181 protein-coding genes and 2 pseudogenes (2 of these 183 only partly in view) are annotated in these 230,686 nt (G+C 67.2%); 107 read left to right on the plus strand and 76 right to left on the minus strand.

The features are described 5' to 3' along the window. The 6 genes from DLM85_RS00175 to DLM85_RS00200 all read left to right on the plus strand — a co-directional run. On the plus strand, positions 1 to 128 hold the 3' portion of the coding sequence (locus DLM85_RS00175; RefSeq protein WP_243635825.1) for a glycoside hydrolase family 30 protein. The gene continues 1,333 nt to the left of window position 1, outside the view; the window shows 128 of its 1,461 coding nt (coding positions 1,334-1,461); its start codon lies off the left edge, out of view; its stop codon occupies positions 126 to 128. A 44-nt stretch (positions 129 to 172) separates the two neighbouring features. Next, complete coding sequence (locus tag DLM85_RS00180) at positions 173 to 1,282, plus strand: T9SS type A sorting domain-containing protein (protein ID WP_111476056.1); 1,110 nt, start codon at positions 173 to 175, stop codon at positions 1,280 to 1,282. Between the two features lie 94 nt (positions 1,283 to 1,376). Continuing rightward, positions 1,377 to 2,861, plus strand: a complete 1,485-nt coding sequence (locus tag DLM85_RS00185) for a glycoside hydrolase family 30 protein (RefSeq protein ID WP_243635826.1) — start codon at positions 1,377 to 1,379, stop codon at positions 2,859 to 2,861. Positions 2,862 to 3,027: 166 nt separating this feature from the next. Continuing rightward, the gene (locus DLM85_RS00190; protein WP_133256804.1) at positions 3,028 to 5,016 is read left to right on the plus strand and encodes a sialate O-acetylesterase; all 1,989 of its coding nucleotides are present in this window, start codon (positions 3,028 to 3,030) and stop codon (positions 5,014 to 5,016) included. A gap of 229 nt (positions 5,017 to 5,245) precedes the next feature. After that, positions 5,246 to 7,414 (plus strand): RICIN domain-containing protein, encoded by a 2,169-nt coding sequence (locus DLM85_RS00195; protein ID WP_111476058.1) that lies wholly within the window; start codon positions 5,246 to 5,248, stop codon positions 7,412 to 7,414. A 139-nt stretch (positions 7,415 to 7,553) separates the two neighbouring features. After that, positions 7,554 to 9,062: a glycoside hydrolase family 30 protein gene (locus DLM85_RS00200; protein WP_111476059.1), complete on the plus strand. Its 1,509-nt coding sequence runs from the start codon at positions 7,554 to 7,556 to the stop codon at positions 9,060 to 9,062. A 299-nt stretch (positions 9,063 to 9,361) separates the two neighbouring features. Here DLM85_RS00200 and DLM85_RS00205 read toward each other — a convergent pair whose 3' ends face one another. The 3 genes from DLM85_RS00205 to DLM85_RS00215 all read right to left on the minus strand — a co-directional run bounded on the left by DLM85_RS00205 (position 9,362) and on the right by DLM85_RS00215 (position 13,042). Then, positions 9,362 to 10,102: an SDR family NAD(P)-dependent oxidoreductase gene (locus tag DLM85_RS00205; RefSeq protein WP_111476060.1), complete on the minus strand. Its 741-nt coding sequence runs from the start codon at positions 10,100 to 10,102 to the stop codon at positions 9,362 to 9,364. 171 nt (positions 10,103 to 10,273) lie between these two features. Further along, entirely contained in the window at positions 10,274 to 11,581 is a 1,308-nt protein-coding gene (locus DLM85_RS00210) for a family 1 glycosylhydrolase (protein WP_111476061.1), read from the minus strand. A 534-nt stretch (positions 11,582 to 12,115) separates the two neighbouring features. Next, complete coding sequence (locus DLM85_RS00215; protein ID WP_111476062.1) at positions 12,116 to 13,042, minus strand: pirin family protein; 927 nt, start codon at positions 13,040 to 13,042, stop codon at positions 12,116 to 12,118. A gap of 502 nt (positions 13,043 to 13,544) precedes the next feature. Here DLM85_RS00215 and DLM85_RS00220 point away from each other — a divergent pair. Both DLM85_RS00220 and DLM85_RS00225 read left to right on the plus strand, forming a co-directional pair. Beyond that, on the plus strand, positions 13,545 to 14,999 hold the full coding sequence (locus DLM85_RS00220; protein ID WP_111476063.1) for a carbohydrate-binding protein: 1,455 nt from the start codon (positions 13,545 to 13,547) through the stop codon (positions 14,997 to 14,999). A 193-nt stretch (positions 15,000 to 15,192) separates the two neighbouring features. Continuing rightward, positions 15,193 to 17,655 (plus strand): carbohydrate-binding protein, encoded by a 2,463-nt coding sequence (locus tag DLM85_RS00225; RefSeq protein WP_111476064.1) that lies wholly within the window; start codon positions 15,193 to 15,195, stop codon positions 17,653 to 17,655. Positions 17,656 to 17,771: 116 nt separating this feature from the next. Here the strand turns inward: DLM85_RS00225 and DLM85_RS00230 are convergent, their stop codons facing one another. Further along, complete coding sequence (locus DLM85_RS00230; RefSeq protein ID WP_243635827.1) at positions 17,772 to 18,947, minus strand: LacI family DNA-binding transcriptional regulator; 1,176 nt, start codon at positions 18,945 to 18,947, stop codon at positions 17,772 to 17,774. A 342-nt stretch (positions 18,948 to 19,289) separates the two neighbouring features. Here DLM85_RS00230 and uxuA point away from each other — a divergent pair, with 342 nt between their 5' ends. The 36 genes from uxuA to DLM85_RS00410 all read left to right on the plus strand — a co-directional run bounded on the left by uxuA (position 19,290) and on the right by DLM85_RS00410 (position 79,571). Further along, a complete protein-coding gene (gene uxuA, locus DLM85_RS00235; protein WP_111476066.1) occupies positions 19,290 to 20,552 on the plus strand; it encodes a mannonate dehydratase in 1,263 nt (420 codons plus the stop codon). Positions 20,553 to 20,645: 93 nt separating this feature from the next. Then, positions 20,646 to 22,769, plus strand: a complete 2,124-nt coding sequence (locus DLM85_RS00240) for an alpha-glucuronidase family glycosyl hydrolase (RefSeq protein WP_111476067.1) — start codon at positions 20,646 to 20,648, stop codon at positions 22,767 to 22,769. 65 nt (positions 22,770 to 22,834) lie between these two features. Next, positions 22,835 to 23,671: an SDR family NAD(P)-dependent oxidoreductase gene (locus tag DLM85_RS00245; RefSeq protein WP_111476068.1), complete on the plus strand. Its 837-nt coding sequence runs from the start codon at positions 22,835 to 22,837 to the stop codon at positions 23,669 to 23,671. A 53-nt stretch (positions 23,672 to 23,724) separates the two neighbouring features. Next, positions 23,725 to 26,886, plus strand: coding sequence for a SusC/RagA family TonB-linked outer membrane protein (locus DLM85_RS00250; protein ID WP_111476069.1), 3,162 nt, complete (start codon positions 23,725 to 23,727; stop codon positions 26,884 to 26,886). 45 nt (positions 26,887 to 26,931) lie between these two features. After that, positions 26,932 to 28,704 carry a RagB/SusD family nutrient uptake outer membrane protein gene (locus DLM85_RS00255; protein WP_111476070.1) on the plus strand — a complete coding sequence of 591 codons (1,773 nt, stop codon included), beginning with the start codon at positions 26,932 to 26,934 and terminating at the stop codon, positions 28,702 to 28,704. A gap of 96 nt (positions 28,705 to 28,800) precedes the next feature. Continuing rightward, a complete protein-coding gene (locus tag DLM85_RS00260; protein ID WP_111476071.1) occupies positions 28,801 to 30,735 on the plus strand; it encodes a sialate O-acetylesterase in 1,935 nt (644 codons plus the stop codon). Positions 30,736 to 31,145: 410 nt separating this feature from the next. Beyond that, positions 31,146 to 33,347 carry a glycoside hydrolase family 3 N-terminal domain-containing protein gene (locus DLM85_RS00265; protein WP_111476072.1) on the plus strand — a complete coding sequence of 734 codons (2,202 nt, stop codon included), beginning with the start codon at positions 31,146 to 31,148 and terminating at the stop codon, positions 33,345 to 33,347. Positions 33,348 to 33,455: 108 nt separating this feature from the next. After that, a complete protein-coding gene (locus DLM85_RS00270) occupies positions 33,456 to 35,339 on the plus strand; it encodes an endo-1,4-beta-xylanase (protein WP_111476073.1) in 1,884 nt (627 codons plus the stop codon). A gap of 118 nt (positions 35,340 to 35,457) precedes the next feature. Further along, the gene (gene xylA / locus DLM85_RS00275; protein ID WP_111476074.1) at positions 35,458 to 36,789 is read left to right on the plus strand and encodes a xylose isomerase; all 1,332 of its coding nucleotides are present in this window, start codon (positions 35,458 to 35,460) and stop codon (positions 36,787 to 36,789) included. Between the two features lie 154 nt (positions 36,790 to 36,943). Beyond that, positions 36,944 to 38,551, plus strand: a complete 1,608-nt coding sequence (locus tag DLM85_RS00280; RefSeq protein WP_243635828.1) for an alpha-N-arabinofuranosidase — start codon at positions 36,944 to 36,946, stop codon at positions 38,549 to 38,551. 64 nt (positions 38,552 to 38,615) lie between these two features. Further along, positions 38,616 to 39,728, plus strand: a complete 1,113-nt coding sequence (locus DLM85_RS00285) for an endo-1,4-beta-xylanase (RefSeq protein WP_111477456.1) — start codon at positions 38,616 to 38,618, stop codon at positions 39,726 to 39,728. A 238-nt stretch (positions 39,729 to 39,966) separates the two neighbouring features. Then, the gene (locus DLM85_RS00290) at positions 39,967 to 42,624 is read left to right on the plus strand and encodes a glycosyl hydrolase 115 family protein (protein ID WP_111476075.1); all 2,658 of its coding nucleotides are present in this window, start codon (positions 39,967 to 39,969) and stop codon (positions 42,622 to 42,624) included. Between the two features lie 476 nt (positions 42,625 to 43,100). After that, complete coding sequence (locus DLM85_RS00295) at positions 43,101 to 47,795, plus strand: Ig-like domain-containing protein (RefSeq protein WP_165821952.1); 4,695 nt, start codon at positions 43,101 to 43,103, stop codon at positions 47,793 to 47,795. A 94-nt stretch (positions 47,796 to 47,889) separates the two neighbouring features. Next, on the plus strand, positions 47,890 to 49,761 hold the full coding sequence (locus DLM85_RS00300; RefSeq protein ID WP_111476077.1) for a cellulase family glycosylhydrolase: 1,872 nt from the start codon (positions 47,890 to 47,892) through the stop codon (positions 49,759 to 49,761). Between the two features lie 237 nt (positions 49,762 to 49,998). Continuing rightward, complete coding sequence (locus DLM85_RS00305; RefSeq protein ID WP_111476078.1) at positions 49,999 to 52,083, plus strand: 7TM diverse intracellular signaling domain-containing protein; 2,085 nt, start codon at positions 49,999 to 50,001, stop codon at positions 52,081 to 52,083. Positions 52,084 to 52,613: 530 nt separating this feature from the next. Next, positions 52,614 to 55,721, plus strand: coding sequence for a SusC/RagA family TonB-linked outer membrane protein (locus DLM85_RS00310; protein ID WP_111476079.1), 3,108 nt, complete (start codon positions 52,614 to 52,616; stop codon positions 55,719 to 55,721). Between the two features lie 114 nt (positions 55,722 to 55,835). After that, positions 55,836 to 57,317, plus strand: coding sequence for a RagB/SusD family nutrient uptake outer membrane protein (locus DLM85_RS00315; RefSeq protein WP_111476080.1), 1,482 nt, complete (start codon positions 55,836 to 55,838; stop codon positions 57,315 to 57,317). Between the two features lie 69 nt (positions 57,318 to 57,386). Then, entirely contained in the window at positions 57,387 to 58,199 is an 813-nt protein-coding gene (locus tag DLM85_RS00320; protein WP_111476081.1) for a PKD domain-containing protein, read from the plus strand. Positions 58,200 to 58,276: 77 nt separating this feature from the next. Then, positions 58,277 to 59,158 carry a glycoside hydrolase family 16 protein gene (locus tag DLM85_RS00325; RefSeq protein ID WP_111476082.1) on the plus strand — a complete coding sequence of 294 codons (882 nt, stop codon included), beginning with the start codon at positions 58,277 to 58,279 and terminating at the stop codon, positions 59,156 to 59,158. Positions 59,159 to 59,269: 111 nt separating this feature from the next. Beyond that, the gene (locus DLM85_RS00330) at positions 59,270 to 60,076 is read left to right on the plus strand and encodes a sugar-binding protein (RefSeq protein ID WP_111476083.1); all 807 of its coding nucleotides are present in this window, start codon (positions 59,270 to 59,272) and stop codon (positions 60,074 to 60,076) included. Positions 60,077 to 60,091: 15 nt separating this feature from the next. After that, a complete protein-coding gene (locus tag DLM85_RS00335) occupies positions 60,092 to 60,979 on the plus strand; it encodes a glycoside hydrolase family 16 protein (protein WP_111476084.1) in 888 nt (295 codons plus the stop codon). A gap of 75 nt (positions 60,980 to 61,054) precedes the next feature. Beyond that, complete coding sequence (locus DLM85_RS00340; protein WP_111476085.1) at positions 61,055 to 62,374, plus strand: sugar MFS transporter; 1,320 nt, start codon at positions 61,055 to 61,057, stop codon at positions 62,372 to 62,374. 3 nt (positions 62,375 to 62,377) lie between these two features. Then, on the plus strand, positions 62,378 to 62,830 hold the full coding sequence (locus DLM85_RS00345) for a helix-turn-helix domain-containing protein (protein WP_111476086.1): 453 nt from the start codon (positions 62,378 to 62,380) through the stop codon (positions 62,828 to 62,830). 105 nt (positions 62,831 to 62,935) lie between these two features. Next, positions 62,936 to 65,320, plus strand: coding sequence for a glycoside hydrolase family 3 N-terminal domain-containing protein (locus tag DLM85_RS00350; RefSeq protein WP_111476087.1), 2,385 nt, complete (start codon positions 62,936 to 62,938; stop codon positions 65,318 to 65,320). 508 nt (positions 65,321 to 65,828) lie between these two features. Then, complete coding sequence (locus tag DLM85_RS00355; protein WP_111476088.1) at positions 65,829 to 67,226, plus strand: exopolysaccharide biosynthesis polyprenyl glycosylphosphotransferase; 1,398 nt, start codon at positions 65,829 to 65,831, stop codon at positions 67,224 to 67,226. Positions 67,227 to 67,453: 227 nt separating this feature from the next. Beyond that, positions 67,454 to 68,227, plus strand: coding sequence for a WecB/TagA/CpsF family glycosyltransferase (locus tag DLM85_RS00360; protein WP_111476089.1), 774 nt, complete (start codon positions 67,454 to 67,456; stop codon positions 68,225 to 68,227). 186 nt (positions 68,228 to 68,413) lie between these two features. Further along, positions 68,414 to 69,304, plus strand: a complete 891-nt coding sequence (rfbF, locus tag DLM85_RS00365) for a glucose-1-phosphate cytidylyltransferase (RefSeq protein ID WP_111476090.1) — start codon at positions 68,414 to 68,416, stop codon at positions 69,302 to 69,304. A 125-nt stretch (positions 69,305 to 69,429) separates the two neighbouring features. After that, a complete protein-coding gene (locus tag DLM85_RS00370) occupies positions 69,430 to 70,530 on the plus strand; it encodes an NAD-dependent epimerase/dehydratase family protein (protein ID WP_111476091.1) in 1,101 nt (366 codons plus the stop codon). A gap of 125 nt (positions 70,531 to 70,655) precedes the next feature. After that, the gene (rfbC, locus tag DLM85_RS00375; protein ID WP_111476092.1) at positions 70,656 to 71,204 is read left to right on the plus strand and encodes a dTDP-4-dehydrorhamnose 3,5-epimerase; all 549 of its coding nucleotides are present in this window, start codon (positions 70,656 to 70,658) and stop codon (positions 71,202 to 71,204) included. Between the two features lie 41 nt (positions 71,205 to 71,245). After that, the gene (locus DLM85_RS00380; protein WP_111476093.1) at positions 71,246 to 72,580 is read left to right on the plus strand and encodes a class I SAM-dependent methyltransferase; all 1,335 of its coding nucleotides are present in this window, start codon (positions 71,246 to 71,248) and stop codon (positions 72,578 to 72,580) included. 79 nt (positions 72,581 to 72,659) lie between these two features. After that, entirely contained in the window at positions 72,660 to 73,487 is an 828-nt protein-coding gene (locus DLM85_RS00385; protein ID WP_111476094.1) for a glucose-1-phosphate cytidylyltransferase, read from the plus strand. Then, positions 73,481 to 74,143, plus strand: coding sequence for a PIG-L deacetylase family protein (locus tag DLM85_RS00390; protein WP_111476095.1), 663 nt, complete (start codon positions 73,481 to 73,483; stop codon positions 74,141 to 74,143). Before DLM85_RS00385 ends, DLM85_RS00390 begins: the two co-directional genes overlap by 7 nt. A 93-nt stretch (positions 74,144 to 74,236) precedes the next feature. Further along, positions 74,237 to 75,508 (plus strand): class I SAM-dependent methyltransferase, encoded by a 1,272-nt coding sequence (locus DLM85_RS00395; RefSeq protein WP_111476096.1) that lies wholly within the window; start codon positions 74,237 to 74,239, stop codon positions 75,506 to 75,508. After that, a complete protein-coding gene (locus DLM85_RS00400) occupies positions 75,474 to 76,832 on the plus strand; it encodes a DUF4910 domain-containing protein (protein ID WP_111476097.1) in 1,359 nt (452 codons plus the stop codon). The genes DLM85_RS00395 and DLM85_RS00400 overlap by 35 nt, the downstream gene beginning before the upstream one ends. A 47-nt stretch (positions 76,833 to 76,879) precedes the next feature. Beyond that, positions 76,880 to 78,109 carry a class I SAM-dependent methyltransferase gene (locus tag DLM85_RS00405; protein WP_111476098.1) on the plus strand — a complete coding sequence of 410 codons (1,230 nt, stop codon included), beginning with the start codon at positions 76,880 to 76,882 and terminating at the stop codon, positions 78,107 to 78,109. Between the two features lie 82 nt (positions 78,110 to 78,191). After that, the gene (locus DLM85_RS00410; protein WP_207890935.1) at positions 78,192 to 79,571 is read left to right on the plus strand and encodes a glutamate-1-semialdehyde 2,1-aminomutase; all 1,380 of its coding nucleotides are present in this window, start codon (positions 78,192 to 78,194) and stop codon (positions 79,569 to 79,571) included. 353 nt (positions 79,572 to 79,924) lie between these two features. Here DLM85_RS00410 and DLM85_RS00415 read toward each other — a convergent pair whose 3' ends face one another. The 19 genes from DLM85_RS00415 to DLM85_RS00505 form a co-directional block, all read right to left on the minus strand. Then, positions 79,925 to 81,214, minus strand: coding sequence for a UDP-glucose dehydrogenase family protein (locus DLM85_RS00415; protein ID WP_111476099.1), 1,290 nt, complete (start codon positions 81,212 to 81,214; stop codon positions 79,925 to 79,927). Next, a complete protein-coding gene (locus DLM85_RS00420) occupies positions 81,211 to 82,329 on the minus strand; it encodes an NAD-dependent epimerase/dehydratase family protein (RefSeq protein WP_111476100.1) in 1,119 nt (372 codons plus the stop codon). The genes DLM85_RS00415 and DLM85_RS00420 overlap by 4 nt, the downstream gene beginning before the upstream one ends. A gap of 202 nt (positions 82,330 to 82,531) precedes the next feature. Further along, a complete protein-coding gene (locus DLM85_RS00425; protein ID WP_111476101.1) occupies positions 82,532 to 83,860 on the minus strand; it encodes an NAD(P)H-dependent oxidoreductase in 1,329 nt (442 codons plus the stop codon). A gap of 63 nt (positions 83,861 to 83,923) precedes the next feature. Next, positions 83,924 to 85,930 carry a glycosyltransferase family 2 protein gene (locus DLM85_RS00430; RefSeq protein WP_111476102.1) on the minus strand — a complete coding sequence of 669 codons (2,007 nt, stop codon included), beginning with the start codon at positions 85,928 to 85,930 and terminating at the stop codon, positions 83,924 to 83,926. 60 nt (positions 85,931 to 85,990) lie between these two features. After that, positions 85,991 to 87,238 (minus strand): glycosyltransferase family 61 protein, encoded by a 1,248-nt coding sequence (locus tag DLM85_RS00435; protein WP_111476103.1) that lies wholly within the window; start codon positions 87,236 to 87,238, stop codon positions 85,991 to 85,993. 37 nt (positions 87,239 to 87,275) lie between these two features. Further along, positions 87,276 to 88,238: a GDP-L-fucose synthase family protein gene (locus tag DLM85_RS00440; protein WP_111476104.1), complete on the minus strand. Its 963-nt coding sequence runs from the start codon at positions 88,236 to 88,238 to the stop codon at positions 87,276 to 87,278. Positions 88,239 to 88,366: 128 nt separating this feature from the next. Continuing rightward, positions 88,367 to 89,479, minus strand: coding sequence for a GDP-mannose 4,6-dehydratase (gene gmd / locus DLM85_RS00445; RefSeq protein WP_111476105.1), 1,113 nt, complete (start codon positions 89,477 to 89,479; stop codon positions 88,367 to 88,369). Positions 89,480 to 89,816: 337 nt separating this feature from the next. Continuing rightward, positions 89,817 to 92,819, minus strand: coding sequence for an Ig-like domain-containing protein (locus DLM85_RS00450; RefSeq protein ID WP_165821953.1), 3,003 nt, complete (start codon positions 92,817 to 92,819; stop codon positions 89,817 to 89,819). 784 nt (positions 92,820 to 93,603) lie between these two features. After that, positions 93,604 to 94,809 (minus strand): hypothetical protein, encoded by a 1,206-nt coding sequence (locus tag DLM85_RS00455; protein WP_111476107.1) that lies wholly within the window; start codon positions 94,807 to 94,809, stop codon positions 93,604 to 93,606. 26 nt (positions 94,810 to 94,835) lie between these two features. Beyond that, positions 94,836 to 95,735 carry an O-fucosyltransferase family protein gene (locus DLM85_RS00460; protein WP_111476108.1) on the minus strand — a complete coding sequence of 300 codons (900 nt, stop codon included), beginning with the start codon at positions 95,733 to 95,735 and terminating at the stop codon, positions 94,836 to 94,838. Positions 95,736 to 96,076: 341 nt separating this feature from the next. Continuing rightward, positions 96,077 to 96,916 carry a glycosyltransferase family 2 protein gene (locus DLM85_RS00465; protein WP_111476109.1) on the minus strand — a complete coding sequence of 280 codons (840 nt, stop codon included), beginning with the start codon at positions 96,914 to 96,916 and terminating at the stop codon, positions 96,077 to 96,079. A gap of 45 nt (positions 96,917 to 96,961) precedes the next feature. After that, positions 96,962 to 98,272, minus strand: coding sequence for a glycosyltransferase family 4 protein (locus tag DLM85_RS00470; protein ID WP_111476110.1), 1,311 nt, complete (start codon positions 98,270 to 98,272; stop codon positions 96,962 to 96,964). Continuing rightward, a complete protein-coding gene (locus tag DLM85_RS00475) occupies positions 98,269 to 99,327 on the minus strand; it encodes a nucleotide-diphospho-sugar transferase (protein ID WP_207890936.1) in 1,059 nt (352 codons plus the stop codon). The genes DLM85_RS00470 and DLM85_RS00475 overlap by 4 nt, the downstream gene beginning before the upstream one ends. Before the next feature lie 33 nt (positions 99,328 to 99,360). Then, on the minus strand, positions 99,361 to 100,029 hold the full coding sequence (locus tag DLM85_RS26150; RefSeq protein ID WP_111476111.1) for an acyltransferase: 669 nt from the start codon (positions 100,027 to 100,029) through the stop codon (positions 99,361 to 99,363). A 15-nt stretch (positions 100,030 to 100,044) separates the two neighbouring features. After that, the gene (locus DLM85_RS00485; protein ID WP_111476112.1) at positions 100,045 to 101,250 is read right to left on the minus strand and encodes a glycosyltransferase family 4 protein; all 1,206 of its coding nucleotides are present in this window, start codon (positions 101,248 to 101,250) and stop codon (positions 100,045 to 100,047) included. 36 nt (positions 101,251 to 101,286) lie between these two features. Further along, on the minus strand, positions 101,287 to 102,579 hold the full coding sequence (locus tag DLM85_RS00490) for an O-antigen ligase family protein (protein ID WP_111476113.1): 1,293 nt from the start codon (positions 102,577 to 102,579) through the stop codon (positions 101,287 to 101,289). Further along, positions 102,576 to 104,162 carry a lipopolysaccharide biosynthesis protein gene (locus DLM85_RS26155; protein WP_111476114.1) on the minus strand — a complete coding sequence of 529 codons (1,587 nt, stop codon included), beginning with the start codon at positions 104,160 to 104,162 and terminating at the stop codon, positions 102,576 to 102,578. Before DLM85_RS26155 ends, DLM85_RS00490 begins: the two co-directional genes overlap by 4 nt. Before the next feature lie 76 nt (positions 104,163 to 104,238). Next, positions 104,239 to 106,617 carry a polysaccharide biosynthesis tyrosine autokinase gene (locus tag DLM85_RS00500; RefSeq protein WP_111476115.1) on the minus strand — a complete coding sequence of 793 codons (2,379 nt, stop codon included), beginning with the start codon at positions 106,615 to 106,617 and terminating at the stop codon, positions 104,239 to 104,241. Positions 106,618 to 106,672: 55 nt separating this feature from the next. Then, positions 106,673 to 107,467 (minus strand): polysaccharide biosynthesis/export family protein, encoded by a 795-nt coding sequence (locus DLM85_RS00505; protein WP_111476116.1) that lies wholly within the window; start codon positions 107,465 to 107,467, stop codon positions 106,673 to 106,675. A 306-nt stretch (positions 107,468 to 107,773) separates the two neighbouring features. Here DLM85_RS00505 and DLM85_RS00510 point away from each other — a divergent pair, with 306 nt between their 5' ends. The 13 genes from DLM85_RS00510 to DLM85_RS00570 all read left to right on the plus strand — a co-directional run bounded on the left by DLM85_RS00510 (position 107,774) and on the right by DLM85_RS00570 (position 122,553). Beyond that, positions 107,774 to 108,451 (plus strand): response regulator, encoded by a 678-nt coding sequence (locus tag DLM85_RS00510; protein WP_111476117.1) that lies wholly within the window; start codon positions 107,774 to 107,776, stop codon positions 108,449 to 108,451. Between the two features lie 124 nt (positions 108,452 to 108,575). Further along, positions 108,576 to 109,961 carry a HAMP domain-containing sensor histidine kinase gene (locus DLM85_RS00515; protein ID WP_111476118.1) on the plus strand — a complete coding sequence of 462 codons (1,386 nt, stop codon included), beginning with the start codon at positions 108,576 to 108,578 and terminating at the stop codon, positions 109,959 to 109,961. Positions 109,962 to 110,291: 330 nt separating this feature from the next. Then, entirely contained in the window at positions 110,292 to 111,836 is a 1,545-nt protein-coding gene (locus tag DLM85_RS00520) for a SulP family inorganic anion transporter (protein ID WP_243635829.1), read from the plus strand. Positions 111,837 to 111,943: 107 nt separating this feature from the next. Further along, on the plus strand, positions 111,944 to 112,750 hold the full coding sequence (gene can / locus DLM85_RS00525) for a carbonate dehydratase (protein ID WP_111477458.1): 807 nt from the start codon (positions 111,944 to 111,946) through the stop codon (positions 112,748 to 112,750). 209 nt (positions 112,751 to 112,959) lie between these two features. Continuing rightward, the gene (locus DLM85_RS00530) at positions 112,960 to 113,904 is read left to right on the plus strand and encodes an NAD(P)-dependent alcohol dehydrogenase (RefSeq protein ID WP_111476120.1); all 945 of its coding nucleotides are present in this window, start codon (positions 112,960 to 112,962) and stop codon (positions 113,902 to 113,904) included. Positions 113,905 to 114,030: 126 nt separating this feature from the next. After that, complete coding sequence (locus tag DLM85_RS00535; RefSeq protein ID WP_111476121.1) at positions 114,031 to 114,600, plus strand: hypothetical protein; 570 nt, start codon at positions 114,031 to 114,033, stop codon at positions 114,598 to 114,600. Positions 114,601 to 114,757: 157 nt separating this feature from the next. After that, on the plus strand, positions 114,758 to 115,735 hold the full coding sequence (locus DLM85_RS00540) for a hypothetical protein (RefSeq protein WP_111476122.1): 978 nt from the start codon (positions 114,758 to 114,760) through the stop codon (positions 115,733 to 115,735). Between the two features lie 353 nt (positions 115,736 to 116,088). Further along, the gene (locus DLM85_RS00545; RefSeq protein WP_111476123.1) at positions 116,089 to 118,650 is read left to right on the plus strand and encodes a type IA DNA topoisomerase; all 2,562 of its coding nucleotides are present in this window, start codon (positions 116,089 to 116,091) and stop codon (positions 118,648 to 118,650) included. Positions 118,651 to 118,691: 41 nt separating this feature from the next. Continuing rightward, on the plus strand, positions 118,692 to 119,564 hold the full coding sequence (locus DLM85_RS00550; RefSeq protein WP_165821954.1) for a hypothetical protein: 873 nt from the start codon (positions 118,692 to 118,694) through the stop codon (positions 119,562 to 119,564). 96 nt (positions 119,565 to 119,660) lie between these two features. Continuing rightward, positions 119,661 to 120,644, plus strand: a complete 984-nt coding sequence (locus DLM85_RS00555; protein WP_111476125.1) for a hypothetical protein — start codon at positions 119,661 to 119,663, stop codon at positions 120,642 to 120,644. Between the two features lie 19 nt (positions 120,645 to 120,663). Then, on the plus strand, positions 120,664 to 120,996 hold the full coding sequence (locus DLM85_RS00560) for a hypothetical protein (RefSeq protein WP_111476126.1): 333 nt from the start codon (positions 120,664 to 120,666) through the stop codon (positions 120,994 to 120,996). 122 nt (positions 120,997 to 121,118) lie between these two features. After that, a complete protein-coding gene (locus DLM85_RS00565; RefSeq protein WP_111476127.1) occupies positions 121,119 to 122,228 on the plus strand; it encodes a transglutaminase domain-containing protein in 1,110 nt (369 codons plus the stop codon). Between the two features lie 94 nt (positions 122,229 to 122,322). Further along, on the plus strand, positions 122,323 to 122,553 hold the full coding sequence (locus tag DLM85_RS00570) for a DUF2905 family protein (RefSeq protein WP_111476128.1): 231 nt from the start codon (positions 122,323 to 122,325) through the stop codon (positions 122,551 to 122,553). On the opposite strand, the gene DLM85_RS00575 is transcribed toward DLM85_RS00570, so the two are convergent. Further along, positions 122,550 to 124,397 (minus strand): prolipoprotein diacylglyceryl transferase family protein, encoded by a 1,848-nt coding sequence (locus DLM85_RS00575; RefSeq protein ID WP_111476129.1) that lies wholly within the window; start codon positions 124,395 to 124,397, stop codon positions 122,550 to 122,552. The two genes, DLM85_RS00570 and DLM85_RS00575, sit on opposite strands and share 4 nt — an antisense overlap. Positions 124,398 to 124,562: 165 nt before the next feature. Further along, positions 124,563 to 126,050 (minus strand): SDR family oxidoreductase, encoded by a 1,488-nt coding sequence (locus DLM85_RS00580; protein WP_111476130.1) that lies wholly within the window; start codon positions 126,048 to 126,050, stop codon positions 124,563 to 124,565. 224 nt (positions 126,051 to 126,274) lie between these two features. Between DLM85_RS00580 and DLM85_RS00585 the strand changes: the two genes are divergently transcribed. The 3 genes from DLM85_RS00585 (at position 126,275) to DLM85_RS00595 (ending at position 129,732) form a co-directional block, all read left to right on the plus strand. Then, a complete protein-coding gene (locus tag DLM85_RS00585; RefSeq protein WP_133256809.1) occupies positions 126,275 to 126,958 on the plus strand; it encodes a hypothetical protein in 684 nt (227 codons plus the stop codon). A 65-nt stretch (positions 126,959 to 127,023) separates the two neighbouring features. After that, a complete protein-coding gene (locus DLM85_RS00590; RefSeq protein ID WP_111476132.1) occupies positions 127,024 to 128,694 on the plus strand; it encodes an ArnT family glycosyltransferase in 1,671 nt (556 codons plus the stop codon). An 87-nt stretch (positions 128,695 to 128,781) separates the two neighbouring features. Continuing rightward, the gene (locus DLM85_RS00595; protein WP_111476133.1) at positions 128,782 to 129,732 is read left to right on the plus strand and encodes a T9SS type A sorting domain-containing protein; all 951 of its coding nucleotides are present in this window, start codon (positions 128,782 to 128,784) and stop codon (positions 129,730 to 129,732) included. Between the two features lie 78 nt (positions 129,733 to 129,810). On the opposite strand, the gene lysA is transcribed toward DLM85_RS00595, so the two are convergent. From lysA to DLM85_RS00610, 3 genes are all read right to left on the minus strand, one after another. Beyond that, positions 129,811 to 130,962 (minus strand): diaminopimelate decarboxylase, encoded by a 1,152-nt coding sequence (gene lysA, locus DLM85_RS00600; protein ID WP_111476134.1) that lies wholly within the window; start codon positions 130,960 to 130,962, stop codon positions 129,811 to 129,813. A 129-nt stretch (positions 130,963 to 131,091) separates the two neighbouring features. Then, positions 131,092 to 132,429, minus strand: coding sequence for an aspartate kinase (locus DLM85_RS00605; protein WP_111476135.1), 1,338 nt, complete (start codon positions 132,427 to 132,429; stop codon positions 131,092 to 131,094). Positions 132,430 to 132,922: 493 nt separating this feature from the next. Continuing rightward, complete coding sequence (locus DLM85_RS00610; protein WP_111476136.1) at positions 132,923 to 133,741, minus strand: TraB/GumN family protein; 819 nt, start codon at positions 133,739 to 133,741, stop codon at positions 132,923 to 132,925. A gap of 361 nt (positions 133,742 to 134,102) precedes the next feature. Here DLM85_RS00610 and DLM85_RS00615 point away from each other — a divergent pair, with 361 nt between their 5' ends. Next, positions 134,103 to 134,969, plus strand: a complete 867-nt coding sequence (locus tag DLM85_RS00615; protein ID WP_165821955.1) for a DUF2911 domain-containing protein — start codon at positions 134,103 to 134,105, stop codon at positions 134,967 to 134,969. A gap of 85 nt (positions 134,970 to 135,054) precedes the next feature. Here the strand turns inward: DLM85_RS00615 and DLM85_RS00620 are convergent, their stop codons facing one another. From DLM85_RS00620 to DLM85_RS00745, 27 genes are all read right to left on the minus strand, one after another. Then, positions 135,055 to 137,163, minus strand: coding sequence for a glycoside hydrolase family 97 protein (locus DLM85_RS00620; protein WP_111476138.1), 2,109 nt, complete (start codon positions 137,161 to 137,163; stop codon positions 135,055 to 135,057). 124 nt (positions 137,164 to 137,287) lie between these two features. Beyond that, the gene (locus DLM85_RS00625; RefSeq protein WP_111476139.1) at positions 137,288 to 137,665 is read right to left on the minus strand and encodes a DUF5958 family protein; all 378 of its coding nucleotides are present in this window, start codon (positions 137,663 to 137,665) and stop codon (positions 137,288 to 137,290) included. A 35-nt stretch (positions 137,666 to 137,700) separates the two neighbouring features. Further along, a complete protein-coding gene (locus tag DLM85_RS00630) occupies positions 137,701 to 138,153 on the minus strand; it encodes a GNAT family N-acetyltransferase (RefSeq protein WP_111476140.1) in 453 nt (150 codons plus the stop codon). A gap of 10 nt (positions 138,154 to 138,163) precedes the next feature. Further along, on the minus strand, positions 138,164 to 139,858 hold the full coding sequence (locus tag DLM85_RS00635; protein ID WP_111476141.1) for a T9SS type A sorting domain-containing protein: 1,695 nt from the start codon (positions 139,856 to 139,858) through the stop codon (positions 138,164 to 138,166). A 79-nt stretch (positions 139,859 to 139,937) separates the two neighbouring features. Beyond that, entirely contained in the window at positions 139,938 to 140,474 is a 537-nt protein-coding gene (locus tag DLM85_RS00640; protein WP_111476142.1) for a hypothetical protein, read from the minus strand. Between the two features lie 137 nt (positions 140,475 to 140,611). Further along, positions 140,612 to 140,794 carry a hypothetical protein gene (locus DLM85_RS00645; protein WP_111476143.1) on the minus strand — a complete coding sequence of 61 codons (183 nt, stop codon included), beginning with the start codon at positions 140,792 to 140,794 and terminating at the stop codon, positions 140,612 to 140,614. 82 nt (positions 140,795 to 140,876) lie between these two features. After that, entirely contained in the window at positions 140,877 to 141,227 is a 351-nt protein-coding gene (locus DLM85_RS00650) for a hypothetical protein (RefSeq protein WP_111476144.1), read from the minus strand. 83 nt (positions 141,228 to 141,310) lie between these two features. Continuing rightward, entirely contained in the window at positions 141,311 to 142,078 is a 768-nt protein-coding gene (locus DLM85_RS00655) for a slipin family protein (protein WP_111476145.1), read from the minus strand. Positions 142,079 to 142,269: 191 nt separating this feature from the next. After that, positions 142,270 to 143,202, minus strand: a complete 933-nt coding sequence (locus DLM85_RS24855; RefSeq protein ID WP_133256810.1) for a restriction system modified-DNA reader domain-containing protein — start codon at positions 143,200 to 143,202, stop codon at positions 142,270 to 142,272. Positions 143,203 to 143,229: 27 nt separating this feature from the next. Then, entirely contained in the window at positions 143,230 to 144,585 is a 1,356-nt protein-coding gene (locus DLM85_RS00660; protein WP_111476146.1) for a M28 family metallopeptidase, read from the minus strand. Positions 144,586 to 144,650: 65 nt separating this feature from the next. Continuing rightward, positions 144,651 to 145,880: a beta-ketoacyl synthase N-terminal-like domain-containing protein gene (locus DLM85_RS00665; protein WP_111476147.1), complete on the minus strand. Its 1,230-nt coding sequence runs from the start codon at positions 145,878 to 145,880 to the stop codon at positions 144,651 to 144,653. After that, the gene (bioA, locus tag DLM85_RS00670; protein ID WP_111476148.1) at positions 145,873 to 147,204 is read right to left on the minus strand and encodes an adenosylmethionine--8-amino-7-oxononanoate transaminase; all 1,332 of its coding nucleotides are present in this window, start codon (positions 147,202 to 147,204) and stop codon (positions 145,873 to 145,875) included. The genes DLM85_RS00665 and bioA overlap by 8 nt, the downstream gene beginning before the upstream one ends. 231 nt (positions 147,205 to 147,435) lie before the next feature. Further along, positions 147,436 to 148,116, minus strand: coding sequence for a dethiobiotin synthase (gene bioD / locus DLM85_RS00675; RefSeq protein WP_243635830.1), 681 nt, complete (start codon positions 148,114 to 148,116; stop codon positions 147,436 to 147,438). Beyond that, positions 148,100 to 149,263 carry an aminotransferase class I/II-fold pyridoxal phosphate-dependent enzyme gene (locus tag DLM85_RS00680; RefSeq protein WP_111476150.1) on the minus strand — a complete coding sequence of 388 codons (1,164 nt, stop codon included), beginning with the start codon at positions 149,261 to 149,263 and terminating at the stop codon, positions 148,100 to 148,102. The genes bioD and DLM85_RS00680 overlap by 17 nt, the downstream gene beginning before the upstream one ends. 39 nt (positions 149,264 to 149,302) lie before the next feature. Then, entirely contained in the window at positions 149,303 to 149,569 is a 267-nt protein-coding gene (locus tag DLM85_RS00685) for a hypothetical protein (RefSeq protein ID WP_111476151.1), read from the minus strand. Between the two features lie 149 nt (positions 149,570 to 149,718). After that, the gene (gene bioB, locus DLM85_RS00690) at positions 149,719 to 150,711 is read right to left on the minus strand and encodes a biotin synthase BioB (RefSeq protein WP_111476152.1); all 993 of its coding nucleotides are present in this window, start codon (positions 150,709 to 150,711) and stop codon (positions 149,719 to 149,721) included. A gap of 252 nt (positions 150,712 to 150,963) precedes the next feature. After that, complete coding sequence (locus DLM85_RS00695) at positions 150,964 to 152,718, minus strand: T9SS type A sorting domain-containing protein (protein ID WP_111476153.1); 1,755 nt, start codon at positions 152,716 to 152,718, stop codon at positions 150,964 to 150,966. A gap of 313 nt (positions 152,719 to 153,031) precedes the next feature. Then, positions 153,032 to 154,384 carry a vanadium-dependent haloperoxidase gene (locus DLM85_RS00700; protein WP_111476154.1) on the minus strand — a complete coding sequence of 451 codons (1,353 nt, stop codon included), beginning with the start codon at positions 154,382 to 154,384 and terminating at the stop codon, positions 153,032 to 153,034. Further along, positions 154,381 to 157,719 (minus strand): VCBS repeat-containing protein, encoded by a 3,339-nt coding sequence (locus tag DLM85_RS00705; protein ID WP_243635831.1) that lies wholly within the window; start codon positions 157,717 to 157,719, stop codon positions 154,381 to 154,383. The genes DLM85_RS00700 and DLM85_RS00705 overlap by 4 nt, the downstream gene beginning before the upstream one ends. 78 nt (positions 157,720 to 157,797) lie before the next feature. Continuing rightward, on the minus strand, positions 157,798 to 158,820 hold the full coding sequence (rluF, locus tag DLM85_RS00710) for a 23S rRNA pseudouridine(2604) synthase RluF (protein WP_111476156.1): 1,023 nt from the start codon (positions 158,818 to 158,820) through the stop codon (positions 157,798 to 157,800). A gap of 484 nt (positions 158,821 to 159,304) precedes the next feature. After that, a complete protein-coding gene (locus tag DLM85_RS00715; RefSeq protein ID WP_133256811.1) occupies positions 159,305 to 159,520 on the minus strand; it encodes a hypothetical protein in 216 nt (71 codons plus the stop codon). Positions 159,521 to 159,540: 20 nt separating this feature from the next. Further along, complete coding sequence (locus DLM85_RS00720) at positions 159,541 to 160,605, minus strand: proline iminopeptidase-family hydrolase (protein WP_111476158.1); 1,065 nt, start codon at positions 160,603 to 160,605, stop codon at positions 159,541 to 159,543. Positions 160,606 to 160,693: 88 nt separating this feature from the next. Continuing rightward, a complete protein-coding gene (locus DLM85_RS00725; protein ID WP_111476159.1) occupies positions 160,694 to 161,341 on the minus strand; it encodes a hypothetical protein in 648 nt (215 codons plus the stop codon). A gap of 53 nt (positions 161,342 to 161,394) precedes the next feature. Next, positions 161,395 to 162,492: a serine hydrolase domain-containing protein gene (locus DLM85_RS00730; protein WP_111476160.1), complete on the minus strand. Its 1,098-nt coding sequence runs from the start codon at positions 162,490 to 162,492 to the stop codon at positions 161,395 to 161,397. A 218-nt stretch (positions 162,493 to 162,710) separates the two neighbouring features. Further along, complete coding sequence (locus DLM85_RS00735; RefSeq protein ID WP_111476161.1) at positions 162,711 to 163,445, minus strand: YebC/PmpR family DNA-binding transcriptional regulator; 735 nt, start codon at positions 163,443 to 163,445, stop codon at positions 162,711 to 162,713. Between the two features lie 131 nt (positions 163,446 to 163,576). After that, positions 163,577 to 164,443, minus strand: coding sequence for an SDR family NAD(P)-dependent oxidoreductase (locus DLM85_RS00740; protein WP_111476162.1), 867 nt, complete (start codon positions 164,441 to 164,443; stop codon positions 163,577 to 163,579). Between the two features lie 24 nt (positions 164,444 to 164,467). Continuing rightward, positions 164,468 to 164,989: a hypothetical protein gene (locus DLM85_RS00745; RefSeq protein WP_111476163.1), complete on the minus strand. Its 522-nt coding sequence runs from the start codon at positions 164,987 to 164,989 to the stop codon at positions 164,468 to 164,470. A 160-nt stretch (positions 164,990 to 165,149) separates the two neighbouring features. Between DLM85_RS00745 and DLM85_RS00750 the strand changes: the two genes are divergently transcribed. The 3 genes from DLM85_RS00750 (at position 165,150) to DLM85_RS00760 (ending at position 168,607) form a co-directional block, all read left to right on the plus strand. Then, positions 165,150 to 165,950 (plus strand): N-formylglutamate amidohydrolase, encoded by an 801-nt coding sequence (locus tag DLM85_RS00750; protein WP_111476164.1) that lies wholly within the window; start codon positions 165,150 to 165,152, stop codon positions 165,948 to 165,950. Positions 165,951 to 166,222: 272 nt separating this feature from the next. Further along, positions 166,223 to 167,527, plus strand: coding sequence for a formimidoylglutamate deiminase (gene hutF / locus DLM85_RS00755; RefSeq protein ID WP_111476165.1), 1,305 nt, complete (start codon positions 166,223 to 166,225; stop codon positions 167,525 to 167,527). Positions 167,528 to 167,770: 243 nt separating this feature from the next. Next, positions 167,771 to 168,607, plus strand: coding sequence for a DUF4097 family beta strand repeat-containing protein (locus DLM85_RS00760; RefSeq protein WP_111476166.1), 837 nt, complete (start codon positions 167,771 to 167,773; stop codon positions 168,605 to 168,607). A gap of 382 nt (positions 168,608 to 168,989) precedes the next feature. Here DLM85_RS00760 and DLM85_RS00765 read toward each other — a convergent pair whose 3' ends face one another. Both DLM85_RS00765 and DLM85_RS24860 read right to left on the minus strand, forming a co-directional pair. After that, positions 168,990 to 170,120, minus strand: a complete 1,131-nt coding sequence (locus DLM85_RS00765) for an MBL fold metallo-hydrolase (RefSeq protein ID WP_111476167.1) — start codon at positions 170,118 to 170,120, stop codon at positions 168,990 to 168,992. A 132-nt stretch (positions 170,121 to 170,252) separates the two neighbouring features. Next, positions 170,253 to 170,474 carry a hypothetical protein gene (locus tag DLM85_RS24860; RefSeq protein ID WP_133256813.1) on the minus strand — a complete coding sequence of 74 codons (222 nt, stop codon included), beginning with the start codon at positions 170,472 to 170,474 and terminating at the stop codon, positions 170,253 to 170,255. 210 nt (positions 170,475 to 170,684) lie between these two features. On the opposite strand from DLM85_RS24860, the gene hutU reads away from it, so the two are divergent. The 3 genes from hutU (at position 170,685) to DLM85_RS24865 (ending at position 173,941) form a co-directional block, all read left to right on the plus strand. Further along, positions 170,685 to 172,448: a urocanate hydratase gene (hutU, locus tag DLM85_RS00775; protein ID WP_111476169.1), complete on the plus strand. Its 1,764-nt coding sequence runs from the start codon at positions 170,685 to 170,687 to the stop codon at positions 172,446 to 172,448. 86 nt (positions 172,449 to 172,534) lie between these two features. Beyond that, positions 172,535 to 173,218, plus strand: coding sequence for a GIY-YIG nuclease family protein (locus tag DLM85_RS00780; protein ID WP_111476170.1), 684 nt, complete (start codon positions 172,535 to 172,537; stop codon positions 173,216 to 173,218). Positions 173,219 to 173,254: 36 nt separating this feature from the next. Continuing rightward, positions 173,255 to 173,941: a hypothetical protein gene (locus DLM85_RS24865; protein ID WP_133256815.1), complete on the plus strand. Its 687-nt coding sequence runs from the start codon at positions 173,255 to 173,257 to the stop codon at positions 173,939 to 173,941. A 141-nt stretch (positions 173,942 to 174,082) separates the two neighbouring features. Here DLM85_RS24865 and DLM85_RS00785 read toward each other — a convergent pair whose 3' ends face one another. Continuing rightward, positions 174,083 to 174,694, minus strand: coding sequence for a Crp/Fnr family transcriptional regulator (locus DLM85_RS00785; RefSeq protein ID WP_111476171.1), 612 nt, complete (start codon positions 174,692 to 174,694; stop codon positions 174,083 to 174,085). Positions 174,695 to 174,932: 238 nt separating this feature from the next. Here DLM85_RS00785 and DLM85_RS00790 point away from each other — a divergent pair, with 238 nt between their 5' ends. From DLM85_RS00790 to DLM85_RS00800, 3 genes and pseudogenes are all read left to right on the plus strand, one after another. Next, complete coding sequence (locus tag DLM85_RS00790) at positions 174,933 to 175,523, plus strand: hypothetical protein (RefSeq protein WP_111476172.1); 591 nt, start codon at positions 174,933 to 174,935, stop codon at positions 175,521 to 175,523. 70 nt (positions 175,524 to 175,593) lie between these two features. After that, positions 175,594 to 176,343 (plus strand): annotated as a pseudogene (locus DLM85_RS00795) (NADPH-dependent F420 reductase); the annotation flags it as partial. Positions 176,344 to 176,860: 517 nt separating this feature from the next. Next, positions 176,861 to 177,571, plus strand: coding sequence for a hypothetical protein (locus DLM85_RS00800; RefSeq protein ID WP_111476174.1), 711 nt, complete (start codon positions 176,861 to 176,863; stop codon positions 177,569 to 177,571). A 146-nt stretch (positions 177,572 to 177,717) separates the two neighbouring features. Here DLM85_RS00800 and DLM85_RS00805 read toward each other — a convergent pair whose 3' ends face one another. Together DLM85_RS00805 and DLM85_RS00810 are read right to left on the minus strand one after the other, a co-directional pair. Beyond that, entirely contained in the window at positions 177,718 to 178,275 is a 558-nt protein-coding gene (locus tag DLM85_RS00805) for a cupin domain-containing protein (RefSeq protein ID WP_111476175.1), read from the minus strand. 107 nt (positions 178,276 to 178,382) lie between these two features. After that, positions 178,383 to 179,213, minus strand: coding sequence for an ion transporter (locus tag DLM85_RS00810; protein ID WP_111476176.1), 831 nt, complete (start codon positions 179,211 to 179,213; stop codon positions 178,383 to 178,385). Between the two features lie 197 nt (positions 179,214 to 179,410). Here DLM85_RS00810 and DLM85_RS00815 point away from each other — a divergent pair, with 197 nt between their 5' ends. The 5 genes from DLM85_RS00815 (at position 179,411) to DLM85_RS00835 (ending at position 182,591) form a co-directional block, all read left to right on the plus strand. Beyond that, positions 179,411 to 179,848 (plus strand): hypothetical protein, encoded by a 438-nt coding sequence (locus tag DLM85_RS00815; RefSeq protein WP_111476177.1) that lies wholly within the window; start codon positions 179,411 to 179,413, stop codon positions 179,846 to 179,848. Positions 179,849 to 179,905: 57 nt separating this feature from the next. Further along, complete coding sequence (locus DLM85_RS00820; protein WP_133256816.1) at positions 179,906 to 180,328, plus strand: hypothetical protein; 423 nt, start codon at positions 179,906 to 179,908, stop codon at positions 180,326 to 180,328. Between the two features lie 512 nt (positions 180,329 to 180,840). Then, positions 180,841 to 181,032 carry a cold-shock protein gene (locus DLM85_RS00825; protein ID WP_111476179.1) on the plus strand — a complete coding sequence of 64 codons (192 nt, stop codon included), beginning with the start codon at positions 180,841 to 180,843 and terminating at the stop codon, positions 181,030 to 181,032. A gap of 341 nt (positions 181,033 to 181,373) precedes the next feature. After that, positions 181,374 to 181,565: a cold-shock protein gene (locus DLM85_RS00830; protein WP_111476180.1), complete on the plus strand. Its 192-nt coding sequence runs from the start codon at positions 181,374 to 181,376 to the stop codon at positions 181,563 to 181,565. 402 nt (positions 181,566 to 181,967) lie between these two features. After that, positions 181,968 to 182,591 (plus strand): succinate dehydrogenase/fumarate reductase transmembrane subunit, encoded by a 624-nt coding sequence (locus DLM85_RS00835; protein ID WP_133256818.1) that lies wholly within the window; start codon positions 181,968 to 181,970, stop codon positions 182,589 to 182,591. A 3-nt stretch (positions 182,592 to 182,594) separates the two neighbouring features. Here the strand turns inward: DLM85_RS00835 and DLM85_RS00840 are convergent, their stop codons facing one another. Further along, positions 182,595 to 183,530 (minus strand): NmrA family NAD(P)-binding protein, encoded by a 936-nt coding sequence (locus tag DLM85_RS00840; protein ID WP_111476182.1) that lies wholly within the window; start codon positions 183,528 to 183,530, stop codon positions 182,595 to 182,597. Between the two features lie 137 nt (positions 183,531 to 183,667). Between DLM85_RS00840 and DLM85_RS00845 the strand changes: the two genes are divergently transcribed. The 3 genes from DLM85_RS00845 to DLM85_RS00850 all read left to right on the plus strand — a co-directional run bounded on the left by DLM85_RS00845 (position 183,668) and on the right by DLM85_RS00850 (position 184,985). Next, positions 183,668 to 184,288 carry a GrpB family protein gene (locus DLM85_RS00845; protein ID WP_111476183.1) on the plus strand — a complete coding sequence of 207 codons (621 nt, stop codon included), beginning with the start codon at positions 183,668 to 183,670 and terminating at the stop codon, positions 184,286 to 184,288. Between the two features lie 157 nt (positions 184,289 to 184,445). Then, positions 184,446 to 184,613 carry a hypothetical protein gene (locus DLM85_RS25685; protein ID WP_207890937.1) on the plus strand — a complete coding sequence of 56 codons (168 nt, stop codon included), beginning with the start codon at positions 184,446 to 184,448 and terminating at the stop codon, positions 184,611 to 184,613. A gap of 177 nt (positions 184,614 to 184,790) precedes the next feature. After that, positions 184,791 to 184,985 carry a cold-shock protein gene (locus DLM85_RS00850; protein ID WP_111476184.1) on the plus strand — a complete coding sequence of 65 codons (195 nt, stop codon included), beginning with the start codon at positions 184,791 to 184,793 and terminating at the stop codon, positions 184,983 to 184,985. A gap of 174 nt (positions 184,986 to 185,159) precedes the next feature. Here DLM85_RS00850 and DLM85_RS00855 read toward each other — a convergent pair whose 3' ends face one another. Next, positions 185,160 to 186,719: a flavin-containing monooxygenase gene (locus DLM85_RS00855; protein WP_111476185.1), complete on the minus strand. Its 1,560-nt coding sequence runs from the start codon at positions 186,717 to 186,719 to the stop codon at positions 185,160 to 185,162. Between the two features lie 352 nt (positions 186,720 to 187,071). On the opposite strand from DLM85_RS00855, the gene DLM85_RS26160 reads away from it, so the two are divergent. Both DLM85_RS26160 and DLM85_RS00865 read left to right on the plus strand, forming a co-directional pair. Beyond that, a complete protein-coding gene (locus DLM85_RS26160) occupies positions 187,072 to 189,756 on the plus strand; it encodes an outer membrane protein assembly factor BamB family protein (protein WP_133256820.1) in 2,685 nt (894 codons plus the stop codon). Between the two features lie 312 nt (positions 189,757 to 190,068). After that, positions 190,069 to 193,014 (plus strand): endo-beta-N-acetylglucosaminidase, encoded by a 2,946-nt coding sequence (locus DLM85_RS00865; protein WP_111476187.1) that lies wholly within the window; start codon positions 190,069 to 190,071, stop codon positions 193,012 to 193,014. Between the two features lie 119 nt (positions 193,015 to 193,133). Here the strand turns inward: DLM85_RS00865 and DLM85_RS00870 are convergent, their stop codons facing one another. Then, complete coding sequence (locus DLM85_RS00870; RefSeq protein ID WP_111476188.1) at positions 193,134 to 193,712, minus strand: GNAT family N-acetyltransferase; 579 nt, start codon at positions 193,710 to 193,712, stop codon at positions 193,134 to 193,136. 214 nt (positions 193,713 to 193,926) lie between these two features. Here DLM85_RS00870 and ctlX point away from each other — a divergent pair, with 214 nt between their 5' ends. Continuing rightward, positions 193,927 to 194,847 carry a citrulline utilization hydrolase CtlX gene (ctlX, locus tag DLM85_RS00875; protein WP_111476189.1) on the plus strand — a complete coding sequence of 307 codons (921 nt, stop codon included), beginning with the start codon at positions 193,927 to 193,929 and terminating at the stop codon, positions 194,845 to 194,847. Positions 194,848 to 195,363: 516 nt separating this feature from the next. On the opposite strand, the gene DLM85_RS00880 is transcribed toward ctlX, so the two are convergent. Then, positions 195,364 to 196,884 (minus strand): malate:quinone oxidoreductase, encoded by a 1,521-nt coding sequence (locus DLM85_RS00880; RefSeq protein ID WP_111476190.1) that lies wholly within the window; start codon positions 196,882 to 196,884, stop codon positions 195,364 to 195,366. A 488-nt stretch (positions 196,885 to 197,372) separates the two neighbouring features. On the opposite strand from DLM85_RS00880, the gene DLM85_RS00885 reads away from it, so the two are divergent. Then, a complete protein-coding gene (locus DLM85_RS00885) occupies positions 197,373 to 197,876 on the plus strand; it encodes a DUF1440 domain-containing protein (RefSeq protein WP_111476191.1) in 504 nt (167 codons plus the stop codon). A gap of 185 nt (positions 197,877 to 198,061) precedes the next feature. Here DLM85_RS00885 and DLM85_RS25285 read toward each other — a convergent pair whose 3' ends face one another. Then, complete coding sequence (locus tag DLM85_RS25285; protein ID WP_165821956.1) at positions 198,062 to 198,628, minus strand: hypothetical protein; 567 nt, start codon at positions 198,626 to 198,628, stop codon at positions 198,062 to 198,064. A 187-nt stretch (positions 198,629 to 198,815) separates the two neighbouring features. Here DLM85_RS25285 and DLM85_RS00895 point away from each other — a divergent pair, with 187 nt between their 5' ends. Then, on the plus strand, positions 198,816 to 199,556 hold the full coding sequence (locus tag DLM85_RS00895) for an SDR family oxidoreductase (RefSeq protein ID WP_111476193.1): 741 nt from the start codon (positions 198,816 to 198,818) through the stop codon (positions 199,554 to 199,556). 149 nt (positions 199,557 to 199,705) lie between these two features. Here DLM85_RS00895 and DLM85_RS00900 read toward each other — a convergent pair whose 3' ends face one another. Further along, a complete protein-coding gene (locus DLM85_RS00900; protein ID WP_111476194.1) occupies positions 199,706 to 200,815 on the minus strand; it encodes a mechanosensitive ion channel family protein in 1,110 nt (369 codons plus the stop codon). A 280-nt stretch (positions 200,816 to 201,095) separates the two neighbouring features. Here DLM85_RS00900 and DLM85_RS00905 point away from each other — a divergent pair, with 280 nt between their 5' ends. Beyond that, the gene (locus tag DLM85_RS00905) at positions 201,096 to 201,677 is read left to right on the plus strand and encodes a cupin domain-containing protein (RefSeq protein ID WP_111476195.1); all 582 of its coding nucleotides are present in this window, start codon (positions 201,096 to 201,098) and stop codon (positions 201,675 to 201,677) included. 240 nt (positions 201,678 to 201,917) lie between these two features. Here DLM85_RS00905 and pncA read toward each other — a convergent pair whose 3' ends face one another. Together pncA and DLM85_RS00915 are read right to left on the minus strand one after the other, a co-directional pair. Continuing rightward, positions 201,918 to 202,529, minus strand: coding sequence for a bifunctional nicotinamidase/pyrazinamidase (pncA, locus tag DLM85_RS00910; protein ID WP_111476196.1), 612 nt, complete (start codon positions 202,527 to 202,529; stop codon positions 201,918 to 201,920). A gap of 122 nt (positions 202,530 to 202,651) precedes the next feature. Continuing rightward, the gene (locus DLM85_RS00915; RefSeq protein ID WP_111476197.1) at positions 202,652 to 203,173 is read right to left on the minus strand and encodes a 2'-5' RNA ligase family protein; all 522 of its coding nucleotides are present in this window, start codon (positions 203,171 to 203,173) and stop codon (positions 202,652 to 202,654) included. 168 nt (positions 203,174 to 203,341) lie between these two features. Between DLM85_RS00915 and DLM85_RS00920 the strand changes: the two genes are divergently transcribed. After that, entirely contained in the window at positions 203,342 to 204,769 is a 1,428-nt protein-coding gene (locus DLM85_RS00920) for a MutS-related protein (RefSeq protein WP_111476198.1), read from the plus strand. A 15-nt stretch (positions 204,770 to 204,784) separates the two neighbouring features. Next, entirely contained in the window at positions 204,785 to 204,964 is a 180-nt protein-coding gene (locus tag DLM85_RS00925) for a hypothetical protein (protein ID WP_111476199.1), read from the plus strand. A gap of 15 nt (positions 204,965 to 204,979) precedes the next feature. On the opposite strand, the gene DLM85_RS00930 is transcribed toward DLM85_RS00925, so the two are convergent. Beyond that, positions 204,980 to 205,867: a Cif family virulence factor gene (locus DLM85_RS00930; RefSeq protein ID WP_111476200.1), complete on the minus strand. Its 888-nt coding sequence runs from the start codon at positions 205,865 to 205,867 to the stop codon at positions 204,980 to 204,982. Positions 205,868 to 205,981: 114 nt separating this feature from the next. On the opposite strand from DLM85_RS00930, the gene DLM85_RS00935 reads away from it, so the two are divergent. The 5 genes from DLM85_RS00935 to hutI all read left to right on the plus strand — a co-directional run bounded on the left by DLM85_RS00935 (position 205,982) and on the right by hutI (position 209,799). After that, positions 205,982 to 206,443, plus strand: coding sequence for an AAA family ATPase (locus tag DLM85_RS00935; RefSeq protein WP_111476201.1), 462 nt, complete (start codon positions 205,982 to 205,984; stop codon positions 206,441 to 206,443). A 238-nt stretch (positions 206,444 to 206,681) separates the two neighbouring features. Then, on the plus strand, positions 206,682 to 207,452 hold the full coding sequence (locus tag DLM85_RS00940) for a tRNA(His) guanylyltransferase Thg1 family protein (protein WP_111476202.1): 771 nt from the start codon (positions 206,682 to 206,684) through the stop codon (positions 207,450 to 207,452). A gap of 19 nt (positions 207,453 to 207,471) precedes the next feature. Continuing rightward, positions 207,472 to 207,927, plus strand: coding sequence for a hypothetical protein (locus DLM85_RS25855; RefSeq protein ID WP_243635832.1), 456 nt, complete (start codon positions 207,472 to 207,474; stop codon positions 207,925 to 207,927). A gap of 84 nt (positions 207,928 to 208,011) precedes the next feature. Then, positions 208,012 to 208,434 carry a DUF8192 domain-containing protein gene (locus DLM85_RS00950; RefSeq protein WP_133256822.1) on the plus strand — a complete coding sequence of 141 codons (423 nt, stop codon included), beginning with the start codon at positions 208,012 to 208,014 and terminating at the stop codon, positions 208,432 to 208,434. Positions 208,435 to 208,533: 99 nt separating this feature from the next. Then, entirely contained in the window at positions 208,534 to 209,799 is a 1,266-nt protein-coding gene (gene hutI / locus DLM85_RS00955; RefSeq protein WP_111476204.1) for an imidazolonepropionase, read from the plus strand. Positions 209,800 to 210,069: 270 nt separating this feature from the next. On the opposite strand, the gene DLM85_RS00960 is transcribed toward hutI, so the two are convergent. The 4 genes from DLM85_RS00960 to DLM85_RS00975 all read right to left on the minus strand — a co-directional run bounded on the left by DLM85_RS00960 (position 210,070) and on the right by DLM85_RS00975 (position 215,670). Continuing rightward, positions 210,070 to 211,008: a hypothetical protein gene (locus DLM85_RS00960; RefSeq protein ID WP_111476205.1), complete on the minus strand. Its 939-nt coding sequence runs from the start codon at positions 211,006 to 211,008 to the stop codon at positions 210,070 to 210,072. 27 nt (positions 211,009 to 211,035) lie between these two features. Then, the gene (locus DLM85_RS00965) at positions 211,036 to 211,758 is read right to left on the minus strand and encodes a hypothetical protein (protein WP_111476206.1); all 723 of its coding nucleotides are present in this window, start codon (positions 211,756 to 211,758) and stop codon (positions 211,036 to 211,038) included. A gap of 1,214 nt (positions 211,759 to 212,972) precedes the next feature. Further along, on the minus strand, positions 212,973 to 213,524 hold the full coding sequence (locus DLM85_RS00970; protein ID WP_111476207.1) for an RNA polymerase sigma factor: 552 nt from the start codon (positions 213,522 to 213,524) through the stop codon (positions 212,973 to 212,975). Between the two features lie 493 nt (positions 213,525 to 214,017). Further along, positions 214,018 to 215,670: a hypothetical protein gene (locus DLM85_RS00975; RefSeq protein ID WP_111476208.1), complete on the minus strand. Its 1,653-nt coding sequence runs from the start codon at positions 215,668 to 215,670 to the stop codon at positions 214,018 to 214,020. Positions 215,671 to 216,174: 504 nt separating this feature from the next. On the opposite strand from DLM85_RS00975, the gene DLM85_RS00980 reads away from it, so the two are divergent. The 7 genes and pseudogenes from DLM85_RS00980 to DLM85_RS01005 all read left to right on the plus strand — a co-directional run bounded on the left by DLM85_RS00980 (position 216,175) and on the right by DLM85_RS01005 (position 219,819). Then, a complete protein-coding gene (locus DLM85_RS00980; protein WP_111476209.1) occupies positions 216,175 to 216,975 on the plus strand; it encodes a PhzF family phenazine biosynthesis protein in 801 nt (266 codons plus the stop codon). 62 nt (positions 216,976 to 217,037) lie between these two features. After that, positions 217,038 to 217,379 (plus strand): DoxX-like family protein, encoded by a 342-nt coding sequence (locus DLM85_RS00985; RefSeq protein ID WP_243635833.1) that lies wholly within the window; start codon positions 217,038 to 217,040, stop codon positions 217,377 to 217,379. Further along, a pseudogene (locus tag DLM85_RS25860) lies at positions 217,379 to 217,690 on the plus strand (DUF2071 domain-containing protein); the annotation flags it as partial. The gene DLM85_RS00985 and the pseudogene DLM85_RS25860, both read left to right, overlap by 1 nt. Before the next feature lie 110 nt (positions 217,691 to 217,800). Further along, entirely contained in the window at positions 217,801 to 218,103 is a 303-nt protein-coding gene (locus DLM85_RS25865) for a hypothetical protein (protein ID WP_243635898.1), read from the plus strand. Continuing rightward, entirely contained in the window at positions 218,091 to 218,855 is a 765-nt protein-coding gene (locus DLM85_RS00995) for a methyltransferase domain-containing protein (protein WP_111476210.1), read from the plus strand. Before DLM85_RS25865 ends, DLM85_RS00995 begins: the two co-directional genes overlap by 13 nt. Beyond that, the gene (locus DLM85_RS01000) at positions 218,836 to 219,240 is read left to right on the plus strand and encodes a hypothetical protein (protein WP_243635834.1); all 405 of its coding nucleotides are present in this window, start codon (positions 218,836 to 218,838) and stop codon (positions 219,238 to 219,240) included. The genes DLM85_RS00995 and DLM85_RS01000 overlap by 20 nt, the downstream gene beginning before the upstream one ends. A gap of 171 nt (positions 219,241 to 219,411) precedes the next feature. Beyond that, positions 219,412 to 219,819 (plus strand): DUF5071 domain-containing protein, encoded by a 408-nt coding sequence (locus tag DLM85_RS01005; RefSeq protein ID WP_165821957.1) that lies wholly within the window; start codon positions 219,412 to 219,414, stop codon positions 219,817 to 219,819. An 8-nt stretch (positions 219,820 to 219,827) separates the two neighbouring features. Here the strand turns inward: DLM85_RS01005 and ruvC are convergent, their stop codons facing one another. Next, positions 219,828 to 220,466 (minus strand): crossover junction endodeoxyribonuclease RuvC, encoded by a 639-nt coding sequence (gene ruvC / locus DLM85_RS01010; RefSeq protein WP_111477461.1) that lies wholly within the window; start codon positions 220,464 to 220,466, stop codon positions 219,828 to 219,830. Positions 220,467 to 220,538: 72 nt separating this feature from the next. On the opposite strand from ruvC, the gene DLM85_RS01015 reads away from it, so the two are divergent. From DLM85_RS01015 to DLM85_RS01050, 8 genes are all read left to right on the plus strand, one after another. Further along, positions 220,539 to 221,501, plus strand: a complete 963-nt coding sequence (locus DLM85_RS01015) for a lysylphosphatidylglycerol synthase domain-containing protein (RefSeq protein WP_165821958.1) — start codon at positions 220,539 to 220,541, stop codon at positions 221,499 to 221,501. 53 nt (positions 221,502 to 221,554) lie between these two features. After that, complete coding sequence (locus DLM85_RS01020; RefSeq protein WP_165821959.1) at positions 221,555 to 222,694, plus strand: glycosyltransferase; 1,140 nt, start codon at positions 221,555 to 221,557, stop codon at positions 222,692 to 222,694. Between the two features lie 332 nt (positions 222,695 to 223,026). Continuing rightward, on the plus strand, positions 223,027 to 223,383 hold the full coding sequence (locus tag DLM85_RS01025) for a c-type cytochrome (protein WP_243635835.1): 357 nt from the start codon (positions 223,027 to 223,029) through the stop codon (positions 223,381 to 223,383). 87 nt (positions 223,384 to 223,470) lie between these two features. Then, a complete protein-coding gene (locus DLM85_RS01030) occupies positions 223,471 to 223,728 on the plus strand; it encodes a hypothetical protein (protein WP_111476215.1) in 258 nt (85 codons plus the stop codon). After that, positions 223,728 to 224,900 (plus strand): ABC transporter permease, encoded by a 1,173-nt coding sequence (locus DLM85_RS01035; protein WP_111476216.1) that lies wholly within the window; start codon positions 223,728 to 223,730, stop codon positions 224,898 to 224,900. The genes DLM85_RS01030 and DLM85_RS01035 overlap by 1 nt, the downstream gene beginning before the upstream one ends. 113 nt (positions 224,901 to 225,013) lie before the next feature. Further along, entirely contained in the window at positions 225,014 to 226,282 is a 1,269-nt protein-coding gene (locus tag DLM85_RS01040) for a PP2C family protein-serine/threonine phosphatase (RefSeq protein ID WP_111476217.1), read from the plus strand. Between the two features lie 125 nt (positions 226,283 to 226,407). Next, a complete protein-coding gene (locus tag DLM85_RS01045) occupies positions 226,408 to 226,947 on the plus strand; it encodes a hypothetical protein (RefSeq protein ID WP_133256823.1) in 540 nt (179 codons plus the stop codon). 73 nt (positions 226,948 to 227,020) lie between these two features. Next, positions 227,021 to 227,596, plus strand: coding sequence for a DinB family protein (locus DLM85_RS01050; RefSeq protein ID WP_165821960.1), 576 nt, complete (start codon positions 227,021 to 227,023; stop codon positions 227,594 to 227,596). Here DLM85_RS01050 and DLM85_RS01055 read toward each other — a convergent pair. Next, a complete protein-coding gene (locus DLM85_RS01055; protein ID WP_111476220.1) occupies positions 227,593 to 229,053 on the minus strand; it encodes an O-antigen ligase family protein in 1,461 nt (486 codons plus the stop codon). The two genes, DLM85_RS01050 and DLM85_RS01055, sit on opposite strands and share 4 nt — an antisense overlap. Positions 229,054 to 229,058: 5 nt before the next feature. Beyond that, entirely contained in the window at positions 229,059 to 230,150 is a 1,092-nt protein-coding gene (locus tag DLM85_RS01060) for a GumC domain-containing protein (RefSeq protein WP_111476221.1), read from the minus strand. Positions 230,151 to 230,315: 165 nt separating this feature from the next. Between DLM85_RS01060 and DLM85_RS01065 the strand changes: the two genes are divergently transcribed. Further along, positions 230,316 to 230,686, plus strand: the 5' end (the start) of a protein-coding gene (locus DLM85_RS01065) for an oligosaccharide flippase family protein (protein ID WP_165821961.1). 1,021 nt of this gene lie beyond the right edge of the window; 371 of the gene's 1,392 nt are visible here — the first part of the coding sequence; it begins with the start codon at positions 230,316 to 230,318; its stop codon lies beyond the right edge, outside the window.

Here is a 230,686-nt window from a genome sequence, read left to right on the forward strand (position 1 = left end):
CCGCGGGCCAGCACGTGCTCATCGTGCTCAACGACGCGGCCGCTCCGCAGCGCTTCCGCATCCGGCTCGGCGGGCGCGAAACGGCCGCGCAGCTGCCCGCCGGCGCGGTGGGCACCTACGTGTGGTAACGGCTTCAAAATTCCTGACTCACCCCTACACCCCAGTCATTCCCATGAAAAAAGTATCTACTCTCGCGGCTGCGGCCGCCCTCTGCCTCGGCGCCCTCAGCGCCCAGGCGCAGTTCACCGTCAACGGCGTGCTGGCCCCGGCCGAAATCGGGACCGGCGCGGGCAAGTACCAGCTGGTGGGCAGCTACACCAACGCGCACTCCGTGGCCGACCGCGGCCTGAAGCAGCTCTACGTGGGCACCACCGCCACCACCCTGAACGTGATGCTGGTGGCCTCGCCCGAGAAAACCGACTACAACGCCCTGGTGCTCTACCTGGACGTGCCCAACAAGACCGGCATTGCGGCCGGCACCCGCCTGCCCGGCGGCGACGACACCTCCTCGCAGCTGCGCCACCGCCCCACGCTCGACCTGCAGGCCGACTACGCCTTCCGCCTCACCGTGTCGCCGCTCTCCAACACGGGCACCTTCAACGTGTACCTGAGCAAGCTGGACTATACCGCGGTGCCCAACGCGGCCGGCCGCTACCCCGACAAATACCTCGGCCCGACCGACAAAACCGGGGCGCCGCTGAACGTATCGGACCCGACGACCAACCTCGTGGGGGCCAAGTTTGCCTACCGCACCACGACCAGCGTGGCCGCCAACACCACCACCGGCTGGGAGCTGGAGCTGCCGCTGGCCGCGCTGGGCGGGGCCAGCGCCAACGACGTGGTGAACATGCTGGCCGCCTACGTGGGCGACAACGGCGACTTTTACTCCGATGTGCTGCCGCAGGTGGCCGGCCAGACCACCGACCTGGGCACCGACCCGAATTTTGCGCTGATTGCCGGCCGCCAGAGCTTCGCTTACCAGGTGGGCAACGGCCCGCTGGCCAGCCGCGCCACCGCCGCGGCCCTGAACCTGGAAGCCTACCCCAACCCCGTGACGGCCGTCAGCCAGCTGCGCTACGCCGTGGCCGGCGGCGCCCAGCCGGTGAGCGTGGAAGTGTACAACGCCCTGGGCCAGCAGGTGCTGCGCCTGCTCGACGCCGAGCAGCAGCCCGGCTCGCACGCTGCCTCGCTGGCCCCGCTGCGCCAGCTGGCGGCCGGCAGCTACCTGGTGAAACTGCGCGTGGGAACGCAGCTCACCAGCCGCCGCGTGGTGGTGCAGTAATGCGCCCGCGGCAGGGCCGAACGACCGGGCGGCCCCCCAGGGGTGCCCGGTCGTTCTAAGCCCGCTGTCTTTTCTGCCTTTTTCCGTTTCTCCGATGATGATTGCCCGCATGTTTGCCCTGAACCCGAAGCGCGCGGCCCGCCTGGCCCTGGCGGGCCTGCTGCTGGCCGCCGGTGCCTGCCAGGAAAAGGACCCCCAGCCCGCCCCCGACCCCGAACCGCCCGTGGTGGTGCCCAGCGGCCCCTCGCAGGTGGCGTTCTGGCTGACCAACGGCGACCGGTCGGCGCAGTTTCGCCGGCAGACGACGCGGCTGAACTTCGCCCCGCTGGCCAACCAGAACCCGACCATTGTGGTCGACACCACCCAGCAGTACCAGGACATCGACGGCTTCGGCTTCACCTTGACGGGCGGCAGCGCCTACGTCCTCAACCGCATGAGCAGCACGGCCCGCGCCGGCCTGCTGCGCGAGCTGTTTGCCACCGACAGCACCTGGCTGGGCGTGAGCTACCTGCGCCTGAGCATCGGCGCCTCCGACCTGAGCGACCGGGTGTTCACCTACAACGACCTGCCCGCCGGCCAGACCGACGAGCCGATGGCGCAGTTCAGCCTGCAGCCCGAGCGCGCCGACCTGCTGCCGGTGCTCAAGGAAATTCTGGCCATCAACCCCGGCATCAAAATCCTCGGCTCGCCCTGGACGGCCCCGTCGTGGATGAAAACCAACGGCAGCCCCATCAACGGCTCGCTCAAGCCCCAGTACTACGCCGCCTACGCGCGCTACTTCGTGAAGTACGTGCAGCAGATGCAGGCCGAGGGCGTGCGCATCGACGCGGTGACCGTGCAGAACGAGCCGCTGAACCCCTACAACGAGCCGAGCATGGTGATGTCGGCCGCCGACCAGGCCACCTTCGTGCGGGACCACCTCGGGCCGGCGTTTCAGGCCAATAATATCAGCACCAAAATCATTGCCTACGACCACAACGCCGACGCGGCCGGCCTGAGCTACGTCAACGCGGTGCTCGGCGACGCGGGCGCCCGCAGCTACCTCGACGGCTCGGCGTTTCACCTCTACGAAAACAGCAACATCGCCAACCTTTCCACGATTCACAACGCCTTCCCGGCGAAGAACGTGTACTTCACCGAGCAGTACGTCAACGCCAGCGGCAACTTCGCGGCCGACCTCAAGTGGCACGTTGACAACCTGCTGATCGGGGCCCCGCGCAACTGGAGCCGCAATGTGCTGGAGTGGAACCTGGCCGCCGACGCCGGCAACGGCCCGCGCACCAACGGCGGCTGCAGCACCTGCCTGCCGGCCGTGACGGTGAGCGGCAACGCGGTGACGCGCAACCAGGCCTACTACGTCATTGCCCACGCCAGCAAGTTTGTGCGCCCCGGCTCGGTGCGCATCGGCTCCAACACGCCCGGCGAGCTGCCCAACGTGGCCTACAAAACGCCCGCCGGCAAAAAGGTGCTCGTCGTGCTGAACACCGCGTCGGCGCCGCGCACCTTCAACATCGGCTACCGCGGCAAGCAGGTGGCCACCACGCTCAACGCCGGCTCGGTGGGCACCTACGTGTGGTAGGGCCGCGCCACTAGGTCCCCATCGGCCGCGGGCTGTGGCGCCCGGGCCGTAAGGGCCCCGGGCAGGACCGGCCGCTCAGCCGACTTTTGCCGGGCCTTCCGACGTCCGGCCGGGGCCTTGCGCCGCTCGGCGCGGGGGCGCTTCGACCTTGCTTGTTCCATTGCCCATGTCCTCCCGAACCCCGCTCCTCGTCGTGTTGGCCGCCCTGGCCGCCAGCCTGCCCGCCGCCAGCGCCGTGCGCCTGGCCCGCCTCGTGGGCGACCATATGGTGCTGCAGCGCGGCCAGCCGCTGCCCGTCTGGGGCTGGGCCGACGCGGGCGAAGCCGTGACGGTGAGCTGGCGCGGCCGCACCTATGCCGCCACCGCGAGCGGCCCGGCCGGGCGCTGGACGGTGACGCTGCCCGCCACGCCCGCCGGCGGCCCCTACGAGCTGACGGTGCGGGGCCGCAACCAGCTCACCGTGCGCGACGTGCTGGTGGGCGACGTGTGGCTGGCCGCGGGCCAGTCGAACATGGAGTGGCCGGTGGCCGACGCGCTCAATGCCCCGGCCGAAATAGCCGGGGCCGTCTTTCCGCGCATCCGCCGCCTCGACGTGCCCAACGAGGCCGCGCTGACCCCGCAAACGGACTTCGGCGGGGTGGGCTGGCAGCCCTGCTCCCCCGGTACGGTGGGCGGGTTTTCGGCCGTGGCGTACTTTTTTGCCCGCGAGCTGCACCAGCGCTACCAAGTGCCCATCGGCCTGATTACGGCGGAGTGGGGCGGCACCCCCGCCGAATCGTGGATAAGCGCCCAAACGCTGCGCCAGCTGCCGGACTTCGCCGACAGGGTAGGGGCGGTGCAGGCCCTGACGGGCAGCATTGCCGACCGGCAGGCCGACTACGAGGCGCGCACCCAAGCCTGGCAGGCCAGCCCCGCCGGCCAGGACCAAGGCTTGGCCGGCGGCCAGGCCCGCTGGGCCGACCCCGCCCTGGACGCCGGCAGCTGGCCCCCGATGACGCTGCCCGGCTACTGGGAAAGCCAGGCCGAGGCCCTGCGCACCTTCGACGGCACGGTGTGGCTGCGGCGCGAAGTGACGCTAACCGCCGCCGAAGCCGCCCAGCCCGCCACCCTGGGCCTGGCCCGCATCGACGACCAGGACTCGACCTGGGTGAACGGCGTGGCGGTGGGCGGCACCCGCGGCTACCTGCCCAACCGCCGCTACGCGGTGCCCGCCGGCGTGCTGCGCCCGGGCCGCAACGTGGTGACGGTGCGCGTGGTGGATACCGGCGGGGGCGGCGGCATCTGGGGCAGCGCGGCCGATCTGTTTCTGACCACTGCCAGCCGCACGCTGCCCCTGGCCGGGCCCTGGCAGTACCGCGTGCCCTACGACGCGGCCAGCCGGCCGCTGGCGCCCTTTCCCGGCGGGCCGAGCCAGGTGCCCACGCTGCTGTTCAACGGCCAGATCTACCCGCTGGTCCCGTACGCGCTCAAGGGCGTCATCTGGTACCAGGGCGAGTCGAACGCCGACCGCGCGGCGCAGTACCGCGCGCTGTTTCCGGCCCTGATCCGGGACTGGCGCGCCCGGTGGCAGCGGCCCGCGCTGCCCTTTCTCTTCGTGCAGCTGGCCGGCTACCTGCCGCCCGCCACCGCCGAGCCGGCCGAAAGCAGTTGGGCCGAGCTGCGCGAGGCCCAGCAGCTGGCGCTGGCCCTGCCCGCCACCGGCATGGCCACCGCCATCGACGTGGGCGACTCGACCGACATTCACCCGCGCGACAAGCAGACGGTGGGCCGCCGCCTGGCCCTGCAGGCCCGCCGCGTGGCCTACGGCGAGGCCGCCGTCGTGGCCAGCGGGCCGGTGTTCGAGCGGCTGACCATCAGCGGCAGCACCGTGCGCCTGACGTTCAGCAACCCCGGCCACGACCTGGTGCTGCGCGACGCCGGCGGGCCCTACCTGAAGGGTTTTGCCCTGGCCGGGGCCGACCGCCGCTTTGTGTGGGCCCGGGGCGAGGTGCAGGGCCGCAGCATCGTGCTGCGCAGCCCCGAGGTGCCCCGCCCGGTGGCCGTGCGCTACGCCTGGGGCAACCTGCCCTTTCTCAACCTCTACAACCGCGAGGGGCTGCCCGCGCCGCCCTTCCGCACCGACCAGTGGCCCGGCCTGACGACGGGCCGGCCCTAAGCCGGCGGCCGCGCCGTCGAGCCAGACCTTCATGCCGGCTTATTCCGCCGCAACCCTGCTGCCCACGGCGCCGCCCGCGCTGCTGCCGCGCCCGGGCGCAAGCCCTGAAAAAGCAGCGGCGGGACGCCGGCAGCCCCCGCGCTGATTGCCCCCGCTTCCCTGTTGCACGCCTTCGCTCCGCCTTTCCGCCCCGCTGGGGGCATTTCCACAACCCAAACCCTTTACGCGTATGCAACACGTTTCCCGCTTACTCCTCGGCCTGCTGGCCGCGGGCTGGAGCCTGCACGCCGCCCCGGTGGCGGCCCAGACGGTGAACCTGTGGATGACCACCGGTGACCAAAGCAAGCTGCTGCAGCAGCAGGCCAGCACCGGCTTCGCGGCCAACACCGGCACGGCCAGCACCACCATTACCGTGAGCGACGGCACAACCTACCAGACCATCGACGGCTTCGGGGCTTCGATGACGGGCTCGTCGGCGTACCTGCTGAACCAGAAGATGTCGGCCGCCCAGCGCGACGCGCTGCTCAACGAGCTGTTCAGCGGCTCGGGCATCCGGCTCACGTTTCTGCGCCACAGCATGGGGGCCTCGGACTTTTCGGCCTACGGCAACTACACCTACGACGACAAGCCCAGCGGCCAGACCGACCCGAACCTGACCTCGTTCAGTCTCGGCGCCGACCTCACCGACGTGGTGCCGATGCTCAAGGCCGCGCGCACCCGCAACGGCGCCATCAAGGTGATGGGCACCCCGTGGACGGCCCCGCCCTGGATGAAGGAGCAGTATCAGTGGGCCGGCGGCTGGCTGAGCACCGCCTGGTACCAGACTTACGCCAACTACTTCGTGAAGTACGTGCAGGCCATGCAGGCCCAGGGCGTGCCGGTGTACGCGGTGACGCTGCAGAACGAGCCGCTGTTTGCCGCGCCCTACGCCTCCATGCGCATGGACCCGGGCAACCAGGCCGCCTTCCTGAAAAACAACATCGGGCCGGCTTTCCAAAGCGCGGGCATCACCACCAAGCTGGTGGTGTACGACCACAACTGGGACAACCCGAATAACTACGTGCAGTCGGTATTTGCCGACGCGGCGGCCGCGCAGTACGCCGCCGGCTCGGCCTGGCACGGCTACTCGCCCACCAGCGGCATTCCAAACCAGACCACCGTGCACAACGCCTACCCCGGCAAGGACCTGTGGTTTACCGAAGTCACGGGCTCGGTGGGCTCCAGCTTCGCCGGCGACCTGAAGTGGCACCTCTCCAACATCATCATCGGTACGACCCGCAACTGGGCCAAGGCGGCGCTGGAGTGGAACCTGGCCCTGGACCAGAACAGCGGCCCCACCAACGGCGGCACCAACACCTGCCGCGGGGTGGTGACCATCAACAACTCGACCGGCGCCGTGACGCGCAACGTGGAGTACTACGCCCTGGGCCACGCCAGCAAGTTTGTGGACCCGGGCGCGGTGCGCATCGGCTCCAACTCGGTAAGCGGCGGCATCGAAAACGTAGCCTTTCGTAACCCCGACGGCACCCGCGTGCTCATCGCGCTGAACAACAGCAACGCCGCGCAGACCTTCAAAGTGGTGTGGAACAGCCAGGCCTTCAGCTACACGCTGCCGGCCGGGGCGGTGGCCACCTACAAGTGGGCGGGCACCGGCACGCCGGCCAGCGGCCCGCAGATCGGGCGCATCTACCAGATCAGCTCGAAGAACGGCGGCAAGACCATGGAAGTCTCGGCCAACTCCACCGCCAACGGCGGCCGGGTGCAGCAGTGGGGCTGGGCCAATACGGCCAGCCAGAAGTGGAAGCTGGTGGATGCCGGCAGTCCCTACGTGCGCCTGGTGAACCTGAACAGCAACAAGAGCCTGGACATTGCCGGCCCCAGCACCGCCGACGGCGCCCTGGTGCACCAATGGGACTGGGCCTCGGCCGATAGCCAGTACTGGCAGATTATCGACAACGGCGACGGCACCTACCGCATCGTGAGCAAGTACAGCGGCAAGGCCCTGGACGTGCAAAATAACTCCACCGCCGACGGCGCGGCCATTCAGCAGTGGACCTGGGGCGGGGGCAACAACCAGCGCTGGTACTTCTCCGACCAGGGCCCGGCCACCCGCACCACGCTGGCCACCGCCGCGCCGGAGGTGGATGCCCGCCTGACCGTGTACCCCACGGTGGTGGGCACGGAACTGGCCTTCACCTACGCGCCCGAGCGCGGCCAGGAGCTGCTGGTGCAGCTGGTGGACGTGCTGGGCCGCCGCGTGCTGCAGCTGCCGCGCACGGCCCACGCCGGCCCGAATCAGTTCACTCTGGACGTGGCCGGGTTTGCGGCCGGCGTCTATACCTTGCGCGTAGCCACGCCCGATGGGCAGCTGCAGCGCCGCGTCATCATCAGCCGCTAATGCCCCAATCTGCCCCTTATTCCTGACCTGCTGCCCTGACCCATTCCGCTGCTTTGGCGGGGTGGGTCTGTTTGGCATCGGGCCGGGGCAGCAGACGGCTACGGCGGCTTCTCATTCCCAACCCATTTCCTCTTACCCAATGCAATCTGCCAACCCGACGTGGAGCCTGCTGCTGGGCGCCGCGCTGCTCGCCGCTCCCGCCGCCTCGGCCCAGACCAAACCCACCGTCAAACCCAAGCCGGCCACGACGACGACTGCCGCGCCGGCCTCGTACTCCGCCGCCGGCAAGCAGGCGCAGGTGTACCTCACGGCGCAGGGCACGCCGAGCCGCCTGGCCGCCACCGAGAAGCTGAGCTTCAAGCCGGTGGGCCAGCCGCTGGAAACCGATCCGACGGTGTTCATCGACCCCACGCACGCTTACCAGACCATCGTGGGCATCGGCGGGGCGCTGACGGACGCGGCGGCCGAAACCTTTGCCAAGCTGCCCAAAACCCAGCAGCAGGAGCTGCTGCGCGCCTACTACAGCCCCACGCAGGGCATCGGCTACACGCTGGCGCGCACCAACATCAACAGCTGTGACTTCTCGAGCGACACCTACACCTACGTGCAGGACGGGGACAAGGAGCTGAAAACCTTCAACATTCAGCACGACGAGAAGTACAAGATTCCCTTCATCAAGCAGGCCACGGCAGCGGCGGGTGGCACCTTGCCCCTGTACGTGAGTCCCTGGAGCCCGCCCGCGTGGATGAAGGACAACAACTCCATGCTGCAGGGCGGCCACCTGCGGCCGGAATTCCGCCAGGCCTGGGCGAATTACTACGTCAAGTTCATTCAGGCCTACGAGAAAATGGGCCTGCCCGTGTGGGGCCTGACGGTGCAGAACGAGCCCATGGCCAAGCAGCGCTGGGAGTCGTGCATCTTCACCGCCGAGGAGGAGCGCGACTTCGTGAAGGGCTTCCTGGGCCCGACGCTGCAGAAAAGCGGCCTCGGCAACAAAAAGCTCATCGGCTGGGACCATAACCGCGACCTGGCCTTCCAGCGCGCCAGCACCCTTTTCGACGACCCCGAGGCCAGCAAGTACTACTGGGGCCTGGGCTTCCACTGGTACGAAACCTGGACCGGCTCCACGATGCAGTTCGACAACCTGCGCCGCGTGCACGAAACCTACCCCGCCAAGAACCTCATCTTCACCGAGGGCTGCATCGAGAACTTCAAGCTCGATAACGTCAACGACTGGAAGCTGGGTGAGAAGTACGGCCACTCGCTGATCAACGACTTCAACGCCGGCACCGTGGCCTGGACCGACTGGAACGTGCTGCTCGACGAAACCGGCGGCCCCAACCACGTCGGCAACTTCTGCTACGCCCCGGTCATTGCCGATACCAAGGCCGGCAAGCTCATCTACACCAACATCTACTACTACCTCGGCCACTTCTCCAAGTTCGTGCGCCCCGGCGCCCGGCGCATTGCCACCGCCAGCAGCCGCGACGTGCTCCAAACCACCGCCTTTCGCAATGCCGACGGCTCCGTAGCCGTGGTAGTGATGAACCAGACCGACAAGGAAATGCCCTTCCAGCTTTGGATCAAAGGCCAGGCCGCCGCGACGGTCAGTCCCGCGCACTCCATTGCCACCTACGTGCTGAACTAACGGGGAAAGCAGCGGAACTAGAACGTCAAGTGGCGGCAAAAGACCGTCATCCTGAGGCGCAGTCCAAGGACCTTCCTCGTACCCTGCACAAACCGGGAAGCGCAGCCACCAACGCCCAATCGTTCGGGCTCGGTGGCTGCGCTTCTGCGTTACTACGGCCGCTTGGCAAAGCGTTGGCGCTTCGTAGGCGGCGGTGCAGGGCTTGAGGGAGGTCCTTGACTACGTCGACCTGCGGTTCGGCTGCGCCGGATGACGTGCTGATTTTTCGTGCTGACTCTAACCGTCCGCTCGTCCAGCCGCTACAGCCGATCCAGCCGGCCGCCGTCCACGCGCACTTCGGCGCCCTGCACGAAGGCCGCGTCGTCGGAGGCGAGGTAGGCCACGGTGGCGGCCACGTCCTCGGGGCGGCCCACGTCGGCTTTGTCGATGGTTTCCACGCCGCTTTTCACGTTGGGATTGTCCCAGAGCATGGGCGTGTCGATGGCGCCGGGCATGACCACGTTGACGCGGATGCCCTTGGGCTTGCCTTCCAGGGCGGCCGAGCGGGTGAGCGAGTTCACGCCCGCCTTGGCCGCCGCGTAGGGCGCCACCAGCGGGCTGGTTTCGACGGCGTGAATGCTCGACACGTTGACGATGCAGCTGCCGGGCTTCATGTGCAAAAAGCCCTGCTTGATAAAGTAAAACGAGCCGAGCAAATCCACGCTCAGCACGCGCAGCCACTCTTCGCCGCTGTACTGCTCCAGGGGCTTGAACAGCATCAGCCCGGCGTTGTTGACGATGACGTCGAGGCGGCCGAAGCGCTCCAGCGTGCCCTGCACGGTGGCTTCCACCTGCGCCTCCACCGCCACGTCGCACACGCTGGCCCACACGGCGGGCGCGCCGGCTTTTTTCACCAGCTCGGCGCCTTCGGTCAGCTGCTTTTCGGTGCGCCCGACGACCACCACGCGCGCCCCTTCCGAGGCCAGCCGCTGCGAAATAGCCAGGCCAATCCCGCTGGCTCCGCCGGTAACAATGGCAACTTTGTCCTGAAAACGGGTCATGGAAGTTTAGGGGTTGAGGAGGTTGTGAGTTAATGAGTTAGAGTTCTGAGCAGGTGAGCCAGGGAGGCCAAGCGCGGAATGGAAGTATGGGGGAGGGGAGCAGCCGGCAGGCTTTGCCTGCCGCACTAGCTGGGCCAGCAACTCGCTGACTCATAAACTCCCCAACTCGCGCTAGCTCGGCGCGTTGGCGGCCACGGTGGTTTGGTCCTGCTGCTGGGCTTCGGCCTGGTCCTGCTTCTGCTGGGCCCATTCCTGGCTTGCGTCGTGGGGCATCACGATGGGCACCTGCAGGCACACGCTCTGGGCCGGCAGCACCTGGCGCCAGTCGTGGATGAGCTGCTTGTAGGCCGCGCCCACGGGCCGGATTTTGCGGTCCAGGTCGTAGAGGCCCAGCGGGTTCACGGTGCCGCGGTTTTCGCGCAGGGCCGAGTCCCAGTCGACCTGGTCGGTGAGCGAGTACCAGGTGAAGCCCACGATGGGCACCCCGTCGTTGCGCACGCGCAGCACGTTGGCCCATTCTTTCCAGAGCCAGTTCACGGCCTCGTCGCCGCAGGGGCCCTGCCAGAGGTTGGTTTCGGTGTGCATCACGGGCAGGTGGTACCGGTCGTGGTACTGGCGGGTGATGACGTGGTAGCCGAACACCTCGCCCGAGGCGGTGGTGCTCCCGTCGGCGCGCACGCGGTGCTCGTTGGTTTTGTAGTAGTCGTTGCCCATGATGCACTGGTGCCGACGGTGGTTGCGCAAAAAGAAGTGGTACTCCTCGCGCGTCATGCCGTTGTCGAGCAGGTACTCGTACATCTCCGAGTCCACGCGCCGGCCGTAGTTGAGGTCCAGCGAGAGGAAGCGGCGGGCGTTCATCAGCTCGGCCGGCTTGATGGCCTGCGGGTTTTCGGCGTGGAAGTACTCCGACGACTCGCTCTGGATAAACAGCGCGTCGGGCCGCACCTCGCCGATGGCGTGCATGGCCAGCACGTTGGCCTTCACGATGTGCTTGAGCGCCGTCACGAAGGCCTGGTCGCCGCTCAGCTGCTCGTTCCACCAGCCGTACAAGGCCGAAAACTGCGCGCAGATAAACATTTCGTTGACCGGCGTGTAGAGCTGCACCCACGGAAACCGCTCGGCAAAGGCCCGGGCATAGTCGCCGAACAGGGCCGGGAAATCCGGGTTCTGGAAGTTGCCCAGCCAGTCGGGCAGGCCGAAGTGGCACAGGTCGACGATGGGGGCGATGTTGCGGCGGCCCAGGTCGCGGAAGGTCAGGTCGGCGAAGGTCCAGTCGTAGCGGCCCGGGCCCAGCCAGGTGGTGTGAATCGGCGGGCCGTAGCGCAGGAAGCGGATGCCCAGCTCTTCGACCAGGTCGAAATCCTTCTGCCAGAACTCGTAGTGGCGGCACTTGGCCATTTCATCGACGCGCACCCGGCCGTTCTGAATGGTCGGGTTGCTGTTTTCGATGCCGGTGGCGAATAAAAACTGCGGAATCATGCGGCGAAATGCCCCGCGGCGGCTGAGGGGCCAGCGGCCGCGGGGTGCTGCTACATACTGCGTTGCGCCGCGGCGCGTTGCGCCCCGCGGCCGTGGTCAAAGGCGCACCGAGTTGTTAGACCGTCATTCAGAGCGCAGCGAAGAATCTCGCGTGACGACGGTGGGGTGATAAAGTCGAACGTCATGCTGAGCCCGTCGAAGCATCTCTACCGCACGATTCAACGAAGCGGTAGAGGTGCTTCAACGGGCTCAGCATGACGTTCTTGCATGCCCGCTGAACGCCGGGGCCACTTAGCCGGCGAAGCGCTCCAGCAGCCACATGAGCACCAGGGCAATGAGGACCACGATGACGACGTATTTGGTGTTGGCCGGCGGCAGCGTCCGGCGCGGACGGGTGGGGCGTTGCATGGGGTGAGGGGAGTGGAAGTGAAGATGCGGACCTATACGCAGGGGACGGCCGCGCCGCTCGGGCGCCACCGTCACCAAAGTAGCAACGCCACCGCCGCGCCGAAAATTTCAGCGGCGCCGCCGGGCTCACGACAGCGCCTGCGGGGCCGGGGGCGGCGTGCCCGTGCCGGCGGGGCGGGTGCGGTCGTCGGGCAGGGGCACAAACTCGGCGTTGTCGTTGGGCGGCAGCGCGATACGTCCGGCCTGCCAGTCGGCCTTGGCCTGCTCGATGCGCTCCTTGCGCGACGACACGAAATTCCACCAGATAAACCGCTCGCCCAGCGGCTCGCCGCCCAGCAGCATCAGCGTGCTGGCTTCCAGGGCCACGATAACCGGGTCGAGGCCGGGGGTGAAGACCAGCAGCTGGCCGGGGCCGTAGCGGTGCCCGCTCACTTCCACCAGGCCTTTGGCCACGTAGGCGCCGCGCTCGGGGTAGCCGCGCGGCGGGCCGAAGCGCGCCCCGGGCTGCAGCACCACGTGCAGGTAAAACAGCGGGGAGTGCGTGCGCACGTCGTTGTGGAGGCCGAAGGCGTCGCCGGCAATCAGGCGCATCCACACGCCGGTATCGGTGAAGATGGGCAACTCCTGGGGCTGGTAGTTTCTGAAGCTCGGAGCGTTTTCCTCGGCCGCTTCGGGCAGGGCCACCCAGGTCTGAATCATCTCCAGCTGCCCGCCGGCCAGCGTGGCCGGGTCCTCGAAGCGCTCGGAGTGGGCAATGCCGCGGCCGGCCGTCATCCAGTTCACCTCGCCGGGCCGGATGATCTGCTCCACGCCCAGGCTGTCGCGGTGCGTGACCTGCCCGCCGAACAGGTAGCTCACCGTGGAAAGGCCGATGTGGGGATGGGGCAGCACGTCGAGGTTGTGCACCTGCTCGGGCGCCAGGCGCACCGGGCCGGCGTGGTCCATGAAGATGAAGGGGCCGAGCATGCGGCGCAGGCGGTAAGGCAGAATGCGCCGCACGTTGAAGCCGGCGCTGAGGGCCGCCGGGCGGGCGTCGATGACGAGGTCGAGCATGGGCAGAAGTGAGCTGAGAGGAGGGAAGCAACGGCAGGAATATCGGCCGCTAACATACGCGCTGAAGCCGATGGCCGGAGCTGCCCTGAAAACCGCCGACGCCGCGAATGGTTGGGCGGGCGGCGGGCGGCGCGGCGCCAGGGCGCGGGCCGGCACCGGTCGGGCTGGGCCGAAGCGGAGGCTGTTGAAAAAAAGTAAGTCAGAAGGCGCTTTTTTTGATTGTTTCTTAACCGCCGCAATCGTTTGTGGTACAGGGCGCCGATACGCGGGTGGGGGCACCCATCCAGCAGCGGCGCGTGTGCTGTAAGTGTACAGTGCCGGCCCGGGAGAGGGGCGAAAAGCCTGCTACGACGTTGTTTGGGCGGTTTGTCGACTTGCATTTAAGCCCTGCAGTTGGAATATTTGGCTGAGCGGCGGCCTCCCCCGAGCCCGTTCCGGCGGCAGTTGCACCCCGGCGGCCCCGCCGCCCCCGACCCAACCATTCCCAACCCCAAAACACTTTATGAAAAACCTGTTTACCTCCCTGCTGGGCGCGGGGGCTGCGGCCGTGCTGTGCCTGGCCGCGCCCGCCCACGCCCAGGCCCAAACCTACCAGCTCGTCTGGGCCGACGAGTTCAACGGCAGCATCAGCCCGGACTGGGTGTTTGAAACCGGCGGCGGCGGCTGGGGCAACAACGAGCGGCAGTACTACCAGCGCGCCAACGCCACCGTGACGAGCACCGAGCTGCAGATAACGGCCCGCAAGCAGAGCGTGGGCGGCTACCCCTACACCTCGGCCCGCATGAAAACGCAGGGCACCCGGCAGTTTACCTACGGCAAGATCGAGGCGCGCATGCGGCTGCCGCTGGGCCAGGGCCTGTGGCCCGCGTTCTGGATGCTGGGCGCCAACATCGGGCAGGTGGGCTGGCCGGCCTGCGGCGAAATCGACGTGATGGAGCACATCAACAGCGAAAACAAGGTGTACGGCACCGTGCACTGGGACAGCAACGGCCACGCCGAGTACGGCGGCAACGTCATCACCTCGCCCGAGGCCTACCACGTGTACACGGTGGAGTGGGACGCCAGCTACATCCGCTGGTTTGTCGACGGGGCCAAGTTCCACGAAATCTACATTGCGGGCGGCACGGGCAGCACCGAGGAGTTTCAGCGGCCCTTCTTCCTGCTGCTGAACCTGGCCGTGGCCGGCAACTGGCCCGGGCAGACGGTGGACGAGAGCAAGCTGCCCGCCACCATGGCGGTGGATTACGTGCGGGTGTACCAGAAAACCACCGCCACGCCCAGCTCCACCACCATTCAGGCCGAAAGCTACTCGGCCATGAACGGCGTGCAGGTGGAAGCCTGCTCGGAGGGCGGCCAGAACGTGGGCTACATCGACCAGGGCGACTGGCTGGCCTACAACAACATCAATTTCCCCACCTCCGGCAGCTACACCATCGAGTACCGGGTGGCCAGCCCCGGCGGCGGCACCCTGTCGGCGGATCTGAACGCGGGCTCGATTCAGCTGGGCAACACGGCCATTCCGGCCACCGGCGGCTGGCAGAACTGGACCACCGTGTCGCGCACCGTCACCGTCAACGCCGGCACCTACAACTTCGGCGTCTTTGCCCAGTCGGGCGGCTGGAATCTGAACTGGATTCGCATCACCAAAAACGCGGCCCGCGCCGCGGCGGCCGAGGCGGCAGCGCCCAGCCGCGTAACGGAAAAAACCGGTACGTTGGCGCTGTACCCCAATCCGCAGTCCGCCGGCCAGTCGGTTACGCTGAAGCTCGGCGGCGCCTTTGCCGGGCAGCCCGCCGAGGTGCGCGTCACCACCCTCGACGGCCGGCCGCTGTGGCAGCAAATCGCCACCGGCAGCACCCTGGAGCTGAACCGCGACGCCCGCCTGGCCGCCGGCGTGTACCTGGTGCGCGTGAGCAGCGGCGCCGCCACGGCCGTGCAGAAACTGGTGATTCAGTAAGCGCAGCGGCGGGCCCTCGGGCCCGCCGCTACTTTTTTTCGGCGAATTCAACGGCGGGCGCCGCGGCGGTGGGAAACCGGCACGGCCCTGCTCCGCCGGGTTTTGCTGCCCCGCCGCCAATGCCCGGCGGGGCGGCGGGCCGGGCCCACAGCCCACCGACTGCGTCCTCTTCTCCACAACCAACCCCCAACCAATGAAGCAACTTTTCCTCTCCGTGCTCGGCGGCGCGGCGCTGCTGACCAGCGCCCTGCCGGCCCGCGCCCAGCTACGGCCCGACGGCCCGCGCTACGAGCTGGGCCGCCCCCAGGACCTGGTGCGCCAGCTGGAAGCCCAGGTGGCGGCCCGCGGCGCGGCCCCCACCGTGACGCTGCGCGTGTCGGCCGGGCAGGCCTACACCGGCGTCGTCAATTACCGCGAGGAGCTGGGCGGCACCGGCGAATACCTGGTGGGCTCGATTCAGGGCCTGCCGGACGCCTCGTTTCAGCTGCGCATCGCCGGGCCACTGGTGGAAGGCCACCTCATTCTGCGCGCCAGCCGGCAGGCCTACCGCTACGCCGCCGACGCCCGGGGCCGCGCCTACGTGCAGCCGGTGGACATCGACAAGGTGGTGTGCGTGGATTACGGCAAGCCCCGCGGCTACCGGGAGCCCGCGCCCGCCACGCTGCCCGGCACGGCCCAGCGCGTGAGCGTGGTGTCGCTGCAGAGCCTGCCCGGCGCCCGCGGCTGCGTGATGCTCGACGTGGACGGCTACAACCTGCCGGCCGGCACCGGCTGGAACAACGGCAACGCCTACAACGCGCCCTCGGCCAACATGACCGACGCCAACGTGCAGGCTATGTGGGAGTTGGTGAGCGAGGATTTTCGGCCCTTTAGCATGAACGTGACCACCGACGAGGCCGTGTTCAACACGTACCCCAAAAACATGCGCATGCGCTGCGTCGTCTCGCCCGGGGCGGGCAGCACCATCGCGCCGGGCGCGGGCGGCGTGGCCTACCTGACCTCGTTTCGCACCAACGACGACACGCCCTGCTGGGTGTTTATGGCCGACCCCAAATCGGGGGGCGAGGCGGCCTCGCACGAAGTGGGCCACACCCTGGGCCTCAGCCACGACGGCCGCCTGAGCCCCAAGGAGGAATACTACACGGCGCAGGACAACGCGGGGGCCTGGGCCCCGATTATGGGCGCGGGCTACTACAAGGCCGTCACGCACTGGAGCCGGGGCGAGTACAACTCGGCCAGCCAGACCCAAGACGACCTGGCCATCATGGCCGGCGCCACCTACAACGTGGGCTACCGCAATGACGACCACGGCAACGCCATCGGCTCGGCTACGGCGCTGGCCCGCAGCGGCAGCGGGCTGAGCGGCAGCGGCCTCATCAGCACCACCGCCGACCAGGACTACTTCTCGTTTGGCACCGCCGGCGGCACGGCCAGCTTCAACGTAAGCACCGTGGGCCGCTACGGCAACCTCGACATCGTGGTGCGGCTGTTCAACGCCGGCGGCGCCCTGCTCGGCACTTACGACGCGGGCGGGGGCGGCAACCTGAACGTGGCCTTCAGCGCCGCGCTGGGGGCGGGCACCTACTACCTGCAAATCGACGGCACCAGCTCCGGCAACCCCGCCACCGACGGCTACTCCGACTACGGCTCCCTGGGCACATTCAGCATCAGCGGCTCGGCCCCGGCCCCGGCCAGCGGCGGCGTGGCCACCGCGTACAAGGACTGCAACTACGCCGGCGCCGCCGTGGGCCTGCCCGTGGGCGACTACAACCTGGCCGCCCTGCAAAGCCGCGGCATCCTCAACGACGACATTTCCTCGCTGACCATCAGCGGCGGCTACCGCGTGATTCTGTACGAAAACGACAACTTCAGCGGCGCCTCGCTCACCCTCACGGCCAGCAACGGCTGCCTGGTCGGCAACGCGCTGGGCACCGGCAACTGGAACGACAAGGCCACCTCGCTGCGGGTGCAGGCCAACACGGCTGCCTTCAGCGTGCTGCTCGAAGCCGAGGCGGCCAGCGTAAACAACGGCATGACGGCGGAAGCCTGCGCGGAAGGCGGCCAGAACATGGGCTGGGTGGACGCGGGCGACTACCTGGTGTGGAACAACATCACCTTTCCCAGCTCGGGCAGCTACACCATCGAGTACCGGGTGGCCAGCGGGGCCGGCGGCGGCACCATCTCGGCGGATCTGAACGCGGGCTCGATTCAGCTGGGCAACACCGCCATTCCCGGCACCGGCGGCTGGCAGAACTGGACCACCGTCTCGCGCACCGTCACCGTCAACGCGGGTACCTACAACTTCGGCATCTACGCCCAGTCCGGCGGCTGGAACCTGAACTGGGTGCGCATCACCCGCAACGCCGCCCGCGAAACGGCCGCGGCGCCGGCCACGGCCAGCCACACGGCGGCCAAAGCCGCGGCGCTGGAGCTGTATCCGAACCCGGTGCAGCGCGTGCTGCACGTGCAGCTGGCCGCCGGCCCGGCCCAGCAGCTCAGCGTCAGCAATTTGCTGGGCCGGGTGGTGCTGCGCCAGGCGCACGCCGGCACCCAGCCCGCCGCGCAGCTCGACGTGACCACGCTGCCCAACGGCGTGTACCTGCTGACGGTGGAAGCCGCCGGGCAGGTGCGCACCCAGCGCTTCGTGAAGGAGTAAGCGCCGGAGGGTGAACAAAAGGCGAAGGCCCGGCGTGCAGCACGCCGGGCCTTCGTTGGTTGTGCCCGGGGCAGGACAAGGCCCCGCGGCCCGAAAAACGGCCGCCGCAGGCGGGCTCAGATGCCCAGGGCAAACACGCCGCCCTGGCCTTTCAGCGAGGATTTGCGGATGACCAGGTCGCCGCTGACGACGAAGGTGCGGGGCTGAAACCGCTCCTTCTGCTGCACCTGCTCCAGAAACAGCCGCGCCGCCTGCTGCCCGAGGCGGTAGGGGTGCAGGTTCACCGTCGTCAGGCCCGGCTCCACCAGCGCGGCCAGGAACTCGTCGCCGTAGCCGACCACGGCAATGTCCTCCGGAATGCGCAGCCCGCGCTGCTTCAGGGCCTGCATGATGTCGAAGGCATTGCGGTAGTTGATGCAGAAAATGGCGTCGGGCGGCTCGGGCAGGGCCAGCCACTGGTCCAGCGCGGCCAGGGCGGCCTCGGGCTGGAAGTTGCTGTGCACCTGCAGCGCGGGCTCCACCGGCAGCTTGTAGTGGTGCAGGGCGTTGAGGTAGCCGCCCAGGCGCTGCCGGCTGATGAGCAGCGACTCGGGGCCCGCCAGGATGGCAATGCGCCGGCAGCCCTCCTGAATCAAATGCTCCACGATGGCGAAGGCACCGCCCCAGTCGTCGAGCACCACCTGGGCGCTGTTCACCTCGTCGCACACGCGGTCGAAGTGCACGATGGGAATGCCCCGGCTGGCGTGCTGCTTCACGTGGTCGAAGTTTTCCGTCTCGCGGGCGTGGCAGATCAGCAGCCCGTCGACGCGCGAGGCCAGCAGCGCCTGCACGTTGCTGACTTCCATCTCGTAGGATTCCTTGGACTGGCAGATCATCACGCGGTAGCCGGCCTCGGCCGCCACCTGCTGAATGCCGCTCACGCAGGTGGCAAAAAACGGCCGCTCGATGTCGGGAATCACCACGCCGATGGTGTGAGTGGCGCTGCTTTTCAGGCTCTGGGCCAGTAGGTTGGGCTGGTAATCGAGCTGCCGGGCTACTTCCAGAATGGCCTGCCGGGTGTTGGTGTTGATGTCGGCGTGGCCGTTGAGCGCGCGCGACACCGTGCTCGGCGCTACGCCCAGCACCTTGGCCACGTCGCTGATGGTGGTCTGGTGGCTGCGGCGCTCGGGCGTGCGCGGCAGCTTCTGGTCAATAAAATGGTAGTCGCAGAGCTTGCAGAAGTAGCGCTGGCGGCCGCGAATAAAGCCGGCACGCTGCACGCCGTCGGGCGAGTTGCATTTGCTGCACTTCATCATAACGAGGGACTGTGGGAATGGGATTTTTTGAAAATCCGGGGCGGAAGGGGAGCGGAGAGGCTGGTAAGAAGCCTTTGATTATTTGAAGATAATCCTAGAAGAATTTTTTCAGCGGCCTCCGCCTAAATATACCTATCGGAACCGTTTTCGAAAACGTTTCCGGTATTTTTATTTCGAAATCAGGCAGCTGGGGCGGTTTTTTAGCTGGCTTTTTCGAAAGTGGTTCGCCTATCTTCGACCAGAAGTTAGCACTCACCCACCCCTGCAACGCTCTTAGCATCGTTGCGGTGCTGCCCGGGGTAGGTAGCTGAATAATTGTACTTTCTCTCCAGCACGCGTATGCTTCCCACCATGCGCTGGTTCGGCCCCTCCGACCCGGTTCCCTTGTCCCACATCCGCCAGGCGGGCTGCGCCGGCATCGTCACGGCCCTGCACCAGATTCCGGTGGGGGAGGTGTGGCCGGTCGAGGCCATCCGGGCCCGGCAGCAGCTTATCGAAGCCGGCAATAGTGAGTACTCACCGCTGCACTGGCTGGTGGTGGAAAGCCTGCCGGTACACGAGGCCATCAAGAAAGGGCTGCCGGCGCGCGACCAGTACATTGCGAACTACCAGGCCTCGCTGCGTAACCTGGCGGCCTGCGGCCTGCGCACCGTCTGCTACAACTTTATGCCGGTGCTCGACTGGTCGCGCACCGACCTGAGCTTTGAAATGCCCGACGGCTCGCGGGCCCTGCGCTTTGTGTGGCAGGACTTCGCCGTGTTCGACCTGCACATCCTGCAGCGCCCCGGCGCCGCGGCCGACTACGAGCCCCAGGTACGAGCCGCTGCCCGCGACCAGTACGCGCAGATGAGCGACGCCGAGCGCCGGCACCTGACCAACACCGTGCTGCTGGGCCTGCCCGGCTCCGAGGAAGCCTTCGAGCTGGCCGGCTTCCAGCAGCTGCTCGACGAGTACGCCGCCATCGACGCCGCGCAGCTGCGCCACAACCTGCACTACTTCATTCAGCAGGTGGGCCCGGTGGCCGCCGAAGTGGGCGTGAACCTCTGCATTCACCCCGACGACCCGCCCTACCCGCTGCTGGGCCTGCCCCGCGTGGTGAGCACCGAGGACGACCTGACGGCCCTGCTGGCCGCCTACGACCACCCCAGCAACGGCCTCACCTACTGCACCGGCTCCTTGGGCGTGCGGCCCGATAACGACCTGCCCGGCATCGTGCGGCGGCTGGGCCACCGCATCCACTTCGTGCACCTACGCGCCACCCGGCGCGAGGCAAACCCGCGCAACTTCCACGAGGCCGACCACCTCGCCGGCGACGTGGATATGTACGCGGTGGTGCGCGAGCTGGTGCTGCAGGAGCAGCGCCGCCGGCGCCGGGGCTTCGGGCAGCCGCAGCTGCCCATGCGCCCCGACCACGGCCACCAGATGCTCGACGACCTCGACAAGAAAACCTACCCCGGCTACTCCGCCATCGGCCGCCTGCGCGGCCTGGCCGAGCTGCGCGGCCTGGAGCTGGGCATCCGCCGCGCCCTCGAGCCGGACGACGCGCCCGCGGCCCCGGCCGCCGTCGGCGCCGGCCACGCCGCCGCCCGGCTGCTGACCTAAGCTTGCTGAACTGTTGCGCCGCCCCGCGGCGCGAAACCCGGCCGGCCTTCCCGGGCCACTGCTCTGCCTCCGCTTCCCCGCATTCCCCCCCCGATGATGTTGCTGCGTACCTGCCTGCTCCTGCTGTGCTTTCTCGTTGGTGCCGTTACCCGCGGCGCGGCCGACGACGGCTACCGGCTGTGGCTGAAGTACGACCTGATTCGGGACGCGGGGCCGCGCCGGCAGTACCAGCAGGTGGCGCAGTTTATCAGCGTCGGCGGGCAGTCGGCGACGCTGAAAGCCGCCGCGGAGGAGCTGCAAACGGGCCTGCAGGGGCTGCTGGGCCAGTCGGTGCCGGTGCTCAGCGACGCCAAGGGCCGGAAGGGCGGCATCGTGTTACAAGTTGATGCTGCCGCGGCTGATAAAGCTGGACTGGGGCCGGATGGCTACCGCATCTACGCCGACAAGCAGAACCTCATCATCACCGGCCGCCGCGACGTGGCCGTGCTCTACGGCGCCTTTGCCCTGCTGCGGCACGTGACGACGCGGCAGCCGCTCAGCGGGCTCAGCATCAGCAGCGTGCCGAAGATTCGGCACCGGCTGCTCAACCACTGGGACAACCCCAACGGCACGGTGGAGCGGGGCTACGCGGGCTCTTCCATCTGGAAGTGGTACGAGCTGCCGGAGGTGGTCGACCCGCGCTACCGCGACTACGCCCGCGCCAACGCCTCGGTGGGCATCAACGGGGCGGTGCTCAACAACGTCAACGCCTCGCCGCGCCTGCTCACGGCCGAGTACCTGCCCAAAGTGGCCGCCGTGGCCGGGGTATTGCGCCCCTACGGCATCCGGGTGTACCTCTCGGTGTTCTGGGCCGCGCCCAAGGTGCTCGGCGGGCTGCCCACCGCCGACCCGCTCGACCCGCAGGTACAGCAGTGGTGGAAAGCCAAGACCGACGAGATTTACCGGATTATCCCCGACTTCGGCGGCTTTCTGGTGAAGGCCAACTCGGAAGGGGAGCCCGGCCCGCAGGACTACGGCCGCCACCACGCCGACGGGGCCAACATGCTGGCCACGGCCCTCGGCACCCACGACGGGCTGGTGATGTGGCGGGCCTTCGTCTACAAAGCCGACCCCAAGGGCGACCGGTTCAAGGCCGCCTCGGAAGAGTTTCTGCCACTCGACGGCAAGTTTCAGCCGAAAGTGCTGGTGCAGGTGAAGAACGGCCCGATTGACTTTCAGGCCCGGGAGCCGTTTCACCCGCTGTTCGGGGCCATGCCGCGCACCCCGCTGATGCTGGAGGTGCAGCTCACGCAGGAGTACCTGGGCTTTGCCACCCACGCCGTGTACCTGGCCCCGCTCATCAAGGAGTGTCTGGATTCGGATACCTACGCCCAGGGCAAGGGCTCGACGGTGGCCCGCGTGGTCGACGGCTCGGTGGATAAGCACAGCGTCAGCGGCATGGCGGGCGTGGCCAACATCGGGGCCGACCGCAACTGGACCGGCCACCCCATCGGGCAGGCCAACTGGTACGCCTTCGGCCGCCTGGCCTGGGACCACGCGCTGGATTCGAAAGCCATTGCCGCGGAATGGGCCCGGCAAACCCTGACCACCGACCCGGCGGCGGTGCAAACCATTGCCGACCTGCTGCAGCAGACGCGCAGCATCTACGTGCGCTACACCACCCCGCTGGGGCTGCACCACATCATGGGCGAGGGCATTCACTACGGCCCGCAGCCCTGGCTGGAGCGCAGCGCCCGCCCCGACTGGACGGCCATCTACTACCACCGCGCCGACTCCGTGGGCCTGGGCTTCGACCGCACGGCCAAGGGCAGCAACGCGCTGGCGCTTTACAAGCCCGAGGTGCAAAACCTGTGGGGCAACGCGCAAACGATTGCGCCGGACTACCTGCTTTGGTTTCACCACGTGCCCTGGCGGCAGCGGCTGAGCACCGGCCGCACCCTCTGGGACGAGCTGTGCACCCGCTACTACTCCGGCGCCGACTCGGTGCGGTGGCTGCAGCGGCAATGGGCCGCGGTGCAGCCCAGCGTCGACCCGGCCCTGCACGCCGACGTGGCCGCCCGCCTCCAGACCCAGCACAAGGAAGCCCTCTGGTGGCGCGACGCCTGCGTGCTCTACTTCCAGACCTACGCCCGCCGGCCCCTGCCGGCGCCGCTGGCACCCCCCACGCGCACCCTGGCCGAGGTGCAGCGGCTGGTCGACATCTACCAGCTGCGCTGAGCGGCCCACCCGGCCCCGGGCCGAATCCTGACTTCTACCTCCCTCTTTTTCATTACCGCTTACGCATGGAAAACATCGTCGAACTCCTCAGCCCCAACGGCCGCCCCGACGAGCCGGTACCCACGCCCGCCGGCCAGGCAGCGCACGAGCAGGCGTTTTCGCTGGCCGGGCGCCTGGCCCTGGTGACCGGGGGCGGCAGCGGAATCGGGCTGGAAATAGCGCGCTGCATGACGCAGGCCGGCGCCACGGTTATCATCACCGGCCGCCGCGAGGAAGTGCTGAAGGATGCCCGGCAGGCGCTGGGCGCGCGGGCCCAGTACCTCGTCAACGACGTGTGCGACCTGGCGTCGCTGGAGGGGCTGATCGAGCAGATTGAATCCACCTACGGCCCGCTCGACGTGCTGGTCAACAACGCCGGCATCAACATGAAAAAGCCGGCCCTGCAGGTCAGCGACGAGGAATTTGCCCGCATCATCCACACCAACCTCAACGCCGTCTTTGCCCTGACGCGGGCCTGCGCCCGGCGCATGGTGGAGCGGCGGCGCGGCGTCATCCTGATGATTTCGTCGATGGCGGCCTACTACGGCATCGACCGGGTGGTGGCCTACGCGGCCTCCAAGTCGGCGGTGGAGGGCATGGTGAAGGTGCTGGCCTCCGAGTTTTCGGCCCACGGCGTGCGCGTGAATGCCCTGGCGCCGGGCTTTATCGAGACGGAGATGAGCCGCACGGCCATGAACTCGGACCCCGACCGCAAAAGCCGGGCCCTGCGCCGCACGCCCATGGGCTCGTTTGGGCAGCCCGAGGACATCGGCCGCGCCGCCGTGTTCCTGGCCTCCGACGCGGCCCGCTACATCACCGGCGCCTCGCTGCCCGTCGACGGCGGCAACTCCATCGGCTTCTAGCGCAGCCGGCCCTTCCTGACTCCTACCTTTCCACAATTCCCACTCTCACTTCCATGACTACACCTTTACGCAGAACGGCCCTGCACCTGAGCTGGCCGCTGCTGACGGCCGCGGCCCTGCCGCTGGCCTTTGCCGGGGCGCCGCTGAGCGCCGTGGCGCAAACGACCCAATCGGTATCGGGGCGCGTGACGGGCGCCGACGGCTCGGGCCTGCCAGGCGTGAGCGTGGTCGTGGCCGGCACCACGCAGGGCACCACCACCAACGCGGAGGGCGTCTACAACCTGCAGGGCGTGCCCACGGGTGCCACGCTCACCTACTCCTTCGTGGGCTACGCCACCCAGCGCGTGGCCGTGGCGGGCCGCAGCGCGGTGGACGTGAAGCTGCTGGAAGACGTGCAGAACATCAGTGAAGTGGTGGTGGTGGGCTACGGCACCCAGAAGAAAAGCCAGGTGACGGGCGCCATTTCGTCGGTGGACGAGCAGCAGCTGCGCGACGTGCCGGTGGCCAACATCGGCCAGGCCCTGCAGGGCCGCGCGGCGGGCGTCAACATCAGCAGCGCCAGCACCGTGCCCGGCCAGGCGCCGGTTATCCGCATCCGCGGCAACCGCTCCTTCGCCGGCTCCAACGACCCGCTGCTGGTGGTGGACGGCGTGCCCTTCGACGGGAGCCTGAACGACCTGAACCCCGACGACATTTCCTCGCTGGAAGTGCTGAAGGATGCCTCGGCCACGGCCATCTACGGGGCCCGCGGCGCCAACGGGGTTATCCTCATCACGACCAAGCGCGGCAAGGCCGGTGCCCCGCGCGCTACCTACAGCGCCTACTACGGCGTGAAGAAAGCCTACGGCGAGTATGACCTGCAGAACGGGCAGGAGTACTTCAACTTCCGCTCGGAGGCCTACCGCGCCGCCGGGCTGGACCCGAACACGGCCGCCGGCTTCCTCACCGACGACGAAAAGGCCAACCTGGCCGCGGGCCGCGACTTCGACTACCAGGACCTGCTGTACCAGAACGGGCGCATCCAGAACCACGCCCTGGGCCTGAGCGGCGGCACCGAGCAGACGCAGTACTCCGCCTCGCTGGGCTACTACGACGAAACCGCCATTGTGCCGGTGCAGGGCATCAAGCGCTACTCGTTGCGCGGCACCCTCGACCAGCAGGTGGGCAAGCGCGTGAAGGTGGGCCTGAACACGCTCAACAGCTTCACCCAGCAAAAGGACCCGGGCCTGAACAATATGTACAACATATTGACCTCCAGTCCGCTGGCTACGCCTTACAACCCCGACGGCACGCCCAAGCTCTACCCGGTGGACGGCGAAACGGCTTACTCGAACCCGCTGACCAACTACATTCCCAACGGCCGCCTGGACCAGCGCCGGCGCATCCGCACCTTCAACAGCCTGTACGCTCAGGTAAACATCTTCAAGGGGCTGGATTACCGTTTCAACCTGGGCCTGGACGCCCGCGCCGAGTTCAATGAAGGCTTCGGGGCCAGCGGCACCACCGGCCGCGGCGCCCAGCCAAGCGCGGCGTCGCGCTCGACCAACACCGCCTTCAACCTGCTGGCCGAGAATCTGCTGATCTACAACCGCACGTTTGCCGAGAAGCACGACGTGAACTTCACCGGGCTCTACAGCTGGCAGGGTTTCCGCAACGACGGCTTTGGCACCGGTGCCCAAAATCTGCTGGCCAACTACCAGCTGGCCTCCAACCTGGGCACCGGCACGCCGACCTCGGCCACCAGCTTCGAAGGCCGCTGGGACATCATTTCCTACATGGGCCGCCTGAACTACGCCTTCGACAACCGCTACTCCATTACGGGTACGGTGCGCGTGGATAAGTCGTCGCGCCTGGCGCCGGGCAACCAGGCCAAGGCCTTCCCCTCGGCGGCCGTGGCCTGGAACCTGGCCAACGAGTCGTTCCTGCAGGGCCAGGGCTGGCTGAGCGGCCTGAAGCTGCGCGCCAGCTACGGCCGCACCGGCAGCACCGCCGTGAACCCCTACCAGACGCTTGGCTCGCTCGGGACCGGGCTGGGCAACGGCTACTACAACTTCGGCGCCACCGGGGTGGCGGGCGTGCGCCCGGCCAGCATTCCGAACCCCAACCTGGGCTGGGAGTACACCGGCACCACCAACTTCGGCCTGGACTTCGGCTTCTTCGACAACCGCGTGAGCGGCTCGATTGAGGTGTACCAGCAGCGCACCAGCGACCTGCTGCTGCCCGACGCGCTGCCCACCGCCAGCGGCTACGGCTCGTTTACGCGCAACATCGGCAAAACCCAGAACCGCGGCCTGGAAGTAAGCCTGACCACGGTGAACGTGCGCACCGACAGCGGCTTCGAGTGGTCCTCGGACTGGAACTTCACCCGCAACCGCGAGGAGGTGCTGGACCTGGGCCTGGGCAAGGATGAAACCGGCAAGCAGCGCAGCGACATCAGCAACCAGCGCTTTATCGGCGAGCCGCTCTACGTGTTCTACGACTACAAGTACGGCGGCATCTGGCAGGCCGACGAGGCCACCGGCGCCACGCGGGCCGGCACCAAGGTCGGGCAGGTGAAAATTCAGGACCTGAACAACAACGGCGTGGTGGATGCGGGCGACCGGCAGATCATCGGTTCGCGCCAACCCAAGTTTGAGGCCGGCACCACGCAGCGCTTCCGCTTCAAAGGCTTCGATTTGAACGCGGTGGCCCTCACCCGGGTGGGCGCCACCATCATCGATCCGGTGCTCTACTCGCCCGGCTACTTCACCACCTACAGCGGCCGCCGCAACCAGGTGAACCTGCCGTACTGGACGCCCTCCACGCCCGACAACCGCTACCCGCAGCCCAACCAGTCGTACTTCGGCGACTTCGTGCCCAACGCCCAGTCGCTGGCGTACCTGAGCGGCACCTTCATCAAGGTGCGCAGCATCGACCTGGGCTACACCCTGCCGCAGAGCCTGATCGGGAAGGCCAAGATGAGCTCGGCCCGCATTTACGTGCAGGTGCAGAACCCGCTGATCTGGTCGCCGGAAGAGTACTTCCAGAACAACAAGGCCATCGACCCGGATGCGCTGTCCTACTCCACGCGCTTCAGCGGCAGCACCTCCGTCAACAACGGGGTGGCCTTCGCCGAGGGCGACCTGAACAGCGCCGTGAACAACGGCCTGGCCGGCCGGGGCGTGAACTATCCCACCACGCGCGCCTTCATCGTGGGCCTGAACGTGGGCTTCTAATTTCTTCCCTCAACTTTCCTGGCGCCCCCTGGTGCTACTTCCCCTATGAAAAAGCTACTATTTACCGGCACGGCCCTGGCGCTGCTCATGGCTACCGCCGGCTGCGACAAGGACACCCTGGTGGAAGACCCCCGCTCGGTACTGGTCCCGGGCTTCTTCGGCACCCCCGACGGGATTCAGGCCGGCCTGGTGGGCGTGTACTCGGGCCTGCGCAACATCACCGCCGACCAGGGCGGCTCGAACTTCATGTCGCAGGGCACCGATGAGTTCATGCGCGGCTTCGGCGCCTCCGACGGCTTCGAGGACTACAACGCGGGCCAGATGAGCTCCACCAACGGCACGGCCACCAACCTCTGGAACGCCTTCTACGGCAACATCAACACGGCCAACGGCGTGCTGCAGTACGCCGGCACGGTGCAGGGGCTGGCGCCGGCCACCGTAAACCAGATTGTGGCCGAAACCAAGGTGCTGCGGGCCTGGAACTACTTCTACCTGGTGCAGTCCTTCGGCGACGTGCCGCTGATGCTCAAGTTCGTGGATACGCCCACCAAGGACATCACGCGGGCGCCGCTGGCCGAGGTGTACAACGCCATCATCACCGACCTGAACGACGCGCTCAGCCCCACGACGGGCATCTCCAACACCGCCGCCCAGCCCGGCCGCGTGACGCGCGCCACGGCCCTGCACCTGCTGGCCAAGGTGCACCTGACCCGCGCCACCACCACGGCCCGCGCCAGCGACGACTACGCCAAGGCCGCCCAGTTTGCCGAGGAGCTGATCCGGGACGCCTCCGGCAAGTACAACAAGGGCCTGGAAACCGACCCGGCCCAGGTATTCGCCGAAGGCAACGAAAACGGCCGCGAGGTGCTGATGAACGTGCAGTTCAACGCCGACCCCGTCTTCACCGGCATTTCCGACAACGGCGCCGGCGGCGCCGGGCAGAACCAGACCAACTTCCTGTTCCGCGTCCGCTACGACCTGCTGCCGAACATGGCCCGCAGCGTCCAGTACGGCCGCCCCTTCGGCCGCCTGGGCTCCACGCCCTACCTGCTCGACTCCTACAAGCTGGCCAGCGAAACCACCCCGCGCCAGTGGCGCACCACCGACACGCGCTACGCCAAGTGGTTTTCCACGCTGTGGCTGGTGAATGGCATCGGCGGCAACGGCGGCACGGCCTTCAACCCCCGCGCCGTGGTGGGCGACACGGCCGCCTGGTACGCCGGCCGCGAGCTGACGGCCGCCGAGCAGACGCGCATCAACAACCGGCCCAACGGGCGCTACGTGGTGGGCACGCCCAGCACCTACACCACCAACTTCTCGCCCTACATCAACAAGTACGACGACGCCACCCGCGCGGCCGTCAACAACAGCTCCGACCGACCGCTGATTTTCTACCGCCTGTCGGAAACCTACCTGATTGCGGCCGAAGCCAACATGTACCTGGGCAACACCGCCCGGGCCGTCGACCAGATCAACGTTATCCGCCGCCGGGCCGCCGCCCCGGGCCGCACCGCCCAGATGGAAATTACCTCCTCGCAGCTCAACATCGACTTCATTCTCGATGAGCGCACGCGCGAGCTGTGCGGCGAGTTTACCCGCTGGTACGACCTGGTGCGCACCGGCAAGCTGGTAGAGCGCGTGCAGCGCAGCGTGCCGGCCTACGTGGGCTCCAAACCCGCGCCCATCCCCGGCAGCACCGACCAGTACGGCTCGAACGCGGCGGTCAACATCCGCCCCTTCCACGTGCTGCGCCCCATTCCGCAGCAGGAAATCGACCGCACCAGCGGCAAAATCACCCAGAACCCCGGCTACAACTAACGGTCCAGCCGGCGCCGGTAGCCCCGCCCGGGGCTGCCGGCGCCCGCCCGGGCTCCGGCCCGCTGATCTGCTCCCGCCTTCCGTTCCCCCCAACCCATGAAACCCACCACGCTTCTTTTCGCCGCCGGCAGCCTGCTGCTGAGCCCGCCCGCCGCCCACGCCGCCGTGCGCCTGCCCCGCCTCATCAGCGACGGGATGGTGTTGCAGCGCGGCGCGGCCGTGCCGGTGTGGGGCTGGGCCGATAGGGGAGAAGCCGTTACGCTGAGCTTCCAGGGCAAAACCTACCGCGCCACCGCTGGCCAGGACGGCAAGTGGCACGTGCAACTGCCGGCGCTCAAGCCCGGCGGGCCGTACTCGATGAGCATCAAGGCCAGCAACCAGCTGGAAGTGAAGGATATTCTCGTTGGTGACGTGTGGCTGTGCTCGGGGCAGTCGAACATGGAGCTGCCGATGGCGCGCGTCAAGGACAAGTACCCCGAGGTCATTGCGCAATCGGCTAATGCGCAGATCCGGCAGTTCGACGCGCCCACGCGCTACAGCTTCCGCGGCCCAGCCGCTGATTTGCCCAGTGGCCGCTGGACCGCGGCCGACCCCAAATCGGTGCTGCAGTTTACGGCCGTGGGTTATTTCTTCGCCCGGGAGCTGCACGCCAGGTACAAGGTGCCCATCGGCCTGATCCGGGCCGCGGTGGGCGGCTCCCCGGCCGAGTCGTGGCTGAGCGCCGAAGCCCTGAAGGCCTTTCCGCCCTACGAGCAGCGTGCCCGGCAAATCAAGGACAGCCTGTACGTAGAGGGCATCCGCCAGCAGGAGCGGGCCCGCGACCAGGCCTGGTACCGGCAGCTGCGCCAGCAGGACCAGGGCTTCAGCAAGGGCCAGACGCCGTGGTACGCCCCCGGCCTCGACGTGAGCGGCTGGCAGCCCTTCACCGTGCCCGGTTACTGGGCCAATCAGGGCCTGGCGGCCAACGGCGTGGTGTGGCTGCGCAAGGAAATTGAGGTGCCGGCCGCCATGGCGGGGCAGCCCGCCCGCCTGGAGCTGGGTACCATCGTCGATGCCGATTCGGTGTATTTGAACGGGCAGTTTGTGGGCACCACCGGCTACCAGTATCCGCCGCGCAAGTATGATCTGCCGGCCACGGTGCTGAAAGCGGGTAAGAACGTGCTGGTGGTGCGCGTCATCAACAGCGCGGGCCGCGGCGGCTTCACGCCCGACAAAACCTACGAGCTGCAGGCCGCCGGCCAAAAGGTGGATTTGCGCGGCCCCTGGCTGATGCGCCTCGGCGCCCGGATGGAGCCGCTCGGCGGCCCGACCTTCTGGCAGTGGCAGCCCGGGGTGCTCTACAACGGCATGGTGGCCCCGCTGGCGCCCTACGCCGTAAAGGGCGTCATCTGGTACCAGGGCGAGGCCAACACCAAGGCGCCCAAGGAGTACCTGCCGCTGATGAGCAGCCTGATTGGGGACTGGCGGCGCGCCTGGCAGCAGCCCCAGCTGCCCTTCCTCTACGTGCAGCTGGCCAACTTCATGGCCGTGAAGGAGCAGCCCACCGAAAGCAGCTGGGCCGAGCTGCGCGACCAGCAGCGCCGCACCCTGGCCGCGGTGCCCCGTACCGGCATGGCCGTGGCCATCGACCTGGGCGAGTGGAACGACATTCACCCGCTCGACAAGCAGACCGTGGGCCACCGCCTGGCCTTGCAGGCCGAGCGCGAAGCCTACGGCGAGAAAATAGCCGCCTCCGGGCCGCTGTACCAGGGCATGAACATCAGCGGCAACAAAGTCACGCTCCGCTTCAGCGAGCTGGGCGGCGGGCTGGTGGCCAAAGGCGGCGGCGCCCTGAAGCACTTCGCCATTGCCGGCCCCGACCAGCAGTGGCAGTGGGCGCAGGCCCGTATCGAGGGCGACAAGGTGGTCGTCTGGCACGAGCAGGTGCCCTCGCCCGTGGCCGTGCGCTACGCCTGGGCCGACAACCCCGAGGGCGCCAACCTCTACAACAAGGCCGGGCTGCCCGCCTCGCCCTTCCGCACCGATTTTTGATCTGAGAGAACCTGCGCCAGCCCTGAACGGCGGCGCACCAGGTACCAGGCGGCCGCGGCCGCCCGGTGAGCAGCCTTCGGAACCGGGGCGACCGGGCCGGCGGCGGGCGTGGGAACTCGCCGCCGGCTACGCACGCACTTGACGTCCGCTCGGGCGTCGGGGAACAGGGGAATGTGCCACCGCGGCCGTCCCGAATCCGAAGACTGCGCCACAGCCGGCCCCGTGGCCGGCGCTGGCCGCCGGCAGTTTCCGCCCGTCAGCCCACGGCTGGCGGCCGGGAGCTGCCGGCCTTGCCGGCGGCCTGGGGCCGCCTTCTGCTCTGCTGATTTCCGCCGTCGGCGGCGCTGCTGCGGCGTGGCCGCCGGCGGCCGCCAGGCCTCTGACTGCCCGCTTCGACCACTCGCCCGCCCATGACTGCCCACTACTTGCTGCCCCTCGCGCTGCTGCTGGCCGCCCCCGCCGTGGCCGTGCGCGCCCAGGCCCCGCAGGCCGTAGCCCCGCTGTACCTCGACCCGGCCCAGCCGCTCAACGCCCGCGTCAACGACTATATTGGCAAGCTGACCTTGGCCGAAAAGGCCGACCAGATGCTGTACAACAGCAAGGCCATCGAGCGGCTGAACGTGCCGGCCTACAACTGGTGGAACGAGGCCCTGCACGGCGTGGGCCGGGCCGGCGAGGCCACGGTGTTTCCGCAGGCCATCGGCCTGGGCGCCAGCTTCGACGAAAACCTGGCCCTGCGCGTATCCACGGCCATATCGGACGAGGCGCGGGCCATGTATAATACCGCCGTGGCCAGGGGGCACCGCCTGCGCTACAGCGGGCTGACCTTCTGGACGCCCAACGTGAACATCTTCCGCGACCCGCGCTGGGGCCGCGGGCAGGAAACCTACGGCGAAGACCCCTACCTGACCTCCCGCCTGGGCGTGGCCTTCGTGCGCGGGCTGCAGGGCAACGACCCGGCGCACCTGAAGGTGGCCGCCTGCGCCAAGCACTTCGCCGTGCACAGCGGCCCCGAGCGGCTGCGCCACGAGTTCAACGCCCAGGCCTCGCTGCACGATTTGCGCGAAACCTACCTGCCCGCCTTCCAGGCGCTGGTGCAGGAGGGCCAGGTGGAAGCGGTGATGTGCGCCTACAACGCCACCAACGGCGAACCGTGCTGCGCCAATCAGTTTCTGCTCAACACGGTGCTGCGGCAGGAGTGGAAATTCCGCGGCCACGTGGTGTCCGACTGCTGGGCCCTGAACGACTTCTTTCAGGGCCACAACGTGGTGAAAACGCCCGCCGAGGCCGCCGCGCTGGCGGTGAGCCGGGGCGTCAACCTGGACTGCGGCAACGTGGCGCCCTACCTGCCCGAGGCCGTGCAGCAGGGGCTCATCCGCGAAACCCAGATCGACAGCTCCCTGGCCGTGCTGCTGCGCACCCGCTTCCGCCTGGGCCTCTTCGACCCGGCCGGCAGCTCGCCCTACGATAAGATTCCGGCCTCGGTCGTCAACAGCGCCGAGCACCGCGCCCTGGCCCGGGAGGCGGCCGTGAAGTCGATGGTGCTGCTGAAGAACAACGGCGTGCTGCCGCTGCGCAACGATTTGCCGATGTACTTCGTGACCGGGCCCAACGCCAGCAACCTGGAGGCGCTGCTCGGCAACTACTACGGCGTGAACCGCAACATGACCACCATCCTGGAGGGCCTGGTGGGCGGGGCGGCGGCCGGCAGCCAGGTGCAGTACCGCCAGGGCACCCTGCTCGACCGGCCCAACCAGAATCCCATCGACTGGACCACCAAGGCCGCCCAGGAAGCCGACGCGACCTTCGTGGTGCTGGGCATCAACGGGCTGATGGAAGGGGAGGAGGGCGAGTCGATTTCCTCCACGACCTACGGCGACCGGCTCGACTACAACCTGCCGGTAAACCAGCTGGAATTTCTGCGCAAGCTGCGTAAGGACAACAAAAAGCCCATCGTGGCCATCATCACCGGCGGCTCGCCCATGAACCTGCAGGAGGTGCACGAGCTGGCCGACGCGGTGCTGCTGGCCTGGTACCCGGGCGAGGAAGGCGGCAACGCCGTGGCCGACCTGGTGTTCGGCAAAGCCGCGCCCTCGGGCAAGCTGCCGATTACCTTCCCCAAGAGCCTCGACCAGCTGCCCGCCTACGAGGCCTACGGCATGCAGGGGCGCACCTACCGCTACATGACGGCCGAGCCGATGTATCCCTTCGGCTTCGGGCTGAGCTACGCCACCTTCACCTATTCGGGCCTGAAGCTGCCCCGGAAAGCCGCCAAAGGCAAGCCGGTGGACGTGGAAGTGACCGTGACCAACACCGGCAGCGTGGCCGGCGAGGAAGTGGTGCAGCTCTACCTCACGCACACCGCCCCGAAAGGCCAGCCCAACCCGCTGTACTCGCTGAAAAGCTTCCGCCGGGTGCCGCTGGCCCCGGGCGCCCGCCAAACGGTGCGCTTCACCCTCACGCCCGAGCAGCTGGCCCGCATCGACGAGCAGGGGCGCCGCGTGGCGCCCACCGGGCCGGTGACGCTGGCCGTGGGCGGCGCCCTGCCCTCGGCCCGCAGCCAGCAGCTGGGCGCCGCCGCCCCGGCCACGGCCCAGCTGACGCTGCAATAACGCTACCTGCGCTGCTAAAGAGCCGGTTCGGGCTCTTGGCTCCGTTCGATTACTGACATCAACCCCACCGAGGCCCGCTCCGGGCCCGCATTTCCACAATCCCCACCAATGAAATCAACTTCTACGCTATTCCTCGGCGTACTCGGGCTGCTGAGCCTGGGCGCCACCTCCCATGCGCAGGCGCAGAACGCGCCCGTGTCGCAGCAGGCCGAAGCCGGCACGCTGGGCGCCGACTGGCTGAGCCAGACGGCCAGCGGCGTGCAGTACGTGACTATCACGCCCACGGCCACCATCAACGCCCAGAACCCCGGCACGGCGGCGCGCGTCATCACCTACTCGGTGACCTTTCCGGGCCCCGGCACCTACGACCTGTACGTGCGCATGCGGGTGAATGCGGGCGGGGCCAACGACGACAGCTTCTATTACGCCAGCGGCTTCGGCAGCAAGTCGCCCACCAACGACAACGACTGGATTACCTGCAACAACCTCTTCAACGTGGGCTACAGCAGCGGCAGCCTGCCCGTCGACCAGGGCGGCCCGGCCGGCACCGGCGTGTGGAAGTGGGTGAACATGTCGAAGTACAGCTACAGCGAGACGCCGGTGTCGTTTACGGTGGCCGCCGGCGCCCTCACGCAGACCTTCCAGCTCGGCGCGCGTGAAGACGGCTTCGACATCGACAAGCTGGTGTTTGGGCAGACGGGCCTCTACTTCACTCCGGCCCAGCTCGACGCGGGCCAGCAGGGCACGACCACGCCGCCCGTCACCTTTACGCCCACCGGCCCGCCCATGGCCCAGGGCAAGCCCAAGTACCTGGGCGGCGTGTGGAGCCCCGCGCAGAAGCTGTTCTTCAACCGCTATTTCAACCAGGTAACGCCCGAAAACGCGGGCAAATGGGGCTCGGTGGAGGGCACCCGCAACCAGATGAACTGGGCCGAGCTGGACTCGACCTACGCCCTGGCCCAGCGCCAGGGCATCCCGTTCAAGATGCACACGCTGATCTGGGGCCAGCAGCAGCCGGTCTGGATCGAAACCCTGAGCAACGCCGACCAGCTGGCCGAAATCAACGAGTGGTTTCAGGCCGTGGCCCAGCGCTACCCCAACATTGCGCAGATCGAGGTGGTGAACGAGGCGCTGAACGATTTGCCCCTCAACGGCTCGACCGGCAACAACGGCCCGAACACGCCCGGTAGCGGCGCCGGCAACTACTACAACGCCCTCGGCGGGGCCGGCACCACCGGCTGGGACTGGGTCATCACCTCGTTCACGCTGGCCCGGCAGTACTTCCCCAACGCCCAGCTGCTGATCAACGACTACGGCGTCATCACCAGCAGCAGCAATACGCAGCGCTACCTCTCGCTGATCAACCTGCTCACGGCCCGCAACCTGGTGGACGGCGTGGGCATTCAGGGCCACGCGTTTGAGACGCGCGGCATTCCGGCTGCCACGCTGGCGGCCAACCTGACCACGCTGGCCGCGGCCGGCAAGCCGCTCTACATCACCGAGCTGGACATCGACGGGGTGGACGCGAGCAGCAACCTCGACGACGCCATTCAGCTGGCCGAGTACCAGCGCATCTTCCCCACTTTGTGGACGCACCCGGGCGTGAAGGGCATCACCCTGTGGGGCTACCGCCCCGGGCACTGGCGCACCGCCCAGGGCGCCTACCTGGCCAACGCCGACAACACCGAGCGCGCGGCCTTTGTGTGGCTGCAGAACTACGTGCGCACCACCGTGCTGCGTGCCAAAAACGGCCAGGAAACCACCGTGCGCCTCTTCCCAAACCCGACGGCCGACGGCCGCTTCAGCCTGAGCGGCACCCAGAATAGCACGCAGCTGCGCATCGTCGACCGGCTGGGGCGCGCCGTGCACCAGCAGGCCCTGCGCCAGCAGCCGGTGGTGGACTTGCAGCTGCGGCTGGCCGCCGGCCTTTACGTGGTGCAGCTCACCGGGCAGGACGGCAGCCTGATTACCAGTAAGCTGCTGGTGGAATAGGCCCGCCGAACTTCAGGTTTCCGGGCCGGTGGCTACCCGCCGAAGGTGAGTGCGGCGGTCGGCCGCCGGCTCCGGGACCCTGACCAGCAACGACCCAACTCTTTTTTCTTTCCCCATCATGGCGCTGAGCACGCTGACCCAGACCGAGTATTTCAAGGGCATCCAGCCCATCAAGTTCGAAGGCCGCGAATCGGACAACCCGCTGGCCTTCAAGTGGTACGACGCCACCCGCGTGGTGGCCGGCAAGACCATGCAGGAGCACCTGCGCTTCGCCACGGCCTACTGGCACACCTTCGTGGGCACCGGCGGCGACCCGTTCGGCCCCGGCACCCGGCAGTTTGCCTGGGACCGGCAGCCGGACATCCTCGGCCGCGCCCGCGACAAGATGGATGCGGCCTTCGAGTTCTTCACCAAAATCGGCACGCCCTACTACTGCTTCCACGACGTGGACCTGGTGGACGAGGGCGCTTCGCTGCGCGCGTACGAAAGCAACCTGGCCGCCATCGTGGACTACGCCCGGCAGCAGCAGCAGGAGACGGGCGTGAAACTGCTCTGGGGTACGGCCAACGTGTTTTCCAACCCGCGCTACATGAACGGCGCCAGCACCAACCCCGACTTTCAGGTGCTGGCCCACGCCGGCACGCAGGTGCTCAATGCCCTGGACGCGACCATCGCGCTGGGCGGCGAGAACTACGTGTTCTGGGGCGGGCGCGAGGGCTACATGACCCTGCTCAACACCGACATGAAGCGCGAGCTGGCGCACATGGGTCGCTTCCTGACGATGGCCCGCGACTACGCCCGCAAGCAGGGCTTCACCGGCAAGTTTTTCATCGAGCCCAAGCCGGCCGAGCCCACCAAGCACCAGTACGACTTCGACGCGGCCACCGTCATTGGCTTCCTCAAGGAGTACGGCCTGCAGGACGATTTCATGCTGAACCTGGAAGTAAACCACGCCACGCTGGCCGGCCACACCTTCCAGCACGAGCTGCAAGTGGCGGCTGATGCCAACATGCTCGGCTCGATGGACGCCAACCGCGGCGACTACCAAAACGGCTGGGACACCGACCAGTTTCCGGTGAACCTGAACGAGCTGACCGAATCCATGCTCATCATCCTGGAGCACGGCGGCTTCCGGCACGGCGGCATCAACTTCGACGCCAAAACCCGCCGCAACTCCACCGACCTGGAGGACATTTTCATTGCCCACATCGGCGGCATGGACGCCTTTGCCCGCGCCCTGGTGGTGGCCCACGACATTCTGGAAAAGTCGCCCTACCGGCAGTTCCGCCAGCAGCGCTACGCCTCCTTCGACTCGGGCGACGGTGCGGCTTTTGAGCAAGGCCAGCTGACCTTGGAAGACCTGCGCCGCATTGCCCACGCGCACGGCGAACCGACGCCGCGCAGCGGCAAGCAGGAGTGGCTGGAAAACATCATCAACCAATACATCTAACCCCGTGCTGCGAATCTCATTCCCCGGCTTCCGTAGTTGCGAGCGTGGAAGCATAGCCGCGCTAGGGCGCAGGGCGGCGCTGCATCTCGGCTTATCTGCTCGGCCGCGGGCAACGCGCCGTTCCCAAGCCCTGACGTCTGGCACCCCCTCTCTTTTGGAGAGGGGGCCGGGGGGTGAGGCTTCACGTCTGCGCCAGTTTACGGCCGCCCTGGCGCTGCTGACGCTCACGGCCCCGGCGGCCCTGGCCCAGCAGCCCGTGCAGCTGACGGTGCAGCCCGCGCCGGCCGCCAAACCCGTCATCAGCCGCCACATCTACGGGCACTTCGCCGAGCACCTGGGCCGCTGCGTGTACGACGGCTTCTGGGCCGACCCCGCGCTGAACGTGCCCAAGCAGGGGCGCATCCGGATGGACATTGTGGAGGCGCTGCGCAAAATCAAGGTGGCCAACCTGCGCTGGCCCGGCGGCTGCTTTGCCGACGCTTACCACTGGCGCGACGGGGTGGGGCCCACGGCGCAGCGCCCGCGCACCATCAATACCTGGTGGGGCGACGCGGTGGAGGACAATAGCTTCGGCACGCACGAGTTTCTGGAGCTCTGCCAGCTGCTCGGCGCCGAGCCCTACCTGGCGGCCAACGTGGGCAGCGGCACGGTGCAGGAAATGGCCAACTGGATGGAGTACCTGAACTCCAACGCCGACACCCCGCTCACCCAGCAGCGCCGCCAGAACGGCCACCCCGCGCCCTACGGCGTGACCATGTGGGGCATCGGCAACGAAAGCTGGGGCTGCGGCGGCAACATGACGCCCGCCTACTACACCGACGTGTACAAGCGCTACGCCACCTTCGCTCACAATTACCCCGGCTCGCCGCCCCTGAAGCGCATCGTGAGCGGGGCCAACGGCGACGACCCGGCCTGGACGGAGACGTGCATGAAAAACATCCCGCTCAATATGATGTGGGGCCTCACGCTGCACCAGTACACGCTGCCGACCGGCGACTGGGGCAAGAAAGGCCCCGCCACCGGCTTCGGCGAGGCCGAGTACTTCAGCACGGTGCGCAACTGCCTGCGCATGGACGCCATCGTGGCCAAGCACGCGGCCATCATGGACAAGTACGACCCCAAAAAGCAGGTGGCGCTGCTGGTGGACGAGTGGGGCGTGTGGACCGACGTGGAGCCGGGTACCAACCCCGGCTTTCTGTACCAGCAGAACAGCCTGCGCGACGCGCTGGTGGCCGGCACCACGCTCAACATCTTCAACAACCACTGCGAGCGGGTGCGCGGGGCCAACCTGGCCCAGGCCGTGAACGTGCTGCAGGCCCTCATCCTGACCGACAAGGAGCGGATGCTGCTCACGCCCACCTACCACGTCTTCGACCTCTACCAGGTGCACCAGGACGCGGAGTGGCTGCCGCTGCAATTTCAGAGCCCCGACTACGCGCTCAGTGGCGAGAAAATCCCGGCCCTGAACGCCTCGGCCTCCCGCGACAAAAACGGTGCGGTGCACATTTCGCTGGTCAACCTCAACCCCAACCAGGCCCTGACGCTGGAAACCCGCCTGCCCGGCATCAGCTGGAAAGCCGTGAGCGGCCGCCTCCTGACCTCGGCCAACGTCGGCGACTACAACTCCTTCGCGCAGCCCAACCGCGTGCAGCTGGCCGACTTCAAGGGGGCCAAAAAACGCGGCGAACAGCTCGTGGTGACGCTGCCGCCCAAATCGGTGGTGGTGCTGGAGCTGACCGACGCGGGCAAGCCCCGCTCCTGATTCTTGCGCAATTTCTCTAGTACGTCACGCGGTGACTGCGTTCGGCATGACGGTCTTCACAACCATGAAAAGAAATAACCTGCCAGCCCACCAGGGCCGTTTTGCTCACCGCCTGCTGCTTTTCGGCCTGCTATTGGGCAGCACCACGCTGCTCAGCAGCCAGCACTCCGCGGCCGATAAGGGCCTGAAAGACTACTACAAAGACTATTTTCCCGTCGGGGTGGCCGTGGGGCCGCAGTCGTTGCAGGGCGAGGAAGCCGCGCTCATCAGGGCGCAGTTCAACAGCGTGACGCCCGAAAACGCCATGAAGATGGGGCCGATTCACCCGGAGGAAAACCGCTACTTCTGGGACGACGCCGACGCCATTGTGGGCTTCGCGCAGGCCAATAAGCTGCGCGTGCGCGGCCACAACCTGCTCTGGCACGAGCAGACGCCCAAGTGGCTGTTCAAGGACGCGCAGGGCAAGCAAGTGTCGAAAGACGTGTTGCTGGCCCGCCTGAAAAGCCACATCGAAACGGTGGTGAAGCGCTACAAGGGCAGGATTTACGCCTGGGACGTGGTCAACGAAGCCATCAGCGACAACCCGCAGGAGTTTCTGCGCAACTCGGAGTGGTACCGCATCTGCGGCGACGAGTTCATCGCGAAGGCCTTCGAGTACGCCCACGCCGCCGACCCGCAGGCCGTGCTCTTCTACAACGACTACAACACCGAGCGGCCCGAAAAGCGTGAGCGGGTGTACCGCCTGCTCAAGCAGCTCCGCGACGCCAACGTACCCGTGCACGGCGTGGGTTTGCAGGGCCACTGGTCCATCTTCGAGCCTTCCGAACAGGAGCTGCGCCAGGCCATCGAGCGGTTCGCGTCGTTGGGCCTGCAGGTGCAGATAACGGAGCTGGACGTGTCGGTGTACCCCTGGGAAAAGGAGCGGCGCGCCAAGCGGCCCGGCGAAGCGGACGCCTACACGGCGGAGCTGGAGCAGAAGCAGGCGGCGCAGTACCAGCTGTTTTTCCGCGTGTTCCGCGACTACCGCAAGCAGCTCACCGGCGTCACGTTCTGGAACGTGTCGGACCGCTACTCCTGGCTGGATACCTACCCCGTGGCCGGCCGCAAAAACTACCCGTTGCTCTTCGACCAGCAGCTGCGGCCCAAAAAGGCTTACCAGGCGGTGGTGAAGTTTTAGAAACCAGAGGATTGGAGCCGGTTTACCTCCTCCGCTGCTTCCGCGCATCAAGCGGCGTGGGGCTAGGGATGGTTGATCCGCCGCCAGAACGATGCAACAAGCACGTCCTGTCGAGCTTGCCGAGACATCTCGCGTGCTGATGCCCGGCAGTAATCTTTTAGCTCTGACTCTGTTCTTTCACCCCACCCCAACCCTTCCTCCTCTGAGGAGGGGAGCTAGTTTTAGCTTCCGTATTCCGATGACCGTTTCTCCTTCCGTGTTTCTCCGCCGAATCTGGCTGCCGCTGCTGCTCCTGCTGCTGACGGCCGCTGCGCCCGCCCTGGCCGGCTCCGCCGTGCCCGGCGCCGAAACCTACGTCAGTCCCGATAGGGGCAAGGGCCGCTTTCCGCTGGTGGCCGGCGGCCAGGCGGCCCCGCTGTTTGCCAGCGCCCAGGACTGGCCCGGCGTGCTGCGCGCCGCCCGCGACCTGCAAGCCGACATTCAGCGCGTGACCGGCCGGCAACCCGCGCTCAGTACCGAAAAAGCCCCGGCCGGCCAGCAGGTCGTCCTCATCGGCACGGTGGGCAAAAGTCCGCTGATCGACCAGCTGATCCGAACGAAGAAGCTCGATGCCGGCGGCCTGGCCGGCCAGTGGGAAACCTTCGTGGTGCAGACGGTGGACAAGCCGATGGCCGGCGTCGAGCGGGCCCTGGTGGTGGCCGGCAGCGACAAGCGCGGCACGATCTACGGCATCTACGACTTGTCGCAGCAGATGGGCGTGTCGCCGTGGTACTGGTGGGCCGACGTGCCGGTGACGCCGCAGAAGGCCCTGTACGTGCTGCCCGGCCGCCACACCCTGGGCGCGCCGGCGGTGAAGTACCGCGGCATCTTCATCAACGACGAGGCGCCTGCGCTGCAGGGCTGGGCCCGGGAGAAGTTCGGCGGCGTCAACTCCAAGATGTACGCCCACATGTTCGAGCTGATTCTGCGCCTGCGCGGCAACTACCTCTGGCCGGCCATGTGGGGCAACATGTTCAACGTGGACGACCCGCAGAATCCGGTGCTGGCCGACGAGTACGGCATCGTGATGGGTACCTCGCACCACGAGCCGCTCACCCGCGCCCACGAGGAATGGAAGCACCGCGGCCAGGGCCCTTGGAACTACCAGACCAACGCCGAGACGCTGCGCGAGTTCTGGCGCGGCGGCGTGCGGCGCATGGGCTCGCGCGAAAACATCCTGAGCATCGGCATGCGCGGCGACGGCGACGAGCCCATGAGCCAGGAAAGCAACATTGCCCTGCTGGAGCGCATCGTGGCCGATCAGCGCAACATCATTGCCGAGGAAACCGGCAAGCCCGCCGAGCAGACGCCCCAGCTCTGGGCCCTCTACAAGGAAGTGCAGGACTACTACGACCGCGGCATGCGCGTACCCGACGACGTGACCCTGCTGCTCTGCGACGACAACTGGGGCAACCTGCGCAAGCTGCCCAAAGCGGGGGAGAAGCCCCGGCGCGGCGGCTACGGCATCTACTACCACTTCGACTACGTGGGCGGCCCGCGCAACTACAAGTGGCTGAACACGAACCCGCTGCCGCGCATCCGGGAGCAGATGCACCTGGCCCACGCGCACGGGGCCAACCAGATCTGGATTGTGAACGTGGGCGACCTAAAGCCCATGGAGCTGCCCATCAGCTTCTTCCTCGACTACGCCTGGAACCCCGACCGCATCGGCGCCGCCCAGGTGGCCGCGTACACCCAGCGGTGGGCCCGGCAGCAGTTCGGACCGCAACACGAAGCCGCCATCGGCGACATGCTGGCCCGCTACGCCAAGTACAACGCCCGCCGCAAGCCCGAGCTGCTCGACGCCGATACCTACAGCCTCACGAATTACGCCGAGTGGCCGACGGTAATGGCCGACTGGCAGCAGCTGCGCCAGCAGGCCGAAGCCGTGAACCAGCAGCTGCCCGCCGCCCAGCGCGACGCGTACTTCCAGCTGGTGCTGCATCCCATCCTGGCCTCGGCCAACCTCAACGAGCTGTACTACACGGTAGCCCAAAACCGCGCCGCCGCCAAAGCCGGCGCAGCCAACACCAACGCGCTGGCCGAGCAGGCCAAGGCCCTGTTTGCCCGGGACGCCGAAATCAAGCAGCGCTACCACGCCCTGGCCGGCGGCAAATGGAACCACATGATGGACCAGACGCACATCGGCTACACCTACTGGCAGCAGCCGCCCGTGGATAAAATGCCCGAAGTGCTGACCCTGCCAGCCGATAAAACCACGGCGCTGGCCGAGCCCACCGTTGCGGCCGCTGCAAATAAGGCGCAGCCGGTGCTGGCCCGGCCGCAGCCCGCAGCAGCTGGCACCGGTGCATTCGCCGAGGCCGGCGGCTACGTGAGCATCGAGGCGGAGCACTACAGCCGGGCCGTGGACGCGGGCGGGGTGCAGTGGCAGGTACTGCCCGATTTGGGCCGCACCCTCTCGGCCGTCACGACGGTGCCCGTCACCGCCCCGGCCGCGCTGCCCGCCGCCGGCTCGCCCTGCCTGGAGTATCGGGTGCAGCTCAGCCGCCCCGGCCCCGTGACGGTGCAGGCCTACCTGGCCCCGACGCTCAACTTCCCCGGCGGCCCGGGCCTGCGTTACGCCGTGTCGTTCGACGACGAGCCGCCGCAACTCGTCAACCTGCACCCCGGCCTGGTGGCCGACAACGGCAACCGCCCCTGGGAGCAGGCTGTGGCCCAGAACATCCTGCTCAAGGAGTCGAAGCACACGCTGACCAGGGCCGGCGAGCATACCCTGAAGTTCTGGCGCGTCGACCCCGGCGTGGTGCTCGAAAAGCTGGTCATCGACGCGGGCGGGCTACAGCCGAGTTACCTCGGTCCGCCCGAAAGCCCGCGCCACGGGGCCGGCACTCCGTGAGCGGGGCCGCGGGCTACTGGTAGGGGCGGGGCGGCAGGGCGCCACCGCCCGGGAAAGTGAGCCACTGGCTCACTTTTTTTATTGTTTGTTATCCGCTGCGCAAACGTTTGCAGTGGCCGATTTGCGGGCTTTGGCGCTGCAAATACGTGACAAATTGGTGTGTGCTAAGCGTACAGCTGTCTGCCTAAAATGCCTTTTGCGGCGTGTGGAGCAAGTTTTTGCCCTTGCTTTTGGCTAACAACGCACCTAGCTTTGACCACCCTGAGCCCCTGAACGGCCGCCGCGGCCGCCCGCCGCCGGCCTTTTCCCCAACCCCGGCCAGGGCTTCCCGCTCTTCCTGCTTCGCGGCGGTACGGCCGGCTTCTCGCCCGCGCCCCGCCGCCCCGCCGACGGCTGCGTCGGCAATGGTTGCTGCTCCGCTGGGCGGGGCAGACAGCCGGCTAGTGCCCGCTCATTCCCCAACCACCACAACCATTATGACAACACCTTTACTCCCCGGCGGCGCCGGGCAGTGGCTCCGCCGCAGCGCCCGGGCGCTGGCCGTAGGCGCGGGCCTCGCGTGCCTGAGCCCGACCACCGGCCAGGCCCAGTGCAACCAAATCGTGTGGCAGGACGAGTTCAACGTCGCCGGTGACCTGAGCAAGTGGCGCGTGTACGAGGGCGACGGCTGCGCCGAGGGCAACTGCAACTTCGGCAACGCCGAGCTGCAGGCCTACCGGGCCGCCAACGCCGTGGTGGCCGGGGGCAACCTCACCATCACCACCCGCTACGAGCCGGCCACCGTGGGCGGCCGCAACTATGCCTACACCTCGGCCAAGCTGTTCAGCAAAACCGCCGCCGGCGCGCTGCAGACCTTCAAGTACGGCCGCATCGAAGCCAGCATCAAGCTGCCCTCGGGCCAGGGCGTGTGGCCCGCGTTCTGGATGCTGCCCGACCCCGGCAGCTGGCCCTCCACCGGCGAAATCGACATCATGGAGGCCAAGCACAAGAACCCAACCTCCGTGGCCGGCACCATTCACTACGACGACGGCGGCTGGCACTTCACCGGCCGCGAAGCCACCGGCACCATCGACCTGTCGGCCGGTTTCCACACCTACGCGGTGGAGTGGAGCCCCAACCAGATCAAGTGGTTTATCGACAACACGCTCTACCACACGGCCTCGCCCAAAACCACCTCGGGCGGCAGCTGGCCCTTCAACGACGGCAACTTCTACCTGATGCTGAACGCGGCCGTGGGCGGCCCCGGCACCGGCTTCACCGGCTACTCCAACCCCACGCCCACGGACTTCCCGACCACCATGCAGGTGGATTTCGTGCGGGTGTACAAGGGCAGCTACAACTACGCCGTGCTCGGCGACGAGACGGTGTATCAAAACGATACCAACAAAACCTACCGCCTCGACGCGGTGACGGGCGCCACCTACAGCTGGTCGGTGCCGGCCGGGGCCACGATTACGGCCGGGCAGGGCACCAACGCCATCCAGGTAAGCTGGGGCTCCTCGGCCGGCGGCAGCGTGGCGGTGACCACCGCCGTGAGCGGCTGCCCGACGGGTTCCTACTCTTTGCCCGTAACCGTCAGCCCGGCTTTGCAGCTGGAAAAGGTCTACGAGGACTTTGAGGCCAACCGCTTCATTACCTACGCCTCGGCCACCGGCGTACTCACCCAGGCGCTGACCAACCCGGTGAGCGGCGGGCAGAACACCTCGGCCAAGGTGGCCCGCTACGTGCGCAATTCGTCGGAGCAGTACGACGTCATTTCGATGCGCAACCTCACCGTCGGCAACGCCAACGACTTCGTGGCCGGGCGCAAGAAAATCTACCTCGACGTGTATTCCACCGCGCCGGTGGGCAGCAAGGTGACCCTGCAGCTGGAAAACAGCACCGTCACGACGGCCACCAACTTCCCGCTGGGCCGCCACAGCGCCTACCGCGCCTACACCAGCCGACAGAACGCCTGGGAAACCCTGGAATTCGACCTGGAGCGCAGCATCGACGCGGGCACCAGCATCTACAGCATCGACAACGTGACCCTGCTGTTTCAGCCCGCCAGCAGCTCCGGCGCCACCTTCTACTTCGACAACCTGCTGGTGAAGCAGCAGCCCGTGCCGGCCATCGTAAGCACCGACGTGCTGATCAACTACGACGGCGCGGCCCGCATCACGCAGAACGCCACCAAAACCAACGGCGCCTACACGGCCAACTTCACCAATCCGTCGGCCTCGGGCGTGAATACCTCGGCCAAGGTGGCCCGCTACGTGCGCAACAGCGCGGAGCAGTACGACGTGCTGTTTTTCGACGCTGGCCCCACGGGCACCATCATCGAGGACGCGGCCCTGTTTAAGAGCCAGACCTACCAGATTCAGGCCGACGTGTACACGGCCGCGCCGGTGGGCACCGCCGTGCTGCTGAACCTGCAGAACAAAGCCGCCGCCGCGGGCACCTACCCGGCCGGCCGCAACAGCACCTACGAGGCCCGCACTAGCGTGCAGAATGCCTGGCAGACGCTGACTTTCAACTACGTAACCTCGCCCGACGGCGGCACCGCCAACGTGGCCATCGACGAGCTGGCGTTTTTGTTCGGCAACAATTCCCTGACCGGCGACACGTACTACGTCGACAACATCCGCATCGTGAAGCGCGCCGCTGCCCCGACCTACGCGGCCGGCACCGTGTTCGAAAACTACGACGCGACCCGTAACCTGACTTTCCTGAGCGGCACCGGCACTTACGCGGCGGTGGTGAACACCCCCTCGGCTTCGGGCGTGAATACTTCGGCCAAAGTGGGGCAGTACGCCCGCAACGTGACCGAGCAGTACGACGTGCTGGCCTTCCGCAACCTGCTGACCAAGGACGGCGCGGCCTACAAGCGCGGCGACAAGGTGTTTGCCCTGGACGTGTACACCGCCGCCCCGGTAGGCACGGTCATTTCCTGGCAGCTGGAAAGCAGCGCCGACTCCCGGCCGCAGAACTACCCCACCGGCCGCCACAGCATTTACCAGGCCGTGGTGAAGCAAACCAACGCCTGGCACACGCTCGTCTTCACCTTCGCCAACGCCCCCGACCCCAGCACCCCCGACGCAGACGTAGACAACTCGGTGTTTTTGTTCGGGCCGAACACGCTGACGGGCTACACCTTCTACGTGGATAACCTGCGCAGCCTGAGCAATAACGGCACGACCAACGCGGCCCCGTCGGTCGGGCTGACGTCGCCCGCGGCCGGCGCCAGCTTCACCGCCCCGGCCAGCATTACCATCTCGGCCAACGCGGCGGATGCCGACGGCACGGTGACGCAGGTGGCCTTCTACAGCGGCTCGACGCTGCTCGGCACCGATACCAGCTCGCCCTACAGCTACACCTGGACCGGCGTGGCAGCCGGCAGCTACAGCCTCACCGCCGTAGCCACCGACAACCAGGGCGCTTCGACCACCTCGGCGGCCGTGGCCGTGACGGTGGCCGCCGCCCCCTCGGCCCAGGCCATTCCGGGCAAAATCGAGGCGGAAAGCTTCACGGCCCAGCAGGGCACCCAAACGGAGCCGACCACCGATACCGGCGGGGGCATCAACGTGGACTGGTACGAAACGGGCGACTGGCTGGACTACGCGGTGAACGTGGCCGCGGCCGGGCAGTACACGGTGGGCTTCCGGGTGGCCTCGGCCAACGGTGGGGCGACCCTGCAGCTGCGCAACAGCGCGGGCACGGTGCTGGGCAGCATCAACGTGGGCAACACCGGCGGCTGGCAGAGCTGGCAGACCATCAGCACCACCGTGACCTTGCCGGCCGGCGTGCAGACGCTGCGCCTCTACGCCCAGGCTTCCACCGGCTGCAACGTCAACTGGCTGAACTTCAGCAGCACCGCTACGAACGTGGCCCCGACGGTAAGTTTGACTTCGCCCGCAAATGGCGCAACGTTTACGGCCCCGGCCAGCATTACCGTCTCGGCCAACGCGGCGGATTCGGACGGCACCGTCAGCAAAGTCGACTTCTACCAGGGCTCGACGCTGCTCGGTACCGACACGAGCAGCCCCTACAGCTTCTCCTGCACGAACGTGGCCGCCGGCAGCTACTCGCTTACGGCCCGCGCCACCGATAACGCGGGTGCCGTGACGACTTCGGCCGCCGTGAGCGTAACTGTGAGCTCGACTACCGCCGTGAACCTGGCCCTGAACAAGCCGACCGTCACGTCCTCGACCGAGAACAGCGGCACGCCCGGCTCGGCCGCCGTGGATGGCAACACCACCAGCACCCGCTGGAGCAGTGCCTTTGCCGATCCGCAGTGGATTTACGTGGACCTGGGCGCCAGCTACAACGTGAGCCGGGTGAAGCTGACCTGGGAAGCCGCCTACGGCAAGGATTACCTGGTGCAGGTGTCGAGCGACGCCGCCACCTGGACCACCATCCGGACCGTCACCGGCAACACCACGCTCGTCAACGACCACACCGGCCTGAGCGGCACCGGCCGCTACGTGCGCCTCTACGGTACGGCCCGGGCCGTCATCAACGGGGCCAGCTACGGCTACTCGCTCTACGAGCTGGAAGTGTACGGCACAGCTACCGGCGGGGGGACGGGCGGTAACGGCCTCTGCACCGGCACCGTAGCCAGCGGCGACTACAGCTACGAGGTGTCGACCACCAACGGCACGGTCAACTGGAAGTTCATCCCGCTCGGTCCCATTGCCGGCAGCTCGATGGCCCTCATCTATGTAAAAGTGGGCACGGGCGGCTACGCGGGCTACAACATGACGGCCGCGGGCAGCAACTTCACATTCAGCCAGGCCCAGTCGGCCGGCGCGGCGCTGACGTTCTACTTCACCTACCGCGTGGGCACCACCACGGCCGAGCGCAACTCCAGCGCCACCCCGCACAGCTACACCGCCGGCGCCACCTGCACCGGCAGCCGCCCGGCGCTCAGCACGCAGTCGGCGGCCCAGTCGGCACCCGTCCTGGCCTTCCCGAACCCGGCCAACGAGCAGCTGACCGTGGTGCTGCCCGGCGGCGCGGCCAGCCAGCCTTACACGCTGACCCTGACCGACGCCCTGGGCCGCACGGTGCTGGAGCAGCACACCCAGCAGCCAACGACTACGCTGGACCTGCGGACCCTGCGCAAGGGCGTGTATTTCCTGACCGTGCGCGGCGCGGCCGGCGTGCAGACCCAGCGCATCGTGAAACAGTAACCAATTTTTGAAGTGAGTGAATGCGAGGAAAACAGGGTGGGGCTTCCCCATCCTGTTTCTCGCTTTACGGGGCTTCCGTTTTTCTCCGAGGCTTATGAACCTGACCTCTTTTTCCCCTTGCCGCCCGGGCCGCCTTGCCCGCCTGACTGCCCTGGCCGGCGCCCTGGGCGGCCTGATTCTTACTGCTTCGGCCCAGCAAATGAGCCGCTTATCGGCCCGCGGGCCGCAAATCGTGAATGCCGAGGGCCAGCCGGTGGTGCTGCGCGGCGTGAACGTGGGCGGCTGGCTGCTGCAGGAAAGCTACATTCTCAAAACCGACACGCTCGACTGCCAGCGCCGTATCCAGCAGGGCCTGCTGCGGGTAATGCCCGAACAGGACGTGGAGGAGTTTTACCGCCAGTACCGCGCCGGTTTCGTCACCCGGGCCGACATCGACTTCATTGCCAAGCAGGGCTTTAACTGCGTGCGCCTGCCGTTTCACTACGATTTGTTTCTGACCCGGGAGCAACGCCGGGCCCGCACCAAAGCCCTGCAAAACCCTAAAAGCGACGTCGCCCTGACCGAGTACGTGCAGACGCTCAGCCAGTGGTACGATGCGGGCCAGCTCTTCACCGCCCCCGACCTCGACGGCATCCAGGCCATCGACAACGTGCTGGGCTGGTGCGCCGCCAACAACCTGTACGTGGTGCTCGACCTGCACGCGGCCCCGGGTGGCCAGGGTACCGACCCGAACATCAACGACAACTTCCGCCCCCTGGACCTGTGGAAGCGCCGCGACGCCAAGGGCCGCCTGATTTACCAGGATCTGACCGTGCGCCTCTGGGAGCAGCTGGCCAAACGGTATAAGAATGATGCGCGCATTGCCATGTACGACCTCGTCAACGAGCCGCACAACCTGAACGCCGCCAATGGCCTATCGCCAGATAACCAAGAGCTAAGCGCTTTTTACAGCCGCCTGATCGACGCGGTGCGGGCCCAGAACGATGGGCACCTGTTGCTGCTGGAGGGCAACGGCTACGGCAACGAGTACACCAACCTGACCCCGGACAAGCTGAAGATCAGGGATAAAACCGGCCTCGTCTACAACGCCCACCGCTACTGGTGCCCCAACGACGCTGCGGCCCGGGACCCGAACCCCAACCAGATCAACCTGGTGCGCAATCTGGCCGCGTTCCGGGACCGGTGGCAGGTGCCGGTGTGGGTAGGGGAGACGGGCGAAAACTCCAACGAGTGGTTTGCCGCCGCCGTGCAGCAGCTCAACGCGCAGAACATCGGCTGGTGCCACTGGAACCTGAAGCGCGTGGATGCCGGCAGCAGCCTGCTGCGGGTGCCGCCCTACGGCAGCATCCTCACGGCCGCGGGCCGCGCCGCGCTGCTGCGCAACGCGCAGTTTGCCAACTGCTCGGTGAACCGCGACGCCCTCTTCGCCCTCACCCGGCCCGCCGACGCCCGCCAGCCCTTCGCCGCTAACACGTTGCCCGGCACCCTCATGGCTGCCGATTACGACCTGGGCCGCGAAGGACTGGCCTACCACGACACTTACAACGCCCGCATCGATTACCGCGAGCTGAAACCCACCAACAGCGGCCAGGCCTACCGCAACGACGGCGTGGATGTGCAGGCCATAACGGATGCGGGCGGCAACGGCTTCGGGGTAGGCCACACCGAGGCCGGCGAGTGGCTGAGCTACACCGTGACGGTGCCCAAAGCCGGCTCCTACGCCCTGCAGCTGCGCGCCACCAACGCCGGCGCCGCCCCCGCCCGGCTGCGGCTGCAGCTGAACGACGCCGCCCTGGGCAGCTTCAGCGTGGCGCCGGGCGGCGCCGGCTGGCAAACCATCGACGGCGGCACGGCCAGGCTGCCGGCGGGCACGCACACGCTGCGCCTGGTGGTGGAGCAGCCCGGCGCCGTGCTTAGCTGGCTGCGCTTCACCGATGCCAAAGCTGCCGCCCAGGGCGGGCAGTAAGGCCCGCGCCCCGCGCCCTCGTGCGGCGGGCGGGTGAAAGCAGGAGTAACGGAACAGCTGGGCCGAAGTGAGCTAGCACTTACTTTCAGGCTGAAAATACCCCGTTAGTTTTGTTGATCATGCGCCAGATTCCTGATTCCGAATACTCTACGGTTTTGCCCGCCGCGTGGGCTGGTCCCTTCGCTCATTCGGCCGGCTGCAGCATGTGCGGGTAGTTTCTCTAACTTGTAGACTACCATGCGCCCCACCTTACCCATTCCCAACGCGTTTTTGCTTATTGCCCGCTTTGGCCCGCTGCGCTGGCTGTGGGCGGTGCTGTGCGGCTTGCTGCTGCTGAGCGGCTGGAGCGCCGCGGCCACCACCCCGCCCGGGCCCGAAAAGCCGCTGACCGTCAGCGCCCGGCAGGAAGAAGTTCTCATCCTGCCGCCCAACTACAGCGTGCTCGAAGACCCCGGCGGCCGCATGACGCTGACCGACGTGCAGCTGGGGGTGAATGCGGCCCGCTTCGTGGCCGGCTCCTCCATTTCCACCAACATGCAGCACCCCGGCGCGGCCTACTGGCTGCGCCTGACGGTGCAGGCCCACGGCCCGCAGCCCCAGCACTGGTACTTAGAGCTTTACGACTCTCACCTGAGCGACGTCGTGTTCTTTCCCGATGCCACGGACCCCGCCAGCGCCGTGCACACCGGCGCCGACCAGTCCTTCCTCTCGCGGCCCTACAGCTACAAGAACTTCCTGCTGCGCCTGCCCCTGCGCGCCGACCAGACGCAGACCTACTACCTGCGGCTGCAGGCCAACTCCAAGACCAGTTTTCTGGCCCGCCTGCGCACCGAGCAGGGCCTGGTGGAGCGCTTTCAGCAGGAATACGGCCTGCTGGGCGGCTTCTACGGCATCCTGCTCATCATGGTGGTGTACAACCTGTGCCTGTACTTCTTCACCCATGAGCAAACCTACCTGCGCTACGTGCTCTACGTACTCAGCTGCAGCCTCGTGTTTCTCTCCGAAGATGGCCTGGGCTTTCAGTACCTCTGGCCCGACCATCCGTGGTTCAATCAGCTGGTTATCATCAGCTCGGCGCCGCTGCTGCTGCTCACTTTCAGCTACTACGCCCGCCACTTCCTCGACGCCCCGCAGCGCCTGCCGCACTACGACCCCTGGGTGCGCAACGTGGTGCTGCTCAGCGCCGCCGCCCTGCTGCTGGATGCCCTCTGGTGGCAGTCGGACTTGAGCTTCTGGCTGTATCTGCTGCCCTACGGCATGCTGTTCGTGGCCGCCCTGCGGGTGTGGCGCGGCGGCTTTCGGCCCGCCCGCTTCTTTCTGCTGTCCCACACGCTGGTGGTGGTCAGCGTGGGCTTCCTGATTCTGCGCAAGCTCGGCATCGACACCTTCACCAACACCTTCACGGTGTACAGCATGAACGCCGCGTTCGTGCTGGAAGTGGTGATTCTGTCCTACGCGCTGGGCGAGAAAATCAAGGGCATTCAGGACGCGACGCTGCGGGCCCAGCAGCGCCTGGTGAAGCAGCTGCGCAAAAAGCACGAGGTGCAAGAGCAGCTGGTAGAGCAGCTGCGGCAGAACGATGAGCTTAAGGATCAGTTAAATACCGAGCTGGAGGGCCTGGTAGCCCAGCGCACCGAGGAGCTGCGCCAGCAGGGCGAAACCATTGCCGCCCAGAACCGCGAGCTGCTGCAGGCCAACGGCCTGCTGGCCCTGCAGTCGGCCGCCATCGAGAAGCTGAACGGCGACCTGCAGCGCGACCTGCAGAAGGCCCAGGCTGCCCGGGTGCTGGCCCAGGAGGTGGACTTCGGCGAGTTCAGCCAGATCTACCCCGACAAGGACACCTGCCTGAGCTATCTGGCCGACCTGAAGTGGGCCCAGGGCTACCACTGCCGCAAGTGCGGCCACGACAACTTCTGCGAGGGCCGCGAGCCGCACTCCCGCCGCTGCACCCGCTGCCGCTACGTGGAATCGGCCACGGCCTACACCCTGCTGCAGAAGTGCAAGTTCCCCATCGTGAAAGCCTTCTACGCCGTCTTCCTGCTGCACACGCACAAGGGCAACTACCCGGCTCAGGAACTCTCGCGGGTGCTCGATCTGCGCCGCGCCACCTGCTGGAGCTTCAGCCAGAAGGTGCTCGAGGCCATGCGCCGCCAGGCTGCCGAGGCCACCGAAGACGACAGCTGGACCGACCTGCTACTCGACGATACGGCGGCCGATGCGGACGAGGCAGGGGAGGAGGACGTGGCCGCCGCCCCGGTCTTGGCGCGGAAAGTGGAGACGTGGGCCGGCAAAGCAAAAACCAGTGAAAAAAAAGTGGGCTGAATGCCCACTTTTTTTTGTGTTTTTTACCCGTAAGGGCCCGGTAGGTCGAATGCTGCAAACGATTGCAGTAACCGCATAATTGGCCGGAAAAGTGGGTGCTGTAAGCGTACAGCGGAAAGTGAGATGTAAGCGAAAAACGCTGTTTTTGGCCCGTTGACGCATTTTTGGCGCTTGATTTTTCAAAAACAACGCCGCTATATTTGACCCACCCTAACACGCTGATAACCCCGCTCCCCACGTCCTTGCCGGCTCGCCCCGTACCGAGCCGGCCCGCGGCCCCAGCCGCCCGCCCGGCCGCCCTCGGGGCGCCGGGCCCGCGCCCCCGGCGCGGGCTTCTTATAAAGAGCTGAAGCTGCCCGCCGCGCCTTGCCTGGCGCGGCTCCGGCGCGGGCTCCTCGCCTTTGCTGCTTACTGCCCGTTCCGGCCCGCCGTGGCCCGGAACCCGGCTGCCCCTTTGCCTGGTCGAAGCCCGCGGGCCCGGCTCGGTTTGCCGAAAAACACCTCACTCAACCACATCCATTCCCACACACATGAGCTACCACTTTTACCCGCATTCCTTACTGCGGCGGGCGGTACCCCTGGCAGCCTGCGGCCTGCTGACGCTGCTTGCCCCCGCGCTGGCCGCTACCGGCGCCGGCGGCGCCCGCAGCCACCGTCCCGTGGCCGATGTGCCCGTGTCGGGCCGCGTGACGCAGGTCGACGGGGCACCGATGCCGGGCGTAACCGTCATCGTGAAAGGCACCGCGCTGGGCACCAGCACCAACGCCGAGGGCCAGTTCTCGCTGAACGTGCCCGAAGGCAGTACCCTGGTTATCAGCGCGGTGGGCTTCATTCGCAAGGAAGTGACCGTGGCGGGCGCCACCACGGGCCTGGAGGTGCGCCTGGACGAAGACGTACAGGCCCTGAGCGAAGTGGTGGTGGTGGGCTACGGCACCCAGGAGCGCGGCAGCGTGACGGGCGCCGTGTCGTCGGTGTCGGGCGAGGCGGTGAAGGCCCAGCCGGTGGCCGATGCCACCCAGGCCCTGCAGGGCCGCGTGGCCGGCGTGACGGTGACGTCCAACGGCGGGGCACCCGGCGGGGCTTCGGGCACCTCGGTGCGCATCCGCGGCCTGACCTCAGCCGGCAACAACGCCCCGCTGTACGTGGTCGACGGCTTTCCGCTGCCTTCGGGCGATGAAAACCAGCTCAACGCCATCAGCCCCAACGATATCGAGAGCATCGACGTGCTGAAGGATGCCTCGGCCACGGCCATCTACGGGCTGCGCGCCGCCAACGGGGTGGTCATCATCACCACCAAGCGCGGCAAGGCCGGCAAAACCAATATCACCTTCGACGCCTACCGCGGCGTGCAGCAGGTGTGGCGCCGGCTCGACTTCCTGAACGCGGAGGAATACGCCGTCATCAACAACGAAAACCGCCTGGCCAAGGGCGACCCGGTGTTTGCGAAGCTGGCCAACCCCGCCTCCCTGGGCACCGGCACCGACTGGCAGGACCAGATTTTCCGGCGCGCGGCCATGCAGAACTACGCCGTGTCGGCCACGGGCGGCACCGATAAGGCCCGCTACGCGCTGTCGGCCGGCTACTTCCAGCAGGACGGCACCATCATCGGCTCGCGCTTTGAGCGCTTCACCCTGCGCGCCAACGGCGACGTGCAGATCGGCAAAGTCCTGAAAATCGGCAACAACCTCTCGCTCACCCACCTCAACGACCGGCAGGTGGACGCGGGCGGTAGCGAGTACGGCGTCATCAGCTTCGCCTCGCAGATTCCGGCCACGGTGCAGCCCTACCGCGCCGACGGCTCGTGGTACGAGCCCACCTCGACGGCCGACAACTTCGTGGAGGAAAACCCGATTGCGGTGGCCCTGATCGACAACAAGAAGTTTACCCGCAACCGGGCCATTACCACCTTTTTCGCCGAACTGGAGCCGCTGAAGGGCCTGCGCTTCCGCTCCAACGTGGGCGCCGACCTCATCTTCGACAACTACAACTCCTTCCGGCCGCTGGTGGCCAACTCGCAGCGCTACACGCTGGCCGGGGCGGTGGCCAACTCCACCTACGCGCCGAGCTACCTGATTGAAAACACGCTGACCTACGACCACCTCTTCGCGGGCAAGCACCAGGTGACGCTGCTGGCGGGCCAGTCGGCGCAGCAGTTCGACCGCTCCTTCGTGGAGTCGGCGCGCTCGGGCTACCTGCGCAACGACCTGCAGAACGTGAACAACGGGCCGGTCAACGAATTCCGCGGGGCCAGCGGCTACATCGCGCCGCCCTCGCGCCTGGCCTCGTACTTCGGCCGCGTCAACTACGAGTTCGGCGGCAAGTATCTCTTCCAGGCCATTGCCCGCTACGACGGCACCTACGCCTTCCAGCCGGGCCGCAAGTTCGGCTTCTTCCCGGGCGTGTCGGCGGGCTGGCGCGTGTCGGAGGAGGGCTTCCTGAAAGATCAGCGCACGGTGAGCAACCTGAAGCTGCGCGGCGGCTGGGGTAAGGTGGGCAACGCCCTGAACGCCGGCGCCTTCCAGTACCTCTACGTCATCAACCCCGGCATTCAGTACCCCTTCGGGCAGGACGGGGCCGTGAACCAGGGCGCCGCCCCCACGCGCCTGGCCAACCGCGACCTGCAGTGGGAGGAAAACCGGCAGGTGAACGTGGGCGTGGACCTGGGCCTGCTCGACAACCGCTTCGAGGCCAGCATCGACGTGTACAAGCGCACCTCGCCGAACCTGATTGCCCCGCTCACGCCCTCGCTGGTGTCGGGCACCTACGAGCAGATTGCCACCAACGCCGCCTCGGCCTACAACAAGGGCCTGGACGTGGCCCTGACCTCGCACAACGTGCGCGGCGAGGGCGACGGGCTGAGCTGGACCACCACGCTGAACTTCTCCACCTACAAGTCGCGGCTGGAGTCGCTGGGCTCGGGCATTCCGCCCTACGACGGCTACGGCTCGCGCAGCGGCGTGATTGTGCGCTACAACAAGGGCCAGTCGTTCGGCGACTACTACGGCTACGTGGCTGACGGGCTGTTTCAGACCCAGGCCGACATCGACGCCCACGCCACGCAGAACAGCGCCGCCCCCGGCGACATCCGCTTCCGCGACGTGAACGGCGACGGCACCATCAACGCCGACGACCGCACCTACATCGGCTCGCCGGTGCCCGACTTCACCTACGGCGTCACCAACACGCTGAGCTGGAAGGGCTTCGATCTGAACGTATTCGTGCAAGGCTCGCAGGGCAACGACATCTACAACCTGAACCGCTACTACACCGAGGGCGCGCTCTACGGCAACGGCAGCGGCATCTCGCGGGTGCTCGGGCGCTGGACGGGCCCCGGCACCAGCAACGACGTGCCCCGCGCCATCGGCGGCGACCCGAACCAGAACCTGCGCGTGTCGACCTACTTCGTGGAGGACGGCTCCTACGCCCGCCTGAAGCTGCTCACGCTGGGCTACACCCTGCCCAAGGCCGTGATGAGCCGCCTCTACGCCTCGCAGCTGCGGGTGTACGTGTCGGCCCAGAACCTGGTGACGCTGACCAACTACTCCGGCTACGACCCGGAAGTGGGCATCAGCGGCGTCGACCGCGGCGTGTACCCGCAGCCGCGCGTGCTGCTGGCCGGCGTCAACATTGGCTTTTAGTGTTTGGCGCTCAGTGCCTGGCGCTTAGGGCAAGACGCTGCCAAGACGGACTAGGCGCTAAGCACCAACCATTAGGCACCACCCCCTTCCAACCCTCTCAACTTCCCACAACGGATGATAACGATTAAGAAACCCTTCGTGGCGCTCGGCCTGCTCGGGCTGCTGACGGGCTGCGGCGAGAAATTCCTCGACGTGGCGCCCAACGACTCGGTGACCGAAGACAATTTCTACAAAACCGAAACCGACGCCATTCAGGCCACCAACGCCGTGTACAGCGAGCTGGGCAAGGGCGGGCAGTACAACTACGCGCTCTGGGGCATCGGCGAAATCATGTCGGACAACACCTACACCGGCGGCGGCGGCGGCGGCGACGGAATCGAGTTCCAGCAGCTCGACAACTTCAACATCACGGCCACCAATCCGCTGGTGAACCGCCTCTGGGGTGGCTGCTACGTGGGCATCGGCCGGGCCAACATGGTGGTGGCCAAGGTGCCCGGCATTGCCAACATGAGCGACGCGGTGCGCCGGCGCTGCCTCGGCGAGGCCAAGTTCCTGCGGGCCAAGTTCTACTTCGACCTGGTGCGCGCCTACGGCGACGTGCCGCTGATTACCACGCCGCCCACCTCGCTGGCCGAGGCCAACATCCCGCGCAGCTCCGCCGAACAGGTCTACAACCAGATCGAGCAGGACCTGACCGAGGCCATGGCCAGCCTCGACGGCGCCTACAGCGGCGCCGACCTGGGCCGGGCCACCAAGTGGGCCGCCGAGGGCCTGCTGGCCAAGGTGCAGCTGACGCGCGGCAACAAGAGCGGCGCCGCCCAGCACGCCCGCAACGTGGTGCTCAACAGCGGCAAGAGCCTCTGGCCCAACTACGCCGACAACTTCAAGGTGGCCAACGAGAACGGCCGCGAGTCGTTGTTCGAGGTGCAGTACGTGTCGGGCTTGAACCAGTGGACCATGGACGGGCTCGGCTCGGTCATCAACGAGTACTGGGGGCCGCGCGGCGCGGGCATCACGCCCCAGGCCGGCTACGGCTTCAACATTCCCGAAAACGAGTTCGTGAACGGCTACGAGGCCGGCGACCTGCGCAAGGACGCCACCATCTGGAAGCCCGGCGACGCCTACCCCGACGGCCGCACCCAGCCCAGCCAGCTGCCCGGCTCGCCCAGCGGCTACGGCGCCAAGAAGTTTTTCGTGGGCAAGGTGAGCACCAATATCTGGGACTCGCCGCTGAACTTCCCGGTGCTGCGCCTGGCCGAGGTGTACCTGATCCTGGCCGAAGCGGCCGGCCCCACCGACCCCGACGCGCTCAAGGCCATCAACCAGGTGCGCCGCCGCGCCTTCGGGCTCGACATCAACACCGCCGCCCCGCAGATCGACCTGATGGCCAATACGCCCAACTTCACCGAGGCCGTGATTCGGGAGCGGCGCTACGAGCTGGCCCTGGAAAATGACCGGTGGTTTGACCTGAAGCGCACCGGCAAGCTGGCCACCGCCCTCACCCCGAAAGGCTTCAAGCCCTTCAACGCGGTGCTGCCCATTCCGCAGTCGGAGCGCGACGCGAACCTGAACCTGACGCAGAACCCGAGCTACTAAGCCCCGCGGCGCCCCCGCGCGGGGGGCGCCGCCCGGCCCGGCCACCACTCATTCCCACTCCCTAGTATTATGTCCCTGATTACCGTTTCCGCCCTGCGCTTCGGCGCGCTGCTGGCCGGCACGCTGCTGCTCGGCGCCTGCGAAAAGGAGGAGGGCCGCCTCGAAGGCCCCGCCCCGCAGGCTTCCTTTACCAGCCAGGCCACCGTGCAGGATTACTCCGTCGACGTGGCTTTCACCAACACCAGCCAGGACGGCTTCATTTACCAGTGGAACTTCGGCGACGACACGGACCTCTCGTCGGCGGCCAATCCCACCCACACCTACAACAACGGCGGCACCTACAACGTGAAGCTGACCGTCTCGGGGCGGGGCGGCACCAGCACCGCCACCAAGCAGGTGACGGTGGCCCCGCGCTACTCGGCCCTGGACCGCGCCAAGCAGATGCTGACCGGCAACTCCTCGCGCACCTGGGTGCTCGATAACACCGTGGCCGCCCCCATCGTGGTGGGCCCCGACGACGCCAACCCCACGCAGTGGTACGCCGGCGGGGCCGTTGGCTCGCTGCCCGCCTGCCAGGCCGACGACGAGTTTACCTTCTCGATGAGCGACCAGTACACCTACGACGCCAAGGCCCAGACCCTGGTGGCCGGCAACACGGGCTGCGCCGCGCCGCTGTCGGGCACCTCGGCCTACACTTTCGGGGCGGCCACCGGCGCCGGCGTGGCCCAGTTCACCCTGGCCCGCACCGATGCCTTCATCGGCGTGACCGACGGGGCCAACCGCACCTACCGCATCCTCTCCATCGACAACCAGAAAATGGTGCTGCGCGTGGGCCCGCCCTCGGGCGCGGCGGTGCACACCATGAAGCTGCGCGTGAAGTAGGGCCCCGGGCCGGCGCTACCTTGGCGCCGGCCCGCCGGCCCGGCCTCTCCCCAACACCGCTTACCTTTTTTTTGCTGATGCGCTTTTCCCCGATTATCCCGCGGGCTTCGTGGCTGACCAGTGCCGCCCTGCTGGGCCTGGCCCTGAGCCTGACGGCCTGCACCAAGGAGCCGCCCAAGCCGCTGCCCGCCCCCGAGCCACCCGCGCCCAACGCCGCCGCCCGCCCCTTTGCCGACTACACCCAGGCGGTGCCGGCCTTCTCGGACGAGTTCAACGGCGCCGCGCTCGACGGGCAGAAGTGGAGCTACGAGGTGCGCGACGACTGGTTCAACAACGAAAAGCAGGCCACCACCAACTCGCCCAACAACCTGTACCTGACCCCGCTGACGGGTGAGCTGCACATTCAGGCCCGGCGCGAACAGCTGCGCAACCGCGAGTTTACCTCGGCCCGCATCGTGACCAAGGGCAAGATGAACTACCCCTTCGGCCGCCTCGACGTGCGCGCCAAGCTGCCGAAGGGCAAGGGCATCTGGCCGGCCATTTGGATGCTGGGCACCAACGACGCGGAGGCCGGCTGGCCCGCCTGCGGTGAAATCGACATCATGGAGCTGCGCGGCAGCACCCCCAACGAGAACGTGGCCACCGTGCACTACGGCACGTCCAGCGCCACGCGGCAGATGAAGGGCACCACCTGGCGCCTGCCCAGCGGCGACTTCTCGGAGGGCTTCCACGTCTTCTCGCTGATTCGCAGCCAGAACCAGCTGCGCTGGTTTGTCGACGGCACCCAGATTCACAGCGTGGACGCGGGCTCGGTGACGCCCTACCCGTTCAACAACCCGTTCTACCTGATCCTGAACGTGGCCGTGGGCGGCGACTTCGACGGCGACCCGGCCCTGACCGAGCCCTTCCCCAAGGAAATGCTGGTCGACTACGTGCGATTTTATCAGTACCCGGAGTAGGGGATTCAGTGCTTGGTACGTAGTGCCTAGTGCCTGGCCCGGGCCGGTTTCGGCCGGCAGCAGGCCCCACGCAGGGCGCGCCAGGCGCAACCACCTAACCCCCAAGCACCAATGACAAAGCAAGTACAGCCCTTTGGGGCGGCCCGCGGCAAACGAATGTGGAATGTGCTGGTTGTGGGACTGGCCATTCCGGGAACAGGGGCGTTTGTCGGGGCCGCACCCGCGGGGCAGCCGTACCAGGCCCCGCAGGCCACCACCGCGCCCGTGCTCGACGGCCGCGCCACCGATGCCTGCTGGGCCCGCGCCGCGTGGCGCCCGCTCGACCAGCGCTGGGTGGGTCCGCCCGCCCCGGCGGCCGACTTCCAAGGACGCTACAAGGTCGTCTGGACGCCCGCGCGGCTCTACGTGCTGGCCGAAATCACCGACGACAAGCTCCTCGACATTCACCCCGACCCGCTGGACAAGTGGTGGGACGACGACTGCCTGGAAATCTTCGTCGACCCGGACCGCTCCCGCGGCGACCATCAGTACAACTACAACGCCTGGGCCTACCACGTCGCCCTCGACGGCCACGTGGTGGACATGGGCCGCGACCGGAAGGGCCACCTCTTCGACGCGCACGTGCAAAGCCGGCACCGCCAGCAGGGCCGGGTGACGACCTGGGAAACCTCGGTGGCCCTGTACGCCGATACCTACGACGACCAGCGCCCGGCGGCCAACCGCCCGCTGACCATTCGGGCCGGGCAGCCCATCGGCTTTGCCCTGGCCTACTGCGACAACGACAACAGCCCCGAGCGGGAAAACTTCTTCGGCAGCGAAGTGGTGACCGGCGAGGATAAAAACCGGGGTTGGATCGACGCCGGCATTTTCGGGACGCTGGTACCGGTGGCCGCTGCGGCCCGGGCCCCGCGCCGCTAGTTTCTTTCTGTGCCTATGAAACATTGTTTTTGGTCCCGTTGCCCGCGGGTGCTGGGCCGGGTCTTACCCGCCGCGTGGGCCGGGCTGGCGCTGGGCTGCACCTCGGCCTCGCCGGGCCCGGGCCTGCCGCCGGGCGCGGGCGAGCCGCCGCGCTACTCCATCGGGGAGCTGATCTGGCAGGACGAGTTCAACACCCCCGGCCCGCCCGACGCGGCGAAGTGGCAGTACGACGTGGGCGGCAGCGGCTGGGGCAACAACGAGCTGCAGTACTACACCCAGGACCGCCTGCCCAACGCCCGCGTCGAAAACGGCAGCCTGGTCATCGAGGCCCGCCGCGAAACGGGCTTCGGCACCAACCAGTACACCTCGGCGCGCCTGCTGTCGAAGGCCTCGGGCGGGGGCAGCCTCACCTACGGCCGGGTGGAAGTGCGGGCCCAGCTGCCGGCGGCCCGGGGCATCTGGCCCGCCATCTGGATGCTGCCCGACGACTGGAAGTACGGCAACCACGGCTGGCCCGACAACGGCGAAATCGACATCATGGAGTACGTGGGCTACAACCCCGGCGTGGTGCACGCCTCCACGCACTGCAACCGCTACTACTTCCGCACCAACAACCAGAAGACCGGTACCACCGCCGTGCCGACGGCCACCACCCAGTACCACGTGTACGCGCTGGAATGGACGCCCGAAACCATCACGGCCTACGTCGACGACCAGCTCTACTTCACCAACCGCAATGAGAATGGCGGCTGGCCCGTCTGGCCCTGGAACCACCCGTTTCACCTGATCCTGAACGTGGCCGTGGGCGGCGACTGGGGCGGCCAGCAGGGCATCGACGCGGCGGCCTTCCCGCAGCGCATGCTCATCGACTACGTGCGCTACTACCGCCTCAAGCAAGACTGACCGGCGGCTTCGGCGCTGCGGCCCCGCGGCCCGGCCGGCGTCCTCCTCGCTCACCTCTCTACCCCCGACTTCGCTATGGCTGCTCCCGTTGTATCCGCTACCGCGCCCCCGGCCGCCGCGCCGCCCGGTACGCCCCCGTCCAGTTACGCCCCGGCCCTGGCCTCGCTGACGGTGCTGTTCTTCATGATGGGCTTTATCACCTGCCTGAACGACATCCTGATTCCCTACCTGAAGGGGCTGTTCACGCTCAGCTACGCCGAAGTCAACCTGGTGAATTCCTGCTTTTTCGGGGCCTACCTGGTGATGGGCGTGCCGGCCGGCCGGCTGGTGCAGCGCGTGGGCTACAAGGGCGGCATGCTCGTGGGCTTCCTGGTGGCCGCGCTCGGGGCGGTGCTGTTCTTTCCGGCCGCCGAAAGCCGCACCTTCGCGCTGTTTCTGGGCGCCCTGTTCGTGCTGGCCACGGGCATCGTCACCCTGCAGGTGGCCGGCAACCCTTACGTGGCCATCCTGGGGCCGCCCGAAACGGCTTCGTCGCGCCTCACGCTTACCCAGGCCTTCAACTCGCTGGCTACCACCGTGGCCCCGGTATTGGGCGCCAGGCTCATTCTCTCGCACCTGCCCGACCTCAAGCAGCTCACGCCCGCCCAGGCCGCGGCCCTCGACGTGACGTCGGTGCAGTACCTCTACCTGGGCATTGCGGCCGTGCTGGTGGTCATCAGCCTGCTGTTGACCATGATGAAGCTGCCGCGCATCGAGCACGCCCCGGCCGCGGCCGGGGACACGCGCCGCGCCTGGCACTACGGCCATTTGCTGCTGGGGCTGGTGGGCATTTTCGCCTACGTCGGGGCCGAGGTGGCCCTTGGCTCGCACATCGTGAGCTACCTGAACCAGCCCGAGGTGATGGGCCTGAGTGCCCAAGCCGCCGGCTACCAGGTGGCCTACTACTGGGGCGCCGCCATGGTGGGCCGCTTCATCGGCATCTTCCTGCTGCGGGCCGTGCCGCCCGGCCGGGTGCTGGCCCTGAACGCGGCCGGCGCGATAGGGCTGGTGCTGCTGTCGATTAACACCGCCGGCGCGGTGGCCATGTGGAGCCTGCTGCTGGTGGGGCTGATGAACAGCATCATGTTCCCGGTCATCTTCACCCTGGCCGTGGCCGGCCTCGGCCGCCACACCGAAGACGCCTCGGGCCTGCTCTCGGCGGCCATCGTGGGCGGGGCCGTGGTGCCGCCGCTGTTCGGGCTGGTGGCCGACAGCATGCTGGGCGGGGGAGGGGTGCACGCTCTGCGCCTGGCCTTTCTGCTGCCGGTCGGGTGCTACCTCTACATTGCCTGGTACGGCCTGCGGGGCTACCGCCCGGCCCCCGAGCCGGTGGCCGTACCCAGCCAAAGCGCCTGAGGCATGGGCCGCCACCGCGACTTGCTCCGGCTGACGGCTGCCCAGCGGGCGGACCTCCGCCACTGCCTGGCCCAGCCCCGCCTCGACCCGCGCCAGCGCAACCGCGCCGCCGCCCTGCTCGACTGGGACGCCGCCCGCCCCGTGGCCGATACCGCCCGGCAGCTGGGCATGACGGTGGGCCGGGTGTACGCCCTGCGCCGCCTGTTCCGGCAGCAGGGCCTGGAGGCCTACCTCAGCGCCCCGCCCCAGGGCGGTGCCCCCACCAAGCTCACCCCGGCCGTGGAAACCGCCCTGGCCGCGCTCATCACCGGCCCCGAAGCCGCCGCGGCCTGCCACTGGCCCCTGCGCCGCCTGGCGGCCTACCTCGTGGAGCAGGGCTGCACGCACTCCATCAGCCCGGCCACCGTGGCCAAGGCCTGGCAGCGCCTGCGCACCCTGCGGCCGGTGCCCGGGTAGCCGGTTGTGGGTAGTCAGCATCAAGAACTGAATAAGTATCTGTCGGACTACCCAATACCAGCTCCCCCATACTCTCTGACCTCTCACTTCCCTGATTACCCGGCGATGCATCTTTCCCGAATTGCCCTGCTCACGCTGCTGTCCGGCGGCCTCGCGCTCAGCGCCCAGGCCCAGAAGCAGAAAGTAAAAGTCAAGACCAAGGCCGGTCAGGCCGCCGCGCCCTCCGCCGCCGACACCGAGCGGCGCGTGGAAGCCCTGCTGGCCCAGATGACCCTGGAAGAAAAAGTAGGGCAGATGGCGCAGGTCACGCTCGACGTTATCGGCGTGGGCACCAACCGCTTCAGCAGCGCCGAGCCCTTTGCCGTGGACCCGGCCAAGCTGCGCGACGCGGTGGTGAAGTACAAGCTGGGCTCCATTCTGAACGCGGCCAACAACCGCGCCCGCACCCCGCAGGTGTGGGAGGGCATCATCCAGCAGATTCAGGACGTGGCCACCAGGGAAACGCGCCTGAAAATTCCGGTCATCTACGGCATCGACGCGGTGCACGGCGAGACGTACACGGCCGGGGCCACCATGTTTCCGCAGCAGATAGCCCAGGCCGCCGCCCGCAACCGCGCCCTGGTGCGCCGCGGGGCCGAAATAACGGCCTACGAAACCCGCGCCAGCGCCATTCCTTGGGCCTTTTCGCCGGTGCTCGATCTGGGCTCCGACCCCCGTTCGCCCCGCCAGTGGGAAACCTACGGCGAAGACCCCTACCTGGCCTCAGAAATGGGCCGCGAGGTGGTGAAGGGCTACGAGGGCGAGCAAAACAACGTGGGCGCCCCCACGCACGTGGCCGCCAGCATCAAGCACTTTATGGGCTACCAGGTGCCGCAGTCGGGCAAGGACCGCACCAACGCCTACATCCCGCTGGAGTCGCTCTACGAGTACCACCTGCCGGCCTTCAAAGCCGCCATCGACGCCGGGGCCCACACCATCATGATCAACTCGGGCCTGATCAATGGGGTGCCCATGCACGCCAACTACGACCTGCTCACCAAGCTGCTGCGCGAGCGGCTGGGCTTCCAGGGCCTGATCGTGACGGACTGGGGCGACATCGACAACCTCTACAAGCGGGACCACGTCGTGGCGAACGTGAAGGAAGCCATTGCCCTGGCCATCAACTCGGGCATCGACATGGGCATGCTGGCCTACCAGTACGAGGAGTTCTGCGACAACCTGGCGGCCAACGTGCGGGAGGGCAAGGTGAAGCAGGCTCGCGTGGACGACGCGGTGCGGCGCATTCTGCGGCTGAAAATGCAGCTGGGCCTGTTTGAGCAGCCCGTCACGCACGCCAAGGACTACCCCAAATTCGCCAGCGCCGAGCACGAAAAAGCGGCCTACGACATGGCCGCCGAGGCCATTACGCTGCTGAAAAACCAGAACGGGCTGCTGCCGCTCAAGAAAACCAGCAAGGTGCTCGTGACCGGCCCCAACGCCAACTCCATGCGCACCCTGAACGGCGCCTGGACCTACTCCTGGCAGGGCGAAAAGGTGGAGGACTTCGCCGCCCGCTACAACACCATTCTGGAGGCCGTGCAGAAGGAAATCGGCGCCCAAAACGTGCGCTACGTGCCCGGCGTGAGCTACAACCCCAAGCAGGACGGCAAGTACTACGACGAATCGGTGGACAAGCTGGACGAGGCCGTGGCCGCCGCCAAGGACGTCGACGCTGTCATCCTGTGCCTGGGTGAGAACAGCTACGCCGAAAAGCCCGGCGACCTGAACGACATGACCATTTCGCCCCTGCAGATCGAGCTGGCCCGGCGCCTGGCGGCCACCGGCAAGCCCGTGGTGCTGGTGCTCAACGAAGGCCGCCCGCGCGTCATTTCGGCCTTTGAGCGCGAGATGCCCGCCATCGTGCAGACCTACCTGCCCGGCAACCACGGCGGCGACGCGCTGGCAGACATCCTCTTCGGCGACGTGAACCCCTCCGGCAAGCTGCCCTACACCTACCCGCGCTACCCCAACGCCCTGGTCAGCTACATTCACAAGTACGCCGAAGAGCAGAAGAAGGGCGACGGCGTATACAACTACGAGGCCGATTACAACCCGCAGTGGGAATTCGGCCACGGCCTGAGCTACACCACCTTCAAGTACGCCAACCTGGAGCTGGACCGCAGCAGCCTGACCCGCGACGGACAGCTAACGGTGAAAGTGCAGGTGACCAACACCGGCCCGCGCGAAGGCCATGAAGCCGTGCACCTCTACAGCTCCGACCTGGTGGCCGCCAACGTAGCCCCCGACGTGCGCCGCCTGCGCCGCTTCGACAAGGTGAGCCTGAAGCCCGGCGAAACCAAAACCGTGACCTTCACCCTGCCCGCTCAGGAGCTGGGCTACACCGGCCGCGACGGGGAGAAGGTGCTGGAAGCCGGCGAGTTCGAAATCCGCGTGGGCGACCAGATGAAGAAGGTGACGCTGACCGATTCCGGCTCGGCCTCTGCCAACTAAACTGCGTCAGTAACCATTAGACCGTCATGCTGAGCCCCGCGAAGCACCTCTACCGGACAACGAAGCGGTAGAGGTGCTTCGACAAACGGACGCCTGATTAAAGCAGGACGTTCTGGATTTATGCCTCTGGTCACGCATGACTCCGGTTCCGGGGGCTCCTTCGTGGTGCAAAAGCAGTAAAATCAGGCCGTCGGCCTGCTCATACCGCCTTACCAATTGCTCAACCGCCGCTCTAATCTTCGGATTGGAGCGGCGGTTTGCGTTGTGAGCTAGCAGAAAAGATTCAGCCAGAACCGCTCCGCGAGCCTGAAAAGCTTCAAAATGGACCCTTTTTGGCCAATAACCAGTCGTTTTATTGAACAATGACGATGGTGGTATGACTATTTATAATTTAAGTATAAATTAATATTGTTTAAAGCATAAATATTACCGTCCTTGGTTATCGAAAGTCAGCCGCCTGCAAGCTGCTGACAGAGTCCAGTCCCTGTAGCTCCCTCTCCGCCAGACCATGGAACGCTACCGCCACTATTCCGATGCCTCTCGCATCGTGCTGCCCATTGTGGACGTGCTGCTCATTTTGGGCGCCTTCCGCGTTGCCGGCTACATCGCCGCCGGCTATTGGTCATTCGATGGGTTGTACCCGGCCCTGTTCGCCGTATTCGCGCTGCTGTGGTGGATTCTCTCGGGTCACTACGCCAACATCTACCGCGTCGACAAGCTCATCACCTATCCCGAGAAGCTGCTGTATCTGGTGCGCACCTTCCTGTTGCACGCCGTGCTGCTGCTGGTCGGGGCCGTGCTGCTGAATCAGTACTGGGTGCCGGCGCGCTTCCTGCTCTCCGTCTACAGCCTCTCGATTGTGGCCATCGTGGCCGGGCGCTTCCTGCTCACCTTCGGCTACCGCAAATACATGCAGTACCTCTCCCGGCCCATCAGCCGCTACGTCATCGTGGGGGTGGGGGAGAGCGGGCAGAGCCTCTACCGCTTCCTGGCCTCGCACGACCCCGACGGCAACGAATTCGCCGGCTTCTTCGCCGACGAGCCCATTCCCGGCGGCCTGCGCCCCCTGGTGCGCGGCCGGCTGGCCGACCTGAAGGACTACTGCCAGCGCAGCCAGGTCGACGAAATCTACTTCTCGCTGCCCCTGGACCGGCGCGACCTGATCGAGGACTTCTCGCAGTTTGCCGACCAGCACTTCCTCTCGTTCCGCATCGTGCCCGATTTCAGCGGCACCGTGCGCAAGGACGTGAACGTGTACTTCTACGACCACCTACCCATTCTCACCATCCGGCACGCGCCGCTGGGCATCCGCACCAACCAGGTCCTGAAGCGCCTGTTCGACATCGGCTTCTCGCTGACGGTCATCCTCACCGTCTTTCCCTTCCTGCTGCCCGTCCTGGCCCTGATCATCAAGCTGGACTCGCCGGGGCCGGTGTTTTTCAAGCAGATGCGGCCGGGCAAGCGCAACCAGCTGTTCCCGTGCTTCAAGCTGCGCACCATGCGCACCGACCACGGCCGCGCCGAGCTGCAGGCTACCAAGAACGACGTGCGCATCACCCGCGTGGGGGCCTACCTGCGCAAGTACAACCTCGACGAGCTGCCGCAGTTCTTCAACGTGCTGCTGGGCCATATGTCGGTGGTGGGGCCGCGGCCCAACATGATTTCGCAGCTGGAAGAGTACTCCAAGCACATCAGCCAGTACCAGCTGCGCCACGCCGTGCCGCCCGGCATCACCGGCTACGCCCAGGTCAACGGCTACCGCGGCGAAACCCGCGAGGCCGGCACCATGGAAAAGCGCGTGGAATACGACCTGAAATACATGGAAAACTGGTCGTTCGGCCTCGATATGAAAATCATCGGCCAGACCGTGTGGAACATGGTCCGCGGCGAGAAAAATGCCTACTAAGCGGTGAGTTGGTGAGATAGTGAAATAGTGAGTTTTACGTTCAAAAAGCTGACGCTGCGCAGTCAGAACGACACTCGCCATTTCACCACCTCACCACCTCACCGAAACGAAACCCCGGAGGTGGACCGGGGTACCAACGTTCTGGCTGATGGCGCTTTCGGGCGTACTGACGTCAGGACGCTGGTCCCCGGCCGCTCCGTTTTCTTGCCTCCCTTCCCGTCCGAGCCGTGCTACCGCGCTACCCCGTTCTCTCGTCCTGGATTTCAACTGGCCCGGCCCCGGCGTTTGTGGATGCCGTGCTGCGCCTGGGAGCGGCCCGCTCCTCTTCGTACGTCTGTTTTGCCAACGTGCACATGGTGGTGGAAGCCCACCGCCAGCCCGCGTTCGGGCAGGTGGTCAACCGCGCGGCCCTGGTAGCCCCCGATGGCAGCCCGGTGGCGGCGGCGGTGCGCTGGTTTGGCGGCCCCTCCCAGCCCCGCGTGGCCGGCATGGATGCGCTGCCCCTGCTGCTGGCCGAAGCCGCGCGGCGCGGGCAGTCGGTGTATTTCTACGGCACCACGCCCGAGGTGCTGGGAGCCATCGAAGCCCGCATCCGGCAGGAGCTGCCCACGCTGCGCCTGGCCGGCCTGCACGCGCCGCCCTTTCGCCCGCTCACAGCCGAAGAAGATGCCGAGGACGTGGCCCGCATCAACGCCGCCGACCCCGATTTGCTGTTTGTGGCCCTAGGCTGCCCGCGGCAGGAGCAGTGGATGGCTGCCCACCAGGGCCGCGTGCGGGCCTGCATGCTGGGCGTGGGCCAGGCCTTTATGACCTACGCCGGGCTGGAAAAGCGCCTGCCCGCCTGGGCCCGCCGCCTGTGGCTGGAATGGGCCTACCGCCTGTGGCTGGAGCCCCGGCGCCTGTGGCGGCGCTACCTCGTCACCAATTCGCGCTTCGTGTGGCTGCTGCTGGGCCACGCCGCCTCCCAGCTAGGGCGCAAGGAGCCGGATCCGGTGGCTTAGCAGGGGTGTATATAACTATATGTAGCATAATTATACTTTTGAAAATATTTAATGGTATTGATTGTTGATAAATTATAATTAAAAATACCTTTAGTTATAATGATCCTGGTAGCCGAAACCTCGCTCCCTGCGTGAAAAGGTTTTCTCAATGCCTTGGCTTTTTCCACCCTTATTTCCTACTGCCCGATGAAAGCAGTTCTACTCGCCGGGGGCTACGGCACCCGCATCAGCGAAGAAAGCGGCATCCGACCCAAGCCCATGGTCGAAGTGGGTGGCAAGCCCATCCTGTGGCACATCATGAAGATCTACGCCCACCACGGCATCCGCGACTTCGTGGTGTGCTGCGGCTACAAGGGCCACCTGATCAAGCAGTACTTCGCCGATTACTTTCTGCACAGCGCCGACGTGACGTTCCGCATGGACCGCAACGAGATGCAGGTGCATCGCCACCACGCCGAGCCCTGGACGGTGACGCTGGTAGATACCGGTCAGGAAACCATGACCGGCGGCCGCCTGCGCCGCGTCCGGGAGTACGTGGGCGACGAAACCTTCTGCCTGACCTACGGCGACGGCGTGGGCGACGTGAACATCCGCGAAGCCATTCGCTACCACCGGCAGCAGGGCGTGCTGGCCACGCTCACGGCCGTGCGCCAGCCGGGCCGCTTCGGGGTGTTCAACCTCGCGGAAGGCTCCGGCACCGTCAATTCCTTCACCGAAAAGCCCGAGGGCGGCGAAACGCCCTGGATCAATGGCGGCTTCTTCGTGCTGGAGCCCGGCGTGTTCGATTACCTCGACGGCGACGACACGGTGTGGGAAAAAGCCCCGCTGGAGCACCTGGCCACCGCCGGGCAGCTGGCCGCCTACCGCCACCAGGGCTTCTGGCAGCCCATGGATACGCTGCGCGACCGAAACCTGCTGGAAGAGCTGTGGCAGAGCGGCCAAGCCCGCTGGAAGGTGTGGAGCGACCAGCCCGAACCCGCCCACGAGGACCCCGTGCTGGCCGAAATTCTGACCTCGCCGGTGCAGGCCCCGAAGGGGCAGCGCGTGGCCGGGCCCACGGTACTACCGATTGACTAGCGGTGAACTGGTGAGATGGTGAATTGGTGAGTGTCGTTTTGCCTGCGCACCATGCGCGGTTCGCGCCTCCCAAACATCAAACTCACCATCTCACCATTCCACTATCTCACTTCTTTCTCCACCACATGAAACGCATCCTGATTACCGGCAACATGGGCTATGTGGGGCCGGGCGTTGTGCGGCGTCTGCGCCAGGCCTTCCCCGGCGCCGAGCTGATCGGTTACGACCTGGGCTTCTTTGCCCACTGCCTCACCGGGGCCGACTGCCTGCCCGAAATCCGTCTGGACCGCCAAGTGTTCGGCGACGTGCGCCACCTGCCGCTCGATCTGCTTTCGGGCGTCGACGTGGTGGTGAACCTGGCGGCCATCAGCAACGACCCGATGAGCCACGCCTTCGAGGACGTGACGCTGGCCGTAAACCACCGCGCCGGCATTGAGCTGGCCCGGCGGGCCAAAACGGCGGGCGTGCGCAGCTTCGTGTTTGCCTCCTCGTGCAGCATGTACGGCGCCGGCGCCGACGCCCCGCGCACCGAATCGGCCGTGCTGAACCCGCTCACGGCCTACGCCCGCAGCAAGGTGCTCAGCGAGCAGGACCTGGCCCCGCTGGCCGACGAGCAGTTCCGCGTGACCTGCCTGCGCTTTGCCACGGCCTGCGGCTGGAGCGAGCGGCTGCGGCTGGATCTGGTCGTCAACGACTTCGTGGCCGGGGCCGTGGCTACGGGCCACATCAACATCCTCAGCGACGGCACGCCCTGGCGCCCGCTCATCCACGTGCAGGACATGGCCCGCGCCATCGAATGGGCCGTGGAGCGGCCGGCGGCCAACGGCGGGGCCTTTCTGGCCGTGAACGTGGGCTCCGACAGCTGGAACTACCAGGTGCACGAGCTGGCCGCCGCCGTGGCCGCCGGCGTGCCCGGCACCGAGGTGACGCTCAACCACGAAGCCCCGCCCGACAAACGCTCGTACCGCGTCGATTTCAGCCTGTTTCGCCGCCTGGCCCCTTTCCACCAGCCCCAGCGCACCCTGGCCGATACCATCACCGAGCTGCGCGAACAGCTGCTGGACATGGGTTTCCACGACGCCGAGTTCCGGGCCTCCCAGCTTATGCGCCTGCGGGTGCTGACGGCCCTGCGCGAGGCCGGCCGCCTCAACGACCAGCTGGAGTGGCAGCGCAGCACCGCCGTGGTGCGCCCGCTCGTCACCGCCGACCCGGAGCTCGTGGCCTAAAGCGGCGAACTGGTGAGATAGTGAAATGGTGAGTGCCCTTCTGCCTGCGCCACCCGCGAGGTCCGCGCCACCACAACATCAAACTCACCATCTCACCATTTCACTATCTCACCACTTCCACCGCCATGATTTTCACCGAAACCGAACTCGCCGGCGCCTTTATCATCGACGTGGACCGCATGTCCGACGAGCGGGGCTTCTTTGCCCGCTCCTGGTGCGAAGACGAGTTTGCCGCCCACGGCATCCTCACCCCGCCGGTGCAGGCCAACCTTTCCTCGAACCCCCGGCGCGGCACGCTGCGCGGCATGCACTACCAGCTGGAGCCCTACGGCGAAACCAAGCTGGTGCGCTGCACCCGCGGCGCCATTTACGACGTCATCGTGGATTTGCGCGAGGAGTCGCCCACCTACAGCCAGTGGCTGGGCGTGGAGCTGACGGCTGATTCCTTCCGCATGCTGTTCGTGCCGGCGCGCTTCGCCCACGGCTTTATCACGCTGCAGGACAATACCGACGTGTGCTACCAGGTGTCGGCCAAGTACGCGCCGGGCTACGAGCGGGGCCTGCGCTGGAACGACCCGGCCATCGGCATCGAGTGGCCCGCCGTGCCCACGCTCATGTCCGATAAAGACCGGCGGCACCCCGATTTCCGGCAGTTGGTGACCCAGTCCTCCTAAACGGCTTCGCCAGCCAATCCTCCCCGCAACCAGCGCCTGCCATGTCCGTTTCGCTCCCGTCTGCTTCCGCTGCCCCGGCCCGCCCGGCGCTCCTGGGCAAGGCCCGCCGTCGGCTGACGAGCCCGGCGCCGGCAGCGGCCACCGAGCCCAGCTGCCGCTTCTGCGGGGCCGCCCTGCACACGACTTTCGTCGACCTGGGCACCTCGCCGCTGTGCGAAGACCTGGTGCGGCCCGAGCACTTCAACCGCGCCGAGCCGGTGTACCCGCTGCACGCCCGCGTCTGCGGGCAGTGCTTTCTGGTGCAGGTGGGCGACTTCGTGCGGCCCGAAGACATTTTCCGCGCCGAGTACCCGTACTTCTCCTCGTACTCCACTTCCTGGCTGCAGCACGCCCGCCGCTACACCGACGAGGTGACGGCACGCTTCGGCATCGGGCCGGCGCAGCGGGTGGTGGAAGTGGCCAGCAACGACGGCTACCTGCTGCAATACTTCCACCAGCGCGGCGTGCCGGTGCTCGGCATCGAGCCGGCCGGCAACGTGGCCGACGCGGCCCGGGCCCGGGGCATCGAAACCCTCGGCAAGTTTTTCGGGCGCAAGACGGCGCGGCAGGTGGCCCTCAGCCACGGCCAGGCCGATTTGCTGATCGGCAACAACGTGCTGGCCCACGTGCCCGACATCAACGACTTCGTGGGCGGCCTCCAGATTATGCTCAAGGCCGGGGGCGTCATCACCATGGAGTTTCCGCACCTGCTGCGCCTGATCGAGGGCCGGCAGTTCGATACCATCTACCACGAGCACTTCAGCTACCTCTCGCTCCACACCGTGGAGCGCATCTTCGCCCACCACGGCCTCACCCTCTTCGACGTGCAGGAACTGCCCACCCACGGCGGCTCGCTGCGCATCTTCGCCCGCCACGCGGCCGACGCCAGCCAGCCGGTGGGCGAGCGGGTAGGGGAGCTGCGCCGCCGCGAAATCGAGGCCGGCGTGTGCACCGAGGCCTTTTACACCGGGTTTGCCGAAACGGTGAAGCAGGCCAAGCGCGAGCTGCTGCAGTTTCTTATCGGGGCCAAAAACGCGGGCCAGACGGTGGTGGGCTACGGCGCCCCCGGCAAGGGCAACACCCTGCTCAACTACTGCGGCATCCGCACCGATTTCCTCGACTATACCGTCGACGCCAACCCCCACAAGCACGGGCTGTACCTGCCCGGCACGCGCATCCCGATCTACCCGCCCGAGCGCATCCGCCAGACGCGGCCCGATTTCGTGCTCATTCTGCCCTGGAACCTGAGCACCGAAATCCGGCAGCAGATGGCCGATATCCGCGACTGGGGCGGCCGCTTCGTGGTGCCCATTCCCGCGGTAACCGTTTTCGACTGACCCTCCAGCTACGCTCCGAACACCACCGCCCGAGCTACTGTCCACCGACATTGAGCTTCATCCTCCAACCCCCTTCGTCATGAAAGTTGTGTTGTTCTGCGGCGGTTTTGGAATGCGCCTGCGCGAATACTCTGAATCGACCCCCAAGCCCATGGTGCCCCTGGGCTACCGGCCCATCCTCTGGCACATCATGCGCTACTACGCTCACTTCGGCCACACCGATTTCATCCTCTGCCTGGGCTACAAGGCCGACACCATCAAGCAGTACTTCATGAACTACAACGAGTGCCTCTCGAACGACTTCGTGTTTTCGAAGGGCGGTAAGGACGTGAAGCCCCTCAGCACCGACATCGACGACTGGAACATCACCTTTGTGGATACCGGCCTGACGACTTCCATCGGGCAGCGCCTGCTGGCCGTGCGCCACCTGCTGGCCGGGGAGGACATGTTCCTGGCCAACTACGCCGACGGCCTCTCCGACCTGAACGTGAACGACATGGTGGCCGACATGGCGCGTTCCAACGCCGTGGCCAGCTTCATGGCTTACCAGCCCACGCAGAGCTTCCACGTCGTTTCGCTGGGCGAAGACTCGCGCGTGGACTACATCAGCCCCATTGCCAAATCCGGGCTGTGGATCAACGCGGGCTACTTCGTGCTGCGCTCCGGCATCTTCGACTACATGCGGCCCGGCGAGGAGCTGGTGGAGCAGCCCTTTCAGCGGCTCATTGCCAAGGACCGCCTGCTGGCCCACCGGCACCGCGGCTTCTGGGCCGCCATGGATACCTTCAAGGACAAACAAACGCTCGACGAGCTCCACGCCAACGGACCGGCGCCCTGGGAAGTGTGGCGGCAGCCGGAGGCCCGGGCGAAGCTGCGCAAAGTACCCCCCAAGCTGGCCGTATGCTGAAGCTGCGCCTCGCCGCGCCCGCCGGAGCCGCCGGCCTGCGCGTGCTCTGCCTCGGCGCCCACGCCGACGACATCGAGATTGGGGCCGGCGGCACGCTGCTGCGGCTGCTGGCCGAGCAGCAGGTGGCGGCCGTGGCCTGGGTGGTGTTCAGCAGCACCGCCGAGCGGGCCCGCGAGGCCCACGCCAGCGCCGAGGCCTTCCTGGCCGCCGCCCCGGCCGGCCTGACCCGCGACATCCGCATCCTGGCCTTTACCGACGGGCTGCTGCCCCAGCTGGTGCCCGATATCAAAGCCGCTTTCGAGCAGCTCAAAGCCTTCACCCCCGACCTGATTTTGACCCACTACCGCCACGACCTGCACCAGGACCACCGCCTGCTCTCGGAGCTGACCTGGAACACGTTTCGCAGCCACCTGGTGCTCGAATACGAAATTCCGAAGTACGACGGCGACCTGGGCAACCCCGGCTGCTTTGTGGAGCTGCCCGCCGCGGTGCTCGACCGCAAAGTGGAGCTGCTGCTCACGCACTTCCCCTCGCAGGCCGGCAAGCACTGGTTCGACGCCGAAACGTTTCGGGCCCTGCCCCGGCTGCGGGGCCTGCAGGCCGCCTGCCCGGGCCGGTACGCCGAGGCCTTCTACACCCGCAAAGTGCTGCTATAAGCTTGACAACCCGCTTAAAACCCTCCTGCTGGCCGCCCTTCGTACGCGGTTGCTTTCCTTCCGACCTCTCCGCCTTTTAACATTACCTGAGCCATGAACTGCCGTCACTGCGGAACCGAGCTGACCCACGTGTTTGCTGACCTCGGCCACTGCCCGCCGTCCAACTCCATGCTGAGCGCCGCGCAGCTGGAGGAGCCCGAACAACACTACCCGCTGAAAACCTACGTCTGCGACAACTGCTGGCTGGTGCAGATCGGGGAAGTGAAAAAAGCCGTCGAGATTTTCGGCGAGGAGTATACCTATTTCTCGTCGTACTCGACCTCCTGGCTGGACCACGCCCGCCGCTACGTGGAGATGATGATGGCGCGCTTCGACTACTCGGAAGACTCCCTGGTGATGGAAGCCGCCAGCAACGACGGTTACCTGCTGCAGTACTTCCACCAGCGCGGCGTGCCGGTGCTCGGCATCGACCCCACGGCCAACACGGCGCGCATGGCCGCCGGCCGCGGCGTGCGCACCCTGGTCGACTTCTTCACCACCCGCCTGGCCCGCGAGCTGGTGGCCGACGGGCAGAAGGCCGACCTGCTGATCTGCAACAACGTGCTGGCCCACGTGCCCGACATGAACGACTTCGTGGGCGGCATGCAGCTGGTGCTCAAGCCCGACGGCGTGGCCACCCTGGAGTTTCCGCACCTGCTGAACCTGGTCGACGACTGCCAGTTCGATACCATCTACCACGAGCACTTCAGCTACCTCTCGCTGAGCACCGTGGCCCGCGTCTTCGCCGCCCAGGGCCTCACCGTGTTCGACGTGCAGGAGCTGCCCACCCACGGCGGCTCGCTGCGCGTGTTTGCCCGCCATTCGGCCGACCGTAGCAAGCCCGTGACCGATGCCGTGCGCGAGCTGCTGGCCCGCGAGCGGGCCGCCGGCATGCTCACCCTGGAGTACTACCAGGACTTCCAGCCGCGCGTCGAGACGGTGCGGGCCGAGTTCCTGGAGTTCCTGCTGGAGCAGCGCCGCGCCGGCAAGAAAGTGGTGGGCTACGGCGCCGCCGCCAAGGGCAACACCCTGCTCAACTACTGCGGCATTCAGGGCACGGATCTGCTGCCCGTCGTGGTCGATGCCTCGCCCTACAAGCAGGGCAAGTACCTGCCCGGCAGCCACATTCCGGTGCTGTCGCCGGAGGCTATTCGCGAAGAGAAGCCCGATTTCGTGGTCATTCTGCCCTGGAACATCAGCGCCGAGGTGGCCGACAACCTGAGCTACATCCGCACCTGGGGCGGACAATTCGTAACGGCCATTCCGAGCCTGCACATCTTCAGCGAAGCCCATGCAAGCCGCGCCCGCACCGCCCCCGTTTGCTGAGCCGGCGGTGGCCGCGGCTACCGCGCCGGACCGGGGCGAAACCCTGCACGCGCTGCTGCGCGAGCTGTACCCCGTGCCGCGCAGCCTCACCGGCGACGGCGTGCGCCAGACGCTGCGCCTGCTGCAGCAGCGCCTGCTGCCCGGCCTCCGCATCCACGAAGTGCCCAGCGGCACCCCGGTGCTCGACTGGACCGTGCCCGCTGAGTGGCGCATCCGCGACGCGTACGTGGCCACGCCCGAAGGGGAGCGGGTTGTCGACTGGCACGCGCACAACCTGCACGTGCTCGGCTACAGCCAGCCGGTGCACAGCTGGGTGACGCTGGACGAGCTGCGCCCGCACCTGTACGCGCTGCCCGCCCAGCCCGACCTGATTCCCTACCGCACCTCGTATTACCACGCGGGCTGGGGCTTCTGCCTCTCGCAGCGCCAGCTCGACGCCCTCGACGAGCCGCTCTACGAGGTCTGCATCGACACGGAGCTGGACCCGCACGGCAGCCTCACCTACGGCGAGCTGCTGCTGCCCGGCGACGTGGAGGACGAAGTGCTGATTTCCTGCCACATCTGCCACCCCGCGCTGGCCAACGACAACCTTTCCGGCCTCGTGGTGGCGGCGCACCTGGCCCAGGCCCTGAGCCAGCGCCCGCACCGGCTGTCGTACCGCTTCGTGTTCAGCCCCGGCACCATCGGGCCGATTACCTGGCTAAGCCGGCAGACGCCCGCCAGCCTGGCGCGCATCCGGTACGGGCTGGTGGCCACGCTGCTCGGTGGCCCCGGCGCCTTCTGCTACAAGCGCACCCGCCTGGGCCAGGCCGACATCGATCGGGTAGTGGCCCACGTGCTGCGGCGCGAAGGCTACCCCCACGAGCTGCGCGACTTCGTGCCCTACGGCTACGACGAGCGGCAGTATTGCTCCCCGGGCTTCGATTTGCCGGTGGGCTGCCTTTCGCGCACCCCGCACGGTGAGTTCCCGGAGTACCACACCTCGGCCGACAACTGCGCGTTTGTGCGGCCCGAGCAGCTGGACGAGTCGCTGGCGCTGTACGAGCAGGTGGTGCAGGTACTCGAAGGCAACCAGCGCTACCAGAACCAACAGCCGTACGGCGAGCCGCAGCTGGGCCGCCGCGGCCTCTACGGCGCCGTGAAAGGCCAAGGCAACCCTCGGGAGGCCGAAATGGCCCTGCTCTGGGTGCTCAGCTTCACCGACGGCCAGCACGATTTGCTGGCCATTGCCGAGCGCAGCGGACTGCCCTTCGCCGTCGTCCGCCGCGCCGCCGACCAGCTGCTCGGCGCCGACCTGCTTGCGCCCCTTCCGGCCGCCGTCTGAGCCGCCGCTGTCATAATCCTCCACCGCCATTAGCGTCCACCAGCCTTATGGAAACCGAACTGCTTACCACTGCCCCGGCCACCACTGCGGCCACCCAGCCCTGCCCGGTGTGCGGCTCCGCCGCCGGCGAAGTGTTTTTCGAAACCCACGGCGTGCCCACGCAGTCGGGCATCCTCTGGCCCACCGTCGAGCAGGCCCGGCACGCGCCGACCACCGACATCCGGCTGGCTTTCTGCCCGCACTGCCACTACATCCACAACGAGGCCTACGAGGCCAGCAAAATCACCCACACCCGCAACGACTTCTCCCTGGAGTTTTCGCCCTCGTTCCGGGCCTTCACGCTGGGGCTGGCCACCGACCTGGTGGAGCGCTACAACCTGCGCCACGGCCGCATCGTGGACATCGGCTGCGGCGACGGGGACTTCCTGCGTACGCTCTGCCGGTTGGGCGGCAATACCGGCCTGGGCATCGACCCGGGCTACGCCTCGCCGTTCGGCCTGCCCGCGGGGTCCAACGAGGCGCTGGGCGTCACGTTTGTGAAGGACTACTTCGGGCCGGCCACCGCGCACGTGCTCGAAGGGGCTACCTTCATCAGCTGCCGCCACATGCTCAATGTGCTGGCCGGCCACGTCACGCAGTTTGTGCGCGACCTGCGGGCCGCCATTCCGGCCGGCACCGCGCCCATCGTGTACGTGGAAGTGCCCAACGCGCTCTACGACATCGGCCAGCAGGTGGTGTGGAACATCGTCAACGAGCACGCGTCCTGGTTTACGCCCGCCTCGCTCGCGTACCTGTTCCGCAGCGCCGGCTTCGAGGTGCTCGATGTGCAGCCTTGCTGGCACGGCGAGTACCTGGGCCTGACGGCCCGCCCCGCCGCCGTGCCCGCCCCGGCCACCCTCGCGCCCACCGACGACCCGGCCACGCCCGCCGCCGTGCGCGCCTTCGGCCGCTCGGCCCGCGCCGTGATGGAGCAGTGGCAGGACCGCGTGGACGAACTGCGCCGCAGCGGCCAGCGCGTCATCGGCTGGGGCGCCGGCTCGCGCGCCATCACCTTCCTGAACACCTTCGACCTGGCCGATACCGTGCCGGCCGTGGTCGACATCTACCCGCGCCGGCAGGGCCAGTTTCTGCCCCTCACGGCGCACCCGGTCATTGCGCCGGAGCAGCTGCTGGACTACCAGCCCGACCTGCTGCTGATAACCAACCCGACGTACGCCGCCGAAATTATGGCCCAGGCCCGGCAGCTCGGCTTTACCGGGGACAGCCTCGTGCTCTGAGGCGCCCGCCACTTCGCCGGCGCCCGGGCTGCCGCCCGCACCGGCTCGTCGCCGTCCCGAACTCTCCACCTTGTTTCCGCCGATGATGCTTACCGCCTCCGCTTCGCCCCCCGTCTGCCCGCCCGTAGCGGCCCCCGATCAGCTGCTGCCCCGCCGCTTGCCGGCTTCGCAGGCGCTGCAGTCCCGCTTTCACGCCGCCATTCCGGGCGGCAGCCACACCTACGCCAAGGGCGACGACCAGTTTCCCGAGGGCCTGGCGCCGTACCTGGTGCGCGGCCGCGGCTGCCGCGTGTGGGATGCCGACGGCCACGCTTTCGTGGAATACGGCATGGGGCTGCGCGCCGTCACGCTGGGCCACGCCTTTGCCCCGGTGGTGCGAGCCGCCCAGCGCGAAATCAGCCGGGGCACCACCAACGTGGGCCGGCCCACCGTGCTGGAGCTGCGCGCGGCCGAGGACTTTCTGGCCACCACCGGCGCCGGCGACATGGTGAAATTCGCCAAAAACGGCTCCGACGTGACGTCGGCCGCCGTGAAGCTGGCCCGCGCCGCCACCGGGCGCGACCTGGTGGCCCTGTGCCAGGACCACCCCTTCTTCTCCTGCGACGACTGGTTTATCGGTACCACCGCGGTGCGGGCGGGCATTCCGGCGGCCGTGCGCGAGCTGACGCTGACCTTTCGCTACAACGACCTGGCCTCGGTGGAGCAGCTGTTTCGGGCGCATCCGGGCCAGGTGGCCTGCCTGATCCTCGAAGTGGAAAAGGACGTGCCCCCGGCCCCCGGTTTCCTGCCCGGGCTGCGCCGCCTCTGCGACGAGCACGGCGCCGTGCTCATCTTCGATGAAATCATCACCGGGCTGCGCTGGCACGTGGGCGGGGCCCAGGCCGTGCACGGCGTGCGCCCCGACCTGAGCACCTGGGCCAAGGGCCTGGGCAACGGCTTCAGCGTGGCCGCCCTCACCGGCCGGCGCGAGCTGATGGCGCTGGGCGGCCTGCACCACAACCAGGACCGCGTGTTCCTGCTCTCAACCACCTACGGCGCCGAAAGCCACGCGCTGGCCGCCATGCGCGAAGTGCTGGCCACCTACCGCCGCGAGCCGGTCATCGAGCACCTGCGCGAGGCCGGGAGCTACCTGCGCCGCCTGCTGGAGCAGTCCATTGCCGCGCACGGCCTGGCCGACTACTTCCGCCTGCAGGGGCCGCCGCAGTGCCTGGTGTACGCCACCCGCGACGCGGCCGGGCTGCCTTCGCAGGGCTTCCGCACGCTGTTTTTGCAGGAAACGCTGCGCCGCGGCCTGCTGCTGCCCTCGCTCATCGTGAGCTATGCCCACCAGCCCGCCGATATTGAACTCACCGCCGAACGAATCCACGAGGCCCTGGCCGTGTACCGCCGCGCCCTCAACGAGGGCCTCGACCAATACCTGCACGGCCGCGCCGTGCAACCCGTGTACCGAGTGCGAAACTGAAAGGTGGAGCAGTTTCGATGCTTAGGTGCCGCGCCGTCGGTCTCGCAAGAGGCCGGCGGCGTTGTTATTCAGGGGGCCGCCGGCGCCGTGTCCATCGGCTGCCGGCAGCCGCCGCACCGTCCTGTCGGGGCCCGGCAAGGGCGGTCTGGCGGCAGCGTTAGCCTGCAGTGGCCGCCCAGGCCGCGCCCGGTGGTGAAGCCGGATGTGGGGCGGCACAATGCTCTGCGAGGCGGTAGGTTACGCGCTGATTGGGTGCCTGGTGCTGGGCGCGCCCGCGGCGCCCGGGCCCGCGCCAACGCCAAAAGCGCCGCTTCCCCGGCGGAAAGCGGCGCTTGAAAGTCGGCGGGCGGGGCTCAGCGCCCCGCGGGCACCGGCACGCTGTGCGCCTGGGGCTCCGCGAGGGCGTAGCGGAAGTCAAACAGCGGCTTGCTGGCCAGCAGCTCGCGCTGCTGCCGGAACTCGGGCCAGCTGGTGAGCAGCACCAGCGCGTCGGACTGCTCCACCAACTCAGGCAGGGAGCTGGCGTAGGCAATGGGCAGCTGGGTTTCGCGGGCAAAGGCCTCGTTGGCCATCGGGTCGTAGGCCATGATGCGGGTGTAGCCGCGGGCGCGCAGCTTCTCGATGATGGCCCGGCTCGGGCTCAGGCGCACGTCGTCGGAGCCGCTTTTGAAGGAGAGGCCCAGGATGCCCAGGTGCTGGTGCGGCCCGAGCCGGGCGGCAATCTGCGCCACCACGAAGTCCTTGATGTCCTCGTTGATCTGCAGGTTGGCCGGCAGCATGCGGGGCTGGTAGCCGTGGGTCTGGGCAATGCTGTTGAGCGCGGCCGTGTCCTTGGGCAGGCAGTAGCCGCCGTAGCCGCAGCCCGGAAATACGTAGCTGGCCATGGCCGCCGGCGCGCCCGACCAGCGCCGGTCCTGGTGCAGCAGCTGGAAAGCGGCCGGCACGTCGATGCCGCCGATGTGGTGCGCAATCATGGCCATTTCGTTGGCGAAGCTCACCAGCGTCGAGAGCAGCGTGTTGGAGAGGTACTTCACGAACTCGGCCGTGCTGAAATCCACGAAGTGCACCGGCGCATTGAAGGGCAGGTACAGTTCCGTGAGCACCTCCTTGGCCGCCTCGTCCTGCACGCCCACTACCACCCGGTCGGGGTGCATGAAGTCGTTCCAGGCGTGGCCCTCGCGCAGAAACTCCGGGTTCGAGGCCAGGCCCAGCTGCTTGCCGTACTGCTGGCACAGCTCGGCCACGTAGGGCTGCACCGCGCGCACCACCGTGGAGGGCGGCACCGTCGACTTCACCACCAGCACCCGGTAGTCGGCGTCGCTGGCGGCGAAAACCTGGCGCACCGCGTCGAGCAGGTAGGTGAGGTTGGCCTGGCCGTCGGGCAGGCCCGGCGTGCCCACGCAGATGATGACGGCGCGGCTGTCGTTGACGGCGTCGGCCAGCGACGCGTCCACCACAAAGTTGTGGCCCAGCTCCTCGCGCAGCGCCTCCTCCAGGTGCGGCTCGTAGAAGGGCACCGCGTAGCGGCGGATGCTCTCCACCCGCGCCGCGTCCACGTCGATGCCGTAAACCTTGAAGCCTTTCTTGCTGAAGCCCAGGGCGGTGGTCAGCCCCACGAAGCCCAATCCGAGTACGGTAATCATGAGACGCTGCGGGTAAGGGAGTGGTGGAGAAACTGCAGGTAGCGGCGGATGCCCGCGGCCACGTCGACGGCGGGCCGGTACCCGAGCACCGCGCGGGCCTTGGCCAGGTCGGGGCAGCGCCGGTTGGGGTTGTCCGTCAGGTATTCCCGGTCCGCTGAGGTCTGGAACGTGATGCGGCCCGGGTAACCGAAAATGTCGCGCCCGGCGGCCGTAAACAGCTCCGCGAACTGCCGCACCGACAGCTCGGGCTGGTCCTGGCCGATGTTGAACACGTCGAACCGGCCGTGCAGCAGCACCTTCAGGTAGCCGCTGATGGCGTCGGAGATGTAGCAGAACGTGCGCGTGGGCGAGCCGTCGGAGAGGATTTCCAGGTCGCGGCCTTCCACTACGGCCTGGGCAAAGTCGGCCGGCAGGCGCCGGTCGCCGAGGCTCATGCCCGGCCCGTAGTTGTTGAAGGGCCGCGCAATGGCTACGGGCATGCCGTACTTCTGCGCAAACAGGTAGCACAGCGTTTCGCCGAAGCGCTTGGCCTCGTCGTAGCAGGCCCTGGGGCCGATGCTGGCCACGTTGCCGCGGTAGTCCTCGGGCGTGGGAATGAACTCGGGCTGCGGGTCGCCGTAAATCTCGCTGCTCGAGAAGAACAGAAACCCGCGCAGGGGCCGCTCGGCGTAATAATCGAGCAGGCGGCGCAGCCCGGTCACGTTCGCATCCACGGTTTCGAGCGGGTAGATGCGGTAGAAGGTGGGCGAGGCAATGGAGGCCAGGTGAATGACGAGGTCGGCCTCGGCCGCGCCGGGCACGGCGGCCACGTCGTCGGTGATGACGTTGAACTCGTGCAGCTCCAGCAGCTCGGGGTGGCGGGCCGTCAGCTCCTGCAGCCAGTCCTTGGTGCCGGTCAGGAAATTTTCCAGGGCCACCACCCGCCGCAGGCCCAGCTCGGGGGCGTACTCGGCGAAGAAGTGCATGAAAAAATACCCCAGAAACCCCCCGCAGCCGGTGATGAGCACGGTGGCGTCCTGAAATTTAGCCCGCTCGGCGGCGGTGAGCGTGGCGTATACCGCCGCCAGGTCTTCGCGGAGGATGCGGTTATCGGTTGTGGTGGCTACGGCTTCCATTGGAAGGGGCCTCACCCCCCGGCCCCCTCTCCAAGGGGAGAGGGGGAGCCGCGGCGGCGCGGACGTTACTGGTGGAGAAGAGAATTGATAGAACAGGCGGGGCCGCGCAGCGCGAGCGGAGCGGCCCCGCGTCGTCAGAACGATGCCGTTGCTGACGGCCGGCTCCCCCTCTCTTTTGGAGAGGGGGCCGGGGGGTGAGGCCCTACGCCAGCGCCGTCGCGGCCGGCAGCGCCTGGGCCTGCAGGTGCGGGAAGAAGCGGGCCTGCTGCTCGCGCCAGAGGCGTTGCACCAGGTTTTCTGCGGGCAGAATCACGTCGTCGAAGGTCAGGGCCGCGTCGCGGGGCACCTCGCGGCGCAGCACGCAGCCTTCGGCCAGGCCCACGGGCAGCAGGTTCTGCTGGCGGGCGGTGCCGGCGTTTTCGCACTGCCCGTAGGTGTCGTAGCCGCCGAGGCCGTCGAGGCAGTGGCCGGCCGCCAGGGGGGTCTTGGCCAGCGTGATGACCTCCACCACCGGGGCACCGAGCGGGGCCATGGTCACGTCTTCGAGCAGCACGAGGCGGGCAATGGAGTGCGGAATTTCGGCGTAAATCAGGTGGTAGGGCTGGTAGAACGAGTACAGCGGCCCGGGCCCCAGCTTGCCGTAAGCCAGGTAGTGCCGGGATTTGGGGTCGTCGGTGGTGGCGTACACGAACACGCCCGGCCCGGGCTTGGGGCCCACCACGTAATCTACGATGCCGCCCAGGCGCTTCAGCTCGTCGATATCATACCAGGAGGTCATGTCGTCCACGTGGCCGTCGTGGCGGTAGCCGTACATGCCGCGCCGCGCCACCTGCATGCCGGTAGCGTTGGCCACGGTGGCCTGCTCGATGCTGATTTTGGTGCCGTCGGCAAAGCTGGTCACCATCTCGGGCGTCAGGTGCCACTGCGCGGCGAAGCCGGCCTGGGTGGTGGGGTTGCGGTAGTAGTCCTGCAGCCCTTTGATATTGCCGCACAGCAGCGGTGTGAGGCCCATGCCCTGCACGAAGCGGTACAGATCGATGATGCAGCCGGGCTGGTCGCCGGAGCAGCCGCTGAGCAGCACCCCGGCCTGGTCGGCGTACACCTTCAGGATGGGGCCGAGCAGCGCGTCTACTTCGGGGTTGAACAGCAGTACGTTACGCCCGTGGGCAATGGCCTTCATCACCAGCCCGGCGGCGTAGTGGATGGTGCCGGTGCACTCCACCAGCAAATCCAGCCCCTCGACCTCGCAGAGCAGTTCCCCGTCGTCGACCACGGCCAGCTGGCCCGCATCGAGGCAGGCCTGCAGCGCGGCGCGGCTGCTGCACTCGCGGGCCACGTGGCCGGTGTAGGCGTAGGCCTGGTGGGCCTTGGCGAGGGTGCGGTTGGCAATGACGCTGACTTCCATGCCCGGCGTGTAGCGCATCACCTGGTTGACCATGCCCTGGGCCATTTCGCCCGCGCCCCACAGGCCTACTCGGATGGGCCGGCCGGCGCGCTGCCGGGCGGCCAGCAGTTTGTCGATAATAATCATGACGAAAGCGGTTGTTGGTGGAGAAGTAGGCCGCGGCGGGCCGGTAAAGCGTGGGCCCGCCGGTCAGTGAGCCGGGGCGGGTGCCGACGCCGGGGCGGGCGTGCGGGCGCTGGCCGGACCGGCCGTGGTGCCCGCGTTTGGAAAGCGCGGCGCGCTCAGCAGCAGGGCCGCCAGGCCCAGACGGGCCGGGGCCCAGCGGGCCGGAACGGGGAGCTGGCGCAGGGCGGGCAACTCAAAGAGCTCCAGCACCTGGCGCGCGGCGTCGGCGTCGTGCTGCTGCAGGCTGCGGTAGGCCCCGGCCAGGATGAACTGGTGAAAGAAGTGGGCCTGGGCGCGGCGCAGCCGGGGCTCGGGCAGCAGGCCGGTGGCGCGCACCTTCTCGAAGATGCGCAGCAGGTTGTCGATGGTGGGCGGCGTGAACATGCGGGCCGTGATGGCCGCGGCATGCACGGTGTAGGCCGCCACGCGGGCGGGCGTCCGCAGCACGCCGTGCCGGGCAAATACGCGGGCCCAGAGGTCGGTGTCGCCGGTGCTGCCCAGGCTTTCGTCGAGGCCGCCCGCTTCGGCGTAGGCCGCGCGGCTCACCACGATGGCCGGAATGCGCACAAACGAGGAGTTGGTCAGCAGCTGTTCCACGGCTTCGGCGGGCGGCAGGTAGGTTTCCTGGCTTACCTGCTGGTGGCGCAGCAGGCGGCGCTCCATGTCCACCACTTCCACCCCGAAGAGCACGGCTTGGTGGCTGGTCTGCACCCGGCGCAGGGTGCCGAGCAGCAGCGCCAGGCCCCCGGCCAGCAGGTAGTCGTCGTCGTGCAGGTGCAGCACGTAGCGGCCGCGGGCGCGCTGCAGGCACAGCCGGAAGTTGTCGACGGCGGTGCTGCCGGCGGGGTTGCGGTAGTAGCGCCACTGGCCGGCGGGCTGGGGCGTGAGCAGGCGGTGGGCGGCTTCCTCGCAGGCGTCGTCGGCCACCGAGTTGTCGGATACCAGCACTTCCACCTCGGCCGGCAGCGGACCAATGGAGGCCAGGGCGCGGCTCAGCAGCTCGGGCCGGTGGTAGCAGGGCACGCAGATGCTCAGCAGCGGGGCCACCGGCAGCGGCCGCTCGGCCGGGGGCTGCCAGCCGCGCCGGGCCCGGGCCTGCACGCGCTGCCGGGCGCCCCACAGGGCCCGGCGGTGCCGCCACACGTAGCGGTAGGCCGTCAGGGAGCGGGGCTCGCGCAGCACCAGAAACAGCAGGATGGCCAGCTGCCGGGGCAGGGCCCGCAGCCAGGTGCGCAGCGCCTGGCCCGCCGGCGCGTTCTTGATAAGCAGCAGCAGCTGGTTTTTCACCGCGTCGGCCTTGATGGCCCCGTTCAGGCGCTGGCGCAGGGCCCAGTTGCCGGGCCGGAACACGCGCGGGTGCACGGCCCGGCAGCCCGGCTCCAGCCAGGTGCGCCAGCCGTACAGCTCGCCGCGCCAGGCCACGTCCCAGTCTTCCTTGTGGGCGAAGAACCGCTCGTCGAAGAACTGGCCTTCCACCCGCAAATCGTCGATGAAGCGGCGGCGGTAGAGGGGCAGGGCCCCGTCGGCGCCGGCCACCCAGCCGGGCTGCACGGTGGTCTGGCTGAGCAGCTCGTTGTGGTGGCGCAGGCCGTAGCGCCCGCCCGGCAGGGCCAGCAGCCCGGCCGAGTCGATGCGCGGGTCCGCGTCGTGGCTTTGCACCAGCAGCCCGCACACGGCCCCGATGCGGGCGTCGCGCTGCATGGCCGAGAGGGCCCGGGCCAGGTAGTCGGGGGCCATGTCCACGTCGGGATTCACCAGCAGCACGTAGTCGGTGCGGGTGCGGTCGAGGGCGTAGTTGTGGCCGCCGCAGAAGCCGGTGTTTTGGGGCAGGCGGTGCAGGCGCACGCGGGCATCGGTGGCGGCCAGGGCGGCCACGCGGGCGCAGGTGTCGTCGGCCGAGGCGTTGTCGACCACCCACACCACGAAGTCGCGGTAGCTCTGCCGCAGCACCGAGCGCAGGCAGGCTTCGATGGTGGCGGCGCTGTTCCAACTCACGATGGACAGCAAAACGGAAGGAGTACTAGCACCCATGACTGGCGGAAGTCAGAAGAAGAAACGGGCCCGGGGGGTGGCGCCCCGCGGCCGCGGGCGTCAGGGAGCCACCGCTGCGGCCGGCTGGCCGAGCAGGTGGGTAAGGGAGGGGCGCAAGGCGTCCAGGTCGACGGTCAGATGCTCCCGGCGGGCGTCGCCGAGGTTGGTGGCGGCCTGCGCATTCGGGCACACCAGCCACCGGTAATTCAGGCCGAGGCGGTAGCTCAGCTCCATGAAATCGGGCACCACGAAGCCCTGGGGCAGCAGCTCCAGCACCGGCGTGCCGGGAGCGGTAAACGCCAGGTTGCTCAGCCCGGCGCCCACCGGGGCCACAATGGCCTTGGCTCCGCCAAACAGCGCTACCTTTTCGGCAAAGCTGAGCTGACTGAGCACGTAGGTGCGGAAGCCGTAGGGGCGCAGCAGTTCCTCCACGGCGGTTTCGTTGAGCACGTGGCGGGCGTCGGCGTCGCGGCGGCTGATGTACACGTAGGGCGAGAACTTGCGGGCCTCCACCAGCGCCGGGTCGGGCGGCAGGTAGCGGCGGCGCAGAAAGTCGCAGGCCCACTCCGGCGTGTGCGCCCCGGTGCCGCGCACCGGCGAAGTTACCAGCAGGCGGTCGGCGCGCAGGTGGCGGTGGGTGCGCACGTCGATGATCTGCTCGGGCCGGATGCCCAGCGGCGCCAGCGTCTGCTGCACGAAGCGCCAGTCGCGGTTGTACACCAGGAAGTAGTCCACCTCCGGCAGCAGCCCGGCGGCCTGCAGCAGGTGCAGGCGCGGCAGCGAGTCGATCAGCCAGTGGTAGTAGTTGCCGATGGCTGCCCCGCCGCCCGAGAGCAGGCTGCACACGGTACCGGTCACGGGCACGGGCTCCAGGAAGTAAGCCTGCCGGAAGATGTTGTTGTCCGCGGGCCGGATGGTTTCCCAGGTTTTGTTGGTGTACTGAAACGAGGCGTCGCCCACCAGCCGGTCGTCGGCGGCTATGACGGCCACCGAGTCGTTGTTGTCGGCATAGAGGCGGCCGCCGCGCAGCTCCAGCACGAAAGCCGCGGGCACGTCCTCGGTGCGCGGGGGCTTGCTGTGCAGGTGCCCGCCGTAGGCCGAAGCAGCCTCGTAGAACGCCGCCGGAATGTCGGTGTGCGAGGTGTGGGCCGCCACCACTTCGTAGTAGGCGGCGGCGGCTCCGGGTACCTCGGGCAGCTCCCGGCTGCGGGCATGAATGCCCACCGGGCGGTAGTGCAGATTCAGGGGCAGCCACTCGCGTAGCAGGCGGCCGGCGCGGCGTTGGGCTCTTTCCAGTAGCTGATGCATGGCGGAAGCGGGGTCAGAGGGTGGAGACTCGCCCGGCTCAGGCTGCCAGCATCGGCGCGGCTTGCGGGGCCAGCAGGCGGCGCCACTCGGCGTCGGCAATGGTGCGGGCCAGCCCCTCGCGCAGGCTGATCTGGTGGTGCCAGCCCAGGCCGTGCAGGCGGCTCACGTCGAGCAGCTTGCGCATGGTGCCGTCGGGCTTGCTGCTGTCGAACACGACCTCGCCGCGGAAGCCCGTCAGCTCGGCCAGCAGGCCCGACAGCTCGCGGATGGTCAAATCTTCGCCGGTGCCCACGTTCACCGGCTCGCGGCCGTCGTAGTGCAGCATCAGGTGCAGGCAGGCGTCGGCCAGATCGTCCACGTGCAAGAACTCGCGGCAGGGCGCGCCGGTGCCCCACACGGTCACCTCGGGCAGGTTCAGGTCGGCCGCTTCGCTGAATTTGCGCAGCAGCGCCGCCATCACGTGCGAGTTCTGCAGGTCGTAGTTGTCGTGCGGGCCGTAGAGGTTGGTGGGCATCACCGTGATGAAGTTGCAGCCGTGCTGGTCGCGGTAGGCCTCGCACATCTTCAGGCCGGCAATCTTGGATATGGCGTAGGGCTCGTTGGTGGGCTCCAGCTGCCCGGTCAGCAGGTACTCCTCGCGGATGGGCTGCGGGGCCAGCTTGGGGTAGATGCACGACGAGCCCAGGTACAGCAGCTTTTTCACCCCGTGGCGGTAGGCTTGGTCGAGCACGTTGCCCTCAATCATGAGGTTGTCGTACAGAAAGTCGGCGCGGTAGGTGTTGTTGGCGTAGATGCCGCCCACCTTGGCGGCGGCCAGCATCACGTACTCGGGCTGCTCCTCGGTGAAGAAAGCGGCCACGGCGGCCTGGTCGCGCAGGTCCAGTTCCTTGGACGTGCGGGTGATGATGTTGGTGTAGCCGGCGCGGCGCAGGCGCCGCACGAAAGCCGAGCCCACCATGCCACGGTGGCCCGCCACGTAGATTTTGGCGTTCAGGTCCATGTTGAGAAAAGGTGAAGGGGTGAAATTGTGAGTGGTGAACTGGTGAGTTGATGTTTGAGCGACGCGGAGCTGCGCACCATGCGCAGCCAGTGCGGCACTCACGATTTCACCAGCTCACCACTTCACAGCTATTCATAGTAATTGAGCACGCGGTGGCCGGCTTCGAGCAGCACGGCGTCGCGGCGGAACACTTCCAGGTCGGCCTGCATCATGTCCTGCACCAGCGCGGGCAGGTCGTAGCGGGGCGTCCAGCCCAGCTTCTGCTGCGCCTTGGTCGGGTCGCCGATGAGCAGCTCCACCTCGGTGGGGCGGTAGTAGGTGGGGTCCACGGCCACCACTTCCTTGCCCAGCGGCAGCTGGTAGTCGGGGTGGTGGCAGGCCACCACGTGGCCGGTTTCGTCGGCGCCCTCGCCGAAGAAGGTTAGCTCCACGCCCAGCTCGGCAAAGGCCATGCGCACGAAGTCGCGCACGGTGGTCGTCACGCCGGTGGCAATGACGAAGTCCTCGGGCGTGTCCTGCTGCAGAATGCGCCACATGGCTTCCACGTAATCTTTGGCGTGGCCCCAGTCGCGGCGCGCGTCCAGGTTACCCAGGTAGATTTTGTCCTGCAGCCCCAGCCCGATGCGGCTCACCCCGCGGGTGATTTTGCGGGTCACGAAGGTTTCGCCGCGCAGCGGGCTTTCGTGGTTGAACAGGATGCCGTTGCAGGCGTACATGCCGTAGGCCTCGCGGTAGTTCACCGTAATCCAGAAGCCGTAGAGCTTGGCCACGGCGTAGGGCGAGCGAGGGTAAAACGGCGTCGTCTCGCGCTGCGGCACTTCCTGCACCAGCCCGTACAGCTCCGAGGTCGAAGCCTGGTAGATGCGCGTCTTGCGCGTCAGGCCCAGAATACGCACGGCCTCCAGCAGCCGCAGCGTGCCGATGCCGTCGACGTCGGCCACGTACTCGGGCGTGTCGAAGGACACCTTCACGTGCGACATGGCGCCGAGGTTGTAAATCTCGTCGGGCTGCACCTCCTGAATGATGCGGATCAGGTTTGTCGAGTCCGTCAGGTCGCCGTAGTGCAGCTTGAAGCGCACTTCCGCTTCGTGCGGGTCCTGGTAGAGGTGGTCGATGCGGTCGGTGTTGAACAGCGAGGAGCGGCGCTTGATGCCGTGAACCTCGTAGCCTTTGCTGAGGAGCAATTCAGCCAGATAAGCTCCGTCCTGGCCGGTAATGCCGGTAATGAGGGCACGCTTCATGGGCAGAGAAGGTGAAGTGGTGGAGAGTTCGTAAAAGCAGAAATGTAGAACTTTGCCAGCAAATAATTGCATTAGAATTGGTAATTGCAATGGTTGTTGTAGGAAAAATTATTTAATTGACCGGAATAATTATATAGCCAAGGGCTAAGCACAAAAAAGCCCGACGCTTGGGCGTCGGGCAAGGAAAATCGGACCCCGGAAAACCGCCGCAGCCCCGGTAGCGCGCTTGGGCACGGCCTTGGGGCGCGCGTTGGCCGGCGGGTGCTCCGGCTGCCCCCAAAACGCAACAGCGCCCGGCCTTGGGGGCCGGGCGCTGTACCGAGGAGCTGGTGGAAAATTACTGGACCTTGAAGATTTCCACGCCCGAGACGTTGGCGTAGCCGCCGCTGGTCTGGAGCAGGATCTGGCCGTTGGTCACCGTCACCCGCAGCGGGGTGGTCTTGCGCCAGGTGCCGGCTGCGCCGCTGTTGTAGTTGGTCAGCAGCGTCTGGCCGTTCACCGTCGCGCTGAAGGTTTCGGCGGCGTTGTCCTCGAAGAGGTAGTAAGCCACTTCGTAGGTGCCGTTGGGCACGTTGGTCACGGCGTAGCGCAGGTTCTGGCCGTACACGAAGGAGCGGATCATGCCCGCGCGGGCGGCGTCGGTGGCCGGGTTCAGCGTCACGTTGGGCGTAGCCAGGCGGGTGCCGTTGGTGCTAACGCTGGCGGCCGTGTTGCCGGCTTCGAAGTTCAGCCCGTCGATGGTCGTGGCGCTGCCGTTCACGTTGATGGCGCGGAAGAGGGTGCGCGTCGTCGGGGTGGTCGTCGGAGGCGTGGTCGGGGTGGTGGTGGTCGTGCCCTGCTTCCAGATTTCGATGCCCGAGAGGTTGGCCGCGCCGCCCTGCAGGTCCACCGAGATGTTGCCGTCCGTTACGTTGGCCGTGAAGGGGCCCACGCGCTGCCAGCTGCCGGCCGAGCCGCTGTTGAAGCCGGCGCGTACTTTCTGGCCTTCCACCGTGATGTCGTAGGTTTCGGGGTTGTTATCCTCGAATACGTAGAGGTACACGGCGTAGGTCCCGTTGGTCACGTTGCCCACCGAGGCCGTCACGTGGTAGCCCCAGATGAAGGAGCGGATCAGGTCGGTGCGCGAGGCGTCGGTGCTCGGGTTCAGGGCCACCGTGCTGTTGGTCAGGGGCGAGCCGCCGCTGTAGCTCACGCCGGCCGCGTTGCCGGCTTCCCAGGCGTTGCCGTCCAGGGTCAGGGCCGAGCCGTTTACGTTCAGGCCCCGGAAGAAGGTGTAGCCGGTCGGGCCTGCGGTGGTGCCGCCGCCCGTGGCGGGAGGGGTCGTGGTGGGAGCGGCAGCTACCGTTACGTTGACGGCCGTGGAGGTGGCCGTGCCGCCGGCGTTGTCCGTCGCCTTAGCCGTCAGCGCGAGGGTGCCGGTGGCCGTGGGGGTGTAGTTCAGCGAGTACGGGGCCGAGGTGTCTTCGCCGAGCTTGGTCGTGCCGTTGAAGAACTCCACCTTGGCGATGGTGCCGTCGGGGTCGGTGGCCGAAGCCGCGAGGCCCAGGGCCGTGTTCACCGTCACCGAGCTGGCGGCCGTCAGGGTCACGGTCGGGTTCTGGTTGGCGGCGGCCGTGCTCTGCTTCCAGATTTCGATGCCCGAGAGGTTGGCGTCGCCGCCCGAAGTAGCCACCGAGATGGTGCCGTTGGTTACGTTGGCCGTGAAGGGGCCCACGCGCTGCCAGCTGCCGGCCGCGCCGCTGTTGAAGCCGGCGCGCACCGTCTGGCCCTGCACCGAGATGTCGTAGGTTTCAGCGTTGTTGTCTTCCCACAGGTAGAGGTATACCCCGTAGGTGCCGTTGGCCACGTTGCCGACCGAGGCCGTCACGTTGCGGCCGTACACGAAGTTGCGAATCATGTCGGCGCGGGCCGCGTCGGTGTTCGGGGTCAGGGCCACCGTGGGGGCCGAGTAAGGCGTTGCGCTGACGCTCACGCCGGCGGCGCCGCTGGCGGCTTCCCAGGCGTTGCCGTCCAGGGTCACGGCCGGGCCGTTCAGGTTCAGGCCGCGGAAGAAGGTGTAGCCGCTCGGGCCGGTCATCGGGGTGCTGCCGGTGTTGCCGCTGCCCGTCGAGGGCGTGGTGGTGCCGGTGCCGGTCGAGGGGGCGGTCGGCGTGGTGGTGCCGGTGCCGGTCGAGGGCGTGGTGCCCGGGCCTGCGCCGTTAGCGCCCACAGTGATGCCGTTCTGCTGCAGCTTCTGCTGCCACAGGGTGAACTCGTTGTCCTCCGTGGCCAGCGTGATGGGGTTCGGCAGGTGGGTGGTGCCGGTGCACGGGGTGCAGTTGCCGTAGCTCAGGTCGTGGCGGTCGGGGTAGGGAATGTTGTAGTTCACGCTCCGGAAGCCGATGATGTTGTTTTCCACGCGGTTGCCGAAGAACACGTTGCTCGGCATCTGGTAGGAGTTGAAGATCGAGGTAGCGGCGTACACGGCGCGCATCGGCGTGCCATCGGGGAAGTACGAGCTGGTAATCAGGCGGTTGTGGTGGTAGTAGTTGTCGTGGCCGGCGGCAATGTTCATCGACGCGTTCGAGGTGGCCAGAAACTGGTTGTTGTAGGCTTCCACGTAGGCCGTGGTCGTGCTCGGGGTCGAGCCGTCACCGTCGGTGGTCATGCCCGTGCCCGAGTAGCTGGTGCTGGTGGCCGGGTAGGGGTAGGCCCCCTTGATGAAGTTGTCGTGCACCCGCACCGGGCTCGACGCCGTGCCCGAGGCGTTGTAGAAGTTGATGATGTCGCCCGTCGAGCATTCGTTGGGCGTGTTGATGACCTGGTTGAAGGCCACCTCCATGTTGGCCACGCCCTGCACGGTGTTGAAGCCGATGAAGCTGCCGTTGTACTCCTGCGCGGTGCCCGAAATCTGGTTCCGGAAGCGGCCGTCGATGTTCGTGGCCTTGTTGTAGCGCACGCGCACCGTCTCCGAAGTCGAGCCGTTGCCCGTCCAGCGGTACACCACGATGCCGCAAGTGTGGTCCATGTAGTTGTTTTCCACCACCAGGTTGCGCCCGTCGCTGATGACGATAAAGCGGCCGCGGGGCACGTTGTCCATCGTGGGCGTCAGGCCGTAGCCCTGGGTGTTGCGGATGGTTACGTTGCTGCCGCCCCCAGCGCGAATCAGGTCGCTGGCGCTGGCGATGATGCAGCCCTCCAGAATCACCGGCTGCGACGTGTTGATGGTCACGGCCGGGGTGCTGGAGTCATTGCTGCGGTAGTTACCGGTGTAAGTACCGCCTTGGGTAATGTTGATGGGCCCTTGAAACGTTACATTCGGAACGTTCTGGGCCGAGAGCGGCAGCGCCAGAAAATTCATTACCAACAGCACGAGCGCCACCAACGGCAGAAAGCGTGCACCAGAGGACATTTCACGGTCAAACCGCGGCCGGATGTTTCCAGAGGTTTTTTGCATTCTGTTTTTGTTTATGAGAAACCCTATATAGGGTTTGTTGAGTGCTTAACCGAGCAAGGAGTCAATCCGTTCCGGCGAGCTAATTTTTTTTGTGCAATTGTTCTCAAGTCGTTTTGAGGCTCCCGATTTACGCCTGAGGTGGCAGACTGGCGGGCTTGGCTGATCAGAATCAGCGCAGGATCGGCGGGTGGGCGCACGGGCGGAGCTAGGGCGGTGCGGCCTGAAAAAACCGGGTGTATGCAGTAAATGAAGTCATTGTCCTTCTGCGCTGTTCCAACATCACTGACTTTCCAACTACTAAGGCCGCCAGGGCCTTCCCATTCTCAGAGTCCAACTGCAAAAGCCGTTACGAGGCTCGCAGGTAAATATCTGAGTTCCGTATTGCTGAGTGTGGATTGAAATAATTCAATTTCATCAGCTCCGGCGTATTGCAAATGTATAAAAAAATGGCAGAAGGCAATACTTCGTGAAAATATATTGATTTGAACTTTTATAATATATAATTGGCAAAATGTGCGCCCAAACGGGTAGAGGATATCGGCAGGGTCGATTTGCCAACCCGCCGCTCGGGCCATAAAAAAAGCCTCCCGCAGGAGGCTTGACGGCGCATAGGCAGCTAACAAAACACCGGGCCAGCCGGATGGGGACTCGAAAAAAAACGCTATCGGCGCGCCTCGGCTGGCGCTGGTTAGCGGCGGGCCAGGGGCGTCGGCGGGGCCGGCTGCGTTCCGGCGTCCAGCCGGATGCCCCGGCGGCGCAGCTTCTGCTGCCAGAGCTGCCACTCCCGTTGCTCGGTGGCCAGCGTGATGGGGTTGGGCAGGTGTTCGTTCTGCTCGCAAGCGGGGCAGTTGCCGCTGCTCAGGTCGTGGCGGCCGGCCAGGGGCACGGCGTACCCCGCCTTGGCGTAGCCGATAACGTTGTGGTCGACGCGGTTGCCGAAAAACACCGTGGCCGGCTGGTGATAGGCATTGAAGATGGAGGTGGCCGCGTAGGTGGCTTTCAGGGCCTGGCCATCGGGCAGCAGCCCGCTGGTCACCATGCGGTTGTGGTGAAAGCGGATGTGGTGGCCGGCGGCAATGTTCATGGCCGCGTTGCAGGTGCTCACAATCTGGTTGTGGGCCGCATCCACGTAGGCCGTGGTGGTGAGGGCCGATACCCCGTCGCCGTCGGTGGTGAGGCCGGTGCCGGTGTAGTGCGGGGCCGTGGCGGGGTAGGGATAAGCGCCCTGGATGTAGTTGTGGTGGAAGCGGATGGGGCTGCGCGCGGTGCCCGAGGAGTTGTAGAAGTTCACCACGTCGCCGGTGGCGCACTGGTTGGGCTCGTTCACCACCTCGTTGTAGCTAATGTCCACATTGGCCACGCCGCGCACCTGGTTCAGCCCCAGGAAGCTGGCCGTGGCGTCGGCGTCGCCGTTGCGGTAGCGCCCGTCGATGTTGCGCACGCGGTTGTAGCGCACGGTGAGCGTCTCGGCGGGGCTGCCGTCGCCCACCCACTGATACACCAGGATGCCGATGGTGTGGTCGAGGTAGTTGTGCTCGACGCGCAGGCTACGGGCGCCGGCGGCCGTCAGAAACCGGCCCCGGCTGACGTTGTCCAGGCTCGGCGTGAGGCCGTAGCCGCGGCAGTAGCGCACCACCAGCCGGGCGCCCGGCTCGGCCACTATCAGGTCGCCCGCGCCGCGCAGCTCGCAGTTTTCCAGCACCACCGGCTCGTCGGTTTTGATGCGCACGCAGGGAATGGCGGAGTTGGGACTGGTAAAGCGCCCGGTGTAGCGGCCGCCGTGGCGCACCACCAGCACGTCGGCGCCCAGCAAGGCCCCCGACTGGGACGAGGGCAGCAGCAGGCAGGTGCCCGGCAGCAGCAGCGAGAAGAAGTGGGCGAAGCGTAAAATCATCGGCAGCGGGAATGCGGGAAAGGGCGCTAGTCGTCGGTGTAGACCTGGAACTCGGCCAGCGGCACGGGCTGATCAGGCGTTTCCAGGTGCAGCAGCGGGACTTCGCCGTAGAACGAGGCCCACATGGAGTAGGAGCTGGGCGGCCCCAGCAGGTAGTCGCAGCCGGCCAGGGCGTACATGTCCTCCACGAAGTGGCCGGAGGCAAAATGCACCTGCAGGCCCGGAAAGGCGGCCGCGGGCGGCGGCTCCTCGGAGCAAGCTACCAGGAAGGCCACGCGCTGCCCGGCCGGCAACTGGGCTGCCACGGCCTGCATGAAGCGGGCGTAGGTGGCGTCGTCGTAGTAGTAGCGGCCGTCGAGGTAGGTGGCGTAGTCGCTGCGGCGGATGTGCACGCCCACCAGCACGTCGGCCGTGCGGCGGGCGGCGGCCAGCACCGCAGCCACGGCCGTGCGGTGCGGCTCGATGAGCTGAAACAGCTCGCGGATCAGCCGGGCGTGCTTGCGCAGGTTGGGCCGGTCGCGGAAGCACCAGCCGTGCAGCAGCACCGGCCGCTGCCCGCGGGCCAGCGAAAGGTAGTCGGGCTGGTTGAGGTCGTAGCCGTGGTCGTCGTCGAGGTAGAGCAGCTCGGGCAGGGCCGGGGCGGGCAGCTGGCGCCGCAGCCGCTGCAGCGCCCCGAACACGGCCGGGCGCTGCACCATATTAAAGAGGCGCTCCAGCCAACGCTCGGAGCGGCTGCCCAGCAGCACGTTGACGCGTACGGGCAGGCCGCCGAAGTCGCCGGTAGCCGGGGCCTGGAAGTAGCGGGCGTAGCCGTTGAAGCTGGGGTTGGCCAGGGCGTAGCCGTGCTCGGCGGCGTTGGCCACCAGGTGGGCGAAGAGGAATAAGCGGTTGCCCAACTGGCCGAAGCGCTTGATCAGGATAACCATCGGTGGCGAGATGGTGAAGTGAGTAAATAGGACGTTTGGGTCGTTGTGTCGGGCGGAAATGGCCGCCACAAGGGGCGAATTAGCCCGTCATGTCGAGCGAAGTCGAGACATCTCGGCGGATAGCAATGTCAATCGTCAGGCTGGCTACTGCCTCGCGTCAGCACGCGAGATTGGCAACGCCTTCCTTCGGGTCCTCAACAAGCTCGGAATGACGTTCTGTTATTGAGGTGCTGGTTGCATCGTTCACCGCCGCACGCGAGATGTCTCGACTTCGCTCGACATGACGGCCTGTTGTTGACGCGCTGGTTTGCTCGACATGACGTTCTTGTTTTTGCTGCCGATCAGTGCAGGAAGTAGCCCCCGAGGCGGCGCACGTAGCCGTTGAGCAGGAAGGAGGGAAGCAGCAGCGGCGGGCAGTTTTTCAGGGCAAAATGCGTGAAATTGACCAGGTTGCCGCCGCCGCGGATGCCGAACAGGTGCTGGTAGTAGCCGCGCAGGCTGCGCTGCCTGCGGGTTTGTTCCTGCCCGCTTTCCTCGGGGTAGGTGAGCAGGTGCGCGTCGTAGTTCAGGTACACCGGGAAGCCGTGGCGGCGGGCCACGCTGGTGTAGTCGTAGTCGGCCAGGTAGTGGGGCAGGCGCTTCTCGTCGAAGAGGCCGATGGCGGCCACCACCTGCGCCGGAATGAGCAGGCCGCGGCCCGGCAGGTAGGTGACGGGGTGCAGGCCGCGTCGCTGGGGCGGGGTGAGCTTGCTCAGCAAATCCTCGCTGCGGTGGGTGAGCCAGCTGAACTGCTCGCCGCCGTACACCGGCTGGCCCGAGTGCACGTCGAGTTCTAGGGCGCCGAGCAGGGCGTCAGGGTAGCGCTCGGCCCAGTGCAGCATGCGGGCCACGAAGTCGGGCGCGGCCACCACGTCGTTGTTCATGGTCATCAGGCGGTCGGCGCCTTCGGCCAGGGCGCGGCGCAGCCCGGCGTTGACGCCGGCCGTCCAGAACAGCTGCCCGGTGCCGGGCACCACGATTACCTCGGAGTACTCGCGGGCCAGCACTTCGGCGGTGCCGTCGGTGGAGCCGTCGTCGACGACCACCGTGCGGAACTGCTGGGTGGTCTGACGGCGCAGGGCGTCGAGGCAGGCCCGGGTGTACGCCAGGCGGTTGAACACCGGAATGACGATATAGAGCATCGGTGAGATGGTGAAGTGGAGAACTGGAGAGGGACGGAAGGCGCGTCAGCTGGCGGCCAGCATGGCCGGGTCGGGAGCGGGCGTGGGGGCCGGGGTGCGGGCGGGAAGCGGGGCGGGCTGCGGCAGGCGCAGGGGCAGCGCGGCCAGCAGGGCCCGGAAGCGGGCGGCCCGGGCGGGCCAGGTTTGGGTGAGGGCGTATTCGTAGCCGGCCCGGCCCATGGCGGCGCGGCGCAGCGGCGCGGCGGCCAGCTGCTCCACGGCCCGCGCCAGGGCCGCCGAAGTGACTTCGGGTGTGGTCACCGGCACTTTGATGGCGGCTGAGTCGGGAATAAAGTCGCGGGCGCCCTGGTGGTTCAGCGTGATGATGGGCAGGCCGCAGGCCATGGCTTCGAGAAACTGCGAGGCAAACGAGTCGCGCAGGCTGCCAAAGAGGAACACGTCGTGGGCCAGCATTTCGCCCTGAATCAGCGGCCAGGGCACCTCGCCGCGCCAGGTCACGCGCTCGGTCAGGCCGTACTGCGCCAGCCAGCCGGGCACCAGCGGGCCCATCGGTCCGTCGCCGATGACGGTGAGGTGAAAGCGCACCGCCGGGGCCACCTGGGCCAGGGCTTCGAGCACCAGCGGCAGGGCCTTGCGCGGGTAGAGGCGGGCCAGCCAGAGCAGGCGCAGCTCGGGGCCGGGGCGCCGCTCCACGTACTGCCGGCCGTAGAACGACTCGGGCAGGCCGGTATCGAGGAACAGCTCCACGCGCCGGGCGCCGAGGCGGCGGGCCAGGGCGGCCGTTTCGCGGTTGCCGGCCAGCACCAGCGCCGCGTGGCGCACCGTCTGGCGGGCGTTGGGGCGCAGCGTCATCAGCAGCCCGCCGATGGCGTCGCGCATGGTTTCGGTCTTGAACCAGCCGGGCATGTAGCGACGGAAGGCCTTGGGGGCCTGCTGCCCGCCGCCTACCGGCCCGAAAATCAGGGGTTTGCCGAGGCGCCACAGCTCGGAGCCCATCTGCAGACTGCCGTAGGTGGCATGGTGCACCAGGTCGAAGTCGACGGCGCGGTCGAGCTGCCGGGCGCGGCGCCAGGCCATGTGCTGCCACACGAGGTAGTGCACGTACACGCCGAACTGCCAGCGGTACAGGAACTGCACCCAGGCCGCCACCGCCACATACACGATGTGCAGGCGCTGGGCTATCGGGTCGTGGGCGTGCTCGGCCAGGTAGGAATCGAGGTCGTTGCGCTCAAACTCGGTGGTCAGGCACCACACGTCGTGGCCCTGCTGGGCGTGTTCCCAGGCCCAGTGGAAGCCGTTGCCCCCTTCGCCGCCGTGGCGCGGGTTGCAGGCGTAAGCCGAAAGCAGCACGTTCATGAGCGGGCCAGCTGAATGGTGGAGGAAGCAAGCTCGGGCGCCGGAGCCGGAGCGGGCTGCGGCAGGGCCACGGCGGCCGGAGCCGCAGGCAGCGCTGGTTTGGCGGCGCCGGGCACCAGGTGGCGCAGCAGGCGCTGCAGCTGGGCCACCACGCGCTCCAGCACGAAGCGGCGGAAGCGGCGTTGGTCGCGGGCCCGGTCGCAGAGCACGGCTGGCGGGTGTTGCAGCGGCCACTGGAGCGCGGCCGTGGGCACGTCGGCGTGGGCGTCGCCGGCGTCGAAGGTGTGGGTGGCGCCCGGGCCGAAGCCAATGTTGCGCACCAGGTTCACGGCCGGCACGATGGTCAGTCCGGAGTGGGCTGCCACGGCGAAGTGCCACTGGTAGTCCCAGATATCGGGCGGGGTGGGGGCGGCGTGCAGGGCGGCAAACTTGGGCAGCCAGTAGCGCCGCTCCAGGGCCGAAGGGTAGAGTCGCCCCAGTAGGCCGCGCTGTTGCAGCTCGGGCCAGAGGCGCAGGTTGAAATCGAACAGGTGCCAGGCGCGGCGCCAGGTGGCCCAGCCCCAGCTGTTCACCTGCCCCGAGAAGTAGTAAGAGTCGGCGCCGGCGGGCAGGGGGCGCAGGGCTTCGGCGGCGAAGTTGTTGCCGCCGATGTGCATCACGCGGCTGTCGTGGCGGTAGCGGGCCAGCAGCTCCTGGCAGAAGGGGAAAAACTCGGGCGCGGGCACGCAGTCGTCTTCCAGGATGATGCCCTCCGATTCGTGGCCGAAAAACCAGCTGATGGCCGTGGCCGGGGCCACCCCGCAGTTCAGGTTGGTGTCGTGGTAGAGGGTGTGCAGCTCGCAGGGCCAGTCGACGGCCGTGCGCACCAGCTCGCGCACCTGCTGGCACAGAGCGGCATCGGTGGGGCGGTGGGCGCGGGGGCCGTCGGCGGCTACGTAAAGGCGGGCCGGCCGCACTTCCCGCAGCGCGTCGAGCACGTGCTGGGTGGGCTCGGGCCGGTTGAAGACCAGCAGCAGCACCGAAGTCGGAAACGCGGCAGTAGGTGTCGTGGTCATAGTAAGGAGTAGGCAGTCAGTGGCAGAGAAAGACTAGGCGGCGGGCACAGCCGTCAGCGCAGCCGGTACCGCGGGCGGCGCGGCGGCCGGGGCTGCGGGGCGGGGCTCGTCGGCCACGAGGCGGCGCACGAACCGGGCCGGGTTGCCCGACCAGATTTCGTTGGCCGGCACGTCGCGCGTGACCACGCTGCCCGCGCCGATGACGGCGTTCTGGCCGATGGTGACGCCCTTGAGGATGATGCTGTTCATGCCGATGAACACGTTGTCCTCAATGACCACCGGCCGGCTGCGGATATTGTCGAAGTTGAAGCGGCGGCTGTCGGTGCCCAGCGGGTGAAAGTCGGTGTCGGCCACGAAGGCGTTGGCGCCCATCATCACCCCGTTGCCGATGCGCACCTCCGTCTGCACGCAGATGCCTCCCCCGCTGATGCCGAAGTCGTCGCCGATGGTCAGCTTGGCTTCGGGGCTCATCAGCCGGATCATCACCGGGTGGTTGACGCCGGGCTGGCTGAAAAACGAGTCGGAAATCAGCCAGGCGCCGCGCCCGATACGGATGTTCTGCCAGTTTTCGACTTCGAGCAGCGGCAGGCCGAACACCTGCACCGCGTGGCCCAGGCGCCGGGCGTAGCGGGCGTTAAACCAGGCATTGAGCAGCAAGTGCACGGCCTTGCGGATGCCCCAGATGCGAAACAGTGGATTCATGGCGGAGAGGGGGGGTTAAGCGTAAGCGAGGGGGCGGGGCGTCGTCAGGTCTATTGGCCCGGCGTGGGCCTGCTGCACCGTGCGGTAAATGGCCAGGGTGCGCTCCAGAATGATGGCCGGGTCGTGGCGGCGGCGAGCCACGGTTTGGGCTTCGGCAGCCAGGCGCTCGGCCAGGCCGGGCTCCTGCAGCAGGCGCAGCACCTGGGCGGCCAGATGTTCCGGGTTGAGGTCGGAGAGCAGGCCGGTGTGCTCGTGCTCGATCAGCGAACTGACGCCGCCCACGTCGGAGGCCACCACCGGCAGGCCGGCCACCTGGGCCTCGCACACGCTGTTGGGGCTGTTGTCGATGTAGGAGGGGTGCAGCAGGCAGCACGACTGCCCGAACAGCTTCAGCAGCTCGGCCGTGCTCTGGTAACCCCGGCATTCCACGTCGGCGGGGTGCACGTGGCGCAGCCCGGCCTGCCGGATGTACTGGGTTACTTCCTCGGCATGACTGTCGCCTACCAGCACCAGGCGGGCGGGCCGCTGCCGGCGCACCAGGTCGAAGGCCTGCATGGCCTCGCGGAAGCCCTTCATGCGCTGGGTGCCGCCCATAAACAGAATCTGGGGCACGGCGGGTGGCAGGGCCGGGCGCTCGGCCCGGAAAAACTCCGGCCGCAGCATTTCCCAGTTGTGGTGAATGCGAGCCCCCGGGCTCAGGCGCGTGATGCAGGCCTTGTCCCAGTGCGTGCGGCAGGAAAAGTCGTGGATGTGGGGCAGGTGCTGCCGCTCGTAGTAGCTGGCCAGCGTCCAGAGGGCCCGGCGCATGGTCAGCCACTCCGGCAGTAGCTTCAGGCACTCCGATACCAGCCCCTGCACCGACAGCAGCACTGGCACCGGCAGCCCGGCCACGGCGGCCTGGTACTGCAGCTCGGAGCCGTGCACGTGGATCAGGTCGTAGCGGTGGGCGTGGCGGCGCAGGTAGGCGGCCGTGCGGGCAATGCGCTGGGTGTAGAGCGTGAGGATGTCGGCCCGGTTGCGGGGCGTGCGCAGGAAGATGAAGCGCAGGCCCTGGTGCTCAAACGCTTCCACCAGCGCGGTCTGCTGCTCATCCCAGTTCAGGATGGTCAGCTCGACGTCGGGCTGGGTGCCGAGGGCGCGGGCCAGGGAGGTGAGCCAGGGGGCGGGGTGCGTGGTGCTCCGGTGCGGATGGGGGAACGGGGCCAGCCAGAGGATGCGCATACAATAGGGGAGAGAAGTGGAGCAGGCGGGGCAGCATCAGTAAGTAAGCGCCGACGGGGCCGGCTCCGGGGAAGTCAGGGTATGCGCCAGGGGCCGCCGGGCCGGCGCGGCCACCGGAACCGGCGCCGAGGCCTGCACGCCGGCCAGCATCAGGCCCACCAGGGCGTAGTAGTAGGCCGGCCAGTCGTAGGAAATGGCGTACACCACCAGCGTGGCGCAGCAGGCCATCAGCGCGGCCGTGGCGGCCGGAATGGGGCCCGGCTGCAGCAGACGCTTCGCCACCACATAAATCGGCATCAGCAGCACCAGCAGCACGCCCACGATGCCGAAGTAGAACAGGCGGTCGAGGTAAAAGCTGTGGAAGTGGTGGCCGGTGAAGTTTTCCCAGATGGGCGCGTCGGTGTCGTCGCTGTAGAACTGCACCGGCAGCTCGAAGCCGTCGAGGCGCCAGCCCAGCACGGGCCGCTCGCGCAGCACGGGCTCGTAGGCTTCGTACTGCTTCATGCGCCAGCTGCCGGTGCCCTGCTTGTCGGGGTTCTGAATGTCCTCGATGCTGGCTTCCAGGCGCTTGATAACGTTGGGGTTGTCGAGGATGGCCGCCACGCCGCCCACGCCGCCCACCAGCACCGGCAGCAGGCCCAGCACCAGCAGGCGCTGCGGCGAAAACCGCACGCCCGGCACCCGGCGCAGCAGCAGCAGGTTCAGGGGCAGGGCCACGGCCGTGCTCACCCACACCGTGCGGTGCTGCAAGAACACAATCATGGCCATGCAGCCGAAAAACAGGCAGACGTGCAGCAGGTGGCCGCGCTGCAAAAACCAGTTCAGGTTCAGCAAACCCACCACCAGAAACAGGTAGGCCGAGGTGGTGACGAAACCCCGCTCGTTGTTCAGAAACGCGTTGAGCGAGAGGGAGTCGCTGTTGAAGAAGGCCAGGTTGATGCCCAGGCCCAGCAAGATCAGGAACACCAGCGGGCCGAAGGGCGGCTGGCCCACGCGCCGGTAGTAGGCGTAGGCCCCGAAGATGTGCAGCAGCACCGTGAGCTTGCTGAACACGTGCGGGTACACCATCCACGAGCCCCAGCCCTGGTACGACTCCAGCGCCAGCAGCCCCAGGGCCGTCAGCACCGCGAAAAACCAGCGGCGCATGCCCACCGACATGTAGCGCAGGTTCAGCAGGCTCAGGGCCAGCGAAAAGCCCACCAGCAGGTAGTAGTACTTGCCGAGCAGCGCGTCGTCCTCGCGCTCGAAGAAGAGCTGGTTGAAGCCCCGGTCGGTGATAAGGATGGCCACGAACACGCCGAGCACCAGGAAGCGGAGGTTGATTTTCATGGCACCAGCACGCTAGCGGTGGAATCGGACGACACGCGAACCTCGGCCCTCAGCTCGTGGCGGCGCAGCCAGCTTTGCAGGCCGGCCGTGCCCGGTACTTCCAGGTGGCCCAGGTGCCGGGCCACTTCGGTGTGCAGCTCGCGCAGCGGCAGCAGCAGGGCCAGCCCGCCCAGGCTCACTGCCCCGGCCGCCAGCTCAGCCGCGAAGCGCAGCGCCAGCGGCCACTGCGCCTGCTGCCCCAGCCAGCCCACCGCCCCGATGCTCAGGCCCACGCCCGCGCTCAGCACCAGGGCCGGTCCGTAGCAGGCCAGCACCCGCAGCGGGGCCACGTCGAGCACGCGGCGCATCAGCAGCACGTAGAAGACGGTGCGCAGCACCTCGCCCAGCAGCACGCCCACCGCCACGCCCAGCAGCCCGAAGCCGCGCAGCAGCCAGAACAGCCCCAGCAGGGCCCCGGCGTGGGCCAGCGTCAGCCAGAATTTGCGGCTGAGCGTGGCCGTAGCGTCGGCCACGGTGGCGGCAAACATGTTCATCATGCTCAGGGCAAACACCCCGCACACCAGCCGAAAAACCGGCACCGCCTCCAGCCACTTCGCGCCCAGCATCACGCGCACCACCTCGGGCGCGGCGGCGGCGGCCCCCAGGCAAATTGGCGGAATCACGCTGCCGATGAGCACCAGGCTGCGCAGGTAGGCCGCCCGCAGCCGGGGCCGGTCGTGCTGCACCTGGCTGAAGGAGGGCAGCGCCACCCGCGCCACGCTCGACGACAGCGTGTAGATGGGCAGGCCGATGAGCATCCAGGCGCGGGAGTACAGGCCCACGGCGGCGGCGCCCCACAGCCGGCTGATGCTGAGTTTGTCCAGCTCGCCGGTCATGTACTCGCAGAAGCTGATAACCGACGACCAGCCGCCGTAGTGCACCAGCGGCCGGTAAGTGGACCAGTCGAACAGCGGCCGGATGCTGTGCCGCGTGGCGGCGTAGGCCAGCACCAGCAGCACGGCGGCCTGGGCCAGCTGCGCCCCCACCAGGCTCCACACGCCGTAGCCGCGCCAGGCCAGCACGATGCCCACGCCCGCGTAGCCGATCAGGAAGGCCGTCACCTCCACCGTGGCCAGGGTGCGGAAGCGCATCTGCCGGCGCAGCAGGCTGATGGCGGTGGAGTACAGCCCCACCAGCACCAGGCCGCCCGACAGGGCCCGCACCACCGGCACCACGGCCGGCTGCTCCAGCAGGTGCCCGCCCACCGGGGCCAGCAGCAGCAGCAGCCCGCCAAACACCACGCTCAGCCCCACCGAGGAGGTGAAGGCAGCGCGCACGTCGCGCGGGGTCAGCTCGGCTTTCTGAATGATGGCCTGCTCCATGCCCATCTGGGCGAAGTAGGAGCCGAAGCGCAGCAGAATGCCGGCCAGCGCCACCAGCCCAAAGGCCTCGGGCGAGAGCAGCCGCGCCATCACGGCGGTATAGCCCACCTGCAGCACGGAGGTCGTCAGGGTGGCCGCGGTGGTCCACTTCACGCCGTGGACGGCGGCCCGGGTCAGGCTTTGGGGTTCTTCGGCAGGGGCTGTGGTAGGGGAGGGAGCCATACGCGCGGGGGACGAGGTGGAAAGAAGGCGCGGCGGTGGGCGGCAGGGGCGGAGCGGCTCCGAGCGGAGCCGGCGCCTAGCTGTAGCCGTAGGCGTAGGCGTTTTTCTTGTAGCGGTACTCGTAGGTCTTGCTGAAGTGCATGTCGTTGATAATCATGTACACGTGCTTGATCTTGCCCTCCGCGTACAGCTCGTTGATCTGCGCAATGAGCGAGCGGTCGGTGTAGTTCTGGCGCACCACGTAGATGTTCGCGTCGAGGTAGCGCAGCAGCACGAAGTACTCCGACACGTAGCCCACCGGCGGGGTGTCGAGCAGCACGTAGTCGTACTCGGCGCGCAGCTGCTCCAGCAGGCCGGCCATGCGCGGGCTTTCCAGCAGCTCCGTCGGGTTGGGCGGAATGGCCCCGCAGATCAGCACGTCGAGGTTGGGAATGCCCGAGGCGCGCAGGCAGCGGCCCAGCGGCTCCAGGTTGGCCAGGTAAGCGGCCAGGCCCGGCGCGTCGCGGTCCAGGTCGAAGTAGCTGGCCACGGTGGGGCGGCGCAGGTCGGTTTCCACCAGGGCCACGCGGCGGCCCGAGTGGGCCAGCTCAGCGGCCAAGTTCACCGCGCAGAAGCTCTTGCCCTCGCCCGGCACCGAGGACGTGACGCCCAATACTTTCTTATCCAGCCCCGCCGAGAGGTACTGCAGGTTCACGCGGATGGAGCGGAACGACTCGGCAATCGGGCCCTTGGGGTTGCGCAGCATGTCGGTGCGCTCCTGCTTGTTGCCGTGGGCCACCACGCCCAGCATCGGAATGTCCGTCACGCGCACCAGGTCTTCCTTGCTCTGAATGCGGCGGTTGGCCTTGTCCAGCAGCAGGGCCAGGCCCAGCGGCCCCAGCAGCCCCACCAGCAGGGCCACCAGGCCCACAAACATCGGCCGCGGGGCCGAGGCACCCGCGCTGCTCATGGCCGCCGCGTCGATGACTTTCTTGTCCGTCGAGTTGGTGGCCAGCGTGATGGCGGCTTCGGCCCGCTTCTCCACCAGGAAGTTGTAGTTCTTGTCGTTGAAGTCCGACTTGCCCTTGAGCACGGCCAGCTCCCGCTCGTTTTCGGGCATGCGGCTCATGTCGGCCCGCACCCGGCCCAGCTGCCCGCCCATGTCGGCCAGCTGAATGTCCATGTTGTGAATCATGCTGGCCAGGTTCTGCTCCAACGACGACTTGGTGGTGCGGATGCGCTCATCGAGCACCGTCACCAGCGGGTTGTTCACGCTGGCATTCACCACCAGGCCGGCTTTCTGGTTGGAGAGGTCGGCCAGCTGCAGGATCAGGCTGCTGAGCACCCCGTCGGGCACGCCCGCGGCGGCGGCGGCCGTCACGGTACGGTCGGCGCGCAGCTGCCCGAGCAGGTTCTGGTAGTAGCTGCGCTGCGAGGTGAGGCGGCTGCGCTCCAGCTCCAGCCCGGCGGCCTGCTGAATGCCCGCCGTCGACTGCGCATTCACGTCGACCACGCCGCGGGTGGCCCGGAACGTGCTCAGCGCCGCCGCCGACTGCTGCCGGGCCTGGCTGAGCTTGCGGATTTCGGAGTCGAGGAAGGCCACGGTTTTCTGGCCCGTCAGGTTTTTCTCGCGCAGGTCCTCGGCGATGAACACGCTCATCAGGGTGTCCAGAAACTGCTTTTCCTTGGCCGGCACCGTGCCCTTGGTGGTCAGCTCGATGATGCGCGACTCGTGGTCGACGGAGCGCACCTGCAGGCGGCCCTGGTAGTCGCCGGCCACGCTGCCCAGGTCGTTGAGGGTGAAGTAGTACCGCTCGTGCGGGTCGGGCGTCACGCCGGGCTCGGGCTCGATGGTGAGGCTGAGCAGCGGGTGCTGCAGCGGCTCGCCGGCCGCCACGGTCTGGTCCACGTTCACATCGAGCACCTGGCGCACCAGCTCGCCGGTGGGCAGGCTGGTGAGCTGGCCCTGCTTGGCCCGGGCCGTGAGGCGGTACTTGCCGCCGGGCAGGGGCTGCACCTGCACGCGCAGGCCGCTGAGCTGGGCCGCCGCCGGATCGGGCACCACCCGGAAGGGCACCGAGCCCGGCGCCCGCTCCCGCACCTGCAGCAGGCGCACCTTGTTCAGCCAGTTGTTGGGGGCGGCGAAGTAGCTCACCTGGAAGCCGGGCAGGCGCTGCACCACCTGGCGCACCATGCCGGCCGAGCTGATAAGCCCGATTTCGTCTTCCATCTTGATGCCCCGGTCCTTGACTTCCAGCAGGTTCAGCAGCTCCTGGGCCCGCTTCGAGCCCGAGCTCTGGTTGCCCAGCAGCATGGTGGCCCGGAAGTCGTACACCGGCGCCTTGGTCTGCAGGTACAGCCAGGCACAGGCGCCGGCCAGCAGCAGCCCGGCCAGAAACAGGGGCCAGCGGGCCCGCAGCTTGAAAAACAGCAGGTGAAGATCAAGCTCGTCGGAGGCAGCGGTGCGTGGTTCCATAGCCGGGGCAGATTTACGGGGGCGGCCGGGCGGCGCGGAGCGCGTCCGGCCGCCGCTAATTGGTTATCTTGATGTAGTTCAGAATCAGCACCAGCGCCGAGATGCCCGAGAACAGCAGGGCCAGGTTGCCCGCGTTGGCGCGGCGGGTACGGGCCACCAGCGGCTCCACGTAGATGGCATCGTTGGGCAGCAGGTAGAAGTTGGGCGAGGCAAGCAGGGCCGGGTCAGTCAGATCCAGCAGCACCACCTCGTTGCCCTGGGGCGTGGGCCGGATCAGCTTCACATTCTGGCGGTTGCCGTACTCGGTCAGGTCGCCGGCCAGGCCCAGGGCCTCCAGCACGGTGGCCTGCCCGTTGTACACGAAGTAGCGGCCGGGCGTGCGCACCTCCCCGAGCACCGTTATCTTAAAGGAGAGCAGCTTCACCAGCACGTTGGCGTCGCGCACGTAGCGGCTCACCTGCTGCTGCACCAGCGCCTGCGCCTCGTCGACGGTGAGGCCCTGCACCTTGATCTTGCCCACCGTGGGCAGGTTGATGGTGCCGTTGGCGTCCACGTTGTAGCCGGCGAGAAACATGTTGCCCGGGTCGCCGGCCATCACGCTGCGCGTGTCCGTCACGTTGAACATCTCGTTCAGGGCCGGCTGCACGCTCTGCACGCGCACCGACAGCACGTCGTTGGGCTGCAGGCGGTAGGGCTGGGGGGCATTGGCCACGGCCACGGGGGCGCGGGTGGAGTAAGTCGGGCTTTGCAGGTAGGGCAGCTTGCGCTGCGAAATGCAGCCTCCGAGCCATAACAGCAAGAGGCACAGCACCGCCAGGGGCAGGCGGTTGATCCGGGAAGGGTAAGCCATGGTGGTGGTGGAGTTGGCTTAACTACTGACAGGTTTCCGGTAAGCGGGCCGCCCGTGGCGGGGAAGCCGGCTTGGAGAAGCCTGTCAGCGCAAGAAGGGTTGGTGAATCATGATGATGTAATTTTTCCTTAAACATATAGGACTTAAATCTAAGAGTCAAGTTATTTTTTACTTATTCCATTAATTATTTGTAATAGTTTTTGTTCAAAATACCCTTGCAGGTAGTATTAAAGGGGCATTAATGTGGACCGATACGTCCGGAAGCGCAGGCAACCGCCTACCTTCGGCCGCGTATTCTTTGCGCGTATGAAGATTCTCCTGGTTGAAGACGAGCCCAAAGTGGCGGCCTTTCTGCAAAAAGGCCTGAGCGAACAAACCCACGCCGTCGACGTGGCGGCCGATGGGGTGCTGGGCCTGCGCCAAGCCCTTTCCACCTCCTACGACCTGATCATTCTCGACCAGCTGCTGCCGGGCCTGAGCGGGCTAGAAGTGTGCCGGCAGGTGCGCGCCCACAATCCGGCCGTGCCCATCCTGATGCTCACGGCCCTGGGCGAGACGGACGACAAAATCCGCGGCCTCGACGCCGGCGCCGACGACTACCTCGTCAAGCCGTTTGCTTTTCAGGAGCTGCTGGCCCGCATCCGGGCGCTGGCCCGGCGGCGGCAGGACCAACCCGCCCAGCCCCAGCTGCGCCTCGCCGACCTCACCCTCGACCCCGTCAGCAAGGTGGTGACGCGCGCGGGCCAGCCGGTGCAGCTTACCGCCCGCGAGTTTGCCCTGCTGCACTACCTGCTGCGCAACCAGGGCCGCGTCGTGTCGCGCGTCGACATCCTGGAGCACGTGTGGGAAACCTCGTTCGATACCGGCTCCAACGTTATCGACGTGTACATCAACTTCCTGCGCAAAAAAATCGACAAAGACTTCACCCCCAAGCTCATTCATACCCTGGTGGGCATGGGCTACGTGGCCAAGGTCAATGAATAAGGTGAAATGGTGAACTGGTGAGTGCCGTTCTGCTTGCGTAAGCCGCGTGGTCTGCGCCAGCTGCGCAGGACTGACCTCTCCAACATCAAACTCACCACCTCACCACCTCACCATCTCACTGCTCATGTCCATTCGTCTGCGGCTGGCGCTGCAGTACGCGGCCATCGTGGCCGTCACGCTGCTGCTGTTTTCGGGGCTGGTGTACGGCTTCACGTACTATTCGCGCAGCCAGTTTTTTGCCGAGGCGCTGCGCAGCCGCGCCCGGGTGGTGGGCCACGTGTACTTCGACGGGCAGCAGCTGCAAACCAACGAGCGGCACCGCGCGGCCTACACCCGCTACCTGCGCCAGCTCTACCGCACCCTGCCCGATGAAGAAGTGCGCATCTACGACGCCAGCGGACGGGTGGTATTCCGCGAGGGCCAGGCCACGCAGCGCCAGATGCCGGCTAAATGGCTGAGCACCAATGTTCAGCCGCTGCTGCGACGCGACGCGGGCTGGCACTACACCCTGGGCCTGCACTACCGCGCCCCGAACGGCAGCCGTTACCTGGTGGTGGCCTGGTCCGTCGACACCGACAGCCAGCGGCAGCTGCGCACCCTGCGCGGGGTGCTGGGGCTGGGCCTGCTGGTGGCCATGGTGATGACCGGCATCGGCGGCTGGGTGTTTGCCGGGCAGGCGCTGAGCCCCATGCGCCGGGCCGTGCAGGAAATGGGCAGCATCACGGCTTCGGACATGCACCGCCGCCTTTCCGGGGCCGAGGGCCAGGACGAAGTGTCGCAGCTGGCGCGCACCTTCAACAGCCTGCTCGACCGCCTCGAAACCGCCTTTGCGGGCCAGCGCACCTTCGTACGCGACGCTTCGCACGAACTGCGCACCCCGCTCACCGTGCTCATCGGCGAGCTGGAAGTGGCCCTGCTGCAGCCGCGCACCGCCGAGGGCTACCAGCAGGTGCTGCGCAACACCCTCGACGCGGCCCGGCTGCTCAAGGACCTCGCCAACGGGCTGCTGCAGATTGCCCGCGCCTCCGACGACCCCTCGCAGGTGCCGCTGAAGCCCCTGCACATGGACGAGCTGCTGCTGCAGGCCCACGAGGAGCTGCAGCGCCGCCACCCCACCTGCCGCATCGACCTGGATTTTCACCTGCCGCCCGAGGCCCCCGACGCGCTGGTGCGCGGCAACGAGGCCCTGCTGCTCTCGGCCGTGCTCAACGTGCTCGAAAACGCCTGCAAATTCTCTCGGGGCGCCGACCAGCCCATCATGGCCACCCTGCACGCCCGCCCCGGCCGGGTGCTGCTGGAAGTGCATGACCGCGGCGTGGGCATGAGTGAAGCCGACCGGCAGCAGGTCTTCGTGCCGTTTTTCCGCGCCGACAACGCCCGGGGCGTGCCCGGCCACGGCATTGGCCTGCCGCTCACCCACAAAATTATGGAGCTGCACCACGGAGCTATTCACATCCAGAGCGAACTGGGCGCGGGTACCCGGGTGCTGCTGGAGCTGCCGAGGGCCTGATATAACCGCGTAAATTCCCCGGGCGCGGCGCCGCAGGTGCCTCGGGAGCCTACCGGCATGCCTGGCCATTGGGCGGCAAGGCGCTGAGCGGTTGGGGCTGCCCAGCAGCGGGCGGATGAGCAGGATGCTTTTAACCTCTTTTTAATACCCTTTTAACGGGAGATTAAGACGGGGTACTAACCTTTAGGGCTATACTCGGGAAGTGTGCTTAGCCTGCAGCGTCGCAGGCAGCAGTGCTGACCGGCTCAGGATTCCCCTCCCATGGAAGCATTCAAAACAGTTCCGGACCCGAAGCCGCACATGGCGGCCAACGTCCCGCAGCCGCGGGCTATGGGTTCTACCCTGAGCAAGGATTTGCCGGCCGGGCTAGTGGTGTTTCTGGTGGCGCTGCCGCTGTGTCTGGGCATTTCACTGGCCTCGGGCGCCCCGCTGCTCTCCGGCCTGATTGCCGGGGTCATCGGCGGCCTGGTGGTGAGCTGGATCAGCGGTTCGCAGCTGAGCGTGAGCGGGCCGGCCGCCGGCCTGACCACCATCGTGCTGGGCGGCATCCAGAAAATGGGGAGCTACGAAGCCTTCCTAGTGGCCGTGGTGCTGGCCGGGGTTATGCAGTTTGTCCTGGGCCTGCTCAAGGCCGGCGTTATCGGCATGTACTTCCCCACATCGGTTATCCGCGGAATGCTGGCGGCCATTGGCGTCATTCTGCTAATGAAGCAGATACCGCACTTTCTGGGCGGCGACGAAGACTTCTTCAAAGACCTTGATCTGTTCGAATCCGAGTTCGTGGGGGCCCTGGACAAGATTCAGCGCGCCGCGTCCAGGCTGCAGCCCGGGGCCATGCTTATCGGCCTGATTTCCCTCTCGGTGCTGCTGCTCTGGGAGCAGTCGTACATGAAGCGCGTGCCCGTGCTCAAGCTGCTGCCCGGGGCGCTGGTGGTGGTGCTGGCGGCCATCGGTATGAACCAGCTGCTGGGCGCGCTGCGCCCCGAGTGGCAGGTGCAAACGGCCCACCTGGTGAATTTGCCGAGTATCAGCGGCCTCGACGACCTGAGCAAAGTGCTGCGCTTTCCCGACTGGTCGGTGCTGACCAAAGGCCCGGGCGTGTACCTGCTGGCGGCCACCATTGCGGCGGTAGCCTCCCTGGAGTCGCTGCTGAGCGTGGAAGCCGTCGATAAGCTCGATCCGCAGAAGCGCCGCACCCCCACCAGCCGCGAGCTGCTGGCTCAGGGCACCGGCAACACCCTCTCGGGCCTGCTGGGCGGGCTGCCGCTGACGGCCGTTATCGTGCGCTCCTCGGCCAACCTCAATGCCGGCGCCCAGTCGCGCCTCTCGGCCTTTATCCACGGGGTGCTGCTGCTGCTGGCGGTGCTCTTCCTCGAAGACGTGCTCAACCTGATTCCGCTGTCGGCCCTGGCCGCGGTGCTGCTGCTGGTGGGCTACAAGCTCACCAAGCCGGCTCTCTACTCGGGCCAGTGGCGCCTGGGCTGGGCGCAGTTTGTGCCCTTCGTGGTGACGGTGGTGGCCATTCTGGCTTCCGACCTGCTCAAGGGCGTGGGCGTGGGCCTGGCGGTGGCGGCCTTCTTTATCCTGAAGGCCAACGCGGAGTCGGCGCTGTTTTTCCACTACGAGCCCGACCACCTGCCCGGTACCGTGCACGTGAAGCTGTCTGAGCACGTGACTTTCCTCAACAAAGCGGCCATTACCACCACCCTGGACCGCTTCCAGCCCGGTACGCGCGTAATTCTGGATGGCTCCGATTCCATCACCATTGATTACGACGTACTCGAAGCCATCGAGAACTTCCGCCAGAGCGCTGCCGACCGCGGCGTGCAACTGGAGCTGCGCAGCATTCCGCAGGTGCAGGTCGGGGGCCACTAAGTCGGCCTGCCGGTGCCCGACTGCGTAGAAGCTCCACCGCTTTCCTTCCCATTTTTATCTGCCGTACGACTGCCGTCATGGTCATTCCCAAGAACACCCCTCCCCACATGCAACGAATATTCGAAGGCAACCGCCGCTGGGTAAAAGACCAACTGGCTAAAGACCCCGAATACTTCGAAAAACTTTCGCTGGGCCAGAAGCCCCGCTACCTCTTCATCGGCTGCTCCGACTCGCGCGTGCCCGGTTCGGGCATCACCGGCACCGGCCCGGGCGAAATGTTTACCCACCGCAACATCGCCAACCTGGTGGTGCACACCGACATGAACCTGCTCTCGGTGCTGCAGTACGCGGTGGAGGTGCTGGAGGTGGAGGTCATCATGGTGGTAGGTCACTACGGCTGCGGCGGCGTGGCCGCGGCAGCCTCCAACAACCAGTACGGCCTGATCGACAACTGGCTGACCAACATCCGCGACGTCATCCGGCTGCACGAAACCGAGTTGCTGCGCATCAAGGACGACGAGGAGCGTCTGCGCCGCCTGGTGGAGCTGAACGTCATCGAGCAGGTGCGCAACCTGGCCAAGACCACCATCATCCAGAACGCCCGCAAGCGCCAGAATCCGCCCAAGCTGCACGGCTTGGTGTACGACATCCGCGAGGGCCTGCTGAAAGACCTGGAGGTGAGCACCGAAGACCTGAACGAGTTCCAGCACATCTACCAGCGCGACAAAGCCGTGCTGACCGCCGGTACCCAGGTGCTGCTGGAAAAGCTGCAGCAGGAAGACAACGGCCACCCGGCGCCGGCCGCTCAGCCGGAGCAGAACCACCCGCTGGCGCCGGAAATGTCGGAAGAAGAACAGGCCGAAGAAGCCGTGAACCTCAACGCCTCGGCCAAACAGGCCGGGCGGCGCGGTTAATCTGCGGCCCGCCATTAGTGCAGGCGTGGGTTGATAGCTCACCCACCCAGCCCGAAAACCTCCGTCGCCCCTGGCACGGAGGTTTTTTTGTGGACGCGCGCAGCGGCCGGGCCGGGCGTCGTATGTTGCAGCCCGGCCGCGCCGGTGGCCGGGCTGCCATGCCCCCCGCCGATTGGCGCGTACGGCCAACGGCACTTCCCGCCCCGCCCATGAAAGCCATTTACTACGCCGAATACGGTTCCGCCGACGTGCTGCAGTACGGCGAGCAGCCCACGCCCGAGCCCCGGGCCGACGAACTGCTCGTGCGCGTGCACGCCAGCAGCGTCAACCCCGTCGACTGGAAAATCCGGGGCGGCGACCTGAAGCTGGTGTCGGGGTTCCGCTTTCCGCAGATTCCGGGCCGCGATGTGGCCGGCGTGGTGGAGCGCGTGGGGGCGGCGGTCCGGGAGTTTCGGCCCGGCGACCGGGTATTCGGCATGGTCGACAGCCTGGGCGGGGCCAATGCCGAGTACGCCGTGCTGCCCGCCCGCGTGGCCGCCGCGCTGCCCGCCAGCCTGAGCTTCGAGCAGGCCGCCGCAGTGCCGCTGGCCGGCCTCACCGCCCTGCAGGCCCTGCGCGACCGGGGCGGCCTGCAGGCCGGCGAGCGGGTGCTCATCAACGGCGCCTCGGGCGGAGTGGGCACGCTGGCCGTGCAGCTGGCCCGCCTGCTGGGCGCCGGCCACGTGGTGGCCACCTGCGGCGCCCGCAACGCGGCTCTGGTGCGGGGCCTCGGGGCCGACGAAGTCATCGACTACGCCGAGCACGACTTCACCCACGACCACGGCCGCTACGACCTCGTGTTCGACGCCGTGGCCCGCAGCAGCTACCAGCAGAGCCGGGCGGCCCTGCGCCCCGGCGGCCGCTACGTGACCACCGTGCCCGACCCCCGGGACCTGGCCCTGGGCCTGCCGCGCAGCGTGTTTTCCGACAAAAAGCTGCGCATCGTGGTGACCAAGGACCGCGGCCCCGATATGCGCCAGCTGGCCCAGTGGCTGGGCTCCGGCCGGCTCCGCCCCGTCATCGACGCCGCCTTTCCGCTGCCCGACACCGCGGCCGCGCACCGCTACAGCGAGCAGGGCCACGCGGCCGGCAAAATCGTGCTGACGGTGGCTTGAGCCGCCCGCCAAAAGTCAGGAGCGGCCGCCAGCTGTTCGGTTCGATGCGGCCTGGGTGGTTATCTTCAGGCTCGCGTCCGCCGCCTGGCGGCGTGGCCAGTGCCTTCGATTACTCGTCCTGATTTGATGAACCGGCTCGTTGCCTTCCTGTTGCTGTTCGTTTCCACCGCGGGCTTCGGCCAAAGCCTGGCTGCCTCGCCTCCCGAAACCACCGGCTGGGCCCTGTTTCGCAGCTACGCCCCGCTGCTGGCGGTGCTCATTCCGCTGGTGACCTACCTCACGGCCCAGTACAAGGACTGGCGGTCGGCCCAGGGCACGCTGAACAAGGCCTTTCAGGGTGAAAACGACGCGGTGGTGTACATGACCCACAAGGTGCAGCACAACGAGTGGAAGCGCCGCATGAAGCGCGCCCCCGGCTTCCGCCGCGAGGTCATCACGGCCTTGTGCCTGGCCTGGTCGGTGCAGCGCTTGGACTACATCAAGGCACTGATCTTCGACGCGCTGCTGTGCGTGGGCCAGCAGGGCTACGCCGACGAAACCCAGTTCGTGCTCGACAAGCTGCTGCGCCAGTACCAGCAGTACCACGAGCGGTTCGAGGCGGCGCAGTTTGCGGGCGTCATCGGGAGCATGGAGCAGCTGAAAGTGGCGCTGGCGGCCGGGGAGGCGGCGCGCGTCGCCCAGGCCGGACGGGGGTAGCCGGGGCCGGGCGGTGGGGGCTATGCGCGCTTGTTCGTCCCGGTAAACCTCTGGGGCACTCGGAAGCCGTGTTGCTCGGCCGGCGGCGCGCCCCGCCGGCAACTAAATTTGGCCCAAATAGGTCCCCGGGCGTAGCTTAGAACCTTCTTCTGCGGCTATGCTGGACGTTTTTATCTATTTCCTTCAACTTCTTGCCACGCTTATCACCACGCTGCTGGGCCTGGCGGGCATGCTGTACGACTTTCACATTCCTGACACCAAGCGGCTCACGCCCGTGGGGCGCAAGGTGCTGACGGGTTTTGTCGTCTCGTCGGTGGTGTCGGTAGTAGCCTCGGGGCTCGATTTCTACAAAAAGCAGCAGGCCGACCAGGAAGCTTACGCCCAGACCGTGCGCAGCATCCGCAGTACCGACCGGCTGCTGCGCGACATCAACCGCACCTTGCACCCCCTCGAAACGGTTGAGGGCCGGTTGAACGTAAATCTGCTGGACCGCCCGGGCCGCAGGGAAGTCCGGGACCTGAAGGCCCGGCTGCGTCAGTACGCGGCCAGACCCGGCTCCCCATCCGGCGAGGTGGCAAAGAATGTCTTCGTGGAGGCCACGCCCCGCGGGCGGCTGGTGCGGGTTAATCCCGGGGCGGCCGAGTACCCCACGGCCCGCACGGCCCCGGCCCTGCACCACGCCCTGACGGGCTATAGCATGGGCGTCAGCATATTCCGTCCCGATAACCTGAAAAGCCGGACGTTTCAGGTGTTGGCCGACTCCTCGATTATTGAATTCGGCGCGCCCGATCTGTCGCTGCTGCTGGAGCCGGAGTCGCGGGAGCAGCCCCTGCTGATGTACTGGCCGGAGACGGACGAACTGCAGGTGGAGCTGGACTTCAAGGTCAGCGAGAAAGCCGACTGGGGCACCAACGGCAAACTTGCTTCTACCCTTGACCTGCCCGGCATGCACCTGCAGCTGAATCCGGACATCTATAACTCCCGGGCCCGCACGCTGGCTTATCAGCTGCAGGCGGTACAGCTTTCCTTTTCGGGCGAAACCTACTGGCTGAAACCCTCTCAGGTGCAGACCGGGCGGGTCGGTACCTTCACCTATCACCGCGCGGTGCTCAAGCCCATCGTAGTGAAAGAGTAGCGTCCGGCGGGGCCGGCTGATTCAGTGGGGTATTTCGCCGTCGGCCGGCGCCGCACCGAGCCGGCGGGGCTGCGCTTTCAGCAGGGGCAGAACAGAAGGCCGCCGAGTCAGGCCGGGGCCCTGGCCAGCGAGGCAGGGACGTTGGCGGCCCGGCGCAGCCCCGGCAACCTTGCTCGATAAGCTGCCGGCCAAAGGCAGGCCCGCAAACGGCTGGCCGGGCGTGCTGCAGGCCTCCCGGCCGCAACTTCCCCCGCCCGCCCCGACTTTTTCTCCGGTTATCTTTGTTGATTCAACGCCGCTGAGCCCGCCGGAGTCAGCGCCATCACTGCATCATCAACGTTAATCAGCGGTCCGTGAAAGTCTGCATTGCCGAGAAGCCCAGCGTCGCCCGCGAAATTGCCAACGTGCTCGGCGCCCGCCTGCGCATGGACGGCTACTTCGAGGGCAACGGCTACCAGGTCACCTGGACGTTCGGGCACTTCTGCACCCTCAAGGAGCCCCAGGACTACCACCCCGAGTGGAAGCGCTGGAGCATCCACGACCTGCCCATGCTGCCCGACAACTTCGGCATCAAGCTGATGGAGGACGACGGGGTGCGCCGGCAGTTCGCCGTCATCAAGCGCCTGCTGGCCGACGCGGAGGAAGTCATCAACTGCGGCGACGCGGGGCAGGAGGGCGAGGTGATTCAGCGCTGGGTGCTGACCGAGGCCAAGTACCGCAAGCCCTTCAAGCGCCTCTGGATTTCGTCCCTGACCGAAGAGGCCATCCGCCAGGGCTTCGCCAACCTGCGCGACGGGAAAGAGTTTGACCGGCTATACATGGCTGGCAAGAGCCGCGCCATCGGCGACTGGCTGCTGGGGCTGAATGCTACCCGCCTGTTTACCCTGAAATACGCCCAGGGCCGGGGGCAGGTGCTCAGCCTGGGCCGGGTGCAGACGCCCACGCTGGCCCTGCTGGTCGACCGTTACCACGAAATCCAGAACTTCAAGCCCGAGCCGTACTGGGTGCTGCGCACCGAGTACCGGGGCACCATGTTCAGCCACGTGGCCCCGCCCAAGAAGGGCAAGGCCGAGGACGACGAGCCCGACGAAAAGGCCCGCCTGAAGGCCCGCGGCTACTTCGTGAGCCAGGAAGAGGCCGATAAGGCGATGGAGGCAGTGAAGGATGTGCCGCTGGTCATTACCGGCGTCGAAATCAAGAAGGCGCTGGAGTCGCCGCCCTCGTTGTTCGATTTGACCTCCCTGCAGGTGCAGTGCAACAACCAGCTGGGCCTCTCGGCCGAGGACACGCTCAAAACCGTGCAGGCGCTCTACGAGAAGAAGGTCGTGAGCTATCCGCGCGTCGACACCACCTTCCTGCCCGACGACCAGTACGCCAAGATTCCGGGTATTCTGCAGGGCATCAGCGGGCCCTACCACAGCCTGGTGCAGCCGCTGCTGGGGCAGAAAATCCGTAAGTCAACCAAGGTCTTCAACAACAACAAAGTCACCGACCACCACGCCATCATCCCCACCGGCAACGCGCCCGGCGGGCTGAGCACCTGGGAGACGAACGTGTACGACATCATCGTGCGCCGCTTCCTGGCCGCGTTTTACCCCGACTGCGAAGTCTCGAATACGACCGTGACGGCGGCGGCGGCTGGCTACCCCTTCCGGGTGCGCGGCCGACAGATTCTAAGCCCCGGCTGGCGCATCGTCTACGGCGACCCGACGCAGCAGCAGGCCCCCAGCACCGCCAAAGCCGGCGAGGGCGACGATGACGTGGTGAATACCGTGCTGCCCGCCTTCGTGAAGGACGAATCGGGGCCGCACAAGCCGCGGCTGGACCAGAAAGTAACCCAGCCCCCGCGCGAGTACACCGAGGCCATGCTGCTGCGCGGCATGGAAACCGCCGGCCGCAACGTGGACGACGAGGAGCTGCGCCTGGCTATGAAGGAAAACGGCATCGGCCGGCCCAGCACCCGCGCCGCCATCATCGAGACGCTGTTCAAGCGCGGCTACATCCTGCGCGAGAAAAAGCGCATCGTGCCCACGCCCACCGGTGTCGAGCTGATTGGCCTGATTCGCAACCCCACCCTGAAATCGGCCGAGCTGACTGGGCAGTGGGAGCGGAAGCTGCGCCAGATCGAGGCCGGCAACCTGGAATCGGACGTGTTCCTGGCCGAATTGAAGACGCTGGTGCAGGAAATGGTGCTGGAGGTGAAGCAGGACCGTGCCCGCATGGTGGCCCTGCCGCCCACCGCCACCGACGCGGCGGCTGCGGCGGCCAAGAACGGCGGCAGCAAGGCCCCAGCCAAACCCACCGCCCCCAAGCCCGCCGCCAGCGCCACGCCCGGCCCCGAGGGAGCTTTGGGCACCTGTCCGGCTTGCGGCAAGGGCCACGTGCTCAAGGGCAAAACGGCCTACGGCTGCTCGGGCTGGAAGGACGGCTGCAAGTTCCGCCTGCCGCTGGTGTTCGAGGGCAAGAAGTTCACCGATAAGCAGCTCTCGGCCCTGTTCACGAAGGGCCGCACGCCCGTCATCAAGGGCTTCGTCGACGATGTGGGCCAGAAGTTCGACGCGGCCATCGGCCTGAACGCCAAGCACGAGCCGGAGCTGCTGCGCGCCGCCGAAAGCAAGCCCGCCGCCGACGACAAGCCCCAGCAGATTCCCTGCCCGGTGTGCCGCCTGGGTACCATGCTCAAGGGCAAAACCGCCTGGGGCTGCTCCCGCTTCCGCGAAGACTGCCAGTTCCGGGTGCCCCTGGAGCTCTGCGGCCGCCTGCTCACCGACGCCCAGGTGGCCAAGCTGCTGCGCCGCGGCAAGTCCGACGTCATCCGCGGCTTCACCTCCCAGCGCACGGGCCAGAAGTTCGAAGCCGCGCTGGAAGTCACGGCCGAGGGCGAGGTGAAGTTCGTGTTTGAGAAGAAGGCGTGAGGGGGCGGGCTACCTGGCTGGGCGCGCTGCTGGTGCAGTGCTTGGTGGCCCGCAGCAGCCCCGCGCAGCCGTCGGCAGGCAACCGGATAGACGGCATCAACACGGCGCAGGCGGTGGAAGAGCTGATTCACGCCGCCGACACGGCGGGCCATTTTTCCTACGTGACGGTTTCCGACACCTTGTCCATTCGCAATCGGGACTGTAAATGCCAGGCCCGCAAGCGGGGGGTGAAACCGTGGGTAAAGGCAGACTTCGACGGCAACGGCCGCACCGATCTGCTGGCAATCGGCGACGCCAACCGGCAGGAAGTACTGCTGGTTATGGCGTTTGACGGGGATAAATACACCGTTCGGAGGGTAAACTATGGCAGTAAGTACTGCTTTCTGCCCGTCGTTGCCGATAAAGGAGTTACCAAGTTGATAGAGGCCAAATCCTACGTGCGTCGGTTCGGCGGCCGGCTGGGGACGTCCAGGCGCTACCGGTTGGTTTACAAACACGGCGGGCTGATAGAATACAATCCCCAGCCAGGCGCCCAGCGGGTCGAAAGTATCGCGCTGTCTTACTTCATGTCTTACCACAGGAAGGTAAAAGTGGACATGACCATCACCGATTCCGGGTTTGTCGTTTGCCGGGAAGAAACCGATGGCGTGGTAACGAACCGCGTGGCCGGGCTGGCGAAGGCGGAATTTGAAGCCTTAACCGACCTAATCAACTACGCGGGAATCGGGCGGCGGCGGGCGACGTACACCAGGAGCGGCAACCATCACCCGCATTACTACTTAACAGTAGCCTACGAAGGAGGCTTCAAGCAGATTGATGACGACGGCGGCGAAGGCTCGATGGGGCTGGAGCTGCTTTATGAGAAAATGCTGGCTTTGCGTAATTCGCTGCGTTGGCAGGAGGTAGAGAAATAAGTAGTGAGTAGCAGTGAAATCCTCTTGGCTGCGCGCACCAGCAACTCAGCTTGGTACAGCGGTGGCGGTTTGATACGGAGGCTTCTCTTTTCTTGCATGGTAGGCCTGCTGCTGAGCGCCTGCCGGCCTGACTCCACCCCGCAGGATACACCGTCGGCCGCTGCCCGTTCAGAACGGGCGCCGCAGAAGCGGGTGAAGCGGCCGGTTATAGCGGCTATCCGAACGGCCGCGCAGGTGCAGCAGCTACTGGCGTCGGTTGATGCGGTGTACGACCACTTTACCGTCGATACGACTTTGCGGGTACCTGATCCGCGAGTAGCGTGGCGCTACCGCCGGGCGGGCGTACGGGCTTGGGAACGAGTGGACCTGGACGGCAACGGGCGGCCGGATCTGGTGGTAACCGGCCTGCTGGATTACGGCGCCCCGTATCCGCAAACCAGCGAGGTAGTCTGCCTGCTGGACATGGGCGACTCACTTGTAGTCGACGACTTGGGGCGCCGCCATACGCGCTACGGCCCGGTGGCCCAGGTGGTGTACCGGGGCGGAATACCGCTGTTACGCTACCAGGATTTTGCTCCGCCGATTTTGCAGGTCGATAGCCTGCGGGATGGGCAGACGTTCCTGCTGACTTATCGTTTCGGAGGCTTCACCGAATACAACCCGAAGCCCGGCCGGTACGGGCGGCTCGATAGCCTTTCCTACAAGCACGATTTCGCCTACAATGATTTTTTCGTGTCCAAGCTCGTACTGCAAGCGGGAGGGGCAGCGGCATACAGCGCGTGCCAAGGGCCGGTGCTTAAGCAAGATGGTCCTACCGTCTGCGAACAGCTCACCGCCACCGTGGCGGCTGCACCACTGGCCGAAATTAACGAACTGGCAAACTACCTGGACGCCGGTCAGCTGCAGCCTCGCTACCGGGCCTTCATCAACCACGTTCCAGATGCTACCCTGACGCTTGCCTATCCCGGCCGGCGTGTCAGAGTCATTGATGAAGGGGAGAAGGCTACCTTCGGCTTGACCAGACTGTACGCGCTATTGTCGGAGCTACGAAAAACCCAGCAGTGGCAATCCGCAAAATAGCTTTTGGAACCACCTGAAAATGCCCAAGAAGCCCGCCAAACGCCGACCAGCGTCTACCCCCGCCCCGCCGCCGCCCGTCCAGCGCGCCGCCCTGTTCCGCGCCCGGCTGCTGGGCTACCTGGTGGGCCTGGTGCCGCTACTGGCCCTGCTGCTGATGTTCCGGCAGGTGCTGCCCAGCCAGGTGGCGCTGGGCCTGGTGCTGGTTGGCTTCCTGGCCTCGGTGTGGGTGCAGCAGCGCATCCGGCAGCGCTTCCCGCACGATTTCAAGCAGCGGGCCGAGTGGCTGGCGCTGGGCGCGTACACGCTCATCGTGGTAGCCCTGACGGCGGTGTTTTTGTCGCTGGTGCGCTGAAAAAAGGGGCGGGGCGGGCCGCTGTGGCGGGAAGTGCGGGGGCGCAGAAAAAACGGCAGCCCGGGCAACGGTAGCCAGGGTGGGTACATCTATTCGGGCACACGAATATTTCTCCGCCCGCTATGAAAACCCTGTTGCTGCCCTCGCTGCTGCTGGTCGGTGTCAGCGCCCTTGCCCAATCCGCCATTTACCAGGGCCTGCCCGTTATCAAGGCCCACGCGCTGCGGGCCGACTACCGCCTGGGCCGGGAGTGGGTGAACGGCAACTGGCGCATTGCCCCCGAAGCCAGCCCCGACGTGCTGACCCTGAGCCTGCACGCGGCCAAGGAAACCGTGGTGTTTCGCACCGATCAGGACTCGGTGCGCTACACGCTGAAACCCGGCGACGTGCAGCGCTTTTACGTGCGCCTCGACGACGGCCGCTACGCCCTGACGGAGCTGCGCGCTACCGCCTTTGCCGCCGAGCCGCTGCGCTTTGAGCGCCCCCGCCCGGCCACGCCCTACGCCTTCCGCTACGAAACCGGCCCGGGCAACGCCTACCTCGCCCAGCTGCGCGAGCAGTACCACCTGGACGCCGTGGTGCAGGGCGCCGCCGACGACACCGAGCGCGCCCTGCGCCTGCTGCACTGGGTGCACCAGCGCTGGCGCCACGACGGCAGCAATGAGCCCGCAAAAAAGGACGCCATTTCCATCCTGGAAGAAGCCCAAACCGGCAAGCAGTTTCGCTGCGTGGAGTACGGCATCGTGGCCACGGCCTGCCTGAACGCCTACGGGCTGAAGTCGCGGGTGCTGGGGCTGAAAACCCGGGACGTGGAAACCACCGAGAGCGGGGCCGGCCACGTATTGCTGGAAACCTGGCTGCCCGACCGGCAAAAATGGGCGATGCTCGACGGGCAGTGGGACGTGATGCCCGTGCTGCGGGGCACGCCGCTGAACGCGGTGGAGTTTCAGCAGGCCATTGCCCGCAATTACCAGGACCTGGAAATCCGCAGCCTCTCGGGCGCCAGCAAAATGGGCTACGTGGGCTGGATAGCGCCTTACCTGTACTATATGGACGTGAAGTTCGACAACCGCGAAGGCCTGGGTCTGGAGCGTGCCAGGGTCGGCGACAAAGTCAGCCTGATGCTGGTGCCCGCCGGCGCCAAGGAGCCGACCATCTTTCAGGTGAAGAATCCCATCAACTATTGCCTCTACACCCGCTCACTGGCCGCCTTTTACGCCAAGCCCGAGTAAGCCCGTCCCGTTGACGACGGCCGCGTAGGCGGTGGGGAGGCATCCGTTTGGCGCGCGGTGCGTACCCACGGGGTACCCCGCCTCGCAAGCGCCAATGCCTCCCCAACTCGGTAAGCTTCTCGTCGTCCTGGGCCTCGGCCTGGCCCTGCTCGGCGCCGTCATCTGGCTGGGCGGCGGCAGCCTGCTCGGCTGGTTCGGCCGCCTGCCCGGCGACATCCGGGTGGAGCGGCCGGGCTTCCGCTTCTACGCGCCGCTGGCCTCGATGCTGCTGCTGAGCCTGCTGCTGAGCGCGGTGCTCTGGCTGATTCGGCGGCTGGGCGGCTAGCGGCGGCCTGCCAGCGGCAGGGCGTAGCGCAGCTGCCCGCTGAGCTGGTAGTGGCGGCCGAAGTCGGTGGCGGCGGATGGCTCCAGCAGCAAACCGGTGCGGCCCAGCCGAAGCTGCCCGCTGACAAAGCCCATGACCGGCCGCGGGTAGTGGCTGGCCAGGGCAAAGCCCGCCAGCAGGTGGCCGCCGTCGGTGGCGCCCAGGCCCGAGCCCACTCCCAGGCGGTACACGTAGTTTCCCAGAGCCAGCGGCCCCGTCCCAAAATCCGCCTGCAGATACGCCAGGCGGCGTACCCCGGTCCACAGCGACGCCTCGGGCAGCACCTGCATCGGGCGGGGCCTGCCCCCACTGGCCTCGCGCCGCAGCGCTTGATCAGCGTACCCGAGCTGCCCCAGGTGCAGCCCGGCCCGGAAGCCGAGTGACCAATTGCCGCCGTCGGGGTAGCGGTACTCGATGTACGGATTGATGTCCCAGAGCCGGCGGTGCAACACGTAGTCCGGATTGCCGGTGGCGAATGGCCCGTTGGGGGCCAGCTGCCTGATGCCGATGTCCTCGGCGCCGCGCCACACGCCCACGCCCAGCGCCCGGAAAGCCCGGCGAGGGTTCTGCACCGTGTATTCGACGGTGCCGCCCGCCACGCGGTAGCGGTGGTAATAGGCTGTGCGCGAGGAGCTGCCGCTGCAGCCCGATTCGATGTGCTGCTGGTCGTAAGCCCCCCCGGTGCCGCCCACGCCCAGCGTGAGGTAGCGGCGCACCGCCGCCGAATCGGTGGGGGCCGGTGCCTGGTTGGTAAACAGCAGCACCACCGACGCCAGGCCCAGCGGCAAGCTCAGGCGGTGCGGGCCGGCTTCGGCGCGGCGACGCAGCAGGGCCAGGGCTTCGGCCAGCAGTACCACCGTCAGCCCGGCTTTTAGCACCAGCACTTCGGGCAGCGTGAAGGCGGCCGGACCCAGCAGGGCGGTGAGGGCGAGCATGGCCGCCACGCCCAGCAGAATGCGCAGCGACTGATTGGCGGGCACCACCTCGGCCGCCGGGGCCGTGGCCCGGGTGCGCCGCCACCAGCCCCAGCCAAACAGCAGCAGCAGCGGCAGCAGGACCCATTGTACCTGCTTCAGCGCCAGCCCGCCCACGCTCAGCAGCCCGGCGCCCACCTGCTCGCCGGCCGGGTCGCGCCCGAACTCAAGCAGGAAACGGCCCAGCAGCAGCAACGCCACCTGCAGCAGCCGCCAGCTGCCGCCCGGCCAGGGCCGGCGGCGCAGCGCCCACAGCAGCCCGCCCACGCCCAGTACCAGCAGCCCCGCCAGCGCCTGCGTGGGCAGCACCGGCAGGGAGTGCGCGGCCGTGGCCGGAATCAGCCCGCGCTGCACCTGCACCAAGTAGGGCAGCGTGTCGGGGGCGTAAGTCACACCCCAGGCGGCCACGTGGCCGAAGCAGCAGCCGGTGAGCAGGCAGCCCACGCACTGCACGGCGTAGGCAGCGGCCGTGGGCAGGCAGAACGCATCCAGCGCGTGCCAGCCGTAGCCCAGCCAGCGCCGCAGCGCCAGCCCGGCCAGTGCCGCCCCGATGGCCCCGCCCAGCACCGAGCGCGCCGTGCCGGCCGGCCATTGCCCGGGCTGCCACAGCGCGGCCCAGTCGGGGCCCGGCACGGCTATGAGCTTGGTACCCACAATGAAGGCCAGCGTGACGCCGGTGGTCAGCAGCAGCCAGGAGCGCAGCGGGTAGCCGCGCCGATGGCCCACCCACAGCAGCAGGGCCTGGTTGAGCAAGACGGCCAGCACGTAAAACGTGGTGTAGTACTGGTGGCCGACGGGGGAGGGCAGCAGCAGGGGGGAGAGGTGCGGCATAGAGGCGGGAAATAGCGGAGCCGCCTACCCGGAAGCAGCCAGGGAAGGTACGACTGCGCCGCGCCGCCGGCCCCGCAATGTCGGCCGGCATCTGACGCGGCAGGAGCAGCCGGGCTGGTAGTAATTTACTGGTTTTTAGTGAATAAAATCCAGAATAAATAGACTTTATGCGCCGTCTGGTGCCACGCCGGGCGCCGCTCCGGCGGCCGGGTACTGCCCGATGTTTTCAATCATGCCCCGGAAGATGACGAAGTGGAAGGGCACCAGCGCGTACCAGTACAGGCGCCCGGCCAGCCCCCGGGGCCGAAACGCGGCCAGCTGCTCCAAGGTGTGCGAGTCGTCGGCGTTGTCGAGGATGCGGAACTGCAGCCAGGCCTCGCCGGGCAGCTTCATTTCGGCGTAGAGCAGCAGGCGCCGCCCGGCGCGGTCGGCCACCAGCACCCGCCAGAAGTCCAGCGGGTCGCCGGGGCGCAGGTCGGTGGGGGAGCGGCGGCCCCGGCGCAGGCCCACGCCGCCCACCAGCTTATCGAGCACCCCGCGCACTCGCCAGAGCCAGTCCACCTTGTACCAGCCGCGCTGCCCGCCGATGCGCCAGACGTTGTCGAGCACCTGCGCGGGCGGGCGGGTGAAGCGCAGCGTCTGCCGGTCGAAAAACATGCCCTGCTGCGGAATCTGCAGGTAATCCATGTAGTTGTCGGCGGCCACGCCGCTGCTGGCCGCGTCCTTCCAGCTGCTGACCACCTCGTTCTGCTCGATGCGCTGAAACGCCAGCGCCAAGGCTTCGGGGTAGCTCATGCAGCGGTGCGGCAGCACCCGCGCGATGCTGCACTGCGGGGCCACCACGGTGTCGTTGCGCAAGGAGTCAACCAAGCTCTGGGCCAGCGAAAACGAGGTGCGCGTGACCAGAAACAGCCACCACGACGACAGCCGCGGCGTGAGCACCGGCACGGTGAGGATGTAGCGCCGGAAGCCGCGCTGCCGCGCAAAGCCCTCCAGCATCTGCCGGTAGGTGAGCACGTCGGGCCCGCCGATGTCGAAGGCCTGGCCCAGGCAGTCGGGATGGCCGAGCACCGCCGTGAGGTAGTGCATCACGTCGCGCACGCCGATGGGCTGGCAGCGCGAGTTCAGCCAGCGCGGACCCACCATCACCGGCAGCTTCTCCACCAGGTCGCGGATGATTTCAAACGAGGCCGAGCCCGAGCCGATGACGATGCTGGCCCGCAGCACCGTGAGCCGGGCCCGGGCCGCGCCGCGCAGTTCCTCTTCCACGCCCTGCCGGGAGCGAAGGTGCTCCGAGAGCTGCACGTCGTTGACGATGCCCGAGAGGTAAATTACCTGCCGCACGGCCGTCTGGTCGAGGTACTGCACGAAGTTGCGCGCCGATTCCTGCTCCACCCGGGCAAAGTCGCGGCCGTTGGTGCTCATGCTGTGCACCAGGTAGTACACCGCGTCGAAATTGGTGGGCAGCCGGCGCAGCGTATCGGGCTGGCGCAAGTCGGCGGCCACCACCTGCACCCGCTTCTGCAGCGGCGCCGGCAGCTCGAAGCGGCGCGGGTCGCGCACCAGGCAGGTCACGTCGTGGCCGGCCGTGACCAGCAGCGGCAGCAGGCGCTGGCCGATGTAGCCGGTGGCGCCGGTGAGCAGAATACGCATGGGAAAGGACGTTAGGAAGTATTAAAACCAATCAATCTGCATCAAATTGGTTGGGTGTAATACTTTGGTCTACGCAAACGTGGCCGTCGAAGCCAGGATCAGCAGCCGGATTTATCTTTCTCCCCGGTACAACCTTTGCCGGCCCGAGCCGCTCAGCGTAGACGATATCACCGTTGGATGAATAGACTATGACACGATCTGCGCTAATTGGCAACGCTGGCCTGGTGCTGAGTACGTTACTGTTGGGTGGCTGCCAGAAAAACGCGCCGGACCCGCCTTACTATCGGTTCAGCGCGGATGACCGGCGCTGGATGCAGCACCAGGTCGGCGACGAGTGGCGCTTCGAAAACGGCCGGGGCCAGCAGCGGGTATACCGGATTGAGCGGGTGTTTGAGAAACTGAAACAGAATTACGACTGCTGCCCCATCTCCGGGCCGGCCCTGCCGTTTCCCGGCAGCGGCAGCCGGGTATTGTACCAATACGACCAGTGGGCCATGGCCTTTCAGCGGGTCGACACGGTAGGAGGCGCCTCCGGCACCATTGGGTTTCAGCGGCCGGTGGCGCCCGAGGCCCCGCTGCCGGAAAAAGCACCCGCCAACGCCGTGCTGGGGGCGGCAGGCGGTTGGCAAGAGTACATCGGCAGCCCCGGCCAATCCGGCAGACTGGGATGCTTCGAGTTGGAATGGCAGGCGGATACTACCGACGTCAACCTGCGGCCCAGCACGCCGCTCGTCGTCAACGGACAGCGCTACGACCATGTGGTGACGTTTGCGGCCGCCGGCCAGCCCAATGATTGTGCTGCGACCGGCTTGCCCCGCCCGCGTATTCGCCGCCTGTACTACGACCGTCAGTACGGCATCGTGCGCATGGAGTCGGTGACCGGCGAAGTCTGGGACCGGGTACGCTGAAGCAGCCAGGCACCGAAACGGCCGGTTTTGGGCTATTTTTGCCCCGCTTCACCTGCCTTTCGCCTATGCCTGCTTTGCCCCCGATGTCTTCGCGCCTGTGGTTGTGGCTGCTGCTGGCGGTGCTGTTCGGCGCGTTTCTGCTGAACCTGAACGCCTGGGGCGTGCTCGAAAGCAGCGAGGCGCGCTACGCCGAAATCGGGCGCGAGATGCTCACGGGCGGCGACTGGCTGCACCCGCGGCTGCTCGGCATTCAGCACTTCCACAAGCCCCCGCTCACCTACTGGCTCACGGCCGCGGGCCTCGGCCTGTTTGGCGGCACGGCCGGGGCGGTGCGCCTGCTGCCGGTGCTGGCCGTGCTGGCGCAGGTGGCCTTGGTGTACGCGCTGGGCTTGCTCATCTTCGCCCGCGACCGGCGCCGGGCCCTGGCCGCGGCCGTGGTGTACGGCACCTTGCCGGTGGTGCTGATTTCGGCCCTGAACGTGACCACCGATGCCTACCTGGCCACCCTGGAGCTGCTGGCGGCCTACGCCCTGCTGCGCTACCACCACACGCCGGCCGGGCGGCCCGCCGCGCGCTGGCTGTACCTGGGCTGGGTGGCGCTGGGGCTGGGCTTCCTCACCAAAGGCCCGGTGGCCGCGGTGCTGCCGGCCATGGTCGTCATCGGCCAGCACCTCACCAAGGGCAGCCCGCGCCGCGCCTGGAGCTGGCACCACCTGACGGCCGGCCTGCTCTTCGCGCTGGTGGGCCTGAGCTGGTACCTGGTGCTGGTGGCCGACAACCCCGCCTTCGTGCGCTACTTTCTCTTCGAGCACACCGTGGAGCGCTTCGCCAACGCGGCCACCTTCAACCGCGCCAAGCCCTGGTGGTTTTACCTGGTGCTGGCGCCGCTGGGGGCCCTGCCGTGGTCGGCGGCGCTGCTGACGGAGCTGGTGCGCACCGGCTGGCGCGGCCTGGGCCGCCGCTGGCAGCCGGTGCTGCTGTGGTGGGTGCTGGTGCCGCTGCTCTTCTTCTCGCTGTCCAAGTCCAAGCTGCTGCTTTACGTGCTGCCCATCTTCCCCGGCGTGGCCCTGCTCACGGTGGAGCTGCTCGGCCGCCGCACCGATGCCGTGCTGCTGCGCTGGTACGTGGGCTTCATGGCCCTGTTCGGGCTGGTGCTGGGCGGCCTGTGCCTGCTGCCGCTGCTGGGCGTGGGCTACGGGCTGAGCGTGGCGCCCTGGGTGGCGCTGTGGCCGGCGGCGGGCGTACTGGTACTGCTGTTCACCCACATGTTCTGGGATGAGGTGCGCGTGGCGCCGCGCCTGCTGGTGCTGACGGTGGTCTTTTCGCTGGGTTTGCTGGCCGCGGCCAAACCCATTCTGGGTCAGATCGAAGCGCGGGCCAACGGCAGCCGCCCGGTAGCGCAGCGGCTCAAGGAGCTGAATCTGCAGGACCGCCCGGTGCTCGTCTACAACGAGCTGCTGCCGTCCCTGGCCTTTGCCCAGCGCCGCCTGCCCGTCTCGCTCTACGACGGCAACCAGGCCCTGCAGCGCGAAACGCAGTTTGAGGCCGACGGCCGCTGGCACCAGCACCTGATCAACCTGCAGGACGCGGCCGATACCACTGTGCTCGGCCCGCTGCTGCGCCGCCGGCCGGTGCTGCTGAGCAAGGGCGAGCTGCCGGCGGGGCGGCGCCACCTGCTGCGCGGCCTGAACCGGCACGAGCACCTCGGGCGGTGGTGGATTTACTACGCCCGCTAGCGACGGGCGGCAGGGGAATGGCCTGAATTTTGTGCCGAGCTTATAGTTGATTGACTTTTCCCGATTCACTAAACCCCCTTTTGCTGAATGAAACACCGCTTACTCTATCTGTTGCTGCTGCTGCTGGCTGCCGTCGGCGCCCGGGCCCAGGCCCCGGCTACCCCCGCCTGGACGCCCGGGGCACGGTGGAACTACATCGCGGGCCTGCCGTTTGTGGGCCCGGGTACCCTGCAGCTAACCTACGTGGGGGATACGACCATCAGCGGGCGGGCTTGCCAGAAGCTGCGCCGCGACGTGAAATGGGGCAGCGGCAGCCCCCTGCGCCAAATGCCCCTGTTCACCAGCGCCGACGCCAACCGCGTTTCGGTGTACGTCAACGGCCAGTTCCAGACGCTCTACGACTTCAGCATACCGCCCGGGGGCTCGTGGATGACGGTAGACGACGTGGGCGGCATTGCCTTCTGCCCGACGCTGGTCCGCGTCACCGTCGACAGCGTGGGGCAGAAGCTGATTGGCGGGCGCCTGCGCCGCTGGTTCCGGGCGCACTACACGCCCTATACCTTCCCCGGCGGCCCGGTGCGCACCTACTCCTGGGGCCGCGTGTACGAAGGCCTGGGGCCGATCAACAGCTTCATGTTCCTGAACGGCGCCAACTACCCGGTCTGCGGGGGCACTGATCCGCCTTACGTCGGCGGGCTTATCTGCTACAGCATCAACGGGCAGGGCGAGTTTACGGACTCGCCCACGGCTTCCTGCTCGACCATCGTCACGGCGGGGCGGGATGCGGCCGCTGCCGCCGGCTTTGCGGTGTATCCCACCGTCGGCAGCGGCGAAGTGACGGTGACACGGCCCGCCGCCTACTCCCGCGCCACGGTGCGGGTATTCAGCGCCGCCGGCCAGCTGGTCGATGAGCAACGGCTGGCTTCGGCCACCGCTGAAACGGCGCTTCACCTGGGCCGCCTGCCGCGGGGCCTGTACCTGCTGCACTTACAGCAGCCCGGCCAGCCCTTGCTGACCCAGCGCCTCGTGCTCCAGTAAGCCTGCTTTTCCGCCGCCACAACGCCAACCGGCCCGGGGCTCTGCCAAGAGCCCCGGGCCGGTTGGCGTTGTGGCGGTTCAGGCTCCGCCGAGGTACACCGCCGCCGCCTTGTCGCGCAGGTTGTAGCCGGAGGACATCACCTCGCCGTAGGCCCCGGCCGTGCGCAGCACCACCACGTCGCCGCGGCGGGTTTCGGGCAGGGCCACCTGCCGCCCGAACGTGTCCGACGACTCGCAGATGGGGCCCACCACGTCGTACAGCCGCTCCGGGCCCGGGCTGGTGAGGTTTTCGATGCGGTGGTAGCTCTGGTAGAGCGCGGGCCGGATCAGCTCGGTCATGCCCGCGTCGAGAATGGCGAAGCGCGTCTGCTGGCTTTCCTTCACGTAGAGCACCCGGCTGACCAGCGTGCCGCACTGCGCCACCAGGGCCCGGCCCAGCTCCACGTGCACCTGCTGGCCCGGCCGCCGCTGCAGCAGCCGCCCGAAGATGCCGAAGTACCGCGCGAAATCGGGCACCAGGTGCGCATCGGGCGCCTGGTAATCCACGCCCAGGCCGCCGCCCACGTTCAGGTGCGGCAGCCGGGTGCCGCGGTGCTCAAACCACTGCTGCAGCTCGTTGACGCGCCCGGCCAGCGTTTCGAACACCGACAGGTCGGTAATCTGGGAGCCGATGTGCACGTGCAGACCCACCAGCTCCACGTTCGGCAGCCGTTCGAGTAGCTCCATTACCTGCGGCAGATCGGTCATGTTGATGCCGAACTTGTTGGCTTCCAGACCAGTGGTGATGTAGTGGTGGGTGCGCGCGTCCACGTTCGGGTTCAGGCGCAGGGCCACCCGGGCGCGGCGGCCCCGGGCCCCGGCCAGCTCGTCGACGATGGCCAGCTCGGGCGCCGACTCCACGTTGAAGCACCAGATGTCCGCATCGAGGGCGCGGATGATTTCGGCGTCGGACTTGCCCACGCCGGCGAAGACGACGTGGTCGGGCGCAAAGCCCGAGTCGAGGGCGCGCTGCACCTCGTTGCCGCTCACGCAGTCGGCCCCGAAGCCGTGCTGCTGCACCAGCGCCAGAATGGGCGCGTTGGAGTTGGCTTTCAGGGCGTAATGCACCTGAATGTCGTGGGCCTGGGCGGCCGCGCGGGCGGCCTCCAGCGTGCGGTTCAGCAGGCCGAGGTCGTAGAGGTAGAAGGGCGTGGGCCGGGTCGAAAGGTCAGCCGGAAGTTGCAGGGGCATAGGAAGAAGAACTGTAGCGCGGGCTTTAGCCCGCGTCCGTGGGATAGTAATGTCAATTGTCAGGAATTACTATCTGGGCCACGCGGGCTGAACCGGAGGAAGGCGTAGCCAAGCCCGCGCCACATGGAGCTACGGCGTGACCGTGGCGCGACGAAACAGGCCGTCGTTCAGCGCCAGCAGGGCGCGCTGCTTGTCGGTGGTATTGATGAGGATGCTGATGTTGTTGGGCGAGCCGCCGTAGCTGATCATGCGCAGGGGCACGTCGCGCAGCGTGTCGAACACCTGCCCGGCGGCGCCGTGGTGCTCTTGCACCAGGTTGCCCACCAAACACACGATGCTCAGGTCAGTATCCACTTCCACCGTGCCGAAGCGGCGCAGCTCCGCCAGAATTGCCGGCAGGTGCGCGTCGTCGTCGATGGTCAGGGATACGGCCACCTCGGAGGTGGTCACCATGTCAATGGGCGTGCGGAACCGCTCGAACACGTCGAAAATGCTGCGCAAAAAACCGTAGGCCAGCAGCATGCGGCTGCTCTTGACGCGGATGGCCGTCAGCCCGTCCTTGGCCGCCACGGCCTTGATGGCCTCGTCGCCGGTGCGGGCCGAAATCAGCGTGCCGGGCGCCTCGGGCTGCATGGTATTGAGCAGGCGCACCGGAATGCCGTGCTCCCGGGCCGGCAGCACCGAGCTGGGGTGCAGAATCTTGGCCCCGAAATACGCCAGCTCGGCCGCCTCGTCGAACGACAGCTCGCGGATGGGGTAGGTACCGGGCACCACGCGCGGGTCGTTGTTGTGCAGCCCGTCGATGTCGGTCCAGATCTGGATTTCCGAGGCCCCGGCCGCCGCCCCGATCAGCGAAGCGGAGTAGTCGGAGCCGCCGCGCTTGAGGTTGTCGATGCCCCCGCCCACGTTGCGGCAGATGTAGCCCTGGGTGATAAACAGCTCGGCATCCGGATACTGGGCCAGCTGCCGGGCCAGGTGCTCCCGGATGTAAGCCGCGTCGGGTTCCTCGTCGGCATCGAGGCGCATAAATTCCAGCGCGGGCAGCAGCACGGCCCGCTCGCCGCGGATGCGCGTGAGGTAGAGGTGAAACAGCCGGGTGCTCAGCAGCTCGCCCTGGGCCAGAATCACCTTCTCGCCGGTGGCCGACAGCGGCTGGCGCGTCAGGCCAAAAATGCTCTTGAACGACTCGTCGACCAGCTTCAGGCCCTCGGCGGCCACGGCCTCCTCGGGCAGCAGCTCCCGGGCCACGATGTGGTAGTGCTGGCGCAGCACCTCGATCTGCAGCGAGCCGGCCGTGGTGTCGCCCTCGTAGAGCAGCTTGGCAATGTTGACCAGCGCGTTGGTGGTGCCCGACATGGCCGACAGCACCACGATGCGCGGCTCGGTGGGGGCCTGAATCAGCCCGGCCACGGCCCGCATCCGCTCGGCCGTCCCGACGGATGTGCCGCCGAACTTGAGAACTTTCATGGAATCAGTGAAAGTGAGAGGTCAGAAAGCGCAGCCGCCGACGCGGGCGGCTGCAGGATGAAACGCAACAAAAAAGCGCCGGTTCTCGGGAGAGGACCGGCGCGGCTATTTGGGAAAGTCGGGGAGGACGAGTAACCAGGCGACGACGGTCAGCTGCGGGGGTGTTTCACCCGTTTAGCGCCCTTGCGTTTCTTGCTCACCGGGCACACGCCGCCCTTGGCCGACTTCGTCGGGCCAGCGGCGGGGGAGGTGAAAAAACGCGGAGTCAGGACCATCGTGCGTTGGTTGGCAGGGCCGTTGGCGCAGAAAGCGCCGGCATTGCGGCCGCAAGTACGGACATAATTTGGCAAAAGCCAGCCCCGGCGGCGGGCTTTTTTCGGCAGCGGGAGTCCAGGGCCCGGCAGCGGCGGCCGGCGCGTGGCGGGGCCCGCCAGTGAAAGTGGTCGGGCGCCGGCCGGCGCGGGTGGGGAGTGCCGCGGCCATTGCGCGGGCGCTACGAGCCCGGTCCCAGCTGGTAATACTCGTGCAGGCGGAAACCCTCGGCCGCGGCGTGCGGGGCCAGCTCGCGCAGCAGGTAGTACTTGTGCGCGTGGCCCACCAGCACCACCACGCGCCGGGGCCGCAGCCGGGCCAAGTGCTGGCGAATGTGCCGGGCCATGGCCTGGTTGCGCTGGTCCCAGAAGTCGGCGTAGAGGCGGCAAAAGGCTTGGTACTCGCTCAGCTCGGGCCGGGCCGCCACCACGTCGCCCAGCTGCTGAAACTGATAGTGCTGCCGCCGCTCGGCCAGGGCGTACACCGCCGGCTGGTTGATGACGGCGGGCGGCTGCTGGTTGTAGCGGGTCAGCGAGTCGGTGAGGGCGTAGTAGCGGTCGAGGATGGTGCCCTGCGCGGGCGTGAGCTGGCGGCTTTGGTAGAGCGCGTCGAGCCGGGCCAGCACTTCGCCGGGCCGGGTGAGCAGCTGGTGGCGGCGGTGAAACTCGTTGCGGCCCTCGATGTCGAAGGGGCGCAGGCGCACGGCGGGGTGCTGGCGGCGGTAGCGGGCCACGCCCAGGTCCTCGTTTTCGCGGCCGGGCGTTTTCAGCTCGAAGGCCGGGGTGAAGAAGCTGCTGTCCAGTTCCACCAGAATCAGCTCGGGCTGCACCCGGGCCAGAATGGCGGCCACCGAGTCGGGGTTGAACAGCCGCGTGGGCCGGTGCACCGTGCCCACGATGACCAGCTCGGTGGCCGGGGCGGCCAGCCGGGGGGCGGGGCTGCCGAGCAGCGGCGCGGCCAGCAGCAGGACCGGTAGGCGGAAACGAGCGAAACAGAACACGAAAAAAAGCTACGGCGGCGCGGCCGCAACGTGCCGCCAAGGAGGAAGGTACGGCCGTTGTCGGTTTTTCGCCGGGCGCTGCCGGGCGGCCCGCGCGGCGGCGGGCGCTGAGCCGGAAAATAAATTCACTGACTATCAGCTGGCTTCGGTGAATAATGCAAGCCGGCGCCCAGGTCCGGGGCCGGAGCCGACAATAAAAACCGGGCTCGTGCGTTGCTTGCCGCGGTCGGCCCCGTCGGCCGCGGGGCCCCGCGCCCGCCCGGCTGGCGTCACAATACAATTCCGGCCGGAGCGGCTCCGCCCCGCCGGAATGGGCCGATGTTTGCGGGAAGTGCTCCTTGGTTCCCACCGTCTCCGTCGCATGAAAACACTCCCGACTCTCGCTCTTGCGGGCTGCCTTTGTTGGCTGTCCGCCCCCGCCCTGCAGGCCCAGCAGCTGCGCCTGCCCGCCATGAGCCCCACCGTGCGCCTGCACGAGGACTTTTCCACCTCCTTTATTGAGCTGACCTACGCCCGCCCCTCCAAGCGCGGCCGGGAGGTGTTCGGCAAGCTGGTGCCCCACGGCGAGGTGTGGCGCACCGGGGCCAATTCGTCCACCCGCATCCGCTTCGGCGAGGACGTGAAGTTCGGCGGGCAGCACGTGCCGGCCGGCACCTACGCCCTCTTCACCATTCCCGACCCGAAGGAGTGGACGTTTATCCTGAACAAGGACACCTCGCAGTGGGGTGCCTACGACTACCGCCCCGAGCAGGATTTGCTGCGCGTGACGGCCAAGCCGCGCACCTCCAACACCGCCCTGGAAAGCTTCTCGCTGGGCCTGGAAAACCTGCAGCCCGAAGCCGCCGAGCTGACGCTGCGCTGGGACAAAGTGCGGGTGAGCGTGCCCATCGTGGCCGACCCCGACGCGCGCATCATGGCCCAGATCCAGGAGGCCATGAAGGGCGACAAAAAACCCTACTTCGCCGCCGCCCAGTACTACTACAGCACCAACAAGGACCTCAACCAGGCCATCAGCTGGCTCGACGAGGCCATTCGGCAGCAGCCGAGCTACTACGGCTACTACTGGAAGGGCAAGATGCTGCAGAAAGCCGAGCGCAAAACCGAAGCCGCCGAGGCCGCCCGGCAGTCGTTGGCCCTGGTCAAAAGCGAGAAGAACGCCCGCACCAAGGACGAATACACCCGCCTGAACGAGCAGCTGCTCAAGGAAGTCGGCGGCAAGCGGAAATAGCGGTGCCGGCCGCAATACAAAAAGCCCCGGCCTGTCGCAGGCCGGGGCTTTTTGTGCGCATGGGCTGGCGGCCGTGCCTGGCGGGTTAGTTGGCGCCCAGCGGCTTCAGGCTCACGGCCGCGCCGCCGCCGGGCGCCAGCGGCAGCTTCAGCGTGGTTTTGCGGTCCACCGTCTGCCGGCGAATCTGGTAGGCTTCGGGGTTTTTGTCCCAGGAAGCGCCTTTCGCGTCGGCGTAGATGATGGCCTGGTACTTCTGGCCGGCGGGCAGGAAGTCGAGCTTCACGGTCTGCTGGCGGGCCTGCTCGTCGGTGATGGCGCCCAGGTACCACTCGCGGCTGCCCTTGGCCTGGCGGGCAATGGTCAGGTACTCGCCGGGCTCGGCCTGCAGAATGCGGGTGTCGTCCCAGTCCACGGCCACGTCCTTGATGAACTGGAAGGCGTCGGGGTGCTGCTCGTAGGCCTCGGGCAGGTCGGCGGCCATCTGCAGGGGCGAGTACATGGTCACGTACAGGGCCAGCTGCTTGGCCAGGGTGGTGTGCACCTGCCGGCCTTTGTTGCGCTCGGGGTTCCAGCTTTCCAGCTGGAGGCGGAAGATGCCGGGGGTGTAGTCCATCGGCCCGCCCATGAGGCGGGTGAAGGGCAGGATGGTTTCGTGCTCGGGCGGGTTGCCCTCACTCCAGGCGTTGAACTCGTTGCCGCGGGCGGCTTCGTTGGCCAGCCAGTTGGGGTAGGTGCGGTGCAGCCCCGTCGGCCGCACCGACTCGTGCATGTCGACCATGATCTGGCGCTGGGCCATGTGCTGGGCGGTGCGGTTGTAGTGGTTCACCATCCACTGCCCGTCGTGGTGCTCCCCGCGCGGGATGATGCGGCCCACGTAGCCGGTTTTCACCGCGTCGTAGCCGTGGGCCTTCATAAAGTCGAGGGCGCGGTCCTGGCGCCGCTCGTAATTGGTGACGGAGCCCGAGGTTTCGTGGTGCATGATGAGCTTGACGCCCTTGGCGGCGGCGTACTGCTGCAGCTCGGCCACGTTGAAATCGGGGTAGGAGGTCACGAAGTCGAACACTTCCTCTTTCCAGTTGCCGGCCCAGTCTTCCCAGCCCACGTTCCAGCCTTCCACCAGCACGCTCTGCAGGCCGTGTTGGGCGGCGAAGTCGATGTAGCGCTTCACGTTGGCGGTGTTGGCGCCGTGGTGGCCGTGGGGCTTCAGCGCCTGCCAGTCGGTGTCGGCCAGCTTGAGGTTGGAGGCGTCGGAGTAGTTCCAGCTCGAGCGGTTCACGTGCATTTCCCACCACACGCCCACAAACTTCTGCGGCCGGATCCAGCTGGTTTCGGGCAGCTGGCTGGGCTCGTTCAGGTTCAGAATCAGCTTGCTGGCTAGAATGGCCGGGGCGTTGTCGGCCACCACCACCGTGCGCCAGGGCGTGTGCTCGGGCGCCTGCAGGTAGGCCGCCGCGCCCGTGGCGCTGGGCACCAGCTGCGCCGTCAGCCCGAAGGTCTGCGGGTTCACGTTGAGCATCATGGCCGGGTAGTTCACCAGCGCCGCCTCGTGGATGTTCACGTACAGCCCGTCGGCCGATTTGAGCATCAAGGGCGTCTGCACCCGCTGCGGGGCCGATTTCTGCTCGATGGCCTTGATGGGGGAGCTGTCCACCTGGCTCAGGCGCGAGGTGGTGTAGGCGTACTCGTTGGAGTCGTAGTCGCCGGGTATCCAGAAGGCTTTGTGGTCGGCCGGCAGGTTGAACTCGGTTTGCTCGCCCGTCACGGTGAAGTACTGCAGGTTGGGCTGGCGCGGCCACTCGTAGCGGAAGCCCAGGCCGTCGTCGAACAGGCGGAAGCGCACCTGCACCTGCCGCTGCTCGGGGCCGGGTTGCTGCAGGGTCACCAGCAGCTCCCGGTAGTGGTTGCGGATGCTCTTCACCTCGCCCCATACCGGCTGCCAGGTGTCGTCGTGCTGCGTGGAGTCGATGCGAACCACCGTCAGGCCCTGCGCGAAACCGGACTGGCCCTGCACCGCCACGCCCAGACGGCTGGGCTTGAGCACCGGGCGGTTGCCGTAGCTGAGCTGGTAGGTCGGCTCGCCGGCGGGGCTGAGGCCGAACTGCAGGGCGAGCTTGTGGGAAGGGGAGTGGAGGCGCTGGGCGAGGCCGGGCAGGGCCAGCAGCGCGGCGGCCAGCGTGAGCAGGGGGCGGGTCATGCCCCGAAAGTACGCGGCTGGTCGGATTTCGCGCGGGCGCTGATGTGCCTGGTGGTCAGATAGTGCTGATAGTGAACGGGTAAAATAATAACGCAAGTAATAATGTCCATTGCCGGCCCCTGGCTTAGGGCAAGGGGGGCAGGTGATGCCAGTCGTGGGAGCAGCCGTGCTGGCAGCAGGTGTGGCGGCGGTGCGTATCGGCAATGCGAAACAGCGTGAGCAGCGCCGCAAACGCGTTGCGCCGCTCATCGGCTCGCAGGATGATGATTTTGGGCAGGGCTACGTGAAAGGGAAAAGCGCGCAGCAGGGCCAGCGGCGTTGCGCCGCGCCTGACGGGCGCGGCATCAATGGCCGCCAGAACCATCCCCGGTGTGGGGTGCGACTGATGCACGTAGAGGTGCAGCTCGCTCATGGCGGCCCGCTGCTCTTCGTCCGTCAGCGCCTCAAACCAATTCAGGCCGGCGGATAAGGGCAATTGGTGCTGGGCAATGCGGTTAAGCATCAGAAAAGCGGCGTCGAACATACCCGTACTGCGCGTTATCCGGGCGGGCCCGACGGCCGCCACTGCTCCGCGCGCAGCTCAAACCGGACCTCCCCGCTGCGGGTGCGCCCTACGTCCTGCCAGCCCTGGCGGCGGTAGAACTCTTCGGCCCGGGTGCCAGGGGCGGTGCTCAGCCACACAGTTTCAGTGGTTTGCCGGAAGTACCAGTCCAGCATCAGCCGGTGCAGCGCCTTGCCGATGCCCTGCCGGTCGAAATCGGGGTGGACGAACAGGGCCCAGATGCTGTGGTCCTGCACATCGGCAATGGCAAAGCCGGCCACCTGCTCGTCGTCCGTTACGGCCACCCAGCCCCGGCCCCGGCGCGTGAGGTAGTCCACGTAGTCGGCGGGCGTCACCAGGGCCGGGTTGCGCAGCACGTTTTCGCGCACGGCCAGGCGCACGCGGCTCATGGCCGGAATGTCGGTTAGCTGGGCGTCGCGGAGCAGCATGCGGCGGGGCTCAGGGCTTGACCCAGGTGCCGCGCAGGGCCTGGCCGGCCACTTCGGTGTGCACCACATAAAGGCCGGCGGCCAGGTCGGCGGCGGGCAGGGGCACGTCGTGCGCCCCGGCGGGCAGGGCCACGGTGCGCTGCTGCACCACGCGCCCGGCCAGGTCGGTAAGGCGCAGGGTGAGCGTCTGGGGCTGGGGCAGCTGCAGGCGCAGCGTGGGGGCGGCGCCGGGGTTGGGGAAGAGCGTGAGGGGGCGGGCAGCGCGGCCGGCGCGGGTGGCCGTGGCGGTGCCCATCAGGCCGCCGCTGCTCAGGTTCTGGGCGTAGATGCCGCGGTCCTGGCGGGCGTCTTCCCACACCGTCACCAGCTGGTTGCCGGCAAAGGGGCTGGTGCTGTAGTTCTGCTTTTCGCTGGCCGAGCCCCCGATCGTGACGGCCCCGCCCGGCCACAGGGGCTGCTGGGTGACGTAGTCGAGCTTGGTGGCTTTGAGCAGGCGGTTGACGGCCGAGCTGTTTTCGGTGTACACCAGCACCAGCCCGTTGCCCACGTCGCGCAGGCCGGTGGCGCTGTAGTAGGCGCTGCTCACCGGCTGCACCACGGCGCCCGTGGCGCCCAGCTGGGCCGCGCCGCTGGTCCGCTCGAAGCGCTGCAGGGCCATGCCGGAGCTGCCCTGGGCCAGGTCGCGCACGTTGATGGCGGCCCACACCTCGTCGCGGTTCCACACCAGCTCCAGCTTGCCGGCGAAGCGCGTGGTGCCGGTGCCCGTTAGCGCCTCGGTGCCCGAGGGGCTCCACAGCGCGCCGGCAGCGTCCACGTGCTGCACGTACGCGTCGCCGAGGGTGGCGTTGGCGGGGTTGCCGGTGTTGAAGAGCACGTAGTAGCCGCCGCGGCCGTCAGCCACCATTTCGGGGAAGAAGGCGAAGCCGATGGGTTTGTCGCTCACGCGCACCGGCGCCGCCCACACGGCCGCGCCGCTGGGAGCCAGCAGGTTGGCGTACATCGTCGACACGCCCAGGCCCGCGCCGGTTTCCTCCACGTAGCTGAGCACCACGTCGTCGACGCCGGTCGGGATGAAGGCGGGGCGGGAGTAGCGCTTCACCGCGTCCTGCACGCGCTGCACGCTGGACCACACGGGCACGCCGGCGGGGGTGAATTTCTGCAGGGCCACCCACTTGGGCACGCCCGCGCCGCTGGCGTTCCAGGCCACCAACACGTTGTTGGTCGTCGTCACCCCGATGGCCGGGGAGAGGCCGCTGGTTGCGTTGGGGTCGAGCAGCGGAATGCCGTTGGCGCCCCAAAGCTGCTGGCCCGTCGGGCTGATTTTGTAGATAACGCACTGCGAAGCGCCCGAGCGAATGTCCTGGAAAGCCACCAGCGCGTTGCCCGCATGGTCGCTTTTGAGGTCGTAGCGGTAGAGGGCGCTGCTCTGGGGCTGGTTGCTGACCAGCAGCCCGGCCGGGCCCCACTGCGGGTTGCCGGCCGCGTCGAGCCGCTGCAGGCGCAGGTCGTAGCCCGCGCCGCGCTGCTCAAACCACGACACGTAGCTGCCGCCCAAGGGATTGGGGGCCAGCAGCGGCGTCACTTCGCTGACGCCGGCCACGTCGCGCACGGGGGTGTTCAGCTGGGCATTGGGCGTCCACTGGGCGGCGGCGGGGCGAGCCAGCAGCGCTGCCGCGAGGCTGCCCAGGAGTAGGAGTACTTTCATAGGGGACACGGATAGGGGGGGCTGCAAGGTATTTGTTTCTAAGTAAGAACAAGTTGTTTTCGCGGCCCGCCCACCCGGCTTAGAGCAGCACTTCCAGCGTGAGGGCGGGCAGCACCAGCAGGCGCCGCCCGGTTTTGCGCATGGTGGCGGCCGCCGCGTCGTACTCGGCCCGGAAGCCGTTGGCCACGAACAGCTGCAGCCCGGTGCGCAGGTGGCGGTGAAAGCGCACGTTGGCCCCGAAGCCGCCGCCCACGTTCACGTCGGGCAGGGTGCCGCGGCCGCCGCGCTGCTGCCAGTGGTAGCGCGAATAAAGGCCGCCCACCCCAAGCAGTGGCTCCACGGCTTTCAGGTGGGTGGGCAGGTAGTAGGTCAGCAGCCCGAGGGCGGCCGTGCTATGCTCGCCGGGAATGGTGCCGTCGGACTGGCGCACGGCGGCCACCTTCAGCGCCCACGGCCCGCCGGCCCGCACCTCGCCCAGCAGCCCCACCGTGCGGTACGAGCCGAGCACGCCCCCGGCCACGCGGTAGGGGGGCGGCGAATCGGGGGCGGCAGCGGGCGTCTGGGCCGCGGCGGGCAGCGCCAGCAGGGGGCTTGCCAGCAGAAGTAGCAGCTTCATGGCAGATAGGTCGAGTGGTAATAAAGCCGAAGATAACCGCGCCCGGCCGGGCACCACAAGGGCCGGCCGGGCAACTCCTGGAATCGAGAGGTAACGAATCAGGTAAAACGTTTAGCGCTGCAACGGCCCGGGCCAGGCTATCGGCCCATCACCTCGGGTGGGTGGCGGAAGGCCGTGACGAGCAGCAGCGTGGCCACCGGGCCCAGCAGGAGCGACAACAGAAACCAGTTGAGCCCGCTGCGGCCCTTGCTTTGGGCCAGCCCGGCGTTCAGCAGGGCCAGCGTGCCCCAGCCGAGGGTTTGTTCTTGATGGTATTGCATGGGTGAGGAAGTAGATTGGGAAAGTTGGAAGAAACGGGGCACTGGAGCAGGCGGCGGGGCCGGGACAAATCGGAGGCTCGTTTTAGCGGCCCTCGTTGAGCAGCCGTACCACGGCGGCCGGGTCGCGCACTTCGATGATGAGCTGGTCGTAGTCTTCGTGTTCCAGCTCGATGATGACGGCCTGGTGCTCGTCGTGCACGTCCCAGAAGATGCGGCGGCCGTCCTTGAAGTAGGTGCCGGCCGTGAGCAGGCCGGGCACGTGGGTGCCGGGCATGCGCCAGCCCTTCCACCAGCCGCCCAGCGCGGCGGCATCCTGGCGGGCCGAGCGGATGTGCGCGGCCGGAATCTGGAGCTGGCTTTTGAAGGCCCAGAGCTTGTGCAGGCCCTGCACGTCGAACGTGAACATATCAGCCTGGCGGGTTACGTTGACCATCGGGGAGGTGGTGATTTAGTGACTTAGTGATTGAATGGGGGAAACGGGCGGCAAACGCCCAGCCTACCTATCCGTCAAGGTGCTTACTGAGCGGCCGGCGGGCTGGCCATTTGCGAAAAGGCGCGGGCAGCATTGGTGAAGTCGGAGGGCACGAGCACCACGGTGGTGGTATTGTTGTCGATACCGATTTCCGAGAGCATCTGCATGCGGCGCAGCTCCAGGGCCATCGGGCTGCCTTCCATTTGCCGGGCGCCCTGGGTGAGCTTCTCGGAGGCTTCCAGCTCGGCCTCGGCCTTGATGAGGCGGGCGCGCTTTTCGCGGATGGCTTCGGCCTCGCGGGCCATGGCGCGCTGCATGGAGCCCGGAATTTCCACGTCCTTGATTTCCACCATCTCAATCTTCACGCCCCAGGGCTCGGTGGCCTGGTCCACCAGCTGCTGCAGGGTGCGGTTGATCTGCTCCCGCGACTTGAGCACCTCGTCGAGCTGGTGCTGCCCGATGATGTTGCGCAGGGCCGTGACGGAGAGCTGGTACACCGCCTGGTTGAAGTTAGCCACCTTAATGACCGCGTCGGCCGGGTTTACCACCCGAAACCAGAGCACCGCGTTGACTTTGATGGTCACCGAGTCCTTGGTGATGGTTTCCTGCTGCTCCAGGTCCACCGTCTTGGTGCGCATGTCGATGGTCTGCTGCCGGTCGATGAAGGGAATGATCCAGTACAAGCCGGGCCCGCGCACGCCGATGAAGCGGCCCAGGCGGAAGACAATGGCCCGCTCGTACTCCTGCGCGATGCGCAGGCCTAGGAGCAGAAAGACGGCAATAATGCTGAAGGTGATAAGGAAGTCCGACATGGCTGGGGCGTCCGCTGAAACAGGCGGGCAGCATTCCGTAGCACCCGGCGTGCCAGTAGCGGGTTTGTGGTAAATGTTTAGGGCAAAACCACCATCACGGGGCAGGAGAGGCATTTTTCGCTAATAGCTTACTGGTGCAAAAAAGCCAACCCTACCAAAATGGTAGGGTTGGCTTTTCCATTCCGACGGGCTTAACTAGCAGGCATCAACATAAGCTTCTCTCGTAAGTCATACAGACTGATGCCTTCAGCAGTTCTCCAAGAGGTCCAGCCATTGACTGTTTGTCTATCACTGCCTGCATCCTTTATTCCTGCTAAGGCAGCGTAACTAGGACTGCTGAACAGTTGTCCTAGAATCGAAAGTGACCCATCCTCATGAACAATCGCCTCATACTTTTTCTGTATGCCGTTTTTGGGTTTATAATACATGATAAGTGGGTCGTTTACTTTTAAGAAGCCTGCTGCTATTAGATCTGAAAGCTCAATATTGCTCTTAGTAAAATGAGTGTTGTTTTTAGGTTTTTCAGGTTCTGTTGTATCTACTGTTGGTTTAAATTCTTCAGGAAACTCAAAAATTATGTTAGACGAGTTGCCTAGCTCAATATATTTGTTTACTAACCATAATTTTACCTTGTATTTCTGCTGTTTTGCCCAATCTCTCAGGTCATTCGGAATATGATCTATTGGAATTCCGATGATTGGATCAGTTTCAAGAATATCTCTAATTACCTTTCTGGCATCTACTGAAGATATACTTAGGTTGTTAAATTTTTCTTTGATAGAGGAGTTGGAATTATAAACATCAATAGCAACTTCCTCTAATTTTCTTTTAGTGGTAGTCTGTTGAGAAGCTACAAGCTGCTTTGAAACTTGTTTGGCAATGTGGTTCCATACATCATGATGTCCTAATTCGGCTTCTACTATATACCATTGCTTTTGATTGATGTCAATAGCAAATCCGTCAGGGATTGTGCCAGAGCCATCAGCTGTTTTGATTAGTGTTTTGGGTAGATAGAACGAATCTGGGCCAAAAAGATATTCGTAATTATTTACTACCACCGTCTCCAACTCCGCTTCGTTGTTGAACGGAGTTTTGATAAACTTCTTTTCTTGAAAGATCAACATTACCTTTTGTTTTAAAGCTTAAAAATCTCACCGCACCGGCCGCGGAATCACCGGCAGGCTCTCGTGGCCCTGGGCATCCACCGCGGCCACGCCGAAGATGTAGTTGTCCTTGCTGTGGGGCAGATCGGCCGTGAGGCCTGGCGCCGGGAAGCGCTGCTGCCACACCGGCGAGGACGTTTCGCGCATGAGCACCACGTAGCCGGCGGGCTTGGGGCCGGTGGCGGGGGCTTCCCACTTGAGCTGGGTGCGGTTGGTGAGGCCGGCGGTGAGCACGCCCACGTTTTGCGGGGCGGCCGGGGACAGGGCCAGGCCGGCCAGGGTAGCCAGGTTCACGCCGGTGTTCTTGCGCAGGTACTCGTAGTCGACGAACTCGGGCAGGTCGCCGTACTGCCGGCCGGCTTCGGTGCGCAGGTCCTGGTGCTGGTGGGTGAAGTCCTCGTTCATCTCCGAGAAGCGGATGGCCGCGTAGCCCTGCTGGTTGAAGGGCGTATGGTCGCCGCCGCGCAAGAACCGGTCGGGGCGGTACTCCAGCTCCACTTTGTGGCCCGGCACGTACTGCTCGCCGGCCTGCTTGGCGTAGCGGGCCAGCTGGCGGGAAGGGGAGTCGTTTTCGCTGCTGAGCTGGCGGCGCAGCTGGGCCTGCTCGGGCGTTTCGTTGGCGGGCACGCCTTCGCTGAACACGCGCACGCGGCCCGCGTCGTGCAGGTCCGGGTCGTGGCCGTGGGAGTTGCCCACGATGTCGTTGTTGAGCATGCCCACCACGTTCCAGTTCAGCGCCTTAGCCTTTTTGGCGAGGTAGCCCGAGCCGATCAGGCTCTGCTCTTCGCCCTGCACGGCCACGAACACGATGGTGCACGGAAACCGGCGCGTCGACATCACCCGGGCCAGCTCCATCACCGTAGCTACGCCCGAGCCGTCGTCGTTGGCGCCGGGCGCGTCGGCGGTGCGGTTCATCACGTCGGTCACGCGCGAGTCGAGGTGGCCGCTGACGATGAACACGCGGTTGTCGTTGGGGTCGGTGCCGGGCAGGGTGGCCATCACGTTGGCCATGACGGTTTTCACGTCGACGCGGCGGCCGTCGGGCTTCACCGTGAAGGTATCCTGCTCCACCTTCAGCCGCCCGCCGCTGGCCTTGGCGTACTTGCGAAACTCATCCTCCACCCAGCGCCGGGCCGCCCCGATGCCGCGTTTCTTGTCCTTAGTGTCGGAGAGCGTGTGGCGGGTGCCGAAGCTGACCATTTTGTAGATATCGTCCTTGAGTCGCCCGGCCGACAGCTCACTTACCATCTTCTGGATTTCCGTGTCGGCGGGCGGCGGGGGCAGCTGGGCAGTAGCGGCGAAGGGCAGGGCCAGAACGGCAGCAAGAAGCGCGAAGGATTTCATGGAGCGGAAAGTGAGAATAACGCGGCCTGGCGAACATACGGCATTTTGCCCGACCCGCTGCCGGCTTAGTCCACCCGCCGCACCACGGCGCAGGCCGCGTTGCCCCCGAAGCCCGCCGCATTGACCAGTACCCGCCGAGCGGGCTGGCGGGCCGGGTGCTCGTTCAGCCAGCTGGCGAAGGGCAGGGGCGCGGGCAGCGCCCGGCGCTGCAGCAGGTCCAGCGCCCAGGTCAAGCTCAGCGCCCCCGAAGCCCCTAGCGTATGGCCCAGCAGCCACTTGTTGGAGGTGCAGGCCGGCAAGTCGACCCCGAACACCGCCGCCAGCGCCGCCCGCTCGGCCGCGTCGCCGGCGCGGGTGCCGGGGCTGTGCAGCACGGCCAGGTCGAGGTCCGTCGGGACGAGGCCGGCCAGGTGCAGGGCCTGGCGCATGGCCTGCTGAAAGTGCTGGCCGTCGGGCGTAAGGCCGGTTTTGGTGCCGGTGGCCTCGAAGCCGAAGCCCACGCTTTCCAGCACCAGGTCGCCGGGGCGCAGGGCGGAGGCGGGCACGGCTTCGAGGGCAAACACGGCCGCGCCCTCGCCCAGTACGAAGGTGGACGGGCCGCCGGCGCCGGGGCGGCAGGGAAAGTCGGTGGACGGCAGCGGTGAATAGATGCCCACGGCCTGCATCTGGGCCAGGGTGAAGGCGGTGAGCGGGGCCTCGGTGCCGCCGGCCACGAAGCGCTGCGCCAGGCCGGCGCGCAGCCAGGCCACGGCGTTGCCCAGGGCCTGCAGGGCGGTGCTGCAGGTGCTGCTGTGGCTGATGGCCGCTTGAGCGCCGCCCAAATCGTCGGCCACCCAGCTGGCCACGTTGCCCAGCGTGGTGAGCGGCGAAGCGGCGGGCGCGGCGGCGCCGGTGCGCAGAAACTCGGCGTGAAAGGCTTCGAGCCGCTCAGTGGCCCCGCGCGAGGAACCGACGCTGACGGCCAGCGGCGCTGTTTCGTATGCTGCGGCAGCTTCTGATAGTGGGGCCGCGGCTGAATTGGTCTTAATCGACCAGCCTGCTTGTGCTACGGCATGCCGGGCGGTCAGCAGGGCCAGCAGCACGCTGCGGTCGAGGGCGCGGTAGGCGGGGCGGCTGCGGCGCAGGGCCTCCACGGCGGCTTCGGCGGCGGGCGGCAGGGCGGCTACGGGCAGGTTTGGAGCGTCAGCGGCTGGTACGAATGGGGACGTGGTGCCGGGCGCGGCGAAATCCAACCCCAAAGCCGAGGCGCTGCCCCAGCCGCGGATGACGACGGCCGGCAGGGCGGAATTAGTCATTGAGCGGAAATTCGGGCAAGTGCGTGGCGGCGGGCACACCGGCGGGGCGCAATACCAGCTCGCGCATGGCCCGCAGCACCTCGTACACCAGGGCCAGCTCTTCGTCGCGGATGCAGTAGGGCGGCAGCACGTACACGATGTTGCCGAGCGGGCGCAGCACCACGCCGCGCTGCAGACCCAGGGCGTAAAACTCGTCGCGCAGGCGGCTGAAGTAGGAGGAGCTGCCATCGGCCCCGAACTCTACGGCCAGGATGGTACCCCGCTGGCGCACGGCCCGGATGCCGGGCAGCCCGCGCAGCTCCTCGGCAAACGCGGCGTGGCGGGCTTCGATGCGCGCCCGGTCGGCGGCCGACTCCGGGGTGAGCAGCAGCTCCAGGCTGGCCAGGCCGGCGGCGCAGGCCACGGGGTTGGCGGTGTAGGAGTGGCCGTGGAAGAAGGTGCGGGCCCGGTCCTCGCTCAGAAACGCCTCGTAAATGGCGGCCGTGCAGGTGGTGGCGCCCAGGGCCATGGTGCCGCCGGTCAGGCCCTTCGACAGGCAGAACAGATCGGGCTGCTCCTGCAGAAACTCGGCGGCGAACAGGCGGCCGGTGCGCCCGAAGCCGGTCATCACCTCGTCGGCAATGCAGAGCGCACCGGCCGCGTGGCAGCGGCGGATGAGCGCGTCGAGGGCGGCGGGCTCGTACATCACCATGCCGGCCGTGCCCAGCACCAGCGGCTCGAAGATGAAGGCGGCCACGGCGTGCGTTGTCAGGATGGCATCGAGCTGGGCCAGGGCCTCGGCTTCGCGGCCGGGCACCGGCACGTCGATGTACTGCACGTCGAAGAGCAAGTCGGCAAAAGGTGCGGTGAAGGCCGAGCGCGCACTCACCGCCATGGCCCCGAACGTGTCGCCGTGGTAAGAGTCGCGGAAGGCCACCAGGGTGCGGCGCTCGGGCTGGCCCAGGTGGTAGAAGTACTGCACGGCCATTTTCAGGGCCACTTCGATGGCCGTGGCGCCGTTGTCGGAGTAGAACACCCGGCGCTGGTTGGCGGGCAGCACGCGCAGCAGCCCCTCGGCCAGCTCCACGGCCGGGGCGTGGGTGAAGCCGGCAAACATCACGTGGGCCAGCGTGCCGAGCTGCTCGCTCACGCGCCGGGCAATAGCGGGGTGGGCGTGGCCGTGCAGGTTCACCCACCACGAGGCCACGGCGTCGAGGTAGCGGCGGCCGTCGGCGGCCAGCAGCCAGGCCCCCTCGCCGCCGACCACTGCAATGGGCAGCGGGGCGGTTTGCATCTGGGTGTACGGGTGCCAGAGGACGGCGGCGTCGCGTTCGGCTAAGGTCATGTCGGGGAAGAAAAAGCGAATGAATTGGCAGCGAAGTGCGCTGAAACGGCGGGGCCAAGCCGTCGAAAAGCGCCGGCTAAGCAGCTGTTTTTAGCGGCGCCAGGCGGATGTAGAGACGCATATTTGCGTCTCGTCGCCCGCGCCGCGTGGTGTCGTCATTCAACCGGGATGGTCAACGAGGAGACGCCGGTATGCGCCTCTGCCCCGGGCCGACGGTGCCCAACTCCAGCCTTAGCCGGGGTTGGGGTTGGGCGAAGCGGCCGGCGCGGGCGCGTCGGCGGGCGGCCACTGCACCTGCCGGGCGTAGGCTGCCACCACCTGGGGCGTCAGGGCAGTTTCCTCGCGCAGGCGCAGCAGCACCGGCGCGTCGGTGTAGGCCCGGATGGCGTCTTCCGTGATGGGGTCGTCGGGACCGTTGAAGACCAGCCCGCGCACCCGAATGCCGCGCTGCCGCAGCACTTCCAGGGTGAGCAGGGTGTGGTTGATGGAGCCCAGGTAGTGCCGGCTGACCACCACTACGGCCAGCCCCAGCTGCTGCACCACGTCGGCCACCAGCAGGCCGGGCGCCAGCGGCACCAGCAGCCCGCCCGCGCCCTCCACCACCAGGTGATTGGGCGTGTCGGGCAGCTGAAAGTCAGTGGCCCGGATCAGCACGCCCTCGGCGGCGGCGGCGCGGTGGGGCGAGGCGGCCAGCTGCAGGCGGTGCCGCTCGGGGTGGAAGCTGCTGCCCGGGTGCGTGACGAGGCGGCGCACTTCGTCGAGGTCGGTGTGGGCGAGGCCGCCGGCCTGCACGGGCTTCCAGTAGTCGGCGCCGAGGCGTTGGGTGAGGATGGCGGCGGCCACGGTCTTGCCCACGTCGGTGCCGATGCCGGTGACGAAGAGCTGTTCCGGGCGCTCAGGCCAGCGCTGCACGGAGGGCGGAAACGAGGCCATCGATGTCGGATTCGGAGTTGAAGCTGTGCACGATAATGCGCAGGCACTGCTGCCCGGCGGGTACGGTGGGCGGCACGATGGCGCGCACGTCGAAGCCGGCCTGCTGCACCCGCGCCGCCACCGCCCGCACCTGCGCCGAGCTGAGCTGCGGCAGGCGCAGGGGCTGAATGACGCCCGGCCCGGCCGGGGCTTCGGCGCCGGGCAGGGTGGCCAGCTGCCCGGCCAGGTAGGCGGCCCGGCTTCGGAGCAGCTGCCGCTCGGCGTCTAGGCTGGGCAGCAGCTCATAGGCCGCCTGCAGGGCCGCCACGGTGTAAGCGGGCAGGGCGGTGGTGTAGATGAAAGGCCGGCTGAAGTTCAGCAGGTAGTCGCGCAGCAGGGCCGGGCCCACCACGGCCGCGCCCTGTCCGCCCAGCGCCTTGCCGAAGGTGACGACGCGGGCCAGCACCTGCGCCTGCAGGCCTAGCTCGGCCACCAGCCCGGCGCCCTGCGGTCCGTACACGCCCACGCTGTGCGCCTCATCCACCACCAGGTGCGCGCCGCAATCCTGGCAGATGGCGGCCAGCTCCCGCAGCGGGGCCTGGTCGCCGCCCATCGAGTACACCGCCTCCACGGCCACGAAGACCGACGCTCCGGCCGGGAGCGGCAGGCCGGCGAGGCGGCGGCGCAGGTCGGCCCCGTCGTTGTGGCGGAAGCCGTAGGCCGTAGCGAAGGAGCCGCGGATGCCGTCCTTCACCGAGGCGTGCGAGGCTTCGTCGTAGAGAATCACGTCGGCGCGCTGGGGCACGGCGGCGAAGAAGCCGTGGTTGGCAGCGTAGCCCGAGGTGAAGAGCAGGGCGGCTTCGGCGGCGTGCAGGGCGGCAATCCGGGCCTCCAGCGCTTCGGCCGCAGCCGAATTGCCGGTGAGCAGGCGGGCGCCGGTGCTGCCGAGGCCCGCCTGCTCACCGGCCACCGCCTGCTGCACGGCGGCGCGCAGGGCCGGGTGCCGGCTCAGGCCGAGGTAGTCGTTGGAGGCAAAATCGACCAGCGCGGCCGCCGGCGCGGGCGGCAGGCGGCGGCGGGTGCCGGCCTGCTCGCGCTGCTGCAGCTGCCGGGCCAGGCGGTCGAGGAGGGAAGAAGCTTCGGGCATGGTACATCAGGGCCGCAGCGCGGGCGCCGCGGCAGGGGCTCAGGCCTCGAACCGGCCCGCCGCCAGCCACACCGAGCCGTCCTGGCCGAAGGTGCGGGCCGTGATGATGACCCACTCCGAGTCCACCTCCACCCGGTCGCCGACGGCGGGCAGGGTGCGGTGGCGCTGCCACACCAGGTTCACCGCCGCCCCGATTTTGTCTTCGAGGTCGGTGATGAGTTCCTGGGCCACCAGCGAATCGGGGTGCTGCTGGCGCAGGTGCTCGGCGTAGGCGTGGTCAAGGTTGAGGTCGAAGAGAATATCCACAAGTCTTAGGGGATGAGGGTAAACGGGTAGGAGGGTACGAGTTTGAGTGAATAGGAGTTCGGAAAGTAGCCGGGCTCAGGCGCCTGCAAGCGCCGCAGACCGGACTGCCCAATTACCTCCTCAATTCCTGCCCCCGTACCCTCTGGCCCTTAAACTGCGGCCAGCACGGTGGCGCCTTCGGGCACGTGGTTTTTGAAGGCGGCGCGCGGGGTCAGGCCTAGCAGGGCAAACATTTCCTTGTCGGCGTCGAAGTCGGGGTTAGGCGTGGTCAGCAGCTTTTCGCCGGAGAAGATGGAGTTGGCGCCGGCCAGAAAGCACAGCGCCTGCTCCGTCACCGGCATTTCCTGGCGGCCGGCCGAGAGGCGTACCATCGTGCCGGGCATCAGGATGCGGGCCGTGGCAATCATGCGCAGCATTTCCCACACGCTCACGCGCGGCTGCTCGGCCAGCGGCGTGCCCTCCACCGGCACCAGCGCATTCACCGGCACCGATTCAGGGTGGGCCGGCAGCGTGGCCAGGGTGTGCAGCATCTTCACGCGGTCCTCGTCGGTTTCGCCCAGCCCGATGATGCCGCCCGAGCAGACGGAAATACCGGCCTTGCGCACGTGCTCCAGCGTGTCGAGCCGGTCGTCGTAGGTGCGGGTGGTGATGATGTTCGAGTAGTGGTCTTCGCTGGTGTCGAGGTTGTGGTTGTAGGCGTAGAGGCCAGCCTGCTTGAGGCGCTCGGCTTGGTACTCGTTGAGCATGCCCAGGGTGCAGCACACTTCCAGGCCGAGGTTGTTGACTTCCGTCACCATGCCGAGCACGCGGTCGAAGTCGCGGTTGTCGCGCACTTCGCGCCAGGCGGCGCCCATGCAGAAGCGGGTCGAGCCGGCGTCCTTGGCGCGCTGGGCGGCCGCAATGACCTCCGCGTCGGGCAGTAGTTTGTGGGCCTGCACGCCGGTGTGGTAGCGGGCGGCCTGGGGGCAGTAGGCGCAGTCTTCGGGGCAGCCGCCGGTTTTCACCGAGAGCAGCGTGCACACCTGTACTTCGCCGGTGGTTTGGTGCTGGCGGTGCACTTCGCTGGCCTGGGCTACGAGCTGCAGCACGGGTTGGTGGTAGAGGGCGTGAACTTCGGCCAGCGTCCAGTCGGTACGGAGCATAAAGCGGTGGGAGAGGTTGTGGAGAATAAGGAGCAGCCGTTCGGGGCAACGAAAACGGCCCGCCAACGCCGCAGGGGGCAGCTTTGGCGGGCCGAAGGTAGGAGAGAAGCTTGATTTAGTTTCGCCGCGGCCCCGGAAGCGGCCGGGCAACGCCGCGGCCGCTTCCGGGGCCGCGGGCCGCCGTACTGCCCCAACGCAAAGGCCCTGACGCGTTTGCGCCAGGGCCTTTGCGTTGGGGGAAGAACCCACCGATTACTCGCGGACCACTTTCGTGACGAACTGCTTGGTCTTGGTTCGCACCGTGGCCACGTATATGCCGGGTGCCAGGGAATAAACGCGGGGCAACTCCACGGTGGTGACGCCCGCTACCAGCTGAACGGCCTGGCTCAGGATCATGCGGCCCAGGCGGTCCTGCAGCGTCAGCGTGGCCGGCTCCGTCGCGGCGGCGTTGATGCGCAGCTTCAGGTTGTCGCGGAACGGGTTCGGAAAGGCTTCCATCACCAGCTCCTTGTCGCCCGATACCCAGAGCGCAACCAGCGGCGACATGGTTTCGGTGCCGTCGTGGTCTACCTGGCGCAGGCGGTAGTACAGCAGGGCCTGGCCGTAGCGGCCAACGCGCTCATCCACAAACTGGTAGTCGGAGCGGCCCAGCGAATTGCCGCGGCCCGCCACCTGCCCCACCGGCTGAAAACGGTGCCCGTCGGTGCTGACCTCGACCAGGAAGTGGCTGTTGTTGTGCTCCGTGGCCGTGGACCAGCGCAGCAGCGCGTCGGCCCCGCGGCCCTGGGCCGTGAAGTGCAGCAGCTCCACGGGCAGCGGGTTGCTGACGTTGCTCACCGTCCAGCGGGAAAACGAAGGCGCATTTACCGTGATGGAGCGCGTGGCCGACGCATTGGCTTCGCCGCCCACCGGCCGCCAGGGGTCGGCTGCCGTTTCCTGCTTCCAGACCCGGGCCTGCGTAAACGTGAGCCCGTTGTCATTGTCCGCCACCCAGTTGAAGGTCACGGGAACCGGCGCAGTCGGCTGCGTCGTCGGCGTAATTTCCCAAATCTGGTCGATGCCCTTGATCAGGCCGCTGGCCGGATTGGTGCCGTAGCTCACGCCCGCGCTTTGCAGGCCGGCGGTCCGTTTCACCGTCACCGTGCCCAGGGGGCTGGTGGCATTGATAGTCACCCCGTTGCCGAAGCTGGTCATGCCGCTGACGTTGTTGGCCTGCGTTATCAGGTTGCCTTTCACGTAGCGGCCGGCAGTTTCGCCCGTAACCGATGCGCCCACTGCCATCGTAATGGCCGACGTCGCCGACGTTTGCACCATGCCGCGGGTAAACGCGAGCAGCGAGCTGATGGTCAGGTCGTTGTTGACGACAACCGCGCCGGCGGACTTGTCAATCGTGAGCTTTGCCAGCGCCGCGCCGTTGGTGACCAGGGTCTGGTTGCCGCTGCCGTTGAGTACCAGGCCGCCCGACCCCAGGCCCGTCGTGTTGGTGGCATAATTAACATTGCCGGCAACCGTTGCCGAAGGCACATTCAGGGTCCCGTTAACCGTCAAATCACCGCTTACACTCAACGCTCCGTTGGTGCTAAGCGAGGCACCACTAGCTACGCTCAGCGAAGTGCAGTTGATAGCGCCGGTGGCGTAAAGGGAGGTGCTGCTGGTTACCGTCAGGGAACCGCAGGTGATGGTGGACGCCGCGTACGGAGCCGGAGGATAATAGTAGACCGGCTGCCAGTAGGTGCTGTAGCAGGTGCGGCGGTTTGGCCACGAGCCGCAGCTGTAGCTCGTGGTGTAGTAGTAGCCGCGGTCCTGATAGGGCTGGGGCGAAACGACCACGGCCGTATTGCTGCCGGGCACCACGCCCGTGTTCCAGTTCTGGGGGTTGTGCCAATCCGACGAAACATTGCCGGTCCAGTAGGTTTGGGCCTGGGCGGTGCTCAGGCCCAGCAGCAGGAATGCCAGGAGGCCGACCAAGCGGCGTGTGAGCAGCTTGCCAGGTAAAAATGGACTCATCAAGGAGGGGTATTAGGGCAAAAAGGAATGGTCCGTACGCCGGGCACAACCACCCTCTTACCTGCCCAGCATCAAGATGTAGTGCTGGAGAAAACAGGGTGGACGGAAAAGTGCAGGACGCGGTTCGTATAGTAAAAGTAAAACATTAGGACTGTGTATTACAATAATATCTTTATTTTAATAATAAAAATATAACATTTTATAATAAAAGTCATAAACATTTTGCCGAAAGCATCGTCAGCGCAAATGGCTGGTTTGCGGCTGAAGAGTAGGCCCTGGCCCGGGTGCTGGCGGGGGATAGGGCGGTGCAAGGTTAGGGGGCGGGGGCTGCGGCCACATCCGCACGGTGGTCGAGCAGCCGGGGCAGGGCCCAGGTGGCGTAAGCCAGGCCCGCTTGCTGGCCCCGCTCAATGGCGTCCCGGAAATGAATGCCTCCGTAGAGGCGCGAAATGGCAGCCTCCGCCGCCGCCTGCCGAAACGAAGTGAAACGCCGCGTTGGTAAGCCATACGACTGCTCCGTGGCATCGGCGTAGGCGAAGTCGGGCCCGAAGTAGCGGGTGAGAACTTCGGCGGCGGCAGTTGAAATAACGGAGTGCCCGCTGAGGTACTCCGGGAACGGCGGCGTCTGCAGCAGCGGTTTCCAGGTGGGGTCTACGTAGCGGCGGATGACCGTTTCGGGCCGGATGCGGTTGCTGCGGTACTTCTCGTCCCAGCAGCAGATAAAGGCATCGGTGAGCACCACCGCCAGCACCGCGTGAATCTGCAGGGTTTGGGCAAAAGCAGTGTTGCGCTGCCGGCAGGCGGTGCCTGCAATAGCCATCCAGTGCCCCCCCGGCGACATTTTTTTGAGCCCCAGGCGCAAATGGCCGTCTTCGCGCAGCGCAAAGGGGTTACAGTCCCAGAACGCCGCAATGGTGCGTTGTTCCGCCGTCAGCGTGCGGCTGGTCTGGTACACCTCCCGCATGAGGCCGGCAAAGCCGGAACCGGGCAGCGAATCGAAGGCGGTGGGGGGAACGGGCCGGAACTGCGCGGCCGAAGTCAGCACAAACGGTCGTACCCGGTTGAAATACGGCTCCACCGCGCCGAAAAAGGCCGGTGGCGTGGGGCTCCAGTAGGCCCGGCCGGCCGTGGGCGTGTAGCGCGGGTAGTTGCTGATGCGGTTGTAGCCGTCCTGCTTGGCATAGGCCAGCAGCGCCGTGCCCACCTGCTGCCCGTACGCCTGCGCTTCCGCCACTACCTCTTCGGGCACGCCGCTGCGGCGGCAGCTGTCACCCAGGGCCGTGACGGCCGCCGCCAGCTGCGTGCCCGAGGGCTGGAGCTTGCCGGCCGTGTGCAGCATGGCAAACAGCGCGGCCAGCTGCGGCGCCTGGCAGCGCCGCGCGGGCCGGGCCAGCCGCGGGTAGTCGCGCAGGCGGCCGTGCATCGACACCAGGGCGGAATCTGACTGCGCCAGGACCTCGTAGCCGGCCAGCATGGCATAAGCGTAAAAGCGGGCGGCCAGGGGCGGATTGGTCACGTCCTGGCGCATGAGCCGCTGCATGCGGTCGACCACCCAGTTGATGCGGGCAGCGGGCATCGCGTACGACACTGGCTGGGGCGCGCGTCGGCAGGCCGGCCCCACGGCCAGGCCGGTGGCCAGTAGCAACAGAAAGATAACGGACCTCATGGCGTGCGGAGGCGGTAGGCTTGCAGGGAATCGGCGCTGCGGCCCACCAGTAAGGTGTTGGACAGCCACGCAAAGCTGCGGATGTCGCCGCGGATGCGCAAGCCGGCTTCGCGCTGCGGCACGTAGCGGAAGCCGCCCTTGCCGTCGCCGGCGAGCAGGCAGCCGAAGCCCGCGTCCTGGTTGCCGAACCGGATGCGGTGATGGGCGATGTTGCCCCCGAGCAGCAGATCGGGGTGGCCGTCGTGGTTGTAGTCCAGCGGCTGCACGGCAAACACGGGCGTGAACTGGGCCTGCACGGGCAGCGCGGCTTCGCGGTAGCGGCCGGCGGGCGTGCTCACGTAGCACTGGGTGCGCAGGCAGTTGGCCCGCAGCTGCTTGGCCCCCTTCAGCTCCTCGGGCGTGAATACCTCGGCCAGCGTAGCCGTGGCAAAGCGGGCGTAGGTGGGGAAGCGCGGGCGCAGCATGCTGATCTGGTCCAGCAGCTCGTCGCGGGTGGCGTAGGGGTAGCTTTTGCCCTGGTTGAAGAGGCACAGGATGGGGTCGATGGCCCCGTTGTCGTCGAAGTCCTTGTATACCAGCTCGGCGGGCTCCGCGTCGCTGGCTTTGCACTGGGAGTTCAGGCCCAGGTTGCCGGCCACGATGTCCACCCGGCCGTCGTGGTTCAGGTCGGTCAGCTGCAGGGTGTTCCACCAGCCGGTGTGGGTGGCGGGCAGGTAACGGGCGGTTTCCTCGCGCAGCCCCCGGCCGCGCTGGCTGATCCAGACCTGAATGGGCAGCCACTCGCCGGCCGTCACGAGGTCGGGGTAGCCGTCGGCGTTCAGGTCGGCCCAGGCGGCGGCCGTCACCATGCCCAGCCGCTGCAGCGGAGGCGCCAGCCGGGCCGTCTGATCGGTGAAGCGGCCGTGGCCGTCGTTCAGCAGCACGTAGCTGCGCGGCGCTTCGGGGTAGCGGCCGGGCACCACGCGCCCGCCCACAAACAGGTCGGCGAACCGGTCCCCGTTGATGTCGGCGACGGCCACGGTGCCGGTGCTGGTGCGCATGCGGGGCAGGGCCGCCGGGCTCTTGCGGAAGCGGCCGCGCCCGTCGTTCAGGTACAGACGGTCCTGCAGCCGCGCATCCTCGGGCTCGAAGGAGTCGTAGCCGCCGCTGCCCACGTACAGGTCCAGGTCGCCGTCGTTATCCGCGTCCAAAAACGCGGCGGCGGCGTCTTCGCTCGCCGCATCGGCGGCCAGCGCGGGCTGCGGCAGCTCCGCGTAGCTGCCCCCGGCGCCTTGCACCCACACGCGGCCCGGGTGGCCCTGCGCCCCGCCCACGAAGAGGTCGGGCCGCTGGTCGCCGTTCACGTCGGCCGAAACCAGGCAGGGCCCGCCGTACGAGAGGCTGGCCGGCAGCAGGGGCTGGCGCTTGAAGTCGTTGACGTCGTTTTCGGGGCACACGGCCGGCACGGGCGAGGGCACGGCCGTGAACACCGGCCGGAAGCGCGGGGCGCCAGGTCGGGGGGCGGGGCCGGCCTCGGTTTCGCGCAGCGTGAGCAGGCCGTTGGGCTTCACGTTCCGCAGTGTCTGGGCGGCGCCGCCGGGCCATTGCACTTGCACCGAGTCGATGACGGCCGCCGCGCCGAGCCCGAAGTGCAGCACGGGCGACACGCTGGACTGAAAGCCGCGCACCAGCAGCTGCTCCAGCAACTGGTGCCGGCCGCCGCCGTGCACGGTCACTTTGGCCCCCACGCCGTAGGAGTTGTGGCCCGCGCCCTGCAGCTTCACGCGCAGGTAGCCGTTGGCCGCGCCCCGGTGGCGGGTGTTGTTGCGGTACACAAAAGCGGGCTCGTTCAGGTTGTTCACCACCAGGTCCAGGTCGCCGTCGTTGTCCAGGTCGGCGTAGGCGGCGCCGTTGCTGTTGGCGGCCGCGCTGATGCCCCAGGCCGCGTTCATCGGCCGGAACCTCACGCCGTCCTGGTTTTGGAAGACGTAGTTGCTCAGCCGGGTCGCCGGCACCTGCTTGGCCAGCCGGTACAGGGCTTCCTTGGAGATGTTGCCCTGGCGCATGTCGATGGAGTCGCCGGAGCGGCGCACGAAATCCATGTTCGTGTAGTCGTGCAAAAAGCCGTTGGTCACGAACAGGTCCTTCAGGCCGTCGTTGTCGTAATCGGCCAGCAGGGGCGCCCAGCTCCAGTCGGTATTAGAGATGCCCGCCAGCTGCCCTACTTCGGCGAAGGTGCCGTCGCCGTTGTTGAGGTGCAGCATGTTGCGCATGAACTGCCGGTGCAGCCCCGCCCGTACGCGCATCTGGAAGACTTCAAAGCTTTCGTCGCCCATCAGCAGCTTCTGGCGCCGAAAGTCCTCGGGGAGCATGTCCAGGGTCAGGATGTCCAGCAGGCCGTCGTTGTTGACGTCGGCAATGTCGTTGCCCATCGAAAACGTGGACGTGTGCCCGAGCTGCTGGCGGCTCTGGTTCCGGAAGGTGCGGTTGCGCTGGTTGAGGTAGAGGTAGTCCGGGGCCTCAAAGTCGTTCGACACGTATAGGTCGGCCCAGTTGTCCAGGTTCAGATCGGCCGCGGTGGCGGCCAGCCCGTGCGTGAAGGTGGTGTTGCGAATCTGGCTGCGCGCGTCCAGTTCGAAGTGCGCGCGGCCCGCGTCGAGCTGGTTGAGGTAGAGCTTGAGGCCGTTCAGGGAGTCGGGCGTGGCCAGGGCGCGGCGGATGAAATCTTCATCCAGCGTGGTCACCCGCTCGGAGTTGTAGTTGACCAGGAGCATGTCCAGGTCGTGGTCGTTGTCGTAGTCGAAAAAGACGGCCTGCATGCTGTTGGCCGGGTCGGCGAGGCCGTAGGCGGCGGCTTCCTCCCGGAAGCGCGGGATGCCCTGCGGGGAGTTGCCCTGGTTGATGAACAGCTGGTTGCGGCTGTTGCTGCCGGGCGCCACCGCCGAGCGGCACACGTGCAGGTCCAGCCGCCCGTCGCCGTTCACGTCCACCATCGTGATGCCGGTTTTCCAGGTGCCCGGCGCCGCCACGCCGGCCGCCGCCGTCACGTCCTCGAAGCGCAGGCCGCCGCGGTTCAGGTACAGCTGGTTGGGGGCCTGGTTGGACGAAAAGTAGATGTCCTCCCGGCCGTCGTTGTTCACGTCCCCGATGGCCACGCCCCCGCCCATGTAAGCCGTGGCCTGCACGAAGCCGTTCACCTCCTTGTCTTCCCGCAGAACGTTGTTGAACGTGACGTGGGTGCTGTCCGGGGAAAGCGGCGTGAACAGGGTGGCAGGGGCGGGGGCGGGGCTGGCGCAGCTGGCCAGCCACAGGCAGCCCACCGCACCGCGCAGCAGCGGGGCAAGACGCATCAGCATAGCATTCGGGCTTGGGGGGCCGGCCTCCCTGGGTCGGGGCGGTGGCTGGGGGGTGGCAACGGTTGGATTGGTAGCGGGTTAGCGGCCGGTTTGGCGGCCCCGGCCGCCGCTGGTATTGGGGCGGGCGGCGCGGGCCGCCGGCTTGCCGGCGGCTTTGCGCGGGGCTTTGCTGGCGGGCTTCGGGGCGGCATTGGCGGGGGCGGCCTTGCCGGGCGCGGCAGCCTTCGGCTTGCCCGTGCCCGGCCGGTGGCGGCCCTTGGCCTTGGCCTCGGCGCCGTAGGTTTTGGGGCGGGGCTTGGCCTCTTTCGGGCGCGGGGCCTCGCTCAGCCATTCCTCGCTGGCTATCTGCTGCGGGGTTTTCTCGCCCCGGACGCGGCGGGTGCGGGTGGTACCGCTGGAGTGCTCGATGTTCTCGAAGAGCACTTTCAATTCCTTGTCGGTCAGCTCGCGCCAGTCGCCCACGCCCAGGCCCTTCAGGGTGATGTGCATCACCCGGATGCGCTCCAGCTGCACCACCTCGTAGCCGAAAAACTCGCACATGCGGCGAATCTGCCGGTTCAGGCCCTGCACCAGGGTGATGCGGAAGATGTAGTCGGTTTCCCGTTGCACCGGGCAGGGCTTGGTGATGGTGCCCAGCATGGGCACGCCCTGACGCATGCTCTCCAGCACGGCGTCGGTCAGGGGCTTGTCCACCATCACGATGTATTCCTTCTCGTGCTGGTTGCCGGCGCGCAGAATCTTGTTGACGATGTCGCCGTTGGACGTCAGCAAGATCAGGCCCTGCGACTCCTTGTCGAGGCGGCCGATGGGGAAGATGCGCTCCGAGTGCTTGATGTAGCGGATGATGTTGTCCTTCACCCCCCGCTCGGTGGTGGTGGTGATGCCCGGCGGCTTGTTGAAGGCAATGTAGATGGCGTCCTCGGCTGCGCGCGGCTCGATGCGGTTGCCGTTGACCACCACTTTGTCGGTGGGCTCCACCTGGGTGCCCACCTCGGCGCGCTTGCCGTTGACGAACACCACGCCCTGCTCAATGAAACGGTCGGCTTCGCGGCGCGAGCAGATGCCGCTTTCGCTGATGTACTTATTGAGACGGGTAGGCATGGCAGTAGGGAAAAGAAGGCGCAAGTTACGAAGACCTCACCCCCCGGCCCCCTCTCGGCGGCGAAAGGAGGGCTACGGTAGCGCAACGGGCCGCTTATGCGCAGGGGGAAGGACGTTTTGCCTTGCGTAAGAAGTGCTTTGCTTCGTGTTAGGAGTGTTTCCTGAGGCGTAGAAGGGGCTTCGGGGTGCGTGGGTAAGGTTAGGCTGTGCGCAGGGCGGGTTTCGCGTCGCGGAAAGAGCGGTAGGGTTTGCGTAAGGGGGTGTTGACTGGGTAGAGCATCCCCCTGCGTAATTGCCAGGGCGCCGCCGCAACGACCCAAAAACAAGGCCCGCCGTAACGGAACGCTACGGCGGGCCTTGGCGAGACCGGGCAACGGACTCAGTTCCAGAACCACGCTGCCCGGATGGCCTGCACATCCTCGGCCGTTAGTTGTTCCCGCTTCCCGATGGCAAGCCGAGGATTATTCATCAGCAGGGCTTGTTGCTACTTGGCTGCGAACGTGGCATGGTCGCTTTGTTCGGCTGCCGGTACGGTGCCAAGCAGGCGTTGGTCGGAGAGCAAGCAGGTGCCCTGGAGGCCCGCGTCGGCGTACCAGGCGAACAGCAGCAGGCCTGCGTAGTCGTTGGCCTGGCGCCGGGGCTCATTGGCCGCCTCGTATTCAAGGTAGCCAACGCCTTCCCCGAAGAGGGCTTCGGCCACCAACAACCGGCAATAGGTATTCACAGCGCCACCTTCTTCTCCCCCCGGTCCACCGCCAGCATCCATTTCGTGAGCCCCGCCATGTAGGTCGGCTGGTCGTCGTAGAAGCTCATGTGCGAGCCGTTGGGGCAGATCAGGGCCGTGCCATTTTGCACTTTCTGGGCTACCATGCGCATGTGCTCGGGGTCCATGGTGTCGTGCTTGCCGCCGATGCTGAGCACGGGCACGGCGAGTTTGGGCAGGTCGGGCACCCGGTTCCAGCGCAGCAGCTTGCCGGCCACGCCAAACTCGCTGGGGCCCTGCATGGTCACGTACAGCGACTGGTTCATCTTGGCGAAGGAGCGGTTCACCGGCTCGGGCCACTGGTCCAGCGGCAGGCGCAGGATGTGCTCCACGTAGAAGTTGGGCAGCAGCAGCTCCATGTAGCGCGGGTTCTGGAAATCCTTGCGGGCTTCGATCTGCCGGATTTCGCGCAGCACTTCGGGCTTCAGCTGCGGGGCCAGCACGTTCTCGGCGTAGCGGCCATAGTCGGGCACGCTCATCATCATGTTGGAAATGACGAGGCCCTTCAGGTGCTGCTGGTACTTCAGGGCGTACTCGGCGGCCAGGATGCCGCCCCAGCTGTGGCCCAGCAGGTAGAAGTTGTCCTTATCTAGCTTAAGCGCCTGGCGCACCTGCTCTACTTCCTCCACGTAGCGCGGCAGGCTCCACATGCTGGTGTCCCGGGGGTTGTCGGAGTTGCCGCAGCCCAGCTGGTCGTAGTAGATAAACTCAATGCCCTTCTGCGGCAGAAAGCTCTCCATGCACTCGAAGTACTCGTGGGTGGCGCCGGGCCCGCCGTTGAGCAGCAGCAGCCGGATGCGCGGGTTGTGGCCGAAGCGCTTGGTCCACACGTTGAACCGGCCCTTGGGCGTGGTGATGGGAATGAGCTGCACGCCGCCGGTTTTCACGCGGGCCGTGTCGCCGCGGAAGTAGGCCGCGGCCGGGCCGGGGGGCGCGGCGGCCGGGTCGGCCGATGGGGAAGAGCAAGCGGCGAGCAGGGCCGGCAGCAGCAGGCCGGCGGGCAAAAGGCGGGACAGGCGCATGGCGGAGCGGGTCAGGAGTGCGAAGCCCTGAAACTAGGGCATTGCCGGGCGTATTCCTACCGGCACGGCCGGATTTGCAACCGCGCCCCTACAGCCGCTGTACGCCCTTCCAGCCGATGCGGAAGGCATCGGTCTGCCGGCGCCCCTTGATGTCGTGGCGGATGCGCAGCACGGGCTGCTCGCCGTCTTGGGCCCAGCCGGCCAGCTGCGCCTGGTAGAAGGGCCCGACGCGGTAGAGCCGGTACTCGTAGGGCAGGTCGCCGGTGTCCAGGGCCAGGTACACGTAGTGCGAGCAGTTGCAGAACTCCAGGGTGGCGTCGGCCGGGCCGTTGCACACGCGGTAGGCTTTCACGCTAAACTCCGGGCCGGCGCCGCTGCTGGTCGAGTCGGCCAGGCTCAGCACCTCGGCCATTTCGGTATCGGCCAGCGCCACCGCGGCCGGCTTGCCGTACAGCGTGCCCGCTGGCACCTGCGCCGGCCGAAGCCGGCCGCCGGGAGCCGGCGCCGTGCCGGCGGGAAGCAGGGCATTGGCCGCCAGCGCCGTTTCTTCCAGCTGCCGCTGCGTCGAATCCAGCCGGCGGCGCAGCCGCCGCAGCGTGTCCTGCTGCGTTTGCAGCCGGTGCTGCAGCTGGGTGAGCTGATTCAGGTGGCCTGGTTGGGCCGTGGCTTGCGGATCGGGCTGGGGCTGGCAGCCGAGCAGGAGCAGGGCCGCGGGCAGGAATAAAGCTGTACGCATCGGATAAGGGGCTACTACCCGGCCCAATATAGCGGGCAGCGGCCCTCGGGTGACTACCGCTCCTGCAGCCACTGCAGGGCCCAGTACTCATCGGGGCCGAGGAAGAGATTCAGAATCGGCGGGGCGGCGCGCAGGCCGTTTTCGCTGTTGGTCAGAAACACCACGCTCTCGCCGGTATCGGCGAAAACCAGGAAGAAGTTCCGGAAGTCCACGTTGTCGCCCCAGTGCCAGAGGGCGCGGCCGCGGCTGCTTTCCTGCAGGCCCACGCCCAGGCCCCAGCCCAGGTGCGCCCCCGCGCTGCCGGGCGGGCCGCAACGGGCCGCCGGGCCGCTGGCCGTGAGCAGCAGCTGGTGGGTGGCGGGCCGCAGCCCGGTGCCCTGGGCCAGCGCCCGCACAAAGCGGCTGTAGTCGGTGGCGGTGCTCACCAGGCTGAAGGCGGCGCTGGGCTCGCGAAAACGGCGGCGCAGGGTGGGCGTGCCGGTGCTGTCGTGGCCCGCGCAGAGGCGGCCCGTGAAGCGCGCGTCCCAGCCGAAGCTGCTGTCGGCCATGCCCAGGGGCCCGAACACCTCTTCCCGGGCCAGCTGCTGCAGGTCCTTGCCGGTCAGGTGCTCCACCACCTGCTGCAGGTAGGCGTAGCCCTCGCCGGAGTAGTGCCACAGGCTGTCGGGCGGGTATTTCAGGGTCAGCACGTTTTGCTGCCAGCGCGTGACGTGGTCGGCGTATTCGGCCCAGTGGGGCAGGCCGCTGGTGTGGCGCAGCACCATGCGGGCCGTGATGCGGGCGGCCACCAGCTGATTCTGCGGGTGCTTGTGCGGCAGCCCGTAGCGGGCCAGCGGCGCGTCCAGGTCCAGCACGCCGCGGTCGACGAGGCGCAGCACCAGGTAGGCAAACACCGGCTTGCTCAGCGAGGCGGCCTGAAACACGGTGTGGTCGTCGACGGCCGGCTGCTCGCCCCGGCACTGCACGCCCTGGCTAAGGGTGGTGGTGCGGCCGTCGGGGGCGGTGTAAACCAGCTGCAGGCCCGGAATGCGGTAGTGCTCGGTGAGGGCCAGCAGCAGGCGCAGCTGCACGGTGGCCGCGGGCGACACGCGCAGTTGGGCCCGCGCCGGCAGGGCGAGCAGCAGCAGCCACAGGAGCAGGGCCGGCCGCATTCAGGCCCGCCCCGGCTTTGCCCGCTGCACCCGTTCCCCCCCGCGTTGTACAATCAAAACCATGCTCCGGCCTTCGGTATTCGCTGGGAAAATATTGATTTGATTGGACCTTGCCAAGTCCGGCCGGGCGCGCCGGCGCCCGGCGGGCCCAAAAACAAGCTCCCCCGCCGGCCGGAAAGCCAACGGGGGAGCCTACAACTCGCTGAGCGTCGCGGGGCTTAGCCCAGGGTGTGGTACACGGCCTGCACGTCGTCGTCGTCCTCGAATTTTTCGATCAGGTTCATCACCTCTTCCAGCTGCTCGCCTTCCAGGTGCACGGTGGTGTTCGGAATGCGCTGCAACTGGGCGCTGATGACGTTCAGCTGCTTCTGCTCCAGGGCTTTCTGCATCTGGCCGAAGTCGCTGAAGGCCGTTTCCACCACGATGTAGTGCTTTTCATGGCCGTGCTCGTCTTCCTCCGAGTCCTCGTAGATGTCGTCGGCCCCGAAGTCAATCAGTTCCAGCTCCAGCTCCTCGGCGTCGAGGCCTTCGGCGGCCAGCTTGAACACGCCCTTGCGGGTGAAAGTGAAGTCGGAGGAGCCGGCCGTGCCCAGGGCGCCGTTGCCGCGGTTGAAGTACATGCGCACGTTGGCCACGGTGCGGGTGGGGTTGTCGGTGGCCGTTTCCACCACGATGGCCACCCCGTGCGGGGCGTAGCCTTCGTACACCACCTCCGAGTAGTTGCCTTCTTCCTTCGACGAAGCGCGCTTGATGGCGGCCTCCACGCGGTCCTTGGGCATGTTCACGCCCTTGGCGTTTTGCATGGCCGTGCGCAGGCGCGAGTTGGTGTCGGGGTTGGCGCCGCCTTCTTTCACGGCAATGACGATTTCGCGCCCGATGCGGGTGAAGTCTTTCGACATTCGGTCCCAGCGCTTCATTTTGCGGCCTTTGCGGAATTCAAACGCGCGTCCCATCTATCAGTGAAATGGTGAAATGGTGATTTAGTGAGTTAAGCTCCGGCAAACCGAGGGGCCGGCCGGCCGAAGGGGCCGCAAGTTAGCCGAAAGCCCGGCCAAGGGCAACCCCCGGCGCGGCGAAGTCGGGCTTAGCGCTGCTCTTTCGGCAGCAGCCCGATGCTGCGGCCCAGCAGCCGGTCGAGCCAGCGGGCGGGCAGCAGGCGCGGCACCACCCAGGCCCGCAGCACGTCCGGCACGATGGCGTAGCGCACCCGGGGGCGCGGGCTTTCGAGAATGCCCACCAGCCGCCGGGCCACGTATTCCGGCGTCAGGCCCGCGGCAATGGTCTGCTGCACGTACCGCACGAAGCGCTGCGCCGGGCCGTAATACGGGGTGTCGCGGTAGGCGTCCAGATCGATGCCCTTGCCCCAGATGGGCGTCTTGGTCACCCCCAGCCCGATCAGAATGACGTCGACGCCGAACAGCTGCAGCTCTCGCCGCCAGCTGGCCGACAGGCCCTCCAGCGCGTGCTTCGAGCCCACGTAAGCCCCCACGAAGGGCGCCGCCACCTGCCCGCTCACCGAGCCGATGTTGATGACGCGGCCGGGCGTGCCGGTGAAATCGGGGCGGGCACCCAGCAGCGGCAGAAACGCCTGCGTGACCTGCACCAGTCCCACCACGTTCACCTCGAAATGCTGCCGCACCACCTCGATGGGCTGGTAAAGCAAGGGTCCGCCGAAGGCCACCCCGGCGTTGTTGATCAGGGCCGTCAGCGGCGCGCCGGCCAGCTCGGTCTGCACCTGCGCCACCGCCGTAGCAATGGCCGCCGCGTCCGTCACGTCGAAGAGCAGGGGCGTAAACTGCGGGCCCAGCGCCTGCTGCAGCGCCGCCGCGTCGGCCGGGCGGCGCACGCTGCCGAAGACGCGGTAGCCGCGCTGCAGCAGGGCCTCGGCGGTGGCCCGGCCCACGCCGCTGGAAACGCCGGTAATGACGATGGTTTTCGGTCGGGTGCTCATGCCCACAAGCTACGCACCGGGCGGCTACTTGGCCGGGGGCGCGGCAGCGGCTTCTCCGGCCCCGGCCACCAGGGTGTACACGCTGCGGCTGCCGGCCGGAAAGCCCTCGATGGTGATGACCAGGGCGCCCTGCCGGGCGTCGTAGCGGTAGGTGCCGCGGTCGGTGCGGGGCTGGTTCTGCTTGGTGAGGTAGCTGAAGCGCAGGGCGTTGCCGCTGAGCAGCTGATACGCGCCGCTGCGCTCAAATACCGTGGTCTGCGGGGCCAGGCCGATGCGCAGGCGCTGCTCGAAGCGGCCGTCGGGGTGCAGGGTGAGCGTGCCGCCCACGCCCTCGGCCACGATGGGCTCGGGGCCGCTTTCCGCGTCGTAGATCAGAAAGGAGAGGTAGGCGTAGGTGGCGCACTGCAGGCTGCTGTCGGCGGGCGGGGCGGTAGGAGGGGGCAGCGGGGCGGGCGGGGCGGCGGTGGGCGCTTGGGCCGAAGCCGGGAGCTGCCAGAGCAGCCCCCCGAGCCCGAGCACCACGGCCGGCAACAGGCGGTAGGACATACGCAACGGGGAAAACGGCCGCCGCGGCCGGCTGCCGGTCCGCAAGTTACGACGCCGGCGGCCAGCAGCGGCCGGCGCGCGGGGCGTTGCGGCGTCCCGTTCGGCGGCCTTACCTTAGCCCGCCGGCCGCGCCCCTCATCGGCCCGCCTCATCCGCCCCCATGCAGCTTTTCGACCTCACCCACCCCGCCGAGCAGCGCCTGCCCATCGTCATCAGCGTGCCCCACGCCGGCACCGAGTTTCCCGACGACATCCAGGCCGAGCTGAAGTCCCACCTGCTCCCGCCCGACGACACCGACTGGTTTGTGCACCAGCTCTACGACTTTGCCACCGCCCTCGGCATTCCCATCCTGCGCGCCCGCTACAGCCGCTGGGTTATCGACCTGAACCGCAACCCCGACAGCACCCCGCTCTATGCCGACGGGCGCGTCATCACCGGCCTGTGCACCGCCACCACCTTCCTGGGCGAGCCGATTTACCAGGACGAGCGCGCCGTGGTGGCCCCCGCCGACGTGGCCTGGCGCCGCGCCCTGTACTTCGCACCCTACCACCAAGCCCTGCAGCGCCTGCTCGACGACACCCGGGCCCGCTTCGGCCGCGTGCTGCTCTGGGACTGCCACAGCATCCGCCGCTCGGTGCCCGCCATTCACCCGGGCCCTTTTCCCGACCTCATCCTCGGCTCGGCCGACGAAACCTCCGCCGCGCCCGCGCTGATCGGGCAGGCGCTGGAGCAGCTCGGCCGCGGGCCCTACGCGCTGCAGCACAACCACCCGTTCAAGGGCGGCTACATCACCCGCCACTTCGGCCGCCCCGACATCGAGCAGCACGCCCTGCAGCTGGAAATGGCCAAGGACGTGTACATGAACGACGCCGAACTGGCCTACGCCCCCGAGCGGGCCGAGCAAATCCGCGCCGTGTTGCACCAGACCCTGCTCACGCTGGGCAATTCGCTGCTGCAATAGAACGCCCCCAACAAGAACGTCATGTCGAGCATGTTGCGCATCCAGCAAGGATCGAGGCATCTCGCGTGCTTCGTTGAACAGCTAATCCAGAACGTCATGCTCATCTGGCGTCCGCTTGTCGAAGCATCTCTACCGCTTCGTCAGATAGTAAACTCGCTACCTGTCATCAGCACGCGAGATGTCTCGATCCTTGCTGGATGCGCAACATGCTCGACACGACGGGCCAGTAGGCTGCTGACGATACCTGCCCACCGCCCCACCCAATTCCCCGCATGCACTACTACCACTTTTCCGCCCTGCTGCTGCAATCCGGCTGGCTGCGCCCGGCCTACGTCGGCGTCGACGCGCAGGGCCTGATTCAGTCCCTCTCGTCGGAAGCCCCAACCGGGGCCGACGCCACCGTGGAAACGGTGGCCGGCGCCGCCCTGCCGGGCTTTCAGAACGCGCACTCGCACGCCTTTCAGTACGGCATGGCCGGCCACGCCGAGCAGCACGAGCCCGGCACCCGCGACGACTTCTGGAGCTGGCGCGAGGCCATGTACGCCTGCGCCGAAACCTTCTCGCCCGAGAAGAACGAGCAGGTCGCCGCCACGCTCTACCGCCATTTGCTGCGCAACGGCTACACCTCAGTGGTGGAGTTTCACTACCTGCACCACGACCCCACCGGCCGGCCCTACGCCAACCTGGCCGAAATGGGCGAGCGGCTGGTGGCCGCGGCCCGCACCGCCGGCATCAAAATCACCCTGGTGCCGGTGTTCTACCAGAAGGGCGACTTCGGCCGCGAGCCGGCGCCCCGGCAGCGCCGCTTTATCTCGCCCAATCTCGACGCCTACCTGCAGTTGCTCGACGCCAGCCGCCGGGCCGTGACGCACTACGAGCGCGCCCGCCTGGGCTTCGGCGTGCACAGCCTGCGCGCCGTGGAAGCCGCCGACGTGCTGGCTACCCACGCTCAAGGCCCCCGGGACCTGCCGTTTCACCTGCACGCCGCCGAGCAGACGCTGGAAGTGGAGCGCAGCCTGGCCCACCTCGGCGCCCGCCCTGTGGAGTGGCTGCTTGATAACCTGCCCCTCGACGAGCGGTTTCACCTCGTGCACTGCACCCACATGAGCGCCGACGAAACGCGGCGCCTGGCCCAGTCGGGCGCGCAGGTGGTGCTCTGCCCCGGCACCGAGGGCAACCTCGGCGACGGTATCTTCCCGCTGGTCGACTACGCCGCGGCCGGGGGGCGCTGGTCCATCGGCACCGACAGCCACATCAGCCTCAACCCGCTGGAAGACCTGCGCTGGCTCGACTACGCCCAGCGCCTCACGCACCGCCGCCGCAACATCTTCGCCGACGGGGCCAGCGCGCTGGTCGACACCACGTTCTTCGCCGGGCAGCGCGCCGCCGGCCGCCGCGTGGCCGACTACTTCGCCCCGGGCCAGCCCCTCGACGCCGTTGTGTACGACCTGCGGCAGCCCTTGCTGGCCCAGGCCGGCCCCGGGCATCTGCTGCCGGCCCTCGTCTACACCACCGACCCCTCGGCCGTGCTCGGCACGCTGGTAGACGGGCAGTGGGCCTACCGGGCGGGGGAGTAGGCGGGTGGTTTCAGGACCGCGCATCCCGCAGGCCGCCATTGGGAGCATGTCGCGCAGCAGGCGCAGGGCGGCCTCCCCGCGGCAATCAGTCTGAGGTGAGAAGGTCCGGAGCGCTGCGGCGGCTGACGGGTGATTAAGCAGCCCTGAAAAATATCTACGAAAATTTTCGTTGTATCTGCAACCGCGGATATTCGGCCGTCGTCAGTAGGGCAACATTTTCAACCAAACGCCTTTTCTGACGCTATGAAGACCCTGTTCACCGCCCTGCTGCTCAGCGCCGCCGCTTTCACCGCCCACGCCCAGTCGGCGCCGGCCTTCACCTCCAGCTGCGAAGAGGGCCGCTGGGGCAGCTCCGAGCAGAAGCGCTACTGCGAAACCCGCGACCTGACCCTGCCGGCCATCAAGGCGGGCAAGCTCACGGTAGACGGGCTGCGCAACGGCGGCATCACGGTGAAGGGCTACAGCGGCTCCGACATCCGGGTGCGGGCCAAGGTGCAGGCCTGGGGCAAGGACGAAGCCGCGGCCAAAGCCACCGTGGCCACCGTCAAAATCAGCACCGAGGGCAACACCCTGCGCGCGGCCGGCCCCGACGGCACGGGCCAGAACGACGGCTACGCCATGGCCGACGGCGGCTACGCGGTGAGCTACGAAATCTTCGTGCCCGAGAAAACCGCCCTGGCCCTGACCACCCACAACGGCGGCATTCACCTCGAAAACCTGCGCGGCCCCGTCACCTTTCAGGCCCAGAACGGCGGCGTGAGCATCCTCGGCGCCGGCGGCGACGTGAAGGGCCGCACCCAGAACGGCGGCCTGAGCATCACCCTCACCGGTAGCAAGTGGGACGGCCCCGGCCTCGACGTGGCCACCACCAACGGCGGCATCAACTGGAAGCTGCCCGCCGATTATTCGGCCCAGTTTTTCACCAGCACCGTGCACGGCCCCATCCGCACCGATTTCCCCTCCAGCGTGCAGGGCAGCGTCAGCCGCTCGGAAGTAGCCGTGGCGCTGGGCAAGGGCGGCGCCCCGGTGAAGGCCATTACCACCAACGGCGGGGTGACAGTAAGCCGCGCCGGTAAATAAAAAATCGTATATTCCCAATCCGCTCACATACACAAGCCCGGGCCGTTTCGCATCCGCGGGGCGGCCCGATGTATGGACGGCCAACGAAAAGCCCCCGCGCTTCAGCGAAGCGCGGGGGCTTTTCACGTTTTCAGGCCGGGCGAGGCTGCATGGCTTGAAAACCAGGAACGGCACGTCGAGCATGTTGCGCATCAAGCAAGGATCGAAACGTCTCGATCTATAGTAAGCTACTCGTTGAACGAGGAAGTTACTACCGGGCATCAGCACGCGAGATGCGTCGCTGCGCGCTGCACGACGGGCTGGCTGCTGGTTACAACAAGTCCTAGCCCGGGGCAGTGCCGCGGCGCGCGGCCTGAGAGGCTGAAACGGCTGCCTCCGGGCGCTAGTACCGCACTTCCTTGTAGGGGTAATCGTCGGGCGAGGCGGCGGGGGCGCAGGAGGCCTGACCGGACTTGCGGGCCCGGCGGGCGGCCAGGTCGTACACTTTCGAGTTGTACTTCGACTCCTTGGGCGCCTTGGGGCCGCTGCCGGGCCGGCCGTCCGACTTGCCGCGGCCGAGCAGGGCAATGCCCGCCACCGCCAGGGCCACGCCCGCCCCGAGCAGGGCCGCCTTGGCCGGCAGCGTGTCTTTGGGCGCCGGCGGCAGGTACTGCACCCCGTTGGCGTCGACGACGGCCGGATCGGTGACGTAGCGGCCGTGCGCGGGCATAGGGAAGTTGTTGGCCAGCTCGCGCAGGCCCGCCGCCGCTTCAGCGCCCTGAATAACCGGGCCGTGCCCGCAGCCGACGGCGTGGGGCACCAGGGCGGCCAGCGTCTGCACCGAGTCGCGCACCTGCTGCCAGTTGTAGTTGAAGGGCGCGCCGGCCACGCTGATGCGGGGCAGCTGCAGCAGCAGCGCGGGCACCGATTCGTGGTTGGCGGTGGCAAAGGCATCGGCGCCGAGCAGGGTGCGGTCGTCCGCGCGGAACAGGGCAATCTGACCGGGGGCGTGGCCGGGCACGTGCAGCCAGCGCCAGCCGGGCAGGAAGGGCGTTTCGTCGTCGTCGGTGGTCAGGGGCTGCACCACGTCGCTGAGCTGAAACGACTGGGGCGGGAAAAACCGCGACACGAAGGCCAAGGAGCCGCCGCCGTCCACGGTGGGGTCGGCGGGCGGGTACACGGCCTTGCCCTGCAGGAAGGGTAGCTCCAGCGGGTGGGCCAGCACCGGCACGTGCCAGTGCTCGGCCAGGGCCCGCGCCGAGCCGGAGTGGTCCATGTGGCCGTGGGTGAGGATGATGGCGGTGGGGTGGGTGCCCGGGTAGAACAGCGCGTCGGCGGCGGCAATAATGTCTTTTTCGGAGCCCGGCAGGCCGGTGTCGACCAGCACCCACTCGCCGGGGTTGCTCGATTCGACGAAGTACACGTTAACGAAGCGTTGGATCTGAAGCTGGGTGACGCCAGCGGCTACCTGGTTCATCGGGTTCGGGTGTTTGGTGTAGGCGGGAGTACGCAGGCGCGGGGTGTGGGGGTGCATTCGGGCCCGGAAATGTGGCCGCTGCCGCGCCGGGGCCGCCCATGCAAAAGCCTCCCGACCGGCAGGAGGCTTTGCGTGGCTGCGGGCGGGGAGGCGGGCCGTGGGGCCAGGCCGGCCCCACGGCCGGCGGGGCTACTGCCCGGCCAGGGTGTCGGGAATGGCGTTGTTGGTGGGGGCGCCGGCGTCGGTGCGCACGGTGTCTACGGTGCCTTCGTCGCCGTCGGCGTTGCCCAGGCGGGTGCTGGTCATGGTTGAGCCGGAGGCGTTGCCTTCGGCGCCGTTGGTTTTGCTTTCGTCGCAGGCGGTCAGGCTGAGGGCGGTGGCCGCCAGGGCCAGGAACAGGACTCGTTTCATCGGGGTAAAATCGGTGTCGGTTGAGGATGGATTTTTGGGGTAAACGTACTTGCCCGGCATCGGTTCGGAATGCCCGGCCGCGCCCGGCCGGTGGCGGCGGTTCGGGCCGTAGCTGGCCGGCCGCACGCAGCAGCCCCACAGAACGGGCACCACGCGCCGAAAACGCTATATTCGCCGTTCCACCCGAACCCCTGATTCACTCCCCTCGTCATGTCGCATTCCGCTCTCGACACGCCCGAACTCAACCTCGAAGCCACCAGCAAATCGTCGGCCACCGGCAAGAACGCCCAGCGCCCGATGTACTACGAGTACAAGCCCACGGAAACGGTAAAAGCCCAGCACGGCCCCACGCTGCGCTGCAAAACCTGGGAGGCCGAAGCGGCCCTGCGCATGCTCGAAAACAACCTCGACCCGGCCGTGAGCCTGGTGTACGACGAGCTGATTGTGTACGGCGGCGCCGGCCGCGCGGCCCGCAACTGGAAGGAGTTCCAGACCATCGTCAAGAGCCTGAAGGAGCTGGAAGCCGACGAAACCCTGCTGGTGCAGTCGGGCAAGGCCGTGGGCGTGCTGCGCACCTGGGCCCACGCCCCGCGCGTGCTCATTGCCAACTCGAACATCGTGCCCGCCTGGAGCACCCAGGAGTACTTCGACGAGCTGGACCGCATGGGCCTGATGATGTACGGGCAGATGACGGCCGGCTCCTGGATTTACATTGCCACCCAGGGCATCCTGCAGGGCACCTACGAAACCTTCGCCGCGGTGGGGGATAAGCACTTCGGCGGCACGCTGGCCGGCACCGTCACCGTCACGGCCGGCCTGGGCGGCATGTCGGGCGCCCAGCCGCTGGCCGTGACCATGAACGACGGCGTGTGCCTGGTCATCGAGCCCATCGACGCCCGCGTGAAGCAGAAGGTGCGCGAAGGCTACGTCGACGAGCAGGCCCGCGACCTAAACCACGCCCTGGAGCTGTGCGCGCAGTACAAAGCCGCCCGCAAAGGCTGGAGCATCGGCCTCACCGGCAACGCCGCCACCGTGCTGCCCGAACTGCTGGCCCGCGGCTTCAAGGCCGACATCGTCACCGACCAGACCTCGGCCCACGACCTGATGGACTACCTGCCCGAGGGCGACATTGACGCGGTATTGCAGCTGCGCAAAGATCAGCCCGAGGAGTTCAAGCGCCAGGCCCTGGCCGCCATCGTGAAGCACTGCCAGGCCATTATCGACATGCAGGCCGGCGGGGCCGTGGCCCTCGACTACGGCAACAACCTGCGCGGCCAGGCCGAAAAAGGCGGTCTGCGGGTGCGCGACGAAAACGGGCAGTTTCTCTACCCCGGCTTCGTGCCCGGCTACATCCGCCCGCTGTTCTGCGAGGGCAAAGGCCCCTTCCGCTGGGCGGCCCTCAGCGGCGACCCGCAGGACATCCTGCGCATCGACCGCGCCCTGCTCGAAACCTTCCCCGACAACAAGATGCTGGCCCGCTGGATCGAAAAGGCCCAGGCCAAGGTGCCCTTCATCGGGCTGCCCGCCCGCGTGTGCTGGCTGGGCTACGGTGAGCGGGAGAAATTCGGCCTGGTTATCAACGACCTGGTGGCCCGCGGCGAAGTCTCGGCCCCCATCGTCATTGGCCGGGACCACCTCGACTGCGGCTCCGTGGCCTCGCCCAACCGCGAAACCGAAGGCATGAAGGACGGCTCCGACGCCGTAGCCGACTGGCCCCTGCTCAACGCCCTGGCCAACACCGCCTCCGGTGCCGACTGGGTGAGCCTGCACAACGGCGGCGGCGTGGGCATCGGCAACAGCACGCACTCCGGCATGGTCATCGTGGCCACCGGCACCCCCGAAAAAGCCGAGCGCCTGCGCCGCGTCCTCACCACCGACCCCGGCATGGGCGTCTTCCGCCACGCCGACGCGGGCTACGAGCTGGCCCAGCAGGTAGCCGAGGAACGCGGGGTGAAGATTCCGGGGCGGGAGTAGGAGATAAATTAATTATGATTGTAGTAAGATGTAACCACTCTCAGATATGGTTCCATCTTGCTACAGCTTCTTAGCCAATAAATTAAATGGAAGATATAAAGAAAATAACTCAAAAATGGGGCTTTGGCATGGCTCCAATTTCAAAGGTAATGCAAGGTCGATATGATTATGCGGTGGAGAGTATGTTAAAGTTTATAAGTGATGGAAGTTGTGATTTAGATCCGGACTATATAAGTGAATTAAAAGGCATGTTCAATAGGTGTGTTAGAAAGGATCAGTGGGATTGGTTTAGCGTTCATCAGAAATTCGGTTTCCCTCCTGCCTCGGTTATGCGTAGGATAGCTGGAGAATTAACTTTAATTCGAAAGGCAGTTCTTTTGGGTGATAGGGTTGGGTTAGATGTATTGATCAGGAAAGTTGTTAGTATGGGGTTGGTTGAATCTCTTATGAATTTTCAGCAAGATTTGGTTAAAGAGCAAGTAGATGGGTGTAGAGGTTGGATATATATATTGTCTACACGTGAACAACCAAATGTTCTTAAAATTGGCATGACTCGTCGTTCTGTTGTTGAAAGAGTAAAAGAAATAAATTCTGATACGGGAGTGCTATTTCCTTTTTCGGCTCGACAGATATTTAGAGTCGATGATGCGCCGAGGATTGAGAAAGAGATATTTGCTGTGCTTGATTTATATAGGATTAGAAAAGACAGGGAATTTTTTGCGATAGAATTCAGTAGGGCGCTGGATATTATAAAAAATGTTATTCGCTAACGATTATTTGGAGCTCCTTTAAAAATCGACAAGGCAATGGATGAGTTGGAAAAAGTCTACGGAAAACTAGAGTCTATTGAAAAAACTTTTGGTGTAATAGGTGTTTTAATAGTATTGCTATTAATTATTACAGGATGGGTGGTGTATATGTATTTGCAGAAATCAGTGGAAAAGCTTGCTGAAGAGGTGTCTGAAAAAAGTTTGAAAAAATATCAAATTGCTTTAGATAAAGAGTTGGCTGAATTTTCAGTAAAAGCTAGTACTAGGCATCAAAAGCAAGTTGATGCTATGCAAGAGGTTTTTTCTAGATTCCAGGATTTAAAAATGCTTATAAATTTCATGATTAAAGGCGATAAATATTATTCTGGAGCTGATGGGCATGAAGAATTGGCTTCGCTCTTAGAAAGAAGGACTGCTTTTAAAGTTAATTACTCTAAATATAGAATATTGTTTTCTGTAGAACTCTGTGATAAAATTGATTCCCTAATAAGTAGTGTGGATAAATTTATGGATGTGTACGGTTCTGGTTTGATGCCAAAAAAAACAGAAGAGCAATTAGAGTGGGAAAGGCAACAACAAGAAGAGTTTGGGTATCCAGAGGAAAATACAGGACTGTTCATAGCTGGGATATGGAAACAGGATGCTTTTAATGAAATTATATCTGATTTTGAGAGAATAGGTGCCGAAATAGAAGATGAGTTTAGGAAAATACACGGAATATAATATGCTAAGTCTCAAGCGAAAAGTGTTGTGTGAATAACAAACTGATATGATATATCACTCAGACTATGCCTGTAGTAATAGACCGCCCATAAACGCCGCCCGAGCCCCGCTCCGGCGGCGTTGCTCATTTTAACGCACATGTTACCCCAGCCCCTGCTTCCCCAGCTTCGCCCGTATCCGGCTGAGTGAGGGCTGCTGAATGCCCAGGTACGACGCAATGTGGCCCAGCGACACCCGCTGCGTGATGCCCGGAAACTGCTCCAGCAGCGTCAGGTAGCGCTGCTCGGCGCTTTGGAAGAGCAGTCCTTCGCCCTTGGCCTGCTGCAGCACCAGGTACTGCTCGGCCAGCAGGCGGCCAAACCGTTCCCAGCCGTGGGCCTGGGCGTAGAGCCGGTGCAGTTGCTCGATGCCGATGACCAGCAGCTCCGCGTCTTCCAGGGCCGCGATGTAGTAGGGGCAGGCTTCCTGGGTGAGCAGGCTTTTGAGCGAGGTGATAAAGGCGCCCTCGGGCACGAAGGCAATGGTGTGCTCGGTTTGCGTCGCCGGATCGACGTAGTACACCCGGAACAGGCCCCTGACGATGAAGCCCACGGAGCGGCACACGGCGTTGCGGTAGTTGAAAAACTCGTTTTTGGCGATGCTGCGGGCCGTCCAGCTGGGCGCGGCCAGGCGCAGGTCGTCGTCGGATAGATGGGCGTAGGCGCGCAGCTGCTGGGTGAGCAGGGCCTGGGCCGAGGCGTCGGGGGTAACCATGTGAAGCTGGGAAGTGGGGCGCCGGCGAAACTACCTTATTCGGGCGGGCCGGGCGGCGCTTGGTATAACCAGCAAAACGGCCCGGCGCCGGCTCAGCATCGGCGCTTTTTAACCTAGGTGAAAAGCAGGGCCAGCAGGCGGCGGCACTTTTGCCCCGTCATCAAGCCCGGCTAGCCGCCAACGCTGGCCGTAGCCGGCCGGGCTTCTCACCATCCATTCATTACCCCCCCCAACAGCCATGTCTGTTACATCCACTGCTCCCGTTTCGGCGCCTGTGCATACGGCTCAGGCCCTGCGCACCTTGTACTTCGTGCGCGCCGCTTTTTCCCTGGTTTGGGCCAGCCTGCTGCTGCTGCTGGCCCCGGCCTCGCCCGCGCTGACGACCACGCTGCTCTTGCTCTACCCGGCCTGGGACGTGCTGGCTACCGTCGGGGATATCCGGGCCAACCGCGGCGCCGGTTCGCAGCTGCCGCAGTACGTAAACATTGCCGTGGGCAGCCTCACCACCTTGGCCGTGGGCTTGGCGCTGCGCAGTGGCGTGCCGACCGTGCTCGTCGTGTACGGGGTGTGGGCCGCGCTGACCGGGCTGATTCAGCTGCTGCTCGGGCTGCGGCGCCGCCGGCAGCTGGGCGGGCAATGGCCGATGATACTCAGCGGTGGGCAGTCGGTGCTGGCGGGCGTTTCGTTCATCGTCATGGCCCATGCGCCGAAGATGGGCGTCGCCAATTTGGCCGGCTACGCCGCGTTCGGGGCGTTTTACTTTCTGCTGGCGGCCCTGCGCTTGCGCAAGGCTGCCTACATCGTAAGGACGGTCCGTCCCGGCAACTGACCGGCGAAAAACCCAAACCGCCCTTACCGTTGTTTACCTCCCTGCACCGGCACATCACCGGCGCAGAAACCAAACAACACCAACCATGAACATCGGAATCATTGGCGCCGGCCACATCGGCAGCGCCCTGGCGGAGCGGCTTACGGGCCTCGGCCATTCGGTATACATTGCCAACTCCCGCGGGCCGGAAACCCTGAAGGACGTGGAGCAGAAAACGGGCGCCCAGGCCGTCACGGCGGAGGAAGCGGCCCGGCGCGGCAGCGACATCGTGGTGGTGACCATCCCGCTCAAGAACATTCCCGACCTGCCCAAGGACCTGCTGGCCCAGGTGCCGGCGGACGTGCCCGTTATCGATACCAGCAACTACTACCCGCTGCTGCGCGACGGGAAGATTGCGGAGCTGGAAACGGGGGATTTGACCGAGAGCGAGTGGGTGCAGCAGCACCTGGGGCGCCCGGTGGTGAAGGTGTTCAACAACATCTACGCCCACCACATCGTGGAGAAGGGGCAGCCTGCCGGCACGCCCGGCCGCATCTCGCTGCCCGTGGCTGGGGATGATGCCGCGGCCAAGCAGAAGGTCATGGCCCTGGTGGAGGAGCTGGGCTTCGACGCGGTGGACGCGGGCACCCTGCGCCAGTCGTGGCGGCAGCAGCCGGGCGGGCCGGTGTACGGCAACGACTTGCCGGCCGACCAGCTGCGCGCCGAGTTGAATAGCCTCGGCACCGAGCGCACCGCCGCGCAGCACGCCGAGTTCCTGGCCAACCACGCCAAGCAGGAGCAGGGCATCATCAAGCAGCTGCAGCAGTCGTCGGCTGAATAGCCGGCGGCGGGCCCGGGCTGGTCTGAGCTTGCTGCCCGGGTCCGGCCTTGAGGTGGAGGTGCTGCTTCCACGGCCGCGGCAGCGGCAAACCCGATACCGCGCCGCCTGGGGAAACCCGGGCGGCGTTGTTGGTTTTGGGCGGGGCGTCCAGCCTCCCGGTGCCAGCGGGCCTGGGTTACCAGCGGCGGGACGGAAAACCCCGGTTGGGTTGCGGAAGCTTCCGCGCAGCGCCGGGAAAACGTCGGATGGCCCGCGGAAGCTTCCGGGAGGCCTCCGAAAACCGTCGGGCGGTCCGCCGAAGCTTCCGCGGAGCACCCGGAAAACCTCGGACGGCCCACGGAGACTTCCGCGCAGCCTCCGAAAAGCTGCGGGTAACTCGCGGAAGCTTCCGCAAGGCCCCCGAAAAACCTTGGGCAGCCCGCGGAAGCTTCCACGAGTTACCCGACGGTTTTCGATTGCATAATCCAGCTATTGTGGGTAGATAGAAGGAAGTTCAACCTAATCTTAACTACCTGTTATGTTGTCGTTCGACAAAATTTTTGGCGACTGGTTTGCGGATGCGAGCATCAGCAACCAAGACTTGGAAGCCGGCACCCGGGACCACCTGGACCGCCTGCGCAAAGGCAACGAGGCCGGCCGCTTCGACGCGCTGATTGCCGGTACGGAGGCCCGCTTCACGGCCTACTTCGGCTACCGCAGCGACGCCAGCACCGGCCTCAGCGCCGGCAAGGGGCAGACGCTGGCCCTGGAAGCCGCCCGGGACGCGGCGCGCAAGTGGCTTACGGGCGAAGGCCGCGACTACGTGAGCTACAAAATCAAGGACGAAGCCCGGCGCCTGCGCTTCTACCCCCAGGGAGCCACCGAGTACCACAACGCCGACTACCCCGAGTGGCCCGGCCTGCTGGAGCGCTACGACAAGGCGTTGGCGGAGCTGGGGGCGGGCTTTGAGGCCGACTTCAAGACCACCTACACCGGGCACCGCGACGCGCTGCTGGCGGCCCTGAAGGCCCAGAGCGGGCAGAAGCAGGTGCAGGCCGAGGCCCGCGTGGGCACCCGGGCCGAGCGCGACAAGCTTACCCGGCAACTCTCGCGCAACGCCCGGCAGCTGGGCCTCGATTTCGAGCAGGAGCCGGCGAAGGCCCAGACCTTCTTCGACCGGAAGTTCTTCAACCAGCACCAGGCCGAGGCCAAGCCCGGCGGACCCTCCCTCAAACCCGCGCTGACCTAAGCGCCCCCGCGTCTCCGTCGCCCCGTATTCCCCGTTTGACTATCCTATTGCACCCGTGCCGGCGCCCGGCTTCCCACCTGCGGAAGCCGGGCGCTTTCCGTTCGCCGCCTGCATCTCAGCCACCGGCTACCCGCACCGTGGGCTACTTAATCGGGTTTCAGCGGCTGGCCCACGATGTGGATGTCGTGCTGGGCGGCCAGGGCGATGCGGGCTTCCAGGCGCTGATCGGCGAGCTTGCTGGCGGTGCGGAAAAACTCCTCCATCGTGCCGGCCGGCTGGTGCATCAGCAGCAGGCGGGCGTCGCCGGGGCTGGTTTTGACGAAGGCGTGATTGACGCCGCGGGGCACCAGCAGCGAGTCGCCGGGCTGCAGGAGCAGCGTTTCCTCGCCCACCTGAAACCTGAAGGTGCCCGTTTGCACGCAAAACCACTCCTCGCAGTCCTTGTGGTAGTGCAAGGCGGGACCGGCGGTGCCCTGCCGCAGGGTATCGAATATCACGCAACGGCCCTCGGTATCCCGGCCCGACACCTTCACGGTAAACCAGGCATCCAGAAACCGGAACGGCTGGTCGGAGCGGTCTTTACCGGCGCGCACCAGCACCGATTTGCCCGGCAAGTCACCGGCCAGGGGGCGGAGCCAGACGGGGAGCGGGAAAGTCGCCACGGGAGCCAGGGCGGACAGCTGGAGGAAGGAGCGGCGTTGCATGGCGTGGGGTATCTGGTTTTCTGAATATACCCTTTTGCGTGCCGGCCCCCAAGCTGCCACCCGAACCGGCGCCGCCAGCAGCCGGAACGGCACGTTCCGGCCATTCGCTAGAGCTTTTCCCCGCAGCGCCAGCAATAGTCCGCGTCGGGGCGGTGGCCCTGGGCCTGGCAGACGTGGCACACGGCCTCCTTGTAAGCGGGCGGTTTGGTGGCGGGCAGCGCCATCTGGGCCGACACGATGCCGGTGGGCACGGCAATGATGGCGTAGCCCATAATCATGAGCACCGAGGCCAGCGTCTGGCCCAGCACCGTGGCGGGCGAAATGTCGCCGTAGCCCACCGTGGTCATCGTCACGATGGCCCAGTAAATGCTTTTGGGGATGCTGGTAAAGCCGTTCTGGCCGCCCTCCACCACGTACATCAGCGTGCCCACCACCACGGCCAGCGTCACCACCGAGCTGAGAAACACCAGAATCTTGAAGCGGCTGGCCCGCAGCGCGCTCAGGATAAACTCGCCCTCGCCGATGAACTGCCCCAGCTTGAAGATGCGGAACACCCGCAGCAGCCGCAGCGTCCGAATCACGAGCAGGTAGCGGCTGCCGGCCAGCACCAGGGCCGCCAGCGTGGGCACGATGGCCAGGAAGTCGATAATGCCCAGCCAGCTCAGGGCGTAGGCCAGCGGGCGGCGCACCACCAGCAGGCGCAGCAGGTATTCTACCAGGAACAGGCCCGTGAATACCCATTCCAGGGCCCGCAGCACCGGCCCGTAGCGGGCACTGATGCTGGTCACGCTTTCCAGCATCACGGCCACCACGCTCAGCACGATGGCCACCAGCAGCGCAATATCAAAGAGCTGCCCGGCGCGCGTGTCCGACTCGAAGATGACTTGGTAGAGTTTCTGTTGCCAGGAAGAAGCGTTGTCGCGCAGACGAATATCCATAGGAAGGCGGGGACCCGCCCGGCGGTGCCCCGGCCGGTTTGGTCGCTGCAGCTTACGCAATTCCGCCCTGGCAAGGCCAGGCCGGGCGGCCGTCCGCCGCTCCGCGCGGCGCCGGGGCACGCGGCCCCGCCGGACAACGCCGGCGCATTCGGCCCGTTCGCCTATCATTGCGGCGCCCTTTGCGCCATTGCCCCGCCATGTCCCTGTCGTTACCGTCCGCCCGCTTCGCCGCCCGCGCCCTGCTCCTCATCATCGCGCTGACGCTGGTGTTTCACGGCCTGGTCATCGGCGGCGTGGTGCCCTTCCAGATCGTGTGGGGCGGGCGCCTCACCGGCCGCGACGAGCTGCTGGCTTTCGAAGCGGTGTCGGTGGGGCTGAATCTGCTGATGCTGGCGGCGGTGGCCGCGTGGGCCGGGCTGCTGCGGGTGCAAGTGCCCGCCGGGCTGCTGCGGGCCGTGCTCTGGCTGATGGTGGCGTTGTTTGCACTGAACACGGTGGGCAACCTGCTGTCGACAAACCAGTTTGAGAAGCTGGTATTTACGCCCCTGACGCTGCTGCTGGCCCTGCTGAGCCTGCGCCTGGCCCTGAGCAAGCCGCCGGTGGCGGGCGGGGCACCCGCCGGGGCGGTCCGCTAGCCCGGGCGGTTTCAACCCCTGCCGGCGGCCCGCGTATGCTCCGGCATGCATCCGATTGTGCCCTGGCTTCCGCTGCTGTTTGTTCCGGCTTTTGCGGCCCTGCTCGGGCTGGTCAGCTTTATGGTGTCGCGCATGGGCTGGAGCCGGCTGGCCGCGCACTACGCCGTGGCCGAGGTGCCCGCCGGCGTCGAGCGCGAATTGCTCGGCTACGTGCGCATCGGTCCGGCGAAGTACAACAACGCCGTGCGGGCCGGCCTCACCCCGCAGGGCCTGTGGCTGACCACCTGGAAAATCTTCTTCATCGGCCACCCGCCGCTGTTTATTCCCTGGTCGGCGTTCGGGCCGGTGCGGCGGCAGCAGTTTCTCTGGGCCACCACCTACGCCACCCACCTGACCAGCGGCTCCGATACGGTCAGCTTCCAGTTCAGCAGTGAGCGGCTGCTGCGGGCGCTGCCGCCCTCGGTGCCGGTAGACGGGTAGCGGCTACGCGCCAGCCCGGGTTTGATTGGCCGCCCCTGCTGCGCCATCCGGGCAGTAGAAAGGCCGCGGCCAGCCAACTCCCGGCAAGAGGGGCGCGGTAGGGGAGGAGTACTGCGTTTGCTGGGAAATAGGAATATTTAAACCTGCTTATCAGCGCGTTATCCGGGAGCCCCCGGCAGACGGCCGCCGTCTGCTCCGACCAACCAGCCCGAAACCGCGCCGCGGGGCCGGAGCTTGGCTTATTGCACTCAGCAGCAGCGGGCTGCGGGAGGGGTATTAATATTATTTACTTTAAATAAGCCGAAATTGAACTTAGTATAGACCTCGCCCGTTAAGCCTCCTGTAACCCGCTGCCAGTCGCCGCACCCTCCCGCAACCGGGCTTGTCAGTCGCCGCGCCGCAGTTACGCATTTCAGGCAAGTTGCCTCGTTTCACCTACCCCCATTCGCTTGCAGAATCAAAGTAGCGTTCCGTTGTCAGTTGCTTTTTGTTCACTCTTTTCCTAAAGCATCATGTCAACAGGAACCGTAAAATTCTTCAATGAAATCAAAGGCTTTGGTTTCATCAACGACACCACCACCGGGCAGGACGTTTTCGTCCACGTAACCGGCCTCATCGACGAAATCCGTGACAATGACGCGGTACAGTTTGAGGTAGAGCAGGGCCGCCGCGGCCTGAATGCCGTCAACGTACGTCGCGCCTAGTTTCGGCCGAGAACAGCAGAGCAGCACCCCGCCGGGGTGCTGCTTTTTTGTGCCTTTCGGGGCCGCCAGGGCGGTTTGGGCAGGGCAGGAGCGGGGCTTGCCCCACCCCGGGTCCGGCCCCGTTTTAAGCGGCCGGCGGCTGAACTTTCCGGCCGGCCGGCCGGTTGGCTCCCCGTAATGCGACCTGAAAGACCGGGCATTTCTGTGCAGCCCGGAAATAAAGGCGTATATTTACACTGTTTAAGGCAAGTTGCCTCGTGTTACCTACCCCCATTCGCTTGCCGAACTACCGTAGTGTTCCGTTGTCAGTTGCTCGTTTTTCACCTTTTTCCTAAAGCATCATGGCAACGGGAACCGTAAAATTCTTCAATGAGACCAAAGGCTTTGGTTTCATCAATGACAGCACCACCGGCCAGGACATCTTCGTCCACGTAACCGGTCTGATCGACGAAATCCGCGACAACGACAAAGTCGAGTTCGAAGTGGAGCAGGGCCGCAAGGGCCTGAACGCCGTGAAAGTTCGTCGCGCCTAGTCCCAGCGACTACCGCACAAAAAAAGCAGCACTCCCACCGGGGGTGCTGCTTTTTTTGTGCCCGAATGATACGCCCGCTTAGGGTATGTAGCCAGTGGTAGCTTGGGTAAACGGTTAGCTCAAAGACCGTTATGCCGAGCACCGCGACGCATCTCGCGGTAGGATTCTGCTCGTTGAAGTTGAACAGGCGTTTGCGGCCGGAGGACAGCACGCGAGCTGCTTGACTGCGTCGACCTGCGGTTCGCTCTACTCGGCATGACGTCTTTGGGCTTGCTCTCCACACAGATAGCCCGGGCCGCTGCGCTGGCACCGGTACTGCGCCGCGGGCTCATGCGGGCCCGTTCGCCGGGCGGGAATATGCGCTGTTGCTGATATTGCGCGCAATTACCAACCTGCACTCCTATGCGTCGCACCACTGTCGCCGTCCATTATTGGTCGGGGCTACTGCTGGCCGTGTTCATTTTCGCGCACCTGATCAACCACCTCGCCGTGCTGGCCGGTGTGCCGGCGCATCGGGCGCTGATGACGGCCCTGCGGACCGTGTACCGGCAGCCGCTGGTGGAAGCCGTGCTGCTGCTGGCGGTGCTGGGGCAGGTCGGGACGGGGCTGTGGCAGGCCGGGCAGCTGCGGCGCCGGCCCCTGCCAGCGGCCGCGCGGGTACAGCTGTGGACGGGGCTGTACCTGGCGTTTTTCCTGCTGGTGCACACCGGCGCCGTGCTGGCCGGGCGCGGCTACTTCGGCCTCGATACCAACGTGTACTATGCCGCGGCGGGCCTCAATACGTGGCCCTTCCCGCTGTTTTTCGGGCCCTACTACCTGCTGGCCGTGGCGGCGGTGTTCGGGCACCTGGCCGCCGTACACGTGCGCAAGGGCGCAGCCGTGTTCGGCGAGCGGGCGGCCCACCGGCAGGCCTGGGCGCTGGGCGGCCTGGGCGTGGCGCTGGGCCTGCTGATCCTGTACGGCATGACCGACGGCCTGCGCGGGCTGCCCATTCCGCCCGCCTACCTGCGGACGCTGGGCCGGTAACGGCTACCGCCGCGGCCCGAGCAGCTCCGGCACGGTGGTCCACTGCAGATCGGGGTACCGGTCGTTGTCGAGGGGCTCGGTGAGCTTGGCCTGGCCGGTGAGCATGTTGTGCAGGTACTGCATGCCCTGCCAGGGCGGAAACACCTCGTCGCGCGCTGGCATCAGTGCGCGCGTAACCCGGATCATGCCGCCGAGCATACCCAGTCCGCCGATGCGAAACAGGTGGTAGGGCTGGCCGGTGGCGGCGGTGGCGGCGGCCTGCAGCCCGCGGATGCTGCGCACGTCGCCGGCCACGCGCAGGTAGCGCGGGGTGGTGGGGTCGAGGGCGGCGCGGGCGGTGAAGGCGGCCGTGTCGGGCATGGTGGTGAAGTCCAGGGGCTGGTCGGCGTCGCCCCAGTACATGATCAGGCGCGGCCCGGGCTGAATCAGCGGCGCCTGACCCTTGAGCAGCTCCATGAACATGCCGTTGAGAATGGAGGTAGCCTGGATCGGGGCCCGGTCGAGGCGGCGCATAAACTCCCGGCGCAGGTCGAAATTGCGGTTCGAGCCCTCGGGCAGCCGGGTGAAGTCGGCGGCGAAATCGGAGGGAATGAAGCGGGGCACCCCGGCCGCCACGGCCGCGTCGAGCAGCTGCGTCTGGGCCTCCACGATAACCTCGCGCAGCCCCGACAGGGCCGAGACCACGCAGCCCGCTCCGCGGCAGGCCGCCCGCAGCGCCGCCGCGTCGTGGTAATCAACTTCGAGCACCTCCGCGCCCTGCAGCCGCAGGGATTCGGCTTCGGCGCCGGCGCGGCTCTCGGGGCGGATGAGGGCCCGCACCGGAGCCCCGAGCCGGCGCAGCTGATGGGCAATGAGCAGGCCCAGCTGGCCGGTGGCGCCGGCCAGCACCACGGGCGCGGCCTCCGACGAGGCGGGGGCAGGGGAGAAAGAGGAATTCATAAGCGGAGACACGGTGGAGCAGACGCCCCGGGCGGGGCTGCGGCTTCCATACTGCCGCGCATTGCGGAAGGTTGTGGGCGGGCGCGGCGGCCCCGGCCGACGGGTGCATATTTGCGGCGGACCTCCTGCTACATGTCATGCCTGATTTTGCGCCTTCCCGGCCGGTTGTGCTGGGGCCGTACCAGCCCGGCTGGGCAGTTGAGTTTGCCGCCCTGGCCGTCCGGCTGCGGGCCTTGCTGGGGCCCGCGGCGGTGGGCATTGAGCACATTGGCTCCACGGCCGTGCCCGGGCTCAGCGCCAAGGACGTTATCGATGTGCAGCTGACGGTGCCGGACCTGGGCGCGGCGGCGTGGCGGCTGCAGCCGCTGTGGCAGGCGGGCTTCCGGCAGGGGCGGGAGTGGCAGTACGACGTGTTTCACGGCCTGCCCGCCGACTCGCCGGAGCTGCGTAAGCGGTATCTGCGCGAGCCCGCCGGGGAGCGGCGGCTGCACCTGCACGTGCGCGAGGCCGGCCGCTTCAACGCCCGTTTTGCCCTGCTGTTTCGCGACTACCTGCGCGCCGAGCCGGCGGCTCGCACCGAGTACGAGCTGCTAAAGCAGCGCGCCGCCGCGCTCTTTCCGGCCAGCATCGACGGCTACCTGTATCTGAAGGAGCCGGTGTTTCACCTGATCTACCAGGCCGCCACGCACTGGGCCGCACTGACGGGCTGGCAACCCGCCGCCGCTGGGGGCGGCGCGGCGCAAACGCACGCTGGTTAGCGCCGGCCCGGCCACGCTGCTGCTCGGCAACTAACGGGTACGGCGCCGTAGCGGCGGGCTCGTTGCACCTGGAACGCGGCGCTGTCGGGCGCGAGCGGGAGCAGGTACCCGCCGCCGGCTGAATGCCCCCACCCCGGCGCTGAACCTGGGTGCGTTTATGCCGCTGTACCAGAGTAGCGACCGGCTCTGCAATTTCATTTTCTGCAAAAACCGGCGCGTGGTGGGCGCCGGCGGCAAGGCGCCGCCCTGCCCGTCTTCGACCAACGGAACCGGTGACAAAACCGAATACGGAATCGGCTTCAACGGGCTCCTGTGTCAGAAATAGCTGCGGCGCCTTACCCGCTATTGGCGTGAAATCACGCGGAAAGAATCAGAAAAAATATGTACGTTTACCCCCGTTCAAAGGCAAGTTGCCTCGCATTGCTACCGTTTATTCGCTTGCAGAATTGATAGTGCAGTGCCGTTGTCAGTTGCTTTATTTTCATCACTTTCCTAATGCATCATGGCTACGGGAACCGTCAAATTCTTTAATGAGACCAAAGGGTTTGGTTTCATCAAAAACAATGAAACTGGTCAGGACGTGTTCGTTCACGTAACCGGTCTGATCGATGAAATCCGCGAAAACGACAAAGTCGAGTTTGACGTGGAGCAAGGCCGCAAGGGCGTGAATGCCGTGAAGGTGCGCCGCGTAGCCTAACCTGCCCCGAACTCCGCGCAGAGTAAAGAAGCATGCCCCAGGCATGCTTCTTTTTTTGTGGCCCAACCACGCGGCCGAGCGGCCCAAGCCTCGGCGGGCTGGTGACACTAACTAAACCCGGCCGGCTGATGCAGGATCAGCCGGCCGGGTACCGGGCTCAGGGCCGGGAGCGGGTTACGCCACCGTTTCGGAGGCCTGCAACTGCTTCACCAGCTGCTGCAACGGCCGGTGATGAGGCAGCCGGGCGGCCAGCATCAGCAGGCTGCCCATTTCCCGCTCGCCCAGCGGCAGCGGCTGGCCGCCGCTGAAGTAACGCACGTTGCGCTCGAAACGCTGCCGGGCGTCGGGCTGGCGGCCGTGGCCCTCCAGGCGGAACTGGGCCGGGGCCAGCATGCCGAAGAACAGCTCCGGCGCCAGTTCGGGATACTGTTCGATGCTGGGGGCCACGCCCAAATCGTGCGAAATCATTTCGGCCACCTGCTGGCAGGTGGCGTGGCCGCGCTGCTGCTGGAGCCGTGCTTCGGCCAGGCCCACGGCCATATCCACGGCGGTGGGGGCGGGGTGGGCGCCGCTCCAGCAGGCCGCAATCCAGCGGGCCTGCAGCTCGGCCGTCACGAAGTAGGAGCCGATCTGCTCGTAGAGGCCCATGAAGGCGAAGCCGGGCAGGGCGGGGTGGAAGGTGAAGTGGTGCAGCTCCAGGTGCTGCCGGTCGGCCTTCACGGCCCGGCGCAAATCTTCGTGCAGGAAGGGCAGGTGCAGGTCGTAGCCCGTGGCGAGGATGACCGCGTCGACCTCCAGCACTTCGCCGTCGGTGAGCACGGCCCGGCCGGGGGCGTAGGCCTGCACGCCCGTCACGGCCCGGATGCGGCCGGTCTGCACGTGGTCGAGGTAGTCCTGGCACTGCGACACGCCGGCTTCCAGCAGGCTCTCGGCCGGGCGCAGGCCGCCGAAGTCGGCGGGGTTGCCCACGGCGCTCAGGATGAGCTGCTTCAGCCCCTCGGCGGCCTCGGCGGGCGGCAGGGCCTGGTTGACGTAGGCGCCGAAGCGGGTGAAGGCCAGCTGGTCGGTGGGCACGCCGTGCATGATCTTGCGGGCGATGTAGCGCGGCTTGCGGGCCGAGGAAATGACCGTAACGGTGTCGTCTTTAGCCAGGTCGCTGGCAATTTCCAGCCCGCTGATGCTGTTGCCGACCACCAGCACCCGCTGCCCGCGGAACTGCGCCCGCCCCCGGTACTCCATCGAGTGGATGACGCGGCCGTGGAAGTGGTCGAGGCCCGGCGTGGTGGGGTAACGGGGCTTGTTGTAGCGCCCGGTGGCCACGATGACGCGCTCGAACAGCTCGGTGCGCCGTTCCCCGTCCTGGTTCACCGTCCACACGACGTATTGGTTTTCGGGGCCGCGGGCAATGAGCTCGACGCGGGTGTGAAAGCGCACGTGGGCATCGACGCCGAAGTGGCGGGCGTAGGCGTGCAGGTAGGCCAGCACCTCCCGGTTGGTCGGGAACATCTGCGTGCCGGCGGGGTAGTCGTAGTCCGAGAAGGACATCTTGATGTGGCAGGAGTTGGCGTGCATGCCGGGCCACTGTCCGCTGTGGGCCGCGCCCTGCTGCCATTGCCCGCCGAGGGCGCCGCTTTGCTCGATGATGACGGGCGTCAGGCCGTCTTCCAGAAGGGATTTGGCGGCGGCAATGCCGGCCGGGCCGCCACCGATGATGGCTACTTGGTTGGTTTTCATAGCAGATGGGATGGGAAAAGAAGCAAGGCAAAGCCGCCGGGCCAGCCCGAGGCAGTGGCGTTCGGCGCTGCAAGTTTAGTGGCATTTAACCTCTATTGCCTATAGCATTTTCATGTGAGCCGGCGCAGAAAGGGCCATTGCTGCCGCCTGGGCAGCGCTGCCGCCGGACTTGATCGGGCGAGGGCCGGCCCCGGCACCGGCCGAGGTAACAGGCTGATTAACAAAACGAAATTTGCAGCACAGGTACGGGGTAATTTTCGTAAGTTTGCATTTTGCGGAGAATTGACCTGTACTCTTGTGTGAGTGCCGACGGTTCTCTATAATGCACCGCTCTCCCAGACCTCACATACCTATGTTGCAAACCTCTACCCGCAATTTGGGGCCGGCCGGGCACTGGCCGGCCGGTTCGGAGCAGCCTCGGTGGCACCGGTGGCTGGGAAGCCTCCGCCTGGCGGCCGCGGCGGGCGCCCTGTTGCTGGCCACCGGCGCGCAGGCGCAGGATGTCATCATCAAAAACGACAAGTCCGAGATTAGCGCCAAGGTTATCGAAATAACCGAGGACCACATCAAATACCGGCTGTTCGATTTTCTCGACGGGCCGCTCTACAACGTGCGCAAGACGGACGTGTGGATGATTATCTACGAAAAAGGCCGGCGGGAAAAGTTTAACGTGCCCGAGCAAACGGCCGCGGCGCCCACCACGCCGGCCGTCGCTGCCACTCCGGTGTCGGCGCCGGCTACTGCCCCGGCAGCGGCGCCGGCCGTTGCCCCGGCCAGCACGATGCCCGCCGCGACGCCGGTGGCCGCTGGTGCGGAAGCCCCTGCCGCTGCGGCGACGGCGCCCGCCGCGGCAGTTTCGGCCCCGGCCCCAACTGCCCCTGCAACTGCAACTGCGCAGGCGGCGCCCGCGGCTCAATTGGCGGTGGCGCAGGAGCGCACCGCCGAGCCGACTCCTGAGGCAGCGCCCGCGGTAGCCACGGCGCCGGTAGTGGCGCCGGCGCCGGCACCAGCGGCCGAACCCGCCGCCTCGCCTACTGCGGCGCCTGCCGCCCCGGCCGCCGAAACGGCCGCGCCCGAAACGACTCCGGCCAGCCCGCCGCCCGCCGCGCCCCCTGCTTCGCCCGATGTGGCGGCCGCGGGCGGGGCGGCCCCGCCGGCTTCCAGCGCCCCGGCTCCCACGACGGCCACTGCGACGGATTCGCCCGCTGCGGTGGCCGTCGGAGCTACTGAGGCCAACGAGGCCACGGCCGCCCCGGAGCAGGACCCGGCGCCCACTCCGCCCGTGGAGGCGCCGCCCGCGCCGGTAGTGCCCGCCCGGCCGCGGCGCGAGCCCGCCGTCGAAGTGGCGGCGGGGCAGCAGGTATGGGCCCGGCTGGGCAACGGCCCGGCCCCGGTGAAGTACCTCAACGCCGACGGCAACATTCTGATTCTGAAGGCCAACTTCGTGATGAGCCTGGCCAAAAACACCGGCAAGCCGCTGTGGCTGACCAAGGTGGAGCGTACCAAATCGGCCCACCTGATCGGCAACGGCCCGCTGATCCAGGTGGTGGCTACGTCGGCCTCCTCGGAGTACCTGCAGTCCTACATCCTCAACTCGGAAACCGGCAAGGCCGTGTACAGCCCTCCGGCGGCCAAACAGCTGGAAAACCGCATTATCGACGCGGCCCACCTGGTGGTGTGGGAAGCCACCGACACGGGCACCCGGGCGCTGCTGCTCGACAAGGTGACGGGCGCGCGCCTGCACGAGCTGTCGATTGCCCCGACCTGGGCCAAGGCCGCCCGCATTCTGCCCCTGCCCGACGGCAAGGTGTGCGTGGTGTCGAGCTACGGGGTGACGGCCCTGGACCCGGCCAGCGGCAAGCTGCTCTACAACCTGCCGCTGAAACGCTCGGCCAAGGTCAGCGAGCTGCTGCCGCCCACCGAGCCCACCTTTGACGTGCTGGAAACGGGTACGCCCGGGCTGGTGTGCGTGCTCAAGGACGGCTACCTCACCGGCGTGAACGTGCGCACCGGGCAGCTGACGGGCGAAAAGGAGCTGCCCGGCGCCTTCGTCACCTACCGCGACGCGGGCACGGACCGGCTCGTCATCGGCAAGTCGGGCAAGAAGGACAAGGACCTGCTGCTGGCCGTGTACGACAAGCGCAGCTGCCAAGAGCTGCGCGCGGCCACGGTGGACATCGACAACGCGGGGGCCATGCAGCCCATCGGCAACGACCTGTTCGTGGTGAGCGGCGGCTCGGCGGTGAAGCTGGTGGACCTGGCCACGCTGCAGCTGAAAGCCGACAAGACCTTTAAGACCAGCGGCGACAACGTGCAGCTGTTCGTCAACGACCGGGGCATCGGCCTGCTCAGCGCCTCCTGCGTGGAGTACTTCAACCCCCAGGGCTACGCGGCCACCGGCAAAACCCGCTACTTCGATCCGGCGGGGCGCGTGAAGCTCAAGGCGGGCGAGGATACCTACTTCTGGGCCAACGGCTACCTGGGCCGCGTGAATCCGAAAAAAGGCGAGGAGTCGCTGTTGCTGAAAGACAAGCTGCCCCTGAAGCTGCTCGACAACGAAGCCCCGCAGCTGGAGCTGCTCGACGACGGGCTGGCGGTGGTCACGGCGCAGTCGGTGACCAAGGTGGACTTCAGCGGGCGCATCGTGTACAACCAATACTTCACGCCGCCGGTGGTGGTGGCCGGCGCCATTGCGGGCCAGGCCGCCGCGCAGGCCGCCGATGCCGCGGCCAAGGCCAAGATCCGGGCCGCGAAGCAGTCCTGGTTTGCGGCCCAGCAGGCCTTCGAGGCCGGCAGCAGCGAAGCCGTATACAGCGGGCCGCGCACCTTCCACACCGAGCTGCGGCACCACATCGTGCTGACCAAGGCCGACAAGGACGAGCTGGGCCGCTTCAAGCTGCTCAAGATCAACAAGACTACCGGTAAGGTGGAAGGGCAGGTGGAGGTGGAAAACCGCACCCCGGACTACATTTTCGACCCCGTCGACAGCGTGGTGTACCTCTTCGACGTGGACTCGGTGCGCGCCTACCGGATTTAGCGAGGCGAACGGGCTTGCTGCAGCCGGCCCCGGCAACGTCCCTGGCGTTGCCGGGGCTGCTTGTTGGTGCCGGTTTCGGCCGCCGACGTCGCCAACGGCCGGAACCGCCCCGGCCCAACGGCCGCTGACCGGGGCCCCGCGGCGCCATTCAGCCGAACCGGGGGGCGGCAACTGCCTGACCGGCGCAAAAAGGGGGCAACAAACCAGATATTCTCATTTTTGAATAGTAGGACGGTACAAGCAAAGGGGGCAGCCATTACATTGATGCCGAAATAGTTGTTCACCCCTTCTTTCACCCATCTGTATCGTTCAATGAAGCAATTCTACCCCTCGCGGACGGCAGCACCCACTGCCGCCCGCCCCACTGCTCACCCGCGCTACGCCTGCTGGGCGCTGCTGCTGTGGCTGCTGGCCCCGCTGGCCGCCCACGCCCAGCTCGACCCGGCCGCGCAAAACACCAAGCTCACGGTGGCCCAGCTGATGGCCTGGACGAGCACCGGCCCCACCGCCCTGGCCGACAACGTGAGCCGCGTGCCCCTGGCTACCCGGCAAAACACGCTGGCCGCCCAGCTGAACCCGGCCCAGAGCTTCAGCCAGCAGATCAACTACATTCCGGACGGCATGGCCGGCTGGGCCGGGTACCTGACCGAGCAGAACCGCTTCAACCTCTACAACTTCACCCACTGGCAGTACATCGACGTGCTGACCTGGTTCGACGGGCCGGTGGCCATTCCGACGCGGCCCTGGGTGGAAACCGCGCACCGCAACGGCGTGAAGGTCATCGGCACGGTGTTTACCAACGCCGCCGACGTGGCCGCCCTGGTTCAGAAGGACGCCAACAACAACTACATCGGCGCCCAGAAGCTGGTGGACGTGGCCGCCTACTACGGCTTCGACGGCTGGTTTTTCAACCAGGAAGCCTCCGTGTCGGCTGCCAACGCCGTGGAGCTGCGCAACCTGCTCAAGCGCATTCAGGCCATCAAGCCCGCCGGCCTGGAAATTCACTGGTACGACGCAATGCTGCCCGCCTCGGGCACCGTGTCGTACCAGAACGCGCTGAACGCCAACAACCAGGCCATGCTGCAGGAAGGCACCACCCGCGTGAGCGACGCGATGTTCACGAACTACTTCTGGTCGGGCGCCACCAACATCAACACCTCCGTGACCACGGCCACGGCCCTGGGCCGCAGCCCCTTCGACGTGTACATGGGCGCCGACCTCTGGCCCAACCGCTCCAACCAGTCGCTGTTTACGCAGTCGGCCTGGCTGGATAACTACTTCACCGGCGGGGCCGTGGGCCAGCCGCGCCTCTCGCTGGGTTTGTTTGCGGCCAACCTGACCTACAACGGCGGCTTGAACAGCTTCAACACCAACTCGGCCGACTACGCCGCCTTCTACAACACGGAAGTGCGCGTGTTTGCCGGCAACGACCTGGACATCACCGCCACCGACGCCTCGGGCTGGAAGGGCGTGGGCCACTACGTGCCGGTGCGCAGCGCCATCAATACCTTCCCCTTCGAAACGACGTTCACGGTGGGGCAGGGCAAGATTTTCGCCAACAACGGGCAGGTGCTGCAGCGCGAGTGGACGGACATGGGCAAGCAAAGCCTGCTGCCCTCGTGGCGCTGGGCCAACACCGGCAACGCCCCGGTGTCGGTGGGCTTCGACTTCAGCCGCGCCTACTACGGCGGCAACTCCATCAAGCTGGCCGGCAGCCTGTCGGCCTCCACCACCGCCACCGTGAAGCTGTACCAGACCAAGCTGCCCGTGACGGCGCAGACCAACCTGGACCTGGTGTACAAGCAGGGCGCGGCCGGGGCCTCCAGCTCCAAGCTGCTGCTGTACTTCACCGACAACCTGGCCACGCCGGTGGTGCTGGACCTGCCGGCCGCCACCGACACGCTCTGGAAAACCAATACCTTCCCGCTGGCCAGCTACGCCGGCCGCGAGCTGGCCATTATCGGGGTGCGGGCCGCCGCCACCGCCACCGTGGCTGAGTACCGCCTGAACCTGGGCAAGCTGAAAGTGTACAACGGCACCGCCGCGGTGCTGCCCACGGCCGGCTTTACGGCCAGCGCCACGGCCGTCGGGGTCAATCAGCCGGTGACCTTTAGCAACTCCTCGCTGAACGCGACCAGCTACACCTGGACGTTTACGGGCGGCACGCCCGCCAGCAGCACGGCCGTGTTTCCGGTGGTGGCCTACGCCGCGCCGGGCACCTACTCGGTGAAGCTGCGCGCCCAGAACGCCGCCGGCCGCGACTCGGTGACGCGCACCGGCTACATCACCGTGACGGCCGCCGGCCCGAGCACCGGCAACACCGCCCTGCTCTTCGACGGCGCGACGAAGTACGTGAACACCAACGCCGTGAACCTGAGCGGCAGCGCCCTGAGCCTGGAGTGCTGGGTGAAGCCGACGGCCTTTAAAACCACCTCGCCGTTTATTTCCAGCCTGATGGGCATCGAAGACGCGGGCGGCGCCGCCATGCTGCGCCTCGGCGACGTGGGCGTGGCCAACAACAAGGTGCAGTTCATCGTGCAGGTGGGCACCACCCAGCAGAAAGTGACGTCGACGGCCACGCTCACGGCGGGCACCTGGTACCACATCGTGGGCACCTACGACGGGAGCAACATGCGCCTGTACATCAATGGGCAGCCGGACGCCACCAAGGCGCAGACCGGCGCGGCCGTGGCCAACGGCACGTTCTGCCTCGGCCGCAACTACGAAAACCTGCGCGTGCTCAACGGCTCCCTCGACGAAGTGCGCGCCTGGAAGCGGGCCCTGACCCAAACCGAAATTCAGGCCAACGCCTGCTCGGTCAGCGCTACCTCCACGGCGCTGGAAGCCTACTGGCCGCTCAACGAGGGCTCCGGCTCGACCACCCTCGACGTGACCGGGCACCAGCACAACGGCACGCTCATCAGCATGACCCCCGCGGACTGGTCGACCAACGTGCCCACGCAGTGCGCCACCACCACGGCCGTAACTGCGGGCCGCCAGCCGGCCGGCTTGCAGGTGCTGGTGCTCGGCAACCCCGCCCACGGCAGCCAGGCCACCATCGAGGTGCGCGGCACCCAGGGCCAGCCCGCTACGGTGCAGGTGCTCAATACGCTGGGCGCCGTGGTGCAGCAGCTCGCGCTCAAGCCCAGCCTCGACGCGCAGCGCAGCACCCTGCCGCTGCCCGCCGCCGCCGGCCTCTACGTGGTGCGCGTGCGCACGCCCGCCGGCACGGCCACGGCCAAGCTGCTGAAGCAGTAGCGGGCGGATTCGTCGGTGCTACGTCGCCAAAACGGGGCCCTCACCGCCGTGGTGAGGGGCCCGTTTTGGTGTCGAACCCGACCCGTTCGGCCGTGGCGCTCCGGTGCCACAACGGCGGTTTAGCCAGCGGCCTCGGGCGGCGTTTCGGCCTGCTTATCGGCGGCCTGCTGCAGCTCCCGCCATTCGTCCTCCAGAATGCCCATTTCCACCAGGCTCCAGTAAGTGTCGCCGTGGCGCACCACGTCGCGCATCACGCCTTCCTGCCGGAAGCCCGCTTTCAGGTAGCATTTCAGGGCGGCGTGGTTGAAGTCGTACACGCCCAGGCTGATGCGGTGCAGCTGCAGCTCCTCGAAGCCGATGCGCAGCAGGGCCTGCACCATGCGGCGGCACACGCCCTTGCCGCGGGTACACTGGTTGCCTACCAATACCCGCGTCACGCGCGCCGACCGGTCGCGCTGGCTGATGCTGCCCAGCGAAATATGCCCCACGGCCTCCCCGGTTTTGGTGTCGACGGCTTTGTAGACGAACACATCGGGATTTCGCAGGTCGTTGGCCCCTTCGATGTACCAGGCCAGGCTTTCCTCGGTGAGCGGATACGAAAACAGGGAGCCCGACCATTCCTTCATCAGCCGCTCGCTGTTGATCCATTCGATGAGCTGGCTGAAGTCGGCCGGGGTAAAGCGTTCTAGGCGAATCATAGGCAAACAGGGGAGGAGAAAGGCGCGCCGGCGGCCGCCCGACTAAACCCTACGGTTCCAGCCGGGGCACGTTGCACCACCGGCAGCGCCGCCGCCGGCCGGGCCGGGCCCGCACCGGACCGCGGCCCGAAGGTACCAGGTTGTAATCGGAGCAGCGGCGCCGGCCGCCAAACCAGGCGCGCCCGTAACTTGCGCCGCCCCATTGCTGCCGCCCATGTCCGTCGCCCGCACCGTCCTGCTCGTTCGCCCCGCCAGCTTCGGCTACAACGCCGAAACGGCCCTTACCAACCACTTCCAGCAACCCCTGACCGGCCTCGACGCCGCGGCCGCCCAGCAGCGGGCGCTGGCCGAGTTCGACGCGGCCGTGGCCGCGCTGCGGGCCCGCGGCCTGGAGGTGCTGGTGTTCGACGACACGGCCGCGCCCGCCAAGCCCGACGCGGTGTTTCCCAACAACTGGCTGACCCTGCACCCCGACGGCCGCGCCTTGCTCTACCCCATGTGCGCCCCCAGCCGCCGGGCCGAGCGCCGTCCCGACATCCTGGCCGCGCTGGGCCGGCAGTTCCGGCTGCGCGAAATCATCGACTTCTCGCCCTACGAGGCCGAGCAGCGCTACCTCGAAGGCACCGGCAGCCTCATTTTCGACCATGCGCAGCGCGTGGTCTACGCCGCCCTCTCGCCCCGCACCGACGCCGGGCTGCTGGCCGAGGTGGCCGCGCTGCTCGGTTACCGCCCCGTGGCCTTTCACGCCGTCGACGGGCAGGGCCAGGCCATTTACCACACCAACGTGATGATGTGCCTGGGTCCCGGCTTTGCCAGCCTCTGCCTCGAAAGCCTGCCCGACGCGGCGGAGCGGGCCGCGGTGCTGGCCGAGCTCGAAGCCGGCGGCCGCGAAATCGTCGACATCACGCTGGCCCAGGTGGCGCACTTCGCCGGCAACATGCTCGCGCTGGAATCCGCGGCCGGGCAGCCGCTGCTGGTGCTGTCGCAGAGTGCCCACGACGCGCTGACGCCCGCGCAGCGGCAGCGGCTGCAGCGCCACTGCGAGCTGCTGCCGCTGCGCATTCCCACCATCGAAACGCTGGGCGGGGGCAGTGCGCGCTGCATGCTGGCCGAAGTGCTGCTGCCCCGCGCCTGAGCCGCCTGCCTGCCTAGGACGAGAAAAGCCGCCCGGCTGGTAGGCCGGGCGGCTTTTGCGTTGATGGGCCGGACGGTGACCGAGGTCAGCCGCCGGCAGTAGCAGATCCTACAGGGAGAAAAACAGGGCGCTGGCCGCAGCCAGGCTCATCAGCAGGTACACCACCACGTCGTTGCGGCGGACTGCCCGGTTGTATTGGCCGTGCGAAAGCATGAGGTTGGGTTGTTAGGGGCGTCGCCGCAAGGGAATGCCGGAGGGGCTGACCGTCGGGGGCGCTGCGGCGGCGGTTGGGCCGGCGGCGGGCAGGTAGTGCTAAAACGCGAAACGCCGGGGCAACGGCCACCAATCGGTGTTACCAAAACGTTATGAATCTGGCTATCAAACCCGAAGCAGAGCGAATGGTTTATCGAAGCTGGATAAGGGTGGCCGACCCACATCCGATTAGCCCCGAACGCACGCAGGCCCGGGTGGGTGCGCCCGGGCCTGCAATGAAGGCTGCCTGGCGAAGCGGCCGGTTTAGCTGCTGACGGAGGCGTTCAGGCCCAGGACCTCGCCGGTATGGGCGCGGATTTCCTCCACCAGCTGCGGGTTGTCGTTGAGCGAGAGGCCGAAGGAGGGAATCATCTGCCGGAACTTGGCCTGCCACGCGGGCGTGGCTGCCTGCTGCGGGTAGCAGCGCTGAATCAGGCCCAGCATGATGCTCACGGCCGTGGAGGCGCCCGGCGAAGCGCCCAGCAGGGCCGCAATGGAGCCGTCGGCGGCGCTGACGACCTCGGTGCCGAATTCGAGCACGCCGCCTTCCTTCTTGTCTTTCTTGATGACCTGCACGCGTTGCCCGGCCAGTTCCAGCTCCCAGTCTTCGGCGCGGGCTTCGGGCAGGTACTCGCGCAGAGCGGCCAGGCGGTCTTCGGGCGACTGCCGTACCTGGTTGATGAGGTAGCGGGTGAGCGGAATGTTCTTCAGGCCCGCAATAATCATCGGGCGCATGTTGCTGAGCTTGATGCTCAGGGGCAGATCCAGGAAGGAGCCTTTCTTCAGGAACTTGGTGCTGAAGCCCGCGTAGGGCCCGAACAGCAGCTCCTTCTTGCCATTAATCACGCGCGAATCGAGGTGGGGCACCGACATGGGCGGCGAGCCAACGGAGGCTTTGCCGTACACTTTCGCGTCGTGGCGGGCAATGACGTCGGGGTTCAGGCATTTCAGCCACTGCCCGCTCACCGGGAAGCCGCCGAAGCCCTGGCCTTCGGGAATGCCCGAGGCGATGAGCAGGGGCAGCGAGCCGCCGCCCGCGCCGATGAACACGAACGGCGCCCGGAGCTTGAGCTTGTCGCCGGTGGCGCGGTTTTCGGCCCGCACGCCCCAGCGCCCGTCTTCCTTGCGCTTGATTTTTTCCACCTCGTGGTTGAAGTAGAACGTCACGCCGGGCTTTTCCTGCAAGAGGTAGAACATGCCCCGGGTCAGGGAGCCGAAGTTGACGTCGGTGCCGAGGTCCATGCGGGTGGCGGCTACGGGCTGCTGCGGGTCGCGGCCTTCCATCACCAGGGGCATCCATTGCCGCAGCTCGGCCGGGTCGGTGCTGAACTGCATGCCCCGAAACAAGGGCGACTGAGTGAGGGCCGCGTGGCGCTTGCGCAGGTACTCCACGTTGCTCTCGCCCCACACGAAGCTCAGGTGCGGCACGTGGTTGATAAAGCGGCTGAGTTCCTTCACCTGGTATTGCTCGGCCAGGTAGGTCCAGAACTGCTTGCTCTGCTCAAACTGCTCGGCAATCTTGATGGCTTTGCTTGTTTCGATGCTGCCGTCGGGGCGCTCGGGGGTGTAGTTCAGCTCGCAGAAGGCCGAGTGGCCCGTGCCGGCGTTGTTCCAGGCGTCGGAGCTTTCGGCGGCGGCCACGTCGAGGCGCTCCACCACGGCAATGCGCAGGTCGGGCTGCAATTCCTTGAGCATCAGGCCCAGCGTGGCGCTCATGATGCCCGCCCCGATCAGGATAACGTCGGGTTGCAGCTCGGTATCGGCCGAAGAATGGGGAGTATTCATAAAGTCGGAAAAAGACTTTGGCAGTACGGGAAAGCAGAAAAAAGGTGGCTACCGCCCAGGTTACCGGCCCGGCCCGCCGGCCGGCATGACAACCGAAGTGGGGCCGTAATTCGGACCGGGCCCGGAACCGCTGATGCGACCCTGGGCCCGGCTGAAAACGGGTGGGCTGCCGTAGCAAAGCGCCCGAGGCTGGGGCTAGCCCGGCGCCGGGGCGGGCCCAATGGGAGGCCCGGCATTGGCCGGGGGCTGCAGGGTACGACGCCGGGGACGAGGGCCGGAAAATGCTCCGGGCCCCGTAGCGGGCCGCAAGTCAGGTAGAAAGCACACTTCGCCAAGGCTGAGCGCGAAAAATCAGAGATGCAACGCGGCGGTGGGAGGGGAGGCCGTCGTCTTGGCGCGGGTGGTGGCGGGGCTCAGCCGGGCAAAGATATCGGGAAACCGAATTTCCGGGCCACTATATTTAGCCCCACGCCGCATTCCCGTCGCCGATGAAGCCGCCCGTTCTCGCCCCCGCTGCCCGCCGCGCCCTGGCCTCCAGCTTCGTACCGGTAGCCCTGACGGCCGGGCTGGTCGCCGGCGTCCTCGATATACTCACCGCCATTGCCGTCTTTGGCTGGCTGCGCGGGCAGGCCACCCCGCTGCAGATTCTGCAGTCGGTGGCCAGCGGCGTGTGGGGCCCGGCGGCCTACCAAGGCGGCTGGACGACGGGCCTGGCCGGCCTGGGCCTGCACTTCCTCATTGCGCTGATCTGGGCCGCGCTGTTCGTGGCCGCCGCCCGCGCCTGGCCCGTGCTGCGTCGGCACTGGGTGCTCAGCGGCGTGCTCTACGGCGCCGGGGTGTGGGCGCTGATGAACCTGGTGGTGCTGCCTCTGTCGCAGGTGCCGCCGCGGCCACTCACGCCGGTGGGCATAGTCCTGAATATGAGTATTCTGGTACTGATGGTCGGCCTGCCCGTTGCCGGCATTACGCGCCGCTTCCTCGGCAGCCGGTAAACGACAAACCCGGCCGCGAAGCCGGGTTTGGGCAAAGTTGGTCATTGCGGGCAGGCACTGTAGCGCGGGCTTCGGCCCGCGTTTGGCCGCACGATTGTTGCAGAGCGACGGGAAGCGCGCACCATGGGGTTTATTATATCTGCCGGACGCGGGCCGAAGCCCGCGCTACAGCGCGCTAAGGCTGCCTAGTACCCCAGCGGCGTGCCCAGGCCCGGCGCCGTAGCGCCCTGCGACACCCGCACCCCGCCCGACACGGAGAAATTTTCGGTGATGTGGTAGTCGGCGCGCAGGTTCACGCCCTGGCCCAGGTTGCCGCCGAAGCCGGCGTAGGGGTTTACCAGGGCGCCCGGGGTGGCGGGCGTGAGGTCTTTCCAGGCGCTGCCCGTCAGAAACAGGCGGGGGCTGAGGGCGTAGGTGCCGCCGCCCTGAATCAGGTAATGGTTGGTGCCGGTCCAGGTGCCGGGGCGCGGGCCGCTTTCAAGGTTGGGGCGGTAAGCGGCGCCGGGCAAGGTGCGCAGGTAGGTGAGGCCACCGAACAGCTGCAGCCGGTTGGTCAGCTGGTAGTGGGCCTGGGGGCTGAGGTAGGTGGCCGAGCCGTAGCGGCCGGCAAACATGGCGCCCGCGCTGAGGCTGTAGCTTACCCGCGAAGCGGGGCGCAGGCCCAGCGCCGGGGCTTCGGCCGGCGCGGCAGTTTGGGCCGAAACGGCGGTGGCAGACAGCAAAGACAGCAGGGCGGGCAGGAACAGGCGCATCGTCAACGGGTGAAAAGGACCTTTGGCCAAGGTACGAAGCCCGGGCCGGAAAGCTGTGGCTTTAACGGCTGCCGGTGCGGGATTGGTGCCGCCGGTCGGCACAATTATTCGCCCGGCCGCCAACCAAACGGGGGGCTGGCCGGTATTACCGCCGCTTCGTCCCTGCTTCACCTTTCCTGCCTCTCCCATGAACCTGACCGGCAACACCATTCTCATCACCGGCGGCGCCTCCGGCATCGGCCTGGCGCTGGCCCAGCGCTTCGTGCAGGCGGGCAGCACGGTCATCGTCTGCGGCCGCCGCGCCGACAAGCTGCGCGAAGCCCAGCAGCAGGTGCCCGGCCTGCAGGTGCGCACCTGCGACCTGGCCTCGCCCGCCGAGCGCGTGGCCCTGCGCGACTGGGCCGTCGGGCAATTTCCGCAGCTCAACGTGCTCATCAACAACGCCGGCGTGCAGCGCCGCCTGCAGGTGGCCGACCCGGAAGACTGGGCCGCGCGGCAGCAGGAAATTGCCATCAACTTTGAGGCGCCGGTCCAGCTGGCGGAGCTGTTCATTCCGCACCTGCGCCAGCAGCCCGCGGCGGCCATCGTCAACGTGACGTCGGGCCTGGCCTTCACGCCGCCCGCGTTTGCCCCGATTTACGGCGCCACCAAGGCGGCCCTGCACTCCTTTACCGTTGCGCTGCGCCATCAGCTGCGCAATACGCGCATCGAGGTGCTGGAAATCGTGCCGCCGGCCGTCAATACCGATCTGGGCGGGGCGGGGCTGCACAATTTCGGTGTGCCGGTGGCTGAGTTTGCCGATGCGGTGCTGGCGCGGCTGGCCGCCGGCGAGCTGGAAGTCGGCTTCGGCACCTCCGAGGAGCGCCGCCTGGCCTCGCGCAGCGAGCTGGACGCCGCCACCGAGGCCATGAACGCCCGCTTCAGCTAAGGCTTGGGCTTGTCTGTAAAACGTTAATCAGTAACGAGGAAGAGACGCACCCTTGCGTCTTGGCGCGGCGGGATAGTACTTTCTGTCTGACGCGAGGAGACGCAAGGGTGCGTCTCTACCTCGTTGCTACGAACACAAACAACGCCAGCTCACTCCGCGCCGCTGCCCACGACGAAGCTGGGCGCCGCGGGGGCGTCCACGCTGGTGCGCGTGCGGGGCAGGCACTCGGGGTAGTGCTGCTGAATAAAGCCCACGAGCCGTTCGCGCACGTCGCAGCGCAGGTCGAAGGCCTGGCTGGAGCTGGCGGCGCTGACCAGGGCGCGCAGCTCCAGGGTGCGCTCCTTGGAATCGGTGACCTGCAGCACGCACACGCGCTTGTCCCAGAGCGCGTGGTCGGCCACGATGCGCTGCAGCTCCTGCCGCACCGCGTCGATGGGCAGGGTGTAGTCGGCGTAGATGAACACGGTGCCGAGCAGCTGCGCGGTGGTGCGCGTCCAGTTCTGGAAAGGCTTCTCGATAAAGTAGTTGAGCGGCAGCACCAACCGCCGCTCGTCCCAGATGCGCAGCACCACGTAGGTGAAGGTAATTTCCTCGACGCGGCCCCACTCGCCCTCCACCACCAGCACGTCGTCGAGGCGGATGGGCTGGGTGAAGGCAATCTGGAAGCCGGCCAGCAGGTTGCTGATGCTGCGCTGGGCCGCAAAGCCCACGATAACCGACGCAATGCCCGCCGACGTGAGCAGCCCGGTGCCGATTTTGCGCACCGTGGCGAAGCTCATCAGAATCAGCGCCACGGCCAGGAAAACGATAAGCGACACCACCAGCTTGCGCACGAACTGCAGCTGGGTGAAGAGCTTGCGCACCCGTAGGTTGTCGCCGTCGCCCAGACGGTAGTGCTGCTGCACCAGGTCTTCCACCACGTTCACGGTGCGCACCAGGCCCCAGGCGAAAGTGCTGATCAGCAGGGCCTCCACCGTGCGCCGCAGCACCTCGAAGGGCTTGGGGCCGAGCGGGGCCAGCGGCAGCAGAAACGACAGCGCCAGCACCGGCAGAAACCACGCGCTGGGTCGCCCCAGCCAGCGCGCCACCGACTGCGTAAGCAGCGGCGCGTCGGAGCGGCGGTTGTAAACGCGCAACAGCCCGAACAGCAGCCACTTCAGCAGCAGGCCCAGGCCGAGCCCGCCGAGCACCACGAGGGCGGTATCGAGGAACAGCGAAAGGTGGTAGGGCAGGTTCAGGCCGAGGTCTGAGGACGACATAGGCGGGTAAGGGAGCGAGGCGGCACCGCCGCTGGTGCCAGCTGCGTCTACCCCCGGCCCCCGGCAAAGGTTATGCGCTGCCGGTCCGGCGCCCGGCGTTGGCGGCAGGCCAAGCGGGCGGGTGGCGCCTCACATCATCATGTGAATCAGTAGACTAGCAGGGCGTTCTACCTTTGTGCCGAACCGCGCCGAGGCCACCCGGCCGCGCCGGCGCTACCGCTCATGTTTCGTTTGGCTGCCCGGGGCTGCGTGCCGGCGCGGCCCTCTTCCTTTTTGCCCGATGGCGTACCAGGGACAAACTATCGAAAACCCCTTTACGGGGCAGAGCCTGCACGTTCTGACCACGGCCCGGCAAACCAGCGGCGCCGCGCTGGTGCTGCAATCCAGCTGGCGCGGGCACGGCAGCGAGCCGGCGGCCCATTACCACCCCGCGCAGGAAGAGCTGTTCGAGGTGCTGCAGGGCCAGCTCACGGTGCGCCTCGACGGGGAGCTGCGCCGGCTCGGGGCCGGCGAGCAGCTGCGCATCCGGCCCGGGCAGGTGCATTCGATGTGGAACGAGGCCGCCGAGCGCGCCACCGCCCGCTGGACCACCCGCCCCGCCCTGCGCACCGAGGACCTGCTGGAAACCGTGTTTTCGCTGGCCCAGGCCGGGCTGGTCAAGGCCGACGGCGCCCCCGGGCTGCTGCAGGCCTCGGTGCTGCTGCCCGCCTACGACCAGGAATTTCGCCTGGCCCGGCCGCCGCGCTGGGTGCAGCGCACGGTGTTCGGGCTGCTGCGGCCGCTGGCGCGCCTCATCGGGCTGAAGGCCACCTACAGCACGGGCCAGCCGTGGACCAAGGAAGTAGCCACGGCCCGGGGGTGAGTACCCATCGGAACGCCGTGCAGCGCGCAGCAAACCGAAGGTAAACGTAGCCAGGCGGCTCGCGGGCTGATGTGGGTAGTAGCCAGGTGGCAATGGCGTTCATTACGGCCGTGGTCCAGTCCGGGCAACTCGCGAGCTGATGTGGGGTATTGACCTCAATGAAGAGGATTTTACTGCCTACCAGCTGCCGCGGCTTCGCCCGATAGGACGTGGCGGGCAGGTTACACTGCTGCTGTGCGCTCAGCCCAGCAACTCCCGGCTGTGCACCACGCGGCCGCCCAGCTGGTGCAGCTCCGCCCTGGCCTGCTCGAAGCCCTCGGGCGAAATGGCGCGGGTCGCGTCTTCGATGACGAACGTGCTGAAGCCCTGGCCGCGGGCGTCCTTGGCGGAGTAAAACACGCAGTAATCGGCGGCCAGGCCGGCCAGGTACACTTCGGTCACGTCGCGGCCGCGCAGGTAGGCGGCCAGGCCGGTGCTGCGGCGGTGCCCGTTGTCGAAGAAGCCGCTGTAGCTGTCGATTTCGCGGGCCATGCCCTTGCGGAAGATGGCCTCGATGCGGTGCTGGTCGAGGGCGGGATGCAGCTCGGCGCCCGCGGTGCCCTGCACGCAGTGGTCGGGCCAGAGCACCTGGGCCAGGCCGTAGAGCTCGATACGGTCATACTGCTGCTGGCCGGGGTGGCTGCTGGCAAAGCTCAGGTGCCCGGCCGGGTGCCAGTCCTGAGTAGCCACCACCAGGTCGAAGTGGGGCTGCAGGCGGTTGACGAGCGGGATGATGTCGGCGCCGCCGGGCACGGCCAGCGCGCCGCCCGGCACGAAATCGTTCTGAATATCAATCAGCAGGAGGGCTTTCATGGGGGTAGCGGGTACGAGGTAGTGAGTAAACCGAGCAGCCGTAGGACGGCCAGAGCCCGGTGCAACGGGGCGAAAGTACGCGGCTGCCGCGAATGGCCGGCCGCCCCGATGGGCCGCCTGGGCTACGCGTTTTCGCCGAACGGGAAGGTGCGCAGCAGCTCCCAGGGGCCGCCGCGGTAAGCCCACAGCTGCAGGCCGGTGCCGGTGGCCACGAAGGGCCGGAAGGCGGCCGTCAGCTCGGCCAGCAGGTGGCGGGCCGCATCGGGCGTCACCTTGTTCTGCACCGTCACGTGCGGGCGGCGGCGCTGCTGGTCCTGGGGCGTGAGGTGGGCCTGCCAGTGCGTCTGCAGCTCGCGGTGCAGGGCCTCGGTAGCGGGGCTGAAGAGGGTGTAGGCCACGCCGCGCCCCAACGACTGCACCCCGCTGACGTGCAGCTCGATGGGCGGCTGCGCCCGGCAGCGCACGGCCAGGTAAGCTTCGATATTGGCCAGCTCGGGCCCCGGCAGGTGGTGAAACAGCGTGAGGTGGGCGGCCAGAAAGTTGCGCTCGGGCGGAAAGTACTGCCGGCGCAGCGCGTCGAAAAACGCCTGGGCTTCGGCGTCGAGCTGCAGGGTCAGGATCAGCGGGGCATCGAGGAGGGGCATAGACGAAGGACGGCGGAACGACAGGCCGCCCGTTACTGCCTACCCGGCCGCGGCCCGGAATGTTGCGCCGCACGGGCCGGGCGGCCGGGCTCCGGCCCGTGCGGCGTACCTTGGCGGCCCCGCCGTTGGCCACTGGGTGGCCGCGCCGGGCTGATTTTTACCGCCGCTATGCTTTTTGGTCGTCAGCCTTCCGCCCGGGCCGCCCTGCGCACTGCCTGGGGCCAGCCCAAAGCCGGGCACCGCAACTTTACCCTCATTGCCCGCCACCACCGCATTGCGGCCGCCGAAGCCGGCGCCACCGCGCCGCTCGACGAGGCCACCTGGCAGGACCTGAACCTGGACGAGGTCTTCACCGCCCTCGACCACTGCCAGAGCCGCGTGGGCCAGCAGTACCTCTACCACCGGCTGCGCACCCCCCGGCAGCAGGCCGCTGAAGTTGCCGATTTCCGGGCCACCGTGGCGGCCGTGGCCGCCGATGCCGGGCCGCGGGAGGCCGCCCAGCTGGCCCTGCGCCCCTTGCAGCACTACGACGCGTACCACCTCGCCGACCTCTTCGGGCCCGAGCCGCCCGTCGTGCCGGGCTGGACGCGGGCCGCGCCCTGGCTGGCCCTGGCTTCGGCCGGGCTGCTGCTGGCCAGCGCCTTCGAGCCGGCGTTTCTGTTCGGGGTGGGGCTGGTGTTTCTCCTCAACCTGCTGCTGCACTACCGCGGCCAGTGCACCATCAATGCCCAGTTGAAGTCGTTGGAGCAGCTCGGCAACCTGTACCGGGCCGGCCGGGCGCTGGCCGAGGTGCCGCTGCCCGGGCTGGCGGCCGAGGGGCTGCGCTCCGATCTGGCCGCGCTCCGCCCGCTGGTGGGGCGGCTGGGCTTCGTGGCGCAGTGCAGCCAGGTGCCCACCGTGGAGCTGCTGATGCCGCTGTGGTTGCTGGGGCAGTACCTGAAAATCACCTTCCTGCTCGATCTAGTGCTGTTTCGGCGCAACGTGGTGGTGCTGCGGGCCCGGCAGACGCCGCTGCGGCGCACGTACGAGGCGCTGGGCTACGTCGACAGCGCCCTGGCCGTGGCCTCGTGGCAGCGGAGCGTGCCCTTTCACTGCGCCCCCGACTTCACGGCCGCGCCCCAGCAGCTGGCCCTGGCCGACGTGTACCACCCGCTGGTGCCCGCCTGCGTGCCCAACAGCCTCGCGGTGGACGGGCGCAGCGTGCTGCTTACCGGCTCCAATATGTCGGGCAAAACCACCTTCATGCGCACCGTGGGCGTCAACGTGGTGCTGGCCCAGGCCGTGGGCTGCTGCCTGGCCCGCGCCTACCGCGCCCCCCTGTTGCGGGTGCGCAGCAGCATTGCCGTGGGCGATAGCCTTACCGAGGGCAAAAGCTACTACTACCAGGAAGTGGAGGCCGTGCGCCAACTGGTGCAGGCCGCCGACGCGCCCGGGCAGCTGTTCATCCTCGACGAGCTGTTCAAGGGCACCAATACCGTGGAGCGCATTGCCGTGGCCCAGGCCGTGCTGCAGCACCTGGCCCGCCACGCCACCGTGCTGGCCGCCACCCACGACGGGGAGCTGACCCCGCTGCTGCACGGCCGCTACGACCTTTAGCACTTCACCGAAACCGTGGCCGCCCACGACCTCGTGTTCGACTTCGTGCTCAAGCCCGGCCCGCTCACTACCCGCAACGCCATGCGGGTGCTGGCCCTGGCCGGCTACCCGCCCGCAGTGGTAGCCGATGCCCGGGCCGTAGCCGCCCGCCTCGATGAGCAACAGGCCCAGCGTCCGCCGCTGCTGCCGCAGTAGCGCCGGCAACGGGCGCTACTGCGGCGCCGGGTTAAAGACTTCCGCCAGCAGTTGCCAGCCCTGAGGGCCGTGTTGCCAAAGGTGCACGTAGCTGCCGCGGCCGGGCTGCCCGGCGCCGCTGTTCAGGTAAGTGCCATAGGTGTAAGCCAGTTCGCCGGAACGGGCTACGCGGCCGCCCGCGGGCCGCAGCTGCCGCGGTGCCTCCCGGCCGAGCTGCTGCCGGATGGCGGCCGGCGTGGTCAGCGGCAGGGTTTCTTCGCGCAGCAGGCGGGCCTGCGGGTGCAGCCGGGCGGCGTAGGCGGGGGCCAGCCCCTGCGCCGCCGTGGCCGCCGACAGCTGCTCATCAAGCTGAGTGGCGGTGCGCAGCGCCTCGGCGCTGCCGCGCCGGGGCGGCTGGCCGGCGGCCGGGTAGCGGAGGGTGGCCGGCGGCTCGGGGCTGCCGCCGGGGGTGGGGTGGCTGATGCCGTTATCGAGCAGCCAGCGGTACTGCCCGTTGGGCTGCCGGGCCCAGATGGTGAAAAACTGCCCGTAGGCCACGCGCTGCCCATCGGGCTGCTGCAGGTACCAGGGGCCGGTGCTGTAGCCCAGCTCGCCGGAGGCCGCCGCGCCCACCGTGGCCGGACCCCAGCGCAGGCTCGGGTCGGAGGGCGTGGCGGCGGGGCGGCCGCTCCACACGCTGCGGGCCAGCGCCGGCTCGGCCTGGCTGAACACCACCGCCGAATCGGCCATGTAAGCCAGGAACGCGGCCTTGGTGCCCTCCCGCAGGGCCAGCGCGGCAAAGGCGCGCTCGGCGGCCGCAATGGCCTGCACGGCCGGCGGGGGCGGGGTCGGTTTCGGGGATTGGGCGGAAGCGGCCAGCGGCAGCAGGGCGGCCAGGAGCAGGTGGGGTAAGCTTGGTTGCATAGGCGGAGCAATGGGGCGGCAAGCTGCGGATTCGCGGCGGCGGGTGCAACGACATGATGATGTGAGGCGCGGCGTGACAGCGCCGGTAAGGCTATTGTTTGCTAAACTGCGCCCATGCAGGCCATCATCTTTTGCGGCATTCAGGCCACCGGCAAGTCTACCTTCTACAAGGAGCGGTTTTTCAACTCCCACCTGCGCCTGAGCCTGGACCTGCTCCGCACCCGCCACCGCGAAGCCCGCCTGCTGCAGCTCTGCCTCGACACCCAGGCCCGCTTCGTGGTCGACAACACCAACCCCACGGCCGCCGAGCGGGCCCGCTACATCGGCCCGGCCAAAGCGGCGGGCTACGAAATCGTGGGCTACTACTTTCAGTCGGTGCCGCGGGCGGCGCAGCTGCGCAACCGGCAGCGCCCCGCCGCCGAGCAGGTGCCCGACGCGGGCCTGTTCGGCACCGCGGGGCGGCTGCAGCTGCCCACCTGGGCCGAGGGCTTCGACCAGCTCTACTACGTGCGCATCCGGCCCGAAGGCGGCTTCGCTGTGGAGCCCTGGCAAACCGACCCGCCCGCGTCTGTATGACGACCGGAAGCTTATGCCGCCCATCATTTCGAGCTTGTCGAGACATCTCGCTCGATAGTATTCCTTTCGTCGAACGAGGAGTGTACTATCCCGCATCAGCACGCGAGATGTCTCGACAAGCTCGACCTGACGTTCTTGGGCCGTCGGAGCCTGGGCCGCCGGCCGGTTTTCTGCCGCCTGCTCTGCTGCCCGAACAAATCATAGTTATCCTTCCCCCTCACAGCCCATCTGCGGCCCCATGAAGTTCGACGACCTCGACGCCCGCCTGCGCGTCTTTGAAACCGCCCACGACCATTGCGCCCTGCCCGGCCTCTACCTGGTGGCCCGCCTCGACGGGCGCGGCTTCACCCGGCTCACCAAGGAAATCCACCGCTTTGAAGCCCCGTTCGACGAGCGGTTTCGGGATATGATGGTGCGGACCGTGGAGCACCTGATGCAGTGCGGCTTCCGCGTCAGCTACGGCTTTACGCAGAGCGACGAAATTTCCCTGCTGCTCGACCCGGCCGAGGACACCTTCGGGCGGAAGCTGCGCAAGCTGATTTCGGTGCTGGCGGGCGAGGCCTCGGCCCGGTTCACCCAGCAGCTCGGCGCCGTAGCCTGCTTCGACTGCCGCATCTCGCAGCTGCCGCGCCCCGCCGACGTGGTCGACTACTTCCGCTGGCGGCAGGAAGACGCCCACCGCAACTCCCTGAACGCGCACTGCTACTGGCTGCTGCGCGGCCTGGGCCACGACGTGGCCCAGGCCACGGCCCGGGTCAAGGGCCTGGGTGTGGGGGCCAAGAACGAGCTGCTGTTTCAGCACGGGGTCAACTACAACGAGCTGCCCGCCTGGCAGAAGCGCGGCGTGGGCGTGTACTGGGCCTCGCGGCTCAAGGACGCCTTCGACCCCATCCGGCAGCAGCCGGTGCAGGTGACGCGCCGCGCCCTGCACGTCGATTACCAGCTGCCCCTCGGGGCCGACTACGCCGCCCTGCTCCGGCCCTGGCTGCGCCCCGCCGACGAAGCGTAGAATCTGTTAAGTTGCCGCCATGAAATCCGCCGTCGACAAACTCCAGATCAAGCCCGGGGCCGTGGTGGGCCTGCTGGGCCTGCCCGCCGAGCTGCAGCCCGCCCTGGCCGACCTTTGGGAGCGGGCCACCGTGGAAGCCGTGCTGGCCCCCACCGTGCCCTTCACCACCGTGCTGGCCTTTGCCACCCGGCTGCCGGAAGTGGAGGCGCTGGCCGCCCAGCTCGGGCACGCCCCCGGCGACGTGGCCGTGTGGGTGGCCTACCCCAAGGGCACTTCCAAAAAGTACCGCTGCGAGTTCAACCGCGACACCGGCTGGGCCGCCCTGGGCGCCGCCGGCTTCGAGCCCGTCAGCCAGGTCGCCATCGATGAGGATTGGTCGGCGCTGCGCTTCCGGCGGGTGGAGTACATCAAGAAAATGACCCGCGGCGGCGCTATTTCGGCCGTGGGCAAGGAGCGGATTGGGCAGAAAGAGTAGCCGACACTGGGCAATAAGAAGCTGCGGGGGGCGTTAGATCAGCAGACGGAACGGTCGGCCGAAGACTATACTAGGAACAGGGCTATGCGTTTGCTACTTGCATTTTGTCTGCTGCCGCTGGTTGGCATGGCGCAGCCCCAGCCCTTGTTGGGCACTGATGACAACCCGCTGCTGACGATGCCGGAAGCCCGTTTTCTGGACTCCCTGCTGCGCGACAAGCGCCAGAACTTCACTTTTGCCCACAAGCGCATTGCCTTTCTATCGGGCAGCAGCGGTACGGTGATTGAAACCAAAAGCCGCGTTTTCAAGCATCATATCCTGCCTTGGACCTCCGAGGGCGCCACTCCCGTGCTGCAGCTGGTACCCCTGACGGAAGCCGAAAAGCAGGCCTCGGGCGGCTACGACGCCTTGCTGATGAGTTGGGCAAAACTCCAGCTCGGCCCGGTGCGGAAGCAGCGCATGATTCGGGAACTGGGGCAGGCCGCTCGGGCCGGAGCGGTACGCTGAACCGGCCGTGCCCTGACCCGGCCCGCGCAGGGGCGGCCGGTGCCTGGGAGCAAAAGCAGCCGGCCGCGTACTTTTGGTTTCTCACCAGCTCGCGCCGCTATGCCCCAGCCGTACTCCCTGCTTTTCTGCCATGCCGCCCAGGTGCTCACCCTGGCCGGTGGCCCCTCCGATAAGCCCCTGACCGGCGCCGACCTCAGCGAATGGCGCATCATCGAGCACGGCTACGTGGCCTGCCTGGGCGACACCATTGCCGCCGTGGGGCCCATGGGTGAGCTGGACGCGGGCCGCATCGGGCCCGAAACGCGCATCGTGGACGTCTCGGGCCGGGTGCTGATGCCGGGGCTGGTGGAGTGCCACACCCACCTGGTGTTCGGTGGCAACCGCGCCGACGAGTTTCAGCGCAAGCTGCAGGGCGAGTCTTACCTCGACATCCTGGCCTCGGGCGGGGGTATCCTGAGCACCGTGCGCAAAACCCGCGCCGCCACCGATGAGGAGCTGCTGCAGAGCGCCCTGCACCACCTGGAAGGCTTCCGCCGCTACGGCATCACCACCCTCGAAGCCAAGAGCGGCTACGGCCTCGACGCCGAAACCGAGCTGCGCCTCGTGCACGTGGCCCAGGAGGCCGGTCGTCGCCAGCCCGTGCGCGTGGTGCCCACCTTCCTTGGCGCCCACGTGCCCGGCCCCGAGTACAAGGGGCGCCCCGCCGAGTACCTAGACATGCTGGCTGCCGACGTGTTGCCCCAGCTCGACCCCGCCGCGGTGCCTTTCGTGGATATTTTCTGCGAGGAAGGCGCTTTTTCGGTGGCGGACTCGCGGCGCTACCTGCAGCGGGCCCGGGAGCTGGGCTTCGGGCTGAAAATCCACGCCGAGCAGCTGCACGAGCTGGGCGGCTGCCAGATGGCCGCCGGGCTGGGCGCCGTCAGCGTGGACCACTGCGACTACCTCACGCCCGCCGGGGCCGCCGAAGTGGCTGCCGCGGGCCAGGGCCGCACCGTGGCGGTGCTCTTGCCGCTGGTGCCGCTGTACCTGCGCCAGGAAAAGTACGCCCCCGGCCGGCAGTTCATTGAGGCAGGCCTGCCCGTGGCGCTGAGCACCGACTTCAACCCCGGCTCCTGCCCGAGCAAAAACCTCTGGCTGGCCCTGCAGGTGGCCTGTCTCAAGATGGGCCTGACCCCGCGCGAGGCCCTGGCCGCCGTGACGCTCAACGCTGCCTGGGCCATCGGGCAGCAGGCCAGCTGCGGCTCCCTAGAGCCCGGCAAGCGCGCCGACCTGCTGGTGCTCCACGTGCCCGACTACCGCGAATTGCCCTACTGGCTGGGCGAAAACCCGGTGGCGCAGGTCGTTATCGGCGGCGAGCTGCTCTGAGGGCCGCCGGGCCGCGCCCAGCAACCCGCCGCCCCAAGGCGCTGGCCGCGCCCGGTCAGGGCCTGCTTCCGGGGCGCCGGCCCGGCAGTGAACGGGCCGGTCCTGCGCTGAGCGTCGAATTGGCGGCAGAACCTAGCGTCCGGCTGCCGCGGCTATTTGATGCTGCCGAGAAATGCTGCCAACCAAAAAGGCCGCCCGAAGCTCGGACGGCCTTTCCCAATAAGCACAATCATCTCGAAATACGGCGAGTCGGATAGGGTAAGTAAAAGCTTAGGGCTGGCGGATAAGGGCAGCAGCCTGCTCGGGCGTGACGGCCTCGAAGGCGGGCCGCAGCACCAGCCCCCGCCGCACCGTGACCTGCTGCGTGCTCAGCAGCAGCTGCCCCGACTGGCTGCGCAGGGCCACCACCCTGAGCGGGGTGTTGGGGGCAATGCCGTACAATTCCATCAGGCGGGTCTGGGAGTTCCACTTCATCTGGAAGGCCCCGCTGCGCTGCGTGGGCAGCAGGTACACCCGCGTCGAGGCGTCGCCGTCCACGTTGGCGCGCAGCAGGGTGGTGTCGGCGGGGCTGCTCGTCCACAGGCGCCCCACGCTGAACCAGCCCAGCGTGTCGGTCCAGGCCCGCGTCTGAAAGGTGCGGGCGCCGCTGCCGTTGGTGCCGGGGCGCACCTGCACCGTGTCCTGGGCCCAGGTGGTGGTGAGGCCCCCGCCGCCCGCCACGATGCCCGTCCACGACGACTGATCGGTCGGGGAGGAGTTGACGGGCGCCACCATGTTCATCGTCAGGAAGCGGCCGGGGCGCAGGCGCAGCGCGTTGGCGCCCTGCCGGGCCGTGATGCGAAAGTGGCCGCCGGCCTCCAGGGGCCGCCAGAACGCCGAGCTGGGCAATGCGCTGAGCACCATCTGCTGGGTGGTGTTCAGCAGCTGCACGCGCAGCTCCACCGTGCCCCCCACCGGCGCGCCCGACGCCAGCATAAAGGACCCGGCCGGCACCACCACGGTCGAGCCGTCGAGCAGGTACACGGTCTGCGTCTGCCCGCTGTTGACCTCGGCCAGCTGCACCGGGGCGCCGAACAGCCGGTGAAAGGCCGCCACCGACGCCACGCCCGGCGCCACCGGCTCGCACACGAGTAGCCCTTCGTCGGCCTGGTCGCAGCCCGTGAGCAGGGCGGCGCCCAGCAGCCACGGAGTCAGGAGGGAGTATTTCATAGCAATGCGCGTGAGAACAGCCAAAAATCAGGGACGGTGAGCGTCGAACAGCCAGCCCACCTGCAGCCCCGCCGACCAGGTGCCGCGCCCGCCGCTGCGGGTGCCCGCCGTCGGGGAGTAAGTGGCGGCGGGGCGAAGCAGCAGGGTGGAGCGCAGACCCAGGGCGTAATCCAGGCCCAGGCTGGCCGTCAGGGCCAGGCTCACCGGCGCAAACGGCCCGGCGCCCGCGCGGCGCTGGGATTGCTCCTGGCAGTGGCAGTCGTCGATCTGGGTGAGGTAGTCGCCGCTAAGCAGCCAGCTGGCCGTGGCGCCCAGGCCCAGCACCGGCTGCCAGCGAATAAAGGGCGTGCGCGGGTGCCACTCCACGGCCAGGGGCAGCGTCAGGTACTGCTGCGCCAGCCGGTAGCGCTGGCGCTGGCGGCTTAGCACCGAATCGATAAGGCCGTAGCTGACCAGGCGCAGCGTATCGGGGCCGCCGGGGTTGTTGCGAATGACGAGCTGCGTGCTGCTGCCCCAGTACGACTGGCGCTTTTCCACCGCTACGGTGGCTTCCTGGCGGCTCAGCGCGTAGCCCAGCCCACCCCGCACTGCCAGGGCCCGGCTGAAGCGGTAGCGGGCCGTCAGCTCGGCCGAAGCGCCGGGCAGGCGGCGCAGGGGCACCCGGGCCGAGAGGCTGTCGGCCCGGCGCGGGGCCACGGCAGTGCCCAGCAGCAGGCCCAGGCTCAGGCGCGCCGGCCGCAGCCGGCGCAACGAGTCGCGCGGGCCGGCGGGCGGCGGCAGGGGCGTGGGCAGCGGGGCGGCGGGGGCCAGTAGCAGCTGCGCCGTCAGTCCGCCCAGCTGCGACTCGTCTTCGCGGCGGCGCAGTTGGTCCGGCGTACGGTCAGCTGCCGTTTCAGGCGCAACGCCCGCCGCCGCAGCCGTCGGCCGGCTGGCCGACGCGGCCTTCGCAGCTGCGGGTTGCGTAGGGTTCGGTTTGGTTGAGTTCGGGTTGCCCGGGACTACCGCGCCTAAAGCAATTGATGGCGCTTCATGCCCGGTCGGAGCCAGCGTGCCCGGCGCGGCCGGGGGCTGCCCCGCCGGCGTGTGCGCTGCCGCAAGCGGCTCGGCGGCCGAAGCCGGCGGCTGCGCGGCCGGCTGAGTCGAGGACTGTGCAGCCGTCGGCGCCGGTTCTGGCGCTGCGCCCGACCGCGCCGAAGCGCCCGTAGCGGTACTCCTGGTCGAGGCATCGGCGGCCGCGTTCGGCGCATCGGTGGGCGGGGCGTTCTGGAGGCGGTGGGGCAGCCGGCGGCGCCGGCTGGCTGCCGCTACGATGAGCTGGCTGCGCGACGACCGGCGACGAGCCGAAGCCGCTCGCCGAGGCCGCGCGGCCGCTTCCGCGGCGCTGTAGCCGGTGCTATCCGTCGTCGCGCCCTCCGGTGCCGCGCCGGCCAGTCGCCCGGGTTTGGGGCGCCGGCTGGGGCTGAGGCCCGTAGTCTGGCGGGGGGGCGTTGGGGTCGTGGTAAGCCGACGGGTGGCACCCGCGCCGGCCGTGCGAGCAGCCGCCGGCCCCGCAGTGGAGGAAGCAGTGGAAGCCGCGGCCGCCTCCGGCGCGGCTGAGCCCGCCGCGGCTGCGCCGGAGGCGGCCGACGGTGCATGCGAGTCGCCGGCCACCGCCGGGTGGTCTGACGAGCGACCCGGTGCGGCGGCCCGGCCGGGGGATGCGGCGGAAAGGGCAGGAGGGGTGGCCCCCGAATTCACGGTGCCGCGCCGGGCCTGCCAGCGTAGAAGCACCGCCGCGGGAATCAGTAGCAGCAACGCCAGCAGCAGCAAGCGGTGGCGCGGGGCGCGGCGCCACCACGGAACGCGGGGCGGTGCGGGCGGCAGCTTCGGCGCAATACCGGCCCACCCCCCGGCCGGGAGTGGCTCCTCGTAATCGTGCAGCCGATTACGCAGGGCGTCGTAGAACGGATCGGTTTCGGGCGCGCTCATGAGCATTGAAAGCGTTGACGGGCCGCTAGGCGTGCTTCCAGCAGCTTGCGGGCCCGTGAAAGTTGGGATTTGCTGGTGCCTTCCGAAATGCCCAGCATTTCGGCTATTTCGGCGTGGGCATAGCCCTCCACCGCGAATAGATTCAGCACCACGCGGCAGCCTTCGGGCAGGGTGCCCACCAGCGCCAGCAATTCCGTCATGGAGAGGTGGTCGAGCGCGTCGCCGTTGGTTTCGGCCACGGCCGGGGCTTCGTCCCACGACACGTGCAGGCCCGGCGCCTGGCGCTGCCGCCACGCGTGCAACGCCGTGTTGACGGCGATGCGCCGAGCCCAGGCCTCAAAGGGGCCTTGCCCGGTAAACTGGTGAATTCGGGTGAAAATTTTAACAAAGACGTTCTGCAGCACTTCCTCAGCCTCTTCCCGGTTGGGGCAGTAGCGCAGGCACACGCCAAACAGCCGGCCGCCCAGCCGCTCATACAGCGCCTGCTGAGCCGCCGAGCGGCCCTGGCGGCACTGTTCCACAAGCTCGTCAATGGACACTGGGGGCATAGCAACGCGGAGCGGGGCGGTCCGCTCCGGTACGGAGCCGCCGAGCCGGGCAGCTAAGAGTTCGGGGCCCGTGTCAAGAGATGACCCGGAAGCGGTAGCGGGGGTTGGAACGCGGCTCACAAAATTCCGCATATCAGCGTTCCGGCGTGGCTAAGTCTGGGGTAAGCAGATGGGCGTAAGGTAAGTATAAAGCCAAAAAAAGGGTCAGGCGAACTGGTGTCAATGCGTTAAGGAGGGCCGGTGTGCGGGCCGCAGCCCTTGCAGACGTGGGCCGGGGCCCGGTGCGCAGCCCGGTTGTCGGGCCAAGGGGGGAGAGCGGCGGCGCGGCGGCCGGTAAAGAGCGTGTGGTGAGCAATGGTTACGTCACGGAATCAGGCGAAATAGCGGGAAGACTGCTGGCTTGGCCCGTCGGGGGGCAGCCGGCGCAAAACCGGCCACCCTCCGCGGGAAACAGCGCACGAGCGATTAAACGAAGCGGATGGTAGGATAATGATTAGCGGGTCAGGTGCATCAGGCGCACCGTCTGTTGTCCTTGGGGAAAGCGGGCCAGGTAGACGCCGGCGGGCAGGCCGGGGGCCGGGCGCCAGGTCAGCGACGCCTCCGGGCCGGCGCCGGCGGGCACGGGCAGGCGCTCCACCACGCGGCCGAGCTGGTCGACCACTTCCACCGCGCTGGCGGCGGCCGTCGGGCGGGCCAGGGAGAAGCTTACCTGCTCGGCAAAGGGGTTCGGAAAGGCCGAGCTGACCACCTGTTTGGCCGGGCCGTGGCTGCTGAGCGTGGTGTTGGTCACGCGGAAAGCCAGGGTCTGCATCTCAAACCCGCGCACCGGGCAGTTGTCGTCGTCGGCCCGTACCGTCACGTAATAGGTGCCCGTGGGCAGCGTGGCGGGCGGGGAAAACTCCACCGCCAGCGTGGTTGCGCCGGTTTGGGTGATGGACACCCCGGGCACGCTCATGTGGTTGGCCGTGAAGAGCACGCGCTGGCCTGCGTTGGCGTCGGTGGCCGTCAGCACCAGGGAGGTGGCAGCGCCGGCGCGCACCGGAATCGGCGTGGCCAGGGCCACCGCGCCCGTCATGCCGTACACCTGCATGGTGCTGGCGAAGCGCGGCATCTGGTTTTGCCCGCAGTCGTACACGTTCACGAAAATTTCGCGGCGGGTGCTGCCGATGTGCTGGAACGCACCGTTGAGGCGGCGGTACTCGTCCACCTTCACCGACAGGGCGTATTTGTTCAGGCCCTGGCTGGAGGCCGAGCCGGCCGTGTAGGCAATGGGGGTAAAGCGCAGCGTGCCGTTGGCCGCGTCGAGCAGGAAGTAGGGCGTGGCGGTGCGCACCGGGCAGGCGCCCGTCAGCTGGGCCGAGGGCAGCGGATACGTGGCCGACAACATGGTGGCCGGCATGGCGGCCGTGCAGCCCGTGCCGATGGAGTAGTTGCCGCCAATGGGCGCGGCCGGGTACACGCTGGGCGTGTTGCAGTCGGTCAGCGGGCTCACCAGCGAGTAGGCCAGCGAGTCGCCGTCGGCGTCGAAGGCGCCCAGGTTCAGCGAAATGGCCTGCTGCCAGCCCACGAAGGCGGCCGGCAGGGCGCCAAAGTTCGGGGAGCTATTCGTAATCGTGGTGACTTGGCCGCCGGCCTGGATCTGGTTGTTGAACACGGCCTCGAACACGATGTTGGTGTTGCCGCCGATGTTGGCCAGGGTCGGGCGGGCGTTTTCCACCACGCTCATCGTCCACGTGGGAGCCGTGGCCAGCGTAACGGTGCCCACGTAGAGGTTTTCCTCGTAGTTATCGGGCCCCGAGGCGGAGCAGACGCCGGTGGTGGTGGCGCAGTACTGATTGCCATAGACGGGCAGGCCCTGCCGCGTCAGCGTTGCCGAGGTATTGCGCGAGTCGTTGCTGTTGCACGAGGTGACGGGCGTGCCCACGCGGGCATTCAGCGTAAGCGAAGTCGGCGCGTCGATGCCGCTGCAGTCGCGGAAAAAGCGGCAGGTCACCTTGTAGAGGTTCGGCCGCACGGGGTTGTACTGGTTGCCGATGTACTCGTAGCGCAGGTCGCCGCCCTGCGCGTGCGAGGCGCGGGCTTCGTAGCTGCCCAGGCCCAGCAGGGAGAGCAGGGTCAGGGCCGCTTTGGGTAAAAGGTGTTTCATAGAACGTGTGGTTGGGAAAGGGGTAAGCGGATGCAAAAAAATTAACAACTCGCCTTAAAGAGGCGCTGGATACGCGGGACGAAACCTGGCCGCGGGCGAACCGTAGCAGTGGGGTTTCAGCGGGCATGACCCCGCGTAGCCGGGGCGGGTTGGAACCCGCCGAAAAAAAAGTTGTCAACCACCGGCGCGGCCCGGGTGGGCCGGTGGGGCAGGGGCTTTTCAGGGCGAATTGGCCCGGGCCGGTACTGGCCGGCCGGGCCCGCGGCAAAAGCAGGGCAGCGGGCCTGATGGACCGGTGCGGTGCGCTGAATGAGAGGGGAAAACGAGCAAAATACCGGCGAATGATAGCCGGGGCAATATGCGGGATAGTTGCCGGATTTGTATTTTTCCGATTCCGGTATTTTTCGCGCAACCCATTTCGTCCCGGCCGCGCCGCCGGCCGCGGCCGGATGTGGTAGCTTCGCCCGCCCCGATACCCGCACGCTTCCTCTCCCTCGCTTCGCCATGATGCTTCCGCTCTACCAGGTCGACGCCTTTACCGACCACGTCTTCGCCGGCAACCCCGCCGCCGTGTGCCCCCTTACCGAGTGGCTGCCGGCCGACACCATGCAGGCCATTGCGGCCGAAAACAACCTGGCCGAAACGGCGTTTTTTGTGCCCCGCGCCGGCACCGCGGCCGAGTACGAGCTGCGCTGGTTTACGCCCGCCGTGGAGGTAGCCCTGTGCGGCCACGCCACCCTGGCCACGGCCCACGTGCTGTTTCGCCACCTCGGCGCCCCCGCCGCCGAGCTGACGTTTCACTCCCAGAGCGGCCCCTTGCACGTGCGCCAGCAGGCGCACACCGGCCGCCTCACCCTCGACTTTCCGGCCCAGCCGCCCCGGCCCCTCGGCCCGCACCCCGACGGCCTCATCGACGGGCTGCGGGCCACGCCCCTGCGCATCCTCGCTGGCCCTGACCTGATTGCCGTGTTCGACACCGAAGCCGAGGTGCGCGCCCTGCGCCCCCACATGCTGCACCTGGCCAAGGTGGAGTACCGCGGCATCATTGCCACGGCGCCCGGCAGCGGCGAAATCGACTTTGTGTCGCGCTTTTTCGGCCCTCGCGTGGGCGTGCCCGAAGACCCCGTCACCGGCTCGGCCCACACCCAGCTGGTGCCGTACTGGGCCGAGCGCCTGGGCAAAACCGAGCTGCGCGCCCGGCAGGTATCGGCCCGCGGCGGGGAGCTGTGGTGCGAGCTGCGCGGCGAGCGGGTGCTGATGAGCGGCGCGGCGGTGACGTACCTGAAGGGCGAAATCGAGTGGTGAGCCGGGGGGCGGAATCAACGACCAGCCGGTGGCCCGCCGCCCGGACCTACGCCCTGGCGGCCGTGTGGCTCGTCAACGGGCTGCTGTGCAAGGTGCTGCTGCTGGTGCCCCGGCATCAGCACATCGTGGCCCGCATCCTGGGCGCTGACTACGCCGGGCCGCTCACCCGCCTGATCGGGCTGGCCGAAATCGGCATGGCCGTGTGGGTGCTCAGCGGCATCCGGCGGCGGCTGTGCGTGCTGACGCAGATGGCCCTGGTGCTGCTGATGAACCTGCTGGAATACATCCTGGCGCCCGACCTGCTGCTCTGGGGCCGGCTGAATCTGCTGTTTGCGGCCTTATTTGTGCTGGCCCTGTACTACTACGAGTTTCGGCGGCCCGCGCCCCGGGCCGTCCGCCGCTGATGCTGCGCCACCACCCCTTCGCCGTGGAGGCCCTGCTGGCCCGCACCACCGTGCTGACGTACGCCGCCCCCGCCGCCGCGCTGCAGCCGCTGCTGCCCCCCTGCCTCGCGCTCGATGCCCTCGACGGGCAGGGCTTCGTGGCGGTGGCCCTGGTGCAGACGCGCCAGCTACGCCCCCGCGGACTGCCGGCCTGGCTGGGGCAGGATTTCTTCCTGATCGGCTACCGGCTGCTGGTGCGCTACACATCCGCGGCCGGCCGGCGGCTGCGCGGCCTCTACGTGCTGCGCTCCGAGACGGACCGCCGGCGCATGACGTTGCTGGGCAACGCACTGACCAGCTACGGCTACGTCACGGTGGATATCGGCAGCACGCCACGGGCAGCCGGCAGCGCATTCACTCCACTCGGTCGGGGCTGGATATTGTGGTCGACCACGCCGAAGCGCCGCCGCTGCCGGCCGGCTCGCCCTTTGCCAGCTGGGCGCAGGCCCGCCGCTACGCCGGGCCGCTGCCGTTCACGTTTGCCTACCACGCCCCCGAGCGGCAGGTGGTCATCGTGGAGGGCCGGCGCGAAGACTGGGTGCCCCGGCCGGTGCGCGTGGTGGAGGCGCTGGTGCCGTTTCTGGCGCAGCTGAGCGCGGAGCCCCTCACCCTGGCCAGCGCCTTCGTCACCGAAAATATTCCCTACCACTGGCAAAAAGGCCGCGCCGAGCAATGGAACGGGTAAGAAGCCCCTGGGAAGGCACCTGGAACATCGTGCGCTTCAACTGGCCCTTCTACGCCGGGGCGGCAGCTGCCTGCGCGCTGCTATGGCTGCTGGGGGCCGGGCTGCACCAGCCCCTGGCCTGGTGGCTCCGGCTGGCTGCGCTGGGCGTGGCCGGGGCCGCGCTGGCTTCGCTGCTCGTGTCGGCCTACGTGTACGACGGCTCGGGGATGTACCGGCTGGACTGGCTGCGCGGGGTGGCCCCGCCGCGCCCGGCCGCCGTGGTCAACGTCCACGCGGGCTTCGACGAGAGCAGCCACCTGCTGCAGCACTACCTGCGGCCGGCCTCGCTCACGGTGCTGGATTTCTACGACCCCGCCGCCCACACCGAGCCGGCCATTCGGCGGGCGCGCCGCGCCCGCCCGGCCTTTCCCGGCACCCGGGCGGTGCCCACCAGCCAGCTGCCCCTGCCCGCCCAGGCCGCCGACCTGGTGCTGCTGCTGCTGGCCGCCCACGAAATCCGCCACGAGGCCGAGCGCACCGCTTTCTTCCGCGAAGCCGGCCGCATCACCCGGCCCGGCGGACGCATTGTGGTGGTGGAGCACCTGCGCGACGCGACCAACTTCCTGGCCTACAGCTTCGGGGCGTTTGATTTTTACTCGGGGCGGTCCTGGCGACGCGTGTTTGGGCGGGCGGGCCTGCGCGTGGTGCGCGAGCAGAAAATCACTCCCTTCGTGTCTGTTTTCATTCTCACCCATGCTGATTCTGCAGGTTAAGCTGCTGGGCCTGGTGCTGGTGCTGCTAGCCGTGGCCCACGCGGGCTTTCCGCGCTACTTCAACTGGGCCGGCGAGCTGCGGGCGGTAAGCCTCATCAACCGGCAGATGATGTACATCCACACCCTGTTCATTGCCCTGGCGGTGCTGCTGATGGGCCTGCTGTGCCTGCTGTGCGCCCCGGAGCTGGTGGCTACCGCGCTGGGCCGCAAGGTGTGCCTGGGACTGGGCCTGTTCTGGCTGGCGCGCCTGCTGGTGCAGTTTGTGGGCTATTCGCCGGCGCTCTGGCGGGGGCAGCGCTTCGAAACCGCCGTCCACGTGGGGTTTGCCCTGCTCTGGACGTACCTGACGGCGGTTTTCTTCGTTGTGGCCTGGGGCCGGGCCTGAGCAGCCAGCCGGCGCTTCCGACCCGAAATAACCGCCTTCCGCCGCCCGCGTACCCCCCGGGCCGCAGCCAATCCGCCGGCAATTGCGACTTTTGGGGCACGAGGCGCGGGGAAACGCATGTTGCAGCAGTGGCCCCGACCCAATTCTGAGCCCACACAATCAATGGATATTATGAGCGAATCAGCCGCGGCGCTGAACCCCCGGCGCATCGTGCCGGTCGACGAAACCGACTACCAGGCCGTGCACAACCTGCGCCGCGCCCGCGAGGAGCAGGTGCTGGCCGTGCTCGATGACCTGCTGGCCTGGACGCAGGTCGGCAACTCGGCCATAACCCGGGGCGTGGGCGAGGTGCTGGCGCAGCACTTTCCCGCCATCCGGCCGGCGGTGCTCCGGGTGCTGCGCGGCGCCGATGCCGGCTGGCAATACTTTTTCCTGGGCCTCGTCGTCGGGCCGGTGCTGCGCGCGCACACCGACCAGGAAATCGTGCGGGAACTGCGCCGCCTGGCCCAGCAGCCGGCGGCCAGCGGGCCCGCCGCGGAGCGGGCGCGGGCGCTGCTCGACGAGCTGGGGCTGGGCTAGAATAGAAGCTAGGCCGCCGGCTTCTTGCGGGCGGCCACGGCTTTTTTGCCGGCCACCGGCGCGGCCAGCTTGCCGGGGTTGTCGGCCAGGAACTTGCCCCAGCTCTTGCCGCCGGCCTGCACGTTGTTGCCCTTCTGGTGGTGGTGGCACATGGCCACGGCCAGCGCGTCGGTGGCGTCGAAGAACTTCGGCGCGTCCTCCGCGGGCAGGTTCAGCGTCTGGCGCAGCATGGCCGCCACCTGCTCCTTGCTGGCCGCGCCCGAGCCCGTCACCGACTGCTTGACCTTGGTGGGGGCGTACTCCACGTAGGGAATCTGGCGGGAAAGGCAGGCGGCAATGGCCACGCCCTGCGCCCGGCCTAGCTTCAACATACTCTGTACGTTGGCCCCGTAAAAAGGCGCTTCGATGGCCAGCTCGTCGGGCAGGAACTCCTCGATCAGCTCGATCATGCGGTCGAAGATCTTCTTTAGCTTTACGGCGTGATTGGACCCAAACGCCTTGAGATTGATGACGTCGTAGCGCAGCACCTGCACGCGCTGCCCGGTAACCTCAATCACGGCGTAGCCCATAATCTGGGTGCCGGGGTCGACGCCCATGATAATCTTGGGCAGGTCGGGCAGGGGAGCGGAGGGGAGGAAAGCGGCCATGTACCCCAAAGTTACGCAACGAAACCCCGGCACGCGGCCCGCGCCCGGCGGCAGCGCCTGCGCCCCTGGGTGGTGGCCGGCAAGCTGGCCGTGACGGCTCTCACGCTGTGGCTGCTGTGGCAGTCGGTGGTGGCCGACCGGGCCACGGCCGCCGCCTGGCGCGGCCTGCTCACCGATGCCCAGCGTGGGCCCGCGCTGGCGGCCCTGCTGCTGGTGCCCCTCAACTGGGCCCTCGAAGCCTGGAAGTGGTGGCGGCTGGCCCGGCACCTGGAGCCGGTGTCCTTCGCACGCAGCTTCCGGGCGGTGCTCACCGGCCTCACCTTGGGCTTTGTGACGCCCAACCGCGTGGGCGACTACGCCGGCCGCTTGCTCGAACTGAAAAACCGCCGCCCCGAAGCCCTGGGCGCCGTGTTTCTGGGCCGCTACTGTCAGCTGGTCATCACCCTGCTGGCCGGCTCGGGGGGCGTGCTCTACTTCGTGCTGCGCTACCTGGGGCCGCAGTACCCGCTGGTGGCCGCCGGCCTGGGCCTGACGGCCGTGCTCGGCAACGCCCTGGTGCTGCTGCCGCTCTACCGCAGCCGCCTGCTGCTCACGGCCGTGCTGCAGTGGCGGCCGCTGCGGCGCTTTCAGCGCTACACGGCCAACCTGCCGCATTACCCCACCGCGGTACTAAATCAGGTGCTGCTGCTCTCGGGCCTGCGCTACGGCGTGTTCACGGCCCAGTTTGGGCTGCTGCTGGCGGCGTACGGAGCCAAGGTGCCGCTGGGCGCTGCGCTGGCCGCCATTGCCGGCACCTTCCTGCTGAAGTCGCTGGTACCCTCGCTCAACGCTCTCACCGACGTGGGCGCGCGGGAGCTGTCGGCCACGCACCTGTTCGGGCTGCTGGGGCTGCCGGTGCTGCCGGTGCTGTCGGCCAGCCTGAGCTTGTGGGTGCTCAACATTGCCCTGCCCAGCGCCGCCGGCTTGCTGTTCGTGCTGCGCCTGAAGGTGTTGCGCCGCAGCCACCGCCGCCCACCCGCCGGGCCGGCCGCATGAGCGGGGGCCATTGGCTGGGGCTGCTGCTGTGCTTGCCTCCTGCCCTCTACGCATTGAAATTCTGGCGCTACCGCCGGGCCTGGCTGCGCCTCGGCCAGCCCGATACAACCAATCCGTCAGCTGATGAGAAGGGGCAACCCTTGCCAGCTGGCCCGCAGGCTTCGGTCATCATTGCGGCCCGCAACGAGGCTCACGCTTTGCCCGATCTACTGGCCGACCTGCGCCGGCAAACCTGGCAAGGGGAGGGCGGCCCGCGGTTCGAGGTCATCGTGGCCGACGACCACTCCACCGACGGCACGGCCGAGGTAGTGCGTCAGGCCGCGGCTGGCCGCGGCTTCCCGCTTCGGCTACTCTCCCTGGCCGAGCTGCCCGGCCGACCCACCGGCAAAAAAGCCGCCGTGGAAGCCGCCCTAGCCGTAGCCCGGGCGCCCTGGGTGGTCTGCACCGATGCCGACTGCCGGGTGCCGGAGGGGTGGCTGCAAGCCTACGCCCCGTATTTCGGGCAGGATGCGGTGCAGTTCGTGAGCGGGCCGGTGCTGCTGACCGGCGCGGGGCTGCTGGCCGGTTTGCAGGGCCTGGAGCTGACTGCCCTGGTGGGCACCGGCGCCGCCAGCATTGCCGCCGGGGCGCCCACCATGTGCAACGGGGCCAACCTGGCCTACCGCCGCGCCGCCTTTGCCGAGGTCGGGGGCTTCCGCGGCAACGACCACCTGCCCAGCGGCGACGACGAGTTTCTGCTGCACAAGCTGGCGGCCCGCCACCCGCAGGGCATCCGCTTCGTGCCGCACCCCGCCGCTACCGTGCGCACCGCCGCTCAGCCCAGCCTCGGCACCCTGCTGCAGCAGCGGGTGCGCTGGGCCAGCAAGTGGCGGCACTACCAGCCGGGCGGGGCCTCGCGCGGGCTGGCGTTGCTGGTGCTGGGGGCCAATGTGAGCTTGTACCTGCTGCCGCTGCTGTTGCTCTGGCAGCCGGTGGCCTGGCCTTGGGTGGTAGCCGGCTGGGCGCTCAAGCTCGGGGCCGACGGGCTGTTTCTGACGCCGGTGCTGGGCTTTCTCGGGCGGCGGCGCTGGCTGTGGCTGGTGCCGCTGCTGCAGCTGCTGTATCCGCCCTACGCGCTGGCCGTGGGGCTGCTGGGGCTGCGCGGCGGGTATCAGTGGAAGGGGCGGCAGGTCGGCAACGGCCCGGCTGCTTAACCAGCAACCCAAGACTGCGTTCGGCATTGGCCGGGCGCTATTGAACCTGCCGGGCAACGGCGCACAAATCCGCGAAAAAGCTTGGCGGCCAACGCTGCCGCTGCTACTTTTTGGCCGATTTCAATGTGCCCGAATTAGCCCCGTTTGCCATGTCCCGTAATGCCCTGACGCTGGTATTTCCAGCCGCCGTTGCGCTGCTCGTGTGCAGCCTTGTCGTATTGTTTCTGACGGCTACCGGCCTGGAGCCGGGGCCTAGGTGGACGACTGAACCAGAACAAGCAGAAGCGGGTGGCTGCGGTGTGATTGACAAACCAGTGGTGAAGCCGGACTCTTTGCAACTGAACCAACTGGGTATAACGCCCTCGGATCTGGCCGCCGGCGACGCCCTGTTTAAAAGCAACTGCGCCCAGTGCCACGCCGTCAACGACGTGGTCGTCGGACCGGCCCTGGCTGGCCTCGACAAGCGCCGGCCCATGCCCTGGATTATCAAGTGGGTGAAAAACTCCAGTAAGGTTATTGCCAGCGGCGACGAGTACGCGGTGAAAATCTTCAACCAGTACCAGAAGCAGCAGATGCCCAGCTTCGCCCTCAGCGACGAGGAAATCGGGCAAATCATCACGTACGTCCGCAGTCAGCAGGGTACCGCTGGACCAGCCATGTACGCCCCGCAGGCTGTGGCTGCTAATTAAGTCCGACTCCTCGGGTCCGAAACCGGAACTTCGCATTCCTGCCCGGCCAATGATACCTTTGCCGCATCATCCGCTGAGCTTCCCGCCGTGACCGACGCCGAATTCGATATCCTCGACGAGCTGTACTTCGTCGCTTCCTTTCCCGACCTGCTGCAGCGCACCAGGCTGCCCGCCGCCGAGCTGGAGCAGGGCCTGCGCGGCCTGCTGGAGCAGGGCCTGATTCGCTGCTACTGGCCCGACCCCGACACCGAGCTGGCCTACGAGCCGACGTCCTTCGGCGCCCTGCGGCAGGATTGCTTTTTCCTGGCCTCCAAGGAAGGCCTGCTGCAGCACAACACGCGCTGATGGCGGCTCCCGTGCTGACCCCGACGGCCGCGCCGGTGCGCACGCCCGGCTACTACGTGCGCCGGCGCCTGCTGCGCAACGCCCCGGCCATGGCCGGCGCCGGGTTTATTCTGCTCTGCACCCTGGTGGCGCTGCTGGGCTACCTCGTCCTGCCCGACGCCTCGCCCGACGCCAACAACAGCCTGGTGCAGCTGCAGAAGCAGCCGCCCGGCTTCCGGGCCACCCTGCTGCGCCTGCCCCTCACCGACTCGGTCGGGGAGGCCCCCGGCCTCGGCGGGCGCTGGCTGGGCGGCGCGCCCCTGCGCTACGAGGAAGTGCCCATCGGCGGCTGGCAGGTGCAGGGTGATACGCTGGTGGCGCAGCCGTTTCAGGCCAAAGGCACATTGCCCGAGCCGGCGCGCCGCTACGCGCTGAGCCGCATCACCGGGCACGCCGGTCCGGCCGCCGCGCTGCGGGCCGAAATCGAGCAGGAGCATATCAGCCAGCGCACCTACTGGCTGGGCACCGACAAAGCCGGCCGCGACGAGCTGAGCCGCCTCTTGCTGGGCACGCGCATTTCGCTGGGCATCGGGCTGGTGGCGGTGCTCATCTCGCTGGTCATCGGCGTGACGGTGGGCGCGGTGGCGGGCTACACCGGCGGCTGGCTCGACTCGCTGCTGCTGGGTGTGATGACGGTGGTGTGGAGCATTCCGGGCATCATGCTGGTCATTGCCATTTCGCTGGCCTTCGGCTCCAAAGGCGTGTGGACCAGCTTCGTAGCCGTGGGCCTGACCATGTGGGTGGATGTGGCGCGGGTGGTGCGCGGGCAGATGCTGAGCCTGCGCGAGAAAACCTTCGTGGAGGCCGGCCGCGTACTAGGCCTGCCGACGAGCCGCCTGCTGATCCGTCACTTGCTGCCCAACCTGCTCGGCCCGCTCATTGTCATTGCCACCTCCAACTTTGCCGCCGCCATCCTGCTCGAAGCCGGCCTGAGCTTCCTCGGGCTGGGCGTGCAGCCGCCGGCCCCCTCGTGGGGCCTGATGGTCAACGAAGGCTTCCAACTACTGGGCACCCAGGCCGGTTTGTGGCTCACGCTGCTGCCCGGCACGGCTATTAGCCTGCTGGTGCTTAGCTTTAACCTGCTCGGCAATGGCCTGCGCGACGCCTACGACCCCAAAACACCCCTTCAGTAGGGTAGGAGGGTAAGAGGGTGTGAGGGTAGGAGTTGAGTTAATTTCAACTTCAAGCCTAAACCTCCTCCCTACCTCCTGAACTCTTACCCTCCTACCCCCATACCCTACATTCCATGCCCGATACCCTGCGCCCGCTCACCAAGGAAGAGCACCTGCTGCTGAAGCTGAAGGAACGGGAACTGGCCGCTCTGCTGGAAATCACGCAGTCCATCAACGGCGAGCCCAGCGACGAAAACCTCTACAAGATTTTCCAGTTTACGCTGCTGGGCCAGCTCGGCGTGCGGCAGCTGGCCGTGTACGTGGTGGAGGACGGGCAGTGGCGCTGCGCGGTGGCCTTCGGGCCCGGCATTCCTGATTTCCGCGGCATTGTGCTGCCCGAGCAGCTGCAGCGCTTTCCGCCCGAGCACCCGGTGGAAGTGGCCGACCTGGAGCTGGGCAAGCCTTGGTTTCACTTTGCCTCGGTGCTGCCCGTGCGCCAGAGCGACCAGCTGCTGGGCCTGGTGTTCATCGGGCTGCCGCACCAGAACTACACCGCCACGGCCGAGGCCCGGCGCGAAGCCGTGTCATTTATCGAGTCGCTGAGCCAGATTCTGCTGGGCGCGGTGTCGTCGCGGCGGCTGGTGCGCCAGCAGGTGCAGGCCGCGGCGGTGCGCAAGGAAATCGAAATTGCCCAGGAAGTGCAGGCCATGCTCTTCCCCAACAAGCTGCCCAACGACGCGCAAGTGGCCGTGCACGCCACCTACGTGCCCCACACCGCCGTCGGCGGCGACTTCTACGACGTGGTGCCCATCGACAAGGAGCGGTTCCTTTTCTGCGTGGCCGACGTGTCGGGCAAGGGCGTGGGGGCTTCTTTGCTGATGTCGAACTTCCAGGCCGGGCTGCGCACCTTGCTGCGTCAGCGGGCCGAACTGTCGACGGTGGTCAGCGAGCTGAACAACCTCATCTTCCGCAATTCCGGCGGCGACCGGTTTATCACCGCCTTCTTCGGCGTATACCACCGCACCACGCGCGAGCTGGAGTACGTCAACGCCGGCCACAACGACCCGCTGCTGCTGCCCGACGTGGGCCAGGGCCCGTCGCAGGTGCTCAAAACCGGCACCATCATGCTCGGCGTGATGGACGAGCTGCCCATGCTGAAAGTGGGCCGCGTGCCCGTGCCCCCGCACAGCACCCTGCTCAACTACACCGACGGCCTGACCGAAGTGTTCAACGAGGCCGGCGACGAATTCGGGGAGGAAGGCGTGCTGCAGACCATGCAGGAGCACCGCTACCTGCCCCTGCCCAAGCTGCACGATGAGCTGCTGCGCCGCATCACCGCCTTCAACGTGAAGGGCACGCACTACGCCGACGACATCACCATCCTGACCTGCCGCTTCCGATGAGCCGGCGCGGGTGGCTCCTCTGGGCCGGGCTAAACTTGGTCGTGGTGGCCGGCGGGGCCCTAAGCACTTGGACGGATACTTACTGCTGGTTCGGCGGCGCGTGCGCCGACGAGTTGGCCGCTCCTTTGCAGCGCATCGGCTGGGGCAACGCGGCGCGCTGGCTCTTGCTCGTCAACAGTGCCTGGCTGCTGGGATACTGGGGGCGGCATCGGCGCTACTTCCCGGCCATCGGCAGCGCCTTAATGCTGGGGCTGGCGTACGGCCCGCTCCACGCCTGGCTGAATCAGCAGCTGGCGCCCGATTACTACGCGGTGCTGTGCCACGAGCAAGTGGGCGAGGGCTACAGAGGCGACACTATTGAGCAGGCCGGGCTGGCCATTGGGCCTTATCTGTTGCAGTCGGCCCGAAATGCGCAGGCCCGGGAGCGACGCCACGCCCTGGCGGGCTTGGGTAAACTGGATTATCAACCCGGCTTACCGCTGCTCGACAGCATTGCCCGCAACGCAACGGAACCCGACTTCATCCGCGCGGATGCTTTGCAGGCCTTACGCCTGATGACAAGCCGCGAGGCGCAACAAGCAGCCCAGCGGCTGAAGCAGCAGGCCGCCCAGGATCCAACGGTGCAAGCCGTGGTCGGGATGGTAGATGCTTGGGCGGCCACTTAATAAGTGGCTGCCGCTTCATGCATTGGTCACGCGGCGGCCAAACCGCTTAATTGCCCGATACTGGCTTCAGACTATGGATACTGCCACCGATATTCCCGCCATTATTGCCCACATCCGTCAGGCGCTTGACGAGTCTTTTGCGCGCCTCGATGCGTGGTTCGATCATCCCGAAGCCGAGCGGCAGTACCGCCCGCGCAACGGCGGCTGGACCGCCGATGAAATACTGGAACACGTCGGGCTGACCAACCACTTCCTGCTCATTCTTATCGACAAGGGCGCCGCCAAAGCCCTGAAAAACCAGGCCGGCCTGGACCTCGCCACCGAGCTGCGGGGCTACCAGTTTGCCGACCCACGCCTGGACGAAATCGGCCTGCACAAGTCGTTTGAGTGGATGCGGCCCGCCCATATGGAGCCCACGGGCTCGAAGCCCCGGGCCGAAGTGCGCCAGCAACTGCGCGAGCAGCTTCGGCACTGCCACCGCGTGCTCGATGCGCTGCCTAACGGTGAAGGCGTGCTCTACCGCACCACCATGACGGTCAACGAGCTGGGCAAAATTGATGTGTACCAATACGTGTACTTTCTGGCCCGGCACGCCGAGCGTCACCTCACGCAGCTGGCCCGCATCCGGCAGGAGCACGCGGCGGATTAGCTGTTGAGTTGCTGCGCGGCAGGTTCTTCCAGCCATTCCCGGCACTTTATCAGCACGGCCAGGCTGATGAAGAAGAACGAGCCGATTTTGTCGACTTCGATAAGCTCATTCAGCGTGAGGTGAAAGATGATGACTACCAGCGACAGGGTGGCGGCCAGCACCACCGGGCGCAGGGCCCGGCGGGCGGCGGCGCGGTGGTAGAGGTTTTCGGCCGTAATCAGGGCCACGCAGAGCAGCAGCGCAAACAGCACGAAGCCCGGCACGCCCTGCTCGGCCAGCTGCAGCAGGAAGTAGTTGTGGGTGGTGGAGTGCTCCGGGTTGTCCGACACGTAGGTACGGAAGCTCTTGACGGTGTAGCGCTTGTACTCGGGGTAGAAGGTGGAGGGGCCGCTGCCGGTCAGGGGCTTGTCCGACACCATGCGGGCGGCGGCCACCCAGCGGTACACCCGTTCCATGCCCGACACGTCCTGCAGCTTGTAGGTGGCTTCCAGGTGCTTCTCGAAGTTGCCGCCGTTGAAGATGGTCTTCTCGAAGTCCGGGGCGTAGAGCATGTAGTTGTTTTGCTGCACGAAGTAGCCCGCCCCGCCGGCCACCCCGATCAGGGCGCCCAGCAGCACCCAGCGCGTGAGGCGCAGGCGCATTATTCCGTAGAAAATGGCCGCAATCGGAATGGAGAGGATGGAGGCGCGGGTGTAGGAAATCAGCAGGCCGAACACGAGCACCGCCACCGCCAGCTGCCAGCCGCGGCGCGGCATGCCCTGCGCCGCGCGGGCGCCATAAAACGCGTAGGGCAGCAGCAGCGCCAGCACCGTGGCGTAGATAACGTGGTTGATGTAGAAGGGCTGAATGGCCCAGTTGATGTCGGCAAACCCGAAGCCCTTGGTGGCGTGCCGGGCGGCCGTGTAGAGCACCGTGAGGCAGGCACCGCCCGCGTGGCAGGCCGCCACGCGCCACACGTCGGCGGGGCGGCGCAGCACCATGAGCGTGATAAAGAGGAAGGGCCCGAGGTACCAGGTCTTGGCCAGCAGGTACTTCACCGACTTGGTGCTGTCCACTGAAAACAGCGTGGACACGCAGGCCCAGAGCAGCATCAGGCCCAGGATGACCACCACCGGGTGCAGCAGCTCGCGCCGCGTCAGGCCGGTGCGGCCCGCCAGCACGGCCACGCCCAGGCAGCCCAGCAGCACCAGCATCAGCGGCTCGGAGGGCACGTCCAGCGTGAGGGAGCCCAGGTGCAGCTCCTGCGAAAGCGCCAGCGTGCTCAGCAGCAGGTAGTACAGCCAGCGCCAGTCGACGAGCAGCACGCCCACGCCCACCACGGCCAGGGCCGGCGCCACGCCCAGCGGCGTGCGGGCCAGCAGCGCCACCGCCCCGCCGCCCACCAGCAGCAGCACGAAGGCCACGAACACCCGCTCCGGGGTGTCGCGCGGGGTGAGGCGGGCCAGCCAAGTGTTCATTTTCGTTACGCGTGTTGGGCGGGCTGCGCAGCGGAGGGGCGCCCGACGTTGCGGCGGTACAGCTCCAGCAGCGTAATCACAATCACCGACAGCGCGAAGGTGATGAGCACCGACGAGGCCACAATCAGCCAGCGGATGGGCTTGGACTTGCGGGCGGCCGGGTAGGCTTTCTGCACCACGTACAGCGACGAAATGCGCCCCTTGATGGCCAGGTCGGCCGTTTCGTAGGCCGAGCGGGCGCCCACCAGGCGGCTCTGCAGGTCGTTGAAGCGCGCGTAGAGGGTCGTCATCGAGTCGGTGCCCTGCACGTAGCTTTCCAGGTTGATGACGTTGCCCCCGTCGGCGTGGGTAAGCGCGTGCAGGGCGCGGCGCAGCTCGTTGGCCTCGCCGCGGTTACCGGCGGCCTCGGCCCGGCGCAGCGCCGTCTCGGTCTTGATGATTTCCATGCCCAGGTAGCGCGACTGCTGCTCCAGGCCGAAGATGCCGTAGCGGCGGCGGCCTTCCAGCAGGGCCTTGCGGGTGCGGTCGTACTCCTGCTGCAGGAACTTGTAGCGGGTGCCGTAGAGGCCGAGCACGCGGCGGCGGTTTTCCAGCGTGAGCTGCTGGTTGAACGAGTCGATGACGCTGACCAGCGTGTTGGCGACCTGCGCGGCCAGGTGCTTGTCCTTGTCCTGAAAGGTCAGCTCGATGGCGTCGCGGTCGGTGTGCACGATGCTCAGGTTGCCGCTGAACTCATCCAAGGCGGCCTGATCGGCCATTTCGTCGCCGATTTTGCCGGCCTTGTAGTGCTGATGCAGCCGGAATTTCTGGATGGCGTACTCGGCCACCGGCTGCGAGTTGCCGATGGTGATGACGCGGTCGATGTCCTCGGTGCGCCCGCTCAGCTCCAGCTTGCCGCCCTCGATGACGATGCGGTCGGGGTCGGTGGTCTGCGGGTTGGTGGGGTAGAAGACGGCCGTCGACTTAAAGATATTGGGCAGCAGCAGGGCCACCACGATGCTCACGACGGCGGCCAGGGCCACGGCCCCGAGCACCAGGTACTTCCAACGGTTAACAATCGGCCAAAGGCCCAATAAAGAGTACGGGCGTGCGGACATGTAGCGCAAAAAGAGGAATCCAGCCCGGCGCGGGGCAGCACCGTGGCGGCCGGACTCGGCAAAGCTACCACAAAAACCGGGTACGCGCGGCTTTTTGGTAGCTTTGCGGCCCACCTTCCTGCCCCAGCCATCAAACGCTTTTTCGGAAATATCAGCCTGGCCGTTTTGCTCAACCTGCTCGTGAAGCCGGGCTGGGTGCTGGCCGAAAACGTGGTGCAGGACCGCATCGGCAACGCGGCCTTCGGCACGTTTGCGGCCTTGCTGAACTTCGCGCTGGTGCTGGCCTCGGTGTCCGACCTGGGCATCACCCAGCACACCACCAAGCGCGTGGCGGCCGAGCCGGGCTTTCTGCCGGAGTATTTCCCCACGGTGCTGCCGCTGCGCGGGGCGCTGAGCGTGGTGTTTCTGGCCGTGATGGTGGCGGGTGGCTGGCTGATGGGCTACCGCGGCCACACCCTCACGCTGCTGGCCCTGATCGGGGCGGGCCTGCTGCTGACGCAGTACGCGCAGTTTCTGCGCGGGGCGGTGCAGGCCCA

This window comes from Hymenobacter edaphi (assembly GCF_003258365.1).
GTDB classification, from domain to species: domain Bacteria; phylum Bacteroidota; class Bacteroidia; order Cytophagales; family Hymenobacteraceae; genus Solirubrum; species Solirubrum edaphi.

Coding starts and splice junctions, on each gene's coding strand:
- DLM85_RS00420 (WP_111476100.1), bottom strand. CDS start 82,329: ATGGAAGCCGTAGCCACCACAACCGATAACCGCATCCTCCGCGAAGAC.
- DLM85_RS00220 (WP_111476063.1), top strand. CDS start 13,545: ATGAAAAACCTGTTTACCTCCCTGCTGGGCGCGGGGGCTGCGGCCGTG.
- DLM85_RS01035 (WP_111476216.1), top strand. CDS start 223,728: ATGGCGGCTCCCGTGCTGACCCCGACGGCCGCGCCGGTGCGCACGCCC.
- DLM85_RS00865 (WP_111476187.1), top strand. CDS start 190,069: ATGAAGCAATTCTACCCCTCGCGGACGGCAGCACCCACTGCCGCCCGC.
- DLM85_RS00435 (WP_111476103.1), bottom strand. CDS start 87,238: ATGCATCAGCTACTGGAAAGAGCCCAACGCCGCGCCGGCCGCCTGCTA.
- DLM85_RS00920 (WP_111476198.1), top strand. CDS start 203,342: ATGCTTTTTGGTCGTCAGCCTTCCGCCCGGGCCGCCCTGCGCACTGCC.
- DLM85_RS00740 (WP_111476162.1), bottom strand. CDS start 164,443: ATGAGCACCCGACCGAAAACCATCGTCATTACCGGCGTTTCCAGCGGC.
- DLM85_RS00605 (WP_111476135.1), bottom strand. CDS start 132,429: ATGAAAGTTCTCAAGTTCGGCGGCACATCCGTCGGGACGGCCGAGCGG.
- DLM85_RS00455 (WP_111476107.1), bottom strand. CDS start 94,809: ATGATTTTACGCTTCGCCCACTTCTTCTCGCTGCTGCTGCCGGGCACC.
- DLM85_RS00815 (WP_111476177.1), top strand. CDS start 179,411: ATGTCCCTGTCGTTACCGTCCGCCCGCTTCGCCGCCCGCGCCCTGCTC.
- DLM85_RS00355 (WP_111476088.1), top strand. CDS start 65,829: ATGGAACGCTACCGCCACTATTCCGATGCCTCTCGCATCGTGCTGCCC.
- DLM85_RS00565 (WP_111476127.1), top strand. CDS start 121,119: ATGAAAACCCTGTTGCTGCCCTCGCTGCTGCTGGTCGGTGTCAGCGCC.
- DLM85_RS00700 (WP_111476154.1), bottom strand. CDS start 154,384: ATGAGGTCCGTTATCTTTCTGTTGCTACTGGCCACCGGCCTGGCCGTG.
- DLM85_RS26160 (WP_133256820.1), top strand. CDS start 187,072: ATGTTGCAAACCTCTACCCGCAATTTGGGGCCGGCCGGGCACTGGCCG.
- DLM85_RS00975 (WP_111476208.1), bottom strand. CDS start 215,670: ATGAAACACCTTTTACCCAAAGCGGCCCTGACCCTGCTCTCCCTGCTG.
- DLM85_RS25285 (WP_165821956.1), bottom strand. CDS start 198,628: ATGCGCCTGTTCCTGCCCGCCCTGCTGTCTTTGCTGTCTGCCACCGCC.
- DLM85_RS00260 (WP_111476071.1), top strand. CDS start 28,801: ATGAAACCCACCACGCTTCTTTTCGCCGCCGGCAGCCTGCTGCTGAGC.
- DLM85_RS00430 (WP_111476102.1), bottom strand. CDS start 85,930: ATGGGTGCTAGTACTCCTTCCGTTTTGCTGTCCATCGTGAGTTGGAAC.
- DLM85_RS26150 (WP_111476111.1), bottom strand. CDS start 100,029: ATGAATCCACTGTTTCGCATCTGGGGCATCCGCAAGGCCGTGCACTTG.
- DLM85_RS00300 (WP_111476077.1), top strand. CDS start 47,890: ATGAACCTGACCTCTTTTTCCCCTTGCCGCCCGGGCCGCCTTGCCCGC.
- DLM85_RS24865 (WP_133256815.1), top strand. CDS start 173,255: ATGGATGAGTTGGAAAAAGTCTACGGAAAACTAGAGTCTATTGAAAAA.
- DLM85_RS00915 (WP_111476197.1), bottom strand. CDS start 203,173: ATGCCCCTCCTCGATGCCCCGCTGATCCTGACCCTGCAGCTCGACGCC.
- DLM85_RS00410 (WP_207890935.1), top strand. CDS start 78,192: ATGATGCTTACCGCCTCCGCTTCGCCCCCCGTCTGCCCGCCCGTAGCG.
- DLM85_RS00475 (WP_207890936.1), bottom strand. CDS start 99,327: ATGACCACGACACCTACTGCCGCGTTTCCGACTTCGGTGCTGCTGCTG.
- DLM85_RS00580 (WP_111476130.1), bottom strand. CDS start 126,050: ATGCGTATTCTGCTCACCGGCGCCACCGGCTACATCGGCCAGCGCCTG.
- DLM85_RS00660 (WP_111476146.1), bottom strand. CDS start 144,585: ATGAAATCCTTCGCGCTTCTTGCTGCCGTTCTGGCCCTGCCCTTCGCC.
- DLM85_RS00790 (WP_111476172.1), top strand. CDS start 174,933: ATGTCTGTTACATCCACTGCTCCCGTTTCGGCGCCTGTGCATACGGCT.
- DLM85_RS00320 (WP_111476081.1), top strand. CDS start 57,387: ATGTCCCTGATTACCGTTTCCGCCCTGCGCTTCGGCGCGCTGCTGGCC.
- DLM85_RS00695 (WP_111476153.1), bottom strand. CDS start 152,718: ATGAGTCCATTTTTACCTGGCAAGCTGCTCACACGCCGCTTGGTCGGC.
- DLM85_RS01050 (WP_165821960.1), top strand. CDS start 227,021: ATGGATACTGCCACCGATATTCCCGCCATTATTGCCCACATCCGTCAG.
- DLM85_RS24855 (WP_133256810.1), bottom strand. CDS start 143,202: ATGTTGATCTTTCAAGAAAAGAAGTTTATCAAAACTCCGTTCAACAAC.
- DLM85_RS00230 (WP_243635827.1), bottom strand. CDS start 18,947: ATGAAGTGCAGCAAATGCAACTCGCCCGACGGCGTGCAGCGTGCCGGC.
- DLM85_RS00615 (WP_165821955.1), top strand. CDS start 134,103: ATGAAAACACTCCCGACTCTCGCTCTTGCGGGCTGCCTTTGTTGGCTG.
- DLM85_RS00570 (WP_111476128.1), top strand. CDS start 122,323: ATGCCTCCCCAACTCGGTAAGCTTCTCGTCGTCCTGGGCCTCGGCCTG.
- DLM85_RS00470 (WP_111476110.1), bottom strand. CDS start 98,272: ATGAACGTGCTGCTTTCGGCTTACGCCTGCAACCCGCGCCACGGCGGC.
- DLM85_RS00370 (WP_111476091.1), top strand. CDS start 69,430: ATGAAACGCATCCTGATTACCGGCAACATGGGCTATGTGGGGCCGGGC.
- lysA (WP_111476134.1), bottom strand. CDS start 130,962: ATGCCCCTGCAACTTCCGGCTGACCTTTCGACCCGGCCCACGCCCTTC.
- DLM85_RS00330 (WP_111476083.1), top strand. CDS start 59,270: ATGACAAAGCAAGTACAGCCCTTTGGGGCGGCCCGCGGCAAACGAATG.
- DLM85_RS00905 (WP_111476195.1), top strand. CDS start 201,096: ATGGCGTACCAGGGACAAACTATCGAAAACCCCTTTACGGGGCAGAGC.
- DLM85_RS00950 (WP_133256822.1), top strand. CDS start 208,012: ATGCGTTTGCTACTTGCATTTTGTCTGCTGCCGCTGGTTGGCATGGCG.
- hutI (WP_111476204.1), top strand. CDS start 208,534: ATGCCCCAGCCGTACTCCCTGCTTTTCTGCCATGCCGCCCAGGTGCTC.
- DLM85_RS00395 (WP_111476096.1), top strand. CDS start 74,237: ATGAACTGCCGTCACTGCGGAACCGAGCTGACCCACGTGTTTGCTGAC.
- DLM85_RS00830 (WP_111476180.1), top strand. CDS start 181,374: ATGGCAACGGGAACCGTAAAATTCTTCAATGAGACCAAAGGCTTTGGT.
- DLM85_RS00855 (WP_111476185.1), bottom strand. CDS start 186,719: ATGAAAACCAACCAAGTAGCCATCATCGGTGGCGGCCCGGCCGGCATT.
- DLM85_RS00745 (WP_111476163.1), bottom strand. CDS start 164,989: ATGTCCTACCGCCTGTTGCCGGCCGTGGTGCTCGGGCTCGGGGGGCTG.
- DLM85_RS00845 (WP_111476183.1), top strand. CDS start 183,668: ATGCCTGATTTTGCGCCTTCCCGGCCGGTTGTGCTGGGGCCGTACCAG.
- DLM85_RS00180 (WP_111476056.1), top strand. CDS start 173: ATGAAAAAAGTATCTACTCTCGCGGCTGCGGCCGCCCTCTGCCTCGGC.
- DLM85_RS00635 (WP_111476141.1), bottom strand. CDS start 139,858: ATGAAAGTACTCCTACTCCTGGGCAGCCTCGCGGCAGCGCTGCTGGCT.
- DLM85_RS00850 (WP_111476184.1), top strand. CDS start 184,791: ATGGCTACGGGAACCGTCAAATTCTTTAATGAGACCAAAGGGTTTGGT.
- DLM85_RS00665 (WP_111476147.1), bottom strand. CDS start 145,880: ATGACTAATTCCGCCCTGCCGGCCGTCGTCATCCGCGGCTGGGGCAGC.
- DLM85_RS00895 (WP_111476193.1), top strand. CDS start 198,816: ATGAACCTGACCGGCAACACCATTCTCATCACCGGCGGCGCCTCCGGC.
- DLM85_RS00840 (WP_111476182.1), bottom strand. CDS start 183,530: ATGAATTCCTCTTTCTCCCCTGCCCCCGCCTCGTCGGAGGCCGCGCCC.
- DLM85_RS01005 (WP_165821957.1), top strand. CDS start 219,412: ATGAGCGAATCAGCCGCGGCGCTGAACCCCCGGCGCATCGTGCCGGTC.
- DLM85_RS00450 (WP_165821953.1), bottom strand. CDS start 92,819: ATGAATTTTCTGGCGCTGCCGCTCTCGGCCCAGAACGTTCCGAATGTA.
- DLM85_RS00315 (WP_111476080.1), top strand. CDS start 55,836: ATGATAACGATTAAGAAACCCTTCGTGGCGCTCGGCCTGCTCGGGCTG.
- DLM85_RS00960 (WP_111476205.1), bottom strand. CDS start 211,008: ATGAAATACTCCCTCCTGACTCCGTGGCTGCTGGGCGCCGCCCTGCTC.
- DLM85_RS00870 (WP_111476188.1), bottom strand. CDS start 193,712: ATGATTCGCCTAGAACGCTTTACCCCGGCCGACTTCAGCCAGCTCATC.
- DLM85_RS00900 (WP_111476194.1), bottom strand. CDS start 200,815: ATGTCGTCCTCAGACCTCGGCCTGAACCTGCCCTACCACCTTTCGCTG.
- pncA (WP_111476196.1), bottom strand. CDS start 202,529: ATGAAAGCCCTCCTGCTGATTGATATTCAGAACGATTTCGTGCCGGGC.
- DLM85_RS00810 (WP_111476176.1), bottom strand. CDS start 179,213: ATGGATATTCGTCTGCGCGACAACGCTTCTTCCTGGCAACAGAAACTC.
- DLM85_RS00560 (WP_111476126.1), top strand. CDS start 120,664: ATGCCCAAGAAGCCCGCCAAACGCCGACCAGCGTCTACCCCCGCCCCG.
- DLM85_RS00250 (WP_111476069.1), top strand. CDS start 23,725: ATGACTACACCTTTACGCAGAACGGCCCTGCACCTGAGCTGGCCGCTG.
- DLM85_RS00510 (WP_111476117.1), top strand. CDS start 107,774: ATGAAGATTCTCCTGGTTGAAGACGAGCCCAAAGTGGCGGCCTTTCTG.
- DLM85_RS00185 (WP_243635826.1), top strand. CDS start 1,377: ATGATGATTGCCCGCATGTTTGCCCTGAACCCGAAGCGCGCGGCCCGC.
- DLM85_RS26155 (WP_111476114.1), bottom strand. CDS start 104,162: ATGGCTCCCTCCCCTACCACAGCCCCTGCCGAAGAACCCCAAAGCCTG.
- bioB (WP_111476152.1), bottom strand. CDS start 150,711: ATGCTCCGTACCGACTGGACGCTGGCCGAAGTTCACGCCCTCTACCAC.
- DLM85_RS00730 (WP_111476160.1), bottom strand. CDS start 162,492: ATGCGGCCGGCCCTGCTCCTGTGGCTGCTGCTGCTCGCCCTGCCGGCG.
- DLM85_RS00485 (WP_111476112.1), bottom strand. CDS start 101,250: ATGCGCATCCTCTGGCTGGCCCCGTTCCCCCATCCGCACCGGAGCACC.
- xylA (WP_111476074.1), top strand. CDS start 35,458: ATGGCGCTGAGCACGCTGACCCAGACCGAGTATTTCAAGGGCATCCAG.
- ruvC (WP_111477461.1), bottom strand. CDS start 220,466: ATGGCCGCTTTCCTCCCCTCCGCTCCCCTGCCCGACCTGCCCAAGATT.
- DLM85_RS00390 (WP_111476095.1), top strand. CDS start 73,481: ATGCTGAAGCTGCGCCTCGCCGCGCCCGCCGGAGCCGCCGGCCTGCGC.
- DLM85_RS00800 (WP_111476174.1), top strand. CDS start 176,861: ATGTTGTCGTTCGACAAAATTTTTGGCGACTGGTTTGCGGATGCGAGC.
- DLM85_RS00270 (WP_111476073.1), top strand. CDS start 33,456: ATGAAATCAACTTCTACGCTATTCCTCGGCGTACTCGGGCTGCTGAGC.
- DLM85_RS00305 (WP_111476078.1), top strand. CDS start 49,999: ATGCGCCCCACCTTACCCATTCCCAACGCGTTTTTGCTTATTGCCCGC.
- DLM85_RS00540 (WP_111476122.1), top strand. CDS start 114,758: ATGCTGGACGTTTTTATCTATTTCCTTCAACTTCTTGCCACGCTTATC.
- DLM85_RS00415 (WP_111476099.1), bottom strand. CDS start 81,214: ATGATTACCGTACTCGGATTGGGCTTCGTGGGGCTGACCACCGCCCTG.
- DLM85_RS00245 (WP_111476068.1), top strand. CDS start 22,835: ATGGAAAACATCGTCGAACTCCTCAGCCCCAACGGCCGCCCCGACGAG.
- DLM85_RS00265 (WP_111476072.1), top strand. CDS start 31,146: ATGACTGCCCACTACTTGCTGCCCCTCGCGCTGCTGCTGGCCGCCCCC.
- DLM85_RS25685 (WP_207890937.1), top strand. CDS start 184,446: ATGCCGCTGTACCAGAGTAGCGACCGGCTCTGCAATTTCATTTTCTGC.
- DLM85_RS00825 (WP_111476179.1), top strand. CDS start 180,841: ATGTCAACAGGAACCGTAAAATTCTTCAATGAAATCAAAGGCTTTGGT.
- DLM85_RS00725 (WP_111476159.1), bottom strand. CDS start 161,341: ATGCGTACAGCTTTATTCCTGCCCGCGGCCCTGCTCCTGCTCGGCTGC.
- DLM85_RS00335 (WP_111476084.1), top strand. CDS start 60,092: ATGAAACATTGTTTTTGGTCCCGTTGCCCGCGGGTGCTGGGCCGGGTC.
- DLM85_RS00380 (WP_111476093.1), top strand. CDS start 71,246: ATGTCCGTTTCGCTCCCGTCTGCTTCCGCTGCCCCGGCCCGCCCGGCG.
- can (WP_111477458.1), top strand. CDS start 111,944: ATGCAACGAATATTCGAAGGCAACCGCCGCTGGGTAAAAGACCAACTG.
- DLM85_RS00530 (WP_111476120.1), top strand. CDS start 112,960: ATGAAAGCCATTTACTACGCCGAATACGGTTCCGCCGACGTGCTGCAG.
- DLM85_RS00735 (WP_111476161.1), bottom strand. CDS start 163,445: ATGGGACGCGCGTTTGAATTCCGCAAAGGCCGCAAAATGAAGCGCTGG.
- DLM85_RS00490 (WP_111476113.1), bottom strand. CDS start 102,579: ATGAAAATCAACCTCCGCTTCCTGGTGCTCGGCGTGTTCGTGGCCATC.
- DLM85_RS00225 (WP_111476064.1), top strand. CDS start 15,193: ATGAAGCAACTTTTCCTCTCCGTGCTCGGCGGCGCGGCGCTGCTGACC.
- DLM85_RS00190 (WP_133256804.1), top strand. CDS start 3,028: ATGTCCTCCCGAACCCCGCTCCTCGTCGTGTTGGCCGCCCTGGCCGCC.
- uxuA (WP_111476066.1), top strand. CDS start 19,290: ATGCTTCCCACCATGCGCTGGTTCGGCCCCTCCGACCCGGTTCCCTTG.
- DLM85_RS00440 (WP_111476104.1), bottom strand. CDS start 88,238: ATGGACCTGAACGCCAAAATCTACGTGGCGGGCCACCGTGGCATGGTG.
- DLM85_RS00505 (WP_111476116.1), bottom strand. CDS start 107,467: ATGGCTTACCCTTCCCGGATCAACCGCCTGCCCCTGGCGGTGCTGTGC.
- DLM85_RS00310 (WP_111476079.1), top strand. CDS start 52,614: ATGAGCTACCACTTTTACCCGCATTCCTTACTGCGGCGGGCGGTACCC.
- DLM85_RS00765 (WP_111476167.1), bottom strand. CDS start 170,120: ATGCACCCCCACACCCCGCGCCTGCGTACTCCCGCCTACACCAAACAC.
- ctlX (WP_111476189.1), top strand. CDS start 193,927: ATGTCCGTCGCCCGCACCGTCCTGCTCGTTCGCCCCGCCAGCTTCGGC.
- DLM85_RS00210 (WP_111476061.1), bottom strand. CDS start 11,581: ATGATTCCGCAGTTTTTATTCGCCACCGGCATCGAAAACAGCAACCCG.
- DLM85_RS00285 (WP_111477456.1), top strand. CDS start 38,616: ATGAAAAGAAATAACCTGCCAGCCCACCAGGGCCGTTTTGCTCACCGC.
- DLM85_RS00705 (WP_243635831.1), bottom strand. CDS start 157,719: ATGCTGATGCGTCTTGCCCCGCTGCTGCGCGGTGCGGTGGGCTGCCTG.
- DLM85_RS00535 (WP_111476121.1), top strand. CDS start 114,031: ATGAACCGGCTCGTTGCCTTCCTGTTGCTGTTCGTTTCCACCGCGGGC.
- DLM85_RS00935 (WP_111476201.1), top strand. CDS start 205,982: ATGCAGGCCATCATCTTTTGCGGCATTCAGGCCACCGGCAAGTCTACC.
- DLM85_RS00880 (WP_111476190.1), bottom strand. CDS start 196,884: ATGAATACTCCCCATTCTTCGGCCGATACCGAGCTGCAACCCGACGTT.
- DLM85_RS00240 (WP_111476067.1), top strand. CDS start 20,646: ATGATGTTGCTGCGTACCTGCCTGCTCCTGCTGTGCTTTCTCGTTGGT.
- DLM85_RS00215 (WP_111476062.1), bottom strand. CDS start 13,042: ATGCTCGACCTCGTCATCGACGCCCGCCCGGCGGCCCTCAGCGCCGGC.
- DLM85_RS00405 (WP_111476098.1), top strand. CDS start 76,880: ATGGAAACCGAACTGCTTACCACTGCCCCGGCCACCACTGCGGCCACC.
- DLM85_RS00465 (WP_111476109.1), bottom strand. CDS start 96,916: ATGCTCTATATCGTCATTCCGGTGTTCAACCGCCTGGCGTACACCCGG.
- DLM85_RS00760 (WP_111476166.1), top strand. CDS start 167,771: ATGAAGACCCTGTTCACCGCCCTGCTGCTCAGCGCCGCCGCTTTCACC.
- DLM85_RS01040 (WP_111476217.1), top strand. CDS start 225,014: ATGCCCGATACCCTGCGCCCGCTCACCAAGGAAGAGCACCTGCTGCTG.
- DLM85_RS00520 (WP_243635829.1), top strand. CDS start 110,292: ATGGGTTCTACCCTGAGCAAGGATTTGCCGGCCGGGCTAGTGGTGTTT.
- DLM85_RS00205 (WP_111476060.1), bottom strand. CDS start 10,102: ATGACCCGTTTTCAGGACAAAGTTGCCATTGTTACCGGCGGAGCCAGC.
- DLM85_RS01055 (WP_111476220.1), bottom strand. CDS start 229,053: ATGAACACTTGGCTGGCCCGCCTCACCCCGCGCGACACCCCGGAGCGG.
- DLM85_RS00345 (WP_111476086.1), top strand. CDS start 62,378: ATGGGCCGCCACCGCGACTTGCTCCGGCTGACGGCTGCCCAGCGGGCG.
- DLM85_RS00970 (WP_111476207.1), bottom strand. CDS start 213,524: ATGCCCCCAGTGTCCATTGACGAGCTTGTGGAACAGTGCCGCCAGGGC.
- DLM85_RS00750 (WP_111476164.1), top strand. CDS start 165,150: ATGCAGCTTTTCGACCTCACCCACCCCGCCGAGCAGCGCCTGCCCATC.
- DLM85_RS00680 (WP_111476150.1), bottom strand. CDS start 149,263: ATGCCCGAAGCTTCTTCCCTCCTCGACCGCCTGGCCCGGCAGCTGCAG.
- DLM85_RS00195 (WP_111476058.1), top strand. CDS start 5,246: ATGCAACACGTTTCCCGCTTACTCCTCGGCCTGCTGGCCGCGGGCTGG.
- hutF (WP_111476165.1), top strand. CDS start 166,223: ATGCACTACTACCACTTTTCCGCCCTGCTGCTGCAATCCGGCTGGCTG.
- DLM85_RS00805 (WP_111476175.1), bottom strand. CDS start 178,275: ATGCAACGCCGCTCCTTCCTCCAGCTGTCCGCCCTGGCTCCCGTGGCG.
- DLM85_RS00650 (WP_111476144.1), bottom strand. CDS start 141,227: ATGGTCAACGTAACCCGCCAGGCTGATATGTTCACGTTCGACGTGCAG.
- DLM85_RS00595 (WP_111476133.1), top strand. CDS start 128,782: ATGAAACACCGCTTACTCTATCTGTTGCTGCTGCTGCTGGCTGCCGTC.
- DLM85_RS00780 (WP_111476170.1), top strand. CDS start 172,535: ATGGAAGATATAAAGAAAATAACTCAAAAATGGGGCTTTGGCATGGCT.
- DLM85_RS00575 (WP_111476129.1), bottom strand. CDS start 124,397: ATGCCGCACCTCTCCCCCCTGCTGCTGCCCTCCCCCGTCGGCCACCAG.
- rfbF (WP_111476090.1), top strand. CDS start 68,414: ATGAAAGCAGTTCTACTCGCCGGGGGCTACGGCACCCGCATCAGCGAA.
- DLM85_RS00645 (WP_111476143.1), bottom strand. CDS start 140,794: ATGCAATACCATCAAGAACAAACCCTCGGCTGGGGCACGCTGGCCCTG.
- bioA (WP_111476148.1), bottom strand. CDS start 147,204: ATGACCTTAGCCGAACGCGACGCCGCCGTCCTCTGGCACCCGTACACC.
- DLM85_RS00785 (WP_111476171.1), bottom strand. CDS start 174,694: ATGGTTACCCCCGACGCCTCGGCCCAGGCCCTGCTCACCCAGCAGCTG.
- DLM85_RS24860 (WP_133256813.1), bottom strand. CDS start 170,474: ATGAAACGAGTCCTGTTCCTGGCCCTGGCGGCCACCGCCCTCAGCCTG.
- gmd (WP_111476105.1), bottom strand. CDS start 89,479: ATGAAGCGTGCCCTCATTACCGGCATTACCGGCCAGGACGGAGCTTAT.
- DLM85_RS00630 (WP_111476140.1), bottom strand. CDS start 138,153: ATGCTGCTCCGCGACGCCCAGCTAACCGACATTCCGGCCATGAGCCGC.
- DLM85_RS25855 (WP_243635832.1), top strand. CDS start 207,472: ATGAAATCCGCCGTCGACAAACTCCAGATCAAGCCCGGGGCCGTGGTG.
- DLM85_RS00640 (WP_111476142.1), bottom strand. CDS start 140,474: ATGAAGCTGCTACTTCTGCTGGCAAGCCCCCTGCTGGCGCTGCCCGCC.
- DLM85_RS00720 (WP_111476158.1), bottom strand. CDS start 160,605: ATGCGCCTGTCCCGCCTTTTGCCCGCCGGCCTGCTGCTGCCGGCCCTG.
- DLM85_RS00590 (WP_111476132.1), top strand. CDS start 127,024: ATGCCTGCTTTGCCCCCGATGTCTTCGCGCCTGTGGTTGTGGCTGCTG.
- DLM85_RS00555 (WP_111476125.1), top strand. CDS start 119,661: ATGGTAGGCCTGCTGCTGAGCGCCTGCCGGCCTGACTCCACCCCGCAG.
- DLM85_RS00460 (WP_111476108.1), bottom strand. CDS start 95,735: ATGGTTATCCTGATCAAGCGCTTCGGCCAGTTGGGCAACCGCTTATTC.
- DLM85_RS00995 (WP_111476210.1), top strand. CDS start 218,091: ATGGAACGGGTAAGAAGCCCCTGGGAAGGCACCTGGAACATCGTGCGC.
- DLM85_RS00290 (WP_111476075.1), top strand. CDS start 39,967: ATGACCGTTTCTCCTTCCGTGTTTCTCCGCCGAATCTGGCTGCCGCTG.
- DLM85_RS00340 (WP_111476085.1), top strand. CDS start 61,055: ATGGCTGCTCCCGTTGTATCCGCTACCGCGCCCCCGGCCGCCGCGCCG.
- rluF (WP_111476156.1), bottom strand. CDS start 158,820: ATGCCTACCCGTCTCAATAAGTACATCAGCGAAAGCGGCATCTGCTCG.
- DLM85_RS00930 (WP_111476200.1), bottom strand. CDS start 205,867: ATGCAACCAAGCTTACCCCACCTGCTCCTGGCCGCCCTGCTGCCGCTG.
- DLM85_RS00980 (WP_111476209.1), top strand. CDS start 216,175: ATGATGCTTCCGCTCTACCAGGTCGACGCCTTTACCGACCACGTCTTC.
- DLM85_RS00385 (WP_111476094.1), top strand. CDS start 72,660: ATGAAAGTTGTGTTGTTCTGCGGCGGTTTTGGAATGCGCCTGCGCGAA.
- DLM85_RS00400 (WP_111476097.1), top strand. CDS start 75,474: ATGCAAGCCGCGCCCGCACCGCCCCCGTTTGCTGAGCCGGCGGTGGCC.
- DLM85_RS01000 (WP_243635834.1), top strand. CDS start 218,836: ATGCTGATTCTGCAGGTTAAGCTGCTGGGCCTGGTGCTGGTGCTGCTA.
- DLM85_RS00500 (WP_111476115.1), bottom strand. CDS start 106,617: ATGGAACCACGCACCGCTGCCTCCGACGAGCTTGATCTTCACCTGCTG.
- DLM85_RS00885 (WP_111476191.1), top strand. CDS start 197,373: ATGAAGCCGCCCGTTCTCGCCCCCGCTGCCCGCCGCGCCCTGGCCTCC.
- DLM85_RS00515 (WP_111476118.1), top strand. CDS start 108,576: ATGTCCATTCGTCTGCGGCTGGCGCTGCAGTACGCGGCCATCGTGGCC.
- DLM85_RS00295 (WP_165821952.1), top strand. CDS start 43,101: ATGACAACACCTTTACTCCCCGGCGGCGCCGGGCAGTGGCTCCGCCGC.
- DLM85_RS00425 (WP_111476101.1), bottom strand. CDS start 83,860: ATGATTATTATCGACAAACTGCTGGCCGCCCGGCAGCGCGCCGGCCGG.
- DLM85_RS01060 (WP_111476221.1), bottom strand. CDS start 230,150: ATGTCCGCACGCCCGTACTCTTTATTGGGCCTTTGGCCGATTGTTAAC.
- DLM85_RS00655 (WP_111476145.1), bottom strand. CDS start 142,078: ATGTCGGACTTCCTTATCACCTTCAGCATTATTGCCGTCTTTCTGCTC.
- hutU (WP_111476169.1), top strand. CDS start 170,685: ATGTCGCATTCCGCTCTCGACACGCCCGAACTCAACCTCGAAGCCACC.
- DLM85_RS00200 (WP_111476059.1), top strand. CDS start 7,554: ATGCAATCTGCCAACCCGACGTGGAGCCTGCTGCTGGGCGCCGCGCTG.
- DLM85_RS00835 (WP_133256818.1), top strand. CDS start 181,968: ATGCGTCGCACCACTGTCGCCGTCCATTATTGGTCGGGGCTACTGCTG.
- DLM85_RS00620 (WP_111476138.1), bottom strand. CDS start 137,163: ATGACCCGCCCCCTGCTCACGCTGGCCGCCGCGCTGCTGGCCCTGCCC.
- DLM85_RS00255 (WP_111476070.1), top strand. CDS start 26,932: ATGAAAAAGCTACTATTTACCGGCACGGCCCTGGCGCTGCTCATGGCT.
- DLM85_RS00940 (WP_111476202.1), top strand. CDS start 206,682: ATGAAGTTCGACGACCTCGACGCCCGCCTGCGCGTCTTTGAAACCGCC.
- rfbC (WP_111476092.1), top strand. CDS start 70,656: ATGATTTTCACCGAAACCGAACTCGCCGGCGCCTTTATCATCGACGTG.
- DLM85_RS00325 (WP_111476082.1), top strand. CDS start 58,277: ATGCGCTTTTCCCCGATTATCCCGCGGGCTTCGTGGCTGACCAGTGCC.
- DLM85_RS00625 (WP_111476139.1), bottom strand. CDS start 137,665: ATGCTTAACCGCATTGCCCAGCACCAATTGCCCTTATCCGCCGGCCTG.
- DLM85_RS00350 (WP_111476087.1), top strand. CDS start 62,936: ATGCATCTTTCCCGAATTGCCCTGCTCACGCTGCTGTCCGGCGGCCTC.